General features: G+C 63.1%; 179 protein-coding genes, 1 tRNA gene, 2 other RNA genes and 2 pseudogenes. 95 read left to right on the top strand and 89 right to left on the bottom strand.

Annotated elements, in window-relative coordinates:
* From BMX61_RS13510 to BMX61_RS13495, 4 genes are all read right to left on the bottom strand, one after another.
* A partial coding sequence (locus BMX61_RS13510; RefSeq protein ID WP_139198923.1) for a helix-turn-helix domain-containing protein occupies positions 1-258 on the bottom strand: 258 nt, incomplete at its 3' end.
* Between the two features lie 272 nt (positions 259-530).
* Complete coding sequence (gene ilvC, locus BMX61_RS13505) at positions 531-1,550, bottom strand: ketol-acid reductoisomerase (protein WP_075626743.1); 1,020 nt, start codon at positions 1,548-1,550, stop codon at positions 531-533.
* A 109-nt stretch (positions 1,551-1,659) separates the two neighbouring features.
* The gene (locus tag BMX61_RS13500; RefSeq protein ID WP_075626742.1) at positions 1,660-2,295 is read right to left on the bottom strand and encodes a TetR/AcrR family transcriptional regulator; all 636 of its coding nucleotides are present in this window, start codon (positions 2,293-2,295) and stop codon (positions 1,660-1,662) included.
* A gap of 180 nt (positions 2,296-2,475) precedes the next feature.
* The gene (locus tag BMX61_RS13495; protein ID WP_075626741.1) at positions 2,476-2,940 is read right to left on the bottom strand and encodes an Lrp/AsnC family transcriptional regulator; all 465 of its coding nucleotides are present in this window, start codon (positions 2,938-2,940) and stop codon (positions 2,476-2,478) included.
* Between the two features lie 162 nt (positions 2,941-3,102).
* On the opposite strand from BMX61_RS13495, the gene BMX61_RS13490 reads away from it, so the two are divergent.
* Positions 3,103-3,813: an aspartate/glutamate racemase family protein gene (locus tag BMX61_RS13490; protein WP_083639350.1), complete on the top strand. Its 711-nt coding sequence runs from the start codon at positions 3,103-3,105 to the stop codon at positions 3,811-3,813.
* A 149-nt stretch (positions 3,814-3,962) separates the two neighbouring features.
* On the opposite strand, the gene BMX61_RS13485 is transcribed toward BMX61_RS13490, so the two are convergent.
* On the bottom strand, positions 3,963-4,385 hold the full coding sequence (locus BMX61_RS13485) for a winged helix-turn-helix transcriptional regulator (protein WP_075626739.1): 423 nt from the start codon (positions 4,383-4,385) through the stop codon (positions 3,963-3,965).
* A 239-nt stretch (positions 4,386-4,624) separates the two neighbouring features.
* Between BMX61_RS13485 and BMX61_RS13480 the strand changes: the two genes are divergently transcribed.
* A complete protein-coding gene (locus BMX61_RS13480) occupies positions 4,625-5,500 on the top strand; it encodes an SDR family oxidoreductase (RefSeq protein WP_075626738.1) in 876 nt (291 codons plus the stop codon).
* A 54-nt stretch (positions 5,501-5,554) separates the two neighbouring features.
* On the opposite strand, the gene BMX61_RS13475 is transcribed toward BMX61_RS13480, so the two are convergent.
* Positions 5,555-6,310, bottom strand: coding sequence for a pyridoxine 5'-phosphate synthase (locus tag BMX61_RS13475; RefSeq protein ID WP_075626737.1), 756 nt, complete (start codon positions 6,308-6,310; stop codon positions 5,555-5,557).
* A 131-nt stretch (positions 6,311-6,441) separates the two neighbouring features.
* Positions 6,442-7,572, bottom strand: coding sequence for an ATP-dependent DNA helicase (locus BMX61_RS13470; RefSeq protein ID WP_075626736.1), 1,131 nt, complete (start codon positions 7,570-7,572; stop codon positions 6,442-6,444).
* Positions 7,573-7,963: 391 nt separating this feature from the next.
* Here BMX61_RS13470 and BMX61_RS13465 point away from each other — a divergent pair, with 391 nt between their 5' ends.
* Complete coding sequence (locus tag BMX61_RS13465; RefSeq protein WP_407703770.1) at positions 7,964-9,079, top strand: AbrB family transcriptional regulator; 1,116 nt, start codon at positions 7,964-7,966, stop codon at positions 9,077-9,079.
* 77 nt (positions 9,080-9,156) lie between these two features.
* Here the strand turns inward: BMX61_RS13465 and ilvN are convergent, their stop codons facing one another.
* Genes ilvN through BMX61_RS13445 form a run of 4 tightly spaced genes read right to left on the bottom strand, consistent with a single transcriptional unit; the run spans position 9,157 to position 12,299 of the window.
* The gene (ilvN, locus tag BMX61_RS13460) at positions 9,157-9,729 is read right to left on the bottom strand and encodes an acetolactate synthase small subunit (RefSeq protein WP_075626735.1); all 573 of its coding nucleotides are present in this window, start codon (positions 9,727-9,729) and stop codon (positions 9,157-9,159) included.
* Entirely contained in the window at positions 9,726-10,151 is a 426-nt protein-coding gene (locus tag BMX61_RS13455; protein ID WP_075626734.1) for a type II toxin-antitoxin system VapC family toxin, read from the bottom strand. Before BMX61_RS13455 ends, ilvN begins: the two co-directional genes overlap by 4 nt.
* Positions 10,132-10,455: an AbrB/MazE/SpoVT family DNA-binding domain-containing protein gene (locus tag BMX61_RS13450; protein ID WP_139198922.1), complete on the bottom strand. Its 324-nt coding sequence runs from the start codon at positions 10,453-10,455 to the stop codon at positions 10,132-10,134. The genes BMX61_RS13455 and BMX61_RS13450 overlap by 20 nt, the downstream gene beginning before the upstream one ends.
* Positions 10,456-10,511: 56 nt before the next feature.
* A complete protein-coding gene (locus BMX61_RS13445; RefSeq protein ID WP_075626732.1) occupies positions 10,512-12,299 on the bottom strand; it encodes an acetolactate synthase 3 large subunit in 1,788 nt (595 codons plus the stop codon).
* Positions 12,300-12,726: 427 nt separating this feature from the next.
* Here BMX61_RS13445 and BMX61_RS13440 point away from each other — a divergent pair, with 427 nt between their 5' ends.
* Positions 12,727-14,679 carry an ATP-binding protein gene (locus tag BMX61_RS13440; RefSeq protein WP_234794679.1) on the top strand — a complete coding sequence of 651 codons (1,953 nt, stop codon included), beginning with the start codon at positions 12,727-12,729 and terminating at the stop codon, positions 14,677-14,679.
* A gap of 184 nt (positions 14,680-14,863) precedes the next feature.
* Here the strand turns inward: BMX61_RS13440 and miaA are convergent, their stop codons facing one another.
* Positions 14,864-15,811 carry a tRNA (adenosine(37)-N6)-dimethylallyltransferase MiaA gene (gene miaA, locus BMX61_RS13435; RefSeq protein WP_075626730.1) on the bottom strand — a complete coding sequence of 316 codons (948 nt, stop codon included), beginning with the start codon at positions 15,809-15,811 and terminating at the stop codon, positions 14,864-14,866.
* Between miaA and serB the strand changes: the two genes are divergently transcribed.
* Together serB and BMX61_RS13425 are read left to right on the top strand one after the other, a co-directional pair.
* Positions 15,810-16,706 carry a phosphoserine phosphatase SerB gene (gene serB / locus BMX61_RS13430; protein ID WP_075626729.1) on the top strand — a complete coding sequence of 299 codons (897 nt, stop codon included), beginning with the start codon at positions 15,810-15,812 and terminating at the stop codon, positions 16,704-16,706. The genes miaA and serB overlap by 2 nt on opposite strands.
* 118 nt (positions 16,707-16,824) lie before the next feature.
* Positions 16,825-17,391 carry a GNAT family N-acetyltransferase gene (locus BMX61_RS13425; RefSeq protein WP_075626728.1) on the top strand — a complete coding sequence of 189 codons (567 nt, stop codon included), beginning with the start codon at positions 16,825-16,827 and terminating at the stop codon, positions 17,389-17,391.
* A 121-nt stretch (positions 17,392-17,512) separates the two neighbouring features.
* Here BMX61_RS13425 and BMX61_RS13420 read toward each other — a convergent pair whose 3' ends face one another.
* The 6 genes from BMX61_RS13420 to BMX61_RS13395 all read right to left on the bottom strand — a co-directional run bounded on the left by BMX61_RS13420 (position 17,513) and on the right by BMX61_RS13395 (position 24,029).
* On the bottom strand, positions 17,513-19,171 hold the full coding sequence (locus BMX61_RS13420; RefSeq protein WP_234794678.1) for a DegQ family serine endoprotease: 1,659 nt from the start codon (positions 19,169-19,171) through the stop codon (positions 17,513-17,515).
* 408 nt (positions 19,172-19,579) lie between these two features.
* A complete protein-coding gene (locus BMX61_RS13415; protein WP_075626727.1) occupies positions 19,580-19,966 on the bottom strand; it encodes an ACT domain-containing protein in 387 nt (128 codons plus the stop codon).
* A gap of 223 nt (positions 19,967-20,189) precedes the next feature.
* Positions 20,190-21,134: a protease modulator HflC gene (gene hflC / locus BMX61_RS13410; RefSeq protein ID WP_075626726.1), complete on the bottom strand. Its 945-nt coding sequence runs from the start codon at positions 21,132-21,134 to the stop codon at positions 20,190-20,192.
* Between the two features lies 1 nt (position 21,135).
* Complete coding sequence (hflK, locus tag BMX61_RS13405) at positions 21,136-22,251, bottom strand: FtsH protease activity modulator HflK (RefSeq protein WP_075626725.1); 1,116 nt, start codon at positions 22,249-22,251, stop codon at positions 21,136-21,138.
* 159 nt (positions 22,252-22,410) lie between these two features.
* Entirely contained in the window at positions 22,411-23,142 is a 732-nt protein-coding gene (locus BMX61_RS13400) for a dihydrofolate reductase (RefSeq protein WP_170854939.1), read from the bottom strand.
* 92 nt (positions 23,143-23,234) lie between these two features.
* Entirely contained in the window at positions 23,235-24,029 is a 795-nt protein-coding gene (locus BMX61_RS13395) for a thymidylate synthase (protein ID WP_075626723.1), read from the bottom strand.
* 220 nt (positions 24,030-24,249) lie between these two features.
* Here BMX61_RS13395 and ssrA point away from each other — a divergent pair.
* The 4 genes from ssrA (at position 24,250) to BMX61_RS13375 (ending at position 26,087) form a co-directional block, all read left to right on the top strand.
* Positions 24,250-24,635, top strand: a transfer-messenger RNA (tmRNA) gene (ssrA, locus tag BMX61_RS13390).
* 180 nt (positions 24,636-24,815) lie between these two features.
* Entirely contained in the window at positions 24,816-25,334 is a 519-nt protein-coding gene (locus BMX61_RS13385; protein WP_075626722.1) for an SspB family protein, read from the top strand.
* A gap of 5 nt (positions 25,335-25,339) precedes the next feature.
* Complete coding sequence (locus tag BMX61_RS13380) at positions 25,340-25,543, top strand: DUF4169 family protein (RefSeq protein ID WP_075626721.1); 204 nt, start codon at positions 25,340-25,342, stop codon at positions 25,541-25,543.
* Positions 25,544-25,871: 328 nt separating this feature from the next.
* Complete coding sequence (locus tag BMX61_RS13375) at positions 25,872-26,087, top strand: ribbon-helix-helix domain-containing protein (protein WP_075626720.1); 216 nt, start codon at positions 25,872-25,874, stop codon at positions 26,085-26,087.
* Between the two features lie 96 nt (positions 26,088-26,183).
* Here BMX61_RS13375 and BMX61_RS13370 read toward each other — a convergent pair whose 3' ends face one another.
* The 4 genes from BMX61_RS13370 to BMX61_RS13355 all read right to left on the bottom strand — a co-directional run bounded on the left by BMX61_RS13370 (position 26,184) and on the right by BMX61_RS13355 (position 35,566).
* Positions 26,184-26,789, bottom strand: a complete 606-nt coding sequence (locus BMX61_RS13370; RefSeq protein WP_075626719.1) for a LysE family translocator — start codon at positions 26,787-26,789, stop codon at positions 26,184-26,186.
* A gap of 261 nt (positions 26,790-27,050) precedes the next feature.
* Complete coding sequence (locus tag BMX61_RS13365) at positions 27,051-30,818, bottom strand: AsmA family protein (RefSeq protein ID WP_083639346.1); 3,768 nt, start codon at positions 30,816-30,818, stop codon at positions 27,051-27,053.
* A gap of 387 nt (positions 30,819-31,205) precedes the next feature.
* Entirely contained in the window at positions 31,206-34,340 is a 3,135-nt protein-coding gene (locus BMX61_RS13360; RefSeq protein WP_075626761.1) for an efflux RND transporter permease subunit, read from the bottom strand.
* A gap of 17 nt (positions 34,341-34,357) precedes the next feature.
* A complete protein-coding gene (locus tag BMX61_RS13355) occupies positions 34,358-35,566 on the bottom strand; it encodes an efflux RND transporter periplasmic adaptor subunit (protein ID WP_075626718.1) in 1,209 nt (402 codons plus the stop codon).
* 495 nt (positions 35,567-36,061) lie between these two features.
* Here BMX61_RS13355 and BMX61_RS13350 point away from each other — a divergent pair, with 495 nt between their 5' ends.
* A complete protein-coding gene (locus BMX61_RS13350; protein WP_075626716.1) occupies positions 36,062-38,713 on the top strand; it encodes an ATP-dependent helicase in 2,652 nt (883 codons plus the stop codon).
* 115 nt (positions 38,714-38,828) lie between these two features.
* Here BMX61_RS13350 and BMX61_RS13345 read toward each other — a convergent pair whose 3' ends face one another.
* From BMX61_RS13345 to BMX61_RS13335, 3 genes are all read right to left on the bottom strand, one after another.
* A complete protein-coding gene (locus tag BMX61_RS13345; protein WP_324610602.1) occupies positions 38,829-39,335 on the bottom strand; it encodes a YbhB/YbcL family Raf kinase inhibitor-like protein in 507 nt (168 codons plus the stop codon).
* A gap of 140 nt (positions 39,336-39,475) precedes the next feature.
* Entirely contained in the window at positions 39,476-40,288 is an 813-nt protein-coding gene (locus tag BMX61_RS13340; protein WP_075626714.1) for a helix-turn-helix transcriptional regulator, read from the bottom strand.
* 26 nt (positions 40,289-40,314) lie between these two features.
* Positions 40,315-41,523, bottom strand: coding sequence for a DUF2778 domain-containing protein (locus BMX61_RS13335; protein WP_234794677.1), 1,209 nt, complete (start codon positions 41,521-41,523; stop codon positions 40,315-40,317).
* Positions 41,524-42,284: 761 nt separating this feature from the next.
* On the opposite strand from BMX61_RS13335, the gene BMX61_RS13330 reads away from it, so the two are divergent.
* On the top strand, positions 42,285-42,791 hold the full coding sequence (locus BMX61_RS13330) for a CreA family protein (RefSeq protein ID WP_075626713.1): 507 nt from the start codon (positions 42,285-42,287) through the stop codon (positions 42,789-42,791).
* Between the two features lie 33 nt (positions 42,792-42,824).
* On the opposite strand, the gene pncA is transcribed toward BMX61_RS13330, so the two are convergent.
* Positions 42,825-43,457: a bifunctional nicotinamidase/pyrazinamidase gene (gene pncA / locus BMX61_RS13325; protein ID WP_075626712.1), complete on the bottom strand. Its 633-nt coding sequence runs from the start codon at positions 43,455-43,457 to the stop codon at positions 42,825-42,827.
* A gap of 244 nt (positions 43,458-43,701) precedes the next feature.
* Complete coding sequence (locus BMX61_RS13320) at positions 43,702-44,166, bottom strand: chemotaxis protein CheW (RefSeq protein ID WP_075626759.1); 465 nt, start codon at positions 44,164-44,166, stop codon at positions 43,702-43,704.
* A gap of 187 nt (positions 44,167-44,353) precedes the next feature.
* Between BMX61_RS13320 and BMX61_RS24690 the strand changes: the two genes are divergently transcribed.
* The 4 genes from BMX61_RS24690 to BMX61_RS13305 all read left to right on the top strand — a co-directional run bounded on the left by BMX61_RS24690 (position 44,354) and on the right by BMX61_RS13305 (position 47,410).
* On the top strand, positions 44,354-44,503 hold the full coding sequence (locus BMX61_RS24690) for a hypothetical protein (protein ID WP_170854938.1): 150 nt from the start codon (positions 44,354-44,356) through the stop codon (positions 44,501-44,503).
* Positions 44,504-44,627: 124 nt separating this feature from the next.
* Positions 44,628-45,236, top strand: coding sequence for an SCO family protein (locus BMX61_RS13315; protein ID WP_075626711.1), 609 nt, complete (start codon positions 44,628-44,630; stop codon positions 45,234-45,236).
* Positions 45,237-45,512: 276 nt separating this feature from the next.
* Complete coding sequence (locus tag BMX61_RS13310; RefSeq protein ID WP_075626710.1) at positions 45,513-46,397, top strand: 50S ribosomal protein L11 methyltransferase; 885 nt, start codon at positions 45,513-45,515, stop codon at positions 46,395-46,397.
* A 272-nt stretch (positions 46,398-46,669) separates the two neighbouring features.
* A complete protein-coding gene (locus BMX61_RS13305) occupies positions 46,670-47,410 on the top strand; it encodes a hypothetical protein (protein WP_075626709.1) in 741 nt (246 codons plus the stop codon).
* A gap of 120 nt (positions 47,411-47,530) precedes the next feature.
* Here the strand turns inward: BMX61_RS13305 and BMX61_RS25390 are convergent, their stop codons facing one another.
* Positions 47,531-48,397, bottom strand: a complete 867-nt coding sequence (locus BMX61_RS25390) for a calcium-binding protein (RefSeq protein ID WP_075626708.1) — start codon at positions 48,395-48,397, stop codon at positions 47,531-47,533.
* A 437-nt stretch (positions 48,398-48,834) separates the two neighbouring features.
* Here BMX61_RS25390 and ligA point away from each other — a divergent pair, with 437 nt between their 5' ends.
* The 5 genes from ligA (at position 48,835) to BMX61_RS13275 (ending at position 53,982) form a co-directional block, all read left to right on the top strand.
* Positions 48,835-50,982: an NAD-dependent DNA ligase LigA gene (gene ligA, locus BMX61_RS13295; protein WP_075626707.1), complete on the top strand. Its 2,148-nt coding sequence runs from the start codon at positions 48,835-48,837 to the stop codon at positions 50,980-50,982.
* A gap of 163 nt (positions 50,983-51,145) precedes the next feature.
* Entirely contained in the window at positions 51,146-52,018 is an 873-nt protein-coding gene (panC, locus tag BMX61_RS13290; protein ID WP_075626706.1) for a pantoate--beta-alanine ligase, read from the top strand.
* Positions 52,019-52,021: 3 nt separating this feature from the next.
* A complete protein-coding gene (gene panB / locus BMX61_RS13285) occupies positions 52,022-52,870 on the top strand; it encodes a 3-methyl-2-oxobutanoate hydroxymethyltransferase (RefSeq protein ID WP_075626705.1) in 849 nt (282 codons plus the stop codon).
* Between the two features lie 63 nt (positions 52,871-52,933).
* Positions 52,934-53,674, top strand: coding sequence for an AzlC family ABC transporter permease (locus BMX61_RS13280; RefSeq protein ID WP_075626704.1), 741 nt, complete (start codon positions 52,934-52,936; stop codon positions 53,672-53,674).
* Positions 53,674-53,982: an AzlD family protein gene (locus BMX61_RS13275; protein WP_075626703.1), complete on the top strand. Its 309-nt coding sequence runs from the start codon at positions 53,674-53,676 to the stop codon at positions 53,980-53,982. The genes BMX61_RS13280 and BMX61_RS13275 overlap by 1 nt, the downstream gene beginning before the upstream one ends.
* Before the next feature lie 66 nt (positions 53,983-54,048).
* Here the strand turns inward: BMX61_RS13275 and BMX61_RS13270 are convergent, their stop codons facing one another.
* The 8 genes from BMX61_RS13270 to BMX61_RS13235 form a co-directional block, all read right to left on the bottom strand.
* Positions 54,049-55,884, bottom strand: coding sequence for an aminopeptidase P family protein (locus tag BMX61_RS13270; protein ID WP_075626702.1), 1,836 nt, complete (start codon positions 55,882-55,884; stop codon positions 54,049-54,051).
* Between the two features lie 733 nt (positions 55,885-56,617).
* Positions 56,618-58,291, bottom strand: coding sequence for a DNA repair protein RecN (recN, locus tag BMX61_RS13265; RefSeq protein ID WP_075626701.1), 1,674 nt, complete (start codon positions 58,289-58,291; stop codon positions 56,618-56,620).
* Between the two features lie 15 nt (positions 58,292-58,306).
* Positions 58,307-59,125, bottom strand: a complete 819-nt coding sequence (locus BMX61_RS13260; RefSeq protein WP_234794680.1) for an outer membrane protein assembly factor BamD — start codon at positions 59,123-59,125, stop codon at positions 58,307-58,309.
* Positions 59,126-59,604: 479 nt separating this feature from the next.
* Positions 59,605-60,549, bottom strand: a complete 945-nt coding sequence (lpxC, locus tag BMX61_RS13255) for a UDP-3-O-acyl-N-acetylglucosamine deacetylase (RefSeq protein WP_075626699.1) — start codon at positions 60,547-60,549, stop codon at positions 59,605-59,607.
* A gap of 436 nt (positions 60,550-60,985) precedes the next feature.
* Positions 60,986-62,761 (bottom strand): cell division protein FtsZ, encoded by a 1,776-nt coding sequence (ftsZ, locus tag BMX61_RS13250; protein WP_075626698.1) that lies wholly within the window; start codon positions 62,759-62,761, stop codon positions 60,986-60,988.
* 116 nt (positions 62,762-62,877) lie between these two features.
* The gene (gene ftsA / locus BMX61_RS13245) at positions 62,878-64,209 is read right to left on the bottom strand and encodes a cell division protein FtsA (protein ID WP_075626697.1); all 1,332 of its coding nucleotides are present in this window, start codon (positions 64,207-64,209) and stop codon (positions 62,878-62,880) included.
* The gene (locus tag BMX61_RS13240; protein WP_075626696.1) at positions 64,206-65,138 is read right to left on the bottom strand and encodes a cell division protein FtsQ/DivIB; all 933 of its coding nucleotides are present in this window, start codon (positions 65,136-65,138) and stop codon (positions 64,206-64,208) included. Before BMX61_RS13240 ends, ftsA begins: the two co-directional genes overlap by 4 nt.
* On the bottom strand, positions 65,126-66,064 hold the full coding sequence (locus BMX61_RS13235; RefSeq protein ID WP_075626695.1) for a D-alanine--D-alanine ligase: 939 nt from the start codon (positions 66,062-66,064) through the stop codon (positions 65,126-65,128). Before BMX61_RS13235 ends, BMX61_RS13240 begins: the two co-directional genes overlap by 13 nt.
* A 383-nt stretch (positions 66,065-66,447) precedes the next feature.
* On the opposite strand from BMX61_RS13235, the gene BMX61_RS13230 reads away from it, so the two are divergent.
* The gene (locus BMX61_RS13230; protein ID WP_075626694.1) at positions 66,448-67,749 is read left to right on the top strand and encodes an MFS transporter; all 1,302 of its coding nucleotides are present in this window, start codon (positions 66,448-66,450) and stop codon (positions 67,747-67,749) included.
* 89 nt (positions 67,750-67,838) lie between these two features.
* Here the strand turns inward: BMX61_RS13230 and BMX61_RS25330 are convergent, their stop codons facing one another.
* From BMX61_RS25330 to BMX61_RS13125, 22 genes are all read right to left on the bottom strand, one after another.
* The gene (locus BMX61_RS25330; protein ID WP_267890830.1) at positions 67,839-67,964 is read right to left on the bottom strand and encodes a hypothetical protein; all 126 of its coding nucleotides are present in this window, start codon (positions 67,962-67,964) and stop codon (positions 67,839-67,841) included.
* Positions 67,961-68,230 carry a hypothetical protein gene (locus BMX61_RS13225; RefSeq protein ID WP_075626693.1) on the bottom strand — a complete coding sequence of 90 codons (270 nt, stop codon included), beginning with the start codon at positions 68,228-68,230 and terminating at the stop codon, positions 67,961-67,963. Before BMX61_RS13225 ends, BMX61_RS25330 begins: the two co-directional genes overlap by 4 nt.
* Positions 68,230-69,204: a UDP-N-acetylmuramate dehydrogenase gene (murB, locus tag BMX61_RS13220; RefSeq protein ID WP_075626692.1), complete on the bottom strand. Its 975-nt coding sequence runs from the start codon at positions 69,202-69,204 to the stop codon at positions 68,230-68,232. The genes BMX61_RS13225 and murB overlap by 1 nt, the downstream gene beginning before the upstream one ends.
* Positions 69,201-70,616 (bottom strand): UDP-N-acetylmuramate--L-alanine ligase, encoded by a 1,416-nt coding sequence (murC, locus tag BMX61_RS13215; RefSeq protein ID WP_075626691.1) that lies wholly within the window; start codon positions 70,614-70,616, stop codon positions 69,201-69,203. The genes murB and murC overlap by 4 nt, the downstream gene beginning before the upstream one ends.
* Positions 70,613-71,737 (bottom strand): undecaprenyldiphospho-muramoylpentapeptide beta-N-acetylglucosaminyltransferase, encoded by a 1,125-nt coding sequence (murG, locus tag BMX61_RS13210; RefSeq protein ID WP_075626690.1) that lies wholly within the window; start codon positions 71,735-71,737, stop codon positions 70,613-70,615. Before murG ends, murC begins: the two co-directional genes overlap by 4 nt.
* A gap of 166 nt (positions 71,738-71,903) precedes the next feature.
* Positions 71,904-73,058, bottom strand: coding sequence for a putative lipid II flippase FtsW (gene ftsW, locus BMX61_RS13205; protein ID WP_075626689.1), 1,155 nt, complete (start codon positions 73,056-73,058; stop codon positions 71,904-71,906).
* A gap of 132 nt (positions 73,059-73,190) precedes the next feature.
* On the bottom strand, positions 73,191-74,579 hold the full coding sequence (gene murD / locus BMX61_RS13200) for a UDP-N-acetylmuramoyl-L-alanine--D-glutamate ligase (protein WP_075626688.1): 1,389 nt from the start codon (positions 74,577-74,579) through the stop codon (positions 73,191-73,193).
* 7 nt (positions 74,580-74,586) lie between these two features.
* Positions 74,587-75,687 (bottom strand): phospho-N-acetylmuramoyl-pentapeptide-transferase, encoded by a 1,101-nt coding sequence (gene mraY, locus BMX61_RS13195; RefSeq protein ID WP_075626687.1) that lies wholly within the window; start codon positions 75,685-75,687, stop codon positions 74,587-74,589.
* Positions 75,688-75,867: 180 nt separating this feature from the next.
* Complete coding sequence (locus BMX61_RS13190) at positions 75,868-77,301, bottom strand: UDP-N-acetylmuramoylalanyl-D-glutamyl-2,6-diaminopimelate--D-alanyl-D-alanine ligase (protein ID WP_075626686.1); 1,434 nt, start codon at positions 77,299-77,301, stop codon at positions 75,868-75,870.
* Complete coding sequence (locus tag BMX61_RS13185) at positions 77,298-78,758, bottom strand: UDP-N-acetylmuramoyl-L-alanyl-D-glutamate--2,6-diaminopimelate ligase (RefSeq protein ID WP_075626685.1); 1,461 nt, start codon at positions 78,756-78,758, stop codon at positions 77,298-77,300. Before BMX61_RS13185 ends, BMX61_RS13190 begins: the two co-directional genes overlap by 4 nt.
* 57 nt (positions 78,759-78,815) lie before the next feature.
* Positions 78,816-80,561, bottom strand: a complete 1,746-nt coding sequence (locus BMX61_RS13180) for a peptidoglycan D,D-transpeptidase FtsI family protein (protein ID WP_075626684.1) — start codon at positions 80,559-80,561, stop codon at positions 78,816-78,818.
* Positions 80,561-80,965, bottom strand: coding sequence for a cell division protein FtsL (gene ftsL / locus BMX61_RS13175; RefSeq protein ID WP_075626683.1), 405 nt, complete (start codon positions 80,963-80,965; stop codon positions 80,561-80,563). The genes BMX61_RS13180 and ftsL overlap by 1 nt, the downstream gene beginning before the upstream one ends.
* 2 nt (positions 80,966-80,967) lie before the next feature.
* On the bottom strand, positions 80,968-81,993 hold the full coding sequence (gene rsmH / locus BMX61_RS13170) for a 16S rRNA (cytosine(1402)-N(4))-methyltransferase RsmH (protein ID WP_075626682.1): 1,026 nt from the start codon (positions 81,991-81,993) through the stop codon (positions 80,968-80,970).
* Between the two features lie 14 nt (positions 81,994-82,007).
* A complete protein-coding gene (gene mraZ, locus BMX61_RS13165) occupies positions 82,008-82,448 on the bottom strand; it encodes a division/cell wall cluster transcriptional repressor MraZ (RefSeq protein WP_075626681.1) in 441 nt (146 codons plus the stop codon).
* A 432-nt stretch (positions 82,449-82,880) separates the two neighbouring features.
* An RNA gene (rnpB, locus tag BMX61_RS13160) (RNase P RNA component class A) lies at positions 82,881-83,300 on the bottom strand.
* Positions 83,301-83,461: 161 nt separating this feature from the next.
* The gene (locus tag BMX61_RS13155; RefSeq protein ID WP_075626680.1) at positions 83,462-84,058 is read right to left on the bottom strand and encodes a lytic transglycosylase domain-containing protein; all 597 of its coding nucleotides are present in this window, start codon (positions 84,056-84,058) and stop codon (positions 83,462-83,464) included.
* 266 nt (positions 84,059-84,324) lie between these two features.
* Positions 84,325-85,089, bottom strand: coding sequence for an N-acetylmuramoyl-L-alanine amidase (locus tag BMX61_RS13150; RefSeq protein ID WP_075626679.1), 765 nt, complete (start codon positions 85,087-85,089; stop codon positions 84,325-84,327).
* 201 nt (positions 85,090-85,290) lie between these two features.
* The gene (locus tag BMX61_RS13145) at positions 85,291-86,001 is read right to left on the bottom strand and encodes a J domain-containing protein (RefSeq protein ID WP_075626678.1); all 711 of its coding nucleotides are present in this window, start codon (positions 85,999-86,001) and stop codon (positions 85,291-85,293) included.
* Between the two features lie 710 nt (positions 86,002-86,711).
* Positions 86,712-88,076, bottom strand: coding sequence for an ABC transporter permease (locus tag BMX61_RS13140; protein ID WP_075626677.1), 1,365 nt, complete (start codon positions 88,074-88,076; stop codon positions 86,712-86,714).
* Positions 88,073-88,759: an ABC transporter ATP-binding protein gene (locus tag BMX61_RS13135; protein WP_075626758.1), complete on the bottom strand. Its 687-nt coding sequence runs from the start codon at positions 88,757-88,759 to the stop codon at positions 88,073-88,075. The genes BMX61_RS13140 and BMX61_RS13135 overlap by 4 nt, the downstream gene beginning before the upstream one ends.
* Before the next feature lie 2 nt (positions 88,760-88,761).
* The gene (locus tag BMX61_RS13130; protein WP_075626676.1) at positions 88,762-89,226 is read right to left on the bottom strand and encodes a hypothetical protein; all 465 of its coding nucleotides are present in this window, start codon (positions 89,224-89,226) and stop codon (positions 88,762-88,764) included.
* A gap of 86 nt (positions 89,227-89,312) precedes the next feature.
* Positions 89,313-91,058 carry an alkaline phosphatase gene (locus BMX61_RS13125; RefSeq protein WP_075626757.1) on the bottom strand — a complete coding sequence of 582 codons (1,746 nt, stop codon included), beginning with the start codon at positions 91,056-91,058 and terminating at the stop codon, positions 89,313-89,315.
* Between the two features lie 323 nt (positions 91,059-91,381).
* On the opposite strand from BMX61_RS13125, the gene BMX61_RS13120 reads away from it, so the two are divergent.
* Both BMX61_RS13120 and BMX61_RS13115 read left to right on the top strand, forming a co-directional pair.
* On the top strand, positions 91,382-92,593 hold the full coding sequence (locus tag BMX61_RS13120; RefSeq protein WP_075626675.1) for a pyrophosphate--fructose-6-phosphate 1-phosphotransferase: 1,212 nt from the start codon (positions 91,382-91,384) through the stop codon (positions 92,591-92,593).
* A 398-nt stretch (positions 92,594-92,991) separates the two neighbouring features.
* Positions 92,992-94,017: a lytic transglycosylase domain-containing protein gene (locus BMX61_RS13115; protein ID WP_075626674.1), complete on the top strand. Its 1,026-nt coding sequence runs from the start codon at positions 92,992-92,994 to the stop codon at positions 94,015-94,017.
* 449 nt (positions 94,018-94,466) lie between these two features.
* Here BMX61_RS13115 and BMX61_RS13110 read toward each other — a convergent pair whose 3' ends face one another.
* On the bottom strand, positions 94,467-95,867 hold the full coding sequence (locus BMX61_RS13110; RefSeq protein WP_234794676.1) for a serine hydrolase domain-containing protein: 1,401 nt from the start codon (positions 95,865-95,867) through the stop codon (positions 94,467-94,469).
* Between the two features lie 277 nt (positions 95,868-96,144).
* Complete coding sequence (locus BMX61_RS13105; protein WP_083639343.1) at positions 96,145-97,128, bottom strand: GGDEF domain-containing protein; 984 nt, start codon at positions 97,126-97,128, stop codon at positions 96,145-96,147.
* Between the two features lie 58 nt (positions 97,129-97,186).
* Here BMX61_RS13105 and BMX61_RS13100 point away from each other — a divergent pair, with 58 nt between their 5' ends.
* The 5 genes from BMX61_RS13100 to BMX61_RS13080 all read left to right on the top strand — a co-directional run bounded on the left by BMX61_RS13100 (position 97,187) and on the right by BMX61_RS13080 (position 103,087).
* Positions 97,187-98,452 carry a BtaA family protein gene (locus BMX61_RS13100; RefSeq protein WP_075626672.1) on the top strand — a complete coding sequence of 422 codons (1,266 nt, stop codon included), beginning with the start codon at positions 97,187-97,189 and terminating at the stop codon, positions 98,450-98,452.
* A complete protein-coding gene (locus BMX61_RS13095; RefSeq protein WP_075626671.1) occupies positions 98,449-99,102 on the top strand; it encodes a class I SAM-dependent methyltransferase in 654 nt (217 codons plus the stop codon). The genes BMX61_RS13100 and BMX61_RS13095 overlap by 4 nt, the downstream gene beginning before the upstream one ends.
* A 456-nt stretch (positions 99,103-99,558) precedes the next feature.
* Positions 99,559-100,359, top strand: a complete 801-nt coding sequence (locus BMX61_RS13090; protein WP_075626670.1) for a glycoside hydrolase family 25 protein — start codon at positions 99,559-99,561, stop codon at positions 100,357-100,359.
* A 345-nt stretch (positions 100,360-100,704) separates the two neighbouring features.
* Positions 100,705-101,955, top strand: coding sequence for a lytic murein transglycosylase (locus BMX61_RS13085; RefSeq protein ID WP_075626669.1), 1,251 nt, complete (start codon positions 100,705-100,707; stop codon positions 101,953-101,955).
* A gap of 193 nt (positions 101,956-102,148) precedes the next feature.
* Entirely contained in the window at positions 102,149-103,087 is a 939-nt protein-coding gene (locus tag BMX61_RS13080; RefSeq protein ID WP_075626668.1) for a DMT family transporter, read from the top strand.
* 635 nt (positions 103,088-103,722) lie between these two features.
* Here BMX61_RS13080 and metF read toward each other — a convergent pair.
* The 5 genes from metF to ettA all read right to left on the bottom strand — a co-directional run bounded on the left by metF (position 103,723) and on the right by ettA (position 110,747).
* Complete coding sequence (gene metF / locus BMX61_RS13075) at positions 103,723-104,628, bottom strand: methylenetetrahydrofolate reductase [NAD(P)H] (RefSeq protein WP_075626667.1); 906 nt, start codon at positions 104,626-104,628, stop codon at positions 103,723-103,725.
* Between the two features lie 2 nt (positions 104,629-104,630).
* A complete protein-coding gene (locus BMX61_RS13070) occupies positions 104,631-105,632 on the bottom strand; it encodes an ArsR/SmtB family transcription factor (RefSeq protein ID WP_075626666.1) in 1,002 nt (333 codons plus the stop codon).
* 198 nt (positions 105,633-105,830) lie between these two features.
* Complete coding sequence (locus BMX61_RS13065; protein WP_075626665.1) at positions 105,831-108,014, bottom strand: methyl-accepting chemotaxis protein; 2,184 nt, start codon at positions 108,012-108,014, stop codon at positions 105,831-105,833.
* Positions 108,015-108,185: 171 nt separating this feature from the next.
* Positions 108,186-109,022, bottom strand: a complete 837-nt coding sequence (locus BMX61_RS13060) for an NAD-dependent epimerase/dehydratase family protein (protein WP_075626664.1) — start codon at positions 109,020-109,022, stop codon at positions 108,186-108,188.
* A gap of 75 nt (positions 109,023-109,097) precedes the next feature.
* The gene (ettA, locus tag BMX61_RS13055; protein ID WP_075626663.1) at positions 109,098-110,747 is read right to left on the bottom strand and encodes an energy-dependent translational throttle protein EttA; all 1,650 of its coding nucleotides are present in this window, start codon (positions 110,745-110,747) and stop codon (positions 109,098-109,100) included.
* 161 nt (positions 110,748-110,908) lie between these two features.
* On the opposite strand from ettA, the gene BMX61_RS13050 reads away from it, so the two are divergent.
* Both BMX61_RS13050 and BMX61_RS13045 read left to right on the top strand, forming a co-directional pair.
* Positions 110,909-111,868, top strand: a complete 960-nt coding sequence (locus BMX61_RS13050) for an alpha/beta hydrolase (protein ID WP_075626755.1) — start codon at positions 110,909-110,911, stop codon at positions 111,866-111,868.
* 175 nt (positions 111,869-112,043) lie between these two features.
* Positions 112,044-112,991, top strand: coding sequence for a DMT family transporter (locus BMX61_RS13045; protein ID WP_407703769.1), 948 nt, complete (start codon positions 112,044-112,046; stop codon positions 112,989-112,991).
* 86 nt (positions 112,992-113,077) lie between these two features.
* On the opposite strand, the gene BMX61_RS13040 is transcribed toward BMX61_RS13045, so the two are convergent.
* Positions 113,078-113,416, bottom strand: coding sequence for a protein tyrosine phosphatase family protein (locus BMX61_RS13040; protein ID WP_075626661.1), 339 nt, complete (start codon positions 113,414-113,416; stop codon positions 113,078-113,080).
* Between the two features lie 229 nt (positions 113,417-113,645).
* Entirely contained in the window at positions 113,646-114,464 is an 819-nt protein-coding gene (locus BMX61_RS13035; protein WP_075626660.1) for a DUF4432 family protein, read from the bottom strand.
* Positions 114,465-114,928: 464 nt separating this feature from the next.
* On the opposite strand from BMX61_RS13035, the gene BMX61_RS13030 reads away from it, so the two are divergent.
* Positions 114,929-116,326 carry a L,D-transpeptidase family protein gene (locus tag BMX61_RS13030; RefSeq protein WP_092742717.1) on the top strand — a complete coding sequence of 466 codons (1,398 nt, stop codon included), beginning with the start codon at positions 114,929-114,931 and terminating at the stop codon, positions 116,324-116,326.
* Between the two features lie 121 nt (positions 116,327-116,447).
* Here the strand turns inward: BMX61_RS13030 and BMX61_RS13025 are convergent, their stop codons facing one another.
* Both BMX61_RS13025 and BMX61_RS13020 read right to left on the bottom strand, forming a co-directional pair.
* Complete coding sequence (locus BMX61_RS13025) at positions 116,448-117,143, bottom strand: ParA family protein (RefSeq protein ID WP_075626658.1); 696 nt, start codon at positions 117,141-117,143, stop codon at positions 116,448-116,450.
* A gap of 250 nt (positions 117,144-117,393) precedes the next feature.
* Positions 117,394-118,914 (bottom strand): amino acid permease, encoded by a 1,521-nt coding sequence (locus BMX61_RS13020; protein ID WP_075626657.1) that lies wholly within the window; start codon positions 118,912-118,914, stop codon positions 117,394-117,396.
* Between the two features lie 568 nt (positions 118,915-119,482).
* Between BMX61_RS13020 and BMX61_RS13015 the strand changes: the two genes are divergently transcribed.
* The 4 genes from BMX61_RS13015 to BMX61_RS13000 all read left to right on the top strand — a co-directional run bounded on the left by BMX61_RS13015 (position 119,483) and on the right by BMX61_RS13000 (position 123,449).
* Positions 119,483-120,538, top strand: a complete 1,056-nt coding sequence (locus BMX61_RS13015) for an ABC transporter substrate-binding protein (RefSeq protein ID WP_092742729.1) — start codon at positions 119,483-119,485, stop codon at positions 120,536-120,538.
* Between the two features lie 93 nt (positions 120,539-120,631).
* Positions 120,632-121,567, top strand: a complete 936-nt coding sequence (locus BMX61_RS13010; protein ID WP_083639341.1) for an ABC transporter permease — start codon at positions 120,632-120,634, stop codon at positions 121,565-121,567.
* Positions 121,564-122,394, top strand: a complete 831-nt coding sequence (locus BMX61_RS13005; protein WP_075626655.1) for an ABC transporter permease — start codon at positions 121,564-121,566, stop codon at positions 122,392-122,394. Before BMX61_RS13010 ends, BMX61_RS13005 begins: the two co-directional genes overlap by 4 nt.
* Positions 122,391-123,449 carry an ABC transporter ATP-binding protein gene (locus BMX61_RS13000; protein ID WP_075626654.1) on the top strand — a complete coding sequence of 353 codons (1,059 nt, stop codon included), beginning with the start codon at positions 122,391-122,393 and terminating at the stop codon, positions 123,447-123,449. The genes BMX61_RS13005 and BMX61_RS13000 overlap by 4 nt, the downstream gene beginning before the upstream one ends.
* 317 nt (positions 123,450-123,766) lie before the next feature.
* Here the strand turns inward: BMX61_RS13000 and BMX61_RS12995 are convergent, their stop codons facing one another.
* Positions 123,767-124,717, bottom strand: coding sequence for a GlxA family transcriptional regulator (locus BMX61_RS12995; protein WP_075626753.1), 951 nt, complete (start codon positions 124,715-124,717; stop codon positions 123,767-123,769).
* A 231-nt stretch (positions 124,718-124,948) separates the two neighbouring features.
* Here BMX61_RS12995 and BMX61_RS12990 point away from each other — a divergent pair, with 231 nt between their 5' ends.
* The 8 genes from BMX61_RS12990 to msrA all read left to right on the top strand — a co-directional run bounded on the left by BMX61_RS12990 (position 124,949) and on the right by msrA (position 136,004).
* On the top strand, positions 124,949-125,851 hold the full coding sequence (locus BMX61_RS12990) for a 3-dehydrocarnitine:acetyl-CoA trimethylamine transferase BcoG (protein WP_075626653.1): 903 nt from the start codon (positions 124,949-124,951) through the stop codon (positions 125,849-125,851).
* Positions 125,852-125,979: 128 nt separating this feature from the next.
* Entirely contained in the window at positions 125,980-127,467 is a 1,488-nt protein-coding gene (locus tag BMX61_RS12985; protein WP_075626652.1) for a carnitine 3-dehydrogenase, read from the top strand.
* Positions 127,468-127,932: 465 nt separating this feature from the next.
* A complete protein-coding gene (locus tag BMX61_RS12980) occupies positions 127,933-129,522 on the top strand; it encodes an ABC transporter substrate-binding protein (protein WP_075626651.1) in 1,590 nt (529 codons plus the stop codon).
* A complete protein-coding gene (locus BMX61_RS12975; protein WP_075626650.1) occupies positions 129,522-130,619 on the top strand; it encodes an ABC transporter permease in 1,098 nt (365 codons plus the stop codon). Before BMX61_RS12980 ends, BMX61_RS12975 begins: the two co-directional genes overlap by 1 nt.
* The gene (locus BMX61_RS12970; protein ID WP_075626649.1) at positions 130,616-131,443 is read left to right on the top strand and encodes an ABC transporter permease; all 828 of its coding nucleotides are present in this window, start codon (positions 130,616-130,618) and stop codon (positions 131,441-131,443) included. The genes BMX61_RS12975 and BMX61_RS12970 overlap by 4 nt, the downstream gene beginning before the upstream one ends.
* A complete protein-coding gene (locus BMX61_RS12965) occupies positions 131,436-133,067 on the top strand; it encodes an ABC transporter ATP-binding protein (protein WP_075626648.1) in 1,632 nt (543 codons plus the stop codon). The genes BMX61_RS12970 and BMX61_RS12965 overlap by 8 nt, the downstream gene beginning before the upstream one ends.
* Before the next feature lie 60 nt (positions 133,068-133,127).
* Complete coding sequence (locus BMX61_RS12960) at positions 133,128-135,128, top strand: CocE/NonD family hydrolase (RefSeq protein WP_075626647.1); 2,001 nt, start codon at positions 133,128-133,130, stop codon at positions 135,126-135,128.
* Positions 135,129-135,302: 174 nt separating this feature from the next.
* On the top strand, positions 135,303-136,004 hold the full coding sequence (msrA, locus tag BMX61_RS12955) for a peptide-methionine (S)-S-oxide reductase MsrA (protein ID WP_075626646.1): 702 nt from the start codon (positions 135,303-135,305) through the stop codon (positions 136,002-136,004).
* Between the two features lie 10 nt (positions 136,005-136,014).
* Here the strand turns inward: msrA and BMX61_RS12950 are convergent, their stop codons facing one another.
* Positions 136,015-136,938 (bottom strand): alpha/beta hydrolase, encoded by a 924-nt coding sequence (locus tag BMX61_RS12950; protein WP_075626645.1) that lies wholly within the window; start codon positions 136,936-136,938, stop codon positions 136,015-136,017.
* Positions 136,939-137,161: 223 nt separating this feature from the next.
* Between BMX61_RS12950 and BMX61_RS12945 the strand changes: the two genes are divergently transcribed.
* The 4 genes from BMX61_RS12945 (at position 137,162) to BMX61_RS12930 (ending at position 142,022) form a co-directional block, all read left to right on the top strand.
* Complete coding sequence (locus BMX61_RS12945; RefSeq protein WP_092742714.1) at positions 137,162-139,336, top strand: TonB-dependent siderophore receptor; 2,175 nt, start codon at positions 137,162-137,164, stop codon at positions 139,334-139,336.
* A gap of 4 nt (positions 139,337-139,340) precedes the next feature.
* Positions 139,341-140,138 carry a siderophore-iron reductase FhuF gene (gene fhuF / locus BMX61_RS12940; RefSeq protein ID WP_075626644.1) on the top strand — a complete coding sequence of 266 codons (798 nt, stop codon included), beginning with the start codon at positions 139,341-139,343 and terminating at the stop codon, positions 140,136-140,138.
* Positions 140,135-141,307 (top strand): ABC transporter substrate-binding protein, encoded by a 1,173-nt coding sequence (locus BMX61_RS12935; RefSeq protein ID WP_234794675.1) that lies wholly within the window; start codon positions 140,135-140,137, stop codon positions 141,305-141,307. Before fhuF ends, BMX61_RS12935 begins: the two co-directional genes overlap by 4 nt.
* A 157-nt stretch (positions 141,308-141,464) precedes the next feature.
* Positions 141,465-142,022, top strand: a complete 558-nt coding sequence (locus BMX61_RS12930) for a hypothetical protein (protein ID WP_075626643.1) — start codon at positions 141,465-141,467, stop codon at positions 142,020-142,022.
* A gap of 111 nt (positions 142,023-142,133) precedes the next feature.
* Here BMX61_RS12930 and BMX61_RS12925 read toward each other — a convergent pair whose 3' ends face one another.
* Positions 142,134-143,492, bottom strand: coding sequence for a glucoamylase family protein (locus BMX61_RS12925; protein WP_075626642.1), 1,359 nt, complete (start codon positions 143,490-143,492; stop codon positions 142,134-142,136).
* Between the two features lie 119 nt (positions 143,493-143,611).
* On the opposite strand from BMX61_RS12925, the gene BMX61_RS12920 reads away from it, so the two are divergent.
* Positions 143,612-144,394 carry a DUF1194 domain-containing protein gene (locus BMX61_RS12920; protein WP_075626750.1) on the top strand — a complete coding sequence of 261 codons (783 nt, stop codon included), beginning with the start codon at positions 143,612-143,614 and terminating at the stop codon, positions 144,392-144,394.
* Between the two features lie 43 nt (positions 144,395-144,437).
* Here the strand turns inward: BMX61_RS12920 and BMX61_RS12915 are convergent, their stop codons facing one another.
* The 6 genes from BMX61_RS12915 to BMX61_RS12890 form a co-directional block, all read right to left on the bottom strand.
* The gene (locus BMX61_RS12915; RefSeq protein WP_075626641.1) at positions 144,438-145,733 is read right to left on the bottom strand and encodes a flavin monoamine oxidase family protein; all 1,296 of its coding nucleotides are present in this window, start codon (positions 145,731-145,733) and stop codon (positions 144,438-144,440) included.
* Between the two features lie 190 nt (positions 145,734-145,923).
* Positions 145,924-146,652 (bottom strand): aspartate/glutamate racemase family protein, encoded by a 729-nt coding sequence (locus BMX61_RS12910; RefSeq protein ID WP_075626640.1) that lies wholly within the window; start codon positions 146,650-146,652, stop codon positions 145,924-145,926.
* Positions 146,653-146,667: 15 nt separating this feature from the next.
* Positions 146,668-147,486 (bottom strand): ABC transporter permease, encoded by an 819-nt coding sequence (locus tag BMX61_RS12905; protein WP_075626639.1) that lies wholly within the window; start codon positions 147,484-147,486, stop codon positions 146,668-146,670.
* 5 nt (positions 147,487-147,491) lie between these two features.
* A complete protein-coding gene (locus tag BMX61_RS12900) occupies positions 147,492-148,406 on the bottom strand; it encodes an ABC transporter permease (protein WP_075626638.1) in 915 nt (304 codons plus the stop codon).
* A 71-nt stretch (positions 148,407-148,477) separates the two neighbouring features.
* The gene (locus BMX61_RS12895) at positions 148,478-149,779 is read right to left on the bottom strand and encodes an ABC transporter substrate-binding protein (RefSeq protein WP_075626637.1); all 1,302 of its coding nucleotides are present in this window, start codon (positions 149,777-149,779) and stop codon (positions 148,478-148,480) included.
* Between the two features lie 42 nt (positions 149,780-149,821).
* On the bottom strand, positions 149,822-150,913 hold the full coding sequence (locus BMX61_RS12890; protein WP_075626636.1) for an ABC transporter ATP-binding protein: 1,092 nt from the start codon (positions 150,911-150,913) through the stop codon (positions 149,822-149,824).
* Positions 150,914-151,238: 325 nt separating this feature from the next.
* Between BMX61_RS12890 and BMX61_RS12885 the strand changes: the two genes are divergently transcribed.
* From BMX61_RS12885 to BMX61_RS12875, 3 genes are all read left to right on the top strand, one after another.
* Positions 151,239-151,952: a GntR family transcriptional regulator gene (locus BMX61_RS12885; RefSeq protein ID WP_075626749.1), complete on the top strand. Its 714-nt coding sequence runs from the start codon at positions 151,239-151,241 to the stop codon at positions 151,950-151,952.
* A 292-nt stretch (positions 151,953-152,244) separates the two neighbouring features.
* On the top strand, positions 152,245-152,481 hold the full coding sequence (locus BMX61_RS12880) for a DUF982 domain-containing protein (protein ID WP_075626635.1): 237 nt from the start codon (positions 152,245-152,247) through the stop codon (positions 152,479-152,481).
* Positions 152,482-152,706: 225 nt separating this feature from the next.
* On the top strand, positions 152,707-153,390 hold the full coding sequence (locus tag BMX61_RS12875; RefSeq protein ID WP_075626748.1) for a sulfite oxidase-like oxidoreductase: 684 nt from the start codon (positions 152,707-152,709) through the stop codon (positions 153,388-153,390).
* Positions 153,391-153,552: 162 nt separating this feature from the next.
* On the opposite strand, the gene BMX61_RS12870 is transcribed toward BMX61_RS12875, so the two are convergent.
* Positions 153,553-155,484, bottom strand: a complete 1,932-nt coding sequence (locus BMX61_RS12870) for a DEAD/DEAH box helicase (protein ID WP_075626747.1) — start codon at positions 155,482-155,484, stop codon at positions 153,553-153,555.
* A 333-nt stretch (positions 155,485-155,817) separates the two neighbouring features.
* On the opposite strand from BMX61_RS12870, the gene BMX61_RS12865 reads away from it, so the two are divergent.
* The 6 genes from BMX61_RS12865 to BMX61_RS12840 all read left to right on the top strand — a co-directional run bounded on the left by BMX61_RS12865 (position 155,818) and on the right by BMX61_RS12840 (position 163,032).
* A complete protein-coding gene (locus tag BMX61_RS12865) occupies positions 155,818-156,012 on the top strand; it encodes a hypothetical protein (RefSeq protein ID WP_075626634.1) in 195 nt (64 codons plus the stop codon).
* Positions 156,013-156,359: 347 nt separating this feature from the next.
* Positions 156,360-156,563, top strand: a complete 204-nt coding sequence (locus tag BMX61_RS12860; protein ID WP_075626633.1) for a heavy-metal-associated domain-containing protein — start codon at positions 156,360-156,362, stop codon at positions 156,561-156,563.
* Positions 156,564-156,695: 132 nt separating this feature from the next.
* On the top strand, positions 156,696-159,032 hold the full coding sequence (locus tag BMX61_RS12855; protein ID WP_083639339.1) for a heavy metal translocating P-type ATPase: 2,337 nt from the start codon (positions 156,696-156,698) through the stop codon (positions 159,030-159,032).
* Complete coding sequence (cueR, locus tag BMX61_RS12850) at positions 159,032-159,484, top strand: Cu(I)-responsive transcriptional regulator (RefSeq protein WP_075626746.1); 453 nt, start codon at positions 159,032-159,034, stop codon at positions 159,482-159,484. Before BMX61_RS12855 ends, cueR begins: the two co-directional genes overlap by 1 nt.
* Before the next feature lie 136 nt (positions 159,485-159,620).
* Complete coding sequence (gene chrA, locus BMX61_RS12845) at positions 159,621-161,018, top strand: chromate efflux transporter (protein WP_075626631.1); 1,398 nt, start codon at positions 159,621-159,623, stop codon at positions 161,016-161,018.
* Positions 161,019-161,130: 112 nt separating this feature from the next.
* Positions 161,131-163,032 carry a potassium transporter Kup gene (locus BMX61_RS12840; RefSeq protein WP_075626630.1) on the top strand — a complete coding sequence of 634 codons (1,902 nt, stop codon included), beginning with the start codon at positions 161,131-161,133 and terminating at the stop codon, positions 163,030-163,032.
* 52 nt (positions 163,033-163,084) lie between these two features.
* Here the strand turns inward: BMX61_RS12840 and BMX61_RS12835 are convergent, their stop codons facing one another.
* The 4 genes from BMX61_RS12835 to BMX61_RS12820 all read right to left on the bottom strand — a co-directional run bounded on the left by BMX61_RS12835 (position 163,085) and on the right by BMX61_RS12820 (position 166,423).
* The gene (locus BMX61_RS12835) at positions 163,085-163,444 is read right to left on the bottom strand and encodes a type II toxin-antitoxin system HicB family antitoxin (RefSeq protein WP_075626629.1); all 360 of its coding nucleotides are present in this window, start codon (positions 163,442-163,444) and stop codon (positions 163,085-163,087) included.
* A complete protein-coding gene (locus BMX61_RS12830; protein WP_075626628.1) occupies positions 163,441-163,695 on the bottom strand; it encodes a type II toxin-antitoxin system HicA family toxin in 255 nt (84 codons plus the stop codon). The genes BMX61_RS12835 and BMX61_RS12830 overlap by 4 nt, the downstream gene beginning before the upstream one ends.
* Positions 163,696-163,780: 85 nt before the next feature.
* Positions 163,781-165,001 carry an adenylate/guanylate cyclase domain-containing protein gene (locus tag BMX61_RS12825; protein WP_075626627.1) on the bottom strand — a complete coding sequence of 407 codons (1,221 nt, stop codon included), beginning with the start codon at positions 164,999-165,001 and terminating at the stop codon, positions 163,781-163,783.
* 159 nt (positions 165,002-165,160) lie between these two features.
* Entirely contained in the window at positions 165,161-166,423 is a 1,263-nt protein-coding gene (locus BMX61_RS12820) for a DUF3422 domain-containing protein (protein WP_075626626.1), read from the bottom strand.
* Between the two features lie 384 nt (positions 166,424-166,807).
* Between BMX61_RS12820 and BMX61_RS25430 the strand changes: the two are divergent.
* Positions 166,808-167,209: pseudogene (locus BMX61_RS25430) on the top strand (BA14K family protein); the annotation flags it as partial.
* Positions 167,210-167,353: 144 nt separating this feature from the next.
* Positions 167,354-167,452 (top strand): annotated as a pseudogene (locus BMX61_RS25425) (BA14K family protein); the annotation flags it as partial.
* Positions 167,453-167,506: 54 nt separating this feature from the next.
* Here the strand turns inward: BMX61_RS25425 and BMX61_RS12810 are convergent.
* The gene (locus tag BMX61_RS12810) at positions 167,507-168,787 is read right to left on the bottom strand and encodes a pilus assembly protein TadG-related protein (protein ID WP_075626624.1); all 1,281 of its coding nucleotides are present in this window, start codon (positions 168,785-168,787) and stop codon (positions 167,507-167,509) included.
* Positions 168,788-169,157: 370 nt separating this feature from the next.
* On the opposite strand from BMX61_RS12810, the gene BMX61_RS12805 reads away from it, so the two are divergent.
* The 8 genes from BMX61_RS12805 to BMX61_RS12770 all read left to right on the top strand — a co-directional run bounded on the left by BMX61_RS12805 (position 169,158) and on the right by BMX61_RS12770 (position 176,771).
* Complete coding sequence (locus BMX61_RS12805; RefSeq protein ID WP_083639337.1) at positions 169,158-169,994, top strand: SDR family NAD(P)-dependent oxidoreductase; 837 nt, start codon at positions 169,158-169,160, stop codon at positions 169,992-169,994.
* A 74-nt stretch (positions 169,995-170,068) separates the two neighbouring features.
* A complete protein-coding gene (locus BMX61_RS12800; protein WP_075626623.1) occupies positions 170,069-171,103 on the top strand; it encodes a BMP family ABC transporter substrate-binding protein in 1,035 nt (344 codons plus the stop codon).
* Positions 171,093-172,679, top strand: a complete 1,587-nt coding sequence (locus BMX61_RS12795) for an ABC transporter ATP-binding protein (RefSeq protein ID WP_327216418.1) — start codon at positions 171,093-171,095, stop codon at positions 172,677-172,679. The genes BMX61_RS12800 and BMX61_RS12795 overlap by 11 nt, the downstream gene beginning before the upstream one ends.
* A complete protein-coding gene (locus BMX61_RS12790) occupies positions 172,676-173,716 on the top strand; it encodes an ABC transporter permease (RefSeq protein ID WP_075626621.1) in 1,041 nt (346 codons plus the stop codon). Before BMX61_RS12795 ends, BMX61_RS12790 begins: the two co-directional genes overlap by 4 nt.
* Before the next feature lie 29 nt (positions 173,717-173,745).
* A complete protein-coding gene (locus BMX61_RS12785) occupies positions 173,746-174,666 on the top strand; it encodes an ABC transporter permease (protein ID WP_075626620.1) in 921 nt (306 codons plus the stop codon).
* A gap of 36 nt (positions 174,667-174,702) precedes the next feature.
* On the top strand, positions 174,703-175,656 hold the full coding sequence (locus BMX61_RS12780; protein WP_075626619.1) for a nucleoside hydrolase: 954 nt from the start codon (positions 174,703-174,705) through the stop codon (positions 175,654-175,656).
* A 113-nt stretch (positions 175,657-175,769) separates the two neighbouring features.
* Positions 175,770-176,285, top strand: a complete 516-nt coding sequence (dps, locus tag BMX61_RS12775; RefSeq protein WP_267890831.1) for a DNA starvation/stationary phase protection protein Dps — start codon at positions 175,770-175,772, stop codon at positions 176,283-176,285.
* Between the two features lie 54 nt (positions 176,286-176,339).
* Positions 176,340-176,771, top strand: a complete 432-nt coding sequence (locus BMX61_RS12770) for an organic hydroperoxide resistance protein (protein WP_075626617.1) — start codon at positions 176,340-176,342, stop codon at positions 176,769-176,771.
* 69 nt (positions 176,772-176,840) lie between these two features.
* Here the strand turns inward: BMX61_RS12770 and BMX61_RS12765 are convergent, their stop codons facing one another.
* On the bottom strand, positions 176,841-177,896 hold the full coding sequence (locus BMX61_RS12765; protein ID WP_075626616.1) for an aldo/keto reductase: 1,056 nt from the start codon (positions 177,894-177,896) through the stop codon (positions 176,841-176,843).
* Between the two features lie 221 nt (positions 177,897-178,117).
* Here BMX61_RS12765 and BMX61_RS12760 point away from each other — a divergent pair, with 221 nt between their 5' ends.
* The 4 genes from BMX61_RS12760 to BMX61_RS12745 all read left to right on the top strand — a co-directional run bounded on the left by BMX61_RS12760 (position 178,118) and on the right by BMX61_RS12745 (position 182,553).
* Positions 178,118-178,342: a hypothetical protein gene (locus BMX61_RS12760; RefSeq protein ID WP_075626615.1), complete on the top strand. Its 225-nt coding sequence runs from the start codon at positions 178,118-178,120 to the stop codon at positions 178,340-178,342.
* A gap of 179 nt (positions 178,343-178,521) precedes the next feature.
* Positions 178,522-178,995 (top strand): GNAT family N-acetyltransferase, encoded by a 474-nt coding sequence (locus tag BMX61_RS12755; protein WP_075626614.1) that lies wholly within the window; start codon positions 178,522-178,524, stop codon positions 178,993-178,995.
* A gap of 124 nt (positions 178,996-179,119) precedes the next feature.
* Entirely contained in the window at positions 179,120-181,210 is a 2,091-nt protein-coding gene (locus BMX61_RS12750; protein WP_083639336.1) for a hybrid sensor histidine kinase/response regulator, read from the top strand.
* 101 nt (positions 181,211-181,311) lie between these two features.
* A complete protein-coding gene (locus BMX61_RS12745) occupies positions 181,312-182,553 on the top strand; it encodes an adenylate/guanylate cyclase domain-containing protein (RefSeq protein ID WP_170854937.1) in 1,242 nt (413 codons plus the stop codon).
* 79 nt (positions 182,554-182,632) lie between these two features.
* On the opposite strand, the gene BMX61_RS12740 is transcribed toward BMX61_RS12745, so the two are convergent.
* Positions 182,633-183,310 (bottom strand): CHASE3 domain-containing protein, encoded by a 678-nt coding sequence (locus BMX61_RS12740; RefSeq protein ID WP_170854936.1) that lies wholly within the window; start codon positions 183,308-183,310, stop codon positions 182,633-182,635.
* A 189-nt stretch (positions 183,311-183,499) separates the two neighbouring features.
* Between BMX61_RS12740 and BMX61_RS12735 the strand changes: the two genes are divergently transcribed.
* From BMX61_RS12735 to BMX61_RS12680, 12 genes are all read left to right on the top strand, one after another.
* Positions 183,500-184,069 (top strand): DedA family protein, encoded by a 570-nt coding sequence (locus tag BMX61_RS12735; protein WP_075626611.1) that lies wholly within the window; start codon positions 183,500-183,502, stop codon positions 184,067-184,069.
* Between the two features lie 170 nt (positions 184,070-184,239).
* Positions 184,240-186,018: a malto-oligosyltrehalose trehalohydrolase gene (gene treZ / locus BMX61_RS12730; RefSeq protein ID WP_075626610.1), complete on the top strand. Its 1,779-nt coding sequence runs from the start codon at positions 184,240-184,242 to the stop codon at positions 186,016-186,018.
* Positions 186,019-186,238: 220 nt separating this feature from the next.
* On the top strand, positions 186,239-188,131 hold the full coding sequence (gene malQ, locus BMX61_RS12725) for a 4-alpha-glucanotransferase (RefSeq protein WP_075626609.1): 1,893 nt from the start codon (positions 186,239-186,241) through the stop codon (positions 188,129-188,131).
* 163 nt (positions 188,132-188,294) lie between these two features.
* A complete protein-coding gene (locus BMX61_RS12720) occupies positions 188,295-188,948 on the top strand; it encodes a DUF2161 domain-containing phosphodiesterase (protein WP_075626608.1) in 654 nt (217 codons plus the stop codon).
* Positions 188,949-189,434: 486 nt separating this feature from the next.
* Positions 189,435-191,654: a UDP-forming cellulose synthase catalytic subunit gene (gene bcsA / locus BMX61_RS12715; RefSeq protein WP_075626607.1), complete on the top strand. Its 2,220-nt coding sequence runs from the start codon at positions 189,435-189,437 to the stop codon at positions 191,652-191,654.
* Between the two features lie 27 nt (positions 191,655-191,681).
* Positions 191,682-194,036, top strand: coding sequence for a cellulose biosynthesis cyclic di-GMP-binding regulatory protein BcsB (locus tag BMX61_RS12710; RefSeq protein WP_083639334.1), 2,355 nt, complete (start codon positions 191,682-191,684; stop codon positions 194,034-194,036).
* Positions 194,029-195,117 carry a family 8 glycosyl hydrolase gene (locus BMX61_RS12705; protein WP_083639333.1) on the top strand — a complete coding sequence of 363 codons (1,089 nt, stop codon included), beginning with the start codon at positions 194,029-194,031 and terminating at the stop codon, positions 195,115-195,117. Before BMX61_RS12710 ends, BMX61_RS12705 begins: the two co-directional genes overlap by 8 nt.
* Positions 195,096-196,937 (top strand): hypothetical protein, encoded by a 1,842-nt coding sequence (locus BMX61_RS12700; RefSeq protein WP_075626604.1) that lies wholly within the window; start codon positions 195,096-195,098, stop codon positions 196,935-196,937. The genes BMX61_RS12705 and BMX61_RS12700 overlap by 22 nt, the downstream gene beginning before the upstream one ends.
* A 195-nt stretch (positions 196,938-197,132) precedes the next feature.
* Positions 197,133-197,489 carry a hypothetical protein gene (locus BMX61_RS12695; RefSeq protein WP_075626603.1) on the top strand — a complete coding sequence of 119 codons (357 nt, stop codon included), beginning with the start codon at positions 197,133-197,135 and terminating at the stop codon, positions 197,487-197,489.
* Between the two features lie 3 nt (positions 197,490-197,492).
* Positions 197,493-198,110, top strand: a complete 618-nt coding sequence (locus tag BMX61_RS12690; RefSeq protein ID WP_075626602.1) for a PIN domain-containing protein — start codon at positions 197,493-197,495, stop codon at positions 198,108-198,110.
* A 186-nt stretch (positions 198,111-198,296) separates the two neighbouring features.
* Positions 198,297-198,665, top strand: a complete 369-nt coding sequence (locus BMX61_RS12685; protein ID WP_075626601.1) for a CidA/LrgA family protein — start codon at positions 198,297-198,299, stop codon at positions 198,663-198,665.
* A complete protein-coding gene (locus BMX61_RS12680) occupies positions 198,658-199,368 on the top strand; it encodes an LrgB family protein (protein ID WP_075626600.1) in 711 nt (236 codons plus the stop codon). Before BMX61_RS12685 ends, BMX61_RS12680 begins: the two co-directional genes overlap by 8 nt.
* Before the next feature lie 81 nt (positions 199,369-199,449).
* On the opposite strand, the gene BMX61_RS12675 is transcribed toward BMX61_RS12680, so the two are convergent.
* On the bottom strand, positions 199,450-201,144 hold the full coding sequence (locus BMX61_RS12675; protein WP_075626599.1) for a methyl-accepting chemotaxis protein: 1,695 nt from the start codon (positions 201,142-201,144) through the stop codon (positions 199,450-199,452).
* A 347-nt stretch (positions 201,145-201,491) separates the two neighbouring features.
* Between BMX61_RS12675 and dnaG the strand changes: the two genes are divergently transcribed.
* The 8 genes from dnaG to BMX61_RS12635 all read left to right on the top strand — a co-directional run bounded on the left by dnaG (position 201,492) and on the right by BMX61_RS12635 (position 212,110).
* Positions 201,492-203,495, top strand: a complete 2,004-nt coding sequence (gene dnaG, locus BMX61_RS12670; protein ID WP_075626598.1) for a DNA primase — start codon at positions 201,492-201,494, stop codon at positions 203,493-203,495.
* A 128-nt stretch (positions 203,496-203,623) separates the two neighbouring features.
* Positions 203,624-205,486, top strand: coding sequence for a DNA helicase RecQ (gene recQ / locus BMX61_RS12665; protein ID WP_075626597.1), 1,863 nt, complete (start codon positions 203,624-203,626; stop codon positions 205,484-205,486).
* A gap of 483 nt (positions 205,487-205,969) precedes the next feature.
* A complete protein-coding gene (gene rpoD / locus BMX61_RS12660; protein WP_075626596.1) occupies positions 205,970-208,021 on the top strand; it encodes an RNA polymerase sigma factor RpoD in 2,052 nt (683 codons plus the stop codon).
* Positions 208,022-208,163: 142 nt separating this feature from the next.
* Complete coding sequence (locus BMX61_RS12655; RefSeq protein WP_139198919.1) at positions 208,164-209,345, top strand: DUF930 domain-containing protein; 1,182 nt, start codon at positions 208,164-208,166, stop codon at positions 209,343-209,345.
* A 291-nt stretch (positions 209,346-209,636) separates the two neighbouring features.
* Positions 209,637-210,185 carry a GNAT family N-acetyltransferase gene (locus BMX61_RS12650; protein WP_075626594.1) on the top strand — a complete coding sequence of 183 codons (549 nt, stop codon included), beginning with the start codon at positions 209,637-209,639 and terminating at the stop codon, positions 210,183-210,185.
* A gap of 167 nt (positions 210,186-210,352) precedes the next feature.
* The gene (locus tag BMX61_RS12645; RefSeq protein WP_075626593.1) at positions 210,353-210,775 is read left to right on the top strand and encodes a secondary thiamine-phosphate synthase enzyme YjbQ; all 423 of its coding nucleotides are present in this window, start codon (positions 210,353-210,355) and stop codon (positions 210,773-210,775) included.
* Positions 210,776-210,926: 151 nt separating this feature from the next.
* Complete coding sequence (locus BMX61_RS12640) at positions 210,927-211,331, top strand: nuclear transport factor 2 family protein (protein ID WP_075626592.1); 405 nt, start codon at positions 210,927-210,929, stop codon at positions 211,329-211,331.
* Positions 211,332-211,714: 383 nt separating this feature from the next.
* Positions 211,715-212,110, top strand: a complete 396-nt coding sequence (locus BMX61_RS12635; RefSeq protein ID WP_075626591.1) for a hypothetical protein — start codon at positions 211,715-211,717, stop codon at positions 212,108-212,110.
* A 199-nt stretch (positions 212,111-212,309) separates the two neighbouring features.
* Here BMX61_RS12635 and BMX61_RS12630 read toward each other — a convergent pair whose 3' ends face one another.
* Positions 212,310-213,047 (bottom strand): SIMPL domain-containing protein, encoded by a 738-nt coding sequence (locus BMX61_RS12630; RefSeq protein WP_075626744.1) that lies wholly within the window; start codon positions 213,045-213,047, stop codon positions 212,310-212,312.
* Between the two features lie 397 nt (positions 213,048-213,444).
* Between BMX61_RS12630 and BMX61_RS12625 the strand changes: the two genes are divergently transcribed.
* The 3 genes from BMX61_RS12625 (at position 213,445) to BMX61_RS12615 (ending at position 215,200) form a co-directional block, all read left to right on the top strand.
* Positions 213,445-213,520 (top strand) — tRNA-Ile (locus tag BMX61_RS12625).
* Positions 213,521-213,581: 61 nt separating this feature from the next.
* On the top strand, positions 213,582-214,592 hold the full coding sequence (locus BMX61_RS12620) for a DNA-methyltransferase (RefSeq protein ID WP_210186285.1): 1,011 nt from the start codon (positions 213,582-213,584) through the stop codon (positions 214,590-214,592).
* On the top strand, positions 214,589-215,200 hold the full coding sequence (locus BMX61_RS12615; RefSeq protein ID WP_075626589.1) for a hypothetical protein: 612 nt from the start codon (positions 214,589-214,591) through the stop codon (positions 215,198-215,200). Before BMX61_RS12620 ends, BMX61_RS12615 begins: the two co-directional genes overlap by 4 nt.
* A 29-nt stretch (positions 215,201-215,229) precedes the next feature.
* On the opposite strand, the gene BMX61_RS12610 is transcribed toward BMX61_RS12615, so the two are convergent.
* Positions 215,230-215,582, bottom strand: a 353-nt coding sequence (locus BMX61_RS12610) for a transposase (RefSeq protein ID WP_139198918.1), incomplete at its 5' end; no start/stop codon positions are given.

Here is a 215,582-nt window from a genome sequence, read left to right as displayed (position 1 = left end):
CAGGCGCTGGCGGCGAAGCGTGACAATGCGCTCCGCCAGCGCCTGACCGGTCATCCTGGGGCTTGCATGGGGTCGCGACGAGCGGTCGATCATGGCGTCCCGGCCGCCTTGCCGGAAGCGCTCGGTCCAGCGCCTGATGATCTTGGCGCAGACGCCAAACATGCGCGCGGCCTGGGAAACCGGCATGCCAGCCAGCACCAGACGCGCCATTTCTTCTCGACGCAAAGGCGTCAGTCGGGCATTCTTATGGATGTTCATTCGGGGCCTGCGATCCAGGAACTGAGGTGTGGTAACTCCAGTCTCCTCGATCAGCCCCGAATGGACAACCTCCTGAAAGCTCACAACTAGCCGAAAGCAGATTTCAGCTAGACATTATATTTATCAGGCGGTTGGAGCAGCAAGATCGTGCTCACAGGGACTCGACCTTCCAGGATCTCTTTATGAAAAGGGCCCGGTCGCTGGACCGAGCCCTTCTTCACGAAAGCCTGTTCAAGAGGCAAACCTGACGGCAGACGCGCGCCAATCGGCCTTTAGTTCTTGGCCTTGTCGACCAGCTTGTTCTTGCCGATCCATGGCATCATGCCGCGCAGCTTGGCACCGACTTCTTCGATCTGGTGCGCGTCGTTGACACGGCGGATGCCCTTGAAGCGGGCGGCGCCGGCCTTCCATTCCTGCATCCATTCCGACGTGAACTTGCCGGTCTGGATATCGGTGAGCACGCGCTTCATTTCAGCCTTGGTCTCGGCGGTGATGATGCGCGGACCCGTGGCATATTCGCCCCACTCGGCCGTGTTGGAGATCGAATAGTTCATGTTGGCGATACCGCCTTCATAGATCAGGTCGACGATCAGCTTCACTTCATGCAGGCACTCGAAATAGGCCATCTCAGGTGCATAGCCGGCTTCGACCAGCGTTTCGAAACCAGCGCGGATCAGCTCGACCAGACCGCCGCAGAGAACAACCTGTTCGCCGAAGAGATCGGTTTCGCACTCTTCCTTGAAGTTGGTCTCGATGATGCCCGAACGGCCGCCGCCGACGCCGCAGGCGTAGGACAGAGCGAGATCCAGTGCGTTGCCAGAGGCGTCCTGATGCACGGCAACGAGGCAGGGAACGCCGCCGCCCTTCTGATATTCGCCACGCACCGTATGGCCCGGGCCCTTCGGGGCGATCATGACGACGTCAACCGACTTCTTGGGCTCGATCAGGCCGAAATGCACGTTCAGGCCGTGGGCGAAGGCGATGGCCGCGCCGTCGCGGATGTTGGCTTCGATGTCGGCCTTGTAGATGTCGGCCTGCAGCTCGTCCGGCGTCGCCATCATCATCAGGTCGGCCCAGGCAGCTGCCTCGGCAACGGTCATCACCTTGAAGCCATCAGCTTCTGCCTTCTTCGCGGTGGCGGACCCGGCCTTCAGCGCGATTGCAACGTTCTGCGCGCCGGAATCCTTGAGGTTGAGCGCATGGGCACGGCCCTGCGAGCCATAGCCGATGATGGCGACCTTCTTGGACTTGATGAGATTGAGATCGGCGTCACGATCGTAATAAACACGCATGGGTCTATTCCTTCCCTTTGGTTTCCCAGTGTTTGGCTCCGGCCGCTTCGGGCTCGGAGTATTGCTTCACCGCATGGATGCGGGACGATGCTGTCAGGCCCAAGTCCCGTTACCGGCGATACAGGCGGAGAAAGGCAGCCACCGCCCGTTCCGCCCTGATGTCGAACGTCCGAGGCTCCGGGCTTTCGCCCAGAAGCCAGCGCAGGTGCTGATCGGTGACGATCAGCCCGTAGAGCGTGGCATAAGCCTCGCCCGCCTCGTCAAAGGCGATAAGGCCGGCCTGCCGTGCCGCCTCCAGAAGCGCTTCGATGCGGCGGCCGATGCCGCGCCGGCCACGCTCCTGCAGAAGATGGCCGAGCCGCGCGCCCTCCCCGCTTGCCTGACCGATGGCCAACCGGTTCAGCGCCAGCGATGCGTCGCTCGCGAGAACGGCAAGAAGCTCGCGGGCGAATTCTTCCAGCCGCATCGTGAGCGCCCGCGCATCCAGAGGCCCTTCGGCCTCAGCCGGAACGCGCACTTTGCGCGCCTGAAACTCGATCACCGCGGAGAGCAGCCCATCGCGGTCGCCAAACCACTTGTAAAGGCTCTCCTTCGAGCAATTGGCCGCTCGCGCAAGCCCCGCCGTCGTCAGCGCCTTTTCGCCGCCTTCGACCAGAAGCCGCAACGCGCTGTCCAGAACGGCATTCTGTCGCGGCGAATAAGCGGTGCTGTCGGTGGCCGGTGCGATCATCGCGCCTGTCTTCATCCTATTTTCGATCAGTTACGCCTCAGCGCGTCTGTCAATAGTACCGTACCGTACGGTACGTATCGGCGTCTCTTATGCTCTCTGCAGAGTGCCGCGTCAAGCGTCTTCAAACAGGCTCTCAGCAAAAAATGAAGACGACAAAGCCAGCCGCGGGCGTGATCGTGCGAGCACGATAAGGGGCTACCGCGCGTATCCGACCGGCAGCGCCTGTCCGCTTTTCAACGTCTCCATGGAGATCGATGCGGTAACCTCGAAAAGTTCGATTCGACGGACGATCGCCTTGTAGATCACGTCATAATGCTCCACGCGCGGTAGAACGATCTTGAGGATATAATCATACGTGCCGGTGAGGCGGTGGACCTCGACAATTTCAGGAATGTCGGCAATGACCCGGCGAAAGCTCTCGATCCAGTCATCGGCATGATGGGCGGTGCGCACCAGCGCAAACACCGTGGTCGGCAGGCCGATCTGCGTCCGGTCAAGCAGGGCGACCCGCCTGACGATATAGCCCTCTTCCTCCAGCCGCTGGATTCGGCGCGAGCAGGCCGAGGTCGACAGATGGACCTTCTCGGCAATTACACCGATCGCCAATCCGGCATCCTCCTGCATCAGCGCCAAAATCGCGCGGTCCCGGTCGTCCAGCATGGCTGCGTTCCGCCCTCATCGTTTTTGATGCACAAATATTGCACGATACATAGGATCGACGCAAATTGAGTGCGTCAGCTACCGATTTTTTCCTAAACTTTGCGCGCCTTTTTCGCGGGATCCGCGGCATTTTTGATGGATCAAACAAAAGGGGCACGAGACATGCAGACGATTGGCCTGATTGGCGGAATGAGCTTCGAAAGCTCGGCGATCTATTACCGACTGGTGAACGAGGCCGTGCGCAACGCACGCGGCGGTCTGCATTCGGCGGAGGTTATCCTGCATTCCGTCGATTTCCAGTCGATCGTCACGCTGCAAAAGGCCGGCCGGTGGGATGCGGCGGCCGACCGTCTCGCCAGCGTTGCCCGAAGTCTGGAACGCTCCGGCGCCGGCTGCGTGCTGATCTGCACCAACACCATGCATCTCGTTGCCGATGCCGTGCAGGCCTCACTTTCCGTGCCGCTGATCAACATCATCGACGAAACCGCCACCGTGCTTCAGGCCAAAGGCCGGCGCCGCCCCCTCTTGTTGGCCACACGCTACACGATGGAGCATGGCTTCTATGCCGAGCGCATGGCGCGCAAGGGCATCGACATCCTCGTTCCGGACGAGGCTGGCCGGGCGGACGCCCACAGCATCATCTTTGACGAGCTATGCGCTGGACAGGTCTGTGACAATGCCCGTACTCGGATGATCGCCATGATCGAAAAGGCCCGCTTGCAGGGCGCCGACTCGGTCATCCTCGGCTGCACCGAAATCTGCCTGCTGCTCGATCCCGATGCCTTGCCCCTGCCCGGCTTCGATTCAACCCGCATCCATGCCGAGGCCGCCGTGCGCTTTTCCCTTGAAAAGGCAGAGCGCGCCGCAGCGTGAGCGCCGCGCCTAGAGTGAACTTGGCGGCTCGCTGATAGAGCCGCCGACCTTTTGCCGCTATGTCTTCGATTGGTCGATTCGGCTGACGCCACTCGGCGGCCACACGGCGCTTGCGAATGTCACCGAGCGATGCGCCCGGTCATAAACCCTCAGTTCGCGTCGAACCGCTCTCGCGCCGCGCGAATCGTCGGATGGTGCGTGGCCGACCATTCGACCAGCGGCTCCAGAACCTGGTTGAAGGAGCGGCCCATTTCCGTCAGTCGATACTCGACGCTGGGCGGCTTGGTGGGGAAGACCGTGCGTGTGATATAGCCATCCCGCTCCAGGTCCCGCAGCGTTTGCGTCAGCATGCGCTGGGAAATATCCGGGATCAGCCGACGCAGTGCGGAAAAGCGCATGGGGCCATCGGCCAGCGCCTGCACCATCAGTGTGTTCCACTTTCCGCCGACATTGGTCAGCACGTCCCGGACGGGGCAATCCGCTGAGGAAAAGGCACGCCCGTTGATGACGATGACCTTTTCACCGTCGAAAAGCTGCTGAGCCCCGCTCTTTCGCTTGATCATTTGGTTCATGGCGGTTCCCTCCAGGTTACCATCGCACAACATAGTGCCGCCTTTACAGCGCGCGCGGAATGCAGAATGAAAGTAAGGTCTCGTTTCGGAACCATATACCGGAGCGAGAGAGTGCCGGCAATGCGCTGGCTGCTGGCCTGTCGGCATCTGGCCGTCAGCTAGCACGATCATTCTTTATGGCTGGCGCCGTAGCCCAAGAGGCTTGCGCGCTCGAAAGCCAAACAGGGAAGTACCTGCCCATGACCACCATTCTCGTCACCGGCGCCTCCGGCCAGCTCGGCCGCCTCGTGCTGGATCATCTCCTCGCCTCCGGCAAGGTCGCGCCCGGCGATCTCATCGCCGGCAGCCGCGATCCCGCCAAGCTTGACGCCTACACCCAGAAGGGCGTGAAGACCCGCGAGGTCGATTTCGACGGCGATCTCTCCGAAGCGTTTACCGGCATCGACGTGGCGCTGATCATTTCTACCGACGCGCTGGGCGAACCGGGCAAACGCCAGGCCCAACACAAGGCAGCCGTTACGGCCGCCAAGGCAGCCGGCGTCGGTCATATCCTCTACACCTCGCTGCCGAAAGCCGAGGAATCGGTCATCACCTTCGCGCCGGATCATCTCAACACCGAACGGGCGATCAAGGAGAGTGGGCTGCCCTACACCATCCTGCGCAACGGCTGGTATGCGGAGAACCTGTTCATGTCGCTGCCGCATGTGGTGCAAAGCGGCCAATGGTTCTCGGCGACGGGCGAAGGCCGCAACAGCTATCTGCCGCGTGCCGACATGGCGGCTGCGATTGCCGGTGCTATTCTGCTGCCGGCCGAAAACAAGACCTACACGCTCACCGGCGAGGAAGCCTATACGGTGCGCGAGATCGCCGCGATCGTCAGCGCCGTCGCCGGCAAGGAGATCACGGTCATCGACGTGACCGACGCGCAATTGGCCGAGGGCCTGAAGTCCGCCGGCCTTCCAGAAGGTTTCGTCCCGACCATCGTCTCCTTCGAGGTCAATACACGCCTCGGCCATTTCGAGCCGGTGACCCAGGACGCCGCCACCCTCTCCGGCCGCAAGCCGCAGGCGTTGAAAGACTTTCTAGAAGCCAACAAATCGGTCTTCGCCGGCTGACCCCATCCGATCGTAGTCCTCCGTCCCGGTCTATACGGTCTGGACGGGGCCCGCTCACTCCACCTCTTGGCCGCAGGCGCGGCGGAAGCGGCGCACGCTCTCGGCCATGCCGAACTCCAGCGCATCGGCAGTCAGCCCATGCCCAACCGAAACTTCCGCCAGATCGGGAATATGGCGCACCAGTCTGGGCAGGTTCTCGACCGTCAGATCGTGCCCGGCATTGACGCCAAGACCGAGGTCGATAGCAATCGCAGCAGTTTCGCCCAGTTCGGCGGCGATGCGTTCGGCGGCGTCCGGATCGGCATAGGTTCCACCATAGGGCCCTGTATAGAGTTCGATCCGATGGGCGCCGATATCGCGCGCGATCTCAAGCGCCTCGCGGTCGGGCACGCCATCGGCAAAGAGCGAGACCCGGTAACCCTGATCGCCGAGCCGTTTGCAAACAGGCGCAAGCATTGCGCGATGCGCCCGAAAATCCCAGCCATGGTCCGAGGTTGCCTGGGCGGGATCGTCTGGCACCAGCGTCACCTGTTCCGGCTGATGCCGCTCGACCAGGTCCAGAAAATCCTCGCTCGGATAGCCCTCGATGTTGAATTCGGCGTCCGGGTAGAGATCGTCGATCAGCGTGCGGATCGGCGCGAGGTCGGAAAATCGGATGTGGCGCTGATCCGGGCGCGGATGCACGGTCAATCCGCTGGCGCCGGCCGCCAGCGCAATGCCACCGATGCCGGTGACGGAGGGCCAGGGCAGATCGCGCCGATTGCGCAGCATGGCGATGGCGTTCAGATTGACGGAGAGCAGAGCAGCCATGATCGGGACTCACTGAGAACGGAAATTGCCCCTGCTTGTACCGCAAAGCGTTGCCTTTGGGTGCAGCGCTTTTGTGACGGAGACAAGCTTTCCGGATAGACGTGGCGTCATGCAGCGCGCCTCTCCCCTCGTCAGCGCACGATGGTCAAGGTTTCGGCCGCGCGGGTGATACCCGTGTAGAGCCAGCGCTCGCGGCTATCGCGAAAGGCGAAGCTCTCATCAAACAGCACGACATTGTTCCACTGCGAGCCCTGTGCCTTGTGCACGGTCAGCGCATAGCCATAGTCGAACTCGTCATAGCGCTTGCGGGTCGACCAGGGTATCTCGCCCTCGCTCTCCTCGAAGGCGGCCTTCAACAGCTTGATCTTGGCCGCACCACGGTCCATGTCGTCGTCCTCCGGCCGGATCATCAGGTTGATCCCTGGCTTCACCGTTTCCTTGGACGAGGTCATCACCTGCCAGAGCGAGCCGTTCAAAAGGCCCTTGGCCGGATCATTGCGCAGGCAGACCAGCTTGTCGCCGGATTGCGGATAGTCGGTGCTAAAGCCTTTGAGCTCCCGCAGGCGCGTATTGTAGCGCCGACGCGTACGATTGGTGCCGACGAGCACCTGATCCGCCTCCAGCACCAGGGCCTGCGTTACCTCGTTCTTCGAGATCACGCGCGCGCCATTGCCATAATCACCATACATGACCTCCTTGCCCTCGCGCACCTGCATGGCAAGCTGGATGATCGGATTGTCACGTGCCTGGCGATGGATCTCGGTCAGCAGAAAATCCGGCTCTTCATTGGTAAAGAAGCCGCCGCCTGAGACAGGCGGCAGCTGGCCGGGATCGCCCAGAACCAGGATCGGTGTGCCGAAGCTCATCAGGTCACGGCCCAGAGCCTCGTCCACCATCGAACATTCGTCAACGATGATCAGCGCTGCCTTGGCGACCGGGCTTTGGCGGTTGATCGAAAACATCGGGGCGATCGAGGTCTTGCCGGTTTCCTCGTCGGAAACCTCCTCCTCGCCGCGCGGGCGGTAGATCAGCGAATGGATGGTTTTGGCATTGGTCGCGCCCTTCGAGCGCAGCACCTGGGCCGCCTTGCCTGTGAACGCGCAGAAAACCACCTCGCCATCCACCTGCTCGGCAAAATGGCGGGCAAGCGTCGTCTTGCCCGTTCCGGCATAGCCGAACAGACGGAAAAGCTGGCTGCGGCCTTCCTTCAGCCATCGGTCGACGGCCTTCAGTGCCTCATCCTGTTGGGGCGCGAACTGCATGGGCCGACATGGCAGGATTCGACGGCAAAGTGCAACCGCTCTCGGCCAGCGAGAGAGCGATACGAACAAAAAAAGAACATCTAAGACGGCTGTTGCCAGCAAGCCTCTTGCTTATTCGCACCCATGCGGCAGATTTTGCCCTCGCCTGCCGTGCCGGCCTCTGTTACCACGGCACCTGCTCATCGCCTCGATCAGGCGGCAGGAATGCCAACAGATCTGACCCCATCCTCGCGCACCGACGGGTCGTGACGCACGCCATAATCGCGTCAGGGATAGGCCGCTACATGGTTTCCTCAGGTCGAATTGATGTCCGGATGATGCGTCGATTGAAACCGTTACAGCGTCTTCTTCGCATGCCACATCCGCTGACACTATTCGGGAAAGACGTCGTATCATGCCGACAGATCCCAATCTGACCAGGCCACCTGAACCGGGCGGCCTGGCGCGCCTGGCAAAGCCCCTTCAATGGCTTCTCCTCATCGGCACCTCCGTCATCCTGGCAGCCCTTCTGGACTGGTCCGGCTTGCCGGCGGCACTCCTGATGGGGCCGATGCTGACCGCCATTGGCTTCGGCCTGTCGGGCGCCACCATCCGGCCGCCGAAGTCTACGGTCATCGTCTCCCAGGCCTTGATCGGCACGATGATCGCCGGGGTGATCACCGGCAATATTCTTCTGACCTTTTTGGGTAACTGGCCGCTCTTTCTCGGCATCATCGTCGCCGTTATCGCCATGAGCACGCTGAGCGGCTGGGCGATCAGCCGCCTCAACATCCTGCCGGGCACCACGGCGATCTGGGGCTGTTCGGCCGGCGCCGCCGGCACGATGATGATCATGGCCGAAGCCTATGGCGCGGATGCGCGCCTCGTCGCCTTCATGCAATATCTGCGCGTGCTCTTCGTCGCAGGCTGCGCCGCACTCGTGGCGCATTACTGGGTCGGCGTTTCAGGCAGGGAGCCGCCACCTCTCGACCTCTTCAACGCGGTCGATCCCCGTGTGCTGGCGCAGACGCTGGCCATGGCGGCCGCCACCACCGCACTTGGCATCGCGCTGAAGCTACCGGCCGGCGGCGTCATGGCGCCCTTCATCATCGGCGGTATCCTGAATGCCACCGGCGTGATGACGATCGCGCTTCCCAACTGGCTGCTGGCCATGGGCTATGCGCTGCTCGGCTGGAATATCGGCCTTGGCTTCAACCGCGCCATCATCGCCCATGCCCGCCGCGCCCTCCTGCCGACAATTCTGTCGATCGTGGTGTTGATCAGCCTGTCGGGGCTTCTGGCGGCTCTTCTGGCCACAGTGGCCGGCATCGACCCGCTGACCGCCTATCTGGCGACCAGCCCCGGCGGAATGGATTCTATCGCCATCATCGCCGCTTCCAGCGATGTCGACGTCCCCTTCGTCATGGCGCTGCAGACAGCCCGCCTGATCCTGGTGACATTGATCGGCCCGGCGCTGGCACGCATGATGGCCGGGCGCACGCAACCGTCTGACGCTCCGGGACTTTGATCACCCACGCGACATTAGCGCAAAAAGGCCGCCCGCGCACAAGCGAGGCAGCCTTTCGACACCACAGAGTTGACCGCTTACATGCCTTGCGAGCCGCGATTCATCGCCGCGATCCCGGTGCGGCAGACCTCGATCAGGCCCAGCGGCTTCACGATCGCCACGAACTGATCGATCTTGGACGACTTGCCGGTGATTTCGAAAATGAAGTGATCGACGGTTGCGTCCACCACCTTGGCATGAAAGGCATCGGCTAGCCGCAGCGTTTCCGCGCGGGTCTCGCCCTGTCCCTTGACCTTCAGCAGCGCGACTTCGCGCTCGATCGGGCGCTCGTGGCCGAGCGCATTGGCGCGCACCGTCAGGTCGACCACATGGTGGACCGGAACGATCCGCTCCAGCTGCGCCTTGATCTGCTCGAGCACATGCCCCGTACCGCGCGTGACGATAGTGATGCGTGAGAGATGTGCCTCATGCTCGGTTTCCGAGACGGTCAGGCTCTCGATATTGTAGCCCCGGCCGGAAAACAGGCCGATGACGCGCGCCAGCACGCCCGGCTCATTGTCCACCAGCACCGACAACGTGTGCTTTTCGGCCTTCTCTGTTTCCTGTGCGATGAAATAGGCCGATCCCGTCGGCTGTAGGTGTGCGTTCATGATCCTTGACTGTCCTCTCCGGCGTCTTGTGCCAGTTTAACCCTGGCTTCAGGCCATTTGCGTTTCGCGCGTCGAACAAGCGCGCGGTCGAAAGTGATAAATGTCCGTGTGCCCGCCAAGACGACATGCATGGCATCGGCAAAGTCCATTCCCGCCTCATGCAGGTCGAGAACTCTCGCCATCTCTTCAGGCTGTTCGACCTCAAGAGAGGGCATCGTCAAAAGAAACCGAAATTTCTCGTTCACGGTTTTTCGATCCGCCTTTACGACGCTTCGGAGGATCCATTCCGTTTCCAGAAGCACGCTCCACATGATCACGAGACGAGAATGCAGGAGCAGATCTTCGGCAATCCGTGTCTGCTCTTCGTCAACCAGAACAAGCAAACGCACGAGTATGTTGGTATCAATCGCGTAAATCTTCATCCAATTGTCGCTGTACACGCTCCCAGCGCCGCCTAGCCTCATCCAGAATGGCTTTATCCATCATCTCATCAGTCATCGGCGGACCGTCATAAGGAATGCGTTGCGCAAGGAATTCCGCCACCGTCAGCCGTTTCGCTCCCTCCCCGGCCTCCACTTCCAGTGCTGCCGGCGGCACCGGTTCGACGACCAGCCGGCCACCGCTTTGCGAAATCTCCACCTCCGCGCCCGGCGAAAGGCCAACGGCTTCGCGCAGCGCACGCGGCAGCGTCAGCGTTCCATTTTCCGAGATGCGTGCTCTGGTCATGCGCCCCTCCAAGGCAGGCAGGAAGGCTGCAAGACTACAGCCTTCCTGAGCGCCGATCAAACCAGCTGACGGCCCTTGGCGTCGATGGCCGTGGCCACGGCTTCGTCGGTGGCCTCGTCTGGCAGCAGCATCTCGTTATGTGCCTTGCCCGAGGGAATCATCGGGAAGCAATTGGCGAGATTGGCGACGCGGCAGTCGAAGATCACGGGCGCCGGCGTATCGATCATCATGCGGATGGCGTCATCGAGCTCGGCCGGATCCTCGCAGCGGATGCCGACGCCTCCATAGGCTTCCGCCAACTTGACGAAATCGGGCATGGCCTCGGTATAGGAGTTGGACAGCCGGTTGCCATGCAGCAACTGCTGCCACTGGCGGACCATGCCCATATATTGGTTGTTGAGGATGAAGATCTTGACCGGCAGGCCATATTGCACGGCGCAGGACATTTCCTGGATGCACATCTGGATCGAGGCATCACCGGCAATGTCGATGACCAAGCTCTCGGGATGGGCGACCTGGACGCCGATCGCCGCCGGGAAGCCATAGCCCATCGTGCCCAACCCGCCCGAGGTCATCCAACGATTCGGCTGCTCGAAGCCGTAGAACTGGGCAGCCCACATCTGGTGCTGGCCAACCTCTGTGGTGATATAGGTATCGCGACCCTTGCTCAGCTCATAAAGCCGCTGGATAGCATATTGCGGCATGATGACGTCGCTGCTCGGCCTGTAGGCCAGCGAATTGCGCGCGCGCCAGCGGGCGATCGACGCCCACCAGTCGGAGAGCTGCTCGCCGCCTTGCGGCTTGGCCGGACCGGCCGAGGCCCGCCACAGCCGCACCATGTCCTCCAGCACCCGGCCGACATCGCCGAGGATCGGAATGTCGACACGAACCGTCTTGTTGATCGAGGAGGGATCGATATCGATGTGGATCTTCTTGGAATTGGGCGAGAAGGCATTGAGGCGGCCGGTGATGCGGTCGTCGAAACGGGCGCCGATGCAGACCATGACGTCGCAATCATGCATGGCCATATTGGCCTCATATGTGCCGTGCATGCCCAGCATGCCGAGCCAGTTCGCGCCCGAAGCCGGATAGGCGCCGAGGCCCATCAGCGTCGAGGTGATCGGAAAGCCGGTCAGCTCAACCAGCTCGCGCAGCAGTTTCGACGCTTCTGGGCCGGAATTGACGACACCGCCGCCGGAATAGATGACGGGCCGGCGGGCCGTGCGCATCAGCGCGACCGCCTGTTCGATGCGGGCGACATCGCCTGAGGTCTTCGGCTGGTAGCTCGTCTGGACGCGGGCTTCCTGCGGCGCCCGATAGGTGCCGGTGGCGAACTGAACATCCTTGGGAATATCGACGACGACGGGGCCCGGACGACCGGACTGGGCGATCCGGAAGGCTTCATGAATGATGCCCGCCAGCTCGTTGACGTCCTTGACCAGCCAATTGTGCTTGGTGCAGGGCCGGGTGATGCCGACCGTGTCGCATTCCTGGAAGGCGTCCGAGCCGATCAGCGAGGTCGGGACCTGGCCCGAGATACAGACCAGCGGAATGGAATCCATCAGCGCATCCTGAAGCGGCGTGACGGCATTGGTAGCGCCGGGACCGGACGTGACCAGCATGACGCCGCACTTGCCCGTGGAGCGCGCATAGCCCTCGGCCATATGGCCGGCACCCTGTTCGTGGCGGACCAGAATATGCTTGATGTCGTCCTGCTGAAAGATCTCGTCATAGATCGGAAGCACGGCGCCCCCCGGATAGCCAAAGATCACCTCGACGCCGTTGTCCTTCAGCGCGCGCAGAACGATTTCCGCGCCTGTCATCCGATTGTCTGTGTCGCTCATGGCTTCTTGTTCCGTTCGTGTCCGCCCATCATGGTCTTCCAGGCAGGAGGTTTGTCAGGCAGTGGTTTCAGGCAAGAGGGTGGTTTCGGGCATAAAAAAAGGCCCCGTCAGGAGCCTTGGATCGCGCATGGGAGGCTATCGCCGGATGGTTACACCATCCTGCCCATGCGCCAGCCCACCACAAGAATTTCGCTACGAATAATCATGGCGGGGAGTGTTAGCCACAAACCTCGCAGCCGTCAACGCTTGAGCCGGCGAAATCGAAAATGACTGGCCCTGCCAGGCTCAGTTTCTTGCCAGAAACAGGTTCTCTAGGCGAAATCTTCGGCATTGCAGCATGGAAAGCCGTGAATTTTGGTCGATTCCTATGAACGGCTTCTTAAACCGCATGTCCTATTCTGCGCCGCGCAGGCATGAGGATGGCGTGTTGACCGATCGCGAAGCACTTGGTTCCATCGGCGCGGATGAGCAGAACCGCCGCGACGTTCTCACGCCCGGAAACCGCTTCCTGGGCCGTGTCGTCGCCTGCGACGGCTATCATGCGGTGATCGCAGCGCAAGCGCCAAATGGCGAGACCACTTTGACGGAACTCTGGTCGGTCGGCCGGCTGGTGTCGATCTCCGTCGGCCAGAACCGCGTTGTCGCTCTCGTGGCATCGATGCAGAGCGCTACCAAGGCCTGGGACGAGCGCGACGCCAACCTCTTCCACATCGATGTCGAACTGATGGGCGAGGTGCATGCCGAGCCGGATGGGCGTGAGGTCTTTTCCGCAGGCATCACCCGCTATCCCTATATCGGCGCCATCGCGCATCGGATCCGCCATGCCGACCTTCGGCGCATTTACGACGGCAATGCGGGAGACAGCTGCGCCATCGGTGAACTCACCCAGGACGAGACGATCGAGGCGACGATCCACGTGCCCTCCATGCTGTCGAAGCATTTCGCGGTGCTGGGCTCGACCGGGGTCGGCAAATCCTCGGCCATTTCCCTGCTTCTGCGCAAAGCGGTGGAGGCGGACCCGAAGCTACGCGTGCTCATCCTCGATCCGCACAATGAATTTGCCGCCGCTTTCCCCGATATGGCCGTAACGGTCGATCCGGATACGCTGGAGCTGCCCTTCTGGCTGATGCGGCTGGACGAATTCGCGGAGGTGATCTTTCGCGGACGGCCGGCCATACCGGAAGAATATGACGTCTTGCGTGAGACCATTCCCGAGGCCAAGCGGGCCTTTCGCGGCGGGATGGAGGGCGGGCTTCTGCGCCGCCAGATCGACCGCGCCGGACTGACGGCCGATACGCCGGTTCCCTACCGCATGACCGACCTCCTGGCGCAGATCGACGAGCGGATCGGGCGGCTGGAAGGCCGGGCCGAGAAGCCCGCCCTGCGCACGCTGAAGAGCCGCCTGCTCGCCGCACTCGACGACCCGCGGTACCGCTTCATGTTTACCACCGGCGCGGTGGACGACAGTTTCCAGGAAATCCTGGCAAAGATCTTCCGCCTACCCGGCGAGGGGCGGCCGATCACGGCCTTTCAGCTGGCGGGTATTCCCGGCGAAGTCGTCAATGCCGTCGCCTCCGTTCTCTGCCGCATGGCCTTCGACATCGGGCTCTGGAGCGAAGGCGCCGCCCATATTCTCGTTCTCTGCGAAGAGGCGCATCGCTATGTGCCGGCCGACGCGGCCCTCGGCTTCCTGCCAACCCGCCAGGCTATCGCCCGCATCGCCAAGGAAGGCCGCAAATACGGGGTGTCGCTCGGCATCGTCACCCAGCGCCCGAGCGAGCTCGACCCGACCATCCTCTCGCAATGCTCGACGGTCTTCGCCATGCGGCTGTCGAATCTGCGTGACCAGGAGATCATCCGCTCCGCGATCCCGACCGCTTCCAGCTCGACGACCACCTTTCTCTCGGCGATCGGCAATGGGGAAGCGATCGCCTTCGGCGAGGCGGTGCCGGTGCCGATGCGCATGCGCTTCACCCGCCTGCCGCAAAACCGCCTGCCCCGGCCCCATCAGCATGCCGAGGAAGGTTGGGTCGGCACGTCCAAACCGCTGGACCTCGGCGTGATCGTTGCCCGCATGCGCGCCGTCTCCGGTCCCGATATCAGCGCCTTTCAACAGCGCTACGAGGCGACCGAACGCCAGCAGGCCACCGCTCCTGGCATCCTCGATCACATCGAGGGACAGACGGAAGCCTACGAGCCCTACGCCCCCGCCATGTTGCCTGGCATGCCACAGAGCCCGTCCGACAACCTCTTCGCCAATCCGCAGCTCGACCGCTTCAACAGCCTGCGCCGCCAGATCCTCAGCGGCGATATCGATGGCGAGCCGCAGCGGGATGCGGGTCTGAGGCGGCCGCCCGGCGGGTTTTCGCGCAAGCCGTGACTGTGCTGCGTCTGCCCGCTAGCGACGAATCCGCCAGTAGGGCATGACACAGCCGAAAAGTTTCTGCAAAGCAACCAGAAGTCTCGCTCAATTTTTCAAATATGACAATGACATTGAAAGTTCACCAAAAGAGCAAGGCAAAGTCTGAAGGACATACCGCTGATAGAATGTAGCAAGTGCAGCTTCAAATCAGATCCAAAACTGCTTCACGCGCCGCCTTATCCTCCGGATCAAGCCTGATCCAACTGTCGTCCAGCTGGTTGCGAAACCAGGTCATCTGGCGTTTGGCATATTGACGGGTGGCGGCAGCGCTGGTTTCGATTACCTGATCCGCCGTCATATCGCCATCGAGCATGGCGGCAATCTGCCGCACGCCAATCGCCTTCATAGCCGGCATGGCGGGTGCAAGCCGCAGAGCCAGCAGCGCCTTGACCTCGTCCACAGCGCCAGCCTCGAACATGGCGGCAAAGCGCCGGTCGATGCGCTCGGTCAGCCGCGCCCGCTCCGGCTGGACGATCAGCTTCAAAGCACGATCTGGCGCGATCGCCACAGGCCCGCCTTCGGCCTGCCAGGCCTGGATCGACCGGCCGCTGGCTTCGAGAATTTCCAAGGCGCGAATGATGCGTTGGCCGTCATTGGCCTTCAAGACAGCCGCGCCCTGCGGATCGCGTCGGGTCAGCTCCGCATGGAGCGCCGGCGCCCCCTCTTCGACGAGGCGGGCCCGAAGGCCTGCCCGGATGACCTCGGGCACGGTGGGCATTTCGGCCAGACCGCCTGTGAGCGCCTTGAAATACAGTCCCGTGCCACCCACGAAAATCGGCAGTTGGCCCGCTTTCTTCAAGCTATCGATGAGCGCCATGGCCTCGCGCAGCCAGTCTCCGGTCGAATAGGGCTGTTGCGGCGGCACATGACCATAGAGGCGGTGGTCGACGCCGCCCATCTCGTCATCCGAGGGACGGGCGGTCAGGACACGAAGCAGGTCATAGACCTGCATGCTGTCTGCGTTGATGACCACTCCATGATGACGGCGCGCGAGATCCAGCGCCAAGGCAGACTTGCCGCTGGCCGTCGGCCCGGTTATCAGGATCGCGTCGATTGTCCGGCCGTTCCGCTTTTCAAGGTTTTGCATCATGGCTCTGGTTGCCACGCTTGTCGCCGCTCCGTCAAACCCCGTTCTGACCTCGACGCTCGGTGAGCACGCAGCGGCTATGGTTTCCGCCTCCGGTCTCTATTGGCTGGCCGACGGTATCGCCTGCGATCTCGCGCTGAAGGAGGGCCAGGGAGCAGACGAGGCCGATAAGCTCTTGCGCGCGGCATTGGACGGCGCGCCGGTCGATGTGGTGGTTCAGGAGGCGGAGACTCGACGCAAAGCCTTTCTGATCGCCGACATGGATTCCACCATGATCGGGCAGGAATGCATCGATGAACTCGCCGCCGAAGTGGGCCTCAAGGACAAGGTCTCGGCGATCACGGCACGGGCGATGAACGGCGAAATCGCCTTCGAGCCGGCCTTGATCGAGCGCGTCGCCTTGCTGGAAGGCCTGCCGCTGTCCGTTATCGAGGAGGTGCTTGGCAAGCGCATCACGCTGACCCCTGGCGGACCGGCGCTGATCGCCACCATGAAGGCGAAGGGCCATTATACCGCGCTGGTTTCGGGCGGCTTCACACTGTTTACCGGCCCGGTCAGCCGGATGCTCGGCTTTGACGAGCACCGCGCCAATCGACTGATTGCAGCCGATGGCAAGCTGACCGGCGCGGTGGAGCGGCCGATCCTCGGGCGGGAAGCGAAGGTTGAGGCCCTGCTCGACATTGCCGCCAAGCTTGGGGTCGGCCCCGAAGCGGCCATGGCCGTCGGCGATGGCGCCAACGACCTCGGGATGATCCAGCTTGCCGGTTCCGGCGTGGCGCTGCATGCCAAGCCCACTGTCGCAGCTCAGGCACGCATCCGCATCGATCATGCCGATCTCACCGCCCTTCTCTATATCCAGGGCTATCGCAAGGCTGATTTCGTCACACCAACGGCATAGGCCCGCTTTTTGATGGGGGGCGGCCTTCCAAACCCTATGAGAGCCGTCCGCGCCAGCGCGTCCCGCCCCTTGCCTTGGACGGCTCATTTTGATCGCTCTTTTCGCGAAAGGCCGAGGCATGATCATCACACGCACCGAGCGGCTGATCCTGCGCAACTGGCAGGATCAGGATCGCGACCTGTTCTTCACGATCAACAGCGACCCGGAGGTGATGGCGTTCTTCTCCTCCCGGCGTGATCGCGTGCAGTCCGATGCGCTGTTCGATCTCAATCGTGATCGGATCGCCGACACCGGCTATGGTTTTTATGCGCTGGCGCTGGCGCCGAGCGACAAGGCGATCGGCTTCTGCGGTCTTGCGAGGGCCGACCTTGCCCCGCTCCTGTCGGACGACACCATTGAGATCGGCTGGCGATTGGCACGGCCCTTTTGGGGCCAAGGCTATGTGACGGAGGCGGCGGAGAGGCTGCTCGCTTATGGCTTTGACGAGCGGGATCTGCCGGAGATCGTCTCCTTCGCCGTTGCCCACAATGCGCGCTCCATCGCCGTCATGCGCCGCATCGGCCTGACACAGGTACCGGATGGCGATTTCGACCACCCGCGCGTGTTAGACAGCCATCCGCATCTCAAACGCCATGTGCTCTACAAGATGACTGCGGCCGATTATGCGGCGCGCAAGGCGCGGTAGACGCGGTTTAAGGCCGGAGTACACCTTTGATCGCGTGACGTCTGGCATCGAGAGCCTAATCTTACAGGCCGCCCCCTTTAGGATCTGACCCAGAGGTCTCGTCCGTGGACGGCTTCCGCCCTCACTCGATGCGCAAGGTGACGAAGCGCAGCTCGCCGGCCTTGTTGGCCACCATCATCAGCGCATTACGCCGGCCGCTGGCTTTGAGCTCCTCAATGCGCGCGACCACATCCTCCGGTGTTTTCATGCCTTCCTGGCCGATTTCGACGATCACATCGCCCGGCTGAAGTCGGCGGTCTGCCGCCGCAGATTGGGCTGCGACGTCTGTGATCAATACGCCCTCGACGGTGTCGACGACCGAGAAGCGCTTGCGGCTTTCCGGCGTCAAGCCGGCAAGCTTCATGCCGAGAACGCTGTCGGCAGCCGGCAATTCGGCGGCCGGCGGCTCGGCCTGGTCGGTGCCCTCGCGCTCCGTCCCCTCGCCTTCATCAGGCTCATCGGCGCCGGGTGCTGCCTTGGCATCATCGGCCTCGGGCTCGCTATCCTCCAGGCGGCCGAGCGTGACCTTCACCGTCATCTCCTTCCCGTCGCGGAAGAGCACCACATCCACCGCCTTGCCCACCGGGCTTTCGGCAACGATACGCGGCAAGTCGCGCATTTCGTCAATGTCTTCGCCGGCGAATTTGACGACGACATCGCCGGGCTTGATCTCGCCATTCTTGATCGGACCATTGTCGACGATGCCGGCGACCAGGGCGCCACGCGGCGTATCCATCTTCAGGCTTTCGGCGATATCGTCGGTCACGGGCTGAATGCGCACGCCCAGCCAGCCGCGCCGGGTCTCGCCGAACTCTTTCAGCTGTTGCACGACATTCTGGGCAAGCTCGGTCGGGACGGAAAAGCCGATGCCGATCGACCCGCCTGACGGGGAGATGATCGCCGTATTGATGCCGATGACCTCGCCATACATGTTGAACAGCGGGCCGCCTGAATTGCCCCGATTGATCGCCGCATCGGTCTGGATGAAATTGTCGTAGGGACCGGCATTGATGTTGCGCCCGCGCGCGGAGACGATACCGATCGTCACCGAACCGCCGAGGCCGAAGGGGTTGCCGATCGCCATCACCCAGTCGCCGATGCGCATGCGGCGAGAATCGCCGAAAGGCACCGCCGTCAATGGCTTGCGCGGCTCGACCTTGAGCAGCGCCAGGTCAGTCTTGGTGTCACGACCGACCAGCTTCGCCTTCAGCTTCGAGCCATTGGCGAAATTGATCTCGATATCGTCGGCGCCTTCGATGACGTGGTTGTTCGTGACGATGAAGCCTGTCGGATCGATGACGAATCCGGAGCCGAGCGATTCGACCTTGCGGCCGGCATTGTTGTCACCACCTTGGCCATTAAAGAACTCGTCGAAGAAGTCCTGGAAGGGCGAGCCCTCGGGCACCTTCGGCGTTGGCGTGTCGTCATCGTTCTTCACGTTTTGCGAAGTGGAAATATTGACCACTGCATCGAGAAGCCCGGCGGCAAGATCGGCGACCGAGGCCGGCCCCTGCGCTGCGTGTCGGGCAGAAGGCGCCAGATCCGGCTGCAGTGGCTTTCCGGTCGGAGGCGCAGGCAAAGCTTCAGGCCCGCCAGCCGGCGGCGACAAGGGCGCCACTGGTGCCGCTGCCTGAGCGAAGACGGGTGCCGCGGGCAGCGTGAGACCCAGCGCGAGCAGACCTGCCAGGAAGGCCCGACCGGAAACCGGCAGATGATGGCGCGGGGGGAGCGGCGATCCCATGAAGAGCCCTTTCGGCTGATGCGGCATGACGCGCGCAAAATGGACGATGGCGCGCCGAGGCGCAAGCAGGTGACGAAGCTCCGGCACCAAGCCGGGAGCACAGGAGCCGCCACCGCTCCCGCATGAAGAAGGATAGGACCCACGCCCGACCCGTCCAGTCATGTTTGTGTTATGGGGCGGAAATGAGAGGCCAAGGCTAGAATTCGCTGCTCCAGCGGCCAAACGACCGCGCAGCGGCGGGCGGCCTCGCTATCGCAAGAGGGGGCATGGCCTTGTTGTAAAGCACCGGCGCACGCTGGCCAGTCAAGCCAGCTATCGGCCTGGCGCGCTTGATCTGCAGGCACTCCGCCAGTCTACGTGTCTCAGTCCCACGATACTGTCCAGAAGCCGACAGGCTGACTGAAGGCGTTAGACCATGATCTCGTGGCCGCTTGCCTTCAGCGCGGTCAGCGCCTTGTCCAGGTCGGAGCCGAGGATGAAGACATAATCGGTGCTGAAGGTGGAATTGGCAAAAACGCCGACCCCGGCCGAGGACAGAGGCGAGACGACGGAGGAGAGAACCCCCGGTGCATCGAAGGCAAAATGCTGCTCGATGCGGAAACAACGCCAGCCCAGCGAAGACTGGACGCTCGATGGCACGCGCGCGGCGCGGCAAACCAGCGTCAGTTCCTCGCGCGAGCATATCGCAGCCCAAAAGCCGGGCCCGGCCAGCCATTCCGGAATCTGCGAGCCGATATTCAGGCGCGTGATGGCGTATTCCGCGTCGATTAGGCGAAGGAGAAGCTTTCGATGCATAGGCAACTCTCGTGCCGCGGCGGCGGCTGCAATGCGGGGACGCCCGCCCACCTCCCCATGGGAAGGACAGGCGGACGCCTGGGATGGAAAAGCCGGTAGACGACGGCTGTCAAGCACGTCTGCTGTCTTTTCGCCTGAAAAGACAGCAGCATGCAAGCCGGTCCGACATCATTTGGACAGGCACGCATCGGGCCGACGACCATCGGCCCGATGCGTTGGCCGGTCAGTTTGCCGGCGCTTGCGCAGCAGGGGCACCACCCGGCGTTGCGGGCGCCGAACCCGGCGCGGGCGCGCCGGCGGCACTGTTGAAGTAGCGGAAGAACTCCGAATCCGGCGAAATGACCAGGGTCGTCTCGGGATTGGCGATTGCCGCATTATAGGCGTTCATCGACCGGTAGAAGGCAAAGAAGCCTGGGTCGCGGTTGAAGACATCGGCGAAGATGCGGGTGCGCTCGCCCTCGCCTTCACCACGCAGGATCTCGCTTTCGCGCTGCGCGTCGGCAACGATCTCGACCGTCTGGCGGTCGGCGATGGCGCGGCGGCGCTGGCCCTCTTCATTACCACGAGCACGGATCAACTCGGCCTCGGCCAGACGCTCCGCCTTCATGCGGTCATAGGTCTGCTGCGAGACTTCCTGCGTCAGATCCGTGCGGCGGATGCGCACGTCCTCGATGCGAATACCGAGCGAGTCGGCATCGTTCTTCAGGTCCTGGCGAACCTCGCGCATCATCGCGGCCCGCTCTTCGGACAAGGCCGACTCGAAGCCACGCAGACCGTAGACGCGGCGCAGCGAGGAATCGAGACGCGTGCGAAGGCGTGCTTCCGCCGACTCGCGATCGCCGGACACCGTTTCGCGGAAGCGGCGGGCATCGGCGATGCGGTAGATCAGGAAGGCATCGACCTCATAGAACTTGCCGCCCGAAACCTGGACACGGATATTGTCGAGATCGAAGCGCAGCGCCTGTGCCGGCACATATTGAACGCGGTCGGCATCCATGAAGGCGAAGGGCAGCTTGAAATAGAGGCCCGGCTCGGTCTTGACCGCGCGGATCTGGCCGAAGCGCACGACGATGGCCTGCTGGCGCTGGGTGACCACGAAGATCGAGGAATAGGCGACGATCAGAAGAACGCCAATGGCGATCAGCACATAGGGGAGACGGTTGTTCATCTTACTGCGCCCCTCCCTGCGCCGGCGCCGGACGGGGATTGATCTCGTTCAGCGGCAGATAGGGCAGGACACCCTGGCCATTGCGTTCATCGATGATGATCTTCTTCGACTTGCCGAGAACCTCCTGCATGGTTTCCAGGTAAAGCCGCGTGCGGGTCACGTCGGGGGCCTGGCGATAGGCGTCATAGACCGAGACGAAGCGCTGTGCCTCACCCTGGGCTTCCTTGACGATCCGGTCCTTATAGGCGGCCGCTTCTTCGCGGATCTGTGCGCCCTGGCCGCGGGCACGACCGAGCACCTGGTTGGCATATTGGTTGGCTTCCTCGACGAAGCGGTCTTCGTCCTGCTCGGCGCGCTGCACCTCGTCGAAGGCGTCGGCCACTTCGCGCGGCGGCGCGGCATCCTCGATCGATACGGTGTTGACAGAGAGACCGGCGGCATAGGCATCCATGGTTGCCTGGATCGTGCTCTTCACGTCGAGTGCGATGGCCTGCCGGTTGTCACGGAAAATATCCTGCGCCGGCCGGCGGCCGACCACTTCGCGCATGGCGCTTTCGGCCACCTGCTGCAGGGTCTGCGACGGATTTTCGACGTTGAAGAGATAGGCGCGGGGATCGGTGACGGAAAACAGCACCGAGAACTGAACGTTGACGATGTTCTGGTCGCCCGTCAGCATCAGGCCGGAGGCGTTCTGGTCGCCCAGACCGGAGCGGCCACCAATATTCTGCTGCTGTTCGGTGATCTTGACGAGTTCAACCGTTTCCAGCGGCCACAGGTGGAAGTGCAGGCCCGGCATGGAAATTTCTTCCTTGGGCTTGCCGAAGCGCATCTCCACGCCGCGCTCGTCCGGCTGCACCGTATAGATCGCGTTGAGGAGGAAAAAGCCGAGAAGAACCAGCGCGATGATGGCGACCGCGCCGCCATTGAAGCCTCCGGGAACGATGCCCTTCAGATGATCCTGGCCACGGCGCAGGATCTCCTCCAGATCCGGCGGCCCGCCATTGCCGCGCCCACCCCCGCCGCCGCGCGGCCGGTTCGGTCCCTGTCCCCAGGGTCCCTTATTCCCGCCGCCGCCGCCGCCCCATGGGCCGCCGCCGTTCTGATTACTCCAGGGCATTCACACCTCTTTGCTTGAAACCCGTACGAAAACGGCATCCACGTGCAAGAGCGGATGCGAATGTCCTCGTTATAGGTATGAGCCAGACGGCTTTCAACGCGCGCGCAACGTGGTTTTCGACTTCAACCCACAAACTATATCGTGAGCCAACAACTTCTATCAATCAAAAAAACTCAACTGTAAATTGTCCCTCTCATCCAATTCCACTTTTTCCTCATAGCTCTCAAGATACTTAAGAAAGTTGGGAGACCTTCCCATAAATTCCTCCTTTGATTTATATCTATGAACCGGCTTTCTTCGCTCATAACGCGTGATAGAGAACGGAAATTCGTCATCCTCAGTTGAAGGATATGATTTACTTAGACCCTTCTTCCATTCAGACCAAGCATGACCCCCATCATCGTCAAAATCGGTTTCAAATTTAGCATCGCCATTTATTGGACCACAATATACTTCGGTTAAAAATACTTGATTTATGAAACGCTCAAATAATTTGTATATTTGCTCGCCTCCAATAATAAAAAATTGAAGCTTCCTAAGATATATTGAGTCTAAATCAGCAAGAAGAAGCGCCGTCTCGGGATCAGGTGCCCATTTTATCAATGGATGAGCGCTTTCAAATTCAGTCCGGGATAGGACAATATTCGTGCGGTTCGGCAGAGGCCTACCAATAGATTCAAGAGTCCTTCGCCCCATAATGACAGCATGATTTTCAGTTCGCTGCTTGAAATGACGCAAATCGGTTTTTAAGTGCCAAGGCAACTTATTTTCGATGCCGATTATTTTATCAGGATGGCTACGCGCAACGATGGAAGTTGCAGACGGCATCCGAACGCGTTCTTTTTTTGGTGACATCAATACAATCTTAGATTGTTTCGGCTCTTCAGCCATCTTATGCAGAATATGTAACCAAAATTCAAATTTATAAAGCCCACACGTTTGGCTCTGATATGCCGTACATGCCATTTCGCAATTAATAGCAATCACACCGCAATCGGCGCGGCGATGCTGGCATCCGCGTCATAGCCTGTGAGCGTGAAATCTTCATAGCGGAAGCCGAAGAGATCGCGCACCGCCGGATTGATCGTCATCTGTGGCAGCGGCTTCGGCGAACGGCTAAGCTGCAGCCGCGCCTGGTCGAAGTGGTTCTTGTAGAGATGCGCATCACCCAGCGTGTGAACGAAATCGCCAGGCTTCAGCCCCACCACCTGCGCGACCATCATCGTCAGCAGGGCATAAGAGGCGATGTTGAAGGGCACACCGAGGAAGATATCGCCGGAGCGCTGGTAGAGCTGACAGGAGAGCCTGCCATCCGCCACATAGAACTGAAACAGACAATGGCAGGGCGGCAAGGCCATCTCGTCCACCTCGGCCGGGTTCCAGGCCGAGACAATATGACGGCGCGAATTCGGATTGGTTTTCAGCCCTTCGACGAGCAGGGCCATCTGGTCGATCTGCCGCCCGTCGGGCGCCGCCCAGGAGCGCCATTGGCGGCCGTAGACAGGCCCGAGTTCGCCGTGTTCATCCGCCCATTCGTCCCAGATGCTGACGCCATGCTCATGCAGATAGGCGATGTTGGTATCCCCGCGCAGGAACCAGAGGAGCTCATGGATGATCGAGCGCAGGTGCAGCTTCTTGGTGGTCGTCACCGGAAAGCCGTCGGCGAGGTTAAAGCGCATCTGGTAACCGAAAACCGAGCGCGTGCCGGTGCCCGTACGGTCGCCACGATCGGTGCCCTGGTCGAGCACATGGGCTAGAAGGTCGAGATATTGCTTCATCGAAGGAAGTCCCACCTGGAAACGGCGCGGCAGGCGACTCGGCGCAAGCCTGCGCTGATGGCGCCATCATAGACCAGCCAGCATAAGGCGATCACCGGCGCCAAGAAAGCCGCCGGCGCGGTTTTCCCCCATTGACTGCCGGACGCGACACGCCTGCTATCGCCGTGTTCTGCGCGATATGCGAAGGCGGCAAAGGAATTTACGGCGGTTTTCGTCACCCGCCCTTTTCATCGCGGCGCCGAGCGCCTATATGTTCGCTGTCGTCGCAAGGCGACTATGGCAATAAACGAACGATGGAATAAGCCTATTGGACCCGGGGGCGGTACCCGGCGCCTCCACCAAAAACCGGTCTAATCGCCGATGTCTCGGCGCTTTACGACAGCTGACCGGCTTTTGATGGGGGCGAAATAGGATCGACAAGGGTGTAAAGATCGCTTTTTTGCTCGGCATGATACCACCGTCATCGGGTCACACTAGTAGTTGCCAACGACAACTATGCGGAAGCTCGTCTCGCTGCCTAATGGCGGTGTGACACTTCAAATCAAGTCCTAAGGGGTCGCACTCTTAGGCGGGGTCCGAAGGCACCTGGCAACAGAAGCCTTCACTTTCCCTTTTCGCGTCGCGCCTGCAGTCCCTACCCTGCTAAACAATGCCAGCCGCGGCTTTGCCTTCTCCCCCGTCTTGAAATCGTCTATAGATAATGCAAATGACGCTGTTGGCGAAAACGTCGGCGCCGCGTGCAAGCGACAAGCAAACCCTTCTGACGGCAAGACAAATGGGGATCTGATGGGCCAGGACCATATCCGCTACGACATTCTCGCGCAGGACGCGCTCAGAAGCGTGATCCGCAAGGTTCTGAGCGAGGTCGCGGCCACAGGCCACCTGCCGGGCGACCATCATTTCTTCATCACCTTTCTGACCAACATGCCGGGCGTTCGCATTTCCCAGCATCTCAAGTCGCGCTATCCCGAACAGATGACCATCGTCGTCCAGCACCAGTTCTGGGAGCTGAAGGTCACCGAATCGCAGTTCGAGATCGGCCTGTCCTTCTCCGATACGCCGGAAAAGCTGGTGATCCCCTTCAACGCCGTTCGTGGTTTCTACGACCCCTCGGTGAATTTCGAATTGGAATTCGACGTGGCCTCGATGGAGGAACTGCAGGACGCGGAGGTGACCGCCTATCCGGCCCCCGCAGAGAACACCGATACGAGCAGCGAGCCGAAGGCGCCCAAGCCCGAAGGCGAGGACGGTGACAAGAAGGGCGGCTCGGTGATTTCGCTCGACAGCTTCCGCAAGAAGAACTGATCGATATGAGCGGTGACGTCGTCAATCTGCGCCAGGCTCGAAAGCAGAAGCTGCGGCGGGCGAAGGAAGAGGCCGCCGACCAGAACCGCATCAGCTTCGGCCGCACCAAGGCCGAGAAGACGCTGACCCGGTCGCTGAACGACATGGCCAGCAAAAAGCTCGACCAGGGCCGGCGCGAGCCGGCACCTGACCGCACCGAGGACGAATAAAGCCGGCGCCATCTTTCAGGGCGATCTGGTCGTCCGATCAGGCAGGTCGTGCACAGACGCGCAGCGGGCGAGACGACGAGATGCGTGAAGGAAAGCCCTGAACGCGCCCTGCCAATTCGGAAGAAGCAAGCCGCTATGGAGACAGACGCGCACGACCGGGTGCTTGGTCGCCCTGCCTGTCACTTTCCTGCACAGACTACCGTTTTCGGCCTCCAGACGACCGCATCGCAAGCGCGTTGCGCGAGACGCTGTGAGCCGCTATCAGCGATGGATGCCGGGCGCTCGATGGAGAGGTTGCGGCGCTCCGGCAATGTCGAAGAGAGTGTCGATGATTCGCAAGCATTCGGCCACGCTCCATGGCCACCGCACCAGCATCTCGCTGGAAGAGCCTTTCTGGGCCGAGCTTCACGCCATGGCCACCGCACGTGGCATAGCCCTGGCACAACTCATCGCCGAAATCGACGACAGCCGCCCGCCCGAGAGCAATCTCTCTTCCGCCATCCGTGTCCAGGTTTTGCTTTGGCTCAAAGCCCGGCGGCATTAGAGGCAGCCGCCAGCGCGCGACATGACCGACAGACAGCCCTGCCCGGCCGCTCGCAACAAGCGGACGGGAGCAAGCGCATTCCTCCCCATCCCGAGGTCAGCGGCTTGCCACCAGCACCCCTGCCCCGGCCATCAGCGCCCCGGCGCTGCGGTTGAGCTGCCGCAGCCGCCGTGGCGTGGCGATCAGATGGCGAGCGCGGTGCGCGGCGAAGACATGGAACCCGACGACGACCAGTTCGACCAGAAGAATGACCAGGATCAGCTGCAGCGTATCGGCAAGCGTCAGCATGCGGGTGCCGAGCACGCCAGGCAATAAGGCGAGGTAGAAGATCGGCATCTTCGGATTGGTCAGGTTGAGCATGAAGCCGGTGGCGAACAGGCGGCCAAGACCACCGCGCGGTGCGCGCGCCTCCAGCTGGGGCTGGCTGCGCCACATCTGCACGCCGGTATAGATCAGATAAGCAGCACCCGCATATTGTACGAAGCGAAAGCCTTCGTTCAGGCCCTGCGCAACGGCGTTGAGCCCGATGGCAGCGAAGATGACGAAGCCGAGGATGCTGACAACCATGCCCGCGCCATAGGCCAGCCCATGGGCCGGGCCTGCCGTTACCGTCTTGGAGACGATGGTCAGGTTATCGGGGCCGGGGCTGGCGGCAAAGACGAAAAAGGCAGCGGCAAAGGTCAGAAGAGTCTGCACATCCATGATGCCATTCCTTCGGTCCGAGGAGGGGATCGTCACGCAAGAGTCCGGTGCATCTTGCCCAGTGTGACCGCATGATGCCACAGCGCTCCATCTGCCGCCGAAAATTCTTTTTAAGTCAAGTTCAATGAATGACGAGAGCGTCGGAATGAAAATCATACGCAGTCTGACGCTCTCAATTTTTGTTTTCGCATCGGATTTCTCCGAAACCGGTTCCCGCTTTTCGGTCCGATGCTCTAGAGGCTGCGGCATCGCGCAGGTCGCTCAAGGCGCGCGGAGACCGGGCAAGGACTGAAAGTCGAGATTGGGCTGATTGCCACCGGCGGGGTTCTGCGGTGTCGCCGGCGTGCTGCCTGCGGCAGGGGGTGCCGCCTCCCGCGCGCGCCGCGCCGCTTCGGCAGCCTCGCGGGCCTGGCGTGCGGCAGCTGCCGCCTGTGCGGCCGCCTCGGCCTGCCGGCGTGCTTCCTCCGCCGCTCTGGCCTGCTCGGCGCGCAAGCGCGCTGCTTCGGCTGCGGCGGCCCGGCGGCGGCGATCCTCCTCCTCAAGGCGCAGACGCTCGGCCTCGCGGGCTTCGACTTGAGCCCGAGCCAGTCCGGCTTCTCGGCGAAGTCTCTGCTTTTCCAGCACGTTGGCCTGCAACGTTTCCACGCGTCGGCGCTCACGCTCGAAGGCCCGCAGAGACAGATAGCCGGAGATCGGCCCGTAATCGACGGAGATGCCGGGGTCCTGAAGCCGGCCGGCGACCTGGACGATCACGGCCGGCTCCGCCCCGGCCAAAGCGGCCTCGCCGGCCTTGTAGGTCAGCGTCAGCGCGCCGGCGATGCGGTCTTCCGGCAGCTGCAATTCGAGATCGCCGGCAACCAATGCCCCGGCATCGCCAGCGGCAATCTCCTGCGCACGCAGCGTGCCACCCGCAATGGTGAAGGGAATGGTGACGTTGCCGAGCTTGGCCTCTCCGGCAAAGACAAGCGGCGCGGCGAGCGCGGCGGTGCGCGCCGGCGTCAGCTCGCCCTGCTGCCCATCGGCCGCCGCCAGCAGATCCGGGAACACATCGGTGCGGATCCCCTTCAGCACCGTATCTTTCAGCGCCAGTGTGCCGGAGCCCGTCAGCGATTGCGCCATGGCCCGCGGGCTTGCACCGGAGGCGTTGAAGGTCACCGCAAAATCGCCGGTCCCGCGCGCCACGGGCTGGCCCTGCCGCTGCCACACAGCCTGGCCGAGATCGCCATTGGCGATCGACAGCTTGCCCTCAAGGAAGCCGGAGCCGCCATTGCTGCCGAGCCGCATCTGCCCCGTCGCCTTGCCGCCCAGCCAGTCGCCCTTGGCGTCCGTCATGTCGAGCTGATCGCCGCGCCAGGCAAGCGTGCCGGCAAAATTTCCGACGGCACCGTAAAGTCCCGGCCAGAACTGCTTGGCCGTGACGCCCAGGCGCATGTCGAGCCCGGTCCAGGGCGCAGGCGGCAGGCGCGCATCCGACAATTGCTCGGCGGCCGGGTCGGTCAGCGGGCCGAGAATGCCTTCGGCCATCCAGGGCAGGCTGATCGTGTCGACCGCGATCTGCCCTTCCGCCTTGCCGGGTGTCATGCGGTCAAGCGTCAGCGTCCCGGAAAAGCCATCGCCCGCTGCCTGACCCTGCAGGTTGGCAAGCGTCACCTTTTCGCGCGTGACCGCAATGTCCGCTTTGGCCTGCGCCGGTAGCCCTGTGCCCATTTGCGGCAGCGAAACGCCTTGCAGCAGAAGCAGGGGCTCCAGGTCCCGGCTTTCCAGCACCAGCTTTCCCTGCCCCGCGAGAAAATCGGCCGCAGCGAGATCGACATCGCCGGTCAGCGCTAGCGTGGTGTTCTGCGTCGTCAGGTTCAGCGCAGCTGCCGCCTCGCTGCCGTCGGTTTCCTGAAGCTTCAGCGACATCAGGCCGTTGCCGTCGGGATCGAAGGGCAAGGGGTCGAAGCCCGTCTGCCCGAGGACGACGAGGCTCGAAGGATTTTCGATCGTCGCTTCGAGCAGCAGCCCTTCGCCGGAGAGCGCTTTCTGCAGGTCCGGCGCCTGATAGTTGACGGCGAGGCGCGAGCCATTGGCCGTGCCGACCATGCCGAAATTGGCGGTTGCCGCCCCGTCCTTGGCGCCCGAGGTCAGGGTGAAATCGAGTGCCGCATTGGCGTAATAGGGCCCGGCGCGCACCAGCCGCTCAAAGGCCGGATGGGCCGGGGCATGGCGCGCGATCAGCTGCAGCAGCGGCGTCAGATCCTCTGCCGCTATCTTCATCTTGGCGGCCACGGCCGGATTGGAGAACTGGCCGCTCATTCGGCCTGACAAAGCGAGCTGTGCGCCGGCCAGATCGCCGATCGATACGCGCTCGGCCTGCAACTGACCGTTCTTCAAGGTTGCGACCAGCTGCACATCGCGCGCGGTCTCGCCAAAAGCCTCGAACTCCTCGGCGGAAATATCGGCTGCGATCGTATGCGCGAGCACCGTTTCACTGGACGTGTCGCCGGCAGCAAGGCCCGTCAGCGCCCGCAGTGCGTCGAGATCGACGCGGTTGCCCTTGAGCTGAACGGTCAGCGTCGGCGGCGCATCCGGAAGCGACTGCCGCTCGATACGCCCGCGCAAGGTGGCAGGCCCAGCGGCGATCTCCAGCCGCTCGAACTGCTGCAGGCTGTCGGTCAGGTTGACGGTGGCGGAGAAGCCCGCCGTCGGCAGCCGGCGCAGCGCCGGATCGACCGAACCCGCCAACCAGCTGGCGAGGCCCGAAGGCTGCGTGGAGGCAATCAGCAGATCGCCGCGAAAGGCACGCTGGCCGACGAGCGTCAGACGGCCCTTGGCCTCCAGCTGCGTGCGGCCAGGCAGCTGCGCCACGGCATTGTCGACCATCCACCCGGCGCGATCGGGCCGCAGATCCAGTCGAACGTCGCGCACGGTCGTGTCACCGATAACGATGGCCGGCAGGCGAAGATTGGCCTTTCCGGGCACCTGCGGAATCGGAATATCGGCCAGGAGCGCCAGCATTGCCTGAAGCCGCTGACGCACGGACACTTCAGGATTGCGATTGGTCTTGCCCGCCTCGCCGCGATTGCCGATTCGACTGACATCGATCTGCTGCCCATTGGCCAGCAGAAGGAATTGCGGCACCTTGCCCGTATCCAGCGTCGCCTCGCCGGTCACCAGATAGGGATCGTCGCGCGGGCCGACTTCCAATCGGTAATCCGGCACCCGGATCCGCTCGTTGGTCAGTTCGAAGGTGCCGTTGATGCGCGGCGCCTGGACATCCTGAGAGCTGACGGGCTGGGCTTGCTGGCCGCGATTTTCCGTCAAGGTGAAGCGGCCCTGATAGAGCGGACGGAAATCAACGATCTTCAAAATGCCGTCGAGATCGACACCGAAGGGCCGCTTGTCCGGCGTGAGACGGGCGCGCAGCGGCAGGGCGCCTTCGTCATCCGGCTCGCCGCTCGACAGGGAGAAGCGCCCGGCCTCGCCATCCAGCGCGCCGCGCCCTTCCACCTGCCAGGGGCCAGCGAGCGTGCGCGCGGAAAGATCGGCGTCCAGGCCGGTGACATGGCGCGTGCGGCCGGTCTGCTCGTCGATAAATTCGACCTCACCGCCCGTGACGGACACATTTTCCAGCACCACGCTCTTGGCGGGGATGGAGGCCTGGCGGCCTCGTGCCCAGTCGAGCGTGCCATCGGGCAGAAGCTTGAGCTTCGCCTTGGGCTGGTCGAGGCGCATATCGAAGATCAGCGCTTCGCCGCTGAGAAATGGTGCAAGCTCGGCATCCATGGCGAAATGCGCCACGGTGACCAGCGGCGCGCCATCCTCACCACGGCCGATGCGCACATCGTTGAGCGTGACAGAGGGAAAGGGAATGAGCCGCGCGTCGACGCTGCCATGCACCGTCACGGGCTGGCCGATGATGCGCGTTGCCTCACGCTCGAAATCCTGGCGGAAATTGGTCCAGTCGATAAACAGCGGGGCGATCAGGGCGCCGAACAACGCCACGACCAGAAGTCCACCGACGACGACGAAGATCCGCGAGAGCACCAGGACGCAACAGCCTTATCTTTACAACGGACGCGCCGACAGGGCCCGCCCTCTTCCCGTTCACCAGCGCCAAAGCGCAACGCCGCCTGTCGATACCGCCATGCGCAGAACCGTTGACATACGACCGGTCACCGCACTTACGCCGCTCGCGTAGGCGCCCATTCGGCCGGCGCATCATGGCCCTTGTCCAGCCGGCGCCCCATCCTGCGGCCGAATATCAGACCCTTCTGCAATCTACTCTTAGAAATCAAAAGCGCTTTGTCCAGAACCTCTTGACGAAGTCCACCGGGCACGCCCTGCCATTCCCGATTTCCCGCTGCCAGGGTGTCCAATCCGCCACGCATGAAGGCAGGCCGCGCCGCATCTCTGTGCCGAATTGGCACAGGATCACTGCGCCGCCTCCATGCTGCGTGCAAGGGCCAGTTCCTGCGCCAGGCGATGTTCCTCATCCGCGCGCGGCTTGGAGAATCGGGCGATGACCAGATAGGCAACCGGCGTCAGAAACAGGGTGACGACGGTCGCAAGCCCCAGCCCGCCGACGAGCACCCAGCCCAGTGCGATGCGCGCCTCGGCCCCTGCTCCACTGGCCAGCACCAGCGGCACCGCGCCAACGATGGTGGCGATCATCGTCATCATGACAGGGCGCAGGCGGATATTGGCGGCATTTTCGATCGCCTCGCGCAGCCCCTGCCCACGCTCGCGCAGCTGATTGGCGAATTCCACGATCAGGATGCCGTTCTTGGCCATGATGCCCACGAGAAGGACGAGACCGATCTGGCTGTAGATGTTCAGCGTGTTGCCGGTGAGCAGCATGGCGAACACCGCGCAGGCAAGCCCCAGCGGCACGGTCGACATGATCACCAGACCACTGATGAAACTTTCGAACTGGGCTGCCAGCACCAGGAAGATGATGACGAGCGCAAAGCCGAAGGTGATGACGAGGCCATTGGCGTTTTCGCCGAGCGTCGCCGCCTCCGACAACGGCACCAGCCGGGAGCCCGGCGGCAAAAGCGGGGCTGCCGCTTCCTGCGCGAAGGCCAGCGCATCGCCCAAGCCCACGCCCTCTCGCAGGCCTGCCGAAAGGGAGACGGCGCGCAGCTGCGATTGGCGCTCCAGCTGCGGCGCCACCGCCCGCTCCTCAATCGACGCGATGGTGGACATCGGCACGATCTTCCCCTCCGCCGTCTTCAGGAAGATGTTGGCGAGATCGGTCGGATCGTTGACCGGCCTCGTCGTTGAGACGAGCTTGACCGGATAGGCCTCGCCATCGACGAAGACGTCAACGACGCTGTTGCCGTCCAGCATGGCCTGGAGCGCGGCGGACAAGCCGGTGATGTCGATGCCGAGATCGGAGGCGCGTTCGCGATCGATAGTGACCGACAGCTGGGCCTGGTTCGCCTCATAGTTCAGGCGAACATTTTCAAAGCGGCCGCTGTCTTCCAGCCGGCGCACCAACTCGGATGCGGCTTGCCCGAGCTTCTCGTAATCATTGCCGACGAGCGCCACCTGCAATCCGCTACCTGCGCCGCGAATGCCAAGGCTGTTCGGCTGCATCGGAAAGGCGCGCACGGAGGGAATGCCGGCAGCGATGCGGGTGATCTCACGCGAAATCTCTTGCTGGCTGCGCGCTCTCTCGCTCCAAGGCGCAAGCGAGAGCACCATGAAGCCGGAATTGACGTTGCCGCCTTGACCCGAGACCGAATAGACATTGGCGATCTCGCCGCGCTCGAAGAGCGGCTTCAGCCCATCCTCGATCCGGCGCATCTGCGCCTGGGTATAATCCAGCGAGACACCTTGCGGCGCCTGGATGCGTAGCATGATGCGCGAACGGTCCTCGCTCGGCGTCAGCTCCGAGGTCAGCGCGGTGAAGGCAATGCCGCCGCCGGCCGCCACCAGCCCGGCAACGATGAAGACCACCAAAGGCGCATTGAGACAGGCGGCAAGGGAGCGGCGATAAGCGCCTGACAAAAGCGCGCCTAACCGCCCGAGCGGTCCAGTGCGGCCATGATCGGCCGAATGCGGCTTCAGCATGCGCGCCGCCAGCATCGGACAAAGCGTCAGCGCGACAAAGGCCGAGAGCAGAATCGAGAAGGCGAGAACGAAGCCGAACTCGCGGAAGAGCCCGCCCGTCTGCCCGGGCAGGAAGGAAAGCGGAATGAAGACGGCCGCCAGCGTGGCCGTCGTGGCCAGCACCGCGAAAAACACTTCAAGCGTGCCGAGCACCGCCGCTGCGCGCGGGCCCATGCCCTCGGCCCTGCGGCGGACGATGTTTTCCAGAACGACGATGGCGTCGTCCACCACGAGACCGGTGGCCAGCACGATGGCGAGCAGCGTCAGGATATTGATGGAGAAGCCTGCGAGATAGATCGCGGCGCAGGTGCCGATCAGCGCAATCGGCATGGTCATGGTCGGGATCAGCGTGGCCCGCCAGTCGAGCAGGAAGAGATAGATCACGACGGTGACGGCCAGCACGGCGGCAACCAGAGCGATCTCCACCTCATGGATCGCACCTTCGATGAAGACGGCATCGTCGCTGGTGATCTGCAGCTGCGTGCCCTCTGGCAGCACTGCATTGATCTCGCCGACGCTACGGCGCACGCCTTCGGCAATATCCAACGTGTTGGACTGCGCCTGGCGGATGATGCCGAGGCCGATACCGGGGCTGCCGTTTGAGCGCAGCGCCGAGGTTCCGATATCAGGCCCGAGCGTCACGGTGGCGACATCGCCAAGACGGATATTGTCGGCCAGCAGCAGCCTCTCGAACTGCTCCGGCGTCTGCAGATCGGCGGTGGCGCGCACCGAAATATCCTGATTGGCGCTGGTCAGCGACCCTGCGGGCACGTCGAGCGAGGCCGTGGCGAGTGCGGTGCGCAGATTAGCCACCGTCAGGCCGCGTGCCGCCAGCTGGTTCTGGTCGACATCGACGCGAAAGATCTTCTCCTGCTCGCCATTGATCTGCACATCGGCCACGCCCTCGACGGCGGCGAGCCGGTCGGTCACCTCGTTTTCGGCCAGCAGCGAGAGGTCTTCGGTCGACAGCCGGTCGGAGGTCAATGCCAGGCGCAGGATCGGCTGGCTGTCGGCGTCCGCCTTGACGATCTGCGGGGCGTCGGCCGTTTCCGGTAGCGTGTTGGTCACCCGGCCGAGCGCGTCGCGCACGTCATTGGCCGCCTGGCTGACATCGGTCGCATCGGAAAATTCCAGCGTCACCCGGCTTTGGGCATATTGCGAGGTGGAGGAGATGTTCTTGATGCCCTGCACGCGACTGACGGCACCTTCGATCACCGAGGTGATTTCCCGGTCCACCGTCTCCGGCGAGGCGCCGTCGAAGGTCGTTGTGACCGAGACGACGGGACGGTCGACCTGCGGCAGTTCGCGTATTTCCACCCCATTCAGCGCGGCGAGGCCGGCGACGATGATCAGCAGATTGACGACCAACGCAAAAATCGGGCGGCGCACGAAGAGCGCGGTGAAGCCCGCCTGCCCGCCGCTGGGGGCCGGCTGATGGGGTGTCGGCTCGATGCGCGGCAGCTCATGCTTCACGGCCGGCTCTCCGCCTTCGATATTTCCTGATTGCGCGTGGATGGCGCGGGATCGGTACCATCGACACGCACCTTGCCGCCGTCGCGTGCCCGCTGCACGCCTTCGATCACCACACTGTCGCCCTTCTTGAGCGCCGCATCGACCAGAACGGCATCGGAATTGCGTTGGATGATCCTGATCGGCACGCGCTTTGCCACATCCTCGACAACCTGCCAGACAAAGGCGCCATCCGAACTCCATTGCACGGCAAGCGGATTGACGGCCGGGTAGACCTCACCGGGAAAACGCACCTGAACCGTAAATGACATGCCGGCCCGCAGGAGGTCCTCGGGGTTGTCGAGCCTGGCGCGCACGCGCAGGGTTCGACTGGCCTGATCGATGCGATTGTCGATGGCAAAGACGGTGCCGGTAAAGGGCCGCGCGGGCAAGGCCACGGCGGAGGCGGCGACCGACTGGCCAACGGCGATCTGGTTGGCCAGGCGCTCCGGCACCCAGAAATCGATCAGGATTTCGCTGCGGTCATCGACCACGGCGACCGCTGTGGAAGTGGTGACGTAATCGCCCGGATTGGCGGTGATGATGCCGACGACGCCCTTGGCGGGCGAGAGAATATCGCGTCGCTTGAGGTCCAGCTCGGCCGACTGGCGCTGCAGCTCGGCGGCCTGCAGCTCGAATTCCGCCTGGCGCAAGGCCGCGATCGAAACCGCATTGCCCAGGCGGCGGTTGCGTTCGAGCGCATCGCGCGCTTTTTCCACTGCCACCCGGCCCTCCTCCGCCGCGATTTTCTGCGCCTCATTGTCGAGCCGGGCTATCACCTGGCCAATCTCCACCCGATCCCCCGAGCGAACGAGCACCTCAGTCAGATTGCCGGCCGAAAGCGGGGTGACCGACACCGTGCTCTTGGCCTCGCTGGTGCCCAAGGCCTCGATCCGGTCATTGACGGTGCCAACCGCGACGGCCTGCGCGACCACAAGCGGCGGACCGGCCGGACCGCCGCGTCCGCCCTGGCGGGGAGCCGCCTGCCCGGAAGCCTCACTGCCCGTCCCCGCGCCCGGGTCAGGCTTGCCGGCCACCAGACTGGTCACGGATACCGGCACGCCGGCACGCTCCAGCATTGCGGCAGCGCCGGGCACGACGCGCAGGGCAACACCCGCTGTGGCGACCAGAAGCACGGCACCGATGGCAAGCTGCGTCGTCAGGCGCATTCCAAGCATTCTCCTTGCATGAACTCAAAGACAAAATATGCCGCACAGCCCTTGCTTTCGCCGACCTCCGAAGACGATATTCGGCAAAACAAGAACTTAGGGCGCGACCGTCAATCTGGAAGATGAAAGCTCCTGGCGCTTGGCAAGGCAGCCCTTCGGCAGCGATCCGGATCGACAAGCCGGCGACCCAGAATGACGCACGAGCAAGCCGAAGGGTCCAGGCAAAGACGGTTCCCGATCCATCCGTCTGCAACCGCACCAGGCGACAGGACCTGCCGCATCATACAAACGCCTTCAACAGGGCCTTGATAACGCTGCAGACTATCCTCTGCGTGGCCGGTGCGCGCAACCGCTTAACCCCGCGCATGACGCAATTGTCATTGCAGCGCGAGCGCTTCCTCCTAGCCCCGGAGACCGATCGATCAGCCCGGCAGAGGGAATAAAAGAAGAACAGCCTTATAGCCTTTAAGAGCCGAATCACTACATTGAGCAGCCATGAGCAACGGTTTTGACGATATTCCCTTCTTCGACGAGGAGCCGCCGGCGCGCGCACCCCGGGGAAAGGCGCGTGCTGAACAGGCATTGGACGGAGCTGCATTGGGCGGCAATGGCGACGGAAGCAGGGATTCTCGGGCTTTCGGCTCTCCAGCACCTCACGGCGCCCAGCGCATGGCGGCTGGCGGGATTGCGGCGCGTGCCATGGCGGCGCGTGGCGGCCCGAGCACGGCCGACTATCTCTCCGGCCTGAACCCGGAACAGCGTAAAGCGGTAGAAACGCTCGATGGCCCCGTGCTGGTTCTGGCTGGTGCGGGCACCGGCAAGACACGGGTGCTGACCACCCGCATCGCCCATATCCTGGCCTCCGGCCGTGCCTATCCCTCGCAGATCCTTGCGGTGACCTTCACCAATAAGGCCGCACGCGAAATGAAGGAGCGTGTCGGCGTTCTCGTCGGTGGCGCGGTCGAAGGCATGCCCTGGCTCGGCACCTTCCACTCCATCGGCGTCAAGCTGCTGCGCCGCCATGCGGAACTTGCCGGGCTGCGCTCCGATTTCACCATCCTCGACACGGATGACGTGGTGCGGCTGATCAAGCAGATCATCCAGGCCGAGGGGCTGGACGACAAGCGCTGGCCGGCCAAGCAGTTTTCCGGCATGATCGACGGGTGGAAGAACAAGGGGCTGCTGCCAGCCGACATTCCGGAAGGCGACGCACGCGCTTTTGCCAACGGTAAGGGTCGCGAACTCTATGCCGCCTATCAGGCGCGGCTGAAAACGCTGAATGCCTGCGATTTTGGCGATCTTCTGCTGCATCCGATCGCGATCTTCCGCGCCCATCCCGACCTCTTGCGCGAATATCACGACCGCTTCCGCTATATTCTGGTCGACGAATATCAGGACACCAACACCGCGCAATATTTGTGGCTGCGGCTGCTCGCCCAGCGGCCGCGAAGCCGCCGGCCCACGCCGACGCACGAGGCGGCAGCGGGTTTCGCTGATGCTGGCGCACGCTTTATCCCAGCGGGCGAGGCTCCGATCGCGGTCGATCAACGCGTCAATATCTGCTGCGTCGGCGATGACGACCAGTCGATCTATGGCTGGCGTGGTGCGGAAGTGGACAATATCCTGCGCTTCGAAAAGGATTTTCCGGGCGCCACCGTCATCAAGCTCGAGCGCAACTATCGCTCGACCGCCCATATTCTCGGCGCTGCGGCCCATCTGATCGCCCATAATGAAGGGCGACTGGGCAAGACGCTGTTTACCGAGCGCACGGATCCCGAAGACGTCAAGGTCAAGGTTCATGCCGCCTGGGACTCGGAAGAGGAAGCGCGCGCCGTCGGCGAGGAGATCGAGCAGCTTCAGCGCCAGAAGCATCCGCTGAACAATATGGCCATTCTCGTTCGCGCCTCCTTCCAGATGCGTGAATTCGAAGACCGCTTCGTCACGCTTGGCCTGAACTACCGCGTCATCGGCGGCCCGCGCTTCTATGAGCGCCAGGAAATCCGCGATGCCATGGCCTATTTCCGCATGGTTTGCCAGCCGGCCGACGATCTGGCCTTCGAGCGCATCGTCAACGTGCCCAAGCGCGGGCTCGGCGACACCACCGTGCGTCTGATCCACGATCAAGCCCGCGCACGCGACATCCCGATGTTCCAGATCGCCGGCGAGATGATCGAGACCGACGAGATGAAGCCGAAGGCGCGGAAATCGCTCTTCGACGTGGTGACCATGTTCCGCCGCTGGCAGGGCCTTCTGGAGACGACGCCGCATACGGAACTGGCGGAAATCATTCTTGAGGAATCCGGCTATACCGACATGTGGAAGGCGGACAAATCCGCCGATGCGCCGGGCCGGCTGGACAACCTGAAGGAACTGATCCGCTCCATGGAGAGCTTCGAGAGCCTACGCGGCTTTCTCGAACACGTCTCGCTTGTGATGGATGCCGAGCAGAACGAGAATCTCGACGCCGTCAACATCATGACCCTGCACTCGGCCAAAGGCTTGGAATTCGATACGGTGTTCCTGCCCGGCTGGGAAGAAGGGCTGTTTCCACACCAGCGCTCGCTCGACGAAGGTGGGCGCGCGGGTCTGGAGGAAGAGCGGCGGCTGGCCTATGTCGGGCTGACCCGGGCCAAGCGGCGCTGCCATCTCTGGTTCGTGTCCAACAGGCGCATCCACGGCCTCTGGCAATCGACCATCCCGTCGCGCTTTCTGGATGAGTTGCCCGAGCCTCATGTCGAGGTGGCCGAAACGGATAGTTCCTATGGTGGTTATGGACGTGGCGGCTATGGCCAATCGCGCTTCGACACGCAGGACCCCTTCACGAACTCCTACTCCACGCCCGGCTGGAAGCGCGCGCAGGCCAATCGCACGGATGCCACGCGCACCAATTGGGGCAACCGCTCCGGCGTGAGCGTCGAGCGCGTCGGCTATGGTGAAAGCGGCCCGCGGGCGCGCACGATCGAGGGGGAACTGATTGCCAAATCGGCTGTCGACACCCCCTCACGCTTCGCCATCGGCGACCGCGTCTTCCACATGAAATTCGGCAATGGCACCGTGGCGATGATCGAGGGCAACAAGTTGACCATCGATTTCGACCGCGCCGGGCAGAAGCGGGTGCTGGAGAGCTTTCTGGAAGCGACGGCATAACGGCAACAGCTGTGCCCGCGCATCACACGCTGTCGCTGACGGGCAGCGTTCGCCATCGGTTTGAGACAGACGCCGGATCGAAGGTCGGAAGTCCATCGATCCGGCGCCCTGCGCTTTATCGATTGTAAACGGCGGTCAGCCGGGCTTCGCCGAGGCTATGCGCGCCAATCATAAATCCGGCCAGAGCGTTGCTTGCCTCCCTCGGCAGGTCGAGCGCATCGACGTCGAGCGCGTGGACGGTAAAGATATAGCGATGGACATGACCGGGCGGGGGGCAGGCTCCGCCAAAGCCGGCGACGCCATAATCGTTCTTCAATTCCAGCGCACCTTTCGGCACGTCTGGCGTGCCGCTGGCCGCAGCCTTGATCTGTGTGGTATTGGCCGGAATGTTGACCATCGACCAGTGCCACCAGCCGGACCCCGTCGGTGCGTCCGGGTCGTAGGCCGTGATCGCAAAGCTTTTCGCGCCCTTGGGCGCATTCGTCCAGGCCAGATCCGGCGAGCGATTGCCGCCATTGCATCCAAATCCCTTGAACACCTGATCGGCTGAAAGCTGTAAACCCTCAGCCATGGCACCGCTGGTCAATGTGAAGTTCTGGGCTGCAGCGGAGCCGGCCATCATCAAGGCCATGACGACACCGGCAGACATTTTTCTCGGAAGCATGTTTCACCCTTCTCCATAGGTCGTGACAACGATGCGTCTTCTAGCGGCAGGCATGATCAGCCGCTTCCGGCAGGCTGGCATAAACTATCGGATTTTGATCAAGCTGACGTCGAGCGAATGGCAGACGGCGTAATACCAAAGCGCTTCCTGAACGAATCTGAAAAGTGGGAGGGGGTCTTGAAGCCACAGTCCAGCGCAATGCTGGAGACGGATGCAGACGTCGTCTGCAGAAGCGTCAGCCCTTTTTCCAGCCGGCTGTTCAACAGGATCTGCGCAAATCCTTGACCGGACTTTGCGAGCCACCTGCGAAAGGTCGCCTCGCTCATCGCAAAGTGGCTCGCCACCTCGCCCGCGCGCCACTGCCGGTCCGGTTGCGCTTCAATCAGTTCGCGCACCTTGGCGAGCGGTTGTTCGGACTGTTGCGAAGGCAGCCGGATGCCGTGATGCCGCAGCCAGATCAAGGGTTCCAGAAGACGGGATGCGCGGATTGGCGCCGGCAGGCTGGCATCCGCCAAGGTCTGGCGAATGAGCTCCAAGACGATACCGGGGCGATGCGGCTCCGCCGTCAGCAACTGAACGTCCCCGCCACCCCCTGAGGCTTGATCGGCAAAGACGGACTTCAGCAAAGCGGGCGAGAAATAGACGCCGTCAGCCTCGTAATGCGCATCGAGAAGCGGCCGGTTTTCCAAGGTGACGATGGAGCCGGGCGGGAAGATCAGCAGGTCGCCTTCCCGGCCGGTCATCTCGCCCTTGCGAGGGCAAACCACGCGCTTTTCCCCCGCTTGGATGAAGCAGAGGAACGCCATGCGGATGAAAAGCTCTGAAAAGACGGCCCGCGTCGCCTGGGTTATATGCAGGATTTCGACGCATGGCTCGTCTTGATGCCGTGGCTGATCAGCGCTGAGAGACATCGGCGTTCATCCCCAGGCGGACCGCCTCACTTGCCCCAGGAGAACAGCGACGCCAGCGTTTTCTTTTGCGGCGAGAAGCCACCCTTGAGGCTCTTGACGATCACCATCTGCGAGATCTCGCCGCGCTTGAACGCCTTGAGGAAGCGGGGATAATCGGCAAAGGCAACGCAGCCATGGCTGTCGCCACGGGTGCGCAGAAGGTAGCTATGTGCCAGCAGGCCCACCCGACCATGCGGCGCCACGCCGTCGATCGGCGTCAGGCGCACGGCTTCCACGCCGTGGAACAAAGATTCGCGCAGCGTCACCTTGTAGGTGCCCGGCGGTGTCGGGCCGCGCATCGAAATATGGACGAAATCGGGGTTGTCGCGCATCTTGCCGATGCCGGAATGGGCTTCCAAAACCTCACCATTCGGCATGTGCACCCGGCCGGCGGAAATATCGTAGACAGCCACACCGCGCCGACCGATCAAGGGAGAGCGCAGCGGCGCATCGTCCTCGATCGGTGAATCGGGCTTGGCATAGGCCAGTTCCGTGCGCGCAGGTTTGCGGCGCGCGGGAATGGGGCTCTCGTCTTCATCCTCGTCGACATCAGCCGGCGCCAGCGCACGGCGGGCTTCGGCCGCCATGCCGGGGCGCGCCAGCGGCAGCGATCCGAGATCCGGCAGAGGTTCGGCCGTCTCGCTGTTGGACAGAACGAGGCTGAAGGGCTTGGCAAGCGCGCCGGTCTTTTGCGGATCGGGTTCGACCATGGCATGCGGACGGATCGGTGCGATATCGGCCTCGGCGGTTTCCACCGGCGCGCCTTCGCCGGACGGGTCAGCCGGTGTTGCGGCCGCGAGAGGAGGCAGCGCGGGCGCTGCAGGCAGCTTCGGGCCTGCAACGGCGACATGCACGGTCTGGATCGCGGCCATCGGCCCCGGCGATGGCGCGGTGGCCTGCGCGCTGGCCATCTGCATGGCAGGCCGCAGATCGGCATTGGATTTTGCAAGCGCCAGGGCAAGACCGAGCTTGGCCGACTCGATCTTCAGCGCGGCCTGCGGCGTTTCAGGCTGACGGACAGCGCGGGCGGCGACATCGAGCGGCGGCAGGCCGAGGCGCGCGAATTTGGTGGGGTGTACAAGGCGCTGTGCCGAGGCGGCGGCAGTCTGCGGCAAGGCCGAGAGCCCCAGGGACGCATCGAAACGCGGGCGCGCCAGCGGATCCATATTGCCGGACACCTGGTGCATCGTCGCCATGGTCACAAGCCAGCAGGCCATGGCCGCGCCACCTGTGAGCGTTACGCCCAGAAAAGCCGGAAGGGCGCTCCGCCCACGTTTGCTCGATCGCGCAGAACCGGTGTTCCAGCTCTGCATCCCCATGTGATTTTCGATCGCCTGCGCCATCCACTCTGACTCTTGAGCATGCTCGGTCTCATCAGGGCAAAGGCAACCGATGCCCTTCCCCTGAGGAATAGCCGAGAAAAAGAGGATCGAGCGACCCATCGCTTCCAAGCTGGAAAAGATGAACTGCCCCCACATTGCCGGAATCGCCGCAGGCCTCATGGACCTGTCGAACAGCGCCGGGCACCCGGTGGTGCCGCGCGTGATTCGCTTGCCTCACGCTGTCCACACCATCCGGAGACGGCTAAAGAATGGCGAAATATGGTAACCGTTTCCTTTACGCCCGGCCCCATCCTTAGAGCGAGGGATGCCCAGCATGCTCACATCTTCGGGAGCGAGACGTCAAGGCCGGGAGTCGGTCGAGGCCTATTGCCCACCGCTGAGCTAGGGTTATCAAATTCTTGCACTGATTTTTTCAAACACCGCTCGAATTGCGGCAAGGCTGTCCGCCACCTGTCAACGTGCCTCGGCCGGTCATATCGACCTAGAAAATCTTCCGCGGCGACATCCCCAGGAATCGCGATGCCGCAAAGATCGTCGAAACCGCACGCTCTCGTCCATTGCAACGTCTTAGAGCGATCTTATCTATGCTCGGACTGTTGAACCTGGAGTTCCCCATGCCTGCCAAGATCCGCCTGACCTGCGCGCTGGCGCTCGTTGCCGCGCTCGCCCTGCCCCTTGCAGCACCTTCGGCGCAAGCCGAAACCGTGGGCAAGGTCGGGGTCGACTGGATGGGCAATGACATCAAGATCGACGCTGTCACGGACCCGAAGGTCGAGGGCGTGACCTGTCACGTCACCTATTTTGACCGGGGCGTCCTGGACCGGCTGAAAAAGGGCAATTGGTTCGAGGATCCGTCGAACAATTCCATTGCCTGCCGCCAGACAGGGCCGATCTCGATCGGCAAGATCGATATGGGCCAGGATGGCGAAGAGGTGTTCCGCGAGGGCATGTCGCTGATCTGGAAGAAGCTGGTGGTCAACCGGATCTATGACAAGACGAACAATACGCTGATCTATCTCGCCCATTCGCGCGAATTGACCGACGGCTCGGCCAAGATGTCGATCTCGACCGTGCCTCTCTACGGCCAGCAGGTCACCTGGAAGGATGGCGCGCCGAAATAAGATCACGCGCCTCGGGTGCGCCGGCCTGTCGCCTCACGCCTCCTCGGCCAGCACCGTGGTCGAGGTGACCAGGCCGATGCCGGCGGCGGCCATCGCGTCATAGGCCGCCTCGACGCCGGTGGGATCGATGCCCCGGCAGGCGTCCTCAATCACCCGTACATTGACCGACGGCAGCATGGCGCGGGCATCGAGCGCGGAAAAACGCACGCAATAATCCGTCGCCAAACCGCAGAGGTCCAGCCGCGTCACGCCTTTCGCCGCGAGATAATCGGCAAGCCCCGTCAAGGCCAGTTGGTCGTTGTCGCGAAAGGCGGAATAGCTGTCGACGTCGGGATCCATTCCCTTGCGCTGGACGAAACCGATGCGCGACTTGTCCAGCTGCGGATGAAATTCCGCATCCACGGTTTCTTCCACGCAATGATCGGGCCAGAGCATTTGCGGACGTCCGTTCAGCGTGCCCATTTCGAAAGGCTTGGCGCCGGGATGCTGCGAGGCGAAGCTGCCGTGATCGGCCGGATGCCAGTCCTGCGAGGCGACGATGAGATCATAGCCGCCCTCCGCCATCAGCCGATTGGCGACCGGCACCACGGCCTCGCCGTCCGGCACGGCGAGATTGCCGCCCGTGCAGAACCCATTCTGGATGTCGATGAGCAGGAGGCATTTCATGGCACTTGTCCTTTTGCGCGCAGACCCCCGCCCTATGGCAAAGGCGATGGGCAGACGGCACATACGATGCCACGGCTTGCCTCACAATTGTTTAAAAATCGATCTGTATTCGATTTCGACCATGCAAACAGATGCTTGGCAGCAATATCTCAACCAATGCGGGCGGCAAAACGTCAAAGCCCGACGGCGCCTCGACAAGAGGCGCCGTCGGGTTTGATGCGATGAGGCAGAACCGGTGCGCCGATCAAGCGGCCTGGGCCAGTTCGTCGGCGATGACAGTGTCGAGGTTGAGGAAGCAGACCATGCTCTTTTCGAGTGCAACGATGCCGCGGCAGAAGGCGCGCTGGCCTTCGGGTATGATTTCCGGCGCCGGCTGCAGATCCTCGGCGCGGATCGTCATCATGTCGGAGACCTGCTCCACCAGGAGACCGACCAGCTTGCCGGCGATATCGGTCACGATGATGGCGGCGCGCTCGGAAGGCTCGGTCATCTTCATGCCCAGGCGGCAGGCCATGTCGATGACAGGGATGACGGCGCCGCGCAGGTTGATCAGTCCCAGCACGTAAGGCGGCGTGTGCGGCATCGGCGTTACCGGCGCCCAGCCGCGAATTTCGCGGATCGCCATGATGTCGATGCAGAATTCCTGGTCGCCCAGATGAAAGGAGACGATCTCCAGATAGGCGCCTGACTGCTTGATCGTATTGCTCATATTGCTCATGAGACCTTTTCCCGACGCCTCGGGATCTCGGAAGCCGATTGGGCTCCTCTCCCGCCTGGATGTTTGCTCTAGCGGCCACAGTCGCACACAGCCGGTAAAGCTTTTGCTAAGAGCGATTCGGCGGCATGATGCAGAGCGCGCGCTTGGCAGGCAGCGCGGCCGGCATTACACTGCCGACATGCGAGCCCTCACCCGCCTTCCCGCTCCCGCCTTGATCCTTGGCTTCGGCCTGGCGCTGATCGCCCTTGCCGGCTTTCGCGGCTGGCTGGCCCATGGTGCGGATATGATGCTGGTCTTCGGCCAGTCGGGCCTGTCCTGGTGTTTTTAGGGACACACCGCGCGGCACGATGACGCTGCCCGACCGCGTGAATTGCCGACCCGACCCCGATGATTTACGGTCGCGGTCCTGATGCGGGATTGATCGTCCCGCGCGCCCCGCATGGAATATCCCGATGCTGAAAGCCGTCCGTCTCATTCTCTGGCTGCTCGTTGCGGTTCTGGCCGGCGCGCTTGGATGGGTGACCTATGACATCGCCAATCGCGAAGCGCCCGTCAAAGCGGCGGAAGGTCCGTTCGGCGTTCCCTTCACACTGGTCAGCGGTCAGGGCGGCGCGGTCACGCGCGACGCCTTCCTGGGCAAGCCGACGCTTCTCTTTTTCGGCTTCACTCATTGCCCAGAGGTCTGCCCCACCACGCTTTTCGAAATGAACGGCTGGCTGAAGCAGGTGGACCCGGAAGCGCGCAAACTGCAGGCCTTCTTTGTCACCGTCGATCCCGAGCGTGACACACCCGAGCTGCTCGGCCGCTACATCGCCAATGTATCCGACCGGGTCACCGGCCTTTCCGGCTCGCCTGACGCGGTGATGGCGATGGTCAAGGGCTTCCGCGTCTATGCGCGAAAGGTGCCGGTCGATGCGGCCAAACCGGATGGCGACTATACAATGGACCACACCGCCTCCGTCTTTCTGCTGGATGCCGAAGGTCGCTTCCGCGGCACCATCGCCTATGGCGAAAACCCGGAGACGGCGGTGAAGAAGCTCGAAAATCTCGCTGCAGGCTAACTCTGTCTGCTTGAGACCGATGACACCCGCTGCTTGATCCTGTCCCCCCCCACAAACGCAAGCCGACCAATCGGGCCGCTACACGAACAGCCACAGCGTCGATTTCAGTCCGCCAAAGCAGACCCTCAGCAGGGCAAGGACGCACGTTCAGGCGGAAGGAAGACGTTTGCGCGCCGCCGATCCTGTGATAACCGGCTGCCATCAGCAACCGGCCGACCCGGCAATCGCAAAACCAAAAACGAGAGGCCGAACCGCGGCCGGACGGAGGACGACCCCTTGAGCGAGATGCGGCTTTTCGTGCGCACCAGCGAAAAACAGGCCGAGCGCCTGCTGTCTGCCATGACCGATGCCTTCGAGGACGAGGGCTATGCCATCGCCACCATGGAGATGGACGAAAAGGCCGATCTCTGGGAAGCCTCGGTCTATATGCTGTTCGAGGAGGAAGAGCAGGTCCGCCCGCGCTTCCAGGCGATCGTCGAGGATCAGCTGCCGGGTGCCGCGATAGAATCGGAAGTCCTGCCCGACCTCGACTGGGTGGCCTTGTCGCTCGAAGGCTTGAAGCCGGTGCGTGCCGGACGTTTCCTCGTGCACGGCTCGCATGATCGCGACAAGCGCCGGACGGGCGATATCGGGATCGAAATCGACGCCGGCCAGGCTTTCGGCACCGGCCATCACGGCACCACGGCCGGTTGCCTGGAGATGATCGACAGCGTCATGCGCGCGCGCAAGCCTGCCCGGGTTCTCGACCTCGGCACCGGCAGCGGCGTGCTGGCGATCGCCGCGCGCAAGCTCGCCGCCGTGCCGGTGCTCGCCACCGATATCGACCCCATCGCTACACGCGTGGCGCGCGAAAACATCCGTCGCAATGGCATTTCCGAAGGCATTCGCGTGGAAACCGCCGCCGGCTTCCAGTCCCCCGCCTTCCGCCGCCACGGCCCCTTCGACCTGATCATCGCCAATATCCTGGCCCGCCCGCTGATGCGCATGGCGCCGCAGCTGGTGGCCGAACTCGCGCCGGGCGGTTCGGTGATCCTGTCAGGCATTCTGGCCGAGCAACGCTGGAAGGTGCTGGCCGCCTATCAGGGCCAGCGCCTGCGGCACCTGCGCACCCTCTGGCGCAATGGCTGGGTGACGATCCATCTGGACAAGCCGCTGCGGTGAAACAAGACAAGGCGCCCCCTAGCCGCTGATGGCACGCGCCATGCAACGCCCCGCGACGCCTTCCCGCTCCTGCGCAATTGACGAAATTCTACAATCTTGAAAAGGCATCGGCGCGAGGTAACCGACGCCTGACGTGTATTTTCATTCTTTGTTAGCACCTTGATCGTAGGTTGCATAAGCAACATTCGATTGATGCCAGAACATGAGATCCGGCTTTCCCTTGCCTCACGCCGCCATGAGGGAGGCGCGCTGGCTACCCGACGAGGTCTGCCATGCCAAGCAGCAGCAATGCAGCGCTCCTGATCCTGTCGCAGCCCGTACGGGTTGCAGCCAAGGGGACCAGCGCCGTCGATACCATCATCTCCATTGCCTCCGCCCAGAAGGAGGCTCAGAAGAAGACGAGCCCACGCGCCGTGGGCGGCACCGTCTCCACCGAAATCTCCCAAGCGCAGAAGAGCGCCATGGCAGCAGGTGCGCAAGCCGGCCTGAACGGCGCGTCGGGCGGGCATGGGTTCAGTGTCACCGAGTACGATCCGGAAGCTGCCGCCATGGGATTCTTTCCGGTTGAAAAGTCGCTAAAGAATGCCCAGGCTTTCGCTGATGGCTTAGCGGATGGCGTAGCGAGTTATAATGAGCAATTTAATTTGTACAAAATTATGTCATTTGATGAATATATGACAGAAGGAAAGGAAAATTATTTGAAATTAGCGAAATCCATGAACAATTCAGAAGGGCAAATTGAAAAAGATATTCGTGTCAATTTTAGCTCTTCAGGATACGACTACAATATGAACCGACATAAAATAGACAATGAATTTAAAATACGGGACGCAAAACTTGGGGAGGGTCTGATGAAAGCAGCAACAGAAAGATTCAAAGAGATATTTGGCGTTGATGTGAAAATTAATTTCGATGACAATGGCAGAGCGTCAATTTTGCCTTTTGATGTAAAAATTGATGATAAAACAGTGTTTAATTTCCACGAGGATAGGAAAGTTGCACTATGGCGCTGATTTATAGATTGAAATTTCATTGATATTGATGCAAAAGGCGACCCAAAACGGACTTTGGGTCGCCTTGATGATTAGGTTAATCGAGTTTATGATATCTTAACAAGCGGTTTATGCTCGTCACTATACAAAGGCGTGGAAATCAAAGTCTGTTGATTTCACATCTTCGGCCTTTATACCAATCAACGTGATATCGACATCACCGACGGTGATATGAGCATTATTGTCATCGTTATTGGTAATTGTGAGCGCGGAAAAATTAGACGCAAGCGAGCTGTCGATCTGAATGATATCAGTGCCCGAGACGAAATCGCCGATCTTGCTATGATCGTGAGCGTCGGTAAACTGGAACGTATCGGCTCCCGCGCCGCCCCAAAGCTCGTTATTTCCAGAGCCACCATTCAGGATGTCATTTCCGCCCTGGCCGTAGAGCTTGTCATTGCCCGCCCCGCCGTTCAGGGTATCGTTGCCTGCGGCCGAGCGATCATAGGCCCACGGATTGTAATCCGTCGTATCGCCATAAAGTGTGTCGTCGCCGTCATTACCGTCAAGCGTGTCGTTGCCGGCATCGCCCTCGACATACTCCCCAAGCTTACCACCGATGAAATGGTCGTTGCCGTTCCTGCCGAAGATCTTGACGCCGGCAGACATCGATACAACGCTCGTAAAATCGACAGTTCCTTGGAAATAAACCGGACGAGGCCCTTCGTAAGATTGATTGAACCAAATATGCTGGACATTATGAAGGCCATTATCGGCGATCATGACCGCAGTCCAATAGTAACCTGACTTCGGAGCAACATAGATGGCATTATCGCCTGCTCCGCCATCAAAAGTTTCCCAACCATTCTTGATGCCGCCATAGGTCGTTACATTGCTATCATTGCCGCCGATCTGGAAAACGTCGTCGCGCGCAACGCCGTAGCGATCACCGACGAAATTTTCCCATCCCGATCCAATTTGCCAGCTGTTTGATAGGTAAGTCGTCATAGCAAAATCTCCGCGTGTATAGAAGAAAAGACATGAGACAGAGCGGCCATTCATGGCCGCACAAGGCGCGTCAAATGCACCATCTGCAGGCTGCACGACATCGCGGATTATCTAGGAAAACGCTAATTAAGCAACTAAGAATCTTCAAAGAGAATGATTTTTCACCACATCAACACCCTTTGATAGAAAATTCTTTCGGTTGTATTTTTGCGCTCAATTCAAACGGTTCGATCGGTCAACACCTAAAGAAGCCCACTTTTTCACGGAGTTGTCAGCGGATATCGCTTCGCCGGTTTTTGCGTCTCCCACCAAAGCCGGCGATGGGATATGAGGGGCGGCGGCCGGCGCGTCTGGATGACAGAGGCTTAAGGCTCCCCCCTGTTCTGGCAGCGTCATCAGGCTCTTGCCCGGTTGCGCGCCGATTGCCGAGTGAAAGCATGACCGACCGAAAGCCTGTGGCCGATCTGACCGAAGCCGATGCCAAGGAGGAGCTGGCCTTTCTGGCGGCCGAGCTTGCCCGGCACGATGCGCTCTATCATGGGCAGGATGCGCCGGAGATTTCGGATGCCGACTATGATGCGCTGAAGCGGCGCAATCAGGCGATCGAAGAGCGTTTTCCCGCGCTGAAGCGGCCGGATAGCCCTGAGGGGCGGGTCGGGGCCGCACCCTCGGGGCTCTTTGCCCCGGTTACCCATGCGCGGCCGATGCTCTCGCTCGACAATGTGTTTTCCGACGAGGATGTCCGGGACTTCATCGGCAGCGTCTATCGCTTCCTCGGTCAGATGCCTGATGGATCGATTGCCTTTACTGCCGAGCCGAAGATCGACGGGCTGTCCATGTCGCTGCGCTATGAAAATCGGCAGCTGGTGACGGGCGCCACGCGCGGCGATGGGACGACGGGCGAGAATGTCACCGCCAATATCCTGACCATCGCCGAAATTCCCAAGAGCTTGCCATCAGATGCGCCCGATGTGGTGGAGGTACGCGGCGAGGTCTATATGGCCAAGAGCGACTTTCTCGCACTGAATGCCCAGATGGAGGCCGAGGGGCGGCAGACCTATGTCAACCCGCGCAACACAGCGGCCGGCTCGCTGCGCCAGCTCGATGCGAAGATCACCGCCACGCGCAAGCTGCGCTTCTTCGCCTATGCCTGGGGCGAGATGTCGTCCCTGCCGGCTGAGACACAATATGAGATGGTCGCGGCGCTCGGGCGCTGGGGCTTCAAGATCAATCCGCTGATGAAGCGTCTCTCCTCGATCGAGGCGATCCTCGCCCATTACAGGGAGATCGGCCTTGCCCGGCCCGACCTCGATTACGATATCGACGGTGTGGTCTACAAGGTCGACCGGCTGGACCTGCAGGCCCGACTCGGCTTCCGCTCCCGCTCGCCGCGCTGGGCGACGGCGCATAAGTTTCCCGCCGAGCAGGCCTTCACCCATCTCACCGCCATCGACATCCAGGTCGGCCGCACCGGCGCGCTGACCCCGGTGGCGCGGCTGACGCCGGTCACCGTCGGCGGCGTGGTCGTCACCAATGCGACGCTGCACAATGAGGATTACATCAAGGGCATCGGCAATGCCGGCCAACCGATCCGCGAGGGCCGCGATATCCGCGTCGGCGACACCGTGATCGTCCAGCGCGCCGGCGATGTCATTCCCCAGATCGTCGACATCGTCCTTGAGAAGCGGCCTGATGACGCCGTCCCCTTCGAATTTCCCAAGGTCTGCCCCGTCTGCGGCAGCCATGCCATGCGCGAGAAGAACGAGAAGACCGGCAAGCTCGACAGCGTCACCCGCTGCACCGGCGGCTTCGTCTGCCGCGCCCAGGCGGTCGAACATCTCAAGCATTTCGTCTCGCGCAATGCTTTCGACATCGAGGGTCTCGGGGCCAAGCAGATCGACTTCTTCTTCGAGGCGGAAGACCCGGCGCTCGCCATCCGCACCGCGCCCGATATCTTCACGCTGGAAAAGCGCCAGCAGGGCTCTCTGACCAAACTGGAAAACATCGATGGCTTCGGCCGTGTCAGCGTGCGCAAGCTGTTCGAAGCGATCAACGGTCGCCGTCAGGTGGCGCTGCATCGCTTCATCTATGCGCTGGGCATCCGCCATGTTGGCGAGACCAATGCCAAGCTTTTGGCCCGCTCCTATGGCGATTATGACAGCTTCGCCGCCGCGATGATGGCCGCAGAGCCAGGCTCGGAGGCCTGGGAGGATCTGAACCGGATCGAGGGCATCGGTGAGGTCGTGGCCCGAGCCGTCGTCGAATTCTTCCATGAGCCGCGCAATCTCGACGTGGTCGGCCGCCTGCTTCAGGAAGTCACGCCCCTGCCCGCCGAGCAGCCAACCGCCAGCGCCTCGCCCGTCTCGGGCAAGACGGTGGTCTTCACCGGCAAGCTGGAGAGGATGACGCGCGACGAGGCCAAAGCCAGCGCCGAACGGCTGGGCGCGAAGGTCTCCGGCTCGATCTCGGCCAAGACGGACTATCTCGTGGCCGGCGCCGATGCCGGCTCCAAGCTCGACAAGGCGCGCGGGCTCGGCGTCACCGTGCTCACTGAAGACGAATGGCTGGACATGACGGCCGGCTGAGCCTTTTGTCGAAAACAGCATCGTTGCGCCAAGGGGTTCGGCCCCGCAATTGCCTTTGGCCGTTACAGGCGATAGGCAGGCGGCAGAACAAGCGGACCCCGAACAGGCTCCGCCTGTCGATCGACCGCCCTTGATGGGTACCAAGCGGACCGGAGGGGTCACCATGGAAGTGATCAACAACATTGCCGCCCTACGCCAGCGGCTGATGATCCAGCGCAAGACCGGCCGATCCATCGGCTTCGTGCCGACAATGGGTTATCTGCATCAGGGCCATACGGAGCTGGTGCGCCGCGCACGAGCCGAAAACGATCTCGTGGTGGTCAGCCTCTTCGTCAATCCGCTGCAGTTCGGCGCGGGCGAAGATCTGGATCAATATCCGCGTGATCTCGACCGCGACGTCGCCCTCTTGACGGACAACCAGGTGGACATTCTCTTCGCCCCTGGTGTGGAGGAGATGTATCCCCGGCCGATGGCAACCGTGGTCGACGTGCCCGCGCTGGGCGCGATTCTGGAGGGCGAGGCGCGCCCCGGTCATTTCGCCGGCGTCGCCACCGTCGTCACCAAGCTTTTCAACATCGTCCAGCCGCGCCGGGCCTATTTCGGCCAGAAGGATTTCCAGCAGCTCCAGCTCATCCGCCGGATGGTGGAGGATCTGGCCCAGCCGGTGGAGGTGATTGGCGTGGAAACCGTGCGCGAGGCCGATGGGCTCGCCTGCTCCTCGCGCAATGTCTATCTTTCCACCGACGAGCGCCGCGCCGCGCTCATTCTCCCACGTACGCTGGATGAGGCCGGTCGCCTGATGGCTCAAGGCGTGCAGGATGTCGATGCGCTTGAGACGGCGCTAGCGGATTTCATTCGGTCGGAGCCGCTCGCGCGTCCGGAGGTGGTGGCCATCCGCGACCCCGATAGCCTGGCCAAGCCGGAGCGGCTGGGAGAAGGCCCGGTCCTGCTGCTGCTTTATGTGCGCGTCGGCAGCACAAGGCTGCTCGACAACCGGGTCTATCATCCCGCCTCCTTGCTCGAAGCGGTGGCCTGAGCCTTGAGCGTTCAGGCAAAGGTGCGGCGCGTGACGCCCTTGATGCTCTCCATGCTGAAGGGCCAGCGGCCTATCGTGAGCCTGACCGCCTATACGACCCCGATCGCCCGGCTACTCGACCCGCATGTCGACCTGCTGCTGGTCGGCGATTCGCTCGGCATGGTGCTTTACGGCATGGAGTCGACGCTCGGCGTGACGCTGGAGATGATGATCGCCCACGGCCAGGCCGTCATGCGCGGCAGCCAGACGGCCTGCGTGGTGGTGGACCTGCCCTTTGGCAGCTATCAAGCCTCGAAGGAACAGGCGTTCCTGAGCGCCGCGCGGGTGATGAAGGAGACCGGCTGCAGCGCCGTCAAGCTGGAAGGCGGCGCGGAAATGGCCGAGACCGTGGCCTTTCTCACCGCGCGCGGCATTCCCGTGCTCGGCCATGTCGGCCTGATGCCGCAGCTGGTCAACACGGCAGGCGGCTATCGCTCGCTTGGCCGCAACGACAAGGAAGCCGAAACGATCCGCCGCGATGCCAAGTCCATCGAGGCGGCGGGGGCCTTCGCCATCGTCATCGAAGGCACCATCGAGCCGCTGGCGCGCGCCATCACCGAAAGCCTGACCATCCCCACCATCGGCATTGGCGCATCGCCGGCCTGCGATGGGCAGATCCTGGTGTCCGACGACATGCTCGGCCTGTTCAGCGACTTCACGCCGCGCTTCGTCAAGCATTTCGCAACGCTCGGCCCGCAGATTTCGGCGGCAGCCGCCGCTTATGCGGACGAGGTGAAGGCCCGCACCTTTCCCGCGATCGAGCACACGTTCCAGCCGCGCGCCGCCGCCTTGCCGGACAGCGATCAGAAATGACGGCTTGCGCCGGCGCTGAACAGCGCGCAGAAACGCGCGTCTTCTCCACAAGGTTTCTCTGGCATGGCTGAAACGCTCCGGGACGAATTCTGGCAGGGCGCCAGAAAGGCGCTGCCGGCCATTCTCTCGGCTTCGCCCTTCGGCGCTCTTTTCGGGGCGCTGGCGGTCGACAATGGCCTTTCGATCACCGACGCGATGCTGATGAGCCTGACCGTCTTTGCCGGCGCCAGCCAGATGGTGGGCATCGAGCTCTTCGGCCAGAAGGTCCAGCCCTGGCTGATCGTGCTCTCCGTCTTCGCGGTCAATTTCCGGCTGGTGCTCTATTCGGCCTCGATCGCCCGGCATATCCAGCATTTCAGCCGGCTCCAGAAGGCCTTTGGCCTGTTTCTGCTCACGGATCCCCATTATGCCGAAACCGAGCGGCGGGCGGACGAACGCGGCCGGGTGCGCTTCGCTTGGTTCATCGGCTATGGCATCGCGCTTTATGTGCCTTGGCAGGTGGCCACGGCGCTCGGCGCCGTCTTTGCCGGTCTCATCGGCAATCCCGCAGCGATCGGCCTCGACGTTCTGCTGCCGATCTATTTCCTGTCGCTGCTGATGGGCTTTCGCAAGCGGCGCAACTGGCTGCCCGTGGTCGCCGTCTCCTCGGTGGTGTCGATCCTGGCGCTGAAGGTCGTCGGCTCGCCCTGGCACGTCTCGATCGGCGCGCTCGTCGGCATGGTACTGTCGGCATGCTTGCCGCTGCCTGTCGAAGGCGATGAGGCGCCCGCAGCGGACGCACAAGGCCGGCGGGAGGCAAACTGATGGGCGGTTTCGATCTCGGCTATGCACCCGTCGTGCTCATGGCGGCGCTGGCGACCTATCTGACGCGCATTGGCGGCTATCTGCTCGTGCGCCGCTTCCAGCGGCTTCCACCGCGCCTGATGGCGGCGCTCGACGCCGTGCCGGCAGCCGTCTTGTCCACCCTTGTAGCGCCTGCGCTCATCACCGGCGGCCGCGATGCCGCCATTGCCATCGTCGTCGCCTTCCTCGCCGGCTTCCGGCTCGCGCCGGTGCCGATGCTGCTGGTCGGCTGGGCCGTGGTGATGGGACTGCGACATCTCGGACTTTGAAGGCGATGCCGCCATACGAATGGCCGCCGGCTTCGGCGCCCATCTTCTGCTGATCGGTGAACCGCCCTACGCCGGCAGCGGTTCCGTCGCCTGGATGAGCCAGGCCTTGGCCTTTTCATCCTCGATCAACGGCATCAGCTTCTCGCGCGTCTCCGCATGATAGGCGTCGAGCCAGGCGCGCTCTTCCGGCGAGAGCAGGCCGGGCACGATCAGGCGGCGATCGATCGGGCAGAAGGTGATGGTTTCGAAGCCGAGCATGGGGAGATCGCCGCCGTCGATCGGCGCTGCGGGCAAGGTGTGAATGACGTTTTCGATGCGGATGCCGAAGGCGCCGGGGCGATAATAGCCCGGCTCGTTGGATAGCAGCATGCCCGGCAGGATCTCCTGCATGCCGGCGCGGGAGATGCGTTGCGGCCCTTCATGGACGGAAAGATAGGAGCCGATGCCATGGCCGGTGCCATGGGCGAAGTCGACGCCGGCCTTCCACAGCGTGATGCGCACGAGCGGATCGAGCTCCACGCCACGTGTGCCCTTGGGGAAACGCGCTGTCGAGAGCGCGATCATGCCCTTGAGCACCAGCGTGAACAGGCGCTTTCCCTCGTCCGGCGGTGTGCCGATGGCGACGGTGCGGGTAATATCGGTGGTGCCGTTGACATATTGCCCACCGGAGTCGATCAGAAACAGCGTGCCGGCTTCCAGCGGCGCGTCGCTTTCATGGGTGACGCGGTAGTGCATGATCGCCGCATGGGCGCCGGCGCCGGCAATGGTGTCGAAGGAAATGTCTTTCAGCGGGTTCTGCATCCGCTGGCCTGCCGCGATGCGGCAGGCTTCGAGCTTCTCGACTGCCTGGATCTCCGTCACGCTTCCCGGCGCCTGCGCATCCAGCCAGGTGAGAAACTCGACCATGGCGGCGCCATCCTGCAGATGCGCACGGCGCGCGCCTTCAAGCTCCACCTCGTTCTTAACAGCGCGCGGCAGACGGGCCGGATCCGCGCCTTCGACCACCATGCCCCCTTCGGCCCGGATCAGCTCGGCCACGGCGTAGGCGGCGTGGTCGGGATCGATCATCAGCGCGCCGCTTTCGCGCGCTAACGCGCCGACGCGCTCCAGAAAGGAAGCCGGCGGCGCGATGGTGGCGATCTGGGTCAGATAGGCCTTGGCCTCGATATCGAGCTTGCGCGCATCGATGAAGATTTCCGCCACGCCTTCGTCGGTGATCACCGCGCGGGCCAGCGGATTGGGCGTGTGCGGCACATCGGCACCGCGCAGATTGAAGATCCAGGCGATCGACTGCGGATCGGTGACGAGAAGGGCTGTCGCGCCGGCCTTAGCGGTGGCTTCGGCCATCTCGGCGATCTTATCGCGGGCGAGCTTGCCGGCATGGGCGTCCGTCTGAATGATCACGCGCCCCATCGGCTCGGCTGGCCGATCAGTCCAGAGCCTATCAAGCGGATTGGCCTTAAGCAGAACCAGGCTGCCGCCGTGCTTTTCCAGCGCGGCCTTGAGCTTACGCACCTCCGCGCCCGTATGCAGCGCGGGATCGATGGCAAGTCGCAGTCCATCGGGCGCATGACGCTCCAGCCAGAGATGCGGCGGCTCGCCGATGAGATCGCCGCCTTCGAACACCTCGCCATCCACCTGCTGGGCGAGCTGGGTCACATAGCGCCCATCGACAAAGACGATCGCCCGCTCCGGCAGAATCAGCGCCATGCCGGCCGATCCGGTGAAGCCGGTGAGCCAGGCCAGACGCTCGGCACAGGCCGGCACATATTCGCCCTGATATTCATCGGCACGCGGCACAAGGAAACCATCCGCACCGGCTTGCGCCAGATGCGCACGCAGTGCGGCCACCCTCTCCTTCCCGAATTGCGGCGTGGAGGTGACATCGAAGGACTGATACATGATGAGCTTCCCGGATGGTGCAGCGCAGGCAAGATCCGCCTGCGTGTGAAGAGCCGCCAGGCATGCAGGGCGCGCGGCGGCGAGTCGCCCGCAGACTACTGCATCGCCATGCAAATCCCAATCTTCACGAAACACCAGCGGTTCGCCTTACGCATGGCAGGCCGTCGATGAGCCGCCACGATCCGCACCCTGTCTTGGCGCTGTCTTAGGAGACGCCCGTCCCCGCCGAGCTCTGTCGCAAGCGAGATCAGCCTGAATGGACGGCTGCACCCTGTACGAAAACAGCCTGATCGCGACAATGTCACAGCCTCTGCAACCGCCTCATTGACGATCAAAATCAAATCGTTTTGACAAGAGGTCGATGGTGCATGGCTCCCATGCCCGGCAGATGACTTCTTTTTGCCATCCAAAGCGCTAAGAGTGCGCCCAGAACGGAAGCAGCGATCCGCTGACGTTCCGCCTATGCTGCTTTTGGCAGCATCAGTCTGTGTGGTCCGATTTCCTGTGGGAAGCCTTCTCCTCCTCCCTCGGGCTTTTCACGGGCGGCCACCAGGGTCCGCTTGAGCGTCCTCCTCCTTCAGCTCGCGGACAGGTCGGTTATCCGACCGGCGGGTGGCGTCTTCACGCCACCCGCCACCTCCTCCCTGAAAAGGTCAATGCTGGATGCGAGAGCGCCAACTGCCTGTATCCTGATGCGTTCTGCTGCGCGGTACGGACACATCAGGCGAAGCCTCTAGCCGTTCCCGGCCAGAAGCCGCGCGGCAGCCGCGCGTGCCTCTTCGGTGATCGAGGCGCCTGCGAGCATGCGGGCGATTTCCTCTCGCCGGGCATCTTCGTTCATGCGGGCAACGCGGGTTGCGATACGGTCGCCCTGCCCCTCGCTCGGCCCCTTGGAAATCAGCAGATGGGTGGCCGCCCGCGCGGCGACCTGCGGCGCGTGGGTGACGGAGAGAACCTGCACGCGAGCCGACAGGCGCTTCAGCCGCTGGCCAATGGCATCGGCCACCGCGCCGCCCACCCCCGTATCGATTTCGTCGAAGACCAAGGTCGGGGCCGAACCGCGATCAGCGAGCGCCACCTTCAGCGCCAGGAGGAAGCGCGAAAGTTCACCGCCAGACGCCACCTTCATGATCGGTCCGGGCCGAGTGCCGGGATTGGTCTGCACGTGGAACTCAACGAGATCGATGCCTTCGGCCGCCGGGACCGATGCGTCGGTCTTCACCTCGACGGTGAACCGCGCCCGCTCCAGCTTCAGCGCCGGCAGTTCGGCCATGACAGCCTCAGAAAGCGCCGTGGCGGTGTCGTGGCGCTTGCTGGACAGGGCAAGCGCCGCCGCATCATAGGCCGCGCGCGTTTCCGTCACGTCGGCCTCGAGCTGGCGCAGCTTTTCCGCGCCCGCATCGAGATCGGCGAGGCTTGAGACCATGCGCATGGCAAGCGCCGGCAGTTCACTGACGGGAACGGAATATTTGCGAGCGGCGGCGCGCAAAGCAAAAAGCCGCTCCTCCACCCGCTCCAGTTCCTTCGGGTCATATTCGGTTTTGCGGAGCGCTGCTTCCACGGCCATTTGCGCATCGGACAGATGATTCAGTGCCGTGTCGAGAAAGGTCACCGTCTCCTCGAGCAGACCCGGCGCTTCGTGGCTCTTACGCTCCAGCCGGCGCACCAGCGAGGCGATCTGCGGCACTGGGGAGGAATGGCCGTTGAGAAATTCGCTCGCCTCGTTGATGTCGACGGCGATGCGCTCGGCCTTCATCATCCGGGCGCGGCGTTCGGCCAGTTCGTCCTCTTCGCCATCGAGCGGGCTAAGCGCCTCAAGCTCCTCAACGCTTGAGCGGATATAATCGGCCTCGCGCGCGGCGGCCTCGACCTTTTCTCGATGCTTCTTGAAGGCGCGCTCGCTGTCGCGCCAGCTGCGGAAGAGGCTAGCCACCGCCTCGCCGTCCCGCTGCAAGGCGCCGAAGGCATCGAGCAGCATGCGATGGGCATCGGCATCCACCAATGCGCGGTCATCATGCTGGCCGTGGATTTCCACTAGCAGCTGGCCCGCTTGGCGCAGCAGCTGAACGGAAACAGGCTGGTCGTTGATATAGGCCTTGGTGCGGCCATCGCCCGATTGCACGCGGCGGAAGATCAGGTCGCCATCATCATCGATGCCATTGTCGCGCACGAAGGCGCGGGCTGGATGATCGACCGAGACATCGAACACCGCCGTGACCTGGCCGCGCTCGGCGCCATGACGCACCAGCGAACCATCGCCACGTCCGCCAAGCGCGAGCGAAAGGCTGTCGAGCAGAATCGACTTGCCTGCACCGGTCTCGCCGGTCAAAACCGAGAGGCCGGCGTCGAAGGAAAGATCGAGCCGTTCGATAAGAACGATATCGCGGATCGAAATCTGAGAGAGCATCCGCCGGTCTGAAGGTTAGGCGCCGATCAGGTTCTTGCCAGCGCGGGAAATCCAGGAGCCGCCATTTTCGCGCGGTTCCAGGCCGTTGCCCTGCAAAAGCTTGTACGAGTCGGCATACCACTGGCTATCGGGATAGTTATGGCCGAGCACCGCCGCCGCCGTCTGCGCTTCGGAGGTGACGCCCATGGCAAAATAGGTTTCGACCAGGCGCGCCAGCGCCTCTTCGACTTGATTGGTGGTCGGATATTGCTCGACCACCGTGCGGAAGCGCGAGGCCGCCGCCAGATATTCCTTGCGTTCGAGATAGTAGCGCCCGACCTGCATTTCCTTGCCGGCCAGCTGATCCTTGGCGAAGCGCAGCTTGGCGCGTGCATCCTCGACATATTCGCTTGTCGGGTACTTATCGATGACGGTTTGCATCGCCTCGATGGTCTTGAACGCCGGCTTCTGGTCCTGCGTCACCGTCGGGATCTGCTTGGAATAGGCGAGCCCGACGATATATTGCGCATAGGCCGCGTCTTCCGACTGCGGATAAAGATTGAGATAACGCGTGGCAGCGGTGATCGCGTCCTGCGACTGACCGTTGCGATAGGCCACGAAGGCCTTCATCACCAGCGCCTTGCGGGCATATTCGGAGAAGGGATGCTCGCGGTCGATGGCGTCGAACTTGCGCGCCGCTTCCGTCGTCTTGCCGGCATTGAGATTGGCCAAGCCCTGGCGATAGAGCACATCCGGCGGATCGGTGTCTGCCTTCAGCTTGGTGATGTCGATATCGGGATCGTTTTGGCACGCGGACAGAAGCAGGCCGCTCAGGCCGAGGGAGAGCGCGATCATACCGCCGCGCGCCAGCTTCTTCAGTCCGAAGTGGTGTGCAAAGTCCATCAAAACATTCCCGTTATCCGGCAGATGCCCCGCTGCCGCCCATGACTCATGACCCCGGCGCCGGCAAGACCTGCCAGTTCGAGACACGCGGCCAGGCACTTAGCCCCACCCTCTTCAAAGCCGCCGAGCGCGGACCCGCCAGTGCCCAAGGCGCCCTCGCCTCCAGCGCCTCTGCCCCCGTGCAACCGACGCACAGGACACGAGCTCCCTTTTCGACCTGCCGTGAGAAGCTTCGCCTAAGCTCTTAAGCCAAAGCGCACCACGTCCGCAATGTCCTGATGATGGATTAACGCTTTTTTGTGGCATGTCCATCGCAAAAGGCGGGGCGGTGCGCATGGTCAAACTGCTTGCGCAGAAGGCTCCGCACCTGCGGAGCCCCTTCATCTAACCTGCTGTTTTCTCATGAGACCGGCGCAGCGCACCGCCGCCTATCAGGCCGAAACGGAGGCCGCTGCCGCCAGAACCGGCTCGCGCAGGATGCGGGCGCGGTTGGGAACGCTTTCGACGATCTCATAGGCCGTCGGATCGCTCATCAGCGCCTTCAAGGCATAGGCATTCATCTTGTGGCCGCCGCGATAGGAGCGATAGATTCCCACGAACGGCATGCCCGCCAGTGCCAGATCGCCCACGGCGTCCAGCGTCTTGTGGCGTACGAACTCGTCGCCCTGGTAGCGCAGGCCCTCGACATTGATCACGGTGTTGTCGTCCGAAATCACGACGGAATTTTCCAGCGAAGAACCGAGGCCGCGGCCCGCGGCCCACATCCGCTCGACATCGCGCATGAAGCCGAAGGTGCGCGCCCGCGAAAGCTCGCGCTTGAAGGTGGCGGGCGTTATGTCGCCCTTCCAGGACTGGCGGCCGATCAGCGGCGTATCGAAATCGATGTCCACCTCGAAGCGCATGACGTCATGCGGCAGGAATTCGGACCAAGATGCGCCATGTTCGATGCGCACCGGCTTGAGCACGCGGATCACACGGCGCTTCACCGCAAGCGCCTTCAGACCAACCTGCTCGATGGCTTCGAAGAAGGGCGCGGAGCTGCCATCCATGATCGGCATTTCGCCGCCCTGGACCTCGACGATCAGATTGTCGACGCCGATGGCATAGAGCGCGGCCATCACATGTTCGATCGTGGCGATCGCGGTGGCTGGGGAAAAGCCCAGAACGGTGCAGAGATCGGTGTTGCCGACATTGACTGACACGGCGCGAAATTCGCTGAGCAGCGTCTGGCCGTCCATGCGCTGGAAGACGATGCCGCTATCGGCCTCCGCCGGCAGGAAGGTGATGGAGACGCCTGCGCCGGAATGAACGCCGGTTCCAGACAGGGTAACCGCCTGTGCGATCGTGGTCTGGAAGCCCAAAGAACCGATTGTCATTCCCATACGCGTCATGCCTTCACTTCGCCGGCGTGCACCGCCGTACCATGTTGTCTCTCTTGACCGTTGCCCGTCTCGGGGCCACAGCCTGCCTGCGCCGGGACCACTGATCTGTCCCGCCACTGCGCACGATACCGATGACCGGAGATCGCGAACCAAGCTCTTGCGCGGCGCCGCGATCGTGTGAAACGTCCTAAGCGTCTTGCCGGCCCGCCTCCGTCCCGTCGCTTAGCCCGCATGACGCGCGAGTCGCAACGGATCTTCGCCAGACCCTCGATCATGAAGATAGAGAGGGTACCGCGTCATTCCAAATCACTGTTTCTTTCGATTTGTTACGACTTTGCTACCGGCGTTAAACCCCTGTTCAGCAAGCACAAATGGAAAATGCCCGGGCAGTGTGCCCGGGCATTCGGCAAGGTGGAAGAAACGGTCGGGATCAGTTCGACTGACGGCGCAGGAAAGCCGGGATTTCGAGCTGATCATCTTCATGGCTGCGCGGCTGCGCGGCCATGCGACCGTGGTCATCCAGCGACCCGCGACGCGGGGCGTAGACGCTCGCTTCGGGCGAGAGGGGACGGCGCTGCTGCGAGGCGGCGCTCGGCGCTCCGGCCGTCATATCGGCCGAAACATTGTGTTCTTCGTCTTCGCGGCGGCCGAGCGAATTGGTGATCCGCTTGAGCAGGCCCATGGCGCCGCGTTCTTCGGCCTGCGGGGCCGGCTGGGCACGGCGTTCGGCCTCGGCCTTCACCATCGGCGGGAAGTCCTCGACCTTGGGCATGCGCACCGGCTCGGGCATCGGCTGGCGCATCACCGGAGCGACGGGCTCCTGACGGGGCGCTTCATAACGCGGCGCCTGGGCGACAGGTGCGGCCGGCTGCTGGAAGACAGGCATCTCCGGGGCCGGAGCCGGTTGACGGAAGGCCTGCGGCTGTTCGGCCGGAGCTTGCTGCGCAAACAGACGGCTCTGCGGACGAAACTCCTCGGCAACGGGTGCCGGGGCTGCGGCGAGCTGTGCCGCGCGCTGCTGGATCAGAAGCTCGCGCTCGATCTCGGCTTCGCGGATCGCCTGGGCGACGGCATCCACCGGCTGGGGTGCCGGAGCAGCCGGCTGCTGCTGCATCACCGGAGCGGGCTGGGCAGCAATAGCGGCGGCGGGCGCGGCAGCCTGCGGCGCCGGAGCGGCCGGGCGGGCCGCCTTCTGCGCTACCGGACGAAAGCTGGCATTGCGATCGGCCACCTCCGCAGCCGTGCGATCGATGCCGGTCGCCACGACGGAGACGCGGATGATGCCTTCGAGGTCTTCGTCGAACGTGGCGCCGAGGATGATGTTGGCATCCGGATCGACTTCTTCGCGAATCCGGGTTGCGGCTTCATCGACTTCGAACAGCGTCAAGTCACGACCGCCGGTGATCGAGATCAGCAGGCCCTGAGCGCCCTTCATCGAGGTTTCGTCGAGCAGCGGATTGGCGATCGCAGCTTCGGCGGCGGCCATGGCGCGGCCTTCGCCCGATGCTTCGCCCGTGCCCATCATCGCGCGGCCCATCTCGCGCATCACCGAACGTACGTCGGCGAAGTCGAGGTTGATGAGGCCTTCCTTGACCATCAGGTCGGTGATGCAGGCAACGCCCGAATAGAGAACCTGGTCGGCCATGGCGAAGGCGTCCGCGAAGGTCGTCTTGTCATTGGCGATGCGGAAGAGGTTCTGGTTGGGGATGACGATCAGCGTATCGACCGACTTCTGCAGCTCGGCGATGCCCTGCTCGGCGAGCCGCATGCGGCGCTGGCCCTCGAAATGGAACGGCTTGGTCACGACGCCGACAGTCAGGATGCCCTTGTTGCGGGCAGCCTGGGCCACGACGGGGGCCGCGCCCGTGCCGGTGCCGCCGCCCATGCCGGCGGTGACGAAGCACATATGCGTGCCGTTCAGGTGATCGATGATCTCATCGATGCACTCTTCGGCGGCCGCGCGGCCGACTTCCGGCTGCGAACCGGCGCCGAGACCTTCGGTGACGGCGACACCCATCTGGATGATTCGCTCGGCCTTGGTCATGGTGAGAGCCTGCGCATCGGTGTTGGCGACGACGAAGTCGACGCCCTGCAGGCCTGCGGTGATCATGTTGTTGACAGCGTTGCCGCCGCCGCCGCCGACACCGAAAACGGTGATGCGCGGCTTGAGCTCGGTGATGTCCGGCTTCTGCAAGTTGATGGTCATTTACCCGTTCCTTCCTTTTACCTGGCCGCCTTGCCGAGCCGGCCAAATCTGGTTCAACGTAACAGTCCGTTCCCGCGCGAAGCTTGCGTCACGATTGCGCGGCCTTACGAACGCCGTCAGAAACTTTCTTTCAGCCATTGCCCGACACGGGCGATGCGGCTGTTGTTCCCCGCCAGCGAGGCGATCAGACCGCCTTGCGCCGCATGGGTTTCGAGGTCGGCGACCTGCGGATAGATCATCAGGCCGACGGCTGCGGAAAAGGCCGGGCCCTTGGCTGCGGCCGGCAGGCCGGAAATGCCGAGCGGGCGACCGATTCGCACATTGCGCGCCAGAACGCGCCGCGCGGCGTCCGCCAATCCGGTCAGCTGGCTGGCCCCACCGGTCAGCACCACGCGCTTGCCGACGATCGGCGAGAAACCCGAGCGCTGGATTCTGTCGCGAATCAGTTCCAGCGTTTCCTCGACGCGGGCGCGAACGATTCGCGACAGCAGCGCGCGCGGCACGTGAGTCGGCTGGTCGCGCTCGTCTTCGCCGATCGGCGGCACGCTGACCATTTCGCGCTCGTCGGCGCCGTTCGGCATGGCCGAGCCATGGACGACCTTCAGCCGCTCCGCATCCTCGATTCGCGTCGACAGGCCGCGCGCGAGGTCGGTGGTGATGTGATGCCCGCCCAGCGAGACCGCATCAGCATGAACTAGGCGCCCTTCGGCAAAGACCGAGATCGTCGTGGTGCCGCCGCCGAGATCGATGGCGGCGCAGCCAAGCTCGACCTCGTCATCGACGAGCGTCGCCAGACCACTGGCATAGGGCGTCGCAACCAGCCCCTCGACCGAGAGATGCGCGCGGTTGACGCAGAGTTCGAGATTGCGCAGCGCCGCCCGCTCGGCCGTCAACATGTGGATATCGACGCCGAGCACATCGCCGAACATGGCGAGCGGATCACGGATGCCGCGTTCGCCATCGAGCGAATAGCCTGTCGGCAGCGAATGGAGGATCATGCGGTCCTGACGCTGCGACCGCTGAGCGGCGGCCGCGAGCACGCGCTTGAGATCCGCCTGATCGACCTCCTGGCCGCCCAGGTCGATCGTTGCGGTGTAGATGTCGCTTTGCAGACGGCCGGCGGAGATATTGACGATCAGGCTGTCGATCGTCAGGCCCGCCATGCGCTCCGCTGCATCGACGGCCAGACGGACCACGCTTTCCACTTCGTCGAGATCGGCGATCACGCCGTTCTTCATGCCCCGAGACTTGTGATGGCCGAGCCCGATGATCTCGATATGATGGGTGCGGTGCGGCAGGATCTGGCTTTCCTCGCGCGGGGTCAGCCGCCCGATCATGCAGACGATCTTGGTCGAGCCGATATCCAGCACGGAGACGATCTGCGTGCGCTTGGACGAAAGCGGCTTCAGCCGTGGCAGGCCGAAATGGGAGGACCCGAAGACACTCATAGGGCGCTCTCCTGCTTTTCGAGCTTGATCAGTTGTTTGTTGCGGGCTTCCAGCAGCGTCTGGCGCCGGGCGGCGGCCTCTGCCGTCAGCTGGATGGTGGTGCGGTCTTCCAGGCGCAGATCGACGGCCGCGATATCGCGCTCGAGAAGCTGCTGGCCCTCTTCCATCGTGCTGAGCACTTCCATGGCGCGCTCCAGGTCATGCTCGGGCAGCTTGACCGTCACGCCATTGTCCATGACCAGATCCCAGCGGCGCGCGGCGATGCGCACATAGGCCTTCACCCGCTTCTGGATCTCGGGCCACTGCGAAAAACGCTCGTAGAACTTGGCCGCCGCCGCTTCCGCGTCACGTCCGACGAAAAGCGGCAGGCCGGCGAATTTGTTGTCGCGCAGCGGTGCGATCACGCTGCCGCTTTTTTCGATCAGCGAGAGGTCGGTGCCATGCTGCCAGATGCCGAAGGCCTTGCGCTCCTTCAGGTTCACCTCGATCGTGCGCGGATAGACCTTGCGCACCGTCACATGCTCGACCCAGGGCATTTTCGCGATCTGATCGCGCGCCGTCTCCACATCGAGCGCCACCAGCGACGTCGTGCCGTCGAGGCCGATCTCCTGGAGAATGTCGATATCGGACGTCTGCTCGTTGCCGGCGATCTTCACATCCTCAATGGCGAAGCCTGCAGCCGAGGTGGTTGCCTGCGCCACAGCCTGGGCGTGCCCCCCCAGATGCATGCCATAGAAGCCGGTGGCGCCGAACAGGGCGACAGCACTGACCAGCCCCGTATAGGCCGGAAAATGAATGCGCCCCGTGCACAGACACAGGAGAAAACGGGTCATGCGGCGCAAGGGGCGCGGCAGGACGAACTTGTCGTCCGGCTCCACCATATCGGACGCGCGCAGCCGCGATGCCCTTCGCCTCTTCAACGCAAACACGATGCGTCCTCCACCAACCAGCTCAAGAATTTACCGAAGGGCATGCCGGCATATGCCGCGATTTCCGGAAGCAGTGAGGTCGGTGTCATGCCCGGCTGGGTGTTGACTTCCAGCCAGATCAATTCGCCCGATCCACCCTCCCGATCATCCAGGCGGAAGTCGGAGCGGCTGGCGCCCCGGCACCCGATTGCCCGATGCGCCTTAACGGCCAATTCTTGAACAGTTTGGTAAATTTCTGGTAAAATCCGGGCTGGCAGAATATGTTCTGAACCGCCTTTTACATATTTAGAATCATAGTCGTAGAAGGCGTGGCCAAGCGGCACGATCTCGGTGACCCCCAGAGCACGCGCGTCATCGCCCGCGCCAATCACGCCACAGGTCAGTTCGCGACCGGCCACATAGCGTTCCGCCATGACCATGTCGCCATAGCGCCATTCCGGCGAGGAAACGACCTGGGGCGGATGGCTCTGATCTTCCTTGACGATGACGATGCCGAAGCTCGAGCCTTCGCGCACGGGCTTGATCACATAAGGCGGCGGCAGTGGATGCTCATGGCCGATCTCATGGCGGTTCAAAAGCTTGGAGGGGGCAATGGGAATGCCGGCCGCCGCCGCGACGCGCTTCGACTGGACCTTGTCCATGGCGAGTGCCGAAGCCAGTACGCCGGAATGCGTATAGGGAATCTCAAGATATTCCAGCACACCCTGAATGGTGCCGTCTTCCCCAAAGGGACCGTGAAGCGCATTGAACACCACATCCGGCTTCAGGTCGGCGAGCACAGAAGAGATATCGCGCGCAACATCCACGCGCGTGACGCGATAGCCTTCGGCCTCCAGTGCCGTGGCGCAGGCCTCTCCTGATGACAGGCTGACCGGTCGCTCGGACGAGAAGCCGCCCATCAGGACGGCAACGTGCTTGGCACTCATGAAAAGACTCCTGCCGGGCAGCACCGGCATCATGGCGGTTACCGCAGGCCTGGCGGCGAAACCGACTCAGATATCCTGCACTGCTGATAGAGCGCCCTTAAGGTTAATGAAGCGTTTACTATCGTTAACCTCTTGTCCTGTTTCAGTTCCTGGTCACGAAATTTCGTGAGCGAATTCGGTTTGACGCCCCCAATGACGCGCGGCTGGCGTTCACTTCTCGTCCGCGTCGCCCTCACATTCGACCAGACAACGCAATGCCGCAGCGCACCTAAAAGTGCACCGCAAAAGTCGTATTTATTGGTTTCACAGCCGCGGCGATTGGGATAAGAGACGCCAAAGCCCAAGTTTATATGCCCCCTCATTATCTCCGTTTGGATCAACCCATGAGCAACACGATCTCTTCCGTGTCTCAGGAAACGGCCTCTTCTGGCGCGCGCAGCAATTCGGCCGCACGCGTTCTGCTGGCCAGCCTGATCGGCACGACCATCGAATTCTTCGATTTCTACGTTTATGCGACGGCCGCCGTTCTGGTGTTTCCGAAGATCTTCTTCCCGGCAAGCGACCCGACCTCCGCTTTGCTCGCCTCGTTCGCGACCTTCTCCATTGCCTTCTTCGCCCGACCGCTCGGCGCGATCGTCTTCGGCCATTTCGGTGACCGTGTCGGCCGCAAGACGACACTGGTCGCAGCACTTTTGACCATGGGCGTGTCGACCGTGGTCATCGGCCTGGTTCCTTCCTACGAATCGATTGGGGTGCTGGCGCCGCTGCTGCTCGCCGTCTGCCGCTTCGGCCAGGGCTTCGGTCTTGGCGGAGAATGGGGTGGCGCGGTGTTGCTGGCGACGGAAAACGCCCCTCCCGGCAAGCGCTCCTGGTACGGCATGTTCCCGCAGCTCGGCGCGCCCGTCGGCCTGTTCCTGTCCTCCGGCTTCTTCTGGCTGCTGCTGCATGTCATGTCGCAGGATGCGCTGTTGAGCTGGGGCTGGCGAATCCCCTTCGTCGCCTCGATCGTGTTGATCGCCGTCGGCCTCTGGGTGCGCCTGTCGATCACCGAGACGCCGGACTTCCAGAAGGCCATCGACAAGCATGAGCGCGTGGCCGTTCCGGTCGCCGAACTCTTCCGCAACCACAAGCGCTCGATCGTACTCGGCACCTTCGTCGCGCTGGTCACCTTCGTGCTGTTCTATATCGGCTCGGCCTATCTGCTCTCCTACAACACCAAGGTCTTGGGCATTCCGTTCCTGGATGCGCTCGAAGTGCAGCTGTTCGGCGCGGTCATCTTCGGCATCGCCATTCCGATTGCCGGCAAGATGGCTGAGAAGCTAGGGCGCCGCGAGGTGTTGATCGCTACCACGGTCGCCATCGGCCTGTTCTCCTTCCTGGTTCCGGTGCTGCTGGCTGGCGCGCTGTCTGGCGTCTACATGTTCGTCCTGATCGGCATGTTCCTCATGGGCATGACCTATGGGCTGATCGGCACCGCGCTCGCCGCCCCCTTCCCGACTCGTGTGCGCTATACCGGCTCGTCGATCACCTTCAACTTCGCCGGCATCTTCGGCGCCTCGCTGGCGCCCTACATCGCCACCTATCTGCAGGCAACTTACGGCATGGCCTATGTCGGCTACTATCTCGGCATCGCCGCTCTGATCACGCTCGCCTGTATCCTGCTCTCGGGCAAGGACGAGGTCTGACGGATTTTTGGGCGCACGGCAAAAAACCAACGCCGCCTCTCATACCCAATCAAAGAAAAGCCCGCGAAATCGATGATTTCGCGGGCTTTTTATTCTGCGGGCGGAAGCTGCCTGTGGCGGCGCTCCTGCCATTCCTGCCACCAGATCGCACCCCAGACGGTCGCCGCGATCAAGACGGGAAGAATATAGAGATAGAATGCGAGAGCGACTGTCATGGTCTCAGCTTTCCAAGGACACGTCTTGCCGCAAAATGTAAGATCAAAGCGGTCAAAAGCCAAGTCATGGTCGATAGGGCAATCGGGAGGGAGAAGGCGGAGATCACGATCTGCCCGTTCGCCATCGACACGACAGGCGATATAAAACCAGCAGCGACGCATGCGGTCGACAGCCGATCGATCGCCGCAGCCGTCAGCTTTACACGTTCATTGTGAACGAGCGGCGGCAGCGTCGGGATCAACGATGCCGCCGCCTCGTCCTGCATCAGACCAGCGCCACGCCGAGGAATTCCTTGACCTCGTAGCCCGGCATGAATTTGCCGATCCGCTTGATCTCCCATTCCAGCTTCACGCCCGAATGCTCCATGACGCGCCGGCGCACCGTCTCGCCCAGATATTCGAGCTCAAAGCCGCTGGCCTGGCCGGTATTGATCATGAAATTGCAATGCATCGGCGACATTTGCGCGCCGCCGATCATCATGCCACGGCAGCCGGCCTCATCGATGAGCTTCCAAGCGGAGTGGCCCTCGGGGTTTTTGAAGGTCGAGCCACCCGTTTTCTCGCGAATCGGCTGAACGGTTTCGCGATGCTGGCGAACGGCGTCCATATCGGTGCGGATCTTGGCCTTGTCCTCGGGGTAGCCCTCGAAGATGGCGTGGGTGAAGATCAGGTCCTTCGGCGCGGAGGAATGGCGATAGGCATAGCCCATCTCCTCGCGCGTCAGCACATGGCGGTTGCCCTGCCGGTCGATGGCATGAACCTCGACAACGCGTTCGGCCGTCTCGCCGCCATTGGCGCCGGCATTCATCCGCAGAGCGCCGCCCACCGAGCCGGGAATGCCGTAATAGAAGAAGAAGCCGCCGATACCATGATCCAGCGTCATTGCAGCCAGGTTCTTGTCCGGGCAGATGGCGCCGGCCTTCACGCGGTTTTCGCCCACCAGCTCGACATCGCCAAAGCCCTTGGCCGAGAGCCGCACCACGACACCGGGAATGCCGCCATCACGCACCAGAAGATTGGAGCCGACGCCGACCACCATCAGCGGCACGTCTTCCGGCAGGAGCTTCAGGAAGGTCGCCAGGTCCTCGGCATCATGCGGCTGGAACATCAGCTCCGCCAGGCCGCCGGCGCGAAACCAGGTGACACGGTCCATCGGCGCATCGGGCGTGAGCCGTCCGCGCAGCGCGTTGACGCTGTCGCCCAGACACTCCAGGAGTTTCGTACCGTTCACCTGTTTCATTCTGTCTTGCCTGTCATGCCTGCCAATTCGCGAGGAAGCGCGGCAGCCCAGGACGTGATGCTACCGGCCCCCAAAAGAACCACGAAGTCCCCCGGCTGCGCAATGGTTGAAACGATGGGCGCAATTGCTTGCGGTCCATCGACAAAGCGCGCATCGCGGTGCCCGGCCGCTTTGATCCGGGTCACGAGTTCCTCGGAGCTGGCTCCTTCGATGGGTTCTTCGCCTGCCGAATAGACCGGCGCGAGCAGGATCGTGTCCGCGTCGTTGAAGCAGGCAGAGAAGTCTTCGAACAGGCTGTGCAGACGGCTGTAACGATGCGGCTGGTGGACCGCGATCACCCGGCCCTGACAGGCCTCGCGCGCCGCCTTCAAGACCGCCTTGATCTCGACCGGATGGTGGCCGTAATCGTCATAGATGCGGACATTGTTCCACTCGCCGGTGAAGGTGAAACGGCGTTTTACCCCACTGAAACCGGCAAGCCCGCGAGCGATCGCCTCTGGCGAAATGCCGAGCCGCTGGGCAACGGCAATCGCCGCCGTGGCGTTGGACACATTGTGCCGGCCGGGCATGGGCAGGCGCAGATCCTTCATCTCGATGATCTGGCCGGTGCGCCGGCGCCGGATCGAGATGTCGAAAATCGACGTCGCGCCGTCCATGCGAATATTGAGGAAGCGCACGTCGGCCTGCGGGTTCTCCCCATAGGTGATGACCTTGCGGTCCTCGATCTTGGCAACCATGGTCTGAACCTCGGGATGATCGAGGCACATCACGCCGAAGCCATAGAACGGCACGTTCTCGACGAATTGCCGGAAGGCCGTGCGAACGGCATCGAAATGGCCATAATGATCCAGGTGCTCCGGATCGATATTGGTCACAACAGCGATGTCGGCCGGCAGTTTCAGGAAGGTGCCGTCCGATTCGTCGGCCTCCACCACCATCCATTCGCCCTCGCCCATGCGGGCATTGGTGCCATAGGCATTGATGATGCCGCCATTGATCACGGTCGGGTCGAGCCCGCCGGCCTCCAGAAGCGCGGCGACCATGGACGTCGTCGTCGTCTTGCCATGCGTGCCGCCGATGGCGATCGCATTGCGGAAGCGCATCAACTCGGCCAGCATCTCGGCGCGGCGCACCACCGGCAGAAGCTTCTCGCGCGCAGCGATCAGTTCCGGATTGGTCTTCTTGATGGCGGTGGACACCACCACCACCTCGGCTTCGCCGAGATTGTCGGCCTGATGACCGACGAAGACATCGATGCCTTTGGCCCGCAAGCGCTGGACATTGGCGCTGTCGGACTGGTCGGAACCCTGAACCCTGTGACCGAGATTGTGCAGCACTTCGGCAATGCCGCTCATGCCGATGCCGCCGATCCCGATGAAATGGACCAGCCCGATGCTCTGCGGCAGTTTCATATGCGTTTTTCCTTGAATTCTGCAATCGGCATGCCGCCGGCCAGGGCTTCCACCAGATCGGCAAGAAGGTGCGCGGCATGCGGGCGACCGGCTTTTTTCGCATTGGCCGCCATAGCGGCCAGCGAGACGGGATCGTCCATGGCATTGGCGATGATGGCGCTGAGCTTCTCTGCGGAGAGCTCGGATTGGGCGATGACCTTGGCCCCGCCGGCTGCCGCCAGCATCTTCGCATTGGCGGCCTGGTCGTGATCGAGCGCGTGCGGATAGGGCACGAGAATTGCCGGGCGACCGATCACCGAGATCTCCGACACCGTCGAGGCGCCGGACCGGCAGATCACCAGATGGGCGCGGGCAATGCGCTCAGCCATGTCGGTGAAGAAGGGAGAGACGGCAGAGTCGAGCTCCAGGCGGGCCATGCAGCCGCGCACCATGTCCATATCCTCGGGCCGTGCCTGTTGCGTAACGACGATGCGCCGCCGCTTGGCATCATCCAACAGGCTGATGGCGCTGGGAATGGCCTTGGAAAAAAACTGCGCGCCCTGGCTGCCACCGAACACGACGAGCTGAAACGGATCCTCCGGCCCCGGCGCGACGAAGGGCACATTCGCGGCCTCAAGCACGGCTGGACGCACCGGATTGCCCGTGGTCACCGTTTTCTGGGCATAGGGACCTTCCGTCTCGGGCAGGAAGCCGCCGGCAATCGCAATCACGCGCGCGGCCAGCGCCTTGTTGGCCCGGCCCATCACGGCATTCTGCTCGTGCACCATGGTCGGAATCGACAAGCGGCTTGCCGCCATGACAGGTGGAACGGTGGGATAGCCGCCGAAACCGACCACAGCCCTGGGACGGATCTTGCGCATCAGTGCCTTGGCGGCGCGAAGGCCGCTCCACAAGGTCCAGAGCGCCTGTGCGGCCTTGATCGGATTCTTGGTCGAAACGGTGGCCGAGGGAACGACATGGACGGCAGCGGCGGGAAACTTGCCGGCGAAGCGCTCGGCACGGCTGTCGGTGACGAGATGGATCTCGTAGCCCCGCGCCGTCAGTTCATGCGCCAGCGCCTCGGCCGGAAACAGATGACCGCCGGTTCCCCCGGCGGCGAGCATGATAATGTCTTTGGTCATGATCGTTTCCTAGAGCAAATCGGGGAAAAGTGCGAAACGCTTTTGCATCCGGATTTGCGTAAAGACACAGGCATCGCCCGTCTTCACGACGGAGTGAAGCGATTTTTCTCCTGTCTCAGCCAGGAATACGAAAAATCGCCATCAAACCGTCTTGGGCGTCCCAGCGCTATTCCGCGGGAACACCAATGCCGCTGCGAAACAGGCTGCGCTCCACCGCGCGCTTTTCGGGACGATGGCGGGTCAGCGCGAGAATGAAGCCCGCAGTCACGCAGATCGCCACCATGGACGAGCCACCATAGGAGATCAGCGGCAGGGTCATGCCCTTGGCCGGCAGCAGCTCAAGATTGACGCCGACATTGATCATCGACTGCACGCCGATCTGCAGCACGAGACCGGCGACGGCGAAGCGGGTGAAATCGTCCCGTTCACGCATGGCCAGCGTCAGGCCGCGCATGACCACGAGCGCGAAGATCAACACCAGCGCCATGCAGAAGATGATGCCGAATTCTTCTGCGGCCACCGAGAAGATGAAGTCGGTGTGGCTGTCGGGAATGATCCGCTTGACGATGCCCTCGCCCGGGCCGCGCCCCAGCCAGTCGCCGCGGATGATCGCCTCACGTGCCGTATCCACCTGAAACGTATCACCCTCGCCAGTCAGGAATCGGTCGATACGGCCGGCGACGTGCGGCAGCATGGTATAGGCAACCACCAGACCGCCGGTGGCAAAACCGCCGAGCAGGATGATCCACAACCAGGGCATCCCGGCCATGAAGAACATGCCGCCCCAGACCGCCGTGGTCAGAATGGTCTGGCCAAGGTCCGGCTGAGCGATCAGGAGTGCGACGATCATGCCATAGAGCAGGATGGCGAAGAGATTGCCGGGCACCTCGGGTTGGCGCGCATGTTCGGAAAACAGCCAGGCACAGGTGACGATGAAAGCCGGCTTCATGAACTCCGACGGCTGCAGGCTGAGCGCGCCGATGCCGATCCAGCGCCGCCCGCCCTTGACCTCCTGGCCGAAGAACAGCACCAGCACCATCAAGACGATCATCACCGCCAGCATGATGACGGCGGTTCGCCGCACCTGCCGGGGCGTGAGGAAGGACAGGCCGATCATGGTGATCAGCGAGGGAATGAGGAAGATCGAGTGGCGCCGCACGAAGTGGAAGCTGTCGAGCCCCAACCGTTCGGCCACCGCCGGGCTGCCGGCGAAGGACAGCATGAAGCCGATGCCCATCAACAGAATGAACAGGGCGAGGAAGAAGCGGTCGATCGTCCAGAACCAATCCGCGACGGCGCCCCTCTGAGCACGGCTTACCATGATGTCATCCTTTTCACGCGCTCGCCTTCGCGCAGGGCTCTTATGATATGTCGCGGGATGGCCGCGCCTTATCGTCTGGTTAGTTTGGGCGCGGCGATTGCCGGCTGATCGGCACGCCGCCGCAATGCCGCGTCAGATCAGCATCGTCACGCCAGGCAAGGCAGCCACATGCGTCACGAACGCCTCTCCGCGCATCTCGAAGTTCTTGTACTGATCGAAGCTTGCGCAGGCCGGGGACAATAGAACGGCCGCGTCCAAACCCGCCGCTCCGGCATCGGCCGCCGCATGGGCAATGGCCGCCTCCAGCGTGCCGGATTTCTCGACCGGCAGCGCAGCGCCGATGGTTTCCGCAAAGGCATCGGCTGCCTGGCCGATCAGATAGGCCTTGGCGATCCTCGGGAAGAAGTCTCGGAGGCTCTCAACGCCGCCTTCCTTGGGCACGCCGCCGGCAATCCAGTAGATCCGCTCGAAACTGGCGAGAGCCGGTGCTGCCGCATCGGCATTGGTTGCCTTGCTGTCATTGACGAAGACCACCGGACCAAGCCGGCCCACCGGCTGCATCCGGTGCTTGAGCCCGGGAAAGGACGCCAGCCCCGCACGGATCTCTTCAGGCGACACGCCGACCGAGAGGCAGGCGGCAATCGCCGCGCAGGCATTCTGCCCATTATGAGTGCCGCGCAGCGTGGCAATGCCTGAGAGATCGGCGAAGAGTTCGGCCTGCCCGGCTTCCGCACGCAGGATGTGTGAGCCATCGACAAAGAAGCCATCGCCAATCGGTCGATGGCGGGCAATACGCATGACGCTGCGGCCCCACAGCGCCACGCGATCGGCAATCGCCTCGCACCAGGCATCGTCGACGCCGATCACCGCCGTTCGGCTTTGAGCGACCAGCCGCTCCTTGATCGCGGCATAATTCTCCATCGCGCCGTGGCGATCGAGATGATCGGGCGTAAGGTTCAGGAGAATGCCGACATCCGGGTCGAGGCTCGGCGCCAGATCGATCTGGTAGGACGAGCATTCCACCACATAGATGCGCTCCGGCGTCAGCGGATCGAGCGTCAGCACGGCTCTGCCGATATTGCCGCCCATCTGTGCGTCACGGCCCGATGCGGTGAGAATATGGGCGATCAGCGCCGTGGTGGTGGATTTGCCATTGGTGCCGGTGATGGCAATCAGGCTGGCCTCGGGGCAGAGGGCGCGGCGTTCACGCGCGAACAGTTCGACATCGCCGATCACCTCAATGCCGGCAGCCTCGGCGGCATCCACGGTCCAGTGCGGCTTGGGATGAGTCAGCGGCACGCCGGGCGCAAGGATGAGGGCTGTGAAATGTGTCCAGTCCGCCGTCTTGAGATCCTGTACGAAGATCCCCACGGCTGCCGCCTTTTCGACGCTGGCGGCATTGTCGTCCCAGGCGACGACCTCGGCCCCGCCGGCCTTGAGCGCCTGCGCGGTGGCAAGGCCCGAGCCGCCGAGGCCGAACAGCGCCACGCGCCGCCCGGCAAAGCTTGTGACCGCGATCATCGCACCCTCACCGAAGCTTCAGCGTGGAGAGGCCGACGAGCGCCAGAATGACAGCGATGATCCAGAAGCGGATGACCACCTGGCTTTCGGTCCAGCCCTTCTTTTCGAAATGATGGTGGATCGGCGCCATCAGGAAGACACGGCGCCCTGTGCGCTTGAACCAGAAAACCTGGATGATGACCGAGAGCGTCTCCATGACGAAGAGGCCGCCGATGATCACCATGACGATCTCGTGCTTGGTCGCCACGGCCACGGTGCCGATCAGGCCGCCCAGCGCCAGCGAGCCCGTGTCGCCCATGAAGATGGCGGCGGGTGGGGCATTGAACCAGAGAAAGCCGAGGCCAGCCCCGATCACCGCGCCGAGGATAACGGCCAGTTCGCCGGTGCCGGGCACGAAGTGGATCTGCAGATAATTGGCGAAGACCGCGTTGCCGGCGAGATAGGCGATCAGGCCGAAAGCCGCCGCCGCGATCATCACCGGCACGATCGCCAGACCATCCAGCCCATCGGTGAGGTTCACCGCATTGCCGGCGCCGACGACGACGAACCCGCCAAAGAGAATGAAGAAATAGCCGAGATTGAGGGTGAAGTCCTTGAGGAAGGGGAACGTCAGCGAGGAGCCGAAGGTCGATCCCGCCGCACCGGCCGAAATCGCCGTGCGCATCATGAAATAGACGGCGATGGCCGCGACCAGGAACTCGATCGCCAGACGCGCACGCCCGGAAAAGCCCTTGTCGGACTGCTTGGTGACCTTGAGGTAGTCGTCATAAAAGCCGATGGCGCCGAAGCCGAGCGTCACAAGCAGGGTGGAGACCACATAGACGCTGGACAGGTCCGCCCACAGCAGCGAGCTCACCACGATGCCGGCCAGGATCATCAGCCCGCCCATGGTTGGCGTACCCGCCTTCTTGAAGTGGGTCTGCGGCCCATCGGCGCGAATCGGCTGGCCCCGGCCCTGGCGCACGCGCAGCGAGGAGATCATGCCCGGCCCGAAGAGGAACACGATCATAGCGGAGGTCACGACGGCGGCTCCGGTGCGGAACGTGATGTACCGGAACAGATTGAAGAATTGGAATCTGTCCGCCAGTTCGACAAGCCAGATGAGCATTCGGGACCTTTCCCCTTAAGCGCATCGGCGCGAAAATCGTATTCGGTTTTCGCGAAGCACGATGCGTGATTCAATAGGTTAGAGCGTCCATTGCGGCCGTCAGGACGCACGGCGCTCCAAGCGTCGATCAGAACATCCCACCGCTGGACAAGCAGGCCGGCGGGGGACCAAGCGCCGGGATTAGCCGGCGCTCTCGGCCTTTTCAACAGGTGGATATTTTTCCAGCAGCGCGGCGACGATGCGCGCGCAGCCCGTGCCCTTGGACGATTTGACCATGATGACATCCCCAGGGCCGACCGCCATGAGCACGTCGCGCATCAGCGCCGTGACATCCGGGCGGTGCACCACATCCATGGGGTCCGGCAGGGCGTCGCTCAGATGGGCCATGTCGGAGCCCGCGAGATAGACGGCATCGACGCCGGCTTCGACCAGCGGCGCGGCCAGCTCGGCATGCAGCTCGGGCGAGGTCGGACCCATTTCCAGCATGTCGCCGAGCACGGCGATGCGTCGCGCCCCTTCGGCAGGCTCGGCCGCCCCGAGAAGGGAGATGGCGGCGCGCATGGAGGTGGGATTGGCGTTGAAGCTTTCGTCAATCAGCGTGATCGTCCCGCCGGGCACCCGCAGATGGTGGCGCGCACCGCGCCCCTTTTCCGGCACCATGGTGGCAAGCGCTGCCGCCACACGCTCCAAATCGGCGCCGGCCAGATGGGCGGCGGCCAGAACGGCCAGCGCGTTTTCGGCGATGTGCCGGCCTGGCGCGCCGAGGGGGACTTCCCAGGTGCGGCCCTCGATGGCGGCCCACAGCACCGCGCCTTCTGGGGACGGCGCATATTCGATCAGCCGATAATCTGCCTTGGCGCTTTCGCCGAAGGTCGTGACATTGCTGATGCCGAGCATGGCAGCCTTGCGCGCCAGAAGCTCATATTGCTCGATATCGCGGTTGAGCACGAGATGGCCGCCTTCGGCGAGCCCCTCCATGATCTCCGCCTTGGCCGTAGCGATCTCGTTCAGATCGCGGAAATTGCCGAGATGGGCAGCGGCAATCGTGGTGATGACAGCCACATGCGGGCGCACCATCGCCGTCAGCGGCCGGATTTCGCCGGCATGATTCATACCGATCTCGAACACGCCGAAATCGGTCGCCTCGGGCATGCGGGCGAGCGTCAGCGGCACGCCCCAATGATTGTTGAACGACGCCGCCGCCGCATGCACGCGGCCACAGCCCGAAAGGCTGTGACGCAGCATTTCCTTGGTGGTCGTCTTGCCGACCGAACCCGTGACGGCGATCACGCGTGCGCCCGAACGGTCGCGCGCCGCGCAGCCGAGCCGGCCCAGCGCTTCCAGCACGTCATCGACCACGATCATCGGCGCGATCAGACGGCCGAGCGCCGGCAGCTTGCCCTCGCTGACCACGAGCATGGCCGCGCCATTGGCAATGGCCAGCCCGGCAAAATCATGGCCGTCCACCCGGTCTCCCTTGATGGCGAAGAAGGCCTCGCCGCGGGTGATCGAGCGGCTGTCGATCGAAATGCCATTGATGCCCTGGGGCAGATTGCCGACCGGGCGGCCGCGCATGGCGGCGATCATATCGGCGCATGTCCACAACCAGCTCAAGCGGCAGACCCTCCCACGGCTTTGCGAATTTCGGCATGGTCGGAGAAGGGCAAGGTGACACCCGCCACCGTCTGGCCTTCCTCATGGCCCTTGCCCGCAACGATCAGCGTGTCACCGGCCTTCAGCAGCGCGATTGCGGCCCGGATGGCCTCGGCGCGGTCGCCGATTTCCGTGGCGCCGGGAGCGGCGGCCATGATTTCGGAACGGATTTTGGCCGGCTCTTCCGAGCGGGGATTGTCGTCCGTGACGATCACCACATCCGCAAGCCGCGTTGCCGCCTCGCCCATGATCGGGCGCTTGCCCTTGTCGCGGTCGCCACCGCAGCCGAAAACGACGACGACACGTCCCGTGGTGAAGGGACGTACAGCCGAAAGCACCTGTGCCAGGGCATCGGGCTTGTGCGCGTAATCGACATAGGCGAGCGCGCCGCTTTCTGTCTGCCCGACGAGCTCAAGCCGGCCGGACGCGCCCTGCAACTGTGCCAGTGCAGCCATGGCGATCTCGGGCGCAGTGCCTGTGGAAATCGCAAGGCCGGCAGCCACGAGCGCGTTGGAAATCTGGAAATCGCCGGCAAGCGGCAGATGCACTTCAAAGATCGCGCCGCCGGCATGGATTTCGGCAATCTGTTTGTGGCGGAAGTGTTCGACGCGTTTCAGGGTCAGGAAATTGCCCTTGCGCCCGACGGTGCGGACATCGAGACCGGCATCGCGCGCGGCGGCAACTGCCTGCTCCGACCAGGCATCGTCGGCAAAGATGACCGCCGGGGCGCCTTTCGGCGTCAGGCGCTTGAACAGCTCCATCTTGGCAGCGAAGTACGCCTCGACCGTGGGATGATAATCCATGTGGTCGCGTCCGAGATTGGTAAAGCCGGTGGCCGCGAGCTTGACGCCATCGAGCCGGTGCTGGTCGAGGCCGTGGCTGGAGGCCTCCATCGCCGCATGAGTGACCCCCTCCTCGGCCAGTTCGGCCAGGATACGATGCAGGGTGACGGGATCGGGCGTGGTCAGCGCGCCATAATGGCTGCCGCTCGGCGAGGTGACGCCGGTGGTGCCGACCATGGCGCTGGCGTAGCCGGCATGCGCCCAGATCTGGCGGGTGAAGGAAGCGACCGACGTCTTGCCGGCCGTGCCGGTGACGGCGACCATCGTCTCGGGTTGGCGTCCGTAAAATTGCGCTGCGGCCAGCGCCAGCGCGCGGCGCACATTGTCCACCTCGATCACGGGCAGGCCGACATCGGCCAGGGAGCCCTTCTCGGCCAGAATCGCCACGGCGCCGCGGGCCCGCGCATCCTCGATGAAGGAACGTCCATCGGCCTTGGTGCCGGCAAGAGCCGCGAAGACAAAGCCCGGTTCGACCTTGCGGCTGTCGCTCGTCAGACCGGCAATCTCCAGGCTGCCGCCGGCCGGCAACAGAGCCGAAGGCGGAACGACGGGAGAGAGAAGATCAGCGAGCGTCATGTGGATTCCCTAGGACTGGAGGCTTGGACAGGGCGGGCAGGCCGACCTCTTCAGCCGTCAATACGACACGAGCAAGGCAGAGCCATCGGTTCCAAACTTGGGCTCGACACCGAGCAGCGGCGCCGTGCGCGAAATCAGATCATGCACCATCGGCGCGGCCGTGGTGCCGGCAATGGCGGCGCGGCCGGACTCCGAGCGCGGATCGTCGATGAAGGTCAGTACCACATATTTCGGATCGTCGATGGGGAAGGCCGCCAGGAAGGCATTGAAGTTGTGATCGGCGGAATAGCGGCCATTGACGACCTTATCGGCGGTACCGGTCTTGCCGCCGACATTATAGCCGGGCACGCGGGCGCTCTTGCCCGAACCATTGATGCCGTTCCAGCGGAACAGGAAACGCATGTCGTCGCTGGTGCTTTTCTTGATTACCTGGGTCGAGGACGCTTCGGCATCCTCGGCCGTGCGCGGCAGGAAGGTCGGCTCGATCAGATGGCCGCCATTGATCAGCGCCGCGCCGGCCACCGCCGTCTGCAGGGGCGTCGTCGAGACGCCGTGACCGAAGGAAATGGTGATCGAGTTGATCTTCTTCCATTCACGCGGCTGTGACGGCATCTTCACTTCCGGCAGCTCGGTCGGCACGCGGCTCAACAGACCAAGGCGGGTCAGGAACTCCTTGTGAGGAGCGATGCCCACGAGATCGGCCATCTTGGCCGTGCCGATATTCGACGAATACTGGAAGATCTCGGGCACGCTGAGCACCCGGCCCTTGCCATGGAAATCCTTGATGGTGAAGCCGCCGATGCGGATCGGAAAGCGCGCGTCGAAGCTGTCCTTCAGCGATACCTTGCCGGAGTCGAGCGCCATGGCGATGGTGAAGGACTTGAAGGTGGAGCCCATCTCGAACGTGCCGTTCGACATGCGGTTCATCCAGCCGTCTTCGGCGCCGGCGGCCGGGTTGTTGGGATCGTAATCCGGCACGGAGGCCATGGCGAGGATCTCGCCGGTGTGCACATCCATGATGACGCCGCCAGCGGCGAGCGCCTTGAACTTGGACATGCCGCCCATCAGCACGTCGCGCAGGATGTTCTGCACGCGCAGGTCGATCGACAGACGAACCGGCTCGAGACGGGCATCGCTGGTCATGCCAACGGAGGCGAGATCGGCCAGGCCCTGATTGTCGATATAGCGCTCCATACCGGCAATGCCGCGATTGTCGACGTTGACATGGCCGACCACATGCGAGGCCGTGGCGCCGCCGGGATAGAAGCGGCGCTTTTCCGGGCGGAAGCCGATGCCGGGAATGCCGAGCGCGAGAATCTGGCTCTGCTGCTTCGGCGTGAGCTGCCGGCGAAGCCACTGGAAGCGCGATTTCGACTTCAGCTTGTTGTAGATCTCGGTCACGTTGAGATTGGGCAGAACGGTCGACAGCTCTTCCACCGCCTCGTCCGCATCGACGATCTTGTGCGGTTCGGCATAGAGCGAAACGGTGCGGATATCGGTTGCCAGCACCTCGCCATTACGGTCGAGGATATCGGGGCGCGAGGCCATCAGATTGTCAGCGCGGCCGATGCTCGCCACCGTATCGTCGCTGATCATCGCATATTGCACGAGACGGCCGGCGATGACGACATAAGCGATCGAAAAGGCGCCGATCATGATGACGACGCGGTTGCGCGCCTGATTGCCGCGCCGCTTGCGCGTGCCCTGAAAAGCGCCGGGCGCGCTCTGCGACCGCCCGTTGGCGCCGGCCGAGAAATGCGCTTTGCTCTTGCCGACCATGATGCGGGACAGGAAGGAGGACATCAGCGGGCCACCGATCCGGTTGCGATCGCGTCCGTTGCCGGCTTCTTCTTGTCCTGCGCGACCTTGGCAGCCTTGCCGTCCTTCGCATCCTTGGGTTCGGGCGGCGGCGGCACGTCGGCTTTCAGCATCGGCAGTTCCTGCGGCTGGACGATCTGCGTGGACGGCGTCGGCTCGATCGACAGATCCTGGCGGTAGACGCCGACAAGCCGCTCCAGCCGGCTCGGCTGGGTGACAAGCGCCCAGTCGGCCTTCAGAAGCTCGATCGTGTCCTCTTCGAGCTTGATTTCGGCATCCAGCTTGTGGATCTCCTCAAGCTTGCTCTCGGCACGGTGCTTGATGGTGTAGGTCACCGTCGCCGCCGCGGTCATGACGACCACCAGCACGATATCGAAGGTACGCAGCATGCTCAGCCTCCCAGCCGTTCGAGGTTCGCAAGGGTGGGAAGGTCGAAGATGGACATGTCGCTCGCCGGGGCCGGTTCTGCGCTGCGTTCGCCCGCCCGAAGCTTGGCGGAGCGCGCACGCGGATTGATCATGGCTTCTTGTTCCGAAGCCGACACCATAGGCTTACCAACTGGTGCGAAAGTTGCCGCCCGTTCGGTGACGAGAGGCAAATGCCGCGAACCCGAGGCCTTGCCGGCCCGATCCTGGAAAAATTTCTTGACGATGCGGTCTTCGAGCGAATGGAAGGAGACCACCACAAGCCGGCCGCCGGGCTTTAACACCCGCTCTGCGGCAAAGAGCGCGCGGGCGAGTTCGCCCAGCTCGTCATTGACGAAGATGCGCAGCGCCTGAAAGACGCGGGTCGCCGGATGGATCCGGTCCTTGGCCTTGCGCGGCGTCACGGTCTCGATCAGCGAAGCGAGGTCCCGCGTCGTTTCGAACGGCGTTTCGGCCCGTCGCTTCTCCACGGCGCGCGCAATGCGGCCGGACTGCGGCTCTTCGCCGAGAAAGCCGAAAATGCGAATGAGATCGCCGACCTTGGCGCGATTGACGACGTCGGCGGCGGAAACGCCTGCAGACGACATGCGCATGTCGAGCGGCCCGTTCTTCTGGAATGAAAAGCCGCGTTCGGCCTCGTCGATCTGCATGGAGGAGACGCCGACATCGAAGACGACGCCGTCGAGCCCACCTTCGGGAGCATGGGCAGCAAGATCGGAAAAGCGGGAGTGAATGAGGCTCAGCCGGCCGGCATATTGCGCGGCAAGCGCCTGGCCGCCGGCAATCGCATTCGGATCGCGATCGAGCGCGATGACATCGGCGCCCGCGTCGAGAAAGGCCGTTGTATAGCCGCCGGCGCCGAAGGTGCCGTCAAGCACGATCTTGCCGGGCGCCGGTTGAAGCGCCTGCAGGACCTCTGGCAGAAGAACCGGAATGTGGCGGACCGGTCCGCCATCAGCGCCGTTCGAGCCGTCGCCTTGATCCGCCACCATTCCGTATCCCCATGCTATGGCGCGGCAAGGCCTCGCAACCTGCGCGCACAACGCGCCGCCTCCTGCGTTTCGATGAACGCTGTCGGCGACCACAACTGAAAATGATCCGCCCGGCCGACAAAGGTCACTTCGTCGGTGATGCCGGTGAAGTCGCGGATGAAATCCGTGACCGTCAGCCGGCCCTCGGCGTCCAGTTTCATGAAGACCCCGCCCCCATGGATCAGGAGCGACATCTCGTTGGCTTCCGGCGAGAAGGGATCGGCCTCGGCGATCTGCTTCTCGAAACGTTCCAGGAGCTCCGGGCCACCGGCGCTGATTGCCGGATAGAGGAAATCCTGGAAGCAGTAGAGCTCGCGGATATCCAGAGCCGCCAAGACGGCACGAAACGGCGACGGCACGGAGACCCGCCCCTTCGCATCGATTCGGTTCGTGGCATGCGACAGAAACCGATTCATCGACCTTACGATTCGAGACCGGCGCCAGCGCAGGCCCACACGGACCGCCCACCGCCTTGATAAACACCACGGGCATGCACCGCCGGGCTGACAGCCCGCTGAAAGCCTCCTGGCGGAGGCACCACCAAACTCGCGGTGATCGGGCCTTGACCAGACCCTGTGCAGTGCAGGATTGGGATACCATGGGACCATATGGGCGTCAATGGGACGAACCGGAAGACACGCTCCCAGATCAGCCTTCATTGATACTCCGTTAAGTTTAACGAGAGATTAAGGATCGAGCCCAAGGCCTTGCAGGGCAAGGTTTTCCGCGATGACCATCACATGCCCCGGCCTCCCGTCTCCGCAGGCGTGCAAGGGCTCATCACGCAGGCCGTGCGCCGTCGCTCTCCGGCTAGCTGAAGCCGGCGGACGCGCAAAAAAGAGAGGGGAAAAGCCAGTTGGCCTATAAGCCGGGTTCTGTAAGGCTCCGGCCTTTTGAGAGCCGGAACGTGGCAGCCATTCATCTGGGACGACGCTTACGCGCCGCCTCACGCAACCCACCCGGATGACTGGCCCGGAAAAGGCTGAAGGCGCCCGAAGGCGCCATCACGTCATCCCTATTCGGTCTTGCTCCCGGTGGGGTTTACCGTGCCGTCCCTGTTGCCAGGGCCGCGGTGGGCTCTTACCCCACCCTTTCACCCTTACCCGCCATGACGCGCGAGGCGCCGTGCAGGCGGTTTGCTTTCTGTGGCACTGTCCCTGGGGTCGCCCCCGCCGGACGTTATCCGGCACCGTCTTTCCGTGGAGCCCGGACTTTCCTCACCTCACAGCCTTTCGGCCCTTGTGAAGCGCGGCTGCCCGGCCAACTGGCGGGCCGTGCTTAACCCAAGCCGCCAGGAATCCAAACCGAATTTTGCGCTTGTCCGCAATCTCGGCCAGCAACACGACTTCCGCATATCGGATTTTGAGAGCGATCTCCGCTTAAGGCGCTACGCCAACGGGCATTCGCAAACCGACCGCGTAGACGCGGATCAGGAATCGAGAAGGGTCTGAACACGACCGCAATACCGGCGCGAAACCGGATTCATGCGGGTGGCGCCATGGCCGGCATTGTAGCGAAGGATGGTGCCGCAGGTGAAACCGCCGGAGAGTTTGTGTGCAGCCGCCAGGTATTTCATGCCGAACTTGATGTTGGTCTCGGGATCGAACAGACCGCGCGCAGCGCCTGAATAGCCCATCATCCGCGCAGTGGCCGGCTTGATCTGCATCAGGCCGATTTCGCCGGCGCTGCCGCGCACCTTCGGATTATAATTGCTTTCGACCTTCACGACAGCGCGCGCCAACTCGAAGGGAACGCCATAAGCACGGGCATAGGTGTGAAGCAGCTGGGTGTATTGAGCGACTGCGGGCGAGACGTCTTCGGGCTCCGTCACCTCAGCCTCGGCCTCGGGCGCCATGGCCGGTGCATCATCTTTCAAACTCTCCGTCTTCGGCAGCGCGGCGCGAAGGTCAGGCATGATCGAAGAGGTCTTGAAGCTTTCGTCCAGGCTTCCCGCATAAGAAGCTGCAGTCCAAAAAAACGGCACAACAAGGCAGGCCATTGCCGCAGCAACAGTCGATCTTTTCATAGATTTTGAAGTCTCCGTGTCCGGCACGTCACGGCACACAGGTGCATCCGCAGCATCGCGCGTCGATCATGACGCACCAACCCCCTGCGTTACTCGAACGAGCACCCGGCCATATTCAGCCTTATGAGATTGTTTAAGGCAGGCCGGATTGTCGCCCCTGTCCTGCACTTGGCACGAGCAGAAGAAACCGTCGCATCATGGTCATGATGTGGCAGCGCAGCGAATTTTTAACCTGACTGTGCAGCGCGGCCCTTGTCGGCTGCCTTTTACGCGCTAAAACGCTGCAAGCTGGATAGCAGGCGATGCAACGTTTCCAGGGTCGAACTGTCGGCAATACCGTCGATCTTTTCCGGCCGGAAATGGCGCTGGAAAGCCGCAATGACGCCTTCCGTGCGCTCGCAGAAATCCCCTGTCACATCAATGCCATAACCATAGAGCGCTAACATCGACTGGATGGCTTCGATGGGTTGGCCACGATCCCCGCGTTGAAAGAATCGGCCGCCGCCAACCGGCACGGGCTCAACCCAATGCCCAACCCCGGTCAAGTACAAATTCTTCCAGGGGAATTTTTCGCCCGGATCAACCTTGCGAATAGGGGCTATATCGGAGTGCGCAAGCACCATTTCGGGCGCCACAGACCAACGATTGACACAGTCTCGACACAATTCGGCAACCGCGGTGATTTGCGCGTCGGGATAATCCGGCAGTCCGCCCGGATGGCCGGCATTGACGATCTCGATACCGATCGACGCGGAATTATTGTCGTCCAGCCCCTTCCAGAGGCTCTTTCCCGCATGCCAGGCACGACGGCTTTCCGGTACCAGCTGGTCGATGCGGCCATCCTCGTGGACGAGATAGTGGCAGGAGACCTGACTTTCGGGATTGCGCAGCCAATCCAGCGCCCCCTGCCCGGTCGTCATGCCGGTATAATGCAAGATAATGCGGTCGGGCGCGGCAAAGCCGATGCGCTCCCCATGATTGGGCGAAGGCGCAACATGCGCACCGGCGAAATCAGGCTCGAAGGGAGACATCCGGCAGATACTCTTGCAAAAGGCGATGGCCGGATCCTATCGCATAATGGCCCGGATCGAAATCGGTTCAACGGACTTATGCAGCCCGTTGATCGCGTTACAGCATCCTTAGGGCGTTCGATCAGCGGATAGGTGCGAAGCCCGCAACACCGGATGGATGAGGCCTGGGCGCTGATGACCTATCCCGCTGGAGCCGAGGCCTCAGGCGGCCTTGAGATCACGCTCGATGGCCTCATAGGCGGCGTTGAAGGCGGCCATGCGATCATGAGCGAGTCTCTGCATCTCGCTCGGAAGGCCCCGGGCCACCAGCACATCGGGATGATGCTCGGAGACCAGCGCCCTGTAGCGACGTTTGATCGTTGGGAAGTCATCGTCACGCGACACGCCGAGCAGCGCATAGGGGTCGCTGGTTCCCTCGACATGGCGGGCCATCACGCTGTCGAAACGAGCCTGCGAAAGGCGAAAGATTTCGCCGACACGGGCGAGGAAGGCCAGTTCCTTTTCGTGCAGCGCGCCGTCCGCCGTGGCGATATGGAAGAGCCCATCGAGAATATCCTCGAGCACGGTGCAATTTTCTTCGCAGGTCGCGCACAGCCGCGCCAGCTTTTCGGCATAGGCCTCGAAACCGGCAACGTCCTGGCGCGCCAGATTATAGAGCCGGGCGACATTACGCGCTTCCGAATCCGGATAGCGGAAAATGTGGCGGAATGCCTCGACCTCACCTTCGCTCACCACGCCATCGGCTTTGGCCATCTTGGCGGAAAGCGCGATCATCGCCACGGAAAAGGCAACGTCGCGCCTGCGCGCCGGATCGCCTTCGAGGAAGGTGCGCAAGGCTTCGACCATGCCGGCCAGCACATTGCCTGCCGCCGCCACGTTGCTCAGGATGCGTTCCCAGATCGAATGTGACATGCAGGCCTCGAAGATCTCTTTTCGTTATAATGGTCAAAACCGCGACACGGACAGCTGACGCTGGTCATTCGCGCTCCAAAAGGGGTTATATCCGAACGCGGGAGGGTGGTGAACGTTCTAGGCCACCGCCCATATCGACGCCGCCCGGATCGAAGCACGACCAGTTGCCACCGCCGGAGGAGCGTGACATCGACCGGCGCGCATGCTTGACCGCGTATCTGCAGATGAATGATGTCTCTGCCGGCACCACGCCGACATGCGACAAAGCGACTGCATCTGGCGCTTCAGCAAAACCAAACGCCCGGGCTCCAAACAGGTTGCACGGAAACCGTACGGAGAGCTGCGACGTGACCTGAAGGTCAGCAATCGACACGCATCTGGCCCTCACCCCCGAAGCGCCTTCGCGATGCAATGGTCCCTCAGTATTACGACGTCGCACTGCTGCTGGCAAGGGCCTGCCTGAGCGGAGCGCGACGGCCGATCATCCTGCGGCAGGCAAAGACGCATGGCACCGCCCGGACGCGGCGCAGGCTGCCGTCATACCGTGTGCGCTTTGTGCCTATCCTTACCCCTGGATCCCACCATCCAGCGGCATGGAAGCTTCTGGATAGTGCAGAGCGACATGACTCTGACGACGGTGAGATGAAGTCCCGTAGCAGCGGGGTGAAGGTACGAGCACCCCCGCGGCCGCTCTTACAATCCTTCACATCTCACGCGCGCAACGCCTGTGCAGGGCTGTGGCGCAAGGCCAATAAGGCAGGAAGCAACGAGATCAGCATCGAGGCCAAGAGGAAGCCGAGAAGAAGCCGCAGATCCTGTGGCGCGAATTCGATGGGCATGTGCACGGCGGTGCGCGCCGCCACCGATCCGGAGATCAACCGAGCGGCGGCATAGCCCAAGGCCACGCCCAGAACCGCGCCGAGCAGGAACAGAAGGATGAGTTCTCCCCAGACGATGGCGACAACCGAATAGCGGGGGGCGCCAAAGGCCCTGAGCGCCCCGATCTGGCGCTGCCGTGCACCGACATGCATGATCGTGACCATGAGAACGGCAGCCAGCACGATCCCTTGCGTTGCGATTGCAATGGCCAGCAGCAGGCTGCGGGCATCGCCCAGCGTCGCATAAAGCCGGGTCAGCACTTCCGCCGGAAAGATCGCCAGCGTCGTGTCACCGCGGTAGTGCTGGCGGAGCTTGTAGGCATCGGCAATCGTGCGCGGTTTCACCAGCACCGCCGGGATACCGGGTGTCTGCGCATCGAAATGCTCGTCAATCGGTGCGTTGCCATCGACATGACCGTGGTGATGATGCGCGTGCCCCTCGTGGTCGCGATCACCACCGGCGTCGGCAAGACCCGGCGCCTTGTCCTGCGCCGCGCCGGCCACAGGGCCGGCAGCTGTGGCATCGCCAGCCTGAGCGCCTTCATCGTCGGGGTGATGATCGTCATCGTCCTCGTCATGATCGTCACCGCCGCCATGCATGCCGTGCAATTGCCAGACGGCGCGGATCGGAACCAGGATTGCACGATCCCAGGCCGTGCCGGTGGGCGCCATGCGGCCGCGCACCGTGTAGGCCAGCTCTGTATGGACGGGACCGCCGCTTTCGCCGTCGCCATGCATCGGCTTGATCTGCCCGCCGATCGGCATGCCGACATCGGATCCGACAACGGCATCGCCCAGATGCGCAAACAAGGCTCCTTGCGCCAGCTTTGGCGACAGCGCCTCAATGAGGGCGGTCGTCGTACCGACCACCGGGTGACCCGAGGCAGAATCGCCGAAACCGACGGGGGCGGCGAAGGCCACCCGCGGATCGCTGGCCAGATCCGCAAGGACGCTGCCCGACATCAGCGGCAGCGGCGCTGGCTGGAGGAAAACGGCCGAGAGCGCCAGTTGCGTCTCGCTGCCCGCCGCGCCGACCACCAGATCGAATTTTTCGGCCGCGCGGGCACTGCCAAGCCTCAACGCGCGCTCCTGCAGCGTGACCGTCACGCTCAACGCTAGCGACAGGGCAATCAGCACGACCACCGCAAGCGCGCCACCCTTGAATCGGCGGAGATCCGCCAGAATGAAGCCGATCATCGCGCCGCCTCGCCCCGTACATCCTCAACGATCCGGCCGCCATCGAGATGAATATGCCGGTCCAGGCGCGTGAGGAGCGCCGGATCATGCGTCACGACGATCAGCGTTGCTCCCTCCTCGCCGGCAAGCCGCACGAGCAGCGCACTCACATCCTCGCCGGCGCGCCGATCGAGGCTGGCCGTCGGTTCGTCGGCGATGATGACGCTCGGCTTCAACAGAAGCGCGCGCGCCACCGCCACACGCTGCATCTCGCCGCGCGATAAGGTTTCGACCGGCTGGCCGGCGCGCGCTATGCCGGTGATGTCAAGGAGAGCCAAAGCGCGCTTGCGCATGTCCGGTGTCATCCGCCAGCCAAGACGAACAGGAAGCAAGACGTTCTCCAGCGCGGAAAGACCTGGAAACAGGTGAAAATCCTGCATGACCAGGCCGATGTTGCGGGCCCGAAACGCATCGCGACGCCCGGTCGAAAGGCGGCCGAGATCGCTTCCGCCCCATCGGATGCTGCCCGCCTTCGGTCGCTCCAGGCCGGTCAGAAGATGCACCAGCGTGCTCTTGCCGGAGCCAGACGCGCCGGTGACGGCCACGCGGCTGCCGGCCTTCACATGCAACCTGTCGATCGCCAAGACGGGCGCATCGAGGCCGTCGAACCGCATCGTCAAATCATGGATATCGAGAGCCAGCATCATCACACCTGATCGAACACGGCCTGACGCAGCCGCAGCTGGCTGACGAAGCCGGTATCGGGATCGGTCCACGGCCCATAATCCAGGACGCCCTCGACCTCGATCGGTGCATTGAACTGCACGAAGGTCTGCTTGCGGGCGAGATAGACGACCATGATATTATCAGGCCAATCGGCGTCCGAAGAGCAGAAGGGGCACAGCGACATCGGGATTTCGGTGAGCACGAAGAAATTCGCCTCGGCCTTGAGCGGCGGCGCCATGAAGCCGCGGATCGCCACGGTCTGGCCGCTGAGTGCCTTCACCTTGTCGGAAAACTCCAGACCGAGAACACCGAAGCTCTTGTACAAATGGTCGAAATCCAACCGCTCGGTCGCTTTGGCGCTGCGCGTGATCGAAAGGAACGGCACAGCGAGGAGTGCACCCAGCATCCGGCGCCGGCTGCGAAACCGTCTGTTGCGCACTGCCATCCTTCGCTCCCTTTAAAATTCGATGATCTTTTGGCGCAGAACCGGCGGCCGCATGAACGGCCACCGGTTTCGACTTCAACCCGCGATCACGGCTTGTCGGCGCCCAGGGCGAAGGTGTCGGCCAGCACCTTGTAGACGTCGCTTTCTTCCAGATAGCCCTTGAAGCCTTCCGAGCCGGGGCCGGTCGACTGCAGCACGACATCATCCACGGCATGGACGCCGCTGTCGGCGGAGCGGGGCAGATTGCCCTGAACGAAGACGGCGCCGGGAACGTCCTTATAGGCTTCGTTGGCGACATATTCCTTCTTCTCGTTCTGCACGGCGGGAACGAAGGGGCCGTCCAGCTTCGGGCGGAAGGTCTCGTAATGATCCGGACCATTGGTGGCGCCAAGGAATAGGCGGCGCGACACATCGATCCGATCGGGAAAGCCGTCGCCGTCCTTGTCCTCGTAATTCGGGAAGCCGGCTTCGGCATAGGTGCCGACCTTTTCGCGCATCTCCGTGCCGGGCTTGTCGTCATCCACCGTGCCGATGATCGAGACACCATGGGTGTGGTCGGCGGTGGCGACGATCAGCGTATCGGGATGAGTCTTGGCAAACTCGCGCGCCACGCCGATCGCCTGGTCGAATTCGATCGTTTCGAACACGGCGCGATCCCAGTCGAGCGGATGCGACATCTTGTCGATCGAGGCGCCTTCGACCATCAGGAAGAAGCCTTCCGGGTTCTTCGACACCTCGCCGAGAGCCGCCTTCATCATGGCGACCAGGCCCGGCTGGTTCGGGAACTTGTCGACCGTGCCCTTCTTCAGGAAGTCGCGGTCGAGCGTCACGTCCATATTGCCCGTGTGGAACAGGCCGAGGAGCTTGCCGTCGCCGCTGGCCGCATTGAGCTCGTTCTTATCGGTGGCGAGCCGATAACCGGCCTCCTTGAAGAGCTTGATATAGTCCTTGTCGTCCTTGCGCTTGGAGCCGGCCGTGGACTGCGGCAGGAAATAGGCCGAGCCGCCGCCGAGCAGCACGTCCGGCTTGACGGCATAGAGCATCTCGACGATCTCGGCCTTGTCGGCGCGCTTGCGGGTGTGCGACACCACGGCAGCCGGCGTCGCGTCTTCGACCTCGGCGCCGGTGACGATGCCGACCGACTTTTTGGTCTGGCGGCGGATCGCCTCGGCAAAGGTTTCGACCTTCGGGTCATCGAGGCTGTCAGGCGTGCGGTCGGCATAGACACCAATGGCGTTCACCGCCGTCTTGTGGCCGGTCATATAGGCCGACATGGTGTTGGCGCTGTCGGTGGCCACGGCATCGGTCGCCGAAGTGCCGATAAAGGCCATATGGTCGAGATCGTCCATATTCAGACGGCCATTCGCCTTCCCCTCGGTCATGCCCTTCGACATGATGCGGGCAGCGGTGCGATGGGCGACCGACATGCCGTCGCCGAGCAGGAAGATGATGTTCTTGGCCTTCGGCGTGGCGCCTGTGGCAAAGACGTTCCAGGTCACGCTCTTGCTTTCCGAGCCTGCGGAGACCTCGACCTTATAATCCCCGGCCTTCGGAATCGTCAGGCCGCGGATCAGGACGGCGGAGCCGAGCACCTTGTCCTTGTTCTTCTCTTCGGCGACGAACTGCACGTCCTTACCGAGAACGGCTTTATAGTCCTGGCCGTTGACGGTGATCTTCACGTCTTCGGGCTTGATGACGCTCTTGAACTCAACCTTAAAATCGAAGGGGGAGCCGGCAAGGATGGTCGCGCGATCAAGCGGATAGACAGTCGCTGCCTGCGCAGCGCCGGCGAGGATGGTCGCCGAGATCAAAGCGAGAACGAGTTTGCGCATGAGACCCCTTTCAGAGATGTGGTTGACCTCACCGCGCATAAAAACTCAGCATGACACGGATATTACACCCGGCCTTATCCGGTCAAAAATCCGGATGGGACCGACGGGAGTGAGGCGATATCCGGGCTGGAGCACTGCCAGCGGCCGCATACGCCGATGATCAATTCCGTTTCACGCCCCTGTCATGACAGAGGCGCAGAAACGCATCTTAAAACAGGAAGTTGACGGCTCAGAGCGATTTTGCTGCCCTTGATGCTGCACCCGTGCGGCGCATGCTATAGAAGAGCGTGACAGCGATACCGCGACGGCTTGAAGGAGGAATCATGGCCAAGCAGAAAGTGGCAATGCTGACGGCGGGCGGGCTCGCCCCGTGCCTGTCTTCGGCGGTTGGCGGTCTGATCGAGCGCTATACGGATATTCTGCCGGAGGCGGAGCTGGTTGCTTACCGCTCCGGCTATCAGGGCCTCCTGACCGCGGACCGGATCGAGATCACGCCGGCCATGCGCGAAAAGGCCGCCATTCTGCACAAGCATGGCGGCTCGCCGATCGGCAACAGCCGCGTCAAGCTGACCAATGCAGCCGATTGCATCAAGCGCGGCCTGGTAGCGGAGGGACAGAATCCGCTGCAGGTGGCTGCCGAGCGTCTCGCCGCCGATGGCATCACGATTCTGCACACGATCGGGGGCGACGACACCAACACGACGGCCGCCGACCTCGCAGCCTATCTCGGCGCCAATGGCTATGATCTGACCGTCGTCGGCCTGCCGAAGACGGTCGACAACGACGTGGTGCCGATCCGCCAGTCGCTCGGCGCCTGGACGGCGGCCGAGGCCGGCGCCCGCTTCTTCGACAATGTCGGTAATGAGCAGAGCGCCGCGCCGAAGACGCTGGTGGTCCATGAGGTCATGGGCCGACATTCCGGCTGGCTGACGGCCGCCACGGCGCGCGCCTATCTGCACGGCCTCGAAAGCCTCGAGGTCGTCGATGGCTTCATGATGGACAAGACGCTGAAGGCGATCGACGGCCTCTATCTGCCGGAAATGCAGTTCGACATGGAGATCGAGGCGGAACGGCTGCGCAAGGTGATGGACAAGACCGGCTTCGTCGCCCTCTTCGTCAGCGAGGGGGCCTGCCTCAACGAGATCGTGGCCGAGCGGGAGGCCGCGGGCGAAACGGTCAAGCGCGATGCCTTCGGCCATGTGAAGATCGACACGATCAATGTCGGCGCCTGGTTTTCGCGCCAGTTTGCAGCACTTCTCGGCGCCGAACGGGCCATGGTGCAGAAATCGGGCTATTTCGCCCGCTCCGCACCCGCCAACGGCGCCGATCTGCGCCTCATCCAGGGCATGGTCGATCTCGCTGTGGAAAGCGCCCTCAACGGCGTCTCCGGCGTAACAGGCCATGATGAGAATCAAGGCGGCCGGCTACGCTGCGTCGAGTTCCCCCGCATTCGCGGCGGGAAGACCTTTGATACCTCCACACCCTGGTTTGGCGCCATGATGGACAGTATTGGCCAGAATTGGCGAGGCGCCTGATATCGGCACGGACACCAGCCTCGCGAAAGCCCGCCGCGCAAGGGTTGCGCGGCGTTGCCACGCCTGCCGAAGCCCTGGCCTTGCGGGGCTTGACATGCCATCGAATCAGCATGGTCTGGGCAAAATTTAGGCGTCGGGTTGCTCTCCCCCGGGCCTTGCGTTAAGGAATTGTCATGTCAGGCGTTTTAGGACGACCGGCTGACAGGGGCCAAAGGGCATCACGGCATGAAAGCGAGAGAATGGCGATTAACCGTTTTTCCTTGAAAAAACCGGCCCTTACGGCCTGTGCAATTTTGTCTGTCGGCGCACTCGCCGGTTGTTCGACCGCACAGCAGACCCCGATCGGGGAGTTAACTGCCGTTCAGAAAGTTACGCCCATCGCCAAGCCGGGTACGGAAATGACGGCTTACGCACTGCCCACGCCGGACGGCGCTCCGTCCGCCGCGGTGAGTGCGCTGACCCAGGAAGCAACCGCGCTGAAGCCCGTTGAGACCGCTTCTGCGACCACCCAGGCAGGTGTGGCACAGGCAGGTGTGGCACAGGCTGGCACGGCTCAGCCAGGCGCAGCCAATCAAACCGCAATGTCCCAGACCGCTGCAGGTCCGGCAGTCGGCGCATCCGCCACCGGTCTGCAGACGGCCGCCGCCGCAAAGGGCAGCCGTCTCGTCATCGAGCCCGCCTCTGCCAGGGCGCCTATGCCGGCAACGCCGGAACAGCGCATGGCCTCGGCCGAACCGCAGACAAAGCCCAATCCGCTTCTCAATCAGGCGCCTCTCGGCTCCAAGCAGGCCGGCGTCACGCTGCCGGACAATGCGGCAGCACTCGTCAATGTCGAGACCGTGAAGGTCAGTGCGCCGGCTGCAGGCCGCCAGCCTGTGGACAACATGGTGTCGATGGCGGTCATGGAATCGACCTTCGATACCGGCGAGCCGGTCGGCCTCGAAACCCTGGTCGCCAAGCGCATGATCGTCCCAGTGCCCATGCCGAAGCCAGGCATCATCAATGAAGCCTATTCCGCAGCCAAGACCAAGCTCGCCGAACTGAACCCGTTCGAAAGCAAGCCGGCAAATTCGCGCGTCGAGATCGACCGGCTGATCGCGGTCTATGCCAAGCAGAACAGCATCCCCGAGGAACTCGTACACCGCGTCGTCCGCCGCGAGAGCGGCTATAATCCGCGCGCCTATCATCGTGGCAATTACGGCCTGATGCAGATCCGCTACGCCACGGCGCGCGGGCTCGGCTATGACGGCCCGGCGGAAGGCCTGTTCGACGCCGAAACCAACCTGAAATACGCTACGCGCTATCTGCGTGGCGCCTGGATGGTGGCCGACAATCAGAAGGACGGCGCTGTTCGTCTCTATGCCAGCGGCTATTACAACCACGCCAAGCGCAAGGGCATGCTCGACATGCTGGACATGCGCTAAGGCAAGAGCATCATCGCTTAGCCCGAGACCCTGCTCTTCTGCGCAGTGTGAAATAGCGTCTTGAGCGGCAGTTTATCGAGCAGGTTTCGAAGGCCAGATGATTGCGATCATGCTGGCCTTTTTCTTTTGGTGCGTCCAGCGCCAGTCTTAGCATCGAAAGACTCACGATCTCAGGACACGGCGCTGGGGATTGCTGGGCTTGGCCACGGTCTCATCCGCATGCTTGCTTCCTGAGGGATGAAGAAACCGAGACCGTCGTTTAGCGGCCTCAATTTGGCATTGAAGGATAGAGACATCCGCTCTTGCGACGCAGGAAACGTCGCAGCATGTCACTTCCCCCTATCGCACATATGGAACACAGGACGAGACCATGGCTTGCCCCCGGTCCGGCGGCTTGATGCGTCGGATGCTGTAGAGGTCCGCGACAACATAGCATCAGCCGTGTTGCCCTAAGGCGCATCCGAGGCGCTTGCCGCCGGGGCAGCACGAGAAGGCAAGGTCGGCAGGCGTTCGAGAACGGCCCGTTCCAGGGGCTCGATTTCATAGCCGGTCGCGCGGGGTGTCAGACCCATGCGCAGCACGACGAGGCCCAGCGACGGCACGATCATGATCGACTGCCCATCATGGCCACGCATCCAAAAACTGTCCTCGGGATAAGGGCCGGCCAAATCCTTGGGCCGGGTCCAGACCTGGCCGCCGCCGTACCGGCCGCCCGATGCCGCGGTGGGCTGGCGCATCGCCTCCACATAGCCTGGTGGCAGCAATGCTTCGCCCTTCCATTGCCCGCCCTGCACCAGCAGCTGGGCAAATCGGCCCCAATCACGCGCGGTGGCATACATGTAAGAAGAGCCGACAAAGGTGCCGTGCGCATCCGGCTCGATCACCGCGCTGGCCATGCCGAGCGGCCGAAAGAGCTGCGCGCGCGGATAGGTCAAGGCTTCGCGCGGGCTGGGCAGGCTGTCCATCCACAGGCGGCTGAGAACCATCGCCGTTCCGCTGGAGTAGCTGAACTGGCTGCCGGGATCGGCGGCAAGCGGATGGGCTGCGGCAAAGCGCGCCATGTCGTTTTCAAGAAACAGCATGCGCGTGACATCGGTCACGCTGCCATAGTTTTCGTTGAAGGCAAGACCGCTCTGCATGGCCATGAGATCGGCAAGCGTGATGCGGCGCCTGTTGTCGTTGCGCCAGTCGGGCAGCAGATCGGCGCGGCCGAGAGCCATGGCGCCATCGCGCACGCGCAGGCCGATAATCGCCGCCGTTACCGTCTTGGCCATGGACCAGCCGAGCAACGGGGTCGAGGCTGCGAAGCCCTTGCCGTAGCGCTCGGCCACGATCACGCCGTTGCGCAACACCAGCACCGCGCGGATGCCGGGGCCTGCCAGCCTGTCGTCCTCGACCACGGCCTGAAGCACGGGCTCGATCCGCGCGCCGCTGCCATCGGGCCAGGGCTTGGAGTCGTCGGCCTGCGGCGTGCGCCGGCGCAGTGAGCGATTTCCGGGAAAGGCCGCGAACTCTCCGGGGCTGACATTGGTGCAGCCCAGCCCTTCGCGATAGATGGCATGGCCGGGCGCGGCAAAGCCGAACATGCGGGCGGTGACGACCTTGCGCTCCCGATCGACCGACACATGAATGAGCCGTAGGAGGGGGTGGCCGGGCGCTTGCACATCCTGCGCCAGCACCTCATCGGCATCCCGGCCGGCCAGGAAAACGTTGGAGCAGACGATCTTGGCTGCATAGCCATCGCCAACCAGCAACAGCTCGGGCGGCGCAACGGCCAGCCAGCCAGCAGCGCCGGCGAAAAGCGCAACCACGCCCGCCGCCACGATCGAAAAGATGCCGCGTTTGCGCATTGCCCCTTCCATGCTGCTCTGCCTGCCTGCGCATGCGGCAAGCCGCGGCCCGCTGATGATGCGCCGCGGCATCATGGCCTGTTCAGGCGGCAAATCCAAGTCACGGAATGTTTTTGCGCAGCGTGGTTTGCCTGCCCGTCATCGCCGCTGCCTGGCAGTGCGGCTATTTCACGCCGAAAAAGACAAGCTCTGCAACACGATCACCGACAGGCAGCGCCTGCTGCAAGTCCTTGTTTTGACCGATACCGTCACGGCTCGGCCGATCAGGAAAGGTCGCTCAGGAACGAGCCTGCGCTTCCACCGCGCGCTCCTGGTCCGGTGTCACCGACGCATAGGCCATATGCGACGTTCCCGCGCGGCGCACCTCGTCCAGGGCGCGCTCGGCGCGTGCCGCCGTCTGGATGATTCGCCGATCCTGTCGCGAGATCACTGTTACGCCCAGATAGGGAACGAGGGTGAAACGTCCGCCTGACAGCTCGAAGGGCTCGCGCATCAGGGCAAGCAGAAAATGGCAGATATTGACCACCTTATTCGAGGAAGGTTGCCCGTCGACGATGATGACAAACTGCGGCCCACCTAGATGAAAAAGCCGGCCGATTACCTTCACATGCGCGCCGAGCCGGGCGCAGATCGCCGCCAGGAGCCGGGAGGCCGCCTCCCCGTCGCGGTCGCCCTCGATCCGGTCATAGCCGCTTATGTCGAGCAGGATCACCGCCGTGCCCCAGCTGTCGGGGCGCACGCGCACATCGCGCTCCAGCGCCCGGCGATCGGCAAGGCCGGTCTGCAGGTTGATCAGCCGCCGCTCCTTGAACCGCGTTGCCGCTTGCGCGCCGGGCGTCACCTCGGCTTTCGCGGGCAGGGATTGGGAACGCTGTGCCGTACGGCTGATGAACAGGCCAAGCATCAGCACGCCTGCCGCAGCCACGGCCGCAAACAGGGGCAGCGCCAAATCGGCGAGACTTGTCCATATCGAAGCCGCAAACGCCATGGCGTCTTCAAGATAGGCGAATGCGATGAGGGCCGCACCCGCCAGGCCACCTTGCGCGACCCTCCCGCGCACAGAGGTCGGAGCTATGCTTAACTTCATGTTAAACCCTGACAGAGTGAAACGGCTCCGGCCAAAACGACATTGCTTCAGCGCAACGACTTTATGGTTGCGGCCACTTACTGAACGATGAAGGGGCGCCTGCACCGCATGCCTGCAGCCCCTAAACAGGATTGCGTCATTAAGATCAGGTAAACGTTCCACCTCTGCTTTCATCAAACTGTCGCGGCGTTTTCATACAAGCGCTCATCCTTGATCGAAGCAGGCGACGTTGATGACCGATATCGCATCCACCGAACTGACCACCTCCAGCCGTCACCGCGGCAAGAATGCCAAGCTGAAGACCGCGCTTCTGCGCCACAAGCCTCTCAGCCTGCAGGGCCTTTCGGAGCGCGCCTTCGGCCTGCTCTTCTCCGGCCTCGTCTACCCGCAGATTTGGGAGGACCCGATCGTCGACATGGCGGCGATGGGGATCGAACCGCATCACAACATCGTCACGATCGGCTCCGGCGGCTGTAACATGCTGGCCTATCTCTCGGCCGGACCGCGTCATATCGATGTCGTCGATCTCAACACCCATCATGTCGCGCTCAACCGGCTGAAACTCGCCGCCTTCCGCACCCTGCCCGGTTATGGCGATGTCGTGCGCTTTCTGGCGCGTGGCGGGCTTGTATCCAACATCGCCGCCTATGACCGCTTCATCGCCAGCGAGCTGGACGCGCAAACGCGCCGCTATTGGGAGAAGCGCTCGCCGATCGGCCGCCGCCGCATCCGGGTCTTCTCGCAGGATCTCTACAAAACCGGCCTGCTCGGCCGCTTCATCGGCCTCGGCCACCTCGTCGCGCGCCTGCACGGCGTCGACCTGAAGGAACTGACCCAGGCACGCTCACTGCGCGAGCAGCGCCGCATCTTCGATGCGCGCATCGCGCCGCTGTTCGACAAACCGCTGATCCGCTGGATCACCAGCCGCAAGAGCTCGCTCTTCGGCCTCGGCATTCCGCCCCAGCAGTTCGACGAGCTTGCCCGCTTGAGCGACAGCCGCTCCGTGGCCGACGTCCTGCGCCAGCGCCTGGAAAAGCTCGCCTGCCATTTCCCCCTGCGCGACAATCCCTTCGCCTGGCAGGCCTTTGCCCGACGCTATCCCACGGGTGAGGAAGGCCTGCTGCCGCTCTATCTGCGGCCGGAGTCCTATGAGACGATCCGTCATACCACCGATCGCGTCCAGGTCCATCATGCGAGCTTCACCGATCTCCTGGCGACCAAGCAGGCCGGCTCGGTGCACCGCTATGTGCTTCTCGACGCGCAGGACTGGATGACCGACGCCCAGCTCGACGCGCTCTGGAGCGAGATCACCCGCACGGCCAGCCCCGATGCCGTCGTCATCTTCCGCACGGCGGGTGAAGACAGCATCATCGAAGGCCGCCTTGCCCAGGTGATCCGCGATCAATGGACCTATGACGCCGTCCGTTCGGCCGAGCTCGGGCCCCAGGACCGCTCGGCGATCTATGGCGGCTTCCACATCTACCGGAAGGCCGCATGAGCCTGCACATGCCCGATCACGCCGAGCGCATGGACAAAATGTACCGCTATCAGCGGTACATTTACGACGCCACGCGCAAATACTACCTTTTCGGCCGCGACACGATGATTGCGGAACTGGCGCTGCGGCAGGACGAAACCCTGCTGGAAGTCGGATGCGGCACGGGGCGCAATCTGGCGCTGATCGCACGGCGCTATCCGCGCGCGCGTCTCTTCGGCTTCGATATCTCGCGCGAGATGCTGGCAACAGCCGAGCGCAATCTGTCAGGCCTTCCCGGCGCGGCACCGGTGCTGCGCCAGGCCGATGCCGGCGCTTTCTCGGCCGAAGCCTTCGGTGTCAGCGGCTTCGACCATGTCGTGATCTCCTATGCGCTGTCGATGATTCCACCCTGGAAGGCGGCAATCGAGCATGCGCTCGATGCGCTGGCCCCTGGCGGCACCCTGCATATCGTCGATTTCGGCCAGCAGGAGAAGCTGCCGCGCCTGGCAGGCAACCTGCTCAAGGCGTGGCTGGAGCGCTTCCACGTCACCCCCAGGGCCGAACTCTTCACGGTGCTGGAACAGGCCTGCAACGCCCGCGGCATGACGCTCGCCACCCGCAGGCTCGGCGGCGGCTATGCCTGGCTCGCCACCTGCCGGGCAGCGGCCTGAACCCGCCGCACGCAACGATGTTGAGCTACTGCGCCGACCCCATGAGCCGGCGCGCAGATGTGATTCCCTGACTTTGCGACAAGCTTTGCGGCTTTCGATCAGCGAGTTTCAGAATCGTTAGGGATGCAGGAGCAATGGCTCACCGTCTGCTCGAAGAGCTGGCGAGCCTTGTCAGGCGCCTCCCTGCGTCTTGACGAAGATCCACGTGGCCGTATGTTTTCAATGGGTTATGACCGGAACCATTGCGCCCGGCGTGACGGCGGCTAGATGACGCGCCATTCGACATCACACCGCGCCGGCCCCATGCGCCGGCTCATCATTTCTCGGGAGGGTTCTTGAAGTAACCGGTTCTTTACGTTGATATGGTGAAGATGAGGTTCACGCCTCTTGCGAGAGACGACCGCGGCCGGTCGGGAGTGAGACGGGCCCTTGATCCAACGGATTTGAAAGAACCTCATGCGACGGCTTCTTCTGGCCTTGCTGCCTGTTGTGTCGCTTTTGTCGGCATGCACCGCCACCGATTACGATCTCGTCTCGACCGCGTCGATTACGCCGCGCTTCGAAGACAAGAAGCCGATGGATTTCGGCGAGAAGACCCCGCACCATCATCCGGTCCACGGCATCGACGTGTCCAAGTGGCAGGGCGATATCGACTGGGTGGAAGTGCGCCGCTCGGGGGTCTCCTTCGCCTTCATCAAGGCCACCGAAGGCAAGGATGTCATCGATACGCGCTTTGACGAATATTGGCGCAAGGCGCGGGCTGCCAGCCTGCCCTACGCGCCCTATCACTTCTATTATTTCTGCTCGACGGCGGACGAACAGGCTGACTGGTTCATCGCCAACGTCCCGCGCGAGGCCGTGCATCTGCCGCCGGTTCTCGATGTCGAGTGGAACGGCGAATCCAAGACCTGCCGCTATCGCCCCTCGCCGCTGACCGTCCAGAGCGAGATGAAGCGCTTCATGGACCGGCTGGAAGCCTATTACGGCAAGCGACCGATCATCTACACCTCGGTCGATTTCCATCGTGACAATCTGGTCGGCCAATTCAATGACCATCATTTCTGGGTGCGCGCCGTGGCCAAGCATCCGCGCGAGGCCTATCCCGAGCGCCGCTGGGCCTTCTGGCAATATACCTCGACCGGCGTGATCCCTGGCATCAAGGGCAATACCGACATCAATGTCTTCGCCGGCTCGGCCAAGAACTGGAAGTCGTGGATCGAGGCGGTGTCGCAGCCCAACCTCACCGCCCGGCGCTAGAGAGGCCGCGAGCGAGCGAGCCTGCGCCTGACTTCCGTGTCCTTGGCTTAAGCGATTCGGGCCGACGCCCATGCGTGCCTGTCGGCAGCGTCATCGGGCGGCCCCCTTGCGCGCAGCCAGAAGGCAGCGACGAAAAAGTCCGGCGCGTATGCATGCCCGCTCATGTTTTTGCCTGAAAGACAGACCAGGGTCGCGGCACTTGACCCGCGCTGCGCGGCATGGCTTTGAACAGGGGAAGCCAGACCATGTCATGCGGCTGACCGAGACCTGCTGCATCCTGCTTTCGCGCCTTGCGCGCGATGAAGGCATGATGTGCCCCGCTATTGCCGATCAAAGGACGATGAGATGCCATTTCGCATCAGCCCGCTTGCTGTTTTCGCCACCTTCCTCGCCTCCACCAGCATGCTCGCTGCCTTGCCTGCCGCCGCGCAGAATGCCGCGCCCGCGGCCCCAGCGGCGGCCGATGCGCCGAAGCCGCCGTGCGGCGGCGACCTCGCCACCTTTCTCGCGGGCGTAAAGGATGAAGCCGTGGCGGCGGGCGTTCCCGCCGAGATCGCCGAGCGGGCACTGGCCGGCGCGCGGATCGACGAGAAGGTGCTGGCGCGCGACCGCGCCCAAGGCGTGTTCCGCCAGACCTTCCAGGAATTTTCCAACCGCACCGTCAGCAAGGCCCGGCTGGAGCTGGGCGCAAAGAAGATCAAGGACTATGCCGAGGTCTTCGCCCGGGCCGAGCGCGAATATGGCGTGCCTGCGCCTGTCATTACCGCCTTCTGGGCGATGGAGACCGACTTTGGCGCCGTGCAGGGCAATTTCAACACGCTGAATGCGCTCGTCACCCTGTCGCATGACTGCCGCCGGCCGGAAATGTTCCGGCCGCAGCTCGTCGCCGCACTGGAAATGGTCCAGCATGGCGATCTCGACCCGGCAACGACGACGGGCGCCTGGGCGGGCGAAATCGGCCAGGTGCAGATGCTGCCGAAGGACATCATCGCCCATGGGGTCGATGGCGATGGCGACGGCCATATCAATTTGAAGCAGAGCGCGCCCGACGCGATCATGACGGCGGCCAATTTCATCCAGAGCCTCGGCTTCCGCCGTGGCGAGCCGTGGATCCAAGAAGTCGTTGTTCCTGAAAACCTGCCTTGGGAAAAAACCGGCCTGCAGCCTGGCCTGAAAGCGTCCGACTGGTTTGGCCTCGGTGTCGAGCCACGTGATGGCGACACCAGCCATGGCGACCTCGATGCGTCCCTGGTGCTGCCGCAGGGCCGCAAGGGCGTCGCCTTCCTCACCTATCCGAATTTCAACATCTATCTCTCCTGGAACCAATCCTTCATCTACACGACCTCCGCCGCCTATTTCGCCACGCGGCTGGCCGGTGCGCCGGCCTACGATCCCGGCCATCCCGAACAGGGACTGACGGAAGAGGGCATGAAGGCACTGCAGACTCGGCTCGATACGCTCGGTCATGATGTCGGCAAGATCGACGGCATTCTCGGCTCTGGCACGCGCGCCGCGCTCCAGCAGGAACAGCTGCGCTTCGGCCTGCCGGCCGATGGTTGGGCCACGCAGGCCGTGCTCGACGCGCTGAACAAGTAGAGCAGTCTGCCCGATCCCGGCAATGCCGGCATTCGGGCGTTAGCAAACGTCGCTCAAAACCCATTCGGCCAACACCTCGGTATGCGCAAGCGTGCCGAGGTGTTCATGTTTTGTATCATGTATCAAGTTTCGGGTGGACGAGAACATCAGCGGAACCTAAACCAAAAGACACTTTGAACATGGAGCCGCCGACATGACCGCTGCACCCGCCCCTCGCATGAACCTGCTCACCTGGGGGCTCCTCTTTCTTCTCGGTCTGCTTTGGGGCGGCTCCTTCTTCTTCGCACGCGTGGCGGTCGGCCATGTCCCGCCGTTCACGCTCGTGTTCCTGCGGCTTTCGCTGGCGGCGATCGTGCTGCATCTTCTCTTGCGCGGTGGCCATGGGCTTTATGGCGCGCTTGCCGGCCGCTGGCGCGGCTTCCTGCTCCTGGGTCTCGTCAACAATGCCATTCCCCATGCCTTCATCTTTCTCGGCCAGACCCAGATCGGTGCGGGTCTCGCCTCGATCCTTAATGCCACCACACCCATCTGGACGGTGCTGATCGCCCATCTCCTGACTGCGGATGAGCGGATGACGGGGAAGAAGATCGCCGGCTGCATTCTCGGCCTCTGTGGAACGGCGGTGCTGCTCGGACCCGCTGCCCTGGCCACGCTCTTTTCAGGCGACCACGCCGTCCCCTTCTGGGCCCTGCTTCTGCCGCTTCTGGCGGCCGTCAGCTATGGTTTTGCCGGCACCTATGGCAAGAGCTTCAAGGGGCTGAACCCGACGGTCATCGCCACCGGCCAGCTGACGGCCTCCAGCCTGATCATGCTGCCGGTTTCGCTTGCGGTCGATCATCCCTGGACCTTGGCCATGCCGCCTGCAAGCGCTGTGCTGGCGGTTGTCGCGCTGGCCCTGTTATCGACCGCCTTCGGCTATATTCTGTTTTTCCGGATCATGGCGGTGGCTGGGGCAACCAATACGTCGCTGGTCACGCTGCTCGTGCCGCCAAGCGCTATTTTGCTCGGGGCTCTGTTCCTCGGCGAACGGCTGGCTATGACGGATATGGCTGGCATGGTGCTGATCGGCCTCGGCCTGGTCGTCCTCGACGGCCGCGCCCTTGGCGTGATCGCGCGCGGGAAACCGGCCTGACTCGACTCGCCCCCGAACAAAGACGACGAAAGTGCGATCACGGCATGTGAAATCGTGAAAAAAATGTGGCGGCTTTTTGACAAAGGAAATCTAGCGGTTAAGTGGGAAATCCGCCGAATTGGCCAGCTGACCACGGCAGTGCAGCACAAGATTGCCTTTGCGATGTGACATTTTTACCCTAGTTATTAACCGTCAACGCCAGGAGGCTGATATGGAACTTACACGTTCACTGAATGTCCTCATGATCGGTGCCGCATTCACCTTCGTGGTGATGATGCTGTTCATCTAGGTACAAGGGGTTGCATCCGGGCGATATACCGCATTGAAAGAAAGGTGGAATCGTTCGAGATCACGATCAGGCCAAGGCCACGATCAGGCAAGGCGGACGCCACGGCGCGGGAGGAGTTCCAGCCCTCGGCTGGATTTAAGGACAGCGCCGAATAAATGCATCGTCGGGGAGGCGACGCGATCCTAATCCGCACCAAATTTGCGACACGCCGCCAGGCAAGCCTGCGCGGCGTGTTTCATTATGACTTTCACAAAAGGGCTTCAGGCGGAGCGGATCTCCCTCACACATCGAAGCCGCCGCCAAGCGGCACGCACCGGATTGGCTAATGCGCAGATGCCGCGCCTGTTCAGGCAGCCGGGGACGCTGCATCCATGCGCTGAAACTGTACGAGGTCGCAAACGGCGCTGATCAGCGGCGCACGGTTCATCGTGTAGAGATGGAAGTCCGACAGGCCGCGATGCGCGAGATCGACAATCTGCTCGGCAGCAATCAGTGTCGCCTCGCGGAAACGCTCTTCCGGCAGATCGTCCAGCGGCTGCAACCGGTCGATCAGCACCTGTGGCACACGCGCGCCGCACAGGCCGGCGAATTTCATCACCTGCGTCAGATTGTTGATCGGCAGGATGCCGGGAATGACCGGAATGTCGATGCCGGCGGCACGTACCCGGTTCAGATAGCGCTCGAAGTCGTCATTGTCGAAAAAGAACTGGGTGAGCGCCTGGGTCGCACCATTGTCGACCTTGCGCTTCAGCATGTCGATATCGGCGGCAACGTCGGCACTCTCCGGGTGCTTTTCCGGGTAGGCGGAGACGGAGATCGAGCGCACGCCGCGCTTTGCCAGTGCCGCGACCAGAGCGGCTGCATTGGCATAGCCTTCGGGATGCGGCTGATAGGCAACCCCTGCCCCGCCGGGCGCATCCCCACGCAGCGCGACAAAGCGTGTCACGCCAGCGGCCAGGAATTCCTCGATCACCGCATCCACTTCGGCGCAACTGGCGCCAACGCAGGTCAGATGCGCAGCGGTGTTGGTCAGCCCCCGTTCGGCGATCAGCTTGCGCACGGTGTCGATCGAGCGCGACTTCGTGGAACCGCCAGCACCATAGGTGACGCTGACGAACTCGGGCGCATAGACCTTCAGCGTCTCGGCCGTGCTCAGAAGCTGGCTTTCCATCTCCTCGTTCTTCGGCGGGAAGAATTCGAAGGAAAGCTTCAGCGCGGCGCGCCGGGCGGGGTGAAGCGTTTGCGGCGCCATCGTCATTGTCCTATCGAAACCAAGGCGGGAGAAACAGCCGGCCATGCCCGTTCGGGCGCGCGCGCCAGCCAGATGGTGACGGTCAATTGCCGCTCGCGGGCGCGATCCGGCGAGAGGTCGAGAGCCTCTTCCAGGCGAAGCCCGGCCTGTTCGAGCCATTCGACCATGGTCTGGTGCGAAAAGCCCAGGCGGGCATGGGCATGGTCGTCGCGCAGGTATTCCAATCCATGCGGCGCGAGGTCGATGATGACAAGCCGGCCGCCAGGCGCCAGCATGCGCGCCGCTTCGGCGATCGCCCGGTCCGGCTGGTCAAGGAAATGCAGCACCTGATGGATGGTGACCAGATCGAACTGGCCGCCCTCCAGCGGCAGGTTGAAAATGTCGCCCTGACGCACCGTGGCCTTGCCGATCGCGGCGCGGTCCAGATTGGCCCGGGCGACGGCGAGCATGTCGCGACTGGCATCCACACCCACCGCGTGGCGGTAAACATCCTGCAGCAGTTGCAGGATCCGGCCCGTGCCCGTACCGAGATCCAGCATCTGATCGACAGGCGCATCGCCGACGAGATTGAGCAGCGCCGCCTCGACATCCGTCTCGCGCACATGCAATTGGCGCAGCACGTCCCATTCCTGGGCGTTGCGGCTGAAATAGGCCTGGGCACGCTCCGATCGCGCCTGCTTCAAAGCCGCCAGCCGCTCGGCATCGCGTGAGAGAACCGGATCGTCGGCACGAGCTGACACGAGCATGGCGCGAACCAGGTCGACGGCGGGTCCCTCAGGCCTCAGGCGAAAATAGGCCCAAGCACCCTCCTGATAGCGATCAATCAGGGCGACCTCGCTCAGGAGCTTCAGGTGGCGGGAAATGCGTGGCTGCGACTGGCCGAGAATCTCGGTGAGATCCGTGACCGTGAGATCGCCCGCAGACAGGAGCTTGAGCAAGCGAAAACGGGTGGGCTCACCCGCAGCCTTCAAGACGTCCACCAAGGCCTCCAGCGCCAGATCCATCCCAACCCCATTTCCATCAAGATATAAACATATCTTTATGTCATGGATGGGGAAGATGCAAGTGGTCTGTTGCGCAAAGACAAAGCGACTCAAGGCGGGGGTCGAAGGCCTCAAGCCTAGTGGCACTGACCTGAGGCTTCGCTCGGTCCTTTGTTTAACGAGCGGCGCACCGAGCACAAAGCGCATTGCATCGCCGTGTCATGCGCGCCGCCGCATTGGCTGGTCGAAGCTGATGTCGGACAGGGGTGTCGGCGCCTGTCTGGATGCGACAAGGCGGAAACGGGCGAGCATCTGCGCCAGCCTGTCGCTTTCCTCCGCAAGGCCGCTGCCCGCCGCCTTCATCTGCTCGACCATGACCGCATTGCGTTGGGTTGCCCCTTCCATATCGTCCACCGCCCCGCTGATCTGCGCCAGACGCGAGGCCTGCTCCCGCGAGGCTTCAGCCACGCCATTCATATGGCCGCTGATGCGCGTGACCAGCGCTTCGATCGACACGAGGCCCTCGCCGGTCTTATCCACAAGGCGGACACCTTCGACCACGGCGGCATCGGCCGCGCCGACCAGCGCCTTGATCTCACGTGCCGCCTCGGCGGAGCGTTGCGCAAGCGCCCGCACCTCCTGGGCCACCACGGCAAAACCCTTGCCCGCGTCGCCCGCGCGCGCCGCTTCCACACCGGCATTCAGTGCCAGGAGATTGGTCTGGAAGGCGATCTCGTCGATCACCGAAATGATCTGCCCGATCTTGCGCGAGGAGTCCTCGATCCGGTCCATCGCGGCGGCCGCCTCGCGCATCACCGCGCCGCAATGGGCGGTTTCCTGCCGCGTGCCGCCGACGATGTCGCGTGCTTCGCCGGTGCGTTGCGTGGTGGCGCCGATGGTGCCGGTCACGTCCCTGAGGGTTGCCGAGCTTTCGGCCAGCGCCGCGGTTTGCTGCTCCGTGCGGCTGGACAGATCTTCCGCCGCTGCTGAAACCTCGTGCGCGCCGCCGGTGACGCGGTCGGCGGATTGGCCGACGATCAGCAAGGTCTCGCGCAGCTGCTGGATCGAAGCGTTGAAATCATGCCGCAACGCTTCGAATTGCGGCGCCAGCGGCTCGTCGATCACACAGAGCAGATCGCCGCTCGCCAGACTGTGCAGACCTCGCGCCAGGGCGCGGGTGGCGGTTCCCAGCCGGCGATCGGCTTCCTCTTCGGCTGCGCGCTGAAGCGCCGCGCGCTCGTCGTCGTGCTGTGCGCGCAGCTGCGCGGCATGGGCTTCCAGCGTCTCGCTGCGGATCGCCGCCTGGCGGAAAATCTCGACGGACCGCGCCATTTCGCCGATCTCGTCGCTGCGCTCCTGATCCGGCACCGGGATCGTGACATTGCCGGCGGCCAGCGCATGCATGCGCTCGGAGAGACGGCGCACGGCCTGCGAGATCGTGCGAAGCGCAGCCATGGACATCAGCGCTACCAGCGTGACGATGCCCAGGCTGACACCGGCATAGAAGCGAAAGGCAAAAAGAGCATCCGCGCGATCGCGCGACGTGGTTCGCGCCAGTTCGCTCTCCACGGCCTGGAGCGTGGCGAGCAAGGTGGCGCGTGTTCCAGCGGTCGCGCGGTTCCACCGCTCCATGTCGGCCGGGCCGTGCTTGGCGGTCGCGTTTCGGCTCATTTCGCTGCGCAGCTGCGCCAGAAAAAGGCCGTCATCGCTCGCCATCTGCTGGTCGAGCGCCACCCGGATGGCAGGCGGCAGCGCATCGCGGTAAACCGGCAGATAGATGGAGCGCAATGCCGATGCCTCGACGGCGAAACCGTAGCGCCGGCCCCTGAGCTGCCCCCGCGCGACATATTCAGGCCCGAGCCGCGCATCGATCATCTCCGCCTTGTCGAGCTGCAAGACGGCATGAAGGCCGGAGACGAGCCGGGCTTCGGCGGCGTTATCGATCAACAGGCCGGCATGGCGCACCAGATCGACACCGGCCGAATAGGCCGGCTCCAGCTGGACCAGCGCATCGTTGATGCCCACCATGCTTTCATCCACCCATTTGCGATAATTCGGCAGGTGGGAGAGCGCCTCCAGCGCCGAGGCCATGGCCATCTGCGCGCCGTCATCTGCAAGACCCTGCGCCGTCAGCCGGTCGAAACGTTTCTTCAGGGCATCGATCGCGGTCTGCGTGGCAGCGCGCGCATCCTGCAATTCATTGTCACCCGCCCCGATTTCGCGGTGCAGCTTCAGGGCGAGATCCGCGCCGGCTTCGGCCAGATCGCGATAGATATCGGTCGCCAGCATGTGACCATAGCGCGTCTTGTAGCCGATCGCCTGATAGGCGCAGACGAGAACAAGCGCCAGCGTGGGCACAACGGCCAAGGCGACAAGCATGAAACGGAGAGAAAGCCTGGACATGAGCGCTCCGTGGACAAACCACTTCAACAGGAAGACATCGCGACCTGTTTCAGGCTGCCCATCGCTTATAGACGGCGCTCATTAAATTTCGTCTAAATTATGGATGACTGTCGCACACGTCCTGATCAACGACGCGCTCGGCAGCGCCCAGCCTTGCCCGGCATACCGGGATCATTTCTCCAGCAGCACGGTTTCAAAGCCATGGCGGCTGCGCCAGCCGAGCCGCTGCTGGGCGGCAAGCGGAACATAGATACGGTCGATGTGCTGCGGCAGCGACCAACCGCGTTTCAAAAAAGCGGTGACCAAACCCGGCGCCCGTTCGCGCAGAACGGCTGGGGCGTTGTGGCCGAGACGCGGCGCGTCGCTTTCCAGAAAAGGTGTCGCGGCGGAAATGATCAGTCGATCGAAAGCCGGCGGCGCTGGCAACTCCATGGCCTTTCGATGCGCACAGGCGACGTCGCGCGCATCGATGCCGCGATGCAGCCGGTAAAGCGCCATCACATCGGCGCGTTCTGGAAAGCAGCGCGACATGCGCAGAATGCATACGGAGAAATCCGGCGATGCCATGGCGGCAAGCAGCGCCTCGGCCTCCAGCTTGGAGCGATGATAGATGCTGCGTGGGCGCGGCTGCGTCGTCTCGGTGATCCACCGACACCCCTCCTCCTTCTCAGCCCCACCGAAGACGGCCGTTGTACTGGTGAAGACGAAGCGCGATACGCCCGCCTGCCGCGCGGCTTGCGCAAGCCGGCGCGTTCCCTCGACATTGATGCGGTGGAAGGAGTCGTCCGCAAGCACGCCGACATGCGGCGCGTGAACACCTGCTGCATGGACGACCGCATCGACATGTTCGAGAACGACGCGATAGCGGTCGATGTCGCAGAGATCGGCGATCAGCCCTGTCCTGGGTCCCGCTACCAGATCGAGCCCAATGACGGCATGCCGGCCCGCCATGTCCGCAACGATTGCCGCGCCGATGCGGCCGGAACTGCCGGTGACGAGGACACGCATGCGTCTCTCTCCGACGTCGCTGGACCCCAAAGAAAAAGCCCCGCAAGACGCTCGGTCAGGCGGGGCTTGATGGCGTCAGCGCGTCAGGCGCTTGTAGGACATCCGGCTCGGGTTGAGCGCATCCGGGCCGAGACGGCGGACCTTGTCCTTTTCATAGTCCTCGAAGTTGCCTTCGAACCATTCCACATGACCATCGCCTTCATAGGCGAGGATATGGGTGGCCAGGCGGTCGAGGAACATGCGGTCGTGCGAGATGATGACGGCGCAGCCGGCGAAGTTTTCCAGCGCGTCTTCCAGCGCCCCCAGCGTTTCGGTGTCGAGGTCATTGGTCGGTTCGTCGAGCAGCAGCACGTTGTGGCCGCCCTTCAGCATCTTGGCGAGGTGCACGCGATTGCGCTGACCGCCCGAGAGATTGCCGACCTTCTGCTGCTGGTCGCCGCCCTTGAAGTTGAACGAGCCGCAATAAGCGCGCGAGTTCATCTCGAACTTGCCGAGCTTGAGGATGTCGTTGCCCTCGGAAATCTCTTCCCAGACCGTCTTGTTGGCGGCGAGCGTGTCGCGGCTCTGGTCGACATAGCCGAGATCGACCGTATCGCCGATGGTGATGGTGCCGCTGTCGGGCTGTTCCTGCCCGGTGATCATGCGGAACAGCGTGGTCTTGCCCGCACCGTTCGGGCCGATGATGCCGACGATGCCGCCCGGCGGCAGCTTGAACGAGAGATTGTCGATCAGAACACGATCACCGAAGGACTTGGTGATGTTTTCCGCCTCGATGACGACACGTCCGAGGCGCTCGCCGATCGGAATGGCGATCTGCGTGTCGGACGGGCGACGCTCGGCAGCCGAATCGACCAGCTCGTTATAAGCGTTGATACGGGCCTTCGACTTGGCCTGGCGGGCCTTGGGGGAAGACGCGATCCATTCCTGCTCGCGCGAGAGCGCCTTCTGGCGGCCGGCCTCTTCACGGGCTTCCTGCTGCATGCGCTTGGCCTTGGCCTGCAGATAGGCCGAGTAATTGCCCTCATAGGGAATGCCGCGGCCACGGTCGAGCTCAAGGATCCAGCCCGTGACGTTGTCGAGGAAGTAGCGGTCGTGGGTGACCATCAGGATGGCGCCCGGATATTCGCGCAGGTGCTTTTCGAGCCAGGCGATCGTCTCGGCGTCGAGATGGTTGGTCGGTTCGTCCAGGAGAAGCAGATCAGGCTGGCGCAGCAGGAGCTGGCAGAGCGCCACGCGGCGCTTCTCACCGCCGGACAGGCTGGTGACCGCCGAGTCGCCCGGCGGGCAGCGCAGCGCATCCATGGCCATTTCGACCTGGTTTTCGAGATCCCAGAGGTTCTGGCCGTCGATGATGTCCTGGAGCCTGGCGCCCTCGTCCGCCGTCTCGTCGGAATAGTTCATCATCAGCTCGTTGTAACGGTCGACGATCGCCTTCTTGTGGGCGACGCCCTCCATCACGTTCTCGAACACGGTCTTGTCGGGGTCGAGCTTCGGCTCCTGCGCGAGATAGCCGAGCGTCGCGCCATCGGCCAGCCAGGCCTCGCCCGTCCACTCCTTGTCGAGGCCAGCCATGATCTTCAGCACGGTGGACTTACCCGCGCCGTTCGGACCAAGGATGCCGATCTTGGCATCGGGATAGAAAGACAGGTGGACGTTTTCCAGCACCTTCTTGGTGCCGTAGGCCTTGTTCAGACCGGTCATGTGATAAATGAACTGGCGTGCCATCGGATGCTCCGCGGGGGTTTGTTGTGGCGGCTATGTAGGCGAAAACGGGCAAGGCGGCAACGCAGGCTGCAAGGCTTTTGCGCAGCCATGCATGCCGTAGCCGTCATCTGGCCTTGACGGGAGCATGCCAAGACCGCATGCGGATCATGGAGGCAGGAGAGATGTTCGAAACCGCTTATCGCCTGGCAAGCCCAACCGGCGCGGATCTGAGCGTGCGCGCGCAGGCAGCCGAAGGTGATGCACGCGGCGTGCTGATCGTCTGCCACGGCCTGTCGGAACATTCCCTGCGCTATCGCCGGCTTGCAGAGGCCATGGGCGCTCGCGGCATGGCGGTCTATGCGCTCGATCATCGCGGCCATGGACTGACGCGTGGGCCGAATCATCTTCTCGGCCGCTTTGCAGAAAAGGGCGGCATGGACGCCGCGCTGGACGATGTCGCGGCGCTGCGCGCGCATGCGGCCGAGCGCCATCCCGGTCTGCCGGTGATCCTGTTCGGCCATTCCATGGGCGGACTGATCGCGCTGAACGCCGTGGAGCGCTATCCCGATCTTTTCGATGCCGTCACCATCTGGAATTCGAATTTCAATGCCGGGCTTGCCGGGCGCGGCGGCCAGCTGCTTCTCGCCATCGAACGCTGGCTGAAAGGCTCGGATGTGCCCAGCGCCTGGGTGCCGCCGCTGACCTTCGGCGCCTGGGCCCGCGCGATCGACAATCCCCGCACCCCGTCAGACTGGCTGAGTCGCGATCCCGCAGAGGTGGACGCCTATCTTGCCGACCCGCTCTGCGGGTTCGACCCCACGGTCTCCTTGTGGATGGATGTTTTCCGGATGATCTATCAGGCAGCCGAACCGGAGCGGCTGAAGCGCCTGCGCGCCAGCCTGCCGATCCTGCTTGTCGGCGGCGGCAAGGATCCGGCCACCGACGGCGGCAAGGCGATCTCCTGGCTTGCCGACCGCATGCGTAAAGCGGGCCTCAACCATGTGTACGTCCGGCTCTATCCCGAAGCGCGGCACGAAACGCTGAACGATCTCGACCGCGACCGCGCCACGCAGGATCTTGCGCAATGGATCGACACGGTTCTCGATCAGGACCAGGCCTCAAGGAGCCGCCGTGGGGACTGAGGCGTCTCGCAACGCGGTCAGCTTCGGTCCCGTCTTTTCGCGCAACAGGATCGAAAGAAGCCCGAGGCGATTGCGCGAGAACGATCTTTCGGTCCTATCACACTGACGCGGTATCAGGTCTATCGATCCATAGGCGATCGGCCTGGCGGCGCTGATTCATTCCTATGAAGAAGGCATTTCGCAGATGAGCAGCATCAACGCGGTGGCGCGGCGCGACGATACACCCCTGGGGCTGACCTTCATGGTCCTGTCGGTGCTGGTGTCACCCGTCATCGACGTGTTCTCCAAGCTGGCCGTGGTCACCGTCCCGGCCGGCGAGGTCGCCTTTTCACGATTCGTGCTGCAGGCCGCCTTGCTTCTGCCGCCGGTGCTGATGCGCCGCGCTCTGCGCGGTGTCGGTGCCAGAACAATGGCGCTGCATGCGCTGCGCGGCGGCCTTCTGGTCGTCAGCATGCTCTCCTTCGTCGCCACGCTGAAGGTCATGGAACTGGCCGATGCCATTGCCATCTTCTTCGTCGAGCCGATCATCCTGACGATTCTCGGCGGCATCTTCCTGAAGGAAACGATCGGCTGGCGGCGCTATACGGCTTGCGCCGTCGGCTTCCTCGGCGCCATGCTGGTCATCCAGCCGAGCTTTCGCGAGGTCGGGCCCATGGCGCTCCTTCCGATGATTTCGGCGCTCGCCATCGCCATCTTCCTCCTGGTCACCCGCCGCGTGGCCAAGAGCGAGGATCCGTGGTCCATGCAATTTTATGCCGGCATCTGGGGCGCCATCTTTGCCGGTGCGCTGCTGATCCTCGGCGCCGGCATGGACATTGAAGTGATCGGTCCGGTCATGCCGGATGCGACCACCCTGCTCTATCTCCTCGGCACAGGCGTCTCGGCCACGATCGCCAGCGTGCTGGGCGTCTATGCCTATCGTGCCGCGCCGGCCTCGGTTCTCGCGCCGCTCCAATATCTGGAAATCGTGTCAGCGACCCTGTTCGGCTGGCTGGTCTTCGACCAATTGCCGGATACGCTGAAGTGGCTGGGCATTGCCATCATCATCGCCTCGGGTCTTTACATCATCTGGCGCGAGCATCGGCTGAAGCGCGCCGCCATGCCGGTGCCGCCGGCCATCTGAGCCCGGCTTGCCAGCTGCGGCATCAGGCTGTCGATAAGACGCCGTGAAGATGCCGCCGCAGTTCGCATGTACGGCAACGAAGAGGGTCAGCCGCGCAGATGCTGGGTCTGCTGATAAACGGCCGTGGAGCGTGCGCCGGAACGGCAATAGCCCAGCATCGGGCGCTCGAAGCTGTCGAGCGCATCGACCATCTCGCGCACCGCATCGGCGGTCACGCCCATCGGGCCGACGGGAATGTGGGTGATCTCCAGTCCCAGGGCGCGTGCGCGCGTGGCGATGGCCGCGAATTCCGGCTGGTCCGGTGACTCATGGTCCGGCCGATGGCAGACGATCGAGCGGAAACCCAGGTCCTTGATCGTCTGAAGATCGTCCTCGGAGATCTGTCCGGTGACCGAATATTCGTCGGTGATCTGGCGAATGTCCATCATTCTACTCCTTATAAAAGCCTTGTCCCGCAGCCTTCACCTCGTCAGGCGGATCGGCGAGCCGTCCGCGACCATGCCGCCACCTGGGTCGACCGCAGAAACCCGCGACGGGCGTCGGCAGAGCCAGCCAGCGAATGCCGCGCCGCATGCCGATGAAACGGATCCAGCCGGCTGATCTAGGCCGAGCCGGCAAGCGCCGTCAATGCACCGTTGCCCGGCGCTTGTCGCATCAGGCCGGCAACAGCAGGAGACGAAGGGCGAAGTCTTTCGCCTCGCCCGGCGCCAGCATGGGCATCTCGCCTGCGTCCTGCAGAACCGGCCTTTTGGCGATCCGATGGGAGACCGGCTCGAGCGCGAACACATTTGCCGCGCCGCGCTGGCAGCGCCACATTTGCAAATAGGCAAGCCCGTCCACCGCGAAATCAAGCTGCAGCACCGCGCCGCCAAGCCCCGGCAGGGGGCCGAGCCGGACGCTTGCCCAGCCCTGCTCGGACGATGCGTGAGCCGGCAGGCAGACATGGCTGCTCTCCCCTTCCCCGAACCGCCACGGGAACGCGCCATCCTCAAGCATCGCGCCTTCGATCCGCGTTTCCTCTCCCAGGAGAGCACCGCCGAGATTGACGTGATACATCATCATCGGCGCAAAGGGCTCGGCACCGATGTTGAGAAGGCGATCTCCCAGCGCCAGCGTGCCATCTGCGGCAAAATGCCAGCGCCGGTGCAGGCGCGCCGCGCCACCGTCGGCAAGCGCAATGTCCATATGCCCTTCGAGGACAAAGGCGCCATCCGCCTGTTCGCTGACGGAGAGATCGGCCACCGGCGTCGCCGCAAGCGATCCGTGCAGCGGATAGAAAGCGCCGCGCCCGCCCTCGACCGGCTCGGGATGGCGGATATGGTCGGGCCCACAGGTGAAGAGCAAGCCTTGCAGGGCGTGATCGATTCGAGGGTCGCCATCCGACGGAATGGCCTTGCCGGGTGCAAGCTCCACTCCCCCGAGGATCACCGAACCAAGATCGAGCGCCGACGCTTGGTCGAAGGCCACGCGCATCGCACGCCTCCTCGCTTCAAGAATGCGGAAACGTCCGTGATCCTGCGGCGTCGTTCCGGCAGATAGTGCGGGCGGTCTGATCATCGGCATCCTCTTTCCAACCCAAGTTTGGGCCTTGCATGCCTTCATCCTGCAAGGGTTTTCGGCGGGCTGGCAAGGGCGGTACCGGGCCTTAAGACCGTGTTCATAATGAATTGAGTTTTTTCATATTAAGGTCCAATTCACGATCTACAGCGCTGGCACGTATCCAGCGGGATTCGAGTGGACAGCGCATGAAGCGGCGAATCGAGCGGGCCCATGGCCGACATCGGGCGCGGGCTTCAGGCAGCGCCATCCGCTTTGCGCCATCCCGACAGGAACTTGCGCGGCGCTGCGCCCGCACTGACCCGAACCATATCCGACAGGCACATCCCTTGACCCTAGCACTGCGATTCCGCCTTCCCCTTCTCGTGGCAGCTGGCGCCATGGCGCTCGGCCTGTCCGGTGCGCAGGCGCAGGACCGCTTCGTCCGCATTTCACCGAATGCGGTGCTGGTCACCCCACAGGGCGAGATCTTGGATTACATGCCGGAGGCCGGCACCGTGCGCGCCATGCGCGACGAGCGCGGACGCACCGTCCTGATCGACCGTTGGGGCAATGTGATCGCGACGGTCATGGGCGAGCGGCACCCGGACTATAACCAGGCACGTGATCAGCGCCGCGTCGCTCCGCCCAATCCGGACGACGAATTCGGCACCTCACAGCCCGGCTATTACGGCGATCCGCGCGAGGCGTCGACGGGCGCGCCCGACTATCGCGACCCGCGCCACCGCACGAGCAATTACGGGCGCGGTTATGGCGCTTCCATCATCCCGCCCGGCGTCGAGCGCAGCGATCTGCCCGGCACCCTGCCTCCGGTCGACGACGATCAGCAGGCTGCCCTGCCGCCTGCCGACGACAATGATCAATTGGCCCTGCCGCCGGTCGAAGCCGGCCCGCGCAGCGAACCGATGCCCGCCGCCCAGGCAATCGGCAAGAAATCCAGCGCTGAAATCGTGGCTTTGCAGGTCTTCCTCGACCGGGAAGGGTTCTCGCCCGGCGCCATCGACGGCAAGACCGGCTCGAACGTCACCAAGGCAATCGAGGCCTGGCAGAAATCGACGGGCGAGACGCTCGACCCCAATGACACCGACGCTATTCTCGAACGCCTGAGACTGAACGGCGGCATGCCGCTGACCAACTACACGATCACCGCGGCCGATGCCGCCGGCCCCTATGTCGCGGCAATCCCGGAGGATTATGCGCATAAGGCGGCGCTGCCGCATCTGTCCTATACGTCGACGGCAGAAATGCTGGCCGAGAAGTTCCATATGGACGAGGATTATCTGCGCTCGATCAACCCCGGCATCGACTTCACCGTCCCCGGCACGATCATCAAGGTCGTGGCGCTCGCCCCGCCCAAGACCGGCAAGGTGACCCGCATCGTCGCCGACAAGGCACGCAAGCAGGTTCTGGCCTATGATGCCGAGGACCGGCTGATTGCCGCCTATCCCGCCTCGATCGGCTCCGCCGACACGCCCTCGCCATCCGGCACCGTGACGGTGGAGCGCATCGCGTTTAATCCAGGTTACACCTACAATCCGAAGATCAACTTCAAGCAGGGCAACAACGACAAGATCCTGACCCTGCCGCCAGGGCCGAACGGACCTGTGGGCACCGTCTGGATCGCGCTCTCCAAACCGACCTACGGCATTCACGGAACGCCGGAGCCCTCGAAGATCGGCAAGACCCAGAGCCATGGCTGTGTGCGCTTGACCAATTGGGACGCGACCACGCTCGCCAAGATGGTCAGTGTCGGCACGGTCGTCGAATTCCTGGACTGACGTCCAGACACATCCTGGTCATGAAAAGGGCCGCGAAGTCTTGAGCTTCGCGGCCCTTTTCATCTCTGGCGCCAGTGCATCGTGCTGCCAATCGCAGTCGGCTCGATGCTCTTGTCTTCGGTTAGGCCGCGCGGCGCAGCATGCCACGCGTGTTGCGATAGGGCAGCAGAGCGCGCACTTCATCGGCAAAGGCGCGGGCATTTTCCAAGGCCTTGTCGAGATTGGAGACGCGCAGGGCGTCCATGTCGGTCAAGGCCCCGCCACAGTCGAAAATATCGCGGAAGGCAGCGCGCTCGATGATCGGCGTATCCATCACCCGCACCTGCCGCTCGGCAAGCAGCGCCTTGACCATCTGCAGCGCCCGGGTGGTGACCAGCGAATTGACGCGGGTAAGCAGCACCGCATGCGGAATGCGAATGCCGGCGCTCTTTTCAAGACGGCTCAGAAGCTCCAGAACCTGGGCGCCTCCCTTGGCATCCATGGCGCAGCCCTGAATGGGAATGATGACCTGGTCCGAACAGCCCAATGCATTGGCCAGCAGCGTATCGCGCGCACCGGGAAGATCGATGATGATATAGTCGCTGGTGCGGCGGGCGGCGGTCAGATGACCCTGGATGGATGCCGCCGTGACGGCCGAAATCACATCGATATTGCGCGGGGCGGAACCGGTCTGGGCCCAGGAAGAAATCCAGGCCTGCGGATCGGCATCGAGCACCGTGACATGCGCGCCCCCACGCGCCAGTTCGGTGGCCAAAAGCAGAGCCGCCGTAGTCTTTCCTGCGCCGCCCTTGGTATTTGCAAATGTAATGACTGGCATGATGCTTCGTTGTCCCGTCCGAAAGCTGGCCGAGCCCGCATGGCTCTTCCGCAGACGCCATGAAAGGATGCGTCCCGTGAGACTGAGCTTTTCAAAACAGGGTTAACAAAACCTAAACGCCGCGCCGGAGGATTAACGAGTTGGAAACCTTCGCTCCAGTTTCAGTAAAACTAAAACAAATTTTTCTCATAAAAGCACATAGATTGAAGGAAGGCGGCTGCCGCCTCCCCCCGTGTGGCAACAAGGCTCGTTATTCGGCTGGCTGCACCTTCAGCGCGGCGCGCGCCTTTTCCTGATGGTCGAGCGCGAACTCCTCTTCCGGCGAGAGGATCAGGCGATGGCGGCCGATCACGGCGAAATAGGCGATCGCGGCGGCGAACCAGAGCGCCACCCAGAGCACGCCCTTGGTGAAATTCGGATCCTGCACTTGGTAGAGCAGCGTCACCACGGCGATGATGATCGTCAGCACCGCGCCGGGAATGCCCAGCGGCGAGCGGAAGGGCCGCTCAATGCCGGGCAGCTTGCGCCGCAGCAGGATGAAGGAGATGGCCTGCATGATATAGGAGAACATGGCGCCGAAGACGGCCATGTTCAAAAGCACGCTGCCGATGATGCTGCCGCCGGCTTCCGCACCCAGCGCAAACCAGATCGCCATCATCACCGCCAGGCCGACGATAGCGCCGGTGATCATCGCCACATGCGGCGTCTTGTAGCGCGCATGGGTGACCGACAAGACCGTCGGGAAGTAGCCGGCGCGCGACAGCGAATAGATCTGCCGGCCCTGGGCATAGAGAATGGTGTGGAAGCTGGCGATCAGGCCGGTCAGCGCCACCAGGCCGAGCAACACGACCCCACCATCGCCATAGACCGCCTTAAAGCCATCGAGCAGCGGCTCCAGCGCCGTGCCGAGGTGAAAGGCGCCGACGCCGGGCAGCGAGGGATTGAGCAGAACGATCATGAAGGCCGAGATCATCAGCGTGATCATGCCGAGGATGATGCCCTTGGGCATGTCGCGCTTGGGATCGACCGATTCCTCGGCCGCCAGCGGCAATTGCTCGATCGCCAGGAACAGCCAGACGGCGAAGGGGAGTGTGGCGAGCACGCCGGAGATGCCAAAGGGGAACCAGGGGCCGTTGCCCTCGGGCAGTTCCATGGGCACGCCGTCGGGGCCAACGCCGATATTGAGCGCCCAGCGGGAAAAATCCATCGCGGGAATCGCGCTGATCCAGAAGAAGACGAGCACGCCGAGCGAGACCAGCGTGATGACCAGCGTCACCTTGAAGGACAGTTCGAGGCCGAAAATGTTCAAGGCCAGGAACAGGACATAGAAGACTACCCAGACCAGCGGCGAATAAGCGGGATCGAGCCCCAGGATCGAGTTTACATAGGCGGTGATGAAGGTAACGATGACGGCCGGCGTCAGCACATATTCGACATTCTCGCACAGGCCTGTGAGAAAGCCGCCCCAGGGACCCATCGCCGTGCGGGCGAAGGAATAGGCAGCGCCGGTATGTGGCAGCGCCGGGCTCATCTCGGCGATGGAGAAGGTGAGGCCCAGATACATGATGGCGATGATGACGCCGGCGGCCAGCATGCCGCCCCAACCGCCGGTGGCAAAACCGAGGTTCCATCCGGAGAAATGGCCCGAGATCACCGCGCCGACGCCGAGCGCCCAGAGCGACCAGACGCCGGCATAGCGCGACAGGCCGCGTTTTTCGAAATAGCTGGCATCCGCTCGCTTGTAGCTGACGCCCGAAGATGGATTGTCCATGATAAGCTCCCCTTTGCCTTGGGCAGGCGGGGCGCGATCATCGGCCCTCAGCCCGCCGGTCTTCGGAAGCTGCTGGAGCCCTTTGCCGTAAAGCGGCCCCGCAGCGCAGGACGCGGCGCTTCGGGCCCATCATGGAACCGCAGCATGCGCGTCGAGATGCAGCCTCCGGCTTGTGCCGATGGCTGACCTCGCTGGGGACGTTTCGCTCCCGTGATCCGAATTTTGGCGTGCTCCGGTCTGGCGCCGGATGGGATGCGGGGGCACGAAGGGGCTGATCAGCCGCTCTCCGCCAAAACCACATATCGGGATCATGCTCCTTTGCCGACATAGGATCAAGCTTTCCCTGGAGGCTTTGCACATGCAACCGACGGTCGGAGCTCGCGCTACTACATCGAATCTTTCTAAATGAAACGAAGTCTAATGCAGGATCTAGACTGAGCCTTATCAACTATAGCTGTCACATAAGCTTCATCCAGCATCACTATCAGCACGGCAGACGCGGTCGACGAAACCAAAGGAGAACACCGTGCTGTCTCAGATCCGTACCCTGCTGTCGCTGTCCACCGCCATGATCATGGCGACGACGGCCGTTGCCAGCGCCGAGCCGAGCGCTGAACTCGTCGCCGCCGCCAAGAAGGAAGGCACGCTGACGACCATCGCGCTGCCCCATGACTGGTGCGGCTATGGCGATGTGATCGCCGGCTTCAAGGCCAAGTATGGCCTCTCGGTCAACGAGCTGAACCCGAATGCCGGCTCGGGCGACGAGATTGAGGCCATCAAGGCCAACAAGGGCAATAGTGGCCCGCAGGCCCCCGATGTCATCGACGTCGGCCTCTCTTTCGGCCCGGCCGCCAAGAAGGACGGCCTGATCCAGCCTTACAAGGTGTCGACCTGGGATTCGATCCCCGACAGCGCCAAGGATGCCGAAGGCTACTGGTACGGCGATTATTACGGCGTTCTCGCGCTCGGCATCAACACGGATATCGTCAAGGATGCACCCAAGAGCTTCAAGGATCTGAAGGATCCGAAATATGCCAACTCGGTTGCCATGCCCGGCGATCCGCGCACCGGCAATTCCTCGCTGATGTCGGTCTACACCGCCGGCATGTCCACCGGCGCCAAGACCGCTGAAGAGGCCGCCAAGGCTGGCGTGGATTTCTTCAAGGAGATCAAGAAGAGCGGCAATTTGGTCGCCGTCAACGGCTCGGCCCAGGGCATGGCCCAGGGCACCACGCCGATCCTGATGGACTGGGACTATAACGTGCTCGCCATGCGCGACAAGCTGGCCGGCAACCCGCCTGTCGAAGTTGTCGTTCCCTCCGACAGTGTCGTCGCCGGCGTCTATGTCCAGGCGATCTCCGCCTTCGCCCCGCATCCGAACGCCGCCAAGCTCTGGATGGAATATCTCTATTCGGACGAAGGCCAGATCGGCTGGCTGAAGGGCTATTGCCACCCGATCCGCTTCAACGACCTTGCCAAGAACAACAAGATCCCGGCCGACATCCTGGCCAAGCTGCCGCCAGCCGCCGCTTATGAAAAGGCGCATTTCCCGACGCTGGAAGACCAGGCCACCGCCAAGAAGGTCATCGGCGAAGCCTGGCCGGGCGTCATGAGCGGCCAGTAAGCCTCAGGCGCTTCGGCGCGTGAGAGTCCGACTGCGCAGGGGCCGCCGCTCCTGCGCAGTCTCCCTGTTTTCCCGAAACGATCAGGACGCAAGATGACGGTCGCGGACGATCTTCTCAACCCGCCTTCGCAGGGCGGATCGGCGCGCAGCGCGCCGGCGGGCCTGCCGGGCGCGAAGGCGCCGCGCCGGGCAAACTGGGCCTGGCTGGGCCTTCTGCCCTTCGCGCTCTTCGCCGCCTTCTTCCTGATCCTGCCGATCGTTTATCTCGTCACCGGCGCTTTCCAAACGCCTGAGGGCACCTTCACCTTCGACAATCTGATCGCGCTGACCGGCCCGGCCATTCTCGGCTCGTACTGGCTGTCGATCAAGCTCAGCCTGGTTTCGGCCCTTCTGGGCGCGGCGGCCGGGCTGCTGCTGTCCTGGGCATTGGTGCTGGGCGGGCTGCCGCGCTGGGTGCGCGGCGCCTTCATCACCTTTTCCGGTGTTGCCTCGAACTTCGCCGGCATTCCGCTTGCCTTCGCCTTCATCGCCACCATCGGCCGTCTCGGCATCGTCACGGTGCTCGTGCGCGAACTTTTCGGTTTCAACATCTATGGTGCGGGCTTCAATCTTTTTTCCTTCTGGGGCCTGGCGCTCACCTATCTCTATTTCCAGCTGCCGTTGATGGTGTTGATCATCACGCCGGCGCTGGACGGGCTGAAGACCGAATGGCGCGAAGCCGCCGAAAGCCTCGGCGCCTCGCATGCACAATATTGGCGCATGGTGGCGCTGCCGGTGCTTAGCCCCTCGATCCTCGGCTGTTTCCTGCTGCTCTTCGCCAATGCCTTCGGTACGCTTGCCACCGTCTATGCGCTGACCGGCTCGCAATTCGACGTCGTGCCGATCATGCTGTTCGCGCAGATCCGCGGCAATGTGCTCTACAACCCCAATCTCGGCTATGCGCTGGCGCTGGGCATGATCCTGATCGCGGGGCTCTCCAACGTTCTCTATCTCGTCCTGCGCAGCCGCGCGGAAAGGTGGCGCGCATGAAGATCTCGCGCATCGTCTCGCTGGTGATCGTGCTGATCGCCGCTAGCTATTTCCTCGTGCCGCTTTATGCCACCTTCCAGTTCTCGCTGCAGATGCTGCGCGGACAGTGGAGCTTCCAGGCCTATCGCTCGGTCTTTGCCGATCCGAATTTCCTGTCGACGCTCAGCTATTCGGCCGTGACCTCGCTGGTTGCCATTCTCATCAGCACGCTGATCGTCGTGCCCACCACCTACTGGGTCCGGCTGAAGATGCCGCGAGTCAAGCCGGTGGTCGAGTTCATCACGCTGCTGCCGCTGATCATTCCGCCCATCGTCATCGTCTTCGGCTATCTCAGGCTCTATGGGTCGGATTCGCTGCTGCCGCTGACGGTTTCCTCGGCCGGCACCAATCTGATGCTGGTCATCGGCTATGCCACGCTGTCGCTGCCCTATGTCTTCCGCTCGGTCGATAACGGCATGCAGACGCTCGACATCCGCACGCTGACGGAAGCCGCCGAGAGCCTCGGCGCCAACAGGAGCACGATCATCTTCCGGGTGATCCTGCCCAATCTGCGCGCGGCCATCGTCTCCGGCGCTTTCCTCACCTTCTCGATCTCCTTCGGCGAATTCGTCTTCGCCAGCCTTCTCAACCGGCCGGCCTTCGGCCCCTATCTGGTGCAGATCGGCCAGGACCGCGCCTATGAGCCGGCGGCGCTCGCTGTTCTCTCCTTCGCGTTGACCTGGGCCTGCATGGTGCTGATGCAGATCTTCGCCAATGCGAAGCCCGGTGCATCCCGCCGCCGGCGCGGCGCCGCCTTCAATCCCCTCGCCCGGAGGAAGACCGCATGAGCTTTCTGACCATCGCCAAGGCCTCCAAGAGTTATGGCGCCACCACCGTCGTGCGCGATTTCGACCTCGCCGTCGGCAAGGGCGAATTCATCTCCTTCCTCGGGCCCTCGGGCTGCGGCAAGACGACGGTGCTGCGCATGATCGCCGGCTTCGAGACGCCATCGGCCGGGCACATCTCCATCGACAGCCGGGATGTGACGCTGACGGCGCCGAACCGGCGGCGGATCGGCATGGTGTTCCAGGCCTATGCGCTGTTTCCCAATATGACGGTGGCGGAAAACGTCGCGTTCGGGCTGAAGGTCGCCGGCGCCGACCGCGCAACCATCGAGGCCCGCGTGAAGGACATGCTGGCGCTCATTCACCTGGAGCACCTGGCCGAGCGCTACCCCTATCAGATGTCCGGCGGCCAGCAGCAGCGCGTGGCGCTGGCGCGCGCACTCGCGCCCAAGCCGCAGGTGCTGCTGCTCGACGAGCCGCTTTCGGCCCTCGACGCCAAGATCCGCGTGTCGCTGCGCGAAGAAATCCGCGCCATCCAGAAGCAGCTCGGGATCACCACCGTCTTCGTCACCCATGACCAGGAAGAGGCGCTGTCGATTTCGGACCGGATCGTCGTCATGAATGGCGGCCGGGCCGACCAGATCGGCACGCCCTTCGAAATCTACAACCGCCCGGCCACACGCTTCGTCGCCTCCTTCGTCGGCACGCTGAACCTGATCGATGTCACGGTCGCCGACCCCGCGGCCGGCACGGTCAAGATCGGCGAGCAGATCGTCACGTTGAAGGAAGTGCTCGCGGCCTCATCGGGCGAAACCGTGACGCTGGCGCTGCGCCCGGAATCGGGCTCGATCCTGGATGGCGCGCGCGGGGATACGGCACTGACCGGCGAGGTGGTCAGCTCCAACTTCCTCGGCTCGGTCGTGCGCACCCGCATGCGCGTCGGCGAGAGCCTGATCTCCTTCGACATGTTCAACAGCCCCGGCTTCGCCCCGCCGGCGCTCGGCGAACGCGTGACCCTGCGTTTCTCGGCCGCCGACCTTCTGGTGCTGCGCGATTGAGGTTGTGGGTCGGGTTGCCCCAATGGCATGGCCTCAACTATCAAAATGAACGTCTGCGTTCGCAAGACCCCCTCACCCTGCCCTCTCCCCGCTGGGGAGAGGAGGCTTGTGCCACAAGCGCCGCCCTAACTTGGGGCTGGGCGGATGCGTCCAGGTCTCTTCTCCCCATCGGGGAGAAGGTGGCCCGAAGGGTCGGATGAGGGGGCCGCCAAGCCGTGAAACCTTTGTGTCGTGTACTGCGATAAGCGCTTTCAAGATATGCTAAGCCATTGGTTTAGAATTGACAGATCCCTCAAGTTCGCAACGACATCCATCCCTCAAAACAACCTCGCCATCTTCCCTTGCGGCCGCAGCCGCTGGCGTGTCTCGCGGGGGCTCTCGCGATAATGGGCGCGGTAGCTTCGGGAAAAGGCGGCGGCGGAGTTGAAACCGGTGGCCGCGGCGATATCGGCGAGCGGCGCCGTCGTCTCGATGACCCGCCTGCGGGCGGCGTTCAGCCGCAGCGCCAGATAATGCGTATGCGGGGTGACGCCTAGACTGTCCTGAAACAGATCCTGCAGCCGCCGCACGCTCACACCGATGCGCTTGGCGATGCGGATGAGCGCCACAGGCGTCTCGATCTGCGCTTCCATCAATGCCAGCGCCGCCTTCACCCTCTCATCGCGCAGGCGCATCGGCGCCACCAGCGGCAAGGCCTCGCTTGAAAGCGTCTCGGATGGCCGATCGGGCTCATAGATGAACAGGCGGGAGACTTCGAGCGCCAGGGAATAGCCCTGCTCGCGCCGGATCAGCTCCAGCATCAGATCGAGCGTCGGCAGCGGCCCGCCGGTGGTGATCCGCTTGCCGTCGATGACGAAGCGGGCGGAGGTCACCTTGATCTGCGGATAGGCGGCGGCAAATTCCTCCGCATCCTCCCAATGCAGAGCGGCCGCGCCGCCATCCAGCAGGCTTGCTTCCGCCATCAGCCAAGAGCCGGATTCGATGCCGGCGATAAGGCTGCGGAAGCGGGCAGCCTGGGAAAGCTGCCGGCGCAGGGTCGCGCTCAGCCCGCGCCGCCAATGATAGCTGGAGAGGATGAACAGCGGGTCGTGCGACGGGCCGGGCGAGAAGGCAGAAGCGACCGCGATGCTCACGCCGCTGGTGGTTTCGATCGCCGCGCCATCGGGGCTCTGCAGCGTCCAGCGATAGAGCCGCCGGCCGGCAATCCGATTGGCCGCCCGTAGGGGTTCGATCACCGAGGCGAGCAGGATCAGATTGGTCTCGGGCATGATCAACAGATCGATATGCCGGTCCTCTGCTTCCCCGCTCAAAAGCCGCTCCTTCGCAATCTCGCTGCCGAAATTGTAAAGAAAACTGCTGAAGCAGCAAAGCATTCTCTTGGGCTTTGCCTCGTAATCAGCCTGTGACCTTCATCGCCGCCAGAAAGAGCGCGAGGAGGCCGGGGAACAAGAGGGCGCCTGGCCCAGAGCCAGATCGATGCGCCAAGGGAGTGAGAGCAAATGCCGCTCAGCATGAATCGCGACGTCTTCATCACCTGCGCCGTCACGGGCGCGGGCGACACGACCGGCAAATCAGGCCATGTGCCGATCACACCCAAGCAAATCGCCGAAAGCGCCATCGATGCCGCCAAGGCCGGCGCGGCCGTGGTTCATTGCCATGTGCGCGATCCGGAAACGGGCGCTGCCGCGCGCGGGCTCGATCTCTATCGCGAAGTGACCGACCGCATCCGCTCGGCCGAGGTCGATGTGGTCCTGAACCTGACCGCCGGCATGGGCGGCGATCTCGTTTTCGGTTCGGTCGAGGCGCCCTTCCCGCTCAATGAGAAGGCCACCGATATGGCCGGCGCCACCGAGCGCGTCGCCCATGTCGCCGCCTGCATGCCGGAAATCTGCACGCTCGATTGCGGGACGATGAATTTCTCGCTCGGCGATTACGTGATGACCAACACGCCTTCGATGCTGCGCGAGATGGCACGCCAGATGACGGCGCTCGGCGTGCGGCCGGAGATCGAAGCCTTCGACACCGGCCATCTCTGGTTCGCCAAGCAGCTGGTCGAGGAAGGGCTGATCGAAGATCCCGTGCTGATCCAGCTTTGCATGGGCATTCCCTGGGGCGCGCCGGACGACCTCAACACATTCATGGCCATGGTCAACAATGTGCCTGAAAGCTGGACCTTCTCGGCCTTCTCCATCGGGCGCAATGCGCTGGCCTATCCGGCGGCGGCCGTTTTGGCAGGCGGCAATGTTCGGGTTGGGCTGGAGGACAATCTCTATCTCGGCAAGGGTCGGCTCGCCACCAATGCCGAGCTGGTCGAAAAGGCCGCGACGGTCATCGAGGGCATGGGCGCGCGCGTGATCGGCCCGGCCGAGGTGCGCGAAAAGCTGAAGCTCGCCAAGCGCTAAGCCGATCTTAGAGCATTTCCAGCCGAAGCGTGATCGCTTCGGCGTCGGACAATGCGGTAAAAACAAGAAGATAGAGCATTGACGGTGATTTCGTGGGCACCGGAAATGCTCTAGGAAGGACCTGCCAAATGACCACCATCACCAAGGCCGCCTGCATCGGCGGCGGCGTTATCGGCGGCGCCTGGGCCGCCCGCTTCGTGCTCGCCGGCATCGATACCCGCATCTATGATCCGCATCCGGAAGCCGAGCGGATCATCGGTGAGGTCCTAGCCAATGCGGAGCGCGCCTATGCCATGCTGACCATGGCGCCGCTGCCTGCGCGTGGAAAGCTCATCTTCTGCAAGAGCCTGAAGGAGGCCGTGGAAGAGGCGGATTGGATTCAGGAAAGCGTGCCTGAGCGGCTGGAGTTGAAGCGCGGCGTGCTGACCGAGATCGACCGCCACGCCCGCGCCGACGCGCTGATCGGCTCCTCCACCTCAGGTCTACTGCCGAGCGATCTGCAGCGCGACATGGTCCATCCCGACCGCTTCTTCGTCGCCCATCCCTATAATCCCGTTTATCTCCTGCCCCTGGTCGAACTGGTCGGCGGGCAGAAGACCACGGCGGAGACCATCGCTCGGGCCCAAGCCGCAGCCGCGCAGATCGGCATGAAGGGCGTCGTCATCCACAAGGAGATCGAGGCTTTCGTCGGCGACCGCCTGTTGGAGGCGCTGTGGCGCGAGGCGCTCTGGCTGATCCATGACGATATCTGCGACACGGAAACGCTCGATGATGTGATCCGCTATTCCTTCGGCCTGCGCTGGGCGCAGATGGGCCTGTTCGAGACCTATCGCATTGCCGGCGGCGAAGCAGGCATGCGCCATTTCCTCGCCCAGTTCGGCCCTTGTCTCGCCTGGCCCTGGACCAAGCTCACCGATGTCGTCGATCTCGACGAGGCGCTGGTGGAGAAGATCGGAGCGCAATCCGACGTTCAGGCCAAGGGACGGTCGATCCGCGAGCTGGAGCGCATCCGGGATGAAAATCTGGTCGGGATCTTCCAGGCGCTGAAAGGCGGCAATAGCGGCGAAGGCTGGGGCGCCGGCAAGCTGCTTGCGGATTTCGAAAAGCGCTTATGGTCCCAGGCCAAACCCAAGCCGGCGCCGGATCTTGCCGCCCCCTTGCGTCTGGTCGAAGCCAAGGTCAGCGCCGCCTGGGTCGACTATAATGGCCATATGACCGAGCACCGCTATCTCCAGCTCTTTGGCGATACGGCGGATGCGCTTCTGCGGCTTATCGGTGTCGACATGGCCTATGTCGAGGCGGGGCACAGCTATTACACAGTCGAGAGCCACCTGCGCCATCTCGGCGAAGCCAGGCTTGGCCAGAGCCTCTACACCACCGTTCAGCTTCTCAAGACCGACGAGAAGCGCCTGCATCTCTTCTCGACGATCAACGACGCCCAATCGGGCACTGTACTGGCCACGGCGGAACAGATGATGCTGCATGTCGACAGCGCCGCCGGCAAGGCCGCGCCGGCACCGGCCGAGGTGCTGGCCCGGTTGGCACCGATCGCGCAGGCGCATGCGGGCCTCACCCTGCCGCAAGGCGTGGGCCGGCATGTGGGACAGGCGCGCTGACGCGCCTGTCCCACAGACATCCTGGGATTAGCTTTGGATAGCCAGAGCTACCCGGACATTTCACGGTGCAGCCGGGGTTGCGCCGGCAAAAATCATGTGTTCTTTTGAAACTGCCTGATTTTAAGGCTGGCCCAACTTCTCGGCACCTCTAGTCCTGCTGCGCCATTTCATGTCGCATGAAAGGCCTCAAACGCCGCAAAACAGGCTATCGTTCAAGAGGTGCCCTGACCGAGAGGCAATCCGTCAAAAGCTTTGAGCCTCTTCCAGGCGAGCTAGATGGCGGTTTGCGCAGGAGCTTGCGCCGATCCACCTTTGCCCAGGGAGAAGGGAGCGGACGATCGGGCGTGAGGGGGCAGCCGGCATGAGCGTCGAAACGCGATTCCCTCGCATTGGGGTGCATGGCGTGCAGTCGTGACAGCATCAGAAAACAAGGCCCAAAGCGGCCGCGAACCAAGGGGAATGAGCATGAACGACTGGACTCGCCACCTGAAGCAGCAGGTCACGCTCGGCGCGATGAACCGCCGCGAATTCATGGGCCGGGCCGCCGCCGCCGGCATAGCAGCCGCCAGCGCCGGCACGCTGTTTTCCACCGCCGCCGAAGCGCAGGAGCCCAAGCGTGGCGGCCATCTGAAGCTCGGCCTCGAAGGCGGTTCGGCCACCGACAGCAAAGACCCGGCCAAGTTCCTCTCGCAGGTGATGTTCTGTATCGGCCGCTGCTGGGGCGACATGCTGGTCGAGTCCCACCCCACCACCGGCGCCGCCGTGCCGTCGCTCGCCGAAAGCTGGGAGCCTTCGGCCGATGCGTCCACTTGGACCTTCAAGATCCGCAAGGGCGTGAAATTCCACGACGGCAAGGAGATGACGGTCCAGGACGTGGTCAAGACGCTCCAGCGCCATACCGATGCCAAATCGGAATCCGGCGCACTCGGCGTGGTCAAGTCGATCAAGGAGATCAAGGCAGATGGCGACAATGTCGTTCTGACGCTGACCGAGGGCAATGCCGACCTGCCGCTGTTGCTCACCGACTATCACCTGGTGATCCAGCCCAATGGCGGCTATGACGATCCCTTCGCCTCGATCGGCACCGGGCCCTACAAGCTTCTGACCTTCGAGCCCGGCGTGCGCGCCACGCTGGAGCGCAACAAGGACGACTGGCGCAGCGATCGCGGCTATGTCGACAGCATCGAAATCATCAACATGAACGACGCGACCGCCCGCGTCGCGGCCCTCTCCTCCGGCCAGGTGCATTTCATCAACCGCGTCGATCCGAAGACGGTGAACCTTCTGAAGCGCGCGCCGACGGTCGAGATTCTCTCGACCTCCGGGCGCGGTCATTACGTCTTCATCATGCATTGCGACAAGGCGCCCTTCGACAATAACGACCTGCGCATGGCGCTGAAATATGCCATGGACCGCGAAACCATGGTCCAGAAGATCCTGGGTGGTTACGGCAAGGTCGGCAACGACTTCCCGATCAACTCCACCTATGCGCTGTTCCCAGAGGGCATCGAGCAGCGGGTCTACGATCCGGACAAGGCCGCCTTCCACTACAAGAAGTCGGGCCATTCCGGTTCCGTGCTGCTGCGCACCTCCGATGTCGCCTTTCCGGGTGCTGTCGATGCCGCCGTGCTCTATCAGGAAAGCTGCAAGAAGGCCGGCATCGCCATCGACATCAAACGCGAACCGGGTGACGGCTACTGGTCGAATGTCTGGAACGTCCAGCCCTTCTCCACCTCCTATTGGGGCGGCCGGCCGACGCAGGACCAGATGTATTCCACCGCCTATCTCTCGACGGCGGACTGGAACGACACGCGCTTCAGGCGGCCTGATTTCGACAAGCTGCTCTTGCAGGCCCGCGCCGAACTGGACGAAGCCAAGCGCAAGGACATGTACCGCACCATGGCGATGATGGTGCGCGACGAAGGTGGACTGATCCTGCCGATGTTCAACGATTTCGTGAATGCCTCGTCCAAGAAGGTCAAAGGCTACGTCCACGACATCGGCAACGACATGTCGAATGGCTATGTCGCAACCCGCGTGTGGCTCGACGCCTGATGGCGGCGGCGCCGAACCCGGCCGGTCCGGTCGATCCTCTGGCGGCGGGGGAAACCTCGCTCGTCTCTCTGTCCGATGCCGGCCTGGCGGCGCCTCATTCATCGGCCTCCGCCCGTGGCCCATGGCGGCGCTTTCTTCAGCGCTCGCCGCTGGCGGCGCTGGTGATCCAGCGCCTCGCTTTGTCCATCGCCTTGCTCTTTGCCGTCTCGATCATGATCTTCGGCGGCATCGAGGCGCTGCCGGGGGATTTCGCTACCACCTATCTCGGCCAGTCGGCCACGCCGCAGGCTGTCGCCAATATCCGGGCCGATCTCGGCCTCGATCGCCCCGTCACCACCCGCTATGTCGAATGGCTCGGCGGCGCGCTCCAGGGTGATTTCGGCACCTCCTGGGCCAGCCGCAACTCCGTCTCCGAACAGATCGGCAAACGGCTCGGTAATTCCCTGTTTCTCGCCTTCTTCGCTGCGCTGATCTCCATTCCGCTAGCGGTCGGCCTTGGCATGCTGGCCGTGCAATATCGCAACCGTCTGCCGGACAAGATCATCAATGTCGTCTCGCTGGCGGCGATCTCCCTCCCGGAATTCTTCGTCGGCTATCTGCTGATCATGGTCTTCGCGGTTCAATATGGCGTTGCCACTTTCCCGGCGACTGTGTTCGACGGCATGGGCTTTTTCGACCGGCTCTCGGCCATCGCCCTGCCCGTCGCGACGCTGGTGCTGGTCGTGCTTGCCCATATGATGCGCATGACCCGCGCGGCGATCCTCAATGTCATGTCCTCGGCTTATGTCGAGACGGCGGAGCTGAAAGGTCTCTCGGCCTTTCGCATCATCGCCCGCCATGCCGCGCCCAACGCGGTGGCGCCCGTCGTCAACGTCATCGCGCTCAACCTTGCTTATCTCGTCGTCGGCGTCGTCGTGGTCGAGGTGGTCTTCGTCTATCCCGGCATGGGCCAATATATGGTCGATGCGGTGACGGTGCGCGACATGCCGGTGGTCCAAGCCTGCGGCCTGATCTTCGCCGCCTTCTATATCTTCCTCAACATGGCGGCCGATCTCATCGCCATTGTCGCCAATCCCCGCTTGAGGCACCCGCGATGAGGCTGGCCAGCATTCCCTTGAGCGCCTGGATCGGGCTTGCGGGCATCGCGCTTGCCCTCATCTGCGCCCTCTTCGCGCCCCTCATCGCGCCCTACGGCGAAACACAGGTGGTGGGCGAGGTCTGGCTGCCGCCCGGCGGCGATTTTCTGCTCGGCACCGACAATCTCGGACGTGATCTGCTTTCGCGCCTGATCTTCGGCGCGCGCACCACCGTGCTCGTGGCGCTGGCGGCCACCGTGCTGTCCTTCTCGCTCGGCATGGCGCTGTCCTTCACGGCGGCCGTCACGGGCGGGTTCATCGACCAGCTCTTTTCCCGCTTCAACGATCTGATGATGGCGATCCCGACGCTGATCTTTGCGCTGGTGGTGCTGGCGGTGCTGCCGCAGCATCTGTGGATCCTGATCCTGGTCATGGCGGTGCTCGACAGCACCCGCGTGTTTCGCATCGGCCGGGCCGTGGCGCTTGATGTGGCGGTGATGGAGTTCGTCGAAGCCGCGCGGCTGCGCGGCGAAGGCCCTATCTGGATCGTCTTTCGCGAAATCCTGCCCAATACGCTCTCGCCGCTTCTGGCCGAATTCGGCCTGCGCTTCGCCTTCTCCATCCTGTTTCTGTCCACCCTCTCCTTCCTGGGCCTCGGTATCCAGCCGCCGGCGGCCGATTGGGGCGGCATGGTCAAGGACAATAAGGACGGCATCATCTTCGGCATTTCCGCAGCCCTCGTGCCGGGCGCGGCCATCGCCTGCCTCGCCATCTCGGTCAATCTGGTGGTCGACTGGATGATGAAACGCACCTCGAGCCTCAAGGGAGGGCGCGGCGATGCCTGAGCTTCTGACCGTCAAGGATTTGAGGATCGAGGCGACGAGCTATCCGCCCGGCGAGGCACCGAAGACGGTGACGCTGGTCGATGGCGTCTCCTTTTCGGTGGAAAAAGGCCGGGTGCTCGGCCTGATCGGCGAATCCGGCGCGGGAAAGTCCACCATCGGGCTCTCGGCGCTCGCCTATGGGCGCGGCGGCGCGCGGATTACGGGCGGCGCGGTGACCCTGAACGACACGGATATTCTGACGCTCGGCCGCTCGGGCGTGCGCTCGGTGCGCGGCGCCAAGGTCTGCTATGTCGCGCAATCGGCCGCCGCCGCCTTCAACCCAGCGCACCGGCTCGGCGAACAGGTGATCGAAGCATCCTTGCGCCACCGCATCATGAGCCGGGACGACGCCGAGGCCCGGGCGCTGCATCTCTTCCGCATTCTCGGCCTGCCGAACCCCGAAACCTTTGGCCGACGCTTTCCGCATCAGGTTTCCGGCGGGCAGCTGCAGCGCGCGATGACGGCCATGGCGCTCTGTCCGAACCCGGAGCTGATCGTCTTCGACGAGCCCACGACGGCGCTCGACGTGACAACGCAGATCGAGGTGCTCGCGGCGATCAAGCATGCGATCGAGGAAACCCACACCGCCGCGCTCTACATCACCCATGACCTCGCCGTGGTGGCCCAGATCGCCGACGACATCATGGTGCTGCGCCACGGCAAGACCGTGGAATACGGCACGACCCGACAAATCATCGAGGCCCCGGGCCAGGATTACACCAAGGCGCTGGTGAGCGTGCGCCAGATCGCCCGGCCCGAGGCCGCCGACCAGTCGACGCCGATCCTGACCATCGACCGCGTCAGCGCCAGCTATGGCAATGGCTTCAAGGTGCTGCACGACGTTTCGCTCACCCTGCCCAAGGGCCAGACGCTGGCGATCGTCGGCGAGAGCGGGTCGGGCAAATCGACGCTGGCGCGGGTGATCACCGGCCTGCTGCCACCAAGCGAGGGCCGCATCACCTTTGACGGGCAGGAACTGCCAAAGGCGCTGAAGGGCCGCTCGAAGGAGCAATTGCGGCGCATCCAGATGATCTATCAGATGGCCGATACGGCCATGAACCCGCGCCAGACCGTGCGCGAGATCATCGGCCGACCCATTTCCTTCTATGAGGGCATCCACGGCGCGAAAAAGACCGAGCGCGTGCGCCAGCTTCTCGACCAGATCGAGATGGGCGACCGCTTCCTCGACCGCTATCCGGCCGAGCTTTCCGGCGGGCAGAAGCAGCGCGTGGCGATTGCCCGCGCGCTTGCCGCCAAGCCGGAGCTGATCCTGTGCGACGAGCCGACTTCGGCACTCGATCCGCTTGTCGCCGAAGGCATCTTGAAGCTTCTGTTGAAGCTTCAGGAGGAGACCCATGTCTCCTACGTCTTCATCACCCATGACATCGCCATCGTCCGGGCAATCGCCGATTCGGTCGCGGTGATGCATCGCGGCCGGCTGGTGCGCTTCGGCCCGAAATCCCAGGCACTTTCGCCACCCTTCGACGCCTATACGGATCTCCTGCTGAAATCGGTGCCGGAAATGGAGATCGGCTGGCTGGAGCGGGTGCTTGCAACACGGCGCATGGAAAGCGCGGGGAACTGACCCTGCCTCATCAGGCGCATGGATGCGCCGCCTCATTTCATCTGAAAGGAAGACCCGCTCATGTCCGCGCGCGGTTTTAGCGTCATCGAGAATGAATGGATCCGGCTGAAGGACGGCACGCGGCTGGCCGCGCGGATCTGGATGCCCGACAATGCCGGTGCAGACCCGGTTCCGGCGGTTCTCGAATATCTGCCCTATCGCAAACAGGGCGGCACCAGCCTGCGTGACGAATCCACCTATCCCGTCTTCGCGGCGGCCGGCATTGCCGGCGTGCGCGTGGACATCAGAGGCTCTGGCGAATCCGAGGGCGTGATCGACGGCGAATATACGCCGCGCGAACTGTCCGATGGCTGCGAGCTTGTCGAATGGATCGCGGCCCAGCCCTGGTCGAATGGCAAGGTGGGCATGATGGGCATTTCCTGGGGCGGGTTCAACTGCCTGCAGGTGGCGGCGCTGAAGCCGCCGGCGCTGAAAGCCGTGATCTCGATCGCCTCGACCGTCGACCGCTATAATGACGACATCCACTACAAAGACGGCACGCATCTCTCCGCCCAGCTGTCCTGGGCCGCGACCATGCTCGGCTATCAGAGCCGCTCGCCCGATCCGGCTTTGGTTGGCGATGTCTGGAGGGCCATGTGGCTGGAGCGGCTGGAGGGCGAACCCTTCTTCCTCGAGGAATGGCTGTCCCACCCCCATCGTGACGGCTTCTGGCGGCATGGCTCGATCTGCGAGGATTTCGCCGGCTTCCCGGTGCCCGCGCTTGTCATCGCCGGCTGGGCGGATGGCTATCGCAACACACCGATCAAGGCCATCGAAGGTCTCGGCCCCAAGGCGAAAGCCATGATCGGGCCCTGGGTCCATAAATATCCGCATTTCGCCTGGCCGAAGCCGCGCGCCGATTTCCATGCCGAGGCGATTGCCTGGTGGAACCGCTGGCTGCGCGACGAGGAGACTGGCGCCGAAAACCTGCGGCAGATGCGCGCCTATATTTTGGACGGACCGCGCCCGGCGCTTCGCCGCGAGGTCGAACCCGGCTTTTGGGTCGCCAAGGAGACCTGGCAGGCGCCTGAGATGCAGAGCTTCTATGTCGGGCCACATGGCCGGCTGGAAGAAGGCCTGCCGGTGCCGCATCCCCAGCCGCATCTCACCTTCCTGCGCTCGCCGCTCGATACCGGCACGCAATCAGGCGAATGGTTCACGCTGAAGCCGGATGCCGAAATGGCCGGCGATCAGCGGCTGGACGATGCGGGATCCCTGACCTTCGACACCGAACCCGTTGCAGAGGGCGTCGCCTATCTCGGCCGTCCCGAAGTCACCGTCACCGTGACGCCGCATGCGCCCGTCGCCAATCTCATCGTCCGCCTGGTCGATCTCCATCCGGACGGGGCGGCAACCCGCATCACCTTCGGCGTCCTCAATCTCTGCCATCGCGACGGCAATGCCGCGCCGAAGCCGCTCATCGCCGGCGAACCGGTGGCGCTGCGGCTGGTGCTGGATGCCTGCGGCTATCGTCTCGGCGAAGGCCACCGGCTGCGCATCGCGCTGTCGACCTCCTACTGGCCGATGATCCTGCCCCCGCCCGACGATGCCGGCCTGACCATCGACGTCGCCACGCTCGGCCTTGCCATGCCGCTTCTTGGGCAGGCCGAGCGCATCCATGTCCCGGAGCCGGAAAACCCGGACCCGCTGCCGCATTATATCGAGCTTGCGCCCGGCCGCACCGACCGCCGCGTCGAGCGCGATCTGGCGACGGGCACGACGCGCTATTTTATCACCGAGGATACCGGCCTCTTCCGCCACCCGGACACCGGGCTTGCCACGCGGGATCTGCGCGAGGAATGCTGGTCGATCACATCGGGCGATCCGCTGTCGATGACGGGCGTGTCGACCTGGACCTGCATCACCGAGCGCGAGGGCTGGCAGGCCCGCACGGTCTCGACCTCAAGGCTGGCCTGCACGCGTGAGGACTGGCTGACCTCGGCAGAGGTGAAGGCTTTCGAGAATGGGACGGAGATCTTCACCAAGACCTTCGAAAAGCGCATTCCCCGTGATTTGATGTGACCGCTGCCTGCCCGCATCACGAGGAAGGGGTGCGGCACGCACCGGCCCACACGCGATTGCGATTTGACGCGGCGGTCATGGCGGCGCATCTGCTGAGACGAAACCGATGCCGTGATCAAGGGGCCACCCCCCCGGTGAAGCGGCACCGATCAGGCCGGCCATCAGGAGATCGCCATGCAGCCGCTTCGTCCATTTCTGTCCCTGCTTGCTCTGACCCTGCCTTTGATGGCGGCCGCGCCATCGAGCGCGGCCGAAGACCCGGTAGCCCTGCCGCCGCCGCTTCTCGACGAGCACAACACCGCCGAGAGTGAAAAGGCCGTCTTCTCCGGCGGCTGCTTCTGGGGTGTCCAGGGTGTGTTCCAGCATGTGAAGGGCGTGCGTCAGGCCGTATCGGGCTATGCCGGCGGCACAGAGGCGACCGCATCCTATGAACAGGTGAGCCTCGGCAACACGGGACACGCGGAATCGGTAGAGGTCACCTTCGACCCTGCCAAGGTGACCTATGGCAAGCTGCTGCAGATCTTCTTCTCGGTCGCCCACGATCCGACCCAGCTCAATCATCAGGGGCCGGACAGTGGAACGCAATATCGCTCCGCGCTTTTTGCTGAAACACCCGAGCAGGAGAAGATCGCCCGCGCCTATATCGCGCAACTTGGCGCGGCCAAGGCCTTCCCCAAGCCCATCGTCACAGACGTCAAGCCGTTGAAAGGCTTCTATGCTGCAGAAAGCGAGCATCAGGACTTCCTGACGCGCAACCCGACCTACCCCTATATCGTCTACAACGACCTGCCGAAGATCGAAGCGCTGAAGAGCCTGTTTCCGACCGACTTCAAAGCCAAGCCCGCGCTGGTGTCGCAGGCGCGCTTGAAGAGCTGAACAAAGGCTCTTACACGCCGCCCTCTCCCAGAGCACAGAGGGCCTGGATGCCCTTGCACAGCGCCTCGAAGCCCGCACGCGCGCCCGGGCTCATATGCCGCGCCCGCAGCCAGGCATGCACCATTTGCGGCTCCTCGCGAAAGGTCACGGCAACACCCGACAGCGCCAGCCGCGCGGCATAGGTTCGCGCATCGTCGCGCAAGGGGTCGAAATGCGCTGCGGTGATGTATGCCGGCGGCAGCCCGGCCGTGCTTTCGACCTTCAGCGGCATGGCGATGGGCAGATCGTCCGGGGCCTGCAGCACGTCCCGATAATGGCGCACATCCGCCGTCGTCAGCCCCGGCGCCTCGGCCATTTCGGCATAGGAGCCGGAAACAAGATCGCCGCCAAGACCGGGATAGATCAGGGCTTGGCCACAGATCCCTTGCAGACCGCGATCGCGCGCATCGATCGCCAGGCCTGCCGCGAGATTGCCGCCGGCACTGTCTCCGGTGAGCACCAGCGGCCGTCCCTCGCCAAGCAGATTGTCGAGCACGGCGCGTCCATCCTCGAAGGCCGCCGGCCAGACATGCTCCGGCGCCAGGCGATAGGCGAGCGCGACCACCTCGCGCCCCGTGTGGTCTGACAGCTCCGCGCAGATCGCATCATGGCTTTGCAGCGAGCCGACGACGAAGCCGCCACCATGCAGGTAAAAAATGAGCGCGGGGCCGAGTTGCCTTGCCGGCCCGTAGCGCCGGATCTGCACTGGACCCACCTGCCCCTCCTCGCGCACCAGCCCAACTGGCGATGGCTGGTCGAAACGGGCGCAGAGCGCATCATAGAATCGGCGCTGCTCGCTGATGGGAGCCGACACCGCATCTGGTGGATAGAAACTGTCCGACTGGGCCTGAAAGGCGAGGATCTCCGGCTCGGTTGGAGAGGGCGAGGGCGCCATGCGAAAGCTCCATGGACTGTTGACGGTGCCATCCAACATCACCAGCCGGAAAAGACAAGAAGGCTCCGGATCTGGCTCCGACGACGTTTATTTTAACAGTTTCTAACTATTTCAACGCCTTGCCATCATCAAAAACATGACTTAAAAAACCCACATTGTCCTTTCATTCCCGCAAAAAGTTGATAAATGGAGTCATCTTTTATGACTCCAGGACGCTTCTCTCATGCCGTTCATGCCCCTCTCCCGCCCGCTCCTTCTTCTGGCGCTGTCCGCAACGGCGCTGACACCTCTGACCATTCGCGCCCAGGCGCAGGAGGCCGGGGCTACGGGCGGCGCGACCGTTCTGGACACGATCGTGGCCACGGGCGGCTCGGGCGGCAAGATCACGGCGGAAGGTTATGTCGGCACGTCGAGCGCCACAGGGGCCAAGGTCGATACGCCGTTCCTTGAAACGCCTCAGTCGATTTCCTCCGTCACCGAAGCCCAGCTGGAAGACCGCAACCCGCAGACGCTGACCGACACGCTGGCATATACGCCGGGCACGCGCGTGGGCGCCTATGGTTTCGATCCCCGCTTCGACAGCTTCTCCGTTCGCGGTTTCGATGTGACCTATAACGGCATCTTCCGCGACAATCTGCGCCAGCCGGGCGCCGGTTCCTCCCTGTACAAGACCGAGCCTTACGGGCTGGAAGGCGTGTCGATCCTGCGCGGCCCCTCCTCCGCGCTCTATGGCGCATCGGGCGCCGGCGGCCTCTATAATCTGATCACCAAGCGTCCGACGGAAGAGCCACTGCACGAGGTCGAGATCCAGTATGGCACGCAGGACCGCTATCAGGGCCAGTTCGATTTTTCCGGTCCCGTCAACGAGCAGGACCCGGTCTTCTACCGCATGACCGGCCTGGCACGTTCGGCGGATACCACACAGGTCGGCGTGCCTGATGACCGCGTCTATCTCGCCCCCGCCATCACCTGGAAACCGGACGAGGACACGAAATTCACCCTGCTGGGCGAGGTCTCGCGCATCAAGACGGGCGGCACCGCGGCTTATTATTACGACACGACGACAGGCAAGGTCTCCGACTTCTTCGCCGGCAATCCCGATTTCAACGATTCCGTCCAGAACCAGGCGCGCCTCGGCTATGAGTTCGAACATCGCCTGAACGATGTCTTCGTCTTCCGCCAGAATGCCCGCCTGTCGACGCTGAAGACCGATGCGGACTGGGCATTCGCCTATCAGCCCAATGCCGTCGATCCGCTGCTGCTCGATTCCAGCGCCGGCACCTTCGAGGAACGGCTGACGGCGGGTGTGATCGACAACCAGATCGAAGCCAAGTTCGACACGGGCGCTCTCGATCATACCGTTCTCGTCGGGCTCGATTACACGAAGTCGCGCTATAAGAGCCTCAATGGCTATGGCGTATCGCCGCCGCTCGACACGCGCAATCCGACCAAGGGACGTCCTGTCGATGACATTCCCTTCCAAACCCGGACCGATCAGGACCAATGGCAGTTCGGCACCTATATTCAGGACCAGATCCGCTACGATGCCTGGACGCTGACGCTGGGTGGGCGCCACGACTGGGTAAAGACCGACACCGACAATACGGATCTGGCCACGGATGCGGTCACCACGACCAAGCAGACGGACAAGGCCTTTTCCGGCCGCATCGGCCTGACCTATGAATTCGACTTCGGCCTTGCCCCCTATGCCAGCTATTCCACCGCCTTCTCGCCCAATGCCGGCGTGAACCAGGAGACGGGCGCGCCCTTCAAGCCGACGGAAAGCACGCAGCAGGAAGTCGGCGTCAAATATCTCCTTCCCAACAGCAACACGCTGCTGACCGCCGCGCTCTTCAACATCGAGCAGACGAACGGGCTCTATTACGAAGTGGTGAACCTGCCGACGGGGCCATCCAATATCCAGGTTCAACGCGGAAAGCTGCGGTCGCGCGGCTTCGAACTGGAAGGCGTGACGACGCTCGACAACGGCCTGTCGCTGACCGCTTCCTACACCTACACCGACATGAAGATCCTCGAAGGGCCCGTCGGCACGGTGGGAAATCACGTCTCCTCGGTGCCGACCCACATGGCCGCGCTCTGGGCGGATTATACGATGCCCGAGGATGGTTTTGCGGCAGGTCTCGGCTTCGGCGCCGGCGTGCGCTTCATCGGCAAGAGCTACGGCAATGACACCAACACCCTGCGCAACGGCGCGCGTGCCTTGTTCGACGCCGGCATCCATTATGATTTCGCGGCCATCGACAAAAAATATGAGGGCCTGAAGCTGCAGGTGAATGCCACCAACCTCTTCGACCGGCGCGACCCCGTCTGCTCGGCCGATTTCTGCTACCGTGATCAGGGCCGCACAGTCATCGGCTCGCTGAAATATAATTGGTGAACCGATGGGATATGTCGCGCATCACGACCAAGGCGGGCCCTTCGGGCCGCAGCCGCTCGTCACGCTCTTCACCGGCGAGCATGCCTGGTGCGCGGAAAAAATTCGCGAGACGCGCGACATGCCGGATGCCCAGCCTCTGGGCACCTTCTTCCGCTCCGGCGGCTTTGCCGCCGCCCTCGACCGCATGGCCCTGGGGCGTGGCGGCGCGGATCGGCGGGCGCTTGCCTCCTTCTGGTCGCTCTATTACTTCGCCGCCCTTACCATTCCCTATCTCGTGGCCCGCAGGGCGAACCAGGCATTGCCAGTGGCGCTCGATGCGATGACGCTGACAACGGACGAAGAAGGATTGCCCCGCGCCTTCGGGCTGGCGGATGCCGGCGCGATCAGCGACGTGGAAACGGACGACCTGCCGACGTTGGTTACGCCGCTGGTCACTGCGCATCTGCGCGAGGCGGTAGCCCTGATGCAGGAACATGGCAAGCTTGCCCCGAAGCTCGCCTGGAACAATGCGGCCGTCTATATCGACTATGCGTTCAACGCCACGGCGCTTACAGCCCGGAATGAGAGCGTAGACGGGCAGGACCACTGGGCCGCAAGCGATCTCTTCCATGTCGGAACGCTTGCTGACGGCAGCGTCAATCCCTTTCGCGGCTGTCTTCGCCACGAACAGGGGCCTGAGGGCACACCACTCTGCCGCCGCCGTGTCTGCTGCATGCGTTACCTGCTGCCTGGCGTGGCGAGCTGCGGCGAACTCTGCGCGCTGCCCGAGCAGCGCCAACGCAGCCTGGAGCAATCCGCATGACCCTTGCCTGTCGTCTGCCGGCATGCGCGCTGGGCCTGATGGTTGCTTTCGCGCGTCTCCTGCTCCTCGCGCTGGGGCTCGTTCTGCCCCTCAGCCTCTCCCTTGCCGGCACAGCGCGCGCCACCGACTACCCGCTTGAGATCGTCGACTCCATCGGCCGCAAGGTTGACATCCCCAAGCGGCCGAAGGCGATCCTGCTCGGCACCGGCTTCCATCTGGTCGCCTTTTCCTTGATCGATCCGGATCCCGTCTCGCGGCTCTCCGGCTGGTCGGAGGACATGAAGGCCGACAATCCGGAGTTCTACGCCGATTTTTCCGCCAGATTCCCGGCCTTGGACACGCTCGCGCGGATCGATGACGGCACCGGCGCGGGCCTGTCTCTGGAAACGCTTCTCACCGTCCCGGCGGATCTCGCGCTGCTGGCCAACTGGCAGGCAGAGACCGAAGCCGGTCGCCAGGCAATGGCCGTTCTAGAGCAAAGCGGCATCCCCGTGATCGTGCTGGACTTCAACAGCGAGCCTCTGGTGACCACGCCTCAGGCCATGCGCCTGCTCGGCCGGATCGTCGATCGCGAGGCGCAGGCCGAGGCTTTTGCGCGGCTTTTCGAGGACAAGATCGCGCTCATTCGCGCGCGCGTAGCTTCGGCTTCCACACCAGGGCCGCGCGTACTCCTAGATGCCTTTCCCAATCCGACACCCACCCATTATGCCTATGGGCCCGGCGGGCTCGGCATGTTTCTCACGCTTGCCGGCGGCCGTAACATTGCCGATGGCCTGCCGCGGCCAGGCGGCCTGATCAGCACGGAATTCATGTTGGCGGCCGATCCGCAGGTCTATATCGCCACCTCCTCGCCAGCCGGCGGCTACAGCCATCTCACAATCGGTCCCGGTGTGAGCGAGGAGCGCGCCCGGCAGACGCTGGCCGAGACGGTGACGGCGCCGATGCTGGCCGAACTGGATGCGGTGAAGAGCGGGCGTGTGCACGGCATCTGGAATTTCTTCAACGCCGTGCCCCTTAATGTCGTGGCCGCCGAGGCCTTTGCCGTCTGGCTGCGGCCCGAGCTCTTCCCCGATGTCGATCCGCAAAAGACGCTGGATGAGATCAACAGCCGTTTTGCCGCCGTGCCGTTTCGGGGCGCCTATTGGGTGAGCCTGGACAAGCATAAGTGAGCGAGGCAACCGCCTCGCCTTTTGCCCCGGCTGCGCGCTGCCCTATATGAGTGGAGCACGAGACCGGTTCGCCAGGCCCCGCGGGATTGTTTCCCGCAGGTGTCGGCGTGACGGTTTCAGGGTGCTGGGCGCAACCAGGCGGGGGAGACGGGACGGAATGGCTGTTGCTTTGCTGACGGTCGCGGTGCTGGCGATCGTTTATGGCGCGCTCCGCTCAAGCCGGTTTCGGCGCTGGGCCGAACCGGTGCTGAGCGTTCTCGTCGCCATCGTGCTCATCGCCGCCTTCATCGTCTGGATGACCGACAGCGACCGCCGGGACAGAGATCCGCAAGCCCCATTCCAAACCAATGCGCGTCAGCCGATCACCGCTGAAGACATCGACCTGGCGGCGCTGACCTTTACCCAGGGAAAACCGATCAACAATTTCACCGTGACCGGCCGGCTAACGAACAGGTCGCAGGCTGTTCTCGACTATTTCACGCTGCTTGCGCGGCTGGAGGATTGCGCAGCCTCGCCCTGCCGCGAGATCGGCGAGGATCACGCTTTGGTCATCGCCCGGCTGCCCCCGGGCGAAAGCCGTGACATCAGCCTGGTGCTGACTTTGCCGCTGCCGGCAGGCGGCCTGTCCAACGCCTTGACCTGGACGACCCGCATCGACGGCATCCATGCCGTGCCGGCCGGACCTGCGGCACCACCGATCAGCGAGAGCCGATAAGGAGCGGCCCTAAAGCGCCGGACTGAAAACAATACGCAGACTGACGCTCTAGGTTTTTGTTTCCGCATCGAACCATTCCGAAAACCGATTCCCACTTTTCGGTCCGATGCTCTAGAACCCCGGCGAGAACAGGCCGCCGCTCAGGCTCGGGGTCTCCAGCCAGCCGCCCGCGAAGCCGGCCGCCGAAAGGCCACGCCGGATCAAGGGAATGCCGCGCATCAGCTCCCAGATCATGCCGCTGCGATGATTTTCCAGCATCAGCACGAGCAGGCCCTGATCGAGGCCGATGACGCGGTCGTCCAGCCAGCCTTCGGAGGTCGGGCCGGGAACGCTGGGATTGAAACTGCCGACGAACTGGCCGTTCTTCAGCACATTCGGATAGGTTTCCAGCAGATGACGTGTGCCGGCGATTGCCGCATCCGGAGCGAAGGGCAGGCAGGCGAGCGGCGCCCAAGGAGCCAGCGTTCCGTCATCCGGCCCGAAGGGAGCGCCCCGGGCGAGATAGCCGCTAAACTCATGCCGACGGCCATCGAAGAGGCGGCGCGAGCGCTGGGGCCCGTCACAGGCGGTCAAGCCCCAACAGTCCGCGCCATAGCCTTTGAAGCCATGTGGATTACGGATGGCATAATCGCGCTGCACGGCCACCGCCGTCTGCGTATTGATGAAGTAATCCGTCCCATGCTCAGAAGCCATGCCATCGCATATGCCGCGAAAATCGATGAAGGCGTGCGAAAACAAGTGGATGAACAGCGGTCCTGCATAAAGGAAGGGCTGGCCATTGACGTCGTGCCAGTCGCAGCGCCGTGCAAAATGATGATAGCTTTGCGGCGGCGCGGGATAGGAGCGGGAAGCCAGCGCAAGAACATAGAGAATCAGTGCCTCGCTATAGCCCTCCCAGCGATAGGGCAAAAAGCCCGTGCGCGGCTTCCAGCCGAGGGTCAGCGCCCCGTCCTCGGCCGTGGCCCAGCTCCAGTTTGCCCGGGCGTAGAGCATATCCGCGAGATCGCGCAGCTCACCCTCATCGCCGCGCGTGAAATAGGCTGAAGCCACCAGCGCGCCCGCCAGCAAAAGCGCGGTGTCGATCAGCGACAGCTCGCTGCGCCAGGCACGCTGGCCATTCTCCATGTCGAGAAAATGATAGTAGAAGCCCCGATAGCCGGTGGCGACGGGTGCGCGGCTTTGCGGACTGCCGGCAAAGAAGCGCAGCGTGGTCAAAGCCGCCTTGTAAGCGTCCTCGCGCGGCATCCATCCCCGCTCCGCCGCCACGGGCAGGCAGGCTAGGCCGAAGCCGGTGGCGGCGATGCTGCTGGGTGTGCCTTTGGATGAGGCGTCAGCCACCAGGCCAAGCGCGCCCTGTCCATAATCCTGGAAATAGCGAAAAGCCGAACGCTGCAGTTCGTCGCAAAGGGAGGTATCGGAAGCGGCGGCCAGCCTCTCGGGACTGTAACCATGCTGAAGAGCAAAATTCATGGGTCACGAACAAGTGTTGGGCCGGGCGAGCCATAGGCTCGCGGACGCAGGCCGCTATGCTAGACTATGCCAATACGCAGCCCGGGGACGATTGGATGTGTCATCGGCCGGCCTTTATGATGTTTTTCTTCATCGCCATGTTGGCAGCGCCTGCGCTTCAGGCTACCCCTGCCCGGGTCACCGCCGCACCGCGGCCGGATGTGGATGTCAACCTGGTTCTGGCCGTCGATATGTCCGGTTCGATGGACAGCGAGGAGGCCGCTATCCAGCGCAGGGGCTATGTAGACGCCCTGACCCATCCGCAGTTTCTCTCCGCAGTGACCACGGGCCGTACGGGCCGCATCGCGCTTGCCTATTTCGAATGGGCGGGAAGCATTGACGAGGCCTCGCTGACAGGGTGGACAGTGATTGAAGGCGAGGCCGATGCGCGGGCCTTCGCGGCACGCATTGCGGAACGGCCGGTCGCGACACGACGGGGCACGTCGATCTCCCATGCTCTGGATTTTGCCGCCGCGCTGATGGAAAAGGCGCCGACAAGCGCCATTCGCCGCGTGATCGACGTCTCTGGCGACGGTGCCAACAATATGGGCCCGCCCGTGGCGCCGGCACGCGACCGCACGGTGGCTGCAGGCACCATCGTCAATGGTCTTGCCATCCTTATCCGCCCGTCCGCCCTGCCGATCGGCCTTGACCGCTATTATGCCGATTGCGTGATCGGCGGGCCGGGCGCCTTCGTCATGCCGGTGCACCGGAGCGAGGATTTTGCCCAAGCCATCCGTCAGAAACTGGTGACGGAAGTCAGCGGCGTTACGCCCCCGCCGGAGGCGCGCATCGTCCCGGCCGCAGCGCAGGATCACTGCATGATCGGCGAAAAGCTCCGGCCGAGTTTTCTCGATCGCTGAATCGAACACACTCAATATCAGCAGAGTGGTAGCAGCCCAGTCTCTATCGTCGAACGTCATCGGCCGCCAGAGCGGAAAGCGTCAGCGCAGCGGCCGCGCGCCCGGACAGAAGCGCACCCTCGATATAGCAGGGAAAAGCCATGGAGAGTTCCGAAGACGCAAAGCGCAGCCGCCCCTCGCCCGTGCGCAGCAGACGTTCTGCATCCCGCGCCTCTGCGTCGGTGATCACATCGCCATAACCGCCGCCGCTATAGCGATCATCGATCCAGTTGCGCGCCGTGATATCCAGAGGATGTGCGGCTTGCGGCCCAAGCGGCGTCAGGCGTTCGAGCACAAGGGCACGCCGCGCCTCCTCGCTGCAGGCCGCCCACTCTTCAGCCAGCGGGCCGCCGAGGAAGACGATCAGCCGCCCCTCCTCCTGCCCTTCAAGGCTCGCGTCGCAGCTGAAGGAGCCGGAGCCGGGAGCCGTGATCATTCCGCTTGCGCCAAGCGCCCGCCAGAACGGCCGCTCGTAGCGCAGCAGCATCTTGACCACGCTGCCGCTGCTCCAGGCCGAAAGCGCTCGCGCCAAACCGGGCGAAGGCGCAGGGGTTAAGGCGATGCCGCGAGCGGCAACAGGCGGAACGGCGATGATGACCTGCCGAGCACGTACCGTCGATCCACTTTGCAGGGTCAGCGTGCAGTCCGATGCGGTCTGCCGGATCTCTGCCACAGGATCACCCAGCCGGATAACGCCTTCACCCAAACGCGCCGCCAACGCCTCGGCCAGAGCCTGCATGCCCTCGGGCAGGAAGCGTTTGAGCTCGTTTTCCTCATTGGTATTGCGCCGATCATTGGACACGAGAAACCAGAGGGGAATGTCGCTCAGTGGCCGGCACCACAAGCCTTCGACCATCGAACGAAAAGCAGCCTTGCCGAGTGTCGTGCTCTCCCATCGAGACAGCCATGTCTCAACCGTCTCGTTTCCAAGCGCGGGATCATCGGGATCAAGCGTGCGCAATCGTTCACGCAGCGCCTCGGCCGCCGTGTCTGCCGCTTCGACCACCTCGTCAGGCTGCGGCGGATAGAACCGATAGTCGCCCTTCAGCCATGTCCTAGCCTTGGCGAAGCCCAGCTCGCGCACGAGCTCGCTCAGCTCGGTCATGTCGCGGCAGAAAAACTGGCCGCCGCCATCCCAAGCTCGGCCTTCCGCGTCGAACTGCCTTTCGGCCTTGCCGCCGACCCGATCACGCGCTTCCAGCACCAAAACGCTTCGCCCGGCACTTTGGCAGTTCCTGGCCGCGCTCAATCCCGCGAAACCGGCACCAACCACAACCACGTCGAAAACGTTTTGATCCATCCAGCGACCATATCGTCCTTTTAGCTGGATCTGAACATCGATCTGATGATGGCAAAGTCAAGCCCCGGCTTCCGAGGCGATGCATGAAGAAAGAAAAGGAAAGCCTTGTTCTGGCTAATGAGGCTCATCTTCGATTGGACCAGGCTATCCAGACGCAAGGCACGCCGCCAGACGTCGCCGGCTTACGGCTTCACGGCGAAAATGCTGCCATCGCCCCGAGATAGCTCTTGGCCAGCGGGGCTGCGTAGGCGCTGCGTTTGCTTGTCTTCAAGCCTTGGGCGACAAGGGCTTCCGCCTGCTTGACCGCAGCGGAGACGCCGTCGATCACAGGGACGCCATATTGGCCCTGAAGCCTGGCGGCGAGATCGGCCATGCCGGCACAGCCAAGCACGATGGCTTCTGCTCCGTCCTCGTCCAGCGCACGCTCGATTTCCGCCTGCAGGCGTTCGAGAGCGCCGGATCCAGGATGTTCGAGATCGAGAACCGGGATATCCGCTGCGCGCACGCGCGCCCGCCCAGCCATGCCATAATGGCGTGCGAGATTGTCGATCAACACCCGCGAGCGCTCCAGCGTCGTAACGACGCTAAAGCGCTGGGCAAGGAAGCCCGCCGTCATCAGGGCCGATCCGCACAGGCCCAGCACCGGAACCGAAGCCAAGGCGCGGGCGGCATCGAGGCCGGTATCGTCGAAACAGGCAATGACGACGGCGTCGCAGCCTTCGGCCTCCCCAGCCCGGATCGCCTGGAGCAGCCCCGGCAGCGCCATGGCGCCGTCATAATAGCCTTCGATCGAGGCCGGGCCCATGGTGGAGGTGCGGGCCAGGATCTCGGTTCCCGGTGCGGCCACGGCGCGCGCGGCAATCGCCGCCTTCTCGGTCATGGAGGCGGTGGTGTTGGGATTGACGATGAGAATGCGCATGGAAACCGATCTTTGTCAGGCGCGCGCGGCCCGTCGGCGCAGGCCGAGAATGACCAGAAGCGCCATGAGGATCACGCTGAAGGAGAACAGGGTGGTGACGGTGCCGAGCGCATAGAGCACCGGCGTCGTCACATTGGTGGTCATGCCGTAGATTTCGAGCGGCAGCGTGTTGTAGGTGCCCGAGGTCATCAAGGTGCGGGCGAATTCGTCGTAGGAGAGCGTGAAACCGAACAGGCCGACACCGATCAGGCTCGGCGCGATCATCGGCAGGAGCACATGGCGGAAGGTCTGCCAAGAAGAGGCGCCGAGATCGCGTGCCGCCTCTTCATAAGAAGGCGAGAAGCGGTTGAAGACCGCGAACATGATCAGCACGCCGAAAGGCAAGGTCCAGGTGAGATGCGCGCCGAAGGCCGAGGAGTACCAGGCCGGCTGCAGGCCCAGCTGGTTGAAGACCACGCCAATGCCGAGCGAGATGATGATCGACGGCACGACGAGGCTCGCCACCGTGCCATAGAAGAGGATGTTGGCGCCGGGGAAGCGACGGCGGAAGGCAAGCCCTGCCATCAGCGAGACCACGACATTGACGACCATGACCATCAACCCGAGCATCAGCGAGCGGGAGAAGGAGGCGCCGAAATCGCCGACCGCCTGCTTTTCGAACAGGTTGAAGAACCAGTGCAGCGAGGCGCCGTTCATCGGGAAGGTCAGGCCTCCATTCGGGCCCTGAAAGGAGAGGATGAAGACGGCCGAGAGCGGTCCGTAGAGAAACAGGACGAACAGGGCGAAGAAGGCCGCAAGCACGTAAAATTCGAAGGTGCGCTTCTCGTGGTGCATGGCTTTCAAAGCTCCTTGCGGATATCGACGACGCGCAGGATGGCCGCGACCATCATCAGCACGACCACGAGCAGGACGACGGCATTGGCGGCGGCGGCGGGATATTGCAGCAGCGACATCTGGTTCTTCATCATCAGCGCCACCGAGGCGCTCTGCCCGCCGGACATCACCTGAACGGTGGAAAAATCCGCCATGGTCAGCGTCACCACGAAGATCGAGCCGATGGCCATGCCCGGCTTGGCAAGCGGCAGGATGACGTTCCAGAGGATCTGCCAGCCGGTGGCGCCGCAATCGCGCGCGGCCTCGATCAGCGACCGGTCGATGCGCATCAGCGTGTTGAAGATCGGCGTGACCATGAACAGCGTGTTCAAATGCACCAGCGCCAGCACCACGGCGAAATCCGAATAGAGCAGCCATTCGATCGGCGCGGGAATGATCCCCATGTCGATCAGCGCCGAATTGATCAGCCCGTTTCGCCCGAGCACCGGGATCCAGGAGATCATGCGGATGATGTTGGAGGTGAGGAAGGGCACGGTGCAGACGAGGAAGAGGACCATCTGCATCGTCGTCGTGCGGATGTGGAAGGCGAGGAAATAGGCGACCCAGAAGCCAATCGCCAAGGTCAGGCCCCAGACGAGCACCGTATATTTCAGCGTGTTGAGATAGGTCTTCCAGGTGATCCAGGAGCCGAGCGTTTCCTCGTAATTCATCGTCAGGAAATCGGGATAGAGGCCGGCGAAGTCATAATCCCAGAAGCTGACGACCGCGATCATCAGGATCGGCAGCAGGAAGAAGAAGCCGAGAATGAGGATGAGCGGCGTCGCCTGAACATAAGAGAGGACGGCGGGCGGCAACCGCAGGCTGCGTGCCTGCGCCTGCGCCGGGTCTTCGGCGACGGATTTCGAGGCGATCGATGCCATGGCTGCGCATCCCCTTTGCGGTCGGTGAGGCCGGAAAGCGCCCGGGCAGCAAAAGCCCGGGCGCCGTGTCATCAGGCGGCGATGAACTCGTTCCAGCGGCGGACCATGTAGCGGTCCTCGTCCATGACGGAGTTCCAGCAGGCGACCTTGCCCATGCGGTCTTCGAAGGAGCCGCCGTCGCGCACGGCACCGGCCTTCTCCATTACCTTGCCCTCGGGCGAGACAATGTCGCCCTGTGCGGCCTTGCCTTCGATCCAGTAGCCCCATTCGTCAGGCGACATGTGCGCCTTGGCCGTGTCCATGCAGGCGGAATAATAGCCCTGGCGGTTGAGGTAGGCGCCGACCCAGCCGGAGGTGTACCAGTTGATATATTCATAGGCCGCGTCGAGCTCCGCACCCTTGAGATGCGAGGCGAGACCGAGACCGCCGCCCCAGGCGCGATAGCCTTCCTTCAGCGGCTGATACTTGCAGGCGATGCCCTTGGAGCGCACGGCGGCGACCGCCGGCGACCACATGGACTGGATGACGACTTCGCCCGAAGCCATCAGGTTGACGGACTCGTCGAAGCTCTTCCAGAAAGCGCGGAACTGGCCGGCCTTCTTGGTCTCGATCAGGAAATCGATGGTCTTGTCGATTTCCGCCTTCGTCATGTTGCCCTTGTCGCCATATTTGATCTTGCCGGAGGCTTCCATGATCATCGCGGCATCCATGATGCCGATCGAGGGAATGTTGAGGATCGAGGTCTTGCCCTTGAAGGCCGGATCGAGAATGTCGGCCCAGCTGGAAATGTCGCGGCCAACCAGATCGGGACGGATGCCGAGCGTATCGGCATTGTAGATCGTCGGCATCATGGTGAACCACTGGGTCGGTTCCTTGGCGAATTTCTTATCGCCAGGCTTCTCCACGAAGCCGACCGTGTGCGGCGCTGTGCCCTGGGCGATGACACTGTCGGGCTTGAGCTTGCCGGTGATGAAGAGCGGCACGACCTTGTCAAAATATTTCAGCTTCTTGACGTCCATCGGCTGGATGACGCCGGCGGCATAGACCTTCTTCAGGATCCAATATTCGATATCGGCGATGTCGTAGGACTTGGGCTGGGTAACGGCGCGCTGGGCGGCGGCATCCGAATCCGTCGCGGTCATCTCCAGCGTGATGCCGAGGTCGGCTTTGCACTTCTCGGCGATGGCATTGATGTTCGATACGCCCGTGCCGAACTGGCGCAGCGTGATCGGGTTCTGCGCCCAGATCGTGGGGAAGCCGGTGATGGCGCCGGAGCCGGCAACCGCGCCGACGGCGGCCGCGCCGGTCTTCAGGAGAGAGCGGCGGGTCAGGCCGGCGCTGGCGGCTTTGCCGGTCTTGGTCTCGTTCGTCATGTCAGTTCCCTCTGTTGTTATGATGCTGCGGAATGGAAGGGCTCAGGCCGTCACGCGGCCGAGCAGGACGGCATCTTCGAGCGCCCAGCTCAAGGCGACCGCGTCGCCGACCGTGACAGGTTGAGCGAAATAATCGGCGTCCGACAGGATCACCGTGAAATCATCGCTGCCGGCGCCGATGACGGTGAGCTTCACCGACGCGCCGCGATATTCGATGTTGGAGACCACGCCATTGAAGCCCGGCGCGTCATCCGTCGCCGCGGCAAGGCGCACGCGGTCGGTACGGATACCGATATCGACGGGCTCGCCGGGCTGATGTGGCTTTCCCGACACCCGAAAGACCTGGCCGCCCGAGGTCTCGAACGCGACGATGCCGTTAAGATCGCTCGCCACAGCCCGTCCGGACAGCACGTTGTGGTCGCCCATGAAGCGGGCAACGAAGGCGGTGGCCGGCCGCTCGAACACTTCGCGCGGGCTGGCCGCCTGCTCGATGCGGCCATCATTCATGATGACGATCAGATCGGCCAGCGCCATCGCCTCTTCCTGGCTGTGGGTGACGTGGACGAAGGTGATGCCGAGATCCTTCTGCAGGCGCTTCAGCTCGGCGCGCATGCGGATCTTCAGAAAGGGATCGAGCGCCGACAGCGGCTCGTCGAGCAGCAAGGCCTCCGGATCGGTAATCAGCGCGCGGGCGAGAGCCACACGCTGCTGCTGGCCGCCTGACAGCTGCGCCGGCCGGCGGGTGGCGTAGGGCTCCATCTGCATCAGCTTCAGCATATCCAGCGCCTTGGCGCGTCTGGCATCCTTGTCCACGCCCTTCATCTTCAGGCTGAAGGCGACATTGTCGATCAGATCGAGATGGGGAAACAGCGCATAGGACTGGAACATCATCGCCGTGCCGCGCTTGGCGGGCGGAAAATCCGTCACCACGACATTACCGAGCCTGACATCGCCGGAGGAGATGCTTTCGTGGCCGGCAATCATGCGCAGCGTCGAGGTCTTGCCGCAGCCGGAGGGCCCGAGAAAGCAGCAATAGCTGCCCGGCGGGATCTTCAGCGAAATGGCATGCACCGCCGTGGTGGCGCCGTAGACCTTAGAAACGGATACGATATCGATTTCAGCGGCTTTGGACATCAGTCTCTCCCTGGTCGCCTTCTTAAGAAAGCATCAACCGTGCCAAGTCGGACCAGCTACAGAGATGAGAGAACACATGATTTGAAATCAGATATTTAGCGATAGCGCCTAAAACGTTGCCATGCGCTGCTGCTTAAGTTTTGATCGGATTGACCTCAAAAATTTGGTCAGATCGTATACAATTTCGGCCGAATGACGGATACAAAATAGCCCTTACCCCGCAGATCCTTTGCCGCTAAAATGCGACCAGGCCTTTTCGCATAAGCGATTTGCCTGACTGCGCGGCAAGCCCTGCCCGCTTTCCAATGACGGCCCATCGATGACCATGACCTTTTCCGCCTCGGCACCGGCCGAGGACAATGCCGAGGTGACGAGCCACACGATCCGCGACGCCTTGCGCGACGCCATCGTCGACCGGCGTCTTGCGCCCGGCACCAAGCTTTCGGAAGCGGATGTCGGCACCATCTTCAAGGTCAGCCGCACGCTGGTGCGCAGTGCACTCCAGGCGCTGAGCTATGAGGGTCTGGTTCTGGTCGAGCGCAATCGCGGGGCCTTCGTCGCCTCGCCCTCGCTGGAGGAGGCGCACCAGATCTTCGCCTCGCGTCGCATCCTGGAGCCCGGCATTCTCACGCTCGCCGCCGGGCGGATTACGCCGGCCGATATCACCCATCTTCGTGCCTTGCTGAAGGACGAGGAGCGGCTGATGGATGAGCGCAGCCAAAGCGCCAGGCGCGCCGAAATCAAGGCATCGGGCGATTTTCATCTCGCGCTTGCCGATATTTCCGGCAATGCGGTCATGCGCCGCTTCATGGACGAGCTGGTCGCCCGCTCGTCCCTCGTCATCGCGCTTTACGGCCAGTCTGCCATTTCGAGCTGTGGACATCAGGAGCATGAACGGATCGTCGATCATCTCGAAGCCGGCGAGACTAAGCGCGCCGCAGCGCTGATGCTGCACCATATCGATCATATCGAAGCCGATCTCGATCTGCGCCCAAAGAAGAGCACCGATCTCAAGGAAGCGCTGCTCAAAGGGCTTTGACCCGACTATCTCCAACGACAGAGCCCTGGCTGCCAGCCGACGCTCGGCGCTCGCTGGCTGTAGCGGGGACGTTTGTCTTCGTCATGAAAGCTTCACGCCCGGTCGATGTCCGGGGAAAAGACCGTATGGTCGGGAAAATTTTAACGAAGGACGGAACCCTCGTCGCATCCCCGCGTTACCGACCCGCCTATCCCTCCCCGCACCTTGCGCGGGATGGATGATGGCGAGACTGACAGCCAGGTCGGACGGTCCGCATTCAGCGAACCGACTACCCGGTGAAATGAGGGTGAGTATGAGTTACAAGAGTTTTCCTAATCCTGTTCGCGTTCTGGCGCGCCAGAGCCAGGAGACCATTATCTCCACCGCCTGGGATGCTGCCGAGTTCCTGCGGCGCTGGCCGGGCACACGGGGCCGGGCCTACCGGGTGGCCGTGCAGCATTGCCTTGACGCCCTTGATGGCATCCGCCCGGCCAAGGCCGCCTATCGTTCCTTTACTGCCGCAGCCCGGGAGGCCGGCATCCTGGCATAGCCTCGTGCGACCATGCCTCCAGGTGTTACACCGCGATGATCCGACGACGAGCCGCTGGAGGCCATCCGGCGGCTTCGCAACGACTGGCAGCACACGGAATACGCCATTCCCTTGCCCGGTCGAAACCAGCCATTCTTGACGACCAGCCCCCAAGGGCACACATCTGCCGACAGGTCCCGCAAACAAGGAGTGTCGGTGATGCAGGATGAGCCCATCAAGGACGACATGGGCGAAACGCCCGGCACGGCATCGGAGACTGCGCTGCCGCTGGACAGCAAACTGACTGCGACCAAGCGCCGCTGGGCAGAGGAGGGTCGGTTTCTCACCGGCCGCGTTGCCCGATCGGGCGATCATCGGCTGCCGCCAGGCCAGCATCTGGTCAAGAACTGGCCGGTGCTCGATCTTGGGCAGCATCCGTCAATCGGCACGACCAGTTGGTCGCTCGATGTGACAGGCGCTGTCGAGACGCCGCTGCATCTAAACTGGGCGACCTTTCAGGCCCTGCCACAATCGCGCTTCGTCTCCGATATTCATTGCGTGACCACATGGTCTCGCTATGACAATCGCTGGCAGGGTGTTTCGGTTCATGATCTTCTCGACCGTGTCAGGCCGAAGGCTGAGGCCACCCATGTAATGCTGCGCAGCTATGATGGCTATACGACCAATCTGCCACTTGCCGATTTCGCCGTTGAGGACGCCATTCTCGCAACCCATTGGGAAGGCGAGCCGCTGACACGCGAACATGGCGGTCCTGTTCGGCTTGTAGTGCCGCATCTCTATTTCTGGAAAAGTGCGAAGTGGATCGAGCGCATCGATTTCATGACCGCAGACCGCGCCGGCTTCTGGGAAAAGAACGGCTATCACATGCGCGGCGACCCCTGGGCGGAAGAGCGCTATTCCGAGGATTGAGGGTCACAGGCTGTCATCGCAGGCGGCGTTGACGATGGCCTGTAACGCTACCACCAGCGGGATGGATGCTCGACCCCGAGTATCCATCCACACCGCGCGGCAATGGGAGCGGCCGTAACCGTCCGAAACGCTCAGGCCGCATTCACCGATCTTGATAGGAAGTCAGGCCTTGGGCCCCTTCTTGAAAGGCTTGCCTCCGGGCTTCTTGTCGCCGCGCGGCTCGAAGCTCTTTTTCTCGTAGCTCTTGCCCTCGCCTGCCCTGCGCTCGGTGTGCGCGCCGTCCTCGCTGCGTGGCCCCTTCTTGGCCCAAGGCTTGGCAGCCTCGCCCTCGGGACGGTCACGGCGATCATTCTTCCAGACGGGTTTCCCGGCCTTGGGGCCGTCACGGAAATCGCTCGCGCCATCTCGGGAAAACGGCTTCTTAGCAGGCCGGCGGGTCTCCGAAAGATCCGGCGCACCCGGCAGTTCGGTGACCGTAATGCCACGTTCGAGCTGACGCTTCGGGCCCAGCGCTTCGGTGAAGCGCCCAGCCCAGTCGCGTGCAATTTCGACGTGGGTCACGTCCTGCTGCATTTTGATCGCGCCGATCTCCTGCTTGGTGATCTTGCCGAGGCGGCACATCACCGGGATCAGCCAGCGGGGCTCGACCTTGTCGCGTCGGCCGGCCGAAAGCTCGAACCAGACGCTATCGCCGAAGGATTCGCGCGGCGCACGCGGGGTCGGCTCGAATGTGCCTTCGCTGCGCTCGCGGGCGCCGCGTTCGCGCGGCGCCGGCGCCACGCTGATTTCCACCAGATCTTCCGGGGCCGAGCGGCCGGCGCGCAGGCCGCGCACAAAGGCCGCCGCCACCACTTCGGGGCTGAAACGGGAGACGATTTCCGCCGCCAGCGCCGCCTCTTCCTCGCCAACGGGCTCGTTCAGCGAAGGATCGGCCAGAACGCGCTCGTCATCGCGCTTCAACACCTCGTCGGCCGATGGCGGACGGGTCCAGTTGGCCTCGATGCGGGCCTCGCGCAGAATGCGCTCGGCCTTGCGGCGCGCACTCGTAGGCACGACCAGTGCGCTGATACCCTTCTGACCGGCGCGCCCGGTGCGGCCCGAGCGGTGCAGGAGCGTATCGGGATTCGTCGGCAGGTCGGCATGGATCACAAGCTCGAGGCCTGGCAGGTCGATGCCCCGCGCTGCGACGTCGGTGGCGATGCAGACGCGCGCGCGGCCATCGCGCATGGCCTGGAGCGCATGGGTGCGCTCGCTTTGGCTGAGTTCGCCCGAGAGCGCCACCACGGCAAAGCCGCGATTGTGCAGGCGTGCCGTCAGATGATTGACTGCCGCGCGGGTGGAGCAGAAGACGATGGCATTCTGCGCATCGTGAAAGCGCAGGAGGTTGATGATGGCGTTCTCCCGATCGGCGGGGACGACGACCAGCGCCTGATAGTCGATGTCGACATGCTGCTTCTGTTCAGCCTGGGTCGAGATGCGCAAAGCATCGCGCTGATAGCTGGCCGCCAGATTGGCGATCGCGCGGGGAACGGTGGCCGAGAACATCAGCGTGCGGCGATCGGCCGGCGCGGCATCCAGCAGAAATTCCAGATCCTCGCGGAAGCCGAGATCGAGCATTTCGTCGGCCTCGTCCAGAACGACGGCACGCACGGAGGAGAGATCCAGCGCGCCGCGCCGCACGTGGTCACAGAGGCGGCCAGGCGTGCCGACGATGATATGGGCACCGCGCTCCAGCGCGCGCCGCTCGGTGCGCACATCCATGCCGCCGACGCAGGAGGCAATCTCGGCGCCGGTGAATTCATAGAGCCACTCGAATTCACGCTTTACCTGCATGGCAAGCTCGCGCGTCGGAGCCACGACGACGCAAAGCGGCGCGCTTGCCCGGCCGAAACGGCCGGCATCCTTCAGCAGGGTCGGGGCAACGGCCAAGCCGAAGGCGACAGTCTTGCCGGAGCCGGTCTGGGCCGAGACCAAGGCATCGCGGCCATTCATCTCGGCGGCCAGCACAGCCTTTTGAACCGGGGTGAAGCTCGCATAGCCGCGTTTGGTCAATGCTTCGGCAATCGCCGGAACGACGCCCTCGAACTCAGTCATGATCATCAGTCTTTCGGAATGGAGGTCGCGGTCGATATCGGGATATCCGAGATCGGAGCGGCGCGCAGAGCCTGGCGGCCGCGCGCGGGATTGGGCGTCTCATAGAGCATCCCCCAGGATTTGTCGAGCGGCGCCGCTTGGGGCCGAAGCAAGGAGAGCTGAGCCCGCCTGACCCACCTGCAGAAATCCTGCAAGAGGAGGTGGCAGAATGTGCCGAGCGTACCGCTTAGACATGAACATTTTTGTGATGGCGCTTGCAACTCGACACGGGCCACCTAGTTAAGGTTAATGGCGCAGGTGGGATAAAGCGCTCCAAAACCTTGGGAGGAAGCCATGAAAGCAGCGGATCAACTTCAGGTCCAATATGATTTTCGCAGCGGCACCGTGCTGCTGCAATGCCGCAATCGCAGCCATGTGATCCGGGACAAATTCCGGACCAAGGAAAGTGCGGAAGCGGCAGCCGTGGAATTCGCGCGGGAAAATTGGGACTACAAGGCCAGCAACGCCATGCCGCTGGCTGCACATTGATCCCTCAAGATGGCGCTGAGGCTGAATTGAGCCCAATCGGAAAAACAAATGCGATCCGGCTCTTGAATGCTTCGCCCGATACACCATCTTAAGCCGCATACATCGTTTCCAGCTGCGTGACCACGGATGTACTGGCACCGCTGTCGAGACGATTGAAGGAAGGTCGGGTTTCATCGCCCGGCCTTTTTCTTTGCCTGCGTTCTGGCGGCATCAATCTGCAGATCCGCGGCACAAAGCCACAAAAGCCCGAAAGCGCCTTGACCTTCCCATGATGGGAAGCCCTATCGTCTGGAGGATCGCCGGCGTCTGTGCCTGCACAGGCCGGCTGTTTCTTGAAGGAGACGCACATGACCTACGATTTTTCCATCCCCGACATGAGCTGCGGCCATTGCGTGAAAGCCGTTTCAGGCGCGATCGCCGACATCGATGCCGCAGCGGAAACCCGCATCGATCTCGCGGCACGCACGGCCACCATCGTCTCCGCTCTGCCGCCCGAAGCCTTGGCCAAGGCCATTGAAGATGCGGGCTATGCCGCGCGGCGGACGGCCTGAAGCGCCTGACCATGCGAAAGCGCTGGCCGCATCACGAGGCCGGCGCCCGCCCTGCGCGGTCACCACGCGTAGCAGCGCGCGACAAAGGCCTCATCCATATCCTTGATCCGGCCCCGTCGGAGAAGCCAGACCATGATCCATTCCGCCACCCGCCCTGCCCTTTCCTCGCCGGACACGCAGCCTGAAGCGGCAAAACAGTCTTCCGTGACCACGTTGACAATCGAAGGCATGAGCTGTGCTGCCTGTGTCAACAGGGTGGAGCGGGCGCTCAAAGCCGTTCCGGGCGTGGCCGAGGCCACTGTCAACCTGGCGACGGAGCGCGCGACCATCCACCCACAGACGAGCGAACCGAATGGCGGCCTCATCACCGAGGCGCTGATCGCGGCCGTTGCCAAGGCAGGCTATCAGGCGCGCGACATCAGGGCTCAGGAGCGCGAGCGGGCAGCCGCCGACCAGGAGGCGCGTCGCCAGCATGACCTGAGCGCGCTCAGGCGCGCTGTCTGGATCTCCGCCGGGCTGACCCTGCCGCTGTTCCTTCTGGAGATGGGCGGCCATATGGTCCCCGCCTTCCATGCCTTCGTGATGGAAACGATTGGTTTTCAGGGAAGCCGTATCCTGCAATTCGCCCTCGCTAGCGCCGTGCTTTTCGGCCCTGGCCTGCGCTTCTTCCGCCATGGCCTGCCGGCCCTGTTTCGCCTGGCGCCTGATATGAACGCCCTGGTGGTGCTCGGTACATCGGCCGCCTGGAGCTATTCCACGCTCTCCACCTTTCTGCCCATGCTCCTGCCCGAGGGCACGGACCACCTCTATTTCGAGGCTGCCGCCGTTATCGTCACGCTGATTCTCGTCGGGCGGCTCTTGGAAGCCCGTGCCCGTGGACGGACCAGCCAGGCCATCCGCCGCTTGGCACGCCTCCAAGCAAAAACAGCCAATGTGGAGCGTGACGGCGTCATTCTGAGCGTGCCGCTGGCCGAGGTCGTCGTCGGCGACACCCTGCGCATCCGTCCGGGCGATCGCGTTCCGGTCGATGGTGTCGTGATCGATGGCCAATCCTTTGTTGATGAATCGATGATTTCAGGCGAGCCACTCCCCGTGGAGAAAGCGGGCGGAGACCGGGTGCTCGGCGGCACGGTCAATACCACCGGCAGCTTCACCTTCCGCGCCACCCATGTCGGGGAGGCGACGCTGCTGGCCCAGATCGTGGCGCTCGTCGAGGCAGCGCAGGGTGCCAAGCTGCCGATCCAGACCCTGGCGGATCGCGTGGTCGGCTGGTTCGTGCCCGCGGTGATCGTGGTCGCAGCCCTCACCTTTTTTGCCTGGCTTGCCTTGGCGCCTGCCCCCGCTCTGCCTTTCGCGCTGGTTCAGGCCGTGTCCGTGCTCATCATCGCCTGCCCATGTGCCATGGGCCTTGCCACGCCCACCTCGATCATGGTCGGCACCGGACGTGCGGCCGAGTTCGGCGTGCTCTTTCGCAAGGGTGAAAGCCTGCAAGTGCTGAGCAGCGTATCGCTAATCGCCTTCGACAAGACGGGAACGCTGACCGAAGGCAGGCCGCGCCTGACCGATCTGGTTACCCTCGGCCTTGCCGAGGCCGATGCGTTGCGCCTGGCCGCCTCGGTGGAGCAAATGTCGGAACATCCGATCGCGCGCGCCATCGTCGAGGCTGCGCAGGCGCGTGGGCTGGCGCTGGCCAAGGCGCTGCGCTTTGCCGCCCTGCCCGGCCTGGGCGCCGAAGCCGAGGTCGATGGCGTGATGGTGACGATTGGCGCCGACAGGGCGCTGGCCGCGCGCGGCCTTGACCTGTCGGGCTTCGCCGATCAGGCCCAGGCGATGGCAGCCGAAGGCCGCACACCCATCTACCTTGCTGTCGATGGCCGTCTGGTGGCCTTGCTTGCAGTCTCGGATCCCGTTCGTCCAGAGGCGAAGCAAGCGGTGGCCGCGCTGCGTCAGGCAGGGCTGAAGCTTGCCATGATCACCGGCGACAACAGGGTGACTGCCGACGCCATTGCCCGCCGGCTCGGCATCAACCATGTCGTGGCCGAGGTGCTGCCATCCGGCAAGCGGGACGCAGTCCGCGCCCTGAAGGCCGGAGGCGAAAGCGTGGCCTTTGTCGGTGACGGCATCAACGACGCCCCGGCGCTGTCGGAGGCCGATGTCGGCATTGCCGTCGGCACCGGCACGGATGTGGCGATCGAAAGCGCGGATGTGGTTCTGGTCGCTGGCAACCCGCTGGGCATCGCTCGTGCGCTCACCATCAGCCGGGCGACGCTGGCCAATATCCGCCAGAACCTCTTCTGGGCCTTTGCCTATAATGTCGTGCTGATCCCGGTCGCGGCGGGCCTGGCCTATCCCGCCTTCGGCCTGCTGCTGTCGCCTGTTCTTGCCGCCGGCGCCATGGCGCTTTCGAGTATCTTCGTGCTGGCCAATGCCCTGCGGCTGCGCCGTATCGATCTGGAGGCACGCACATGATGACAATAGGTGATGCCGCACGGCAAAGCGGCGTCTCGGCCAAGATGATCCGCTATTATGAGAAAATCGAGCTGATTTCGCCGGCCGGACGCAGCGAGGCGCACTATCGCACCTATGGCGCGGACGATGTTCACGCCCTGCGCTTCATCCGCCGCGCCCGCGACCTCGGCTTCTCCGTCGAGCAGATGAAGGCGCTCCTGGCGCTCTGGCGCGATCGCTCCCGCGCCAGCGCCGATGTGCGCGCCATTGCCCAGGCGCATATCGCCGAGCTTGAGCGCAAGGCGCAAGCCATCGCCGCCATGACCGGAACGCTGCGCCATCTCGTCGAACATTGCCATGGGGACGATAGGCCGGACTGCCCGATCCTCCAGGATTTCGCCGGCGGCCATGAGGACGAATCCGCTGTGCTTCCCCGACTGACCACCAAATTCGGCGCGGCGGACCGGGCGTGAGGAACGTGTAAAGGTAAGTCGGAGCTGCCGCGAGGCTGTCTTTGCCACGGCGATGCGCCGCGGCCCGTCTTGCCCTCTGCCTTGGAAGCGCCTATGGCTTGCCACGAAAAGGCTTCAATTGGGCGGAGTGCGGGCTTTGGTCCAGACGAGCGAAAGGCTGACGGCCGGCACGGCAGTGCCCGCCCATGGCATTTCCTTCGGTGATGCGCTTCTTGTCTGGGCGCGCATTGCCGCCTTGAGCTTCGGCGGTCCAGCCGGGCAGATCGCGCTGATGCATCGCGTGCTTGTGGAAGAAAAGCGCTGGATCGGCGAGCGCCGTTTTCTCCATGCCTTGAATTACTGCATGCTGCTGCCCGGCCCGGAGGCGCAGCAGCTTGCCACCTATATCGGCTGGCTGATGCATGGCGTGCGCGGCGGCCTGGCTGCCGGGCTGCTCTTCATCCTACCGGGATTCCTGTCGATCCTGGGTCTGAGCTTCGTTTATGTGCTTTACGGCGGCACGGCGCTTCTGGACGGGGTTTTCCTCGGCCTGAAGGCGGCGGTGCTGGTCATCGTCGTCCAGGCGCTGCTGCGCATCGCCAGCCGGGCGCTGAAAGGCCGGCTGCAGGTGGCCGTTGCCGTTGCCGCCTTCCTCGCTTTGGCGGTTCTGCATCTTCCCTTTCCGCTGGTGATCGTGCTGGCCGGGCTATTCGGTTTTCTCGCTTCATGGCTGAGCCTGCCCGGCTTCGACAGGCGCGCCACAGCGCCCATTCCGGGCGCGGCCGCGCCCTCCGACGAAGGCACCGCACTTGGCGAAGCCGTTCCCGCTCATGCCCGGCCGACGGTCGGCTGGTCGCTGAAGATGGCGGCCATCCTGGGCCTGCTCTGGGCAGCTCCCGTGCTGGCAAGCTGGCTGGTCTTCGGCCCCGGCAATGTCTTCACGGCCATCGGCCTGTTCTTTTCCAAAATGGCCGTCGTCACCTTCGGCGGCGCCTACGCCGTGCTGGCCTATGTCGCCCAGGAGGCGGTTGGCCATTATGGCTGGCTAAAGCCCGGCGAGATGCTGGACGGGCTGGCGCTGGCCGAAACGACGCCGGGACCGCTGATCATGGTTCTGCAATTCGTCGGTTTCCTCGGCGCCTATCGCCAGCCCGGCGCCATGGCGCCGCTGGAGGCGGCGACGCTCGGGGCAGTGCTGACCACCTGGGTCACCTTCCTGCCCTGCTTTCTCTTCATCTTTCTCGGCGCACCCTTCATCGAACGGCTGCGGGGCAACCATTCGCTCTCGGCCGCGTTGTCGGCCATCACCGCCGCGGTAGTGGGCGTGATCGCTAATCTCGCGCTCTGGTTCGCGGTGCACACGCTGTTTGCCGACGTCGTCTCCTGGCAGGCGGGGCCAATCACCCTCGACCTGCCACAGCCGGCCTCGATCAGGCCGTTCGCGCTGATGTTAACGGCGGGAGCAGCCTTTCTGGTCTTTGCCATGCGCGTGTCCGTCATGCCGCTGCTCGGTCTGGCGGCGCTGGCCGGCATCCTGATCAACCGCCTGTCCTGACCCATGCGCATCGCTAATCTTGCACGCTCCCCTTTGATCAAGACAGGCCCATGCGCCATATCTCCCTGAAAACCTCATCCCACGAGCGGTCCGTCGGCGGACCGGAAAGCCAATGACGACATCCACGGACCATTCCGTCGCGCAGAACGCGGACATGCGTAAATTCCTCGTCCTCGTGCTCGGCTCCATCGGCGTCGTCTATGGCGACATCGGCACAAGCCCGCTCTACGCCTTCCGCGAGGCGCTGCGCCCCTTCGCCCACGATGGCGTCAGCCATGAAGAAGTCGTCGGCCTGATCTCGCTGATGGTCTGGACGCTGACGGTGATCGTCACCTTCAAATATGTCCTCTTCCTGCTGCGCGCCGACAATGACGGCGAAGGCGGCACGCTGTCGCTGCTGGCGCTGTTGATGAAGAAGGCCAGCCGCTACAACAAGGTCCTGTTCTTTGCCGGCATCATCGGCGCAGCGCTGTTCATCGGCGATGCGATGATCACGCCAGCCCTGTCCGTGCTGTCGGCGGTGGAAGGACTGAAACTGGTTACGCCTGCTTTGTCGGATTATGTGCTGCCGATCTCGGTGGCCATCATGGTGGCACTGTTCATGGTACAGTCTCGCGGCACGGCGGCCGTGTCGAATTTTTTCGGCCCGATCACCGTGATCTGGTTCCTGGTCATGGGCATCGGCGGCGCCGTGCACATCGCCGACGACTATACGATCCTTCATGCTCTCAACCCGTTGCATGCCATCAGCTTTCTCGGCCATGCCGGCTTCGTCGGGCTGATCGTGCTCGGCGCGGTGTTTCTGACGGTCACGGGGGCGGAAGCGCTTTACGCCGATCTCGGCCATTTCGGCCGGCGGCCGATCCAGGTCGCCTGGTTCATCCTGGTCTTCCCCGCGCTGGCGCTCAACTATCTCGGCCAGGGTGCACTGGTGCTCGACCAGCCGGAAAAGATCGAAAACCCCTTCTATCTGATGTTTCCCGAATGGGCGCTGCTGCCGGTGGTGATCCTGGCCACGCTTGCCACCATCATCGCCAGCCAGGCGGTGATCACAGGCGCCTTCTCGCTGGCCCGCCAGGCCATCCATCTCGGGTTCCTGCCGCGTCTCGAAGTCTGCTTCACCTCCGAGACGAATACGGGGCAGATCTATGTGCCCGCCGTCAACACGCTGCTGCTTGTCGGCGTACTGCTGCTGATCTTCACCTTCGGCTCGTCTGAATCGCTGGCCACGGCCTATGGCATCTCGGTCACCGGCGCGATGGTGGTGACCACCATGCTCTCGTTCCAGTTCCTACGCGTCGTCTGGGGCTGGAAGCCGATGACGGCGGCGGCCTGCCTCCTGCCGCTGTTCCTGCTCGAATGCATCTTCCTTGCCGCCAATCTCCTGAAGATCCATGATGGCGGCTATGTGCCGGTGCTGATCGCCGCCGGCATCATGATCATGATGTGGACCTGGCGCAAAGGCACCATGCTGCTGCGCGAAAAGACCGCGCGCCACGAGATCCCGCTGGAGGCCTTCATCGCCTCCATCGAACGGAAATCGGACCACGCGCCGGTCGAAGTGCCTGGTACGGCCGTGTTCCTCACCAGCGTGCCGGACAAGACGCCGGCCGTTCTCCTGCACAATCTCAAGCACAATCACGTGCTGCATCAGCACAATGTCATCCTGACGATCAAGACCGCCGGCATTCCCTATCTGCCGGAAGAGCAGCGCTTCACGCTGACAAAGATCTCCGAGCGCTTCACTAAGCTGGAGCTCAAATTCGGCTTCATGGAGACGCAGAACGTCTCGAAGGCGCTGGGCCAGTGCCGAAAGGCCGGCTTCAAGTTCGAAATCATGTCGACCTCTTTCTATCTCGGCCGGCGCAAGCTGGTGGGCGACGCGAAATCGGGCATGCCCCAATGGCAGGACCGGCTGTTTATCGCGCTCGCAGGGGCAGCCATCGACCCTTCGGACTATTTCCACCTGCCGGCCAATCGCGTGGTCGAGATCGGCGAGCAGGTGGTGATCTGAGACAACGATCGCGGCTGTTGGTGCGCAGTACGCTGCGTCAGGATCAGGTAGATCAGGAAGCCTTGATATGAGGCGGCTCAGCCTCCAGCGCCTCTTTGATCGTATACTCGATCCACTCGTTCAGGCTCGTGCCATGGGCCTCGGCCGCCAAAACAGCTTCTGCATGAAGCTCGGGTGGAAGCCGAAGATTGAAACGTCCTGAGAAGGAGCGCCGAGGCTCGATCCCATTTTCACGGCAGACATCCAGGAAAACCTGCAGGGACTGTCGTCCCTCGTCCAAAAGTCCTGCCGCCGAGTCAGCGTAGAAATCCGCCCCAGCATTCAGGCCGACGAACTCGCCCCTGAACATTCCGACTTCGGGATCGTAGCTGATAACAGCGCGTTCGCCGTCGATCAGCATGACGTTTTTCATGGCCGTACTCCATTTTCTTCAAGCCACTTTCGAACGCTCGCCACTGCGCCCTTATCCGTATCGGGTGATGGATCTGGCCTGTGAAAGACACGAACCTGACCGCGCCAGACGATGGCGACGCGCGACCCTTCTCGCTCGCTGACCACCGCACCCAGTTCACGCAACAATGCCTCGATCTCGGCCCAGCGGATCGTTCCACTCACAGGCCGCGCGAAGATCGAGTGAAGCGTGGAAAGGGATCTCTTCTTCATAGAAAATGGTACTATAAAATGGTACTATCGGTAAAGTGCCGGGTGGCTTGATGCATTTTAGTTTGAAGCATAAAGCGATTACCGCTCAAGCTTTCAAAGCGTAGACCTCGACAGGCTGGTCCAGCCCGCGCAGCGGAAAAGCGCCGAGCGGCTCGACCCGGTCGTCGGCGCCGGCCGCTTCAGCGAAGGCTTGGGAGACGAGAATCGGGCGGCCGATGTCCTTTGTCAGCGTTTCCAGACGCGATGCCGTGTTGACCGCCGGGCCGATGACGGTGAAATCGAGCCTGAGCCGCGAGCCGATATTGCCATACATCACGTCGCCGACATGGGCCCCGATGCCATAGGCCAGCGCCGGGTGGCCGGAGGCCTGGCTGGCCTCATTGGCAAGCTTCAGCCGCTCGCGCGCCTCCAGGACAGCCGTCAAGGCCCGGGCGCAGGCGTCGGGTTCATGGAGCGGGAAGATGGCGAGCAGCCCGTCACCCATGAATTTCAGGATCTCGCCACCCTGGCGCTCGATCGGCTCCGAGAGCGCATCGAAATAGCCGTTCAACAGCTCGATGACGTCGTCGCGCGGCCAGTGATCCGAAATTTCGGTGAAGTTGCGAAGGTCGCAGATCAGGATCGCGGCCTTCACCGTCACGCCGCTGCCGCGCGTCGTGGCGCCTGCGAGAATCTGCTCGCTCGCATGCGGGCCGACATAGGTTTCGAGCAATGTGCGGGCCATCCTGTTCTTCAGACGGATCTCGCTGACCAGCGCCAGCGCCGGCATGAGATCGGACAAGAGCGACAGATGCGGCGGCTCGAAGCCCTGCGCCGCCGTGGTCGCGAAGCTGACGACATGGCGGCGGCCCAATGTATGCACCAGCGGCCAGGCGATATAGTCCGTCGTTCCCTCGGCCTTCAATTCCGCAAAGAAGGGAAAGTCCGGCTCGGCATGATCCGTCCGCCAGAAGCTGCGGCGCACCTCTTGCGCGCCCTGATGGATGGCGCTGATCGGGCTTTCCAGATAGACGGCGCTATCCTCCACGCCATGATCGAAGGTGGCGATATCAGGCTCGTCGAGATCGTCGCGCCAGAGAATGCGCGCGCCGATCCATTGCGGATGCAGGATGCGGAAATGCAGGCTGGCGCGGGTGACCGGCACCCCCGCCCGTTGCAGCCGCACGCACAAGGCCTGGAAGATATTGTCGATGAAGCGCTCGTCGCGCGTTTCGAGCATCAGCCAGTCGAGGAGGCTGGAGCGCTGGCGTGGCCAGTCGCCCGGCGGAACGATAAACGGGTCGGCGGTCGGCAGGCTGTCGGACATGGCGCTCTCTATCAAGCGGGATGCTCTTCGGATCGGCCGGCCAATGATGAGGTCCCGCCGCAATCCATATAGGGCTTCGCGTCGTGCGCGTCAGCCTTCCGTCGCCCGGAAAACACACAGCCCGTCGTTTTCTTCACGCCCGCTTTTGCCTGAACCCGCTCAGTCCACCGCATGCGCCTTTCGCATCCGCTTCAGGCCCCACCAGACCACCAGCACCACGACGGGCACACAGGCGCCGGTGATGATGGCGGGGTCCGTCTCGTAAAGCTGATGCTGAAGCGCCTTGGCAAGATAGCCGATCAACCCGATGACGTAATAGGAGATCGCCGCGACCGAGAGGCCCTCGACCGTCTGCTGAAGACGCAGCTGCTGGGTGGCCCGCCGGTTCATCGAGGCGAGCAGGCCGGCATTCTGCCGCTCCAGCTCCACATCGATCCAGCTACGGATCAGCGATGTCGCCCGCGTCAGCTTGCGCGAGAGATTGGCCTGGCGCTCCTCCACGGAGCGACAGGTCCGCATGGCCGGCGCCATGCGTTTTTCCAGGAAGGTGCCGATCGTTTCGTGATCGGATGTCGGCACTTCGCCGAGAGATTGCAGCCGTTCCTGGACAATATCGTAATAAGCGCGGCTGGCGCCGAAGCGATAGAGACTGGCAGCCGCATGCGCCTCGACCTCCGAGGCGAGCACGGTGACCTCCGACAGGAGTGCATCGGCATCCTCATGCGCGGTCCGGCGCATGCGCTCGGCAAGGCTGGCAAATTCGCTTTCGATCCTGGCGATCTGCGGCGACAAGGATTGGGCGAGCGGCAGGCCCAGCATGGCAAGCGTGCGATAGGTCTCGATATCGCACAGCCTCTGCACAACCGAGCCGCGACCGGCCTGGGAGAGACCATTGTCGATCAGCAGGAAGCGCGTGAGGCCATCGCCATCCTGGCGAAAATCGGTGCGGATCGTCGCCTGGCCGCGCCGCACGCGGCTGGCGCAGGTGCTGACCTCGTCGAAGACGGCGCTCTCTTCGTCGAAGTCGCTGCCGCGAATCTCCACCCGCATGCCTGATATCATCGGCCCAGGCGGAACGAAGCGGTCGCCGAAAGGATGGAGATTGACCGCATCGCCGAAGCTCTCCGGCACGGGACCGTCCCAAAACCAGGTGGAGAATTCGGTATGCCGCTCCCAGCGCAGCGTGCCGGTGGCGAAGGGGACCGTGTGGTGGCGGGCGCCGGCTTCGGGAGGCGCGACGCCACAGGCGCGCGACAACTCCGCCAGGGAGGCAATGTGCGCCTCCGGTCCATCCACCATCAGGAAGGCGAGTTGGAAGATGACGCGTGGACACGCGAGAAGGGCGGACGGCCGGGCATGGATCTCGCCCAGCACGACGGCGCGATCCTGCGCGACGGGAAAAGCGAAACTGCCTCTGGCCATAAACCTGTTCCTTCGACTGCCGGCACCATAAGGCCGAGAAGCAAGACTGCATATGCGCGCGATCTTATCGAAAAGTCCTTAAACCGGCGTCGATTTGCGGACTGATGCAAAGGCAAAAAATGCAACGGCACGGGCGTCCGATTGACCGCAGGGTGCCTCGGTCCTTCCCACTTGGCCAGGATGATCCTGCTCGACGATGTGCTGCCGCAAGGCGGGACGAGATTTCAAGGCTGAGCATGATGCAAGGCGGCATCGAAGGGAACCCATTCCCGCTTCGCTCGTTCATGTGCCAAGCGGCGCGCCAATGGCTCCGGAACGTGTTTTGCGTGCGGACTGTCACGTTCGCCAGGCTGATATGACATCCTGCCCAAATGGAATGACGCCATGAAATCCCTGCTCTCGCTGACCTTCGCGATGGTCGCTTCGCTCGGCCTGCTGATGGGCGGCCTGTTTGCCGCGACCCACGTCTCGACCGAGGGCGAGCCGCACCATTTCAAGCATCTCGGCGCCCCTTTGTGGACCTCAACGCCGCATCGCGTCGATCCTTCCAATATGGCCTATGAACGCATGGCACCCGATCCGGCAATGATCGCGCGAGGAGAAGCGTCCGAGACAAGGCTGGCGGCGCTTGAAGAAAAGCGACAGACGCAGCCGGATGCCCGCACCGAGCTTGCCGCCCTGCCACAGACAGCCTCGACATTCAGCCCCGCCCACATCAGCTATTGCCGCGAGCGCTATCGCTCCTACGATCCGGCCGACAACAGCTACCGTCCGTTTTCCGGTGGCAGCCAGCCTTGCGTCTCGCCTTACATGAACGATCAGGCTCAGGCCACAGCCGAGGACTCAGCCGGCGACATGGTGGCGGAAAACGTGAATGGCCCGATTGAAATCGGCGACGGCGGCGGAGACCTTGGCGCGACAAGCGATGTGCATATGCAGTGGTGCAGCATGCGCTATCGTTCTTACGATCCAGCCAGCGACAGCTATCGCAGCTATGGTGGCGAGATTCGCCGGTGCATTTCGCCCTATAACTGATAGATGCCGGCCCACTAACCGGGATTGAGCAGAGGAGGGTCGACAGGCCTAACTGACCAGCCTGGGCGCGTTGATCACCTTCATGAACAGGGCTTTCATCGCATCCGGAATGCCCTCCGACGGATTGACCTCGAAGAAGAAGTTTGGCGAAGCACAGGCCTTCAGGGCTGGCGCGATCTGCCCGGCGAAGGGGGAAATCCACTTCTTGTACCAGTCATCGCCCGGTAGAGGCAGATAGGTCGTGTAAAGCACGGCGATGCGTAGGCCCTTATCCTTCAGGCTATCGCAGATGCGGATGTCGATCGGCTCCTGGCAGCGCGTGCTGCGCCAGACCGCCTGGCTGCAATCCGTCGGCTTGTTGGCATCATTGACACCATCGGTTACGAGAAACAGCACCTTTTCCGGCTCCGACGATGTCATGCCGGTTCCCGCATTGCCCATCTGGGTTTGCAGGGCGGCTATCGTTCCGTCGTAATCGGTCATCTGGTCCTTGTCGTAATTGCTAGACGGGATCGACATCAGATCCACCTTGCCGGCCTTGGTCTTGATCTGGTCGAGATCGTTGGTCAGCCCAACGATCTCTGTCAGGCCGCGCGTTTCCGCACTCTTGCCAAAGCTGTAGACCGCCATGCGGAACTGGTTGGAAACCAGGCGCTCGCGGCTTGCCGTGTCCATCAGCGAAGCCGTCGCCGAAGCGACGACATCGATGCGCGTGGTCACGCCGAGCGCACGTGCTTTTTTGTAGGTATCCGTCGGCTGCTCGACCCCGTTCTTGACGATGTGGCAGGCGAAGGCACAACTGTCGTCCGTATTGGCCTTCATCGTTGCAATATCGTCATAGGTTGCGCCGAGGCCCATCGAGGGGCTGTTGTCGAGCAACAGGTAGAAATCGCGGTAAATGCCGGTGGAAAACTTGGCGATCGCCGAACCGCCCACATCCATGGTCTTCTGCCCGAGGACGCGGGAGAAGCTCGTAGGCACATGCGCCTGAAACGTCACCTTCGCCGTCAAGATGCCCTTGTCCTTGGTCACCTCGACATGGCGCGTGATCTTATAGGATTTGGCGCCGGCATTGCGGTCAAAGGCGGAGAGCGATTCCGTTTCCGCCGCCTCCACCTCGCCATCGCCCTGCTGCATGGCCGCCTTGACGCCTGCCGAGCCGCTGGCGAGCGCAGCCAAGGCCGCCGCATCGGCCGCTGCCTGCAATTCATGCTTCACGCTGACCGCATGGCTCACATCGATGCCCAAGCCCAGTGCACCTGCCAAAGGCAGCAGGAGAAGCGCGCTCATCATGGCGAAATTGCCGCTGCGGTCTTTCGCCAGTCCCATTGTCAAGCCTGTCTCTCCACCATGTTCAGGCTCCCGCGAAAGCGCTGCAAATGGGCCGGGGGGCCTGGAAACACAGCATCTGTCGCGATGGAGTCTATGAAATTTAAGACTTACGTTTAGAGCGCTAAACGGATGTTAATCGAGGCCACGCAGTTTTAGACAAGCCTGCGAAAACAACAGAAAAGCGCACGTTGGCTCCGCTACCGGAGCGCGCGCGCCCCTTCACGTTGGGACCGCGAGATCAGGAATGCCATTCGCGTATGCGCAATTTTTCAGCAAATTAGGTTCTTGCTTTTTCGAAAGGCAGTTTTAAAGCTGTGCCGCCAATCCCATCTGGCGAGCTGGCGTCTTTTCGAGCAGGCAATGCGACATGTCGAAATATTCCACCCGATTGGGTCACCCGACGCTTCCGCTGCGCGATAGCGCGATCTTTCCGGTTCATCAGGGCAAGGTAATTCTGGTCACCGGTGCGACCGGCGGCATCGGCCGTGCCGTCTCGGCGCTGCTGGCAGCGCAAGGCGCGCATCTGGCGCTGATCGATCTGGATGCCGAGGCCTGCTCGGCACTCGTGGATGAACTGGGTCTTGGAGATCGCGCGATCGGCCTCTCCATGGATCTGGCGTCCGAGCAATCCGTGGCGGACGGGTTCGAAAGGGTTGCCGGGCATTTCGGCGGGATCCACGGCCTGGTCAATTGCGCCGCGATCGTGCGCCACGCCGAGCCCCTGGAGATTTCGCGCGCAGATTGGGAGCGCCAGTTCGCGGTCAATCTCTTCGGCGCCTATGAGATCGCGCGGCTGACGGCGCGACACATGATCGATCAAGGCATTCGTGGCGCGATCGTCGGCATTGCTTCGGAAGCCGGCAAGAAAGGCCATGTGGAATCGCTTGCCTATTCGGCCTCCAAGGCCGGGGTCATTTCGATGACACGCATGCTGTCAGAAGCCCTCGCGCCCTTCGACATCAACGTCAACTGCGTCTGCCCCGGCGGCGTGGCCACGCCGATGCTGCGCGAGGTCTCCGAGGCCTATTCGGGCTATACGGGGGAAGCCGCGCCGGCGATTTTCGACAAGATGATCAACAGCCAGCTGATCCGCCATATCGACCCCGTCGAAGTGGCGCGCATCGCCTCCTTCCTCTTGACCGACGATGCCATGCTGATCCGTGGCCAGGCCATCAATGCCGATGGCGGCGAGACGCCCTACTAAGCGTCATCGAAATCGGTGACAACAGATCAATCCTCTCAAAGCACAGGGCCCGGTGGGGCGAAAAAGGAGACCAGATGACCAAGGGAATTCTTCGCACGGCAGCGCTGGCGCTGGCCGCGATGACGGCCACGGCGAGCATGACGACCCCCGTCCTCTCGGCCGACGGCAAGCCTGTCGTCATTTACGTCTCGTCCAATCCGGTCGGGGTCAACGACTTCCTCATGCTCGGCAAGATTGGCACGGACCGAGTCGCCAAAGAGCTTGGCGGCACCGCCAAGACCTATGAGAGCACCGACCCGACCACCCGACGCCAGAATCTCGAAGCCGCTGCCAAGGACGGCGCGGATGTGGTGGTGGCCATCACCTTCGAATTCAACGACATCCTGCCGCAGGTGGCCGAGCAATATCCCAACGTCAAGTTCCTGCAGATCGACAGCTGCCCGTCGAAGATGCTGCCGAACATCTATTGCGCCGTCTTCCGCGAGTATGAGACCAACTTCCTCGCCGGCGCCGAAGCTGCGCTGACAAGCGAGACAGGCAAGGTCGGCGCCATCGGCGCGCTCGATATCCCCTTCATCCACCGCTACAACGACGCCTTCCTCGCCGGCGCCAAGCATGTGAAGCCCGACATCCAGACGGCGGCCAATCTGTGGATCGGCGGCGACAACCCCTTCTCGGATCCCGCCCGCGGCCAGCAGCGCGCTACCGTCATGCTGTCTGACGATGTCGATCGCGTTCTCGCCGCCGCCTCCGGCTCGAACGGCGGCATCTTCAAGGCCATGGGCGATTTCCCCGGTGCGGCCGCATTCGGCGTCGATATCAACCAGTGCAAGCAGTCTCCCGGCCATGTCATGGACAATGTCGAGAAGCTCACAGACGTCGCGGTGGAAACAGGCGTGCGCGATATCCTGAAGGGTGGGCGCGAACAGGTGGTTGCCCTCGGCCTGAAGGAAAACGGCATGACGCTGACCAGCCTCCAGCCCAATCTCGAAGCCTCCGGCTGCCTGATCGCCAAATATCCCGAGGTGATCGAGAAGGTGAAGGCGCTGAAGGAGGAGATCATCGCCGGCAAGGTCGTGGTCGCCGACCCGATGAAGCTTGACAAGTAACAAGCCCGCGCGTGCGGGGATCTTCTCCGCGCGCACCCTCTCGAATATGGATATGAACATGCAGATGGTGGAGCTTGAGGCGACCGGCATCGTCAAGCGCTTCGGCAGCCTGGTGGCGAACGATCATATCGACCTCAAGGTGGTGCGTGGCGAGGTCCATGCCGTCATGGGCGAGAACGGTGCCGGGAAATCGACCCTGATGTCGATCCTCTACGGCATGCAGGCTCCCGATCAGGGCAGCATCCTGCTGCGTGGCCAGGGGGTGCGCTTCCGCTCGGCGCTGGATGCGATCGACCATGGCATGGGCATGGTTCACCAGGCCTTCAAGCTGTTCAATTCCTTGAGCGTCTGGGAAAACGTCGTCTACGGCCGCGAGCCCGTGCGCGGCATTTCGCTCGACCGGCGCGCCAGCATGGCCAAGGTGGCGGATCTGGCCGAGCGCTTCCGGCTGAAGATCGATCCATCCGCCCGGGTCGGCGATCTCTCGGTGGGCGTGCGCCAGCGCGTGGAAATCCTCAAGGCGCTCTATCGCGACGCCCGCATTCTGATCTTGGACGAGCCGACGGCCGTGCTGACGCCTCCGGAGCGCGACGGCCTGTTCGACGTCATCCGCACCCTGAAGGCCGATGACCGCACCATCCTCTTCGTCACCCACAAGCTGCATGAAGTCATGGCGATCACCGACAGCGTGACCGTGCTGCGCCATGGCCGGGTGACCGAGCGCATGGCGACGCGCGAGACGACGCCGGCCGACATCATTCGCGCCATGACCGGCCGCGTCGTCAACTTGACGGTCGAGCGGGCGCCGGCCGCTCCGGGCGCCCTAGTGCTCGACGTCGAGGGACTGACGATCGGGACCGGCCCGAAACCGGTGGTCGACCGACTGGACCTGAAGGTGCGTGGCGGCGAGATCGTCGGCATTGCCGGGGTGGCCGGCAACGGACAGACCGAGTTGATCGAAGCCCTGACCGGCCTGCGCCGCCCGGATGCCGGCCGCGTTACGCTTGCGGGACAGGACGTCACGCAGGCCGATGTCGCAACACACCGAGCTGCGGGCCTTGCCTATGTGCCGGAAGATCGGGCCGTGACCGGCACGGCGCGCGGCGCTTCGGCTGCGGACAATTTGCTGATGGGCTACCAGCGCCAGCAGCCTTTTGCCAAGGGGTTCCGGCTGGATGGCAAAGCGATCGCTGAACATGCCAGGCGGCTGATCGCCCGCTTCGGTGTCAAGATCCCCGACGAGACGGTGCCGGTCGGCACGCTCTCGGGCGGCAATCTGCAAAAGGTGGTGATCGCGCGCGAACTAACCCACCAGGCACCGCTGCTGATCGCCGAGCAGCCGACGCGCGGCGTCGATGTCGGCGCCATCGAATTCATCCATGGTGAGCTGGTGGCCGAGCGCGACCGCGGCCGGGCGATCCTTCTGGTCTCGGCCGAACTCAGCGAGATCCTGGCCCTGTCCGACCGGATCCTGGTGATGTATGAGGGGCGTATCCTTGCCGACCTCCCCGCCGGCGAAGCGGACGAGGACAGGCTCGGCCTGCTGATGGCCGGACGCGTGGCGGAGGCCGCATGAGCGAAAACACCGTGACTCCACGCCGCGCGGCACTGCGCCTGCCGGCCGTTCCCATGGCCATCCTGATCGGTGTGGTCATCGGCGGTCTGCTGGTGCTCGTCTCCGGCGGCAATCCGTTCAATGCCTATTGGCGCATTCTCGTTGGTAGCCTGGCGCCGGCCAATTGGCCGGATACGCTAAACTGGGCGGTGCCGCTGGTGGGCATGACGATTGCAGCCGCCATTCCCTTGCGCGGCGGCATGGTCAATCTCGGCGGCGACGGGCAATTGGCGATCGGCGGCTTCGTCGCCGCCGTGCTGCCGGTCCTGCTGCCGCAGATCCTGCCGCTTCCCGGTCCGCTGCTGGCGCTTGTCGCGATTCTCGCAGCCATGCTGGCGGCCGGCCTTTACGCGGCCCTGGCCGCTTTTGGCGAAGTGCGCTTCGGCATTCCCATGCTGATCTCCAGCCTGTTGCTGTCCTATCCCGCCATCGGCCTCACCTCTTATTTCGTCGGCTTCCCGCTCAGGGACACGGCCACCGGCCTGTCGCAGACGGCGATGATCCCCGAGGGCGCCCGGCTGGCGACGATCAGCGGCCCGCTCAATATCGGCCTGCTCCTGATCCTCGTCGTTGCCGGCCTCGTGCTCTATGTCGATCGGCGCACTGTCTTCGGCTATGAGCTGAGGATGCGCGGCCTCAATCCGCGTTTCACGGCCTATGGCGGCGTCAAGCCGGGCCCGCAGATGCTGCGTACGCTGTTTGCCAGCGGCGCGATTGCCGGTCTCGTCGGCGCCATCATCGTGCTCGGCTCGCTCTACCGATTCCAGGATGGCGCGCTGCTGACGCCAGGCTATACCTGGTCCGGCCTCATGGCCGCACTTCTGGCGAACGGTGAGCCGCTTGGCGCGATGGTCGCCGGCCTGTTCTTCGCCGCGTTGCAGACCGGCGGCTTCGCCATGCAACGCGAGACCGAGATCCCCCGCGTGCTGACCATGATCCTGCAGGCGATCATCATCCTGTTCCTGGCGATCCGCCACGGGGTCGTCAGGCGCGCCTGACGACCCCCGCACATTCCGAGAAGCTGCACATGGATTTCATCAGCGCCTTCATGGTCAATTCCACGGTTCAGGCGATCACCCCGATCCTCCTGGCCGCGCTTGCCGGCTGCCTTTGCGGCCGCGTCGGCGTTTTCAACATTGCCATGGAAGGACAATTGCTGATCGGCGCCTTCTGCGCGGTGGCCGGCAGCCATTATACCGGCAGCGCTGCCCTCGGCGTGGCGGCAGCCCTTGTCGGCACCGTGGTCTTCTCGCTGATCCTCGCCTATGGGGCGACGGTGTTTCGCGGCGATGCGGTCGTCATCTGCATCGGCATGAACCTGCTGGCCGCCGGATTGACGGCCTATCTCCTGCGCCAGCTCTTCGGCGTCAGCGGCGTCTTCAGCGACCCCAACATCGCCGAGCTTGCCAAGATCCGGATATCCTCGATCCAGTCCATCCCCTGGCTCGGCTGGATCGTCTCGCGCCAGACGGTGCTCACCTATCTCTGCTGGGCACTGACGGCCATCGTCGCCTATGTCCTCTTTCGCACGCCGGTCGGCCTGCGCATGCGCGGCGTCGGCGAAGATCCGGAGGCAGCGCAGAGCATGGGTGTCGATGTCAGGCGCTACCGCGTGGTCACCGTGCTCGTCGCCGGTGCCCTCACCGGGCTTGGCGGTGCGCAGCTCTCGCTCGGCACCGTCGGCATCTTCTCGGAAGGCATGAGCGCCGGACGCGGCTGGATCGCCGTCGTCGCCGTCATGCTTGGGCGCGACAATCCTCTGCTCGCAGCCCTTGCCTGCGTGCTCTTCGGCATTGCCGACGCGCTTTCGGTGAAGCTGCAGAGCCAGGGCCTGCCCAACCAGCTGACGGACATCGTTCCCTATGTTGTCACGCTCGCCGCGCTCGTCGTCAGCTACAGGCGCAAGCGCGACCGCCGGCCGGCCAGTGCCGAAGCGGCAGCCGCGTAACATCCATCCACCCTGTTTTCCGCATTGGAGCCTGACATGGCCGAACCCTGCCGCATCATCCTCGACGTCGATACCGGCATCGACGACGCCATGGCGATCTTCTATGCCGTGCGCCATCCCAATATCCGCCTGGAGGCGCTCACCACCGTCTATGGCAACACAGAGGTGGAGATCGCCACCGACAACACGCTGAAGATCCTCGACCTTCTCGGGCGGACGGATATTCCGGTCGCCAAGGGTGTCGGCCGCTCGCTTCTGAAGCCCTTTACCCGCGAAGCCGATTTCGTCCATGGCTCGAACGGGATCGGCGATGTCGAGCTGCCGCCGGCGTCGCGGGGGCCCGTGGACGAACATGCCATGGACCTGATCATCCGCCTGGTGAAGGAGAACCCTGGCGAGATCACGCTCTGCCCCGTGGGGCCGATGACCAATGTGGCGCTGGCGCTCGCCAAGGCGCCGGAGATCGCCAAGCTGGTCAAGGGCATCGTCATCATGGGTTCGACGCTGTTCCATCCCGGCATTCATGGGGTGAAGAGCCCCATGGTTGACGCCAATCTGCACAATGATCCTGAAGCCGCGCGCATGGTTCTGCGCGCCGGCGCGCCGGTGACGCTTGTCGGCATGGACGTGACGATGAAGACCCTGCTCTCCTCCGCCATGATGCGCGAGATCGAGGAGAAGGGCGATCACGCTGCCCGGACCATGATGAAGATCACGGAATTCTACGTCGCCTCCTACAAGCAGATGCATCCGGCCAATGATGGCTGCCCGCTGCACGACCCGTTGGCGGTGGCCGTCTGCGAGGATCCGAGCTTCGTGACCACCGAGCGCATGTTTGCCGATATCGAGCTGCATGGCGAGATCACCCGCGGCCAGACCATCCCCGACCGCCGGCCGATCTCGCGCCATCTCTTCAATGCCGAGGTTGCGATGGACGTGGACGCGCCGCGTTTCGAGAAGGCCTTCCTCGAGACCATGCTGCGCGTCTGAGGCGTGAGAGCGGGTGGCGGCCAAAAACCTGCCCTGCCCGCCCCTTGATCTTTCGCAGGATGTTTTATGTCCCTGTCATGTGTCCGGGCCAGAACAGGCGCTTGTCCTGAGGCCTGGACGGAACCGACTGTGCAAACAGGGACAGCGTCACCATGAAAACCCGCAACAATCTGGATTCCAACGCCAAGAGCGCGTCGATCGATCTTCTCGGCAATATTCTTTCCGACGGTATCGATCTCGCCCTCATCACCAAGCAGGCGCATTGGAACCTGCGCGGACCGCATTTCATCGCCATTCACGAGATGCTGGATGGCTTTCGCGGCGAGCTCGACACCCATGTCGATACGGTGGCCGAGCGCATCGTCCAGCTTGGCGGCACGGCCAAGGGCACGAGCCAGACGGTCTCCGCCGGCACGCGGCTTGCCGCCTATCCAACCGACATTCATTCGGAAGACGACCATCTGAAGGCGCTGGCCGAACGCTATGGCGATGCCGCAAACAGCGTGCGCGCCGGCATCGATGAGGCCGACGAGGCGGGTGATGCCAACACCGCCGATATTCTCACCGCCTATTCCCGCACGCTCGACAAGGCGCTGTGGTTCATCGAGGCACATTTCGTCAAGGCGTGACCGCCCACGGTTTGCACATGCCTGCGTTCATCACATCCAAGGAAGGAGTTCATCATGCCTGTTGAAGCCAAATACAAGACCAAGGCAACAGCCACCGGTGGTGGCCGCGACGGTCGCACCTCGCTCGAAGACGGCACGCTCGATCTGCAGCTGGTCGTGCCGAAGGAGCTGGGCGGCCCCGGCGGCGATGGCGCCAATCCGGAGAAGCTCTTCGCACTTGGCTACTCCGCCTGCTTCCTCGGCGCCATGCGGGTTGCCGCCGGTCAGCTGAAGACCAAGGTGCCGGATGGCTCGACGGTCACGGCCGAAGTCGGTATCGGCCCACGCTCGGAAGGCGGCTTCGGCATCACCGCCGCGCTGGATGTCTATCTGCCGGGCATGGCCGAAGACGAGGCCAAGCAGCTGGTGGAAACCACCCACGGCATCTGCCCCTATTCCAACGCGATCAAGGCCAGCGTCGACGTCAAAACGACCACGCGTGGCTGATTGATAGACCGCAAGCATGATCGGGGACGCTCCGCCTGACGGCGGGGCGTCCTTTGCTTTTCAAGCTTATCAATCTTTGAGATGCGGCCCCAGAAGGAAGAGATCGGCCTCGCCCAACCGCGCGCTGGCGGTCTGCGCCTGGTGCCAATAGGGATAGAGCAGTTTCGGCAGGCTGATATCGTCGAGACGCTGGCGTTCCTCGTCGGTCAGCTTCAGCTCGGCAGCCGCCAGATTGTCCTTGAACTGCGCTTCCGTGCGTCCGCCGATGATGACGGAGGTCACCGGCTTGCGGCCGATCAGCCAGGCGAGCGCGATCTGCGCCGCAGAGACGCCACGCCCTTCAGCGATCTCCACCAGCGTATCGACGATGGTCCAGAGACGGTCGACATCGCGGATCGGCGGTTCGGTCCAGCCGGCAGCCTGGCGGCTGCCTTCGGGTGTGTGGTCGCGGCGGTGCTTGCCGGACAGCAGCCCGCCGGCGATTGGGCTCCAGACGAGCACGCCCAGTCCCTGGTCAATCGACAACGGCAGAAGCTCGAATTCGGCATCGCGCGATTCGAGCGAATAGTGGATCTGCTGGCTGACGAAGCGGTGGCGCTTGTCCAGCGCGCTGATGCCCATGGCCTTCATGATGTGCCAGGCGGAGAAGTTGGAGCAGCCGATATAGCGCACCTTGCCATGCTGAACGAGCGTATCAAGCGCGGCCATGGTCTCTTCGAGCGGCGTCTGCCCGTCCCATTCATGGACCTGGTAGAGATCGATCACGTCGGTGTTGAGCCGCTTCAGGCTGGCTTCGCAGGCCTTGATCAGATGATGGCGCGACAGGCCCTGCTCATTGACGCCCTCGCCCATGGGAAAGCGCGCCTTGGTGGCGATCAGCACGTCATTCTTGCGCGTGCCGCCGAGAATTTCGCCGATGATCTCCTCCGATGCGCCGGCTGAATAGGCATCTGCCGTATCGATCAGATTGACGCCGGCATCCAGGCATAGATCGACCAGACGGCGTGCCTCGTCCACGCCCTGGCTACCGACCATGGAGGCCCAGCCTTTCCCGCCCATGGTCATCGTGCCCATGGTGATGGTTGAAACCTTGAGGCCAGAGCGGCCGAGACTGCGATATTCCATTGTGACGTCTCCTCTCCACGTGTCGTCAGGATAAAGCACGGAGCCGGAAAGTCGAATCCGGCAACCAAATCCGATAGGGAATCAATGAAGTAGAGCTGTCGCGCTCCGGCGAAAGCCGCAAATTCTTGGAACCCCGCCCGCCGCCTGAGGTTTGGGTCTCGCCGTCGCGCCCTCACGAGGCCGCCAATGGCCCACTCGCGACGCCAGACAAGGAGACCGTTATGGCCGGCAACAAGACTCACGAACAGCACCAGCGCATTCTCAACAAGCAAGAGGTGACCACCAATGGCGCGCCGGATTTTCCCGTGCAGGCCGATCTGGAGGCGTCCGATGCGGCAAAGGCTGCCCGGCAGGCCGGCGAGACGCTGAAGGCTCCGCAGACGGATCTGACCGATCCTGACGACCGCAACATCCTGCGTGGCGCACAGCAGGAAAGCCGGACCTGATCCGTCCATTCCGCCCAAGCGTCCTAAAGGAGGGGGCGATACCGCCTTGAGGACTGAGGAGAAGCGCGCATGTTGCGCTTCTAGCGCACGTTCCGCGCCGCATGGACACAAGTCGCCCTTGTGCCGGATTGGGAGATCAGGCAGGTCGAAGCTCCCGGCTGGTTTGGAGGCGCCGCTGCATGACGATCACCATTCATTCGACCGAGCATCCGGATGCCCAGGTCCTGTCACAGCTCGGCGAGGCGCTGTCAGAGTTCAATGCCAGCGATGTCGGCCCATCCGGCCGCAGGGCGCTTGCGGTTTTCGCCTATGGGCCGGACGACGAGCTTGCCGCAGGGCTCTACGGCTATACGGCCTGGGGCTGGCTCTACATCCAATGGCTCTGGGTCCGCGAGGCGCAGCGCGGGCAAGGTCTCGCCGCCCGGCTGATCGCCACGGCGGAGTGCGAAGCCTCGGCGCGCGCATGCCATGGCGCCTGGATCGACACGTTCAGTCCCGTGGCCCTGCGCCTCTATCAGCGCCTTGGCTACGCGGTGTTCGGCACGTTGGAGAACTTTCCGCCGGGCCGCTGCCGCAGCTTCCTGAAAAAGCCCTTGACCAACAGAGAGACCGAGACCCTGCCGACTGAGAGACATTCGAAGCCGCAGGCATAAGCGCTATACGGCTGCATTCGCTTATTTTAGCTGCTTGGATCTTTCCGCCGCCCATGGGCCTTCCATATGAGCCGGCAGGCTACCGAACGTCGGTGGGGCACAGAACAGGTCGGCGGGGTGTGGCATGGTCGAGGAAATGATCGCCGGAGCGGGGCGGATGCATCGGGCGATCCTGGCACATGACTGGGACGCAACGCCGCTTGGCGCACGCGACACATGGACGCCTGTTCTGATCCACACGCTCGGGCTCGCCCTGGCCTCTCCCATTCCGATGGCGCTGATCTGGGGCGACGACAATATTCTCCTGCATAACGACGCGTTTGCGGATTTGGCGGGCGACACGCTGCTGGGAAGCCGTGCGCGCGATATCTGGCATGAGCTGACCGGCCTGTCCGAAGATGCGCTATGCGATTGCCTGGCGGGCAAGGCACGCGGGCTGGAGAGCACCCGCTCCCCACGGATCGGCGCGGCGCTGACGATCGATTGCTCGCCTGTTCCAGATGGGACGGGCGCTGTTGCCGGTGCACTGGTGATGCTGCGGCAGAAGGAGCAGCAGCAGGATGCCGAGCGCATCCAGCTCGCCTTGTCGGCCGGCGCCATCATCGGAACCTGGTTCTGGGACCTGCCCACGGACCGATTCACCGTGGACGAGGCCTTTGCCCGCAGCTTCGGTCTGGACCCCGCGCGCGGACGCTCGGGCCTGAGCCTGGCCCAGGTCGTGGAAACCGTTCATCCCGACGACCAGGCCGGCCTTGCCGAAGCGATCGGCGCGGCCATCGCACGCGGCGGAGCCTATGCCCATCAATATCGCGTGCGCCGGCACGATGGGCAATATTACTGGCTGGAGGCCAATGGCCGCGTCGATCATGCGCCCGATGGCACGCCGCTGCGCTTTCCCGGTGTGTTGATCGACATGGAGGAGCGCCGGGCCCTGCTGCAGGAGCGCGACCGCGCTTTCGCCCTGCTGCGCGCGCTCAACGAAACGCTGGAACAGCGCGTGGCCGACCGAACCACTGAGCTGATGCGCGCGGAGGAGGCGCTACGCCAATCGCAGAAAATGGAGGCCGTCGGCCAGCTGACGGGCGGGCTGGCGCATGACTTCAACAATCTTCTGGCTGGCATTTCCGGCAGCCTGGAACTGATGGCCGCGCGCATCGCCCAGGGACGCGTGGACGAACTCGGGCGCTATGTCGACGCGGCGCAAGGGGCGGCCAAACGCGCCGCCGCGCTGACCCATCGGCTGCTCGCCTTTTCCCGCCGGCAGACGCTGGAGCCGAAACCGACCGATATCAGCCGGCTGGTTGCCGGCATCGAGGATCTGATCCGCCGCACGGTCGGCCCGGGCATTTCGATGGAAACGGAGAGCGAGGCGACCCTCTGGCCGACGCTGGTTGACCAAAACCAGCTCGAAAACGCGCTGCTCAATCTGTGCATCAATGCGCGCGACGCGATGCCGAATGGCGGGCGGATCACGATCCTCACCAGCAATACGACCCTGGAAGCCGACAGTGCCAAAGCGCTGGAACTGCCGCCGGGCGACTATGTCGTCATGCGCGTGACCGATACCGGCACCGGGATGTCCGCCGATCTGGTCGAACGCGCTTTCGATCCCTTTTTCACCACCAAGCCGATCGGCGTCGGCACCGGCCTTGGCCTGTCGATGACCTATGGCTTCGTGCGCCAGTCTGGCGGCCAGGTGCGCATCCGCTCCGCCGTGGGCCATGGCACCACGGTGGAAATCTATCTGCCGGTACATGGCGAGGCGCTGGCACAGATTGGACAGGATACGGTGCTAGAGCCGTCCCAGCCGGCAAAAGCCAGCAAGACGGTGCTGGTGGTCGACGACGAGCCGATCGTCCGCATGCTGATCGTCGATGTGATGGAGGAGCTCGGCTACCGGGTGCTGGAGGCAGGCGACGGGCCACAGGCGACCGTGATCCTAAACAACCAGGGGCCCTTAGACCTTCTGATCACCGATGTCGGGCTGCCCAATGGCATGAATGGTCGGCAGGTGGCGGATGCCGCACGCACGCTTTGGCCGGATTTGCCGGTGTTGTTCGTCACGGGCTATGCCGAAACCGCCGTTCTCAGCCATGGCCATCTCAAACCAGGCATGCAGATTCTGACGAAACCCTTTACCATCGAAGCGCTGACCAACAAGGTGGCGGAAGCCTTGGCCGCCGCCGAGCATGCTGCCCGGCAGGAGCACATGTGACAGCGAAGCGGACAAGCGGCGGAACAGCGTGGGCATGCGCGTCTAAGACGCGCCCTATTCTTCGATCTCGATCAGGGCGGCCCTAGGAACGGATGGACAAAGTGCCACGCGAACGCGAGCAGGTGATCAGCGACAGCGCCAAGCGCAAGACCGCGATGCGCCGCATCGCCTATGAGACCGGCCGCAACATCGTGCCGATCGCGCTGACGGTCACGGTGCTGTTCCTGACCTTGATCGGGCTGTCTCTGTGGCTGTCGAACCGCAGCAGCGAAGCCGATGCCGCCGTGGCCCATACGGTGCGCAACCATCGCCGGCTCAGTGTCGTGCAATCGCTGTTGCAGGATGCGGAGATCGGCCAGCGGGGCTATCTGCTGACGGCGGACAATTTCTATCTCGAACCTTACGAGATGGCGGTGTCCCAACTCGATGCGGCACTGGACGAGCTCGCCGCCAATATGACCGACAACAGCCTGCAGACGGCCAATATCTCGGTTTTGCGGACGCTGGTTACCCAGAAGATGTCTGAGCTGCGCCAGAGCGTGCAGCGCCAGCGAGAAGGCGATCACGAGGCGGCATTGGCCATTCTGCGCAGCGGCCAAGGCAAAGTGCTGATGGATGGCGTGCGCGATCTTCTCACCCGTATGCGCGGGGAAGAGGAACGGCTGATGATCGAGCGCGCTCGCGATGCGCGGCGTGCCTCCTGGCAGATGGAAGTCCTCGTTATCGCGCTGGCCTTCATCCTCGCAGGCATCGGCCTGGTGGCGCTGCGGCTGATGATTACCCGTGCCCGCGCCGCCGAAGCCGCGCGCGACGAGCTTCTGGCGCGGCTCGACCGCAAGCTGTTGGCCGTGCTTGCCGCCGATCTCGTCGGCTATAGCCGGCTGATGGAAAGCAACGAGGCCGAGACGGTTGACCGGCTTCAGCATGCCCGCAGCCTGATCGACCCGCTGATCGAAGAGCATCAGGGCATGATCGTCACCACGGCTGGCGACAGCGTGCTGGCCGTGTTTTCCAGCGCTCTTTCGGCCATGGATTGCGCGCTGGCCATCCAGGCGGCGATGCGCCAGCAAAATCAGGGGATGAGCGAGGACGCCTCCCTGGCTTTCCGCATCGGCCTGAATGTCGGCGACGTCATCGTCCAGAACGGCGACGTCTTCGGCGATACGGTCAATGTGGCCGCGCGGCTGGAGAGCCTGGCCGAGCCCGGCGGCATCTGCATTTCCCGCACGGTGCGCGACCATGTGCGCAAGCAGCGCAACGTCACCTTCGAGGATCTGGGCTTCCAGCGGCTGAAGAACATTGCCCAGCCGATCAGCGCGTTTCGCGTGCGCGAAGCCGCCTGACGCGCCAGCAACATAGAACCATGCAAGAAGACTGGCATCAAGGGGCCGTCTGACGTAGAGCGCGCTGGCGGGCAAAAGCTCAGGCCGACCCGTTTTCGCCCCGTCGGCGCCGGCCCAGCCAGATCTCCACGCACCAGCGTGAAAACAGCGACAGCAGCGCGATGGAAATGGCCACGAGACGCACCCGCCATTCATCGGAGTCGACCTCGGCCTTTCGCGCGGCGAGCAGGCTCTTCTCCCCTTCGGTCATCTCACCGATCACGCCGCGGATCTCGTCCATGCGGGCCGTGCGCATGCTCTCTCGCTCAACGGCAATCGCCGCCTCGACGCCGCGATCGTCGTGAATGGTGATCGCATTCTGCAGCTCGGCAAGCTTGAGGTCGATCAGCGCCAGAAGATGATCGGCTCGGGCTGTCTGCTCGGCATTGTCTGATACCATTGCCTTCAGGCTCGGCCCCATCCAGGCGAGCCTTTCGCGCGCGTGGACATAGGGCTTGAGATAGGCCGTGTCGCTGCTGAGCAGATAGCCGCGCTGTCCGGTCTCCGCATCGTCAAGGCCGATCAGCACGTCCTTGCTCATCTCGATGACTTCGTGCGTATGCACCACAAGGTCACGATGATCGCTGAGGAGATCATGCGTGCGGATATTCAAGACAATGCCGGCCGTCAGAATGATGGTGGCCGGCAGGAGCCGCATCAGCGTCTCCGGCGTGAGGAAGCGTTCGCGCCAGGCGCGCAGCTTTGTGTTCAGGCTCAAGGGGCGGTCCGGCATGCATGGTTCCCGGCGGATGGACGATCATTGTCAGGCGGCATCGAAATCGCGCCGACCCGGCCTATATGCGACGGAAGCGATATAGGGCGGCGGCGCATTTTGACGATGCGGCACAGCGCGCGACGATCGGACACGTGCGGTCCTGCGACCGCCAGAGGAAGGAACCGGCAAGACGTGCTTGAGCATCTGATCACCAGCTACGGCGCCTTCGCCGTCCTTATCGGCGCCGGCGTGGAAGGCGAAACGGCGGCCTTTCTCGGTGGCGTCCTCGCCCATCGCCATCTCCTGCCCTATTGGCATGCGGCGCTTGCGGCCTGCCTCGGCTCCTTCATTGCCGATCAGATCTTCTTTCTGACGGGCCGCTACGCCCAGGGATGGCCCATCGTCCAGCGGGCCTTGCGCTCGTCCGCGCTGCAGCGGGTCACCCATCTCTTGGAAACCTATCCGACCGGCTTCATCCTCGCCTTCCGCTTTATCTACGGCATCCGCACGATCAGTCCTATCGTGATCGGCACCACCCGCATTCCCACCAGCCGCTTCCTGCTGCTCAATGCCATTGCCGCCATCGTCTGGGGCATCGTCATCACCGCCATCGGCTTTCTGTTCGGCGAAGCGGTGGAAGCGCTGTTCGGGCGGCTTCGGCTGCATGCTCACCTGCTGGTGGCCGTGGCTGCACTGGCCCTGATCGTTCCCGCACTCTGGGTTGCCGCGCGCGCCTGGCGCCGCCATACGCCGGCTCGCTGAAGGGCTTGGCAAGCTGGAGAAAGGGCCGATCACATAGGGTCAGGCACCTCAAGCGCAAGGGTGGTTACAAGACGGGTTTAGAAAAAGCTGATCGAGCGCCAAAGCCTTGAACCTTTTGGCGTCTGTCCGGTTCTTCGGACGCTTGATCGCTTTTCCGGAAGGTGTTGTCTGTGACCGAAAAGACATTTGGACCCCTGCTGCGCCCCGATGGCGTGCTGTTTCGCCTCTGGGCTCCCCTGCAGGACACGATATCGCTTGAGATCGACGGCGGCGAGGCGCGGACGATGAGCCGCGCGGAAGACGGCTGGCACAGCCTTCTCGTGGCCGAGGCCGGCATCGGCACGCGCTACCAGTTCGTTCTGGCCGATGGGCTGAAAATCCCGGATCCGGGATCGCGCCATCAGCCGGAAGATGTTCACGGCCCGAGCGAGGTGGTGGATCTCGGCAGCTACGACTGGAAGGCGGCCGAATGGTCCGGCCGGCCGATCGAGGAGATCGTGCTCTATGAGCTGCACATCGGCACGTTCACGGCGGAAGGCACGTTCCGCGCGGCGATCGACAAGCTGGACCATCTGAAAGCCACCGGCATCACTGCCATCCAGATCATGCCGATCGCGGATTTTCCCGGCCGCTACAATTGGGGCTATGACGGCGTGCTGCCCTATGCGCCGGATGCGAGCTATGGCCGGCCGGAAGACCTGATGGCACTGGTCGATGCCGCGCATGAGCGCGGGCTCTGCGTCTTTCTCGATGTGGTCTACAACCACTTCGGCCCGGATGGAAACTACCTGCCCGCCTATGCGCCGATCTTCACCGACCGGCATAAGACGCCTTGGGGCAACGGCATCAATTATGACGGCAAGAGCGCGCAGGCGGTGCGCGCCTTCGTGATCGAAAACGCCATCGACTGGATCGAAACCTACCGCTTCGACGGGCTGCGCCTGGATGCCGTCCATGCCATTGAGGATAATAGCGGCGAACATCTTCTGCATGAGCTGGCGCGGCGCGTGCGCGCGGCGGCCGGTGAACGACATGTCCATCTCGTGGTCGAGAACGAGGACAATGACAGCGATCTCTTGATGAGGGATGCAGAGGGGCGTCCGGTGTTCTTCACCGCCCAGTGGAATGACGACATCCACCATGTGCTGCATATCGCTGCCACGGGCGAAACCTTCGGCTATTACGCGGACTATGCCGACGACAAGACGAAGATCGGTCGGGCGCTTGCCGAGGGCTTCGTCTTCCAGGGTGAGCATATGCCCTATCGGGGCGAAGAGCGTGGCAAGCCAAGCGCCGACCTGCCGCCCACCGCCTTCATCTCCTTCATCCAGAACCATGACCAGATCGGCAACCGCGCCAAGGGCGACCGGATGGCTGAGACGCAGGATCCGGACGCCTTGAAGGCGATCACCGCCATCTACCTTCTGGCCCCTCAGGTGCCGATGCTGTTCATGGGCGAGGAATGGGGCGCGACCGAGCCATTTCCCTATTTCTGCGATTTCAACGAGGAGCTCAACGAAGCCGTGCGCAAGGGTCGGCGCGAGGAACTGTCGCGCCTGCCGGGCTTCGATGGCGACGATCTCATGGATCCGACGGCCGAGAGCACGTTCAAGACAGGCAAGCTCGACTGGAGCAAGGCCGAGAGCGCACAGGGGGGCGAGACGCTCTCCTTCTACAAGAGCCTGTTGGACCTGCGCCGACGCCACATCGCCCCCCTCCTGGCGGGCGCCGCTGGCGGCAGCGGGCAGTTCGACGCGCAAAGCCCCTGGGTGGATGTACGCTGGACACTGGCGGACGGTTCGCAGCTGCGCCTGCTCGCCAATCTCTCCGCCGAGGCACTGAAGGGCGAGGTCGCCAATATCGAGGGCGAGAGGCTCCTGACGCTTGGAGCGGTCGATGAGACCGGGTTCGGGCCTTGGAGCCTGGCCTGGATGCTCCGCCAGGCATGAACGGCTCTCGCCATGCGTCGATGAGGTGTGGAGCGGAAGAGATCGCAGTGCGGTTTTTAGCCTTCCGCTCCAACTTATCGCCCCATGAGGAGTTGGAGCTAGGCGCCGAGAGGCGAGAGCCGCGAGCCCTAATCGGAAGCGGCCGAAACAGCGACTTGAAGCGTGAGCGCGCCTCTGGCGAGCGACGCGCCTGAAGACAACAATCCGGGAAGACGCCAGAATGACTGCCGACCCTCTCGACACGCTTGCCCGCCGCCATGGTATCCTTCTGACCCGCCCGACGCCTGAAGGACCGGAGGAGCCGATTTCGCAGGAGACCAAACGCCTGATCCTCGATGCGCTTCAGGCCGGCGACCGCGTATCCGAAAAGCAAGCGCCCGCAGGTAGCCGCGGCGCCCGAAAGCCGGCGCAGGCAGCATCCGGCTGCTATCTTCCTTCCTTTCTGGACGAGGCGACCGTCTGGGGCCTGAGCCTGCAGCTTTACGAGCTGCGATCGGCTCGCAATGCCGGCATCGGCGATTTTGAAGACCTCAGGACCGTGATCGACCTTGCCGCCGGGCTCGGCGCCGATTTCATCGGCCTCAACCCGCTGCATGCCCCGTTCCTCGCCGATCCCGACCGCTCCAGCCCCTATGAACCGTCCAACCGCCAGTTTCTCAATCCGCTTTACATCGCCCTGGACAGGGTGCCGGGCTTTGAAGCCCACGAGGCCCTGGAAAAGACACTTGCCCGGCTGCGTGAGAGCCAGCTGGTCGATTATGCCGGCGTTGCCGCAGCCAAGCTCGAGCGGTTGAGAGCGATCTATTCCGAAAACGGCATGGATGGTGCTTCAGCCGAACGCTTCGAAGCCTTCCTCTTGGAGCGTGGCGAGCCGCTGCGCCGTCATGCGCTATTCGAGGCGATCTCCGCCGATATGGCCAGACAGGGCTTGGATACCGGCTGGCATGGCTGGCCGGAGGCGCTTCGCCAGCCGGATAGCCCAGCGGTCGAGGCCTTTGCCCGCGAGCAGGCGGAGGCTGTGCGCTTTCATCAATGGCTGCAATTCCTCGCCCATGAACAGCTGCAGGCAGCGGTCGAACATGCGCGGGCGGCGGGCTTGCGGATCGGCCTCTATCTCGATCTGGCCGTGGGCGAAGCGCTGGATGGATCGGCCACCTGGAGCGAACAGCAGGCCTATGCGGCCACGGCCACCATCGGCTCGCCACCCGATCCCATGGCGCTTAAAGGACAGGACTGGCACCTTGCGGCCTTGCTGCCGGCGAAGATCGCGGTGGGGCCCTCTTCGCCCTATGAGCGCATGGTCGCCGCCGCCATGCGCTATGCCGGGGCTATCCGTATCGACCATGCAGCGGCACTGCGCCGTCTCTTTCTGGTTCCAATTGAGGCCAGCCCGGAAGAAGGCGCCTATGTTCTCTACCCGCAGGAGGCGTTGCTGGCGATCCTGGCGCGCCGCTCCCATGAGCATCGCTGCCTTGTGATCGGCGAAGATCTCGGCGTGCTGCCGGACGGCCTGCGCGAAGACCTGATGCGAGCCCGCATTCTCTCCTACCGCATCCTCTCCTATGAGCGGAACGACAGCGGCTTCATCCCGCCAGCCGACTATCCGCGCCTGGCGCTCGCCTGCATTTCCACCCACGATCACCAGACGCTGGACGGTTGGTGGCGTGGGGCCGACATTCGGGCCCGCAAGACCTTCGGCATCGTCTCGGCCAAGGCGACGAAAGAGCATATCGCGACGCGCGTGGACGAGCGGCGGGATCTGGCGGAGGTTCTCGAGGAGACAGGCCTGGCGGCGCCGGAGAACCCGGCGGTCGAACGGCTGGATGATGAGGCGACCGAGACCCTGATCGTCAACGCCCATCGTCTGATCGCGCGCACGCCGGCCTTGCTGGCGGCCGTTCGCCTTGCCGATCTGACGCGGGAGCCAAAGCCCACCAACATTCCCGGCACCAGCGAAGACTATCCGAACTGGCGGCCGAAGCTGTCGGTGCCGGTCGACGCTCTGGCCGATCTTGCGCTGCTGCAGAAGGTTGGCGAGGCGATGCGCGAGGAGCGCGCCCAAGGCTCTCAGCCGGCCGCGCCGGAAGGATCGTCCCCGGCGACAGCCGACTGAACGGTTGCGTCGAAGGGCACGACGGACGTAAAGCGATGCACCGCCGCTTCAAGCATGTCGCGCAAGGGTGCAGCGGTCTTGCGATACCGGCATGCCGAAAATAACGACATGACGCGCGCCTGCGACCCGAACGGTCGCGGTGCGCTTCAAGGCGCATGGCCCTATGGAAACGACCCTTTCGCAGCCTGTCAAAATCTTCCTTGAAAGCCTCGGTTTCGAGGTCAAGGGCGAGATCGGCGGGTGCGACCTACTGGGGCTTCGCCCCGGCGAACCGGATCTCGTGGTGGTTTGCGAGCTGAAGACGAGCTTCAATCTGGAGCTTATCCTGCAGGCAGTCGACCGCGCCTCGATTGCCGATGAAGTCTGGATCGCCGCACGGATTTCCGCAAAAGGGCGCGGCCGCGAGAGTGATCGGCGCTATCGCGATCTCTGTCGGCGTCTCGGCATCGGCATGCTCGGCGTCTCCGATACGGGCCTGGTCAGCGTCGTCGTCAGCGCCGTCTCGCCGATGCCGCGCACCAATACCAAACGCCGGTCCCGGCTGATGACGGAATTTCGCCGCCGCCAGGGCGATCCGGTCAAAGGCGGAAGCACGCGTGCCCCGCTCATGACCGCCTATCGCCAGCAGGCGCTTCTCTGCGCCGCCGAGATTGCGGCGGGCCGCATCCGCCCGCGCGAGATCGCCGCGCGGGTTCCTCAAGCAGGCCGCATGCTGCAGACCAATGTCTATGGCTGGTTCGAGCGTGTGGAACGCGGCGTCTATGGCCTGACCGAGCAGGGAGTCGCGGCCTTGGTCCGCTGGCCGCAAAATTCCTGACGCCAGGCGCCCTGCGGAGTCTTGGCTGCCGATGGGTTTTCGACCGACGCCTGATCGCGAATCGGCGCGTCTGCCTGGGTTCAATATCCTGCCGAGACAAGCCTGCGACTCAGCGCTGACGAACGCGTATAGTTAATTTCTACTAATATTAAATTTCACTAACTCAACCGATGCCAATCGAGGCCCGATATGTCGGTTATCAACAACGCAACCTGTCGAAATTAACGAACATTCTTTACCGTGACTCTGATTCCCGAAATGAACCACATGTATAAAAGGCGCGCATCTCCCGAGACCGAATAGCGCGATATCGGTCATTATCGGCTTAAACAGGGGTAAAATCGGGAAATTAACCTAAAATACTACTGCGTTAACTCTGTATATTTACGTTTTGACCTCACTAAGAGGCGATTGATTAAAATTCGAAATATTGACATTAACACCTCGTTAATTGCTACTTACGGAAAGTTTAGCAGCGAGGTTCCCATGTTCAGATTAACTTCCCTTGCGCTGTGGATGCTGTCGTCCATCGCCATCTTCGCCTTCGTGCTTCAGCCGGTCGGCGCCGACGTGCAACTCGTGGTCGCCGGCCTGACGATTGCCTTTCTCTTCCTGATCACGCGCTTCGACCGTAAGGGCCCTATGCGCTATGTCGCCCTGGCTACCGCGAGCATCATCGTTCTGCGTTACGCTTACTGGCGCACCACGAGCACTCTGCCGCCGATCGATGACTTCATGTCCTTCGTGCCGGGCATCGTGCTCTACCTCGCCGAAATGTTCTGCATGGTGATGTTCTTCATCAGCGTCTTCGTCGTGTCCGATCCGATCGAGCGCAAGACGCCGGCCCTGCCGGCCGACGAAGACCTGCCGACGATCGACGTCTTCGTGCCGTCCTACAATGAAAGCGCCGAAATCCTCTCGCTGACCCTGTCTGCCGCAGCGGCGATGGATTACCCGCGCGACAAGTTCAAGGTCTACCTTCTCGACGATGGCGGCACCGAGCAGAAGCGCAACAGCACCGACCTCGAAATCGCCGAAGGCGCCATCAAGCGTGGCGAAGAACTGAAGGCGCTGTGCGCCGATCTCGGCGTCCACTACCTCACCCGGGCGCTCAACAACCACGCCAAAGCAGGCAATCTGAATGCCGGGCTTGAGCGCACGAGCGGCGATCTGATCGCCGTCTTCGATGCCGATCATGCCCCCGAGCGTGCCTTCCTGCGCGAAACCGTCGGCTTCTTCGGCCAGGATCCGGATCTGTTCCTCGTCCAGACGCCGCATTTCTTCGCCAATCCCGATCCGATCGAGCGCAATCTCGGCACCCATGCGACGATGCCGGGTGAGAACGAGATGTTCTACACCATGATCCAGAAGGGTCTGGACCGCTGGAACGCCTCCTTCTTCTGCGGCTCGGCTGCCGTCCTGCGCCGCGAAGCGCTGGAGGAAGTCGGCGGCTTCTCGGGCATCACCATCACCGAGGACTGCGAAACCGCGCTGGAACTGCACTCGCGCGGCTGGAACAGCGTCTATGTCGACAAGCCGCTGATCACCGGCCTGCAGCCGGAAACCTTCACCAGCTTCATTGGTCAGCGTTCGCGCTGGTGCCGGGGCATGATCCAGATCCTCCTGCTGAAGAATCCGATCTTCAAGCAGGGCCTGACGCTGGCGCAGCGCATCAGCTATCTCTCCAGCTGCTTCTTCTGGATGTTCCCCTTCGTCCGCGCCACCTTCCTCGTCGCGCCGCTGCTCTTCATCCTGTTCAACCTGAAGATCTTCAACGCGTCGGCCGAAGACTTCCTGGCCTATACCGTCACCTATCTCGCGGCCTCGGAAATCCTGCGCAACTACCTCTATGGCCGGATGCGCTGGCCTTGGATCTCCGAACTCTATGAATATGTGCAGTCGGTCTTCCTGGTCCGCGCCATCGTCAGCGTGCTGTTGAACCCGCGCAAGCCGACCTTCAACGTTACCGACAAGGGCGTGCTTCTGACCCAGCGCCAGCTGTCGAACCTCGCCTGGCCCTTCTTCGCCATCTTCGCCGGCCTGGGCCTCGTTCTCGCCGTCGCCATCTACCGCTACCAGACCGAGCCGGCACTCGGCGATCTCATCCTGATCACCGGCGCCTGGAACATCCTCAATCTGGTCATTGCCGGTGCCGCACTTGGCATCGTCACGGAGCAGCCGAGCGATGTCGACGGCATCAGCCTGCCGCTGGCCCGCAAGGCCGAGCTGGAAGTCTCCGGCCAGATGGTGCCCGTCACCATTCGCCAGATGTCGTCCAACCGGGCGCTCATCGAGCTCGGCAAGGGCACGGCAACAGCACTGCGCTCCGGCGACTATGCCCGCCTCGTACTGATCGACCCGCCGGCCGATGTCATCATCCCCTCGATCCCGGCCTTCGTCGGCAAGCCGGTCAATCACGACCAGCGCAGCTACACGATCGAGCTCGAGCCGGAGCCCCAGCATTTCGCCGCCATCTCGACGCTGATGCTCTCCGATCTCGATGTCGCCCGCGCCATCCGCTCGGGCCGCCAGCACCGCCGCAACTATGTCGTCGCGCTCTTCACCTTGATGCGCTGGGCGATCACCAGCCCCTTCGCCGCCATCTCGGCCGGTCTGTCTTCGAAGCCGGAGGGCGGTCGTATCAGCCGCCGGCGCCGTCAGGTCGCCAATGCCGAGAAGACCACGACCATCGCCAAGGCCGCCTGAAGCGCACGACCAGAGGGATTGCCCACCATGTTTAGACGTACCGCCTTGTCCGCGCTTCTCCTCTCATCCATCGCCGCAGCCGCGCTCAGCGGCCCGGCCATGGCGGAGACGCCGGCTCCCTTCCACTTCAAGTCGGCCGCGCCGGCTGAAGCCACCAGCCTGCCGACGCTCGGCCCCGGCCAGATCCGCCGGATCGCCGCCAGCCGCTACGACATGTTCTTCGGCGGCGAATTCGCCAGCCGGAAGCTCGCCTTCTTCGCCCTGCCGGACGAAGCCTCCAGCAGCACCAAGCTGGTCCTCACCGCGCAGACCGCGATCTCGGCAGCACCCGAGCGTTCGCGGATGATCGTCAAGATCAATGGCACCGAAGTCGGCACCGCAGCCCTTGTGGCGGGCGACCCCCGCCGCATGGAATTCGACGTGCCGGCCGGCGTCGTGCAGCCGGGCTATAATGCCGTCTCGATGGAAGTCGATCATCGTCACCGGGTCGATTGCAGCATCGAAGCCACCTACGAGCTCTGGACGCAGGTCGATCCGGCCCAGAGCGGCTTCATCTTCAACGCCGCGCCGCGCACCGCACTCTCGCTGGTCGATCTGATGCCGGTGTCCGGCACCGCCGATGGCCGCACCAACCTGCGCGTCGTCCTGCCGGCAGGCGCCCAGATGGCCGATTTCGACCGGGCGTTGAAGGCAGTCCAGGCATTGACCATTCTCGGCCATTTCGACCATCCGCAGGTCGAATTCGCTGACAAGGTCGGCACCGGCCCGGGCATCGATCTGGTGATCGGCACAAAGAGCGCGATCGCACCGCTCGTCGGCCCGGCATCGCCGGCGCTCAGCTCCGCCGATCCCGTCACCGTCGAGCCGGGCGCGACGGCCGAGCGCCGACGCCTGGTCCTGACCGGCGCCGATGCCGGCGAGATCAACGCGCGGCTGGCGCAGTTCATCCAGCTGGCCGGAGCCGAGCAGCCTGTGGGCACGCCGGAAGGCCTGGCAGCGCTGGCCAATACCCGCGGCCGGCTGCTGACGCCGGGCGAAAAGGTGACGCTCTCCGAACTCGGCTATTCCACCAAGCGATTCGACGGGCGCTACACCAGCAACCAGGTGAACTTCACCATGCCGTCCGACTTCTATCCGGGCGACTATGCCAGCATGTATTTCCACATGAGCGCGCTCTATGTGGGCGGGCTGGCACCGGATGCGGCACTGACCGTCAAGGCCAATGACAAGGTGGTGGCGACGATCTCGCTCAGCTCGGCGCGCGAAGGCGCGATCCGCGACCAGCGCCTGCCGATCCCCTTCAACGTGCTGCGCCCCGGCCAGAACACGCTGAAGATCGAGGCCCGACTGCCCTCGCGGCTGGATGCGGCCTGCGAAAGCGTCGACAAGGCCTCGCCGACCGTGCGTCTGGCGATCGACGAGAATTCCTATCTCGACATGCAGAACTATGCCCGGATCGGCCGCTATCCCGATATCGGCGTTCTGACCTCGGGCCTGACGCGGATGGCGGAAACCGGCTCGGAGCCGACGACCTATCTTCTGGTTCCAGGCTTCGACCGGCGCGCTATCAACGCGGCTGCGACCTTCACCGCCAAGATGGCCTATGCCTCGAACCAGGTGAAGCCGCTGCAATATACGTCGATCCTGCCGCCACTCGACGCCAGCAACGTCATGGCCTTCGGCGCCTATGACACGCTGCCCTCCGAACTGACCGGCCGCATGAATCTCGACTTCGTCAACATGCGCACCACGTCGAACATCAAGGCTTCGCCGCTGGAAGTGGCGGCTTTGCAGACGACGGCCATCCGCTCGGACGCCACCGACAGCCTGATGGCAAGCTCGCTTCAGCAGGTCGATAGTCTAGGCGGCATGTTCAGCGGCCCGGTGGCCACGGCCACGCGCATCGCCGGTCAGTTGCGCTCCAAGATCCACGACGCCGCCGACAAGCTCGACGTCAGCCGTCTGCGCGTCATGGTCGGCGCCGATACCGGCGAGCAGCGCTTCTCGCCGGCTACCAATGCCGCCGTCGTCGTGGCGCAGGATGTCGGTCGCCAGGGCGGCCTGTGGACGGTGGTCGCCGCCCGCAATATGGACAGCCTTGCCGCCCGCACCGACACGCTGACGGATGCCAATCTCTGGAACAAGCTCGGCGGCGCCGTGCAGTCCTTCTCCGAAACCGGGGAAATGCTGCAGCAGCATATCAGCCCGCGCGAGCAGCTGTTCCAGACGCAGCCGCTGACGCTCTCCAATGCCCGGCTGGTCGCCGCCAGCTGGCTCGCCAACAACGCGGCCCTCTATATTGCCGCGCTGTTGATCTCGGCGATCCTCCTGGGCATCGGCACCTATATGGTGCTCGTCTCCGGGCGGCGGCCGCATGCCTAAGAGGCTGACGCGGATGATCGCCACCCTCTCCCTCGTGATCGCCTCCGGGCTGCCGCTGGCAGTCCGGGCGGCACCCGAGACCTTCCTGCCGCAGGATTATCTGCGGGGCGCCTGGTGGCTCTACAAGTCGGTCTTCGTCGAGGAAGGCCGGGTGGTCGATCCCAGCAACGGTTCGGTCTCCCACAGCGAAGGCCAAGGCTACGGCATGCTGATCGCAGTCGCGGCCGATGACAGAGCGGGTTTCGACGCGCTCTGGAGCTGGACCAAAAAGACGCTCTATGTGCGCGGCGATGCGCTGGCAGCCTGGAAATGGGATCCGAATGCCGCCGGCCACGTCACCGACCCGAACAACGCCTCCGATGGGGATCTCCTGATCGCCTGGGCGCTCTTTCGGGCAGCGGCGACGTGGAACGCACCGGAGCTTAAGGCCGAGGCCCGCGCCATCCTGCGGGATCTCGCGGCCAAGGCGGTCATCGAGGTGAAGGGCTATGGGCCAGTGCTTCTGCCTGCGGCCCATGGTTTCTCCGCCGGCGAACAGGCCGGGGCACCGGTGGTCAACCTGTCCTACTGGGTGTTTCCGGCGCTCAAGGATTTGGCCGGCTTCGACGACACCTTTCCCGCCGAGGCACTGTTTGCTTCCGGTCAGGCGCTTTTGTCGAAGGGACGCTTCGGCTCCAGCGACCTGCCGGCGGACTGGATGTCTCTGGAGGGCGACGTGCCTCGGCCGGCCCCGACCTATGCGCCCGTCTTCGGCTATGAGGCCATCCGCATTCCGCTTTACGCAGCCTGGGCACTTGCCGAGCCACCCCGCCTTCTGGACGGCCTCGACAAGCGCTGGCGCCAGCACGGCGCCCCGGCTCTGACCGTCATGGACCTCGCCACGGCCGCACCGCTGACGGCGATGTCCGATCCCGGCTACCGCGCCGTCAGCACGCTTTTGTCATGCAGTCTGTCGTCAGGGGGCACCGGCGACGAGATCGCGCCTTTCGCCCCCACCGAATACTATCCCTCGACCCTTCACCTTCTGAGCCTTCTGGCCATCTCCGAGAGGTATGCCTCATGTCTGCCAAGTCTAAACTGAAGTTCTCGCTTCTCGCAGCCACGGCCGTTTTCCTGTTCAATCCCGGCCTGATGCCCAAGGCGCTGCAGAGCGATACGGCCTTGCGCGCCCAGGAAATCCAGGCGCCTGGCCTGGGTGAACTCCTGGACAGCCCCGCCAATGCAGGCGGCAAGGCCGGCAGCGTCAACGCCGCGCTCGCTCTGCCCGCTTCGTCGGCGGACAAGGCGGCCGCGTCCGCCGATACCGCCGTCGCGATCAACCCGCACAGCAAGCCCGGGGAAAACCCGTTCCAATCCTCCGGCAGTGCTTTAGCGCCGAAGATGGCGGCGCAGGCACCGGCCGTGGTCGCGGTCACGCCAGCCGTCCTCGTCGGCCCGGCCGCCGTGTCGCATGGCCCTGCAGACGTCGCGGCTATCGCCACCCCGGTCTCGCTCAACCCCTTCGAAAGCCAGATGTCGCATGACGACACCCAAAGCGCCGACAGCGTGTCCGTTGCGCCGCTCAAGGTCGATATCTCGGCTCTGCGCTATTACGCCGCCTCCAAGGACCTGAAGCGTCTCGGCGCAGAAATGCGTCGCCTGAAGGATCTCTATCCCGACTGGCAGCCGCCGAAGGATCTGTTCTCACAGAGCGTCGCCATCGACGAGCAGCCGCTCTGGACCATCTATGCCAGGGGTGATTTTGCCAGCGTACGGGCCGAAATCGCCCGCATCCAGAGCGCCAATCCGAAATGGCAGCCGTCGGAAGACCTGATCCAGAAACTCAAGGTCGGCGAAACCCGCGCCCTGATCCTCAGCGCCACCGCACAAGGCCGCTGGCGCGATGTTCTGTCGACAGCGCAGGCCGTGCCGCAGATCATGGTCTGCCAGGAGATGCAGGTGCAGTGGAACGTCGCGGAAGCCTTTGCGCGGCTGAAGAACTATGCCGAGGCCTTCGACGTCTATCACTATATTCTCTCGACCTGCGACGATCCGGCCATGCGGCTGGCCACCGTCCAGAAGGCCGGTCTGCTGCTGCCGTCCGCCGGCACGACCTCGCTGATCGCGCTCGGCCGCCCCCTGCCCGATGGCGGCACCGAGTTCGAGGAGATTGGCTTTGACGGCCTGCGTCACGATATCGGCGCCTTCATCGAAAAGGGCGATTTCGCCACCATGCCGCAAGGCGAAGACCTCACCCGCTTCGTCGAGTTCGTCCAGCGCACCAGTTCCGCCAAGGATGCGACCCTGATCGGCTGGTACTTCTATTCACAGAAGGACTGGACCTCGGCCAATGCCTGGTTCATCCAGGCCGCGAAATATCAGCGCGACCCCAAGAGCATCGAAGGCGTCATCCTGACGCTGCGCAATATGGACCGTCATGCCGACGCGCTGCAGATGGCACGCCGCTACATGACGGCCTCTCCCGATATCGCGAAGCAGTATATCGAGATCGTCTCCGGTGCGCTGACGCAGGACAAGGCCTCGCTGAAACTGGAAAAGGACGATGCCGACACCTTCGAAAAGGTGGTCGCCGAACAGAAGTCCGCGCTCGGCGGCCAGGCGCTCGGCTGGAAATATCTGGCGAGCGGCGACAAGGCGATTGCGCAGAAGTGGTTCAGCGACTCCGTCTCCTGGGAGCCGACCGAAGGCGGCGTCATCGGCCTTGCCGTTCTGGCGTCACGCGCCAAGAACTATGCGACGCTGACCGCTCTGAAGATCAAATATGCCAGCGAGTTCGAAGGCCTGAGAGACTTCCGAGTCTACAAGCCCCGCCCGGCCCGCGTCGCCAGCACCCGGCCGGTCAAGGTGAAGAAAGTCGAGGAGAAGAAGGGCTTCTTCTGGTTCTCCAAGACCAACGGCTGAGCCTCTAAAGAGATCGCTTGCGACAGCAAACGGGATGGCGGAGCCAAGGCCGCCATCCCGTTTCGCTTTGGCGAATTGCCACAGTGGTAAGCAGCCAGACTCCAAAAACGGGGCCGTATTGACCGCCTTGGCATCCAACTGGTTCACACCTAAAAAGAGTGTATATAGAAATGAGGTGTTTCTATAGGCTCGGTTATGGCGTCAACGATTTCTGCTAATGTCGACAGCAAAACCGCCACCACGCTGAAGCGGGTGGCCTCCATGGAGAACCGTTCGGTCTCCAACGCCGTTTCCAGTGCGATTACGGTCTTTATCGGCCTGCCAAAGGGCGTGCGCGACTTCCTGTTGGAATTAAATGCCGAGGAAGATCGTGACACGATCGACAGACTGGGGCGCGAAATGATGGCAGTGGCCGCACGGGTTCGCCTGGAGAAGGCCACGGCCAAACTCGCTGCGGAAGGGCACTTCGGTGGCCCAGGTCATGCAGCTGACGAAATCGGCATGCTGGAAGAAGCGACGGCGCTCAGTCGGGCCGCAGCCAAACGGCCTTGAGCCATGGACCGCGCCATCCGCGTGCTTCTCGACATCAACATCTTCGTCGCCGATATCATGGCTCACGACCGTGGGCATCAGGGAACGGCGACGCAAACTCTGATTTCGATGGTCAGCAATCATCAATGGGGCATGACGCACACGGCGCAGCTTGTCATCTCCTTCGAGATGATCGACACGCTCGCACAGGTTCTACGCCGCCAGAATTTTTTCCCCGACCGCGTTCGAGCCTATTGTGATGCCGTGATCGACGTCATGAGATACGGTCCCCTGGCGCTCGATCCTTACTTGATTCTGGGTGGGGCGGAACGTCTCACTCTGGCGGATGGTGAGGATGCTGGCGTTCTTGCGACGGCCCTGGCAGCCAAGGTCGATGTCCTCGTCACGGATAATTTGAAGGATTTTGTCAGCAAGGACGCCGGTCTGATCGAGACGACGCTCATCAGAGCCGGGACAGCTCAGCAGCGACAACTTTATGCGTTGAGATACGAGGTGGGACTGGCGGAGGTGATCATCGCTCATCCGTTCGACGTCATGCAGTGGATGCGGCTAGGCTATGACTTTCGGCCGGATCGTCTTTGGGCCGAAATCGCGCGCGCCGCACCGTCCGGCGCCGACTGACTCAATGGGCCTGAATATCTGCAGCATACGTACCGGGCAATCCATGGCCTGGCGGATAGAGATCCGTTATCCAGCAGGGATTGTGTTCAGCAACAAGACGTTTGATCTGCGGCAGGTGCCGATGTCTCTGCCGGTACGCCACCCGTACCGGGCTTCGGCGACCTGTTGCCCAAAGCGGAGCCGATCATGCCTGTCGGAATCACCATTCTCCTCGCCTTCCAGCTGATCGGGGAGATCATCGCCTATGCGCTTCAGGGCGTCGTGCCCGGTCCGGTGATCGGCATGACGCTGATCTTCCTGACGCTGTCTCTGCTCAAGGGGCGCCTGCCGGGGTTCGAGGCCGCGACGATGACGACGTCTCGCGTACTCCTGGCCAATCTCGGCGTGCTGTTCGTGCCGGCCGGTGTCGGCATCATCCAGCATCTCGATCTTCTGGCACGGCGCGGGCCGGCGCTGCTGGCCGTCATTCTGGTCTCCACGCTGGCGACCCTGATCGTCACGGTCTTCACCTTTCTGGCGACCAAGCGGCTGATGGGGATGCGCGAACATGACTGACACGCTCAGCCGGGGCCTCTGGGTCTATCTCTCCACCTCGCCGCTTCTCTGGCTGGCGGGAACACTGTCGGTCTGGCTCGGCGCGCTCGCACTCGCCCGGCTGCGTCCGCGCAATCCGCTGTTCAATCCGGTTCTGATCTCCGTGGTCGTCATCGCCATGGTGCTGGTGGCCGGCGGCATTCGCTACGAGACCTATTTTTCAGGCGCGCAGTTCATCCACTTCCTCCTCGGCCCCGCCACGGTCGCGCTCGGCGTTCCGCTGTATGAGAAGCTTTCGCTGGTCAAAGCCAATCTGCTCCCCATGCTGGCGGCACTGGCAGCCGGCAGCATCACCGCGATCGGCTCCACGGTGTTACTCTGCCACCTCTTCGGCTTCTCGCCTGTCGTCACCGCCTCGCTTGCGCCGAAATCCACCACGGCTGCGGTGGCCATGGCGATCTCCGAGGGCCTTCACGGCGACGCGGCGCTGACGGCGGCGGTGGTGATCCTGACGGGTATTTGTGGCGCGATCATCGTCACGCCGCTGATGAATAGCCTCGGCATCAGGGATTACAGCGCGCGTGGCTTTGCCGTCGGCCTTGCCTCGCATGGGATCGGCACAGCGCGTGCCTATGCCGTCGATCCCGTGGCGGGCCTGTTCTCAGGCCTTGCCATGGGGCTCAACGCCATTCTGACGGCGTTGATCGTGCACCTGTTCCTGTGACCTCGATCCGTTAGCGAAGGTCGGGCACAAGCAGACACGGGCCAGGCAGGATGACATCTCTGCCGACGCCAACCTGTGCGCTCAACTGGCCTTGCGATAGCCGTCGGCCGCATGGGTGGGCCTGCTGTGTTGGCCTGCCTCGCGAAAGAAACCGATCGCCTCGCGCACGCCTTGCGTTTCCATCATCAAAACTTCGCAGGCGCGGCTGCTGTCGCCGGCCATGATCGCATTCTGCTGTGTCGCCTGGTCGATCGCGTTGACGGCGGTGGAGATTTCACGCAGGCCCGACGCCTGCTCATGCGCGGCGGTGACGATGGCCGAAACATTGACATCGACGGCTGCGACCTGTCCGTCGATTCGCGTCAGCGCCGCGCCTGCCTGATCGACCAGATCGACACCCTGGGTGACCAGCCTCTGCGAACCCGTGATCAGCTGGCGGATGTCGGCTGCCGCCTTGGCGGAGCGCTGCGACAGTTCGCGCACCTCCTGCGCGACCACGGCAAAGCCTTTGCCCGTTTCTCCGGCCCGTGCAGCTTCGACGCCGGCATTGAGCGCGAGAAGATTGGTCTGGAAGGCGATGTTGTCGATCAGCGAGACGATCGTGCCAATGGCATCCGACGAGGCCTTGATCTCGGCCATGGCCTTGTTGGCGCGCGCCACGATCTCGGCCGACCGGCCCGTTTCCTCGCGGGCTTCGGCCACCAGGCTTCCCGCATCGCGCGCGCGCAGCGAACTTTCGCCCAGAAGCGTCGTCATTTCCTCCAACGCCGCGGCCGTTTCCTCCAGCGCACCGGCCTGCTGCTCGGCGCGGCGGGAAAAGGCCTCGGAATTGTTACCAAGTTCGCCGGTGCGCGCGGTCACCGATGCGACGCGGTCACCAATGGCCGAGACGGTGCGCTTCAGCGTGTCGACCGTGCTGTTGAGGCTGGCGCGCAGGCCTTCCATCGATGGAACGAAGCGTCTGCCGGACAGCGCGACCAGTTCACCGCGCGCCAGTGCAGCCAGTGCCTGGTCGATCTCGGCGATCGCGCCCATGCGCTCGGACACATCGGTAGCGAATTTCACCACCTTGCAGACCTGCCCGGTCACATCCAGGATCGGATTATAGGCCGCCTGGATCCAGACCTCACGCCCATCCTTTGCCCGGCGCACGAACTCTCCGGCAACGAATTCGCCGGCGGCGAGCCGCTGCCAGAAGGCCTTGTAAGCCGGATCGGAGACTTCCTCGGGGCGGCAGAACAGGCTGTGATGCTGGCCGACGATCTCTTCCAGACGATAGCCGAGCGCCGCGCAGAAATTCGCATTGGCGGCGAGGATGCGCCCATCAGGCGCAAATTCGATCATCGCCTGCGAGCGGGAGATCGCCACCAGCTTGCCGGCATCGTCCCTGGCGCGCGCCTGGGCCGCCGTCACATCCGTGGCGATCTTGACCACCTTGTAAGGCCGCCCCTTTTTCAAAACCGGATTATAGGCCGCCTGGATCCAGACCTCACGCCCGTCGCGCGCGAACTGGCGATAAATGCCGGCATCGAACCGACCCTCGCGCAGCCCCTGCCAGAACTGGCTATAGGCCGGGGCAGCAACCTCCGCGGGATCGCAGAACATGCCGTGATGCTTCCCCTTGATCTCGGCGAGCGAGTATCCGAGCACCGCGCAGAAGTTCTCGTTTGCATGGAGGATCTTGCCCTCGAGATCGAATTCGATCATGGCCTGCGAGCGACCAATCGCCTCGATCAGATTTTCGGCATCGGCAGCCCGGCTGTTGAAGAATGTCATGCGCCCCATCCCCGTCTTATCGTCAACACCTAAAATAAAACCCCGTTGAAATTTTTAATCTACGCATATGCGAATTAAAGATACTTGGAATTATTTGTCATTTTAATCGATATATTTATAGTCTCAAGTTGTACGATACAACTTAAAGAAGGATGAAGATCACTTGGCAGGTTTACCGATCACCTGCGTGACGGGTAGAGGGCGTGCTACGTGTTTTGCACGTAAGAGGCGGTGTCTCCCTGTCCGACCTGCGCCATGCCGGCCAGCGATGTGAATAACGGGCACGCCGAGGCGCAATGCCTGCTCGGGCAATGGCCAATTGCGCAGGCCGGGCCTATAGATGCGGCATGCGCTTTTCGCCCTCCTTCCTCGAAGACATCAAGGACCGCGTCCCGATCTCGGATGTGATCGGCAAGCGCGTGACCTGGGACAGGCGCAAGACCAATGTCTCGCGTGGGGACTATTGGGCATGCTGCCCCTTCCATGGCGAGAACTCGCCAAGCTTTCACTGTGAGGACCGCAAGGGCCGCTATCATTGTTTCGGCTGCGGCGTCTCGGGCGATCACTTTCGCTTCCTGGTCGAGCTCGATGGCATGCCGTTCATGGAGGCCGTTCGCCAGATCGCCGACATGGCGGGCATGGCCCTCCCCCAGCCCGACCCCGAAAGCGAAAAGCGCGAACGCCAGCGCACCACGCTGGAAGACGTCATGGAGATGGCGGCTTCCTTTTTCGAGCAGCAGCTGCAGGGGGCAAGTGGTGCGCGGGCGCGCGCCTATCTGCGCGAACGCGGGCTGACGGGACGCACCATCGAAACCTTTCGCCTAGGCTATGCGCCCGATAGCCGCAACGCGCTGAAGGAGTATCTCGCGGGGCGCAACGTGCCCAAGGAACAGATCGAGGCCTGCGGCCTCGTCGTTCATGGCGAAGGCATCGCTGTGTCCTATGATCGGTTCCGCGACCGGATCATGTTCCCCATCCTGTCGGCACGCGAGCGGGTGATCGCCTTTGGCGGCCGCGCCATGGCGTCGGATGCCCAGGCCAAATATTTGAATTCCAACGAGACCGAGCTGTTTCACAAGGGGGAGGTTCTGTTCAATTTCGCCCGCGCCCGACGCGCGCTGGGCGGGGCCGACGGCGCGGAGACGGTGATCGCCGTCGAAGGCTATATGGACGTCATCGCGCTTCACCAGGCCGGCGTCGAAAATGCCGTGGCGCCGCTTGGCACGGCCCTGACCGAAAACCAGCTGGACCTGCTCTGGCGCATGACGAGCGAGCCGGTGCTCTGCTTCGACGGCGACGGCGCGGGCCTGCGCGCGGCCAATCGCGCGGTCGATCTCGCCTTGCCACGGCTGAAGCCCGGCCGCTCCCTGCGCTTTGCCTTGATGCCCGATGGCAAGGACCCGGACGATCTCGTCCGCACGGATGGGCGCGCGCCCTTCGACCGTGTCGTCGCCCAGGCGCGCTCGCTGTCCGATATGCTCTGGCTGCGCGAGACGCAGGGCGGCACTTTCGACACGCCGGAAAAGCGGGCCGAGCTGGATGCCAAGCTGAAGCAGGCGGCCAGCGCGATTGCCGATGAAAGCGTGCGCTTTCACTACAATCAGGATATTCGCAACCGCCTTTCCGCCTTCTTCCAGACATCGGGCTACCAGCGGGCCGGCGGCTATCAGAGAAATGGCGGCGGGTCGTTCAATACGCGGGGTTCCGGGCGCGGCAGCCAAGGGCGGCGCGGCGATCCGCGCAACGGTCCAGGCGGCGTGGCCGAAGGGATTTCCGATCGTTTGACGCGCTCGGCCCTGGTCTCGGGCCAAGCCAATCTGCCCTCTTTGCGCGAAAGCGTCCTGGCGCTCACCATCGTCAACCATCCCGAGCTTCTGTTCGAAGAATATGACGACGTCTCCACGATCGATTTCGAAAACCGCGATCTGCAACGTCTGTGGTCACAGCTCCTCAATGTCGCGGCCGCGCGTGGGCCGTCCCTGAATGCAGAGATCCTGGGCGCTGATCTCGTCCGCCTCGGCTTCGACCCGCTGCTGGCAAGCCTCGACCAGCAGATCCGCTTCGCCCGTCTGTGGACGGCCACGCGCGCCGCCGCGCTGGATGATGCGCGCGAGGGCTATGCCCAGGCGCTGGCGTTGCACAAGCGCACCAAGGCGCTGCTCTGGCAGCGACGCGAACTGGAAACCGAACTTGCCCGCGCAACCGAGGACGGAGATGGCGAATCCGTCGGCCACCTGCTGCGCACCCTCCAGGAGGTCCAGTCGGAAGTCACGCGGCTGGAAAACCAAGAGGCCATCATCGACGGCTTCGGGGTGCTGTCGGGCCGGGTGAAGGGGCCCGCGGGCAAATAGGCATGCGGCCTTTAACCCGTCAGCGCCAGCGCCGTGAAGGAGAGAACGGGCGACGTCATTGCGGCTCTGGTGCTGCAGGACGATAAAGGATAGGCGCGCCTGCGGGAATCAGGCAAAATGCGCGCACCATGACTTCATCTCCCATCATGACGATGTTCGACCGCGCGGTCGCCGCCGGGCGCGGCGCGCCGCTCGATGTTTTGAAATCCGTTTACGGCTATTCCGGTTTTCGCGGCCAGCAGGGCGACGTCATCGCCCATGTCACCCAAGGCGGCGATGCCGTCGTGCTGTTCCCCACCGGGGCCGGGAAATCGCTCTGCTTCCAAATTCCGGCGCTCTGCCGGCGTGGTGTAGGTATCGTCGTATCGCCGCTGATCGCGCTGATGCGCGACCAGGTAGAGGCGCTGAAGCAGGTGGGCGTAAAGGCCGCCGCTCTGAACTCCGCGCTCGCGCGCGAGGAATATATCGAAATCCGCCGGGCAATATCCGATGGCGCGCTGGAGCTTCTCTATGTCACGCCCGAGCGCATCACCACGCCGGGTTTCATGGAGCTGATATCCGGCCTCGACATTGCCCTCTTCGCCATCGACGAGGCCCATTGCGTCTCGCAATGGGGGCATGATTTTCGCCCGGAATATCGCGCGCTCGGCATGCTGCGCGAGGCCTTTCCCGGCGTACCGCGCATCGCGCTGACGGCCACGGCCGATCCGCACACGCGCGAAGACATCATCGAGCGCCTGGGCCTTCAGGGCGCTGCCGTGTTTTCCACGAGCTTCGACCGGCCGAACATCTCCTATGCCATCGCCGAGCGCGAACAGCCGCGCCAGCAGCTTCTGCGCTTCCTCTCCCGCCATGAAGGCGCCAGCGGCATCGTCTACTGCCTGTCGCGCGCGAAGGTGGAAGACACAGCCGAATGGCTGAACACGCAGGGTATCAAGGCCCTGCCCTATCATGCCGGCATGGACCGGGCGCTGCGCGACCAGAACCAGGACGCCTTCCTGAAGGAAGAAGGCCTTTGCCTCGTGGCGACCGTCGCCTTCGGCATGGGCATCGATAAGCCTGATGTGCGCTATGTCGCCCATCTCGATCTGCCGGGCTCGGTCGAGGCCTACTACCAGGAGACGGGACGTGCCGGCCGCGACGGCCTGCCTTCGGAGGCCTGGATGGTCTATGGCATGGCCGATGTGATGCAGCGCCGACGGATGATCGATGAGGGCAATGCCGCTGATGAGATCAAGCGCGTGGAGCGCGGCAAGCTCGATGCCCTGCTCGCCATCTGCGAAACCGCCACCTGCCGCCGCCAGGCGATCCTTGCGCATTTTGGCGAAGCCCATCCCGGCCGATGCGGCAGCTGCGATACCTGCCTCAATCCCGTGGAGACATGGGATGGAACGGAGGCCGCGATCAAGGCGCTGGCCGCCATCTATCGCACCGGAGAGCGCTTCGGCGTCGGGCATTTGATCGATGTGCTGACCGGCGTCGAAAACGAAAAGACCCAGCGATTCGGCCATGTCTCGATGCCGGTTTTCGGCGCGGGCAAGGATCTGGCGCCCAAGCTCTGGCAGTCCGTCTATCGCCAGCTTCTGGCGGCAGGCCTGGTGCGGGTGGACCACACGGCCTATGGCGCGCTGAAGCTGGAGGACGAGGCACGCACCGTCTTCAAACGCGAGCGCACCGTTCTTCTGCGCAAGGACAGGGCGGTGGCCACGGGAAAGCGCGCTGCAAAAAGCGCCAAGGGCGCGGCCAATGCGCGCTCCAACCTCTCGCCGCGCGATCTCGAGCTGTTCGAGGATCTGCGCGGCTTGCGGGCGCGCCTCGCCAAAGAGATGAACGTTCCGCCCTACGTCATCTTCCCGGATACGACGCTGATTGCCCTGGCGGAAACGCGTCCATCCAGCCTGAAGGCGCTGATCGACATTCCCGGTATCGGCGAGTCAAAGCGCACCCGCTTCGGAGAGGCGTTTCTGGAGGCGATTCGCGCAGCCGCCTGATCGGCACGCAGGCTTGCCGTGCATCGATTTCGCTCGGTCATCCACAGGACGAACCGTGTTTTGATCGAACCGGACATTATCTGACGGAAGAAGGTCGCCCTTGTCTTTTTCGCCGCCATTCCTACATCTTGCGTCGGTACGGCGGGCAAAGAGCCAGCCAAGACCCCAACGTTTTTGCAACGAAGCCCGTAATTTTCACCGGAAAAGCTTGACTGTTGGGGAATTTCTGGGAATCACCATTTTTGGACCCAGTGCGAGTTGGATACGGCGGATACGGCCATCATGCAAGTGATGCTGAACACGTGCCGCTGTCGCAGCCTGTCGGCTGGACCACGATGTTGCTCGTGGTTAATCCAGAATTAAAGAGCGACCCTTTACGTCAGGGAAACTGAAGTGCGCGGTGGGACAGGAAGCGTCCCGGGCCTTTGCCAGAAGGCGCACCGCCGAATGCGTTAAAGGCCTGTCCAAGGAAAGCGACAAAGAATGGCAACCAAGGTCAAAGAGAACGAAGAAGCTGAATCTGAACGCGATGGCGCTCCGGATGGTCCACTTCTCGATCTCTCCGATGACGCGGTCAAGAAGATGATCAAGGCCGCGAAAAAACGCGGCTATGTCACCATGGACGAGCTCAATTCCGTTCTGCCCTCGGAGGAAGTGACCTCCGAGCAGATCGAAGACACGATGGCCATGTTGTCGGACATGGGCATCAACGTCGTCGAGGATGACGAGGTCGACGAGAACGCGGCAAGCGAAGAAGAAGAACCCGCCGAAGAGGGCGAGAGCGAAGGTGGCGAGCTGGCGACGACCGGCAACACCGCGCTCGCCACGACGAAGCGCAAGGAGCCGACGGATCGCACCGACGATCCCGTGCGGATGTATCTGCGCGAGATGGGCTCGGTCGAACTGCTGTCGCGCGAAGGCGAAATCGCCATCGCCAAGCGCATCGAGGCCGGCCGCGAAACGATGATCGCCGGGCTTTGCGAAAGCCCGCTGACCTTCCAGGCCATCATCATCTGGCGCGACGAGCTGAATGAAGGCCAGACGCTGCTGCGCGAGATCATCGATCTCGAAACCACTTATTCCGGCCCCGAGGCCAAGGCGGCGCCGCAGTTCCAGAGCCCGGAAAAGATCGAAGCCGACCGCAAGGCCGCCGAAGAGAAGGAACGGACCCGCAAGGTCCGCACCGTCTCCGAGGACGATATCACCGATATCGGTGGCGACATGCCGCCGCCGGAAGAAGAGGAAGAGGACGACGACGAGTCCAACCTCTCGCTGGCGGCCATGGAAGCCGAGCTGCGCCCGCAGGTCATGGAGACGCTCGACCGCATCGCCGAGACCTACAAGAAGCTGCGCAAGCTGCAGGACCAGCAGGTCGAAGCGCGTCTGTCTGATTCCGACACGCTCTCTCCCGCCCAGGAGAAGAAGTACAAGGAACTGAAGGACGAGCTGATTACGGCGGTTAAGTCGCTGTCGCTCAACCAGAACCGCGTCGACAACCTCGTCGAGCAGCTCTACGACATCAACAAGCGCCTGGTGCAGAACGAAGGCCGGCTGCTGCGGCTGGCCGAGTCCTACGGCGTCAAGCGTGATTCCTTCTTGGAAAACTACACCGGTTCGGAGCTTGACCTGAACTGGGTGCGCGGCATTGCCAACCTGACCCAGCGCGGCTGGAAGGACTTTGCCACCAAGGAAGAGAAGAACATCCGCACGATCCGTTCCGAGATCCATAATCTCGCCACGGAAACCGGCATTTCGATCTCGGAATTCCGCCGCATCGTCCATATGGTGCAGAAGGGCGAGCGGGAGGCCCGTATCGCCAAGAAGGAAATGGTGGAGGCCAATCTGCGCCTCGTCATTTCCATCGCCAAGAAATACACCAATCGCGGCCTGCAGTTCCTGGATCTGATCCAAGAAGGCAATATCGGCCTGATGAAGGCGGTGGACAAGTTCGAGTACCGGCGCGGCTACAAGTTCTCGACCTATGCCACCTGGTGGATCCGGCAGGCGATCACCCGTTCGATCGCCGACCAGGCCCGCACGATCCGCATTCCCGTGCATATGATCGAGACGATCAACAAGATCGTGCGCACCTCGCGCCAGATGCTGCACGAGATCGGTCGCGAGCCGACCCCGGAAGAGTTGGCCGAAAAGCTGGCCATGCCGCTGGAAAAGGTGCGCAAGGTTCTGAAGATCGCCAAGGAGCCGATCTCGCTCGAAACCCCTGTGGGTGACGAGGAAGACAGCCATCTGGGCGATTTCATCGAGGACAAGAACGCGCTTCTGCCCATTGATGCCGCGATCCAGGCCAATCTGCGCGAAACCACGACGCGTGTACTGGCCTCGCTTACTCCGCGTGAGGAACGCGTTCTGCGCATGCGCTTCGGCATCGGCATGAACACGGACCATACGCTGGAAGAGGTCGGCCAGCAGTTCTCGGTCACCCGCGAACGTATTCGCCAGATCGAGGCCAAGGCTCTGCGCAAGCTGAAGCATCCGAGCCGCTCCAGGAAGCTGCGGAGCTTCCTGGACAGCTGAGACACGCGCACGCCGCGCGTAATAGAACCCTACAAAAAACCCGGCCGAGACAATGGCCGGGTTTTTTCATGGTGCCTTTCCAGTCTTTGAGCCCGCGCAGCCCTCGCCGCCTTGCAGCTTAGCCCTTAGATGTGGAAGCGACATGCAGGACATTTCCGACATAGGGCAGCCGATGGCGCTGCCATCCGCTCGATCGCCCAGACGATGGGGCTGGGGGCTTGGCGCCTCGGTGCTTGCGCATCTTCTTCTGGTCGCGGCATTTCTCGCAAGCCCTGCCCTGCCGGACCTAAATCCGCCTGACGAGGAGACGGTATCCGTGGAGATGGTGCCGCCCCCACCCGAACCGGAGAAGGCCGAACCGGAGAAGCCAGAACCGGAAAAGAAGGAGCCCGAAAAGAAGGAGCCTGAGAAGGCGGAGGAGAAGAAGCCGGAGCCGCCCCAGCCCCCATCCACCTCGGCGCGACATGTCGCGATTCGCCCGACGCTGAGCGAGGCGCCGGAACGCGAAGACCAGGTCGGACAGACGGAGGATCGCGGCGCGCCGGTGGAAACGCGCCCGGACGCGCCGCCGGAGCCGGAGCCGCCGCAGGCGCCCCAGAAGGCCGACCAACCGGGCGCACCCGATCGCCCGCCGGGCGCAGGTGGCGACACGCAAGGCGCGACGACCCCCGAAGCGCCGGCCGAACCGCAGGCTTCGCCACCCGCGATATCAAAGCCAGCGGCAGAGGAAAAACCGTCGACCCCGCCACCGGCCGGAACGCCAACGCCCGCAACGGAGCCGACGCAACAGGCCGCGCTGCCGCAGATGCCGTCGAGCGAGACGGGCGAGGCCATGGCAGCCTTGCCGCCCGCCGAAGATGGCTTTGCGCCGGCCTTGCCCCGCGAGGATGCGCCCATGCCCAGCCCGCGCCCGGCGTCGGGCCAGGCGGCACGGCCCAGCACCGGCGCAGCGGGCGGCGGCGCCCTGAAGGTCGCCAAGCCGCTCAACGCCGCTCCGATCTTCCGAGATCCGCTTGCGCGCTTCGCTCTCGGCCAGATGCCGCGCAAGCAGCAGGTCCAAAATCTCTGTGTGTACGAGGCGACGGATCAGATCCGCCGGTCAAGGCCCGGCTCGGAGCCGGAAGGCGTTTTCATCAATGGCAATGTGACCGGAACTACGGTGAATGCCGCGAACAGCTTCTATCGAAGCCAAGGCAAGTGGTATCGCATCGACCTCGCCTGCACGGCCGATCTCAAGCACCTGAAGATCGAGGACTTTCGCTTTCAGCTGGGCGGCGAAGTGACCGGCGCGCTTGCGGAGCAGCTCGATCGTCGAGCCCGTTAAAAAGACGCTGTCAGATTTCTCGTCGGGCGCCGCACCCGATCCGGGATTGCGAAAGAACGCAGCAGCATTGTCCATCAGCATTGCCTTGACAAAGACGCGCCGGCCTTGCACCCTCCTCCCATGATCAATCGCTGCACCATGTCCGTGACCATGCTTGGCACGTCCCTCGCCGGACGTAGGCGGTCACTCGTGCGCAACGGATGATCTTTTCGCCCGCAACCGGCCTTATGGACCCGGTTGCGCGACATGAGGATGCGACCGATCCGGGCCACTTTTCAGAAGGAGCCTGAGATGACCGCGACTGACCGCTTCGATATTCCTCCTCCATCCGGCATTCATCTGCGCGCCACCGAGCCCCGCGATGCCGCTGGACTGACGCTTCTGTCCAACCAGGCCAGTTTTCGCTGGGGCACGCTGCGAAAACCGTTTCAAAGCGAGGAGGCCACGCGGCAGTGGCTCACCTCCGGCGGCGAAAATCGCTTGTTGCTGCTGGCTCTGGAGGGTGAGACGGTGGTGGCCTCTGGCGGACTGCACCGCTTCGAAGGACGCCGCCAGCACGCAGCCGAACTGGGCATGGGCGTCGCCTCGGCCTGGCAGCGTCGTGGTATCGGCCGCGCGCTGCTGGCCGCCCTGCTCGACAGCGCCTTCAACTGGCTGCAGATCCGCCGAGTCGAACTTCATGTCTATATCGACAACCACAGCGCGATCGCGCTTTATGAGCGCTTCGGCTTCGAAAGGGAGGGGCACCTGCTCGGCGATGGCTTCCGCGACGGCGCCTATGTCGACGTCTTCGCCATGGCAAAGCACATCGATCCATCGGTGGGGTCACGTCCCGCTTAGGGCATGGATCGAGTGGACGGACGGCCGCCTGCGCAGGCGCTTCGGCTCCCCAACGCAGAAAGCTAGGGGCGGTTGAAAGCAGCCGATGCTGCGGCATCTCTTCTGCATCATCCCGCGCGGGCCAGGACATGGCCCGCGCCGCCTCATCCGTCACCATCAGGAGCCCCATGCCGCAAACTCTCCTTAGTCTGCAGACCCGCGGCGCCGGGCTCTATGAATTTACCCGTCAGGCAGACGACTTCGTGCGCCAGAGCGGCGCGGTGGAGGGGCTGCTCACCGTCTTCGTGCGCCACACCTCCTGCTCGCTCCTGATCCAGGAGAATGCCGATCCGGATGTGCGCCGCGATCTCGATGCCTTTTTTGCCCGGCTCGTTCCACCGGCCGACGATGCCACGATGGATTGGATCGTCCACCGCGATGAAGGCCCGGACGATATGCCGGCTCATATCAAGGCGGCGCTGACGGCCGTGACACTCGGCATTCCCATTGCCCACGGCCGGCTGATGCTCGGCACCTGGCAGGGCATCTATCTCTTCGAGCATCGCAGCCGACCGCACCGACGCGAAATCGTTCTGCACCTGAGCGCCTGAGAGGGTCTCGGGTGCGGCGCCATTGCACGGCAAAGCCTGCCGGCGCGAATATGATCGACATCAGAGCGGGAGTGGCGAAAACGGCCGACACTTGTCGCCGTCCCGCTCTCCTGCGATCCTGTGCGAAAAACAAAATCCCGGGGAGGACACCATGACCGAAGCTCAGACCATCGCCGCGCGGGTGATGGAGGCGCTGAACCAGCGCGACTTTGCAACGCTTGCCGCCTATCTGGACGAGGATGTGGCGCTCGATTCGCTCACAGGCCTGCGCACCATCGGCGCCGAGCCGCTACGCCTGGCCGTGATCCAATATCTGCGCCATTTCGATGAGGTCTTCGACGATCTCGTGGTGATGCACGATGCCTATGGCCAGCACGTTGCGGTGGACGCAACCGCACGCGGCCATTACAGGGAAAGCATGGAAGGCTTCCCGCCCGCCAGCGGCCAGGCCTATTCGATCCCTGCGGTCTTCGTTCTGGAGATCGAGGAGGGCCTCGTCACCCGTCTCTCGCATTATCGCAATCTGCGCCTTTTCGAAGCGGCCCTGACGCGCTGAGCCCTCGAAACCATCCAAATCTAGGACCGTCGTCGTCGCGCCCTGAAACGCAAGATGCGGCAAGGCCTGTAGGGCCTTTACACGTCCGCCTGAAATCCGTCTGAGGCCGTGGCATTCCGAGGCGCGATATGACGATGGCGGCTGAATGCAGGCTGAACAGCAAATTCCATTTCCGTTCAGTTTCGCTGACCTAGATTGCCACCATGTCGCTGATGCGAGCGCAAGCCGAGATGGCTCGGCAAGCCCCGCTGACAGCGACACGGCACAGACAGGCGAAGCCTCGGCAAAAGCCAGCGCATGGCGCGCCGAAGACTTCGCGGGTTTCATCAAGATCCGGCAGCGGACCTGCCGCAGAACCGGATCGGTTAAGGGAGATCGACATCATGACATCCAAGCTTGCGACCCTGGCTCTTGCCGGCCTTGTTGCGCTCTCTGGCCTCGCGGCCGGCCAGGCTTCGGCCGGCAATCTGAGTGTTGGCATCTATGCCGGCGATATCACGCCGGTGCAGTATCGCGACGAGCGCGACTGGCGCCCCGGCCCGCCTCCCGGCTGGCGTCATGACCGCGGCCCGGATCGCGGCCCCAATCCAGGCTGGCGCGCCGAGCGCGGTGGCCGCTGCGCGCCCTGGATGGCAGAGGAAAAGGCCCGCGCCTATGGCCTGCGCCGCGCCCGCGTCGTGGCCGTCACGCCGCGCAGGGTGATCGTGGAAGGTCGCCGCTTCGGCGAATTCCGCCGCATCAGCTTTGCCAATGTTCGTGGCTGTCCGTCGCTGCGCTAAGCAGAATCCGCCGGAATGAAACGAGAATCGGTAAGATATGCTTCAAATAAGGGAGCTAAGAGCGCCGATCTGCTTCATTGAGATGGAAGAGCGCTTTAAAGCGGCATAATCGACCTGACGTGAAAGAGGCCCGCGACATCCCCTGTCGCGGGCCTCTTTTCATCGATTTGCCCTTACCTTCCCCATCCCGCTCGAAGCCTCACGGCGCGATATCGAAACTCATTTCCACATCGACGGTAACGGCGCTTTCTCCGGCGGCAACGGGCACGGATTCGGCGGCCATATCCTTGGCCATGGTGCGCATCATCGGCATGGGCTCCGGACGGCCGGAGTTTTCGCGCATCTCGACCACGCGGCCGAGCGTCACGCCCGCCGCGGCGGCCAGCGTGCGGGCCTTCGCCATGGCGTTGGCCACGGCGGCCTTGCGGGCGTCTTCCGCCAGTTGCTCCGGCTTGTCGATCGAAAACTGGATGCCGCCGCCCTGGTTGACCCCGAGTGTGACGGCCTGATCGAGAATCTCGCCGAGCTTGTCGATCTGGCGGATGCGCACCGTCAGCGTGTTGGCAACCTGATAGCCGGTCAGCTGGGGCGGATTGGTTTCGCCCTCCTTGTTCTGCGGATAGACATATTGCGGGTTGATGGCGAAGCCGGAAGTCTGCAGGTCACGCTCGGCAATGCCCCGCGCCTTCATCGCCTCAAGAACCTTGGCCATGGCCGCATTATTGGCCGTCAAGGCCGCACGGGCCTCCTTCTCCTGCGTGACGACGCTGAAGCTGACCACCGCCAGATCCGGCACGGCGCTCGCCTGCCCCGTGCCCGTGACCGAAATCACCGGGCGCGGCGGCGGCTCGGCATGGCCGGCGGACGCAAAGGCCAGGAGGCCTGCGGCCAGAAGCGCGGCGCGCGGCAGCGGGCGAAAGAGGGGAGCAAGGGTCATCAGGCGCATCTCCAAGAATAGTCCTCCACTGGCCGGCGATCGACGCAACGCCGCAGGCCGAAATATGTTGGCCGAGAATGACAAAGCCTAGGGGTCTTGACCACCCGCCGGCCGCATCCTCCGCTGCAGAGCCGATTACAGCGTCGCCAGAGCGAACCACGGCCACTCTAAGACATAGAGCAAACCCGCATCCTTCAAGCGTGAACGCGCGCACGACACGTCATCCGGCGTTCCAGCTGCGCGGCGATCGATGAAACCGGCCATTCGCTGTTAAAGCAGGATTGTGCGGCCAATGCGGCACGTCTTGCCGCAGGATGCGATTTCGTCTAGAGCGAGCAGACGGCCGGCGCCCATTGACGCCGCCACCGCCACGCCCTCCCTCGCGAAGGCTCTGGCCGGGCCTGTAGCTCAATGGTTAGAGCCGGCGGCTCATAACCGCTTGGTTGGGGGTTCGAGTCCCTCCGGGCCCACCAACGCCGATTTTCGGCGAAAAAACTCAGTGAAATCAGTAACTTATTTTTCTACCAAGACCGATTGAACGGTATCGGGAACGGTATTTCTGACGGTATCCTAAGCAACGCGAACGGTATCGCGGTATCCGTTGCAGGTTCGAGTCCTTCATTATTTGCATTCAACAATATGTTGAGTTGCAAATACTCATTCAAAATTGTCTACTCTATGGAAATCCCTGTCCTTGAGAGAATCATGTTTGCGTATGAACCCCAGTTGCTGCTTGGAGATTGCTTAGACCGGATGAGAGAGATCCCTGACGGATCTGTTGAACTGGTGCTCACTGACCCGCCTTATGGCACCACCGCCTGCAAGTGGGATGCTGTTATTCGGTTCGACGAGATGTGGAGGCAGGTGAAGCGAGTGCTGAAAAAGAACGGAGCGGCGGTATTCACCGCATCTCAGCCGTTCACGAGTGCGCTGGTCATGAGTAATCCACGCGAGTTTCGGCACGAATGGATATGGATCAAGAACCGGGGCTCTAATTTTGCCAACACCGTTCGCGAGCCGATGAAGGAGCACGAAAGCGTTGTCGTGTTCTCTGAGGGGAGATGGACTTACAATAAACAAATGCAGGTGCGCGAAGGGTCGGGTGCAGATCGCGCGAAGTATGCCTGCACGTTCAAGACTACATCAGACAATTACCGGGCGTTCGATACACGGGAAAATAATACCTTGGGGGAACTCCGCGTCCCTTCCTCGTGGCAAAAGTTTAACACCGCAACGGGCGCGGAGAAAACTAAGCACCCCACGCAGAAGCCAGTCGCACTCATGGAGTATCTGATCCGCACCTACACCAACGAGGGCGAGACAGTTCTAGACTTTATGATGGGCTCAGGCACCACAGGAGTAGCTTGCGCCAATACAGGTCGTATGTTTATCGGCATCGAGCGCGACGAGACATACTTCCAGATCGCGAAGGATCGGATCGCTGCGGCGCAGCCTGCTACCGCCATACCAACACCGGACAACGATAACGAGTTCGGCGCGTTGAGCCCGTTCGAGAGACTGATAAGGAGTGTCGTCTGTAGATGATCGCCGAAAGCGCGCCTTGGAAGGACCATCTGCTGAAGGACGCCGATCTTATCGAACGATGGGCCGAGAAGGCGCATCCAAGTGAACGCGGGTCCATCCTTCTCGAGAGAAAGGTGTTCGTCTCGGCCTTCGCGATGCGAAAACTCATAGAGTGCGAGAAGGTCTCAAGCGACATTGCGGGTCGCAGTGTGCGAGCCGAGAAGTTCGATCTACTCCCCGGTCGGACACTAACATGGTGGAAGCGTCACTCATTCTGGGACGCGTTCGACATGAACGCTCCCACGACGTGCTCGCTAGGCGTAGGAGACCTGCTCGACATCATCGTCCACAGCAAGGTCTTTTCGGAATGCGTCTACGGCGAGCATGATCTTCGCGTAAGTGGCTTCTTCGTCACGTCCGATCGCAAGGACAGCCACTTATGGCTTGTTCCGCTCAAGGCGTTCACAGGTCTGATGCGACTGATTGGCAACGACTACCCTAGCGTCGGCAGGATCGTGTTCGACAGTGAAGGCAAGCACTATTCTTGGCAGGGTCACGGAGAACCGCCTGCCCAGATCGCTGAGAAGATGGCTAATATTGTATCGAACAGAATCAAATCTGACCGCTAAAGAGGCGCGGAAATTAACCCACATCAGGTTCACAAGGTCCTGTTGACAAAGTATGGCAGCCATATCTTAGCGGCAGCCAGGGCGAGAAATGCTGAGAAGGATTTTCGGGTCTTGTCGTATCGGGTCGCAACGCGACGGAACTGCTTGAGGCGGTTGAACATCCGCTCAATGCGGTTTCGATCCTTGTATGCCCGGAAGTCACAGGCAGGCGGGTTCTTCCGGTTGGCCTTCGGCGGAATGACTGGCCTGATCCCATGGATCAGGAGTTCCTCGCGCAGGAAATCACCGTCATATCCTTTGTCGGCGAGGAACAGTCTCGGCTTGCCGACAGGTATCGCCAGCAGGTCCGGAACGGCGTTGTAGTGCGAAGCCTCTCCGCCCG

It is taken from the genome of Xaviernesmea oryzae, from assembly GCF_900109605.1.
Lineage (GTDB): Bacteria > Pseudomonadota > Alphaproteobacteria > Rhizobiales > Rhizobiaceae > Xaviernesmea > Xaviernesmea oryzae.
Note: the sequence above shows the minus strand (reverse complement) of the source record. Positions and strands in the feature narration are given on the sequence as shown.

Bases quoted from the DNA above. Each gene is read 5' to 3' on its own strand.
- ilvC (WP_075626743.1), bottom strand. From the start codon at position 1,550: ATGCGTGTTTATTACGATCGTGACGCCGATCTCAATCTCATCAAGTCC.
- BMX61_RS13500 (WP_075626742.1), bottom strand. From the start codon at position 2,295: ATGAAGACAGGCGCGATGATCGCACCGGCCACCGACAGCACCGCTTAT.
- BMX61_RS13495 (WP_075626741.1), bottom strand. From the start codon at position 2,940: ATGCTGGACGACCGGGACCGCGCGATTTTGGCGCTGATGCAGGAGGAT.
- BMX61_RS13490 (WP_083639350.1), top strand. From the start codon at position 3,103: ATGCAGACGATTGGCCTGATTGGCGGAATGAGCTTCGAAAGCTCGGCG.
- BMX61_RS13485 (WP_075626739.1), bottom strand. From the start codon at position 4,385: ATGAACCAAATGATCAAGCGAAAGAGCGGGGCTCAGCAGCTTTTCGAC.
- BMX61_RS13480 (WP_075626738.1), top strand. From the start codon at position 4,625: ATGACCACCATTCTCGTCACCGGCGCCTCCGGCCAGCTCGGCCGCCTC.
- BMX61_RS13475 (WP_075626737.1), bottom strand. From the start codon at position 6,310: ATGGCTGCTCTGCTCTCCGTCAATCTGAACGCCATCGCCATGCTGCGC.
- BMX61_RS13470 (WP_075626736.1), bottom strand. From the start codon at position 7,572: ATGCAGTTCGCGCCCCAACAGGATGAGGCACTGAAGGCCGTCGACCGA.
- ilvN (WP_075626735.1), bottom strand. From the start codon at position 9,729: ATGAACGCACACCTACAGCCGACGGGATCGGCCTATTTCATCGCACAG.
- BMX61_RS13455 (WP_075626734.1), bottom strand. From the start codon at position 10,151: ATGAAGATTTACGCGATTGATACCAACATACTCGTGCGTTTGCTTGTT.
- BMX61_RS13450 (WP_139198922.1), bottom strand. From the start codon at position 10,455: ATGACCAGAGCACGCATCTCGGAAAATGGAACGCTGACGCTGCCGCGT.
- BMX61_RS13445 (WP_075626732.1), bottom strand. From the start codon at position 12,299: ATGAGCGACACAGACAATCGGATGACAGGCGCGGAAATCGTTCTGCGC.
- serB (WP_075626729.1), top strand. From the start codon at position 15,810: ATGGCTCTGGTTGCCACGCTTGTCGCCGCTCCGTCAAACCCCGTTCTG.
- miaA (WP_075626730.1), bottom strand. From the start codon at position 15,811: ATGATGCAAAACCTTGAAAAGCGGAACGGCCGGACAATCGACGCGATC.
- BMX61_RS13425 (WP_075626728.1), top strand. From the start codon at position 16,825: ATGATCATCACACGCACCGAGCGGCTGATCCTGCGCAACTGGCAGGAT.
- BMX61_RS13420 (WP_234794678.1), bottom strand. From the start codon at position 19,171: ATGGGATCGCCGCTCCCCCCGCGCCATCATCTGCCGGTTTCCGGTCGG.
- BMX61_RS13415 (WP_075626727.1), bottom strand. From the start codon at position 19,966: ATGCATCGAAAGCTTCTCCTTCGCCTAATCGACGCGGAATACGCCATC.
- hflC (WP_075626726.1), bottom strand. From the start codon at position 21,134: ATGAACAACCGTCTCCCCTATGTGCTGATCGCCATTGGCGTTCTTCTG.
- hflK (WP_075626725.1), bottom strand. From the start codon at position 22,251: ATGCCCTGGAGTAATCAGAACGGCGGCGGCCCATGGGGCGGCGGCGGC.
- BMX61_RS13400 (WP_170854939.1), bottom strand. From the start codon at position 23,142: ATGGCTGAAGAGCCGAAACAATCTAAGATTGTATTGATGTCACCAAAA.
- BMX61_RS13395 (WP_075626723.1), bottom strand. From the start codon at position 24,029: ATGAAGCAATATCTCGACCTTCTAGCCCATGTGCTCGACCAGGGCACC.
- BMX61_RS13385 (WP_075626722.1), top strand. From the start codon at position 24,816: ATGGGCCAGGACCATATCCGCTACGACATTCTCGCGCAGGACGCGCTC.
- BMX61_RS13380 (WP_075626721.1), top strand. From the start codon at position 25,340: ATGAGCGGTGACGTCGTCAATCTGCGCCAGGCTCGAAAGCAGAAGCTG.
- BMX61_RS13375 (WP_075626720.1), top strand. From the start codon at position 25,872: ATGATTCGCAAGCATTCGGCCACGCTCCATGGCCACCGCACCAGCATC.
- BMX61_RS13370 (WP_075626719.1), bottom strand. From the start codon at position 26,789: ATGGATGTGCAGACTCTTCTGACCTTTGCCGCTGCCTTTTTCGTCTTT.
- BMX61_RS13355 (WP_075626718.1), bottom strand. From the start codon at position 35,566: ATGCGCCTGACGACGCAGCTTGCCATCGGTGCCGTGCTTCTGGTCGCC.
- BMX61_RS13350 (WP_075626716.1), top strand. From the start codon at position 36,062: ATGAGCAACGGTTTTGACGATATTCCCTTCTTCGACGAGGAGCCGCCG.
- BMX61_RS13345 (WP_324610602.1), bottom strand. From the start codon at position 39,335: ATGATGGCCGGCTCCGCTGCAGCCCAGAACTTCACATTGACCAGCGGT.
- BMX61_RS13340 (WP_075626714.1), bottom strand. From the start codon at position 40,288: ATGTCTCTCAGCGCTGATCAGCCACGGCATCAAGACGAGCCATGCGTC.
- BMX61_RS13335 (WP_234794677.1), bottom strand. From the start codon at position 41,523: ATGGCGACGATGCACCAGGTGTCCGGCAATATGGATCCGCTGGCGCGC.
- BMX61_RS13330 (WP_075626713.1), top strand. From the start codon at position 42,285: ATGCCTGCCAAGATCCGCCTGACCTGCGCGCTGGCGCTCGTTGCCGCG.
- pncA (WP_075626712.1), bottom strand. From the start codon at position 43,457: ATGAAATGCCTCCTGCTCATCGACATCCAGAATGGGTTCTGCACGGGC.
- BMX61_RS13320 (WP_075626759.1), bottom strand. From the start codon at position 44,166: ATGAGCAATACGATCAAGCAGTCAGGCGCCTATCTGGAGATCGTCTCC.
- BMX61_RS24690 (WP_170854938.1), top strand. From the start codon at position 44,354: ATGCGAGCCCTCACCCGCCTTCCCGCTCCCGCCTTGATCCTTGGCTTC.
- BMX61_RS13315 (WP_075626711.1), top strand. From the start codon at position 44,628: ATGCTGAAAGCCGTCCGTCTCATTCTCTGGCTGCTCGTTGCGGTTCTG.
- BMX61_RS13305 (WP_075626709.1), top strand. From the start codon at position 46,670: ATGCCAAGCAGCAGCAATGCAGCGCTCCTGATCCTGTCGCAGCCCGTA.
- BMX61_RS25390 (WP_075626708.1), bottom strand. From the start codon at position 48,397: ATGACGACTTACCTATCAAACAGCTGGCAAATTGGATCGGGATGGGAA.
- ligA (WP_075626707.1), top strand. From the start codon at position 48,835: ATGACCGACCGAAAGCCTGTGGCCGATCTGACCGAAGCCGATGCCAAG.
- panC (WP_075626706.1), top strand. From the start codon at position 51,146: ATGGAAGTGATCAACAACATTGCCGCCCTACGCCAGCGGCTGATGATC.
- BMX61_RS13280 (WP_075626704.1), top strand. From the start codon at position 52,934: ATGGCTGAAACGCTCCGGGACGAATTCTGGCAGGGCGCCAGAAAGGCG.
- BMX61_RS13275 (WP_075626703.1), top strand. From the start codon at position 53,674: ATGGGCGGTTTCGATCTCGGCTATGCACCCGTCGTGCTCATGGCGGCG.
- BMX61_RS13270 (WP_075626702.1), bottom strand. From the start codon at position 55,884: ATGTATCAGTCCTTCGATGTCACCTCCACGCCGCAATTCGGGAAGGAG.
- recN (WP_075626701.1), bottom strand. From the start codon at position 58,291: ATGCTCTCTCAGATTTCGATCCGCGATATCGTTCTTATCGAACGGCTC.
- BMX61_RS13260 (WP_234794680.1), bottom strand. From the start codon at position 59,125: ATGATCGCGCTCTCCCTCGGCCTGAGCGGCCTGCTTCTGTCCGCGTGC.
- lpxC (WP_075626699.1), bottom strand. From the start codon at position 60,549: ATGACAATCGGTTCTTTGGGCTTCCAGACCACGATCGCACAGGCGGTT.
- ftsZ (WP_075626698.1), bottom strand. From the start codon at position 62,761: ATGACCATCAACTTGCAGAAGCCGGACATCACCGAGCTCAAGCCGCGC.
- ftsA (WP_075626697.1), bottom strand. From the start codon at position 64,209: ATGAGTGTCTTCGGGTCCTCCCATTTCGGCCTGCCACGGCTGAAGCCG.
- BMX61_RS13235 (WP_075626695.1), bottom strand. From the start codon at position 66,064: ATGAGTGCCAAGCACGTTGCCGTCCTGATGGGCGGCTTCTCGTCCGAG.
- BMX61_RS13230 (WP_075626694.1), top strand. From the start codon at position 66,448: ATGAGCAACACGATCTCTTCCGTGTCTCAGGAAACGGCCTCTTCTGGC.
- BMX61_RS25330 (WP_267890830.1), bottom strand. From the start codon at position 67,964: ATGACAGTCGCTCTCGCATTCTATCTCTATATTCTTCCCGTCTTGATC.
- BMX61_RS13225 (WP_075626693.1), bottom strand. From the start codon at position 68,230: ATGCAGGACGAGGCGGCGGCATCGTTGATCCCGACGCTGCCGCCGCTC.
- murB (WP_075626692.1), bottom strand. From the start codon at position 69,204: ATGAAACAGGTGAACGGTACGAAACTCCTGGAGTGTCTGGGCGACAGC.
- murC (WP_075626691.1), bottom strand. From the start codon at position 70,616: ATGAAACTGCCGCAGAGCATCGGGCTGGTCCATTTCATCGGGATCGGC.
- murG (WP_075626690.1), bottom strand. From the start codon at position 71,737: ATGACCAAAGACATTATCATGCTCGCCGCCGGGGGAACCGGCGGTCAT.
- ftsW (WP_075626689.1), bottom strand. From the start codon at position 73,058: ATGGTAAGCCGTGCTCAGAGGGGCGCCGTCGCGGATTGGTTCTGGACG.
- murD (WP_075626688.1), bottom strand. From the start codon at position 74,579: ATGATCGCGGTCACAAGCTTTGCCGGGCGGCGCGTGGCGCTGTTCGGC.
- mraY (WP_075626687.1), bottom strand. From the start codon at position 75,687: ATGCTCATCTGGCTTGTCGAACTGGCGGACAGATTCCAATTCTTCAAT.
- BMX61_RS13185 (WP_075626685.1), bottom strand. From the start codon at position 78,758: ATGACGCTCGCTGATCTTCTCTCTCCCGTCGTTCCGCCTTCGGCTCTG.
- BMX61_RS13180 (WP_075626684.1), bottom strand. From the start codon at position 80,561: ATGTCCTCCTTCCTGTCCCGCATCATGGTCGGCAAGAGCAAAGCGCAT.
- ftsL (WP_075626683.1), bottom strand. From the start codon at position 80,965: ATGCTGCGTACCTTCGATATCGTGCTGGTGGTCGTCATGACCGCGGCG.
- rsmH (WP_075626682.1), bottom strand. From the start codon at position 81,993: ATGGTGGCGGATCAAGGCGACGGCTCGAACGGCGCTGATGGCGGACCG.
- mraZ (WP_075626681.1), bottom strand. From the start codon at position 82,448: ATGAATCGGTTTCTGTCGCATGCCACGAACCGAATCGATGCGAAGGGG.
- BMX61_RS13155 (WP_075626680.1), bottom strand. From the start codon at position 84,058: ATGAAAAGATCGACTGTTGCTGCGGCAATGGCCTGCCTTGTTGTGCCG.
- BMX61_RS13150 (WP_075626679.1), bottom strand. From the start codon at position 85,089: ATGTCTCCCTTCGAGCCTGATTTCGCCGGTGCGCATGTTGCGCCTTCG.
- BMX61_RS13145 (WP_075626678.1), bottom strand. From the start codon at position 86,001: ATGTCACATTCGATCTGGGAACGCATCCTGAGCAACGTGGCGGCGGCA.
- BMX61_RS13140 (WP_075626677.1), bottom strand. From the start codon at position 88,076: ATGATCGGCTTCATTCTGGCGGATCTCCGCCGATTCAAGGGTGGCGCG.
- BMX61_RS13135 (WP_075626758.1), bottom strand. From the start codon at position 88,759: ATGCTGGCTCTCGATATCCATGATTTGACGATGCGGTTCGACGGCCTC.
- BMX61_RS13130 (WP_075626676.1), bottom strand. From the start codon at position 89,226: ATGGCAGTGCGCAACAGACGGTTTCGCAGCCGGCGCCGGATGCTGGGT.
- BMX61_RS13125 (WP_075626757.1), bottom strand. From the start codon at position 91,058: ATGCGCAAACTCGTTCTCGCTTTGATCTCGGCGACCATCCTCGCCGGC.
- BMX61_RS13120 (WP_075626675.1), top strand. From the start codon at position 91,382: ATGGCCAAGCAGAAAGTGGCAATGCTGACGGCGGGCGGGCTCGCCCCG.
- BMX61_RS13115 (WP_075626674.1), top strand. From the start codon at position 92,992: ATGACGGCTTACGCACTGCCCACGCCGGACGGCGCTCCGTCCGCCGCG.
- BMX61_RS13110 (WP_234794676.1), bottom strand. From the start codon at position 95,867: ATGCGCAAACGCGGCATCTTTTCGATCGTGGCGGCGGGCGTGGTTGCG.
- BMX61_RS13105 (WP_083639343.1), bottom strand. From the start codon at position 97,128: ATGAAAGCAGAGGTGGAACGTTTACCTGATCTTAATGACGCAATCCTG.
- BMX61_RS13100 (WP_075626672.1), top strand. From the start codon at position 97,187: ATGACCGATATCGCATCCACCGAACTGACCACCTCCAGCCGTCACCGC.
- BMX61_RS13095 (WP_075626671.1), top strand. From the start codon at position 98,449: ATGAGCCTGCACATGCCCGATCACGCCGAGCGCATGGACAAAATGTAC.
- BMX61_RS13090 (WP_075626670.1), top strand. From the start codon at position 99,559: ATGCGACGGCTTCTTCTGGCCTTGCTGCCTGTTGTGTCGCTTTTGTCG.
- BMX61_RS13085 (WP_075626669.1), top strand. From the start codon at position 100,705: ATGCCATTTCGCATCAGCCCGCTTGCTGTTTTCGCCACCTTCCTCGCC.
- BMX61_RS13080 (WP_075626668.1), top strand. From the start codon at position 102,149: ATGACCGCTGCACCCGCCCCTCGCATGAACCTGCTCACCTGGGGGCTC.
- metF (WP_075626667.1), bottom strand. From the start codon at position 104,628: ATGGCGCCGCAAACGCTTCACCCCGCCCGGCGCGCCGCGCTGAAGCTT.
- BMX61_RS13070 (WP_075626666.1), bottom strand. From the start codon at position 105,632: ATGGATCTGGCGCTGGAGGCCTTGGTGGACGTCTTGAAGGCTGCGGGT.
- BMX61_RS13065 (WP_075626665.1), bottom strand. From the start codon at position 108,014: ATGTCCAGGCTTTCTCTCCGTTTCATGCTTGTCGCCTTGGCCGTTGTG.
- BMX61_RS13060 (WP_075626664.1), bottom strand. From the start codon at position 109,022: ATGCGTGTCCTCGTCACCGGCAGTTCCGGCCGCATCGGCGCGGCAATC.
- ettA (WP_075626663.1), bottom strand. From the start codon at position 110,747: ATGGCACGCCAGTTCATTTATCACATGACCGGTCTGAACAAGGCCTAC.
- BMX61_RS13050 (WP_075626755.1), top strand. From the start codon at position 110,909: ATGTTCGAAACCGCTTATCGCCTGGCAAGCCCAACCGGCGCGGATCTG.
- BMX61_RS13040 (WP_075626661.1), bottom strand. From the start codon at position 113,416: ATGGACATTCGCCAGATCACCGACGAATATTCGGTCACCGGACAGATC.
- BMX61_RS13035 (WP_075626660.1), bottom strand. From the start codon at position 114,464: ATGCGCGTGGCCTTCGACCAAGCGTCGGCGCTCGATCTTGGTTCGGTG.
- BMX61_RS13030 (WP_092742717.1), top strand. From the start codon at position 114,929: ATGGCGCTCGGCCTGTCCGGTGCGCAGGCGCAGGACCGCTTCGTCCGC.
- BMX61_RS13025 (WP_075626658.1), bottom strand. From the start codon at position 117,143: ATGCCAGTCATTACATTTGCAAATACCAAGGGCGGCGCAGGAAAGACT.
- BMX61_RS13020 (WP_075626657.1), bottom strand. From the start codon at position 118,914: ATGGACAATCCATCTTCGGGCGTCAGCTACAAGCGAGCGGATGCCAGC.
- BMX61_RS13015 (WP_092742729.1), top strand. From the start codon at position 119,483: ATGATCATGGCGACGACGGCCGTTGCCAGCGCCGAGCCGAGCGCTGAA.
- BMX61_RS13010 (WP_083639341.1), top strand. From the start codon at position 120,632: ATGACGGTCGCGGACGATCTTCTCAACCCGCCTTCGCAGGGCGGATCG.
- BMX61_RS13005 (WP_075626655.1), top strand. From the start codon at position 121,564: ATGAAGATCTCGCGCATCGTCTCGCTGGTGATCGTGCTGATCGCCGCT.
- BMX61_RS13000 (WP_075626654.1), top strand. From the start codon at position 122,391: ATGAGCTTTCTGACCATCGCCAAGGCCTCCAAGAGTTATGGCGCCACC.
- BMX61_RS12995 (WP_075626753.1), bottom strand. From the start codon at position 124,717: ATGCCCGAGACCAATCTGATCCTGCTCGCCTCGGTGATCGAACCCCTA.
- BMX61_RS12990 (WP_075626653.1), top strand. From the start codon at position 124,949: ATGCCGCTCAGCATGAATCGCGACGTCTTCATCACCTGCGCCGTCACG.
- BMX61_RS12985 (WP_075626652.1), top strand. From the start codon at position 125,980: ATGACCACCATCACCAAGGCCGCCTGCATCGGCGGCGGCGTTATCGGC.
- BMX61_RS12980 (WP_075626651.1), top strand. From the start codon at position 127,933: ATGAACGACTGGACTCGCCACCTGAAGCAGCAGGTCACGCTCGGCGCG.
- BMX61_RS12975 (WP_075626650.1), top strand. From the start codon at position 129,522: ATGGCGGCGGCGCCGAACCCGGCCGGTCCGGTCGATCCTCTGGCGGCG.
- BMX61_RS12970 (WP_075626649.1), top strand. From the start codon at position 130,616: ATGAGGCTGGCCAGCATTCCCTTGAGCGCCTGGATCGGGCTTGCGGGC.
- BMX61_RS12965 (WP_075626648.1), top strand. From the start codon at position 131,436: ATGCCTGAGCTTCTGACCGTCAAGGATTTGAGGATCGAGGCGACGAGC.
- BMX61_RS12960 (WP_075626647.1), top strand. From the start codon at position 133,128: ATGTCCGCGCGCGGTTTTAGCGTCATCGAGAATGAATGGATCCGGCTG.
- msrA (WP_075626646.1), top strand. From the start codon at position 135,303: ATGCAGCCGCTTCGTCCATTTCTGTCCCTGCTTGCTCTGACCCTGCCT.
- BMX61_RS12950 (WP_075626645.1), bottom strand. From the start codon at position 136,938: ATGGCGCCCTCGCCCTCTCCAACCGAGCCGGAGATCCTCGCCTTTCAG.
- BMX61_RS12945 (WP_092742714.1), top strand. From the start codon at position 137,162: ATGCCGTTCATGCCCCTCTCCCGCCCGCTCCTTCTTCTGGCGCTGTCC.
- fhuF (WP_075626644.1), top strand. From the start codon at position 139,341: ATGGGATATGTCGCGCATCACGACCAAGGCGGGCCCTTCGGGCCGCAG.
- BMX61_RS12935 (WP_234794675.1), top strand. From the start codon at position 140,135: ATGACCCTTGCCTGTCGTCTGCCGGCATGCGCGCTGGGCCTGATGGTT.
- BMX61_RS12930 (WP_075626643.1), top strand. From the start codon at position 141,465: ATGGCTGTTGCTTTGCTGACGGTCGCGGTGCTGGCGATCGTTTATGGC.
- BMX61_RS12925 (WP_075626642.1), bottom strand. From the start codon at position 143,492: ATGAATTTTGCTCTTCAGCATGGTTACAGTCCCGAGAGGCTGGCCGCC.
- BMX61_RS12920 (WP_075626750.1), top strand. From the start codon at position 143,612: ATGTTTTTCTTCATCGCCATGTTGGCAGCGCCTGCGCTTCAGGCTACC.
- BMX61_RS12915 (WP_075626641.1), bottom strand. From the start codon at position 145,733: ATGGATCAAAACGTTTTCGACGTGGTTGTGGTTGGTGCCGGTTTCGCG.
- BMX61_RS12910 (WP_075626640.1), bottom strand. From the start codon at position 146,652: ATGCGCATTCTCATCGTCAATCCCAACACCACCGCCTCCATGACCGAG.
- BMX61_RS12905 (WP_075626639.1), bottom strand. From the start codon at position 147,486: ATGCACCACGAGAAGCGCACCTTCGAATTTTACGTGCTTGCGGCCTTC.
- BMX61_RS12900 (WP_075626638.1), bottom strand. From the start codon at position 148,406: ATGGCATCGATCGCCTCGAAATCCGTCGCCGAAGACCCGGCGCAGGCG.
- BMX61_RS12895 (WP_075626637.1), bottom strand. From the start codon at position 149,779: ATGACGAACGAGACCAAGACCGGCAAAGCCGCCAGCGCCGGCCTGACC.
- BMX61_RS12890 (WP_075626636.1), bottom strand. From the start codon at position 150,913: ATGTCCAAAGCCGCTGAAATCGATATCGTATCCGTTTCTAAGGTCTAC.
- BMX61_RS12885 (WP_075626749.1), top strand. From the start codon at position 151,239: ATGACCTTTTCCGCCTCGGCACCGGCCGAGGACAATGCCGAGGTGACG.
- BMX61_RS12880 (WP_075626635.1), top strand. From the start codon at position 152,245: ATGAGTTACAAGAGTTTTCCTAATCCTGTTCGCGTTCTGGCGCGCCAG.
- BMX61_RS12875 (WP_075626748.1), top strand. From the start codon at position 152,707: ATGGGCGAAACGCCCGGCACGGCATCGGAGACTGCGCTGCCGCTGGAC.
- BMX61_RS12870 (WP_075626747.1), bottom strand. From the start codon at position 155,484: ATGACTGAGTTCGAGGGCGTCGTTCCGGCGATTGCCGAAGCATTGACC.
- BMX61_RS12865 (WP_075626634.1), top strand. From the start codon at position 155,818: ATGAAAGCAGCGGATCAACTTCAGGTCCAATATGATTTTCGCAGCGGC.
- BMX61_RS12860 (WP_075626633.1), top strand. From the start codon at position 156,360: ATGACCTACGATTTTTCCATCCCCGACATGAGCTGCGGCCATTGCGTG.
- BMX61_RS12855 (WP_083639339.1), top strand. From the start codon at position 156,696: ATGATCCATTCCGCCACCCGCCCTGCCCTTTCCTCGCCGGACACGCAG.
- cueR (WP_075626746.1), top strand. From the start codon at position 159,032: ATGACAATAGGTGATGCCGCACGGCAAAGCGGCGTCTCGGCCAAGATG.
- BMX61_RS12840 (WP_075626630.1), top strand. From the start codon at position 161,131: ATGACGACATCCACGGACCATTCCGTCGCGCAGAACGCGGACATGCGT.
- BMX61_RS12835 (WP_075626629.1), bottom strand. From the start codon at position 163,444: ATGAAAAACGTCATGCTGATCGACGGCGAACGCGCTGTTATCAGCTAC.
- BMX61_RS12830 (WP_075626628.1), bottom strand. From the start codon at position 163,695: ATGAAGAAGAGATCCCTTTCCACGCTTCACTCGATCTTCGCGCGGCCT.
- BMX61_RS12825 (WP_075626627.1), bottom strand. From the start codon at position 165,001: ATGTCCGACAGCCTGCCGACCGCCGACCCGTTTATCGTTCCGCCGGGC.
- BMX61_RS12820 (WP_075626626.1), bottom strand. From the start codon at position 166,423: ATGGCCAGAGGCAGTTTCGCTTTTCCCGTCGCGCAGGATCGCGCCGTC.
- BMX61_RS12810 (WP_075626624.1), bottom strand. From the start codon at position 168,787: ATGGGACTGGCGAAAGACCGCAGCGGCAATTTCGCCATGATGAGCGCG.
- BMX61_RS12805 (WP_083639337.1), top strand. From the start codon at position 169,158: ATGTCGAAATATTCCACCCGATTGGGTCACCCGACGCTTCCGCTGCGC.
- BMX61_RS12800 (WP_075626623.1), top strand. From the start codon at position 170,069: ATGACCAAGGGAATTCTTCGCACGGCAGCGCTGGCGCTGGCCGCGATG.
- BMX61_RS12790 (WP_075626621.1), top strand. From the start codon at position 172,676: ATGAGCGAAAACACCGTGACTCCACGCCGCGCGGCACTGCGCCTGCCG.
- BMX61_RS12785 (WP_075626620.1), top strand. From the start codon at position 173,746: ATGGATTTCATCAGCGCCTTCATGGTCAATTCCACGGTTCAGGCGATC.
- BMX61_RS12780 (WP_075626619.1), top strand. From the start codon at position 174,703: ATGGCCGAACCCTGCCGCATCATCCTCGACGTCGATACCGGCATCGAC.
- BMX61_RS12770 (WP_075626617.1), top strand. From the start codon at position 176,340: ATGCCTGTTGAAGCCAAATACAAGACCAAGGCAACAGCCACCGGTGGT.
- BMX61_RS12765 (WP_075626616.1), bottom strand. From the start codon at position 177,896: ATGGAATATCGCAGTCTCGGCCGCTCTGGCCTCAAGGTTTCAACCATC.
- BMX61_RS12760 (WP_075626615.1), top strand. From the start codon at position 178,118: ATGGCCGGCAACAAGACTCACGAACAGCACCAGCGCATTCTCAACAAG.
- BMX61_RS12755 (WP_075626614.1), top strand. From the start codon at position 178,522: ATGACGATCACCATTCATTCGACCGAGCATCCGGATGCCCAGGTCCTG.
- BMX61_RS12750 (WP_083639336.1), top strand. From the start codon at position 179,120: ATGGTCGAGGAAATGATCGCCGGAGCGGGGCGGATGCATCGGGCGATC.
- malQ (WP_075626609.1), top strand. From the start codon at position 186,239: ATGACTGCCGACCCTCTCGACACGCTTGCCCGCCGCCATGGTATCCTT.
- BMX61_RS12720 (WP_075626608.1), top strand. From the start codon at position 188,295: ATGGAAACGACCCTTTCGCAGCCTGTCAAAATCTTCCTTGAAAGCCTC.
- bcsA (WP_075626607.1), top strand. From the start codon at position 189,435: ATGTTCAGATTAACTTCCCTTGCGCTGTGGATGCTGTCGTCCATCGCC.
- BMX61_RS12710 (WP_083639334.1), top strand. From the start codon at position 191,682: ATGTTTAGACGTACCGCCTTGTCCGCGCTTCTCCTCTCATCCATCGCC.
- BMX61_RS12705 (WP_083639333.1), top strand. From the start codon at position 194,029: ATGCCTAAGAGGCTGACGCGGATGATCGCCACCCTCTCCCTCGTGATC.
- BMX61_RS12700 (WP_075626604.1), top strand. From the start codon at position 195,096: ATGTCTGCCAAGTCTAAACTGAAGTTCTCGCTTCTCGCAGCCACGGCC.
- BMX61_RS12695 (WP_075626603.1), top strand. From the start codon at position 197,133: ATGGCGTCAACGATTTCTGCTAATGTCGACAGCAAAACCGCCACCACG.
- BMX61_RS12690 (WP_075626602.1), top strand. From the start codon at position 197,493: ATGGACCGCGCCATCCGCGTGCTTCTCGACATCAACATCTTCGTCGCC.
- BMX61_RS12685 (WP_075626601.1), top strand. From the start codon at position 198,297: ATGCCTGTCGGAATCACCATTCTCCTCGCCTTCCAGCTGATCGGGGAG.
- BMX61_RS12680 (WP_075626600.1), top strand. From the start codon at position 198,658: ATGACTGACACGCTCAGCCGGGGCCTCTGGGTCTATCTCTCCACCTCG.
- BMX61_RS12675 (WP_075626599.1), bottom strand. From the start codon at position 201,144: ATGACATTCTTCAACAGCCGGGCTGCCGATGCCGAAAATCTGATCGAG.
- dnaG (WP_075626598.1), top strand. From the start codon at position 201,492: ATGCGCTTTTCGCCCTCCTTCCTCGAAGACATCAAGGACCGCGTCCCG.
- recQ (WP_075626597.1), top strand. From the start codon at position 203,624: ATGACTTCATCTCCCATCATGACGATGTTCGACCGCGCGGTCGCCGCC.
- rpoD (WP_075626596.1), top strand. From the start codon at position 205,970: ATGGCAACCAAGGTCAAAGAGAACGAAGAAGCTGAATCTGAACGCGAT.
- BMX61_RS12655 (WP_139198919.1), top strand. From the start codon at position 208,164: ATGCAGGACATTTCCGACATAGGGCAGCCGATGGCGCTGCCATCCGCT.
- BMX61_RS12650 (WP_075626594.1), top strand. From the start codon at position 209,637: ATGACCGCGACTGACCGCTTCGATATTCCTCCTCCATCCGGCATTCAT.
- BMX61_RS12645 (WP_075626593.1), top strand. From the start codon at position 210,353: ATGCCGCAAACTCTCCTTAGTCTGCAGACCCGCGGCGCCGGGCTCTAT.
- BMX61_RS12640 (WP_075626592.1), top strand. From the start codon at position 210,927: ATGACCGAAGCTCAGACCATCGCCGCGCGGGTGATGGAGGCGCTGAAC.
- BMX61_RS12635 (WP_075626591.1), top strand. From the start codon at position 211,715: ATGACATCCAAGCTTGCGACCCTGGCTCTTGCCGGCCTTGTTGCGCTC.
- BMX61_RS12630 (WP_075626744.1), bottom strand. From the start codon at position 213,047: ATGACCCTTGCTCCCCTCTTTCGCCCGCTGCCGCGCGCCGCGCTTCTG.
- BMX61_RS12615 (WP_075626589.1), top strand. From the start codon at position 214,589: ATGATCGCCGAAAGCGCGCCTTGGAAGGACCATCTGCTGAAGGACGCC.